The 230,686-nt window shown below is 68.2% G+C and carries 172 protein-coding genes (1 of these 172 cut by a window edge); 85 read left to right on the forward strand and 87 right to left on the reverse strand.

All coding sequences use genetic code 11. From position 1 onward, the window contains the following. Nucleotides 1-991 precede the first annotated feature (991 nt). The gene (locus tag AC5WS7_RS08150) at nucleotides 992-39,562 is read left to right on the forward strand and encodes a C2 family cysteine protease (RefSeq protein WP_495954503.1); all 38,571 of its coding nucleotides are present in this window, start codon (nucleotides 992-994) and stop codon (nucleotides 39,560-39,562) included. 430 nt (nucleotides 39,563-39,992) lie between these two features. Here AC5WS7_RS08150 and AC5WS7_RS08155 read toward each other — a convergent pair whose 3' ends face one another. Then, the gene (locus tag AC5WS7_RS08155; RefSeq protein WP_495953792.1) at nucleotides 39,993-40,475 is read right to left on the reverse strand and encodes an SRPBCC family protein; all 483 of its coding nucleotides are present in this window, start codon (nucleotides 40,473-40,475) and stop codon (nucleotides 39,993-39,995) included. 237 nt (nucleotides 40,476-40,712) lie between these two features. On the opposite strand from AC5WS7_RS08155, the gene AC5WS7_RS08160 reads away from it, so the two are divergent. Next, complete coding sequence (locus AC5WS7_RS08160) at nucleotides 40,713-41,921, forward strand: hydroxymethylglutaryl-CoA reductase (protein ID WP_495953793.1); 1,209 nt, start codon at nucleotides 40,713-40,715, stop codon at nucleotides 41,919-41,921. 328 nt (nucleotides 41,922-42,249) lie between these two features. Here AC5WS7_RS08160 and AC5WS7_RS08165 read toward each other — a convergent pair whose 3' ends face one another. After that, nucleotides 42,250-43,218: an NADP-dependent oxidoreductase gene (locus AC5WS7_RS08165; protein WP_495953794.1), complete on the reverse strand. Its 969-nt coding sequence runs from the start codon at nucleotides 43,216-43,218 to the stop codon at nucleotides 42,250-42,252. A gap of 108 nt (nucleotides 43,219-43,326) precedes the next feature. Between AC5WS7_RS08165 and AC5WS7_RS08170 the strand changes: the two genes are divergently transcribed. Next, nucleotides 43,327-43,887 carry a MarR family winged helix-turn-helix transcriptional regulator gene (locus tag AC5WS7_RS08170; RefSeq protein WP_495953795.1) on the forward strand — a complete coding sequence of 187 codons (561 nt, stop codon included), beginning with the start codon at nucleotides 43,327-43,329 and terminating at the stop codon, nucleotides 43,885-43,887. Between the two features lie 910 nt (nucleotides 43,888-44,797). Here AC5WS7_RS08170 and AC5WS7_RS08175 read toward each other — a convergent pair. After that, entirely contained in the window at nucleotides 44,798-45,511 is a 714-nt protein-coding gene (locus tag AC5WS7_RS08175) for a uracil-DNA glycosylase (RefSeq protein WP_495953796.1), read from the reverse strand. A gap of 181 nt (nucleotides 45,512-45,692) precedes the next feature. Here AC5WS7_RS08175 and AC5WS7_RS08180 point away from each other — a divergent pair, with 181 nt between their 5' ends. After that, a complete protein-coding gene (locus tag AC5WS7_RS08180; protein WP_495953797.1) occupies nucleotides 45,693-46,187 on the forward strand; it encodes a hypothetical protein in 495 nt (164 codons plus the stop codon). A 461-nt stretch (nucleotides 46,188-46,648) separates the two neighbouring features. On the opposite strand, the gene AC5WS7_RS08185 is transcribed toward AC5WS7_RS08180, so the two are convergent. The 4 genes from AC5WS7_RS08185 to AC5WS7_RS08200 form a co-directional block, all read right to left on the reverse strand. Then, nucleotides 46,649-46,993, reverse strand: a complete 345-nt coding sequence (locus AC5WS7_RS08185; RefSeq protein WP_495953798.1) for a DUF2568 domain-containing protein — start codon at nucleotides 46,991-46,993, stop codon at nucleotides 46,649-46,651. Between the two features lie 380 nt (nucleotides 46,994-47,373). Beyond that, nucleotides 47,374-48,717 carry a family 1 glycosylhydrolase gene (locus tag AC5WS7_RS08190; protein WP_495953799.1) on the reverse strand — a complete coding sequence of 448 codons (1,344 nt, stop codon included), beginning with the start codon at nucleotides 48,715-48,717 and terminating at the stop codon, nucleotides 47,374-47,376. 181 nt (nucleotides 48,718-48,898) lie between these two features. Further along, nucleotides 48,899-50,125: a GGDEF domain-containing protein gene (locus AC5WS7_RS08195; RefSeq protein WP_495953800.1), complete on the reverse strand. Its 1,227-nt coding sequence runs from the start codon at nucleotides 50,123-50,125 to the stop codon at nucleotides 48,899-48,901. Between the two features lie 792 nt (nucleotides 50,126-50,917). Beyond that, entirely contained in the window at nucleotides 50,918-51,484 is a 567-nt protein-coding gene (locus AC5WS7_RS08200; protein WP_495953801.1) for a dihydrofolate reductase family protein, read from the reverse strand. 136 nt (nucleotides 51,485-51,620) lie between these two features. On the opposite strand from AC5WS7_RS08200, the gene AC5WS7_RS08205 reads away from it, so the two are divergent. Continuing rightward, entirely contained in the window at nucleotides 51,621-52,028 is a 408-nt protein-coding gene (locus tag AC5WS7_RS08205) for a hypothetical protein (RefSeq protein WP_495953802.1), read from the forward strand. 311 nt (nucleotides 52,029-52,339) lie between these two features. Here AC5WS7_RS08205 and AC5WS7_RS08210 read toward each other — a convergent pair whose 3' ends face one another. Together AC5WS7_RS08210 and AC5WS7_RS08215 are read right to left on the reverse strand one after the other, a co-directional pair. Further along, complete coding sequence (locus AC5WS7_RS08210; RefSeq protein ID WP_495953803.1) at nucleotides 52,340-53,959, reverse strand: AMP-binding protein; 1,620 nt, start codon at nucleotides 53,957-53,959, stop codon at nucleotides 52,340-52,342. Between the two features lie 406 nt (nucleotides 53,960-54,365). Further along, nucleotides 54,366-55,319 (reverse strand): aldo/keto reductase, encoded by a 954-nt coding sequence (locus AC5WS7_RS08215; RefSeq protein ID WP_495953804.1) that lies wholly within the window; start codon nucleotides 55,317-55,319, stop codon nucleotides 54,366-54,368. A gap of 144 nt (nucleotides 55,320-55,463) precedes the next feature. Here AC5WS7_RS08215 and AC5WS7_RS08220 point away from each other — a divergent pair, with 144 nt between their 5' ends. The 4 genes from AC5WS7_RS08220 to AC5WS7_RS08235 all read left to right on the forward strand — a co-directional run bounded on the left by AC5WS7_RS08220 (nucleotide 55,464) and on the right by AC5WS7_RS08235 (nucleotide 57,636). After that, complete coding sequence (locus AC5WS7_RS08220) at nucleotides 55,464-56,384, forward strand: helix-turn-helix transcriptional regulator (protein ID WP_495953805.1); 921 nt, start codon at nucleotides 55,464-55,466, stop codon at nucleotides 56,382-56,384. Between the two features lie 301 nt (nucleotides 56,385-56,685). Beyond that, a complete protein-coding gene (locus tag AC5WS7_RS08225) occupies nucleotides 56,686-56,814 on the forward strand; it encodes a hypothetical protein (protein ID WP_495953806.1) in 129 nt (42 codons plus the stop codon). 218 nt (nucleotides 56,815-57,032) lie between these two features. Then, nucleotides 57,033-57,383, forward strand: a complete 351-nt coding sequence (locus tag AC5WS7_RS08230) for an NADPH-dependent FMN reductase (RefSeq protein WP_495953807.1) — start codon at nucleotides 57,033-57,035, stop codon at nucleotides 57,381-57,383. A 7-nt stretch (nucleotides 57,384-57,390) separates the two neighbouring features. Next, nucleotides 57,391-57,636 (forward strand): hypothetical protein, encoded by a 246-nt coding sequence (locus AC5WS7_RS08235; protein ID WP_495953808.1) that lies wholly within the window; start codon nucleotides 57,391-57,393, stop codon nucleotides 57,634-57,636. A 129-nt stretch (nucleotides 57,637-57,765) separates the two neighbouring features. Here the strand turns inward: AC5WS7_RS08235 and AC5WS7_RS08240 are convergent, their stop codons facing one another. Next, the gene (locus AC5WS7_RS08240) at nucleotides 57,766-58,770 is read right to left on the reverse strand and encodes a DMT family transporter (protein ID WP_495953809.1); all 1,005 of its coding nucleotides are present in this window, start codon (nucleotides 58,768-58,770) and stop codon (nucleotides 57,766-57,768) included. A 557-nt stretch (nucleotides 58,771-59,327) separates the two neighbouring features. Continuing rightward, nucleotides 59,328-59,945 carry a hypothetical protein gene (locus tag AC5WS7_RS08245; protein ID WP_495953810.1) on the reverse strand — a complete coding sequence of 206 codons (618 nt, stop codon included), beginning with the start codon at nucleotides 59,943-59,945 and terminating at the stop codon, nucleotides 59,328-59,330. An 857-nt stretch (nucleotides 59,946-60,802) separates the two neighbouring features. Between AC5WS7_RS08245 and AC5WS7_RS08250 the strand changes: the two genes are divergently transcribed. Beyond that, on the forward strand, nucleotides 60,803-61,492 hold the full coding sequence (locus tag AC5WS7_RS08250) for a class I SAM-dependent methyltransferase (protein ID WP_495954504.1): 690 nt from the start codon (nucleotides 60,803-60,805) through the stop codon (nucleotides 61,490-61,492). A 79-nt stretch (nucleotides 61,493-61,571) separates the two neighbouring features. Here AC5WS7_RS08250 and AC5WS7_RS08255 read toward each other — a convergent pair whose 3' ends face one another. Both AC5WS7_RS08255 and AC5WS7_RS08260 read right to left on the reverse strand, forming a co-directional pair. Then, a complete protein-coding gene (locus AC5WS7_RS08255; RefSeq protein ID WP_495953811.1) occupies nucleotides 61,572-62,000 on the reverse strand; it encodes a lipocalin-like domain-containing protein in 429 nt (142 codons plus the stop codon). 87 nt (nucleotides 62,001-62,087) lie between these two features. After that, nucleotides 62,088-62,318, reverse strand: a complete 231-nt coding sequence (locus tag AC5WS7_RS08260) for a hypothetical protein (protein WP_495953812.1) — start codon at nucleotides 62,316-62,318, stop codon at nucleotides 62,088-62,090. Between the two features lie 125 nt (nucleotides 62,319-62,443). Between AC5WS7_RS08260 and AC5WS7_RS08265 the strand changes: the two genes are divergently transcribed. Continuing rightward, nucleotides 62,444-62,617, forward strand: a complete 174-nt coding sequence (locus tag AC5WS7_RS08265) for a CsbD family protein (RefSeq protein ID WP_495953813.1) — start codon at nucleotides 62,444-62,446, stop codon at nucleotides 62,615-62,617. Between the two features lie 35 nt (nucleotides 62,618-62,652). Further along, nucleotides 62,653-62,883, forward strand: a complete 231-nt coding sequence (locus AC5WS7_RS08270; protein WP_495954505.1) for a hypothetical protein — start codon at nucleotides 62,653-62,655, stop codon at nucleotides 62,881-62,883. Between the two features lie 154 nt (nucleotides 62,884-63,037). Here the strand turns inward: AC5WS7_RS08270 and AC5WS7_RS08275 are convergent, their stop codons facing one another. Further along, nucleotides 63,038-64,030: an aldo/keto reductase gene (locus AC5WS7_RS08275; protein WP_495953814.1), complete on the reverse strand. Its 993-nt coding sequence runs from the start codon at nucleotides 64,028-64,030 to the stop codon at nucleotides 63,038-63,040. Between the two features lie 986 nt (nucleotides 64,031-65,016). Between AC5WS7_RS08275 and AC5WS7_RS08280 the strand changes: the two genes are divergently transcribed. From AC5WS7_RS08280 to AC5WS7_RS08305, 6 genes are all read left to right on the forward strand, one after another. Then, nucleotides 65,017-65,388, forward strand: coding sequence for an SDR family oxidoreductase (locus tag AC5WS7_RS08280; protein ID WP_495953815.1), 372 nt, complete (start codon nucleotides 65,017-65,019; stop codon nucleotides 65,386-65,388). Nucleotides 65,389-65,455: 67 nt separating this feature from the next. Continuing rightward, complete coding sequence (locus AC5WS7_RS08285) at nucleotides 65,456-66,163, forward strand: hypothetical protein (protein ID WP_495953816.1); 708 nt, start codon at nucleotides 65,456-65,458, stop codon at nucleotides 66,161-66,163. Between the two features lie 166 nt (nucleotides 66,164-66,329). Next, entirely contained in the window at nucleotides 66,330-67,283 is a 954-nt protein-coding gene (locus AC5WS7_RS08290; RefSeq protein WP_495953817.1) for a sigma-70 family RNA polymerase sigma factor, read from the forward strand. Between the two features lie 12 nt (nucleotides 67,284-67,295). Continuing rightward, the gene (locus AC5WS7_RS08295) at nucleotides 67,296-67,616 is read left to right on the forward strand and encodes a hypothetical protein (RefSeq protein WP_495953818.1); all 321 of its coding nucleotides are present in this window, start codon (nucleotides 67,296-67,298) and stop codon (nucleotides 67,614-67,616) included. A gap of 392 nt (nucleotides 67,617-68,008) precedes the next feature. Then, the gene (locus AC5WS7_RS08300) at nucleotides 68,009-69,187 is read left to right on the forward strand and encodes a cytochrome P450 (protein WP_495953819.1); all 1,179 of its coding nucleotides are present in this window, start codon (nucleotides 68,009-68,011) and stop codon (nucleotides 69,185-69,187) included. Nucleotides 69,188-69,548: 361 nt separating this feature from the next. Beyond that, nucleotides 69,549-70,184 (forward strand): TetR/AcrR family transcriptional regulator, encoded by a 636-nt coding sequence (locus AC5WS7_RS08305; RefSeq protein WP_495953820.1) that lies wholly within the window; start codon nucleotides 69,549-69,551, stop codon nucleotides 70,182-70,184. Nucleotides 70,185-70,280: 96 nt separating this feature from the next. Here the strand turns inward: AC5WS7_RS08305 and mhpA are convergent, their stop codons facing one another. From mhpA to AC5WS7_RS08330, 5 genes are all read right to left on the reverse strand, one after another. Further along, nucleotides 70,281-72,041 carry a bifunctional 3-(3-hydroxy-phenyl)propionate/3-hydroxycinnamic acid hydroxylase MhpA gene (gene mhpA / locus AC5WS7_RS08310; protein WP_495953821.1) on the reverse strand — a complete coding sequence of 587 codons (1,761 nt, stop codon included), beginning with the start codon at nucleotides 72,039-72,041 and terminating at the stop codon, nucleotides 70,281-70,283. Next, on the reverse strand, nucleotides 72,038-73,063 hold the full coding sequence (locus AC5WS7_RS08315) for a VOC family protein (RefSeq protein ID WP_495953822.1): 1,026 nt from the start codon (nucleotides 73,061-73,063) through the stop codon (nucleotides 72,038-72,040). Before AC5WS7_RS08315 ends, mhpA begins: the two co-directional genes overlap by 4 nt. Continuing rightward, a complete protein-coding gene (locus AC5WS7_RS08320; RefSeq protein WP_495953823.1) occupies nucleotides 73,060-73,929 on the reverse strand; it encodes an alpha/beta fold hydrolase in 870 nt (289 codons plus the stop codon). The genes AC5WS7_RS08315 and AC5WS7_RS08320 overlap by 4 nt, the downstream gene beginning before the upstream one ends. A gap of 137 nt (nucleotides 73,930-74,066) precedes the next feature. Beyond that, complete coding sequence (locus AC5WS7_RS08325) at nucleotides 74,067-74,996, reverse strand: amidohydrolase family protein (protein WP_495953824.1); 930 nt, start codon at nucleotides 74,994-74,996, stop codon at nucleotides 74,067-74,069. 177 nt (nucleotides 74,997-75,173) lie between these two features. Continuing rightward, entirely contained in the window at nucleotides 75,174-76,325 is a 1,152-nt protein-coding gene (locus AC5WS7_RS08330; protein WP_495953825.1) for an amidohydrolase family protein, read from the reverse strand. 498 nt (nucleotides 76,326-76,823) lie between these two features. Between AC5WS7_RS08330 and AC5WS7_RS08335 the strand changes: the two genes are divergently transcribed. After that, nucleotides 76,824-77,516 carry a type 1 glutamine amidotransferase domain-containing protein gene (locus tag AC5WS7_RS08335; protein ID WP_495953826.1) on the forward strand — a complete coding sequence of 231 codons (693 nt, stop codon included), beginning with the start codon at nucleotides 76,824-76,826 and terminating at the stop codon, nucleotides 77,514-77,516. Here AC5WS7_RS08335 and AC5WS7_RS08340 read toward each other — a convergent pair. The 3 genes from AC5WS7_RS08340 to AC5WS7_RS08350 form a co-directional block, all read right to left on the reverse strand. Then, nucleotides 77,500-77,949 carry a GlcG/HbpS family heme-binding protein gene (locus AC5WS7_RS08340; RefSeq protein WP_495953827.1) on the reverse strand — a complete coding sequence of 150 codons (450 nt, stop codon included), beginning with the start codon at nucleotides 77,947-77,949 and terminating at the stop codon, nucleotides 77,500-77,502. The genes AC5WS7_RS08335 and AC5WS7_RS08340 overlap by 17 nt on opposite strands. A 120-nt stretch (nucleotides 77,950-78,069) precedes the next feature. Continuing rightward, complete coding sequence (locus AC5WS7_RS08345) at nucleotides 78,070-78,849, reverse strand: AraC family transcriptional regulator (RefSeq protein ID WP_495953828.1); 780 nt, start codon at nucleotides 78,847-78,849, stop codon at nucleotides 78,070-78,072. A 76-nt stretch (nucleotides 78,850-78,925) separates the two neighbouring features. Continuing rightward, nucleotides 78,926-79,813: a helix-turn-helix domain-containing protein gene (locus AC5WS7_RS08350; protein ID WP_495953829.1), complete on the reverse strand. Its 888-nt coding sequence runs from the start codon at nucleotides 79,811-79,813 to the stop codon at nucleotides 78,926-78,928. A 101-nt stretch (nucleotides 79,814-79,914) separates the two neighbouring features. Between AC5WS7_RS08350 and AC5WS7_RS08355 the strand changes: the two genes are divergently transcribed. The 3 genes from AC5WS7_RS08355 to AC5WS7_RS08365 all read left to right on the forward strand — a co-directional run bounded on the left by AC5WS7_RS08355 (nucleotide 79,915) and on the right by AC5WS7_RS08365 (nucleotide 82,947). Continuing rightward, nucleotides 79,915-80,880 (forward strand): SDR family NAD(P)-dependent oxidoreductase, encoded by a 966-nt coding sequence (locus AC5WS7_RS08355; protein WP_495953830.1) that lies wholly within the window; start codon nucleotides 79,915-79,917, stop codon nucleotides 80,878-80,880. Nucleotides 80,881-81,040: 160 nt separating this feature from the next. Further along, entirely contained in the window at nucleotides 81,041-81,325 is a 285-nt protein-coding gene (locus AC5WS7_RS08360; RefSeq protein WP_067904231.1) for a hypothetical protein, read from the forward strand. Nucleotides 81,326-81,624: 299 nt separating this feature from the next. Beyond that, complete coding sequence (locus AC5WS7_RS08365; protein ID WP_495953831.1) at nucleotides 81,625-82,947, forward strand: DUF1003 domain-containing protein; 1,323 nt, start codon at nucleotides 81,625-81,627, stop codon at nucleotides 82,945-82,947. 10 nt (nucleotides 82,948-82,957) lie between these two features. Here the strand turns inward: AC5WS7_RS08365 and AC5WS7_RS08370 are convergent, their stop codons facing one another. Continuing rightward, complete coding sequence (locus AC5WS7_RS08370) at nucleotides 82,958-83,929, reverse strand: helix-turn-helix transcriptional regulator (protein WP_495953832.1); 972 nt, start codon at nucleotides 83,927-83,929, stop codon at nucleotides 82,958-82,960. Between the two features lie 61 nt (nucleotides 83,930-83,990). On the opposite strand from AC5WS7_RS08370, the gene AC5WS7_RS08375 reads away from it, so the two are divergent. Then, nucleotides 83,991-84,566, forward strand: coding sequence for a DinB family protein (locus AC5WS7_RS08375; RefSeq protein WP_495953833.1), 576 nt, complete (start codon nucleotides 83,991-83,993; stop codon nucleotides 84,564-84,566). After that, a complete protein-coding gene (locus AC5WS7_RS08380; protein WP_495953834.1) occupies nucleotides 84,563-85,024 on the forward strand; it encodes a VOC family protein in 462 nt (153 codons plus the stop codon). Before AC5WS7_RS08375 ends, AC5WS7_RS08380 begins: the two co-directional genes overlap by 4 nt. A 50-nt stretch (nucleotides 85,025-85,074) precedes the next feature. On the opposite strand, the gene AC5WS7_RS08385 is transcribed toward AC5WS7_RS08380, so the two are convergent. From AC5WS7_RS08385 to AC5WS7_RS08400, 4 genes are read right to left on the reverse strand one after another with little or no spacing between them, the layout of a single operon-like run. Continuing rightward, nucleotides 85,075-86,040: an ABC transporter substrate-binding protein gene (locus AC5WS7_RS08385; RefSeq protein ID WP_495953835.1), complete on the reverse strand. Its 966-nt coding sequence runs from the start codon at nucleotides 86,038-86,040 to the stop codon at nucleotides 85,075-85,077. A gap of 22 nt (nucleotides 86,041-86,062) precedes the next feature. After that, nucleotides 86,063-86,848, reverse strand: coding sequence for an ABC transporter ATP-binding protein (locus AC5WS7_RS08390; RefSeq protein WP_495953836.1), 786 nt, complete (start codon nucleotides 86,846-86,848; stop codon nucleotides 86,063-86,065). A 1-nt stretch (nucleotide 86,849) separates the two neighbouring features. Further along, nucleotides 86,850-87,713 carry an ABC transporter permease gene (locus AC5WS7_RS08395; protein ID WP_495953837.1) on the reverse strand — a complete coding sequence of 288 codons (864 nt, stop codon included), beginning with the start codon at nucleotides 87,711-87,713 and terminating at the stop codon, nucleotides 86,850-86,852. A 21-nt stretch (nucleotides 87,714-87,734) separates the two neighbouring features. Further along, nucleotides 87,735-89,066 (reverse strand): arylsulfotransferase family protein, encoded by a 1,332-nt coding sequence (locus tag AC5WS7_RS08400; RefSeq protein WP_495953838.1) that lies wholly within the window; start codon nucleotides 89,064-89,066, stop codon nucleotides 87,735-87,737. A 155-nt stretch (nucleotides 89,067-89,221) separates the two neighbouring features. On the opposite strand from AC5WS7_RS08400, the gene AC5WS7_RS08405 reads away from it, so the two are divergent. After that, the gene (locus AC5WS7_RS08405) at nucleotides 89,222-90,298 is read left to right on the forward strand and encodes a LacI family DNA-binding transcriptional regulator (RefSeq protein WP_495953839.1); all 1,077 of its coding nucleotides are present in this window, start codon (nucleotides 89,222-89,224) and stop codon (nucleotides 90,296-90,298) included. Here the strand turns inward: AC5WS7_RS08405 and AC5WS7_RS08410 are convergent. Both AC5WS7_RS08410 and AC5WS7_RS08415 read right to left on the reverse strand, forming a co-directional pair. Beyond that, entirely contained in the window at nucleotides 90,282-90,794 is a 513-nt protein-coding gene (locus tag AC5WS7_RS08410; protein WP_495953840.1) for a DMT family transporter, read from the reverse strand. The two genes, AC5WS7_RS08405 and AC5WS7_RS08410, sit on opposite strands and share 17 nt — an antisense overlap. Continuing rightward, nucleotides 90,791-91,303 (reverse strand): DMT family transporter, encoded by a 513-nt coding sequence (locus AC5WS7_RS08415; RefSeq protein WP_495953841.1) that lies wholly within the window; start codon nucleotides 91,301-91,303, stop codon nucleotides 90,791-90,793. The genes AC5WS7_RS08410 and AC5WS7_RS08415 overlap by 4 nt, the downstream gene beginning before the upstream one ends. A 310-nt stretch (nucleotides 91,304-91,613) precedes the next feature. On the opposite strand from AC5WS7_RS08415, the gene AC5WS7_RS08420 reads away from it, so the two are divergent. Beyond that, complete coding sequence (locus tag AC5WS7_RS08420) at nucleotides 91,614-92,051, forward strand: hypothetical protein (RefSeq protein WP_495953842.1); 438 nt, start codon at nucleotides 91,614-91,616, stop codon at nucleotides 92,049-92,051. Nucleotides 92,052-92,365: 314 nt separating this feature from the next. Here the strand turns inward: AC5WS7_RS08420 and AC5WS7_RS08425 are convergent, their stop codons facing one another. The 6 genes from AC5WS7_RS08425 to AC5WS7_RS08450 form a co-directional block, all read right to left on the reverse strand. Next, nucleotides 92,366-93,583, reverse strand: coding sequence for a cytochrome P450 family protein (locus AC5WS7_RS08425; RefSeq protein WP_495953843.1), 1,218 nt, complete (start codon nucleotides 93,581-93,583; stop codon nucleotides 92,366-92,368). A gap of 138 nt (nucleotides 93,584-93,721) precedes the next feature. After that, a complete protein-coding gene (locus AC5WS7_RS08430; protein ID WP_495953844.1) occupies nucleotides 93,722-94,699 on the reverse strand; it encodes a glycine betaine ABC transporter substrate-binding protein in 978 nt (325 codons plus the stop codon). Beyond that, the gene (locus AC5WS7_RS08435) at nucleotides 94,696-95,433 is read right to left on the reverse strand and encodes an ABC transporter permease (protein WP_495953845.1); all 738 of its coding nucleotides are present in this window, start codon (nucleotides 95,431-95,433) and stop codon (nucleotides 94,696-94,698) included. The genes AC5WS7_RS08430 and AC5WS7_RS08435 overlap by 4 nt, the downstream gene beginning before the upstream one ends. After that, nucleotides 95,430-96,737: an ATP-binding cassette domain-containing protein gene (locus AC5WS7_RS08440; protein WP_495953846.1), complete on the reverse strand. Its 1,308-nt coding sequence runs from the start codon at nucleotides 96,735-96,737 to the stop codon at nucleotides 95,430-95,432. The genes AC5WS7_RS08435 and AC5WS7_RS08440 overlap by 4 nt, the downstream gene beginning before the upstream one ends. Further along, the gene (locus AC5WS7_RS08445) at nucleotides 96,734-97,378 is read right to left on the reverse strand and encodes an ABC transporter permease (protein WP_495953847.1); all 645 of its coding nucleotides are present in this window, start codon (nucleotides 97,376-97,378) and stop codon (nucleotides 96,734-96,736) included. Before AC5WS7_RS08445 ends, AC5WS7_RS08440 begins: the two co-directional genes overlap by 4 nt. A 194-nt stretch (nucleotides 97,379-97,572) precedes the next feature. Next, on the reverse strand, nucleotides 97,573-98,511 hold the full coding sequence (locus AC5WS7_RS08450; protein ID WP_495953848.1) for a TauD/TfdA dioxygenase family protein: 939 nt from the start codon (nucleotides 98,509-98,511) through the stop codon (nucleotides 97,573-97,575). Between the two features lie 110 nt (nucleotides 98,512-98,621). Between AC5WS7_RS08450 and AC5WS7_RS08455 the strand changes: the two genes are divergently transcribed. Then, nucleotides 98,622-99,386, forward strand: a complete 765-nt coding sequence (locus tag AC5WS7_RS08455) for an aspartate racemase/maleate isomerase family protein (protein WP_495953849.1) — start codon at nucleotides 98,622-98,624, stop codon at nucleotides 99,384-99,386. A gap of 34 nt (nucleotides 99,387-99,420) precedes the next feature. Here AC5WS7_RS08455 and AC5WS7_RS08460 read toward each other — a convergent pair whose 3' ends face one another. Continuing rightward, on the reverse strand, nucleotides 99,421-100,092 hold the full coding sequence (locus AC5WS7_RS08460) for a hypothetical protein (protein ID WP_495953850.1): 672 nt from the start codon (nucleotides 100,090-100,092) through the stop codon (nucleotides 99,421-99,423). A gap of 180 nt (nucleotides 100,093-100,272) precedes the next feature. Beyond that, complete coding sequence (locus AC5WS7_RS08465; RefSeq protein ID WP_495953851.1) at nucleotides 100,273-100,902, reverse strand: TetR/AcrR family transcriptional regulator; 630 nt, start codon at nucleotides 100,900-100,902, stop codon at nucleotides 100,273-100,275. 400 nt (nucleotides 100,903-101,302) lie between these two features. Between AC5WS7_RS08465 and msrB the strand changes: the two genes are divergently transcribed. From msrB to AC5WS7_RS08485, 4 genes are all read left to right on the forward strand, one after another. Continuing rightward, nucleotides 101,303-101,758 carry a peptide-methionine (R)-S-oxide reductase MsrB gene (msrB, locus tag AC5WS7_RS08470; protein ID WP_495953852.1) on the forward strand — a complete coding sequence of 152 codons (456 nt, stop codon included), beginning with the start codon at nucleotides 101,303-101,305 and terminating at the stop codon, nucleotides 101,756-101,758. Next, entirely contained in the window at nucleotides 101,755-102,270 is a 516-nt protein-coding gene (gene msrA / locus AC5WS7_RS08475; RefSeq protein WP_495953853.1) for a peptide-methionine (S)-S-oxide reductase MsrA, read from the forward strand. The genes msrB and msrA overlap by 4 nt, the downstream gene beginning before the upstream one ends. Before the next feature lie 132 nt (nucleotides 102,271-102,402). Further along, nucleotides 102,403-103,938, forward strand: coding sequence for an aldehyde dehydrogenase family protein (locus AC5WS7_RS08480; protein WP_495953854.1), 1,536 nt, complete (start codon nucleotides 102,403-102,405; stop codon nucleotides 103,936-103,938). A gap of 222 nt (nucleotides 103,939-104,160) precedes the next feature. Then, nucleotides 104,161-106,125, forward strand: a complete 1,965-nt coding sequence (locus AC5WS7_RS08485) for an ArnT family glycosyltransferase (protein ID WP_495953855.1) — start codon at nucleotides 104,161-104,163, stop codon at nucleotides 106,123-106,125. Nucleotides 106,126-106,154: 29 nt separating this feature from the next. Here the strand turns inward: AC5WS7_RS08485 and AC5WS7_RS08490 are convergent, their stop codons facing one another. Then, a complete protein-coding gene (locus tag AC5WS7_RS08490; protein WP_495953856.1) occupies nucleotides 106,155-106,442 on the reverse strand; it encodes an SAM-dependent methyltransferase in 288 nt (95 codons plus the stop codon). A gap of 5 nt (nucleotides 106,443-106,447) precedes the next feature. After that, nucleotides 106,448-107,203, reverse strand: a complete 756-nt coding sequence (locus tag AC5WS7_RS08495) for an SDR family NAD(P)-dependent oxidoreductase (RefSeq protein WP_495953857.1) — start codon at nucleotides 107,201-107,203, stop codon at nucleotides 106,448-106,450. A 142-nt stretch (nucleotides 107,204-107,345) separates the two neighbouring features. On the opposite strand from AC5WS7_RS08495, the gene AC5WS7_RS08500 reads away from it, so the two are divergent. After that, the gene (locus AC5WS7_RS08500) at nucleotides 107,346-108,410 is read left to right on the forward strand and encodes an enoyl-CoA hydratase/isomerase family protein (RefSeq protein ID WP_495953858.1); all 1,065 of its coding nucleotides are present in this window, start codon (nucleotides 107,346-107,348) and stop codon (nucleotides 108,408-108,410) included. A gap of 219 nt (nucleotides 108,411-108,629) precedes the next feature. Then, entirely contained in the window at nucleotides 108,630-108,785 is a 156-nt protein-coding gene (locus AC5WS7_RS08505) for a hypothetical protein (protein WP_495953859.1), read from the forward strand. 63 nt (nucleotides 108,786-108,848) lie between these two features. On the opposite strand, the gene AC5WS7_RS08510 is transcribed toward AC5WS7_RS08505, so the two are convergent. Then, complete coding sequence (locus AC5WS7_RS08510; RefSeq protein WP_495953860.1) at nucleotides 108,849-109,925, reverse strand: NAD(P)H-dependent amine dehydrogenase family protein; 1,077 nt, start codon at nucleotides 109,923-109,925, stop codon at nucleotides 108,849-108,851. Between the two features lie 115 nt (nucleotides 109,926-110,040). On the opposite strand from AC5WS7_RS08510, the gene AC5WS7_RS08515 reads away from it, so the two are divergent. The 3 genes from AC5WS7_RS08515 to AC5WS7_RS08525 all read left to right on the forward strand — a co-directional run bounded on the left by AC5WS7_RS08515 (nucleotide 110,041) and on the right by AC5WS7_RS08525 (nucleotide 112,568). Continuing rightward, nucleotides 110,041-110,778 carry a glucose 1-dehydrogenase gene (locus tag AC5WS7_RS08515; protein WP_495953861.1) on the forward strand — a complete coding sequence of 246 codons (738 nt, stop codon included), beginning with the start codon at nucleotides 110,041-110,043 and terminating at the stop codon, nucleotides 110,776-110,778. Between the two features lie 75 nt (nucleotides 110,779-110,853). Next, nucleotides 110,854-111,939: an S-(hydroxymethyl)mycothiol dehydrogenase gene (locus AC5WS7_RS08520; RefSeq protein ID WP_495953862.1), complete on the forward strand. Its 1,086-nt coding sequence runs from the start codon at nucleotides 110,854-110,856 to the stop codon at nucleotides 111,937-111,939. Beyond that, a complete protein-coding gene (locus tag AC5WS7_RS08525; protein WP_495953863.1) occupies nucleotides 111,936-112,568 on the forward strand; it encodes an MBL fold metallo-hydrolase in 633 nt (210 codons plus the stop codon). The genes AC5WS7_RS08520 and AC5WS7_RS08525 overlap by 4 nt, the downstream gene beginning before the upstream one ends. Nucleotides 112,569-112,650: 82 nt before the next feature. On the opposite strand, the gene AC5WS7_RS08530 is transcribed toward AC5WS7_RS08525, so the two are convergent. The 4 genes from AC5WS7_RS08530 to AC5WS7_RS08545 all read right to left on the reverse strand — a co-directional run bounded on the left by AC5WS7_RS08530 (nucleotide 112,651) and on the right by AC5WS7_RS08545 (nucleotide 116,730). Then, on the reverse strand, nucleotides 112,651-113,895 hold the full coding sequence (locus AC5WS7_RS08530) for a cytochrome P450 (RefSeq protein WP_495954506.1): 1,245 nt from the start codon (nucleotides 113,893-113,895) through the stop codon (nucleotides 112,651-112,653). Between the two features lie 250 nt (nucleotides 113,896-114,145). Continuing rightward, on the reverse strand, nucleotides 114,146-114,721 hold the full coding sequence (locus AC5WS7_RS08535; protein ID WP_495953864.1) for a TetR/AcrR family transcriptional regulator: 576 nt from the start codon (nucleotides 114,719-114,721) through the stop codon (nucleotides 114,146-114,148). Between the two features lie 19 nt (nucleotides 114,722-114,740). Next, entirely contained in the window at nucleotides 114,741-115,289 is a 549-nt protein-coding gene (locus tag AC5WS7_RS08540; RefSeq protein ID WP_495953865.1) for a Cif family virulence factor, read from the reverse strand. 235 nt (nucleotides 115,290-115,524) lie between these two features. Further along, nucleotides 115,525-116,730, reverse strand: coding sequence for a cytochrome P450 (locus AC5WS7_RS08545; RefSeq protein ID WP_495953866.1), 1,206 nt, complete (start codon nucleotides 116,728-116,730; stop codon nucleotides 115,525-115,527). 265 nt (nucleotides 116,731-116,995) lie between these two features. Here AC5WS7_RS08545 and AC5WS7_RS08550 point away from each other — a divergent pair, with 265 nt between their 5' ends. From AC5WS7_RS08550 to AC5WS7_RS08565, 4 genes are all read left to right on the forward strand, one after another. Further along, the gene (locus tag AC5WS7_RS08550; RefSeq protein WP_495953867.1) at nucleotides 116,996-118,465 is read left to right on the forward strand and encodes an aldehyde dehydrogenase; all 1,470 of its coding nucleotides are present in this window, start codon (nucleotides 116,996-116,998) and stop codon (nucleotides 118,463-118,465) included. A gap of 139 nt (nucleotides 118,466-118,604) precedes the next feature. Beyond that, nucleotides 118,605-119,483, forward strand: a complete 879-nt coding sequence (locus tag AC5WS7_RS08555; protein ID WP_495953868.1) for an SDR family NAD(P)-dependent oxidoreductase — start codon at nucleotides 118,605-118,607, stop codon at nucleotides 119,481-119,483. A 74-nt stretch (nucleotides 119,484-119,557) separates the two neighbouring features. Next, entirely contained in the window at nucleotides 119,558-119,827 is a 270-nt protein-coding gene (locus tag AC5WS7_RS08560) for a hypothetical protein (RefSeq protein ID WP_495953869.1), read from the forward strand. 55 nt (nucleotides 119,828-119,882) lie between these two features. Further along, nucleotides 119,883-120,029, forward strand: a complete 147-nt coding sequence (locus AC5WS7_RS08565; RefSeq protein WP_495953870.1) for a DUF1059 domain-containing protein — start codon at nucleotides 119,883-119,885, stop codon at nucleotides 120,027-120,029. Between the two features lie 448 nt (nucleotides 120,030-120,477). Here AC5WS7_RS08565 and AC5WS7_RS08570 read toward each other — a convergent pair whose 3' ends face one another. Further along, nucleotides 120,478-121,857 carry an NAD(P)/FAD-dependent oxidoreductase gene (locus tag AC5WS7_RS08570; RefSeq protein WP_495953871.1) on the reverse strand — a complete coding sequence of 460 codons (1,380 nt, stop codon included), beginning with the start codon at nucleotides 121,855-121,857 and terminating at the stop codon, nucleotides 120,478-120,480. 159 nt (nucleotides 121,858-122,016) lie between these two features. On the opposite strand from AC5WS7_RS08570, the gene AC5WS7_RS08575 reads away from it, so the two are divergent. From AC5WS7_RS08575 to AC5WS7_RS08610, 8 genes are all read left to right on the forward strand, one after another. Continuing rightward, on the forward strand, nucleotides 122,017-122,664 hold the full coding sequence (locus AC5WS7_RS08575; protein ID WP_495953872.1) for a TetR/AcrR family transcriptional regulator: 648 nt from the start codon (nucleotides 122,017-122,019) through the stop codon (nucleotides 122,662-122,664). Nucleotides 122,665-122,882: 218 nt separating this feature from the next. Next, on the forward strand, nucleotides 122,883-123,125 hold the full coding sequence (locus tag AC5WS7_RS08580) for a hypothetical protein (protein ID WP_495953873.1): 243 nt from the start codon (nucleotides 122,883-122,885) through the stop codon (nucleotides 123,123-123,125). Nucleotides 123,126-123,211: 86 nt separating this feature from the next. Beyond that, nucleotides 123,212-124,552, forward strand: a complete 1,341-nt coding sequence (locus AC5WS7_RS08585) for a cytochrome P450 (RefSeq protein ID WP_495953874.1) — start codon at nucleotides 123,212-123,214, stop codon at nucleotides 124,550-124,552. A 46-nt stretch (nucleotides 124,553-124,598) separates the two neighbouring features. Further along, a complete protein-coding gene (locus AC5WS7_RS08590; RefSeq protein ID WP_495953875.1) occupies nucleotides 124,599-125,207 on the forward strand; it encodes a TetR/AcrR family transcriptional regulator in 609 nt (202 codons plus the stop codon). Between the two features lie 314 nt (nucleotides 125,208-125,521). Continuing rightward, nucleotides 125,522-125,974, forward strand: a complete 453-nt coding sequence (locus AC5WS7_RS08595) for a hypothetical protein (protein WP_495953876.1) — start codon at nucleotides 125,522-125,524, stop codon at nucleotides 125,972-125,974. Nucleotides 125,975-126,072: 98 nt separating this feature from the next. Further along, nucleotides 126,073-126,732, forward strand: coding sequence for a maleylpyruvate isomerase N-terminal domain-containing protein (locus tag AC5WS7_RS08600; RefSeq protein ID WP_495953877.1), 660 nt, complete (start codon nucleotides 126,073-126,075; stop codon nucleotides 126,730-126,732). A 127-nt stretch (nucleotides 126,733-126,859) separates the two neighbouring features. Then, on the forward strand, nucleotides 126,860-127,678 hold the full coding sequence (locus tag AC5WS7_RS08605; protein WP_495953878.1) for an SGNH/GDSL hydrolase family protein: 819 nt from the start codon (nucleotides 126,860-126,862) through the stop codon (nucleotides 127,676-127,678). Nucleotides 127,679-127,688: 10 nt separating this feature from the next. Next, nucleotides 127,689-128,369, forward strand: coding sequence for a CPBP family intramembrane glutamic endopeptidase (locus AC5WS7_RS08610; RefSeq protein ID WP_495953879.1), 681 nt, complete (start codon nucleotides 127,689-127,691; stop codon nucleotides 128,367-128,369). 31 nt (nucleotides 128,370-128,400) lie between these two features. On the opposite strand, the gene AC5WS7_RS08615 is transcribed toward AC5WS7_RS08610, so the two are convergent. The 7 genes from AC5WS7_RS08615 to AC5WS7_RS08645 form a co-directional block, all read right to left on the reverse strand. Next, entirely contained in the window at nucleotides 128,401-128,862 is a 462-nt protein-coding gene (locus tag AC5WS7_RS08615; protein WP_495953880.1) for a hypothetical protein, read from the reverse strand. A gap of 630 nt (nucleotides 128,863-129,492) precedes the next feature. Then, entirely contained in the window at nucleotides 129,493-129,909 is a 417-nt protein-coding gene (locus AC5WS7_RS08620; protein WP_495953881.1) for a cold shock domain-containing protein, read from the reverse strand. A gap of 373 nt (nucleotides 129,910-130,282) precedes the next feature. Further along, nucleotides 130,283-130,561 carry a hypothetical protein gene (locus AC5WS7_RS08625; protein ID WP_495953882.1) on the reverse strand — a complete coding sequence of 93 codons (279 nt, stop codon included), beginning with the start codon at nucleotides 130,559-130,561 and terminating at the stop codon, nucleotides 130,283-130,285. Between the two features lie 29 nt (nucleotides 130,562-130,590). Beyond that, nucleotides 130,591-131,025, reverse strand: coding sequence for an Hsp20/alpha crystallin family protein (locus AC5WS7_RS08630; RefSeq protein WP_495953883.1), 435 nt, complete (start codon nucleotides 131,023-131,025; stop codon nucleotides 130,591-130,593). A gap of 93 nt (nucleotides 131,026-131,118) precedes the next feature. Continuing rightward, on the reverse strand, nucleotides 131,119-131,463 hold the full coding sequence (locus tag AC5WS7_RS08635) for a hypothetical protein (protein WP_495953884.1): 345 nt from the start codon (nucleotides 131,461-131,463) through the stop codon (nucleotides 131,119-131,121). A gap of 131 nt (nucleotides 131,464-131,594) precedes the next feature. After that, a complete protein-coding gene (locus AC5WS7_RS08640; RefSeq protein WP_495953885.1) occupies nucleotides 131,595-131,837 on the reverse strand; it encodes an Rv3202a family protein in 243 nt (80 codons plus the stop codon). Between the two features lie 506 nt (nucleotides 131,838-132,343). After that, entirely contained in the window at nucleotides 132,344-132,763 is a 420-nt protein-coding gene (locus tag AC5WS7_RS08645; RefSeq protein WP_495953886.1) for an Hsp20/alpha crystallin family protein, read from the reverse strand. 553 nt (nucleotides 132,764-133,316) lie between these two features. Here AC5WS7_RS08645 and AC5WS7_RS08650 point away from each other — a divergent pair. Next, nucleotides 133,317-133,868, forward strand: a complete 552-nt coding sequence (locus AC5WS7_RS08650) for a hypothetical protein (RefSeq protein WP_495953887.1) — start codon at nucleotides 133,317-133,319, stop codon at nucleotides 133,866-133,868. 64 nt (nucleotides 133,869-133,932) lie between these two features. On the opposite strand, the gene AC5WS7_RS08655 is transcribed toward AC5WS7_RS08650, so the two are convergent. From AC5WS7_RS08655 to AC5WS7_RS08685, 7 genes are all read right to left on the reverse strand, one after another. Next, nucleotides 133,933-134,616 carry a PAS and ANTAR domain-containing protein gene (locus AC5WS7_RS08655; protein ID WP_495953888.1) on the reverse strand — a complete coding sequence of 228 codons (684 nt, stop codon included), beginning with the start codon at nucleotides 134,614-134,616 and terminating at the stop codon, nucleotides 133,933-133,935. 84 nt (nucleotides 134,617-134,700) lie between these two features. Next, nucleotides 134,701-136,029, reverse strand: coding sequence for a class I SAM-dependent methyltransferase (locus tag AC5WS7_RS08660; RefSeq protein ID WP_495953889.1), 1,329 nt, complete (start codon nucleotides 136,027-136,029; stop codon nucleotides 134,701-134,703). A 68-nt stretch (nucleotides 136,030-136,097) separates the two neighbouring features. Beyond that, nucleotides 136,098-137,366: a PucR family transcriptional regulator gene (locus AC5WS7_RS08665; RefSeq protein ID WP_495953890.1), complete on the reverse strand. Its 1,269-nt coding sequence runs from the start codon at nucleotides 137,364-137,366 to the stop codon at nucleotides 136,098-136,100. Nucleotides 137,367-137,723: 357 nt separating this feature from the next. Then, nucleotides 137,724-138,686 carry a glucosyl-3-phosphoglycerate synthase gene (locus tag AC5WS7_RS08670; protein WP_495953891.1) on the reverse strand — a complete coding sequence of 321 codons (963 nt, stop codon included), beginning with the start codon at nucleotides 138,684-138,686 and terminating at the stop codon, nucleotides 137,724-137,726. Between the two features lie 35 nt (nucleotides 138,687-138,721). Further along, nucleotides 138,722-140,287, reverse strand: coding sequence for a glycosyltransferase family 39 protein (locus AC5WS7_RS08675; protein ID WP_495953892.1), 1,566 nt, complete (start codon nucleotides 140,285-140,287; stop codon nucleotides 138,722-138,724). Beyond that, a complete protein-coding gene (locus AC5WS7_RS08680; protein ID WP_495953893.1) occupies nucleotides 140,284-141,933 on the reverse strand; it encodes an MFS transporter in 1,650 nt (549 codons plus the stop codon). Before AC5WS7_RS08680 ends, AC5WS7_RS08675 begins: the two co-directional genes overlap by 4 nt. Nucleotides 141,934-141,935: 2 nt before the next feature. Further along, entirely contained in the window at nucleotides 141,936-143,354 is a 1,419-nt protein-coding gene (locus AC5WS7_RS08685) for a condensation domain-containing protein (RefSeq protein ID WP_495953894.1), read from the reverse strand. A gap of 296 nt (nucleotides 143,355-143,650) precedes the next feature. Between AC5WS7_RS08685 and AC5WS7_RS08690 the strand changes: the two genes are divergently transcribed. Continuing rightward, on the forward strand, nucleotides 143,651-144,700 hold the full coding sequence (locus tag AC5WS7_RS08690; protein WP_495954507.1) for an alpha/beta hydrolase: 1,050 nt from the start codon (nucleotides 143,651-143,653) through the stop codon (nucleotides 144,698-144,700). Here the strand turns inward: AC5WS7_RS08690 and AC5WS7_RS08695 are convergent. Together AC5WS7_RS08695 and AC5WS7_RS08700 are read right to left on the reverse strand one after the other, a co-directional pair. After that, nucleotides 144,683-145,210 carry a P-loop nucleotide/nucleoside kinase family protein gene (locus AC5WS7_RS08695; protein WP_495953895.1) on the reverse strand — a complete coding sequence of 176 codons (528 nt, stop codon included), beginning with the start codon at nucleotides 145,208-145,210 and terminating at the stop codon, nucleotides 144,683-144,685. The genes AC5WS7_RS08690 and AC5WS7_RS08695 overlap by 18 nt on opposite strands. Before the next feature lie 249 nt (nucleotides 145,211-145,459). Beyond that, nucleotides 145,460-145,831, reverse strand: coding sequence for a MerR family transcriptional regulator (locus AC5WS7_RS08700; RefSeq protein ID WP_495953896.1), 372 nt, complete (start codon nucleotides 145,829-145,831; stop codon nucleotides 145,460-145,462). A gap of 93 nt (nucleotides 145,832-145,924) precedes the next feature. Between AC5WS7_RS08700 and AC5WS7_RS08705 the strand changes: the two genes are divergently transcribed. Together AC5WS7_RS08705 and AC5WS7_RS08710 are read left to right on the forward strand one after the other, a co-directional pair. Further along, entirely contained in the window at nucleotides 145,925-146,710 is a 786-nt protein-coding gene (locus AC5WS7_RS08705) for an amidohydrolase family protein (protein WP_495953897.1), read from the forward strand. 18 nt (nucleotides 146,711-146,728) lie between these two features. After that, nucleotides 146,729-147,505 carry an aldo/keto reductase gene (locus AC5WS7_RS08710; protein ID WP_495954508.1) on the forward strand — a complete coding sequence of 259 codons (777 nt, stop codon included), beginning with the start codon at nucleotides 146,729-146,731 and terminating at the stop codon, nucleotides 147,503-147,505. 181 nt (nucleotides 147,506-147,686) lie between these two features. On the opposite strand, the gene AC5WS7_RS08715 is transcribed toward AC5WS7_RS08710, so the two are convergent. Further along, complete coding sequence (locus AC5WS7_RS08715) at nucleotides 147,687-148,055, reverse strand: hypothetical protein (RefSeq protein WP_495953898.1); 369 nt, start codon at nucleotides 148,053-148,055, stop codon at nucleotides 147,687-147,689. A 92-nt stretch (nucleotides 148,056-148,147) separates the two neighbouring features. Then, nucleotides 148,148-150,274 (reverse strand): AMP-binding protein, encoded by a 2,127-nt coding sequence (locus tag AC5WS7_RS08720; RefSeq protein WP_495953899.1) that lies wholly within the window; start codon nucleotides 150,272-150,274, stop codon nucleotides 148,148-148,150. Nucleotides 150,275-150,563: 289 nt separating this feature from the next. Between AC5WS7_RS08720 and AC5WS7_RS08725 the strand changes: the two genes are divergently transcribed. Then, complete coding sequence (locus AC5WS7_RS08725; protein WP_495953900.1) at nucleotides 150,564-151,643, forward strand: alpha/beta hydrolase; 1,080 nt, start codon at nucleotides 150,564-150,566, stop codon at nucleotides 151,641-151,643. Here AC5WS7_RS08725 and AC5WS7_RS08730 read toward each other — a convergent pair. After that, nucleotides 151,621-153,075, reverse strand: coding sequence for an MFS transporter (locus AC5WS7_RS08730; protein WP_495953901.1), 1,455 nt, complete (start codon nucleotides 153,073-153,075; stop codon nucleotides 151,621-151,623). The two genes, AC5WS7_RS08725 and AC5WS7_RS08730, sit on opposite strands and share 23 nt — an antisense overlap. Nucleotides 153,076-153,289: 214 nt before the next feature. On the opposite strand from AC5WS7_RS08730, the gene AC5WS7_RS08735 reads away from it, so the two are divergent. After that, the gene (locus AC5WS7_RS08735) at nucleotides 153,290-154,708 is read left to right on the forward strand and encodes a lipase family protein (protein WP_495953902.1); all 1,419 of its coding nucleotides are present in this window, start codon (nucleotides 153,290-153,292) and stop codon (nucleotides 154,706-154,708) included. Here the strand turns inward: AC5WS7_RS08735 and AC5WS7_RS08740 are convergent. Genes AC5WS7_RS08740 through AC5WS7_RS08750 form a run of 3 tightly spaced genes read right to left on the reverse strand, consistent with a single transcriptional unit; the run spans nucleotide 154,701 to nucleotide 163,285 of the window. Further along, nucleotides 154,701-155,411, reverse strand: coding sequence for a hypothetical protein (locus AC5WS7_RS08740; protein ID WP_495953903.1), 711 nt, complete (start codon nucleotides 155,409-155,411; stop codon nucleotides 154,701-154,703). The two genes, AC5WS7_RS08735 and AC5WS7_RS08740, sit on opposite strands and share 8 nt — an antisense overlap. Continuing rightward, a complete protein-coding gene (locus AC5WS7_RS08745; RefSeq protein WP_495953904.1) occupies nucleotides 155,408-156,796 on the reverse strand; it encodes a condensation domain-containing protein in 1,389 nt (462 codons plus the stop codon). The genes AC5WS7_RS08740 and AC5WS7_RS08745 overlap by 4 nt, the downstream gene beginning before the upstream one ends. Before the next feature lie 33 nt (nucleotides 156,797-156,829). After that, the gene (locus AC5WS7_RS08750) at nucleotides 156,830-163,285 is read right to left on the reverse strand and encodes a type I polyketide synthase (protein ID WP_495953905.1); all 6,456 of its coding nucleotides are present in this window, start codon (nucleotides 163,283-163,285) and stop codon (nucleotides 156,830-156,832) included. A 418-nt stretch (nucleotides 163,286-163,703) separates the two neighbouring features. On the opposite strand from AC5WS7_RS08750, the gene AC5WS7_RS08755 reads away from it, so the two are divergent. The 9 genes from AC5WS7_RS08755 (at nucleotide 163,704) to AC5WS7_RS08795 (ending at nucleotide 175,314) form a co-directional block, all read left to right on the forward strand. After that, nucleotides 163,704-165,908 carry an MMPL family transporter gene (locus tag AC5WS7_RS08755; RefSeq protein ID WP_495953906.1) on the forward strand — a complete coding sequence of 735 codons (2,205 nt, stop codon included), beginning with the start codon at nucleotides 163,704-163,706 and terminating at the stop codon, nucleotides 165,906-165,908. 249 nt (nucleotides 165,909-166,157) lie between these two features. Next, on the forward strand, nucleotides 166,158-166,754 hold the full coding sequence (locus tag AC5WS7_RS08760) for a TetR/AcrR family transcriptional regulator (protein ID WP_495953907.1): 597 nt from the start codon (nucleotides 166,158-166,160) through the stop codon (nucleotides 166,752-166,754). 107 nt (nucleotides 166,755-166,861) lie between these two features. Further along, nucleotides 166,862-168,070, forward strand: coding sequence for a cytochrome P450 (locus AC5WS7_RS08765; protein ID WP_495953908.1), 1,209 nt, complete (start codon nucleotides 166,862-166,864; stop codon nucleotides 168,068-168,070). Nucleotides 168,071-168,080: 10 nt separating this feature from the next. After that, nucleotides 168,081-168,308, forward strand: coding sequence for a ferredoxin (locus AC5WS7_RS08770; RefSeq protein WP_495953909.1), 228 nt, complete (start codon nucleotides 168,081-168,083; stop codon nucleotides 168,306-168,308). A gap of 790 nt (nucleotides 168,309-169,098) precedes the next feature. Then, nucleotides 169,099-170,235 carry a L,D-transpeptidase gene (locus tag AC5WS7_RS08775; protein ID WP_495954509.1) on the forward strand — a complete coding sequence of 379 codons (1,137 nt, stop codon included), beginning with the start codon at nucleotides 169,099-169,101 and terminating at the stop codon, nucleotides 170,233-170,235. A 194-nt stretch (nucleotides 170,236-170,429) separates the two neighbouring features. Further along, a complete protein-coding gene (locus AC5WS7_RS08780; RefSeq protein WP_495953910.1) occupies nucleotides 170,430-172,583 on the forward strand; it encodes an acyltransferase family protein in 2,154 nt (717 codons plus the stop codon). Nucleotides 172,584-172,694: 111 nt separating this feature from the next. Next, entirely contained in the window at nucleotides 172,695-173,201 is a 507-nt protein-coding gene (locus AC5WS7_RS08785; RefSeq protein WP_495953911.1) for a dihydrofolate reductase, read from the forward strand. Between the two features lie 274 nt (nucleotides 173,202-173,475). Continuing rightward, nucleotides 173,476-174,909, forward strand: a complete 1,434-nt coding sequence (locus AC5WS7_RS08790) for an ATP-binding protein (protein WP_495953912.1) — start codon at nucleotides 173,476-173,478, stop codon at nucleotides 174,907-174,909. 111 nt (nucleotides 174,910-175,020) lie between these two features. Then, on the forward strand, nucleotides 175,021-175,314 hold the full coding sequence (locus AC5WS7_RS08795; RefSeq protein WP_495953913.1) for a BREX system ATP-binding domain-containing protein: 294 nt from the start codon (nucleotides 175,021-175,023) through the stop codon (nucleotides 175,312-175,314). Nucleotides 175,315-175,703: 389 nt separating this feature from the next. On the opposite strand, the gene AC5WS7_RS08800 is transcribed toward AC5WS7_RS08795, so the two are convergent. From AC5WS7_RS08800 to AC5WS7_RS08815, 4 genes are all read right to left on the reverse strand, one after another. After that, nucleotides 175,704-176,756 carry a mechanosensitive ion channel family protein gene (locus tag AC5WS7_RS08800; protein WP_495953914.1) on the reverse strand — a complete coding sequence of 351 codons (1,053 nt, stop codon included), beginning with the start codon at nucleotides 176,754-176,756 and terminating at the stop codon, nucleotides 175,704-175,706. Nucleotides 176,757-177,194: 438 nt separating this feature from the next. Then, the gene (locus AC5WS7_RS08805) at nucleotides 177,195-179,378 is read right to left on the reverse strand and encodes an ATP-binding protein (RefSeq protein WP_495953915.1); all 2,184 of its coding nucleotides are present in this window, start codon (nucleotides 179,376-179,378) and stop codon (nucleotides 177,195-177,197) included. A 620-nt stretch (nucleotides 179,379-179,998) separates the two neighbouring features. After that, nucleotides 179,999-180,460: a cupin domain-containing protein gene (locus tag AC5WS7_RS08810; protein ID WP_495953916.1), complete on the reverse strand. Its 462-nt coding sequence runs from the start codon at nucleotides 180,458-180,460 to the stop codon at nucleotides 179,999-180,001. Nucleotides 180,461-180,469: 9 nt separating this feature from the next. After that, nucleotides 180,470-181,249: an alpha/beta fold hydrolase gene (locus tag AC5WS7_RS08815; protein ID WP_495953917.1), complete on the reverse strand. Its 780-nt coding sequence runs from the start codon at nucleotides 181,247-181,249 to the stop codon at nucleotides 180,470-180,472. A 112-nt stretch (nucleotides 181,250-181,361) separates the two neighbouring features. Here AC5WS7_RS08815 and AC5WS7_RS08820 point away from each other — a divergent pair, with 112 nt between their 5' ends. The 4 genes from AC5WS7_RS08820 (at nucleotide 181,362) to AC5WS7_RS08835 (ending at nucleotide 186,183) form a co-directional block, all read left to right on the forward strand. Next, nucleotides 181,362-181,973, forward strand: coding sequence for a TetR/AcrR family transcriptional regulator (locus tag AC5WS7_RS08820; protein ID WP_495953918.1), 612 nt, complete (start codon nucleotides 181,362-181,364; stop codon nucleotides 181,971-181,973). A gap of 457 nt (nucleotides 181,974-182,430) precedes the next feature. Beyond that, nucleotides 182,431-184,116 carry a hydrogenase maturation protein gene (locus AC5WS7_RS08825; protein ID WP_495953919.1) on the forward strand — a complete coding sequence of 562 codons (1,686 nt, stop codon included), beginning with the start codon at nucleotides 182,431-182,433 and terminating at the stop codon, nucleotides 184,114-184,116. Nucleotides 184,117-184,192: 76 nt separating this feature from the next. After that, complete coding sequence (locus tag AC5WS7_RS08830; protein WP_495953920.1) at nucleotides 184,193-185,050, forward strand: MHYT domain-containing protein; 858 nt, start codon at nucleotides 184,193-184,195, stop codon at nucleotides 185,048-185,050. 158 nt (nucleotides 185,051-185,208) lie between these two features. Next, nucleotides 185,209-186,183, forward strand: a complete 975-nt coding sequence (locus AC5WS7_RS08835) for an LLM class F420-dependent oxidoreductase (RefSeq protein ID WP_495953921.1) — start codon at nucleotides 185,209-185,211, stop codon at nucleotides 186,181-186,183. Between the two features lie 123 nt (nucleotides 186,184-186,306). On the opposite strand, the gene AC5WS7_RS08840 is transcribed toward AC5WS7_RS08835, so the two are convergent. Beyond that, on the reverse strand, nucleotides 186,307-187,047 hold the full coding sequence (locus AC5WS7_RS08840; RefSeq protein WP_495953922.1) for an SCO6745 family protein: 741 nt from the start codon (nucleotides 187,045-187,047) through the stop codon (nucleotides 186,307-186,309). Between the two features lie 188 nt (nucleotides 187,048-187,235). Here AC5WS7_RS08840 and AC5WS7_RS08845 point away from each other — a divergent pair, with 188 nt between their 5' ends. Further along, on the forward strand, nucleotides 187,236-189,521 hold the full coding sequence (locus AC5WS7_RS08845) for a serine/threonine-protein kinase (protein WP_495953923.1): 2,286 nt from the start codon (nucleotides 187,236-187,238) through the stop codon (nucleotides 189,519-189,521). Between the two features lie 102 nt (nucleotides 189,522-189,623). Then, nucleotides 189,624-190,334, forward strand: a complete 711-nt coding sequence (locus tag AC5WS7_RS08850) for a metal-dependent hydrolase (protein ID WP_495953924.1) — start codon at nucleotides 189,624-189,626, stop codon at nucleotides 190,332-190,334. Here the strand turns inward: AC5WS7_RS08850 and AC5WS7_RS08855 are convergent. After that, nucleotides 190,272-191,144 (reverse strand): helix-turn-helix transcriptional regulator, encoded by an 873-nt coding sequence (locus AC5WS7_RS08855; protein ID WP_495953925.1) that lies wholly within the window; start codon nucleotides 191,142-191,144, stop codon nucleotides 190,272-190,274. The genes AC5WS7_RS08850 and AC5WS7_RS08855 overlap by 63 nt on opposite strands. A gap of 234 nt (nucleotides 191,145-191,378) precedes the next feature. Here AC5WS7_RS08855 and AC5WS7_RS08860 point away from each other — a divergent pair, with 234 nt between their 5' ends. Both AC5WS7_RS08860 and AC5WS7_RS08865 read left to right on the forward strand, forming a co-directional pair. Next, nucleotides 191,379-192,110: an SDR family oxidoreductase gene (locus tag AC5WS7_RS08860; protein ID WP_495953926.1), complete on the forward strand. Its 732-nt coding sequence runs from the start codon at nucleotides 191,379-191,381 to the stop codon at nucleotides 192,108-192,110. Between the two features lie 209 nt (nucleotides 192,111-192,319). Then, complete coding sequence (locus AC5WS7_RS08865) at nucleotides 192,320-192,817, forward strand: phosphoribosyltransferase (RefSeq protein ID WP_495954510.1); 498 nt, start codon at nucleotides 192,320-192,322, stop codon at nucleotides 192,815-192,817. 47 nt (nucleotides 192,818-192,864) lie between these two features. On the opposite strand, the gene AC5WS7_RS08870 is transcribed toward AC5WS7_RS08865, so the two are convergent. After that, a complete protein-coding gene (locus AC5WS7_RS08870; RefSeq protein ID WP_495953927.1) occupies nucleotides 192,865-193,356 on the reverse strand; it encodes a peptidylprolyl isomerase in 492 nt (163 codons plus the stop codon). Nucleotides 193,357-193,401: 45 nt separating this feature from the next. Further along, entirely contained in the window at nucleotides 193,402-193,788 is a 387-nt protein-coding gene (gloA2, locus tag AC5WS7_RS08875) for an SMU1112c/YaeR family gloxylase I-like metalloprotein (protein WP_495953928.1), read from the reverse strand. 81 nt (nucleotides 193,789-193,869) lie between these two features. Between gloA2 and AC5WS7_RS08880 the strand changes: the two genes are divergently transcribed. The 8 genes from AC5WS7_RS08880 to AC5WS7_RS08915 all read left to right on the forward strand — a co-directional run bounded on the left by AC5WS7_RS08880 (nucleotide 193,870) and on the right by AC5WS7_RS08915 (nucleotide 201,497). Further along, nucleotides 193,870-194,319: a helix-turn-helix transcriptional regulator gene (locus AC5WS7_RS08880; RefSeq protein WP_495953929.1), complete on the forward strand. Its 450-nt coding sequence runs from the start codon at nucleotides 193,870-193,872 to the stop codon at nucleotides 194,317-194,319. Nucleotides 194,320-194,324: 5 nt separating this feature from the next. Further along, nucleotides 194,325-194,735 (forward strand): VOC family protein, encoded by a 411-nt coding sequence (locus AC5WS7_RS08885; RefSeq protein WP_495953930.1) that lies wholly within the window; start codon nucleotides 194,325-194,327, stop codon nucleotides 194,733-194,735. Nucleotides 194,736-194,802: 67 nt separating this feature from the next. Then, nucleotides 194,803-197,202 carry an ATP-binding cassette domain-containing protein gene (locus tag AC5WS7_RS08890; RefSeq protein WP_495953931.1) on the forward strand — a complete coding sequence of 800 codons (2,400 nt, stop codon included), beginning with the start codon at nucleotides 194,803-194,805 and terminating at the stop codon, nucleotides 197,200-197,202. 92 nt (nucleotides 197,203-197,294) lie between these two features. After that, nucleotides 197,295-197,804, forward strand: a complete 510-nt coding sequence (locus tag AC5WS7_RS08895) for a GtrA family protein (protein ID WP_495953932.1) — start codon at nucleotides 197,295-197,297, stop codon at nucleotides 197,802-197,804. A gap of 160 nt (nucleotides 197,805-197,964) precedes the next feature. Next, nucleotides 197,965-198,738 carry an SGNH/GDSL hydrolase family protein gene (locus AC5WS7_RS08900; RefSeq protein ID WP_495953933.1) on the forward strand — a complete coding sequence of 258 codons (774 nt, stop codon included), beginning with the start codon at nucleotides 197,965-197,967 and terminating at the stop codon, nucleotides 198,736-198,738. Nucleotides 198,739-198,761: 23 nt separating this feature from the next. Continuing rightward, complete coding sequence (locus tag AC5WS7_RS08905) at nucleotides 198,762-199,325, forward strand: hypothetical protein (protein WP_495953934.1); 564 nt, start codon at nucleotides 198,762-198,764, stop codon at nucleotides 199,323-199,325. Between the two features lie 479 nt (nucleotides 199,326-199,804). Continuing rightward, nucleotides 199,805-200,314 (forward strand): copper chaperone PCu(A)C, encoded by a 510-nt coding sequence (locus tag AC5WS7_RS08910; protein WP_495953935.1) that lies wholly within the window; start codon nucleotides 199,805-199,807, stop codon nucleotides 200,312-200,314. Beyond that, nucleotides 200,307-201,497 carry a Dyp-type peroxidase gene (locus tag AC5WS7_RS08915; RefSeq protein WP_495953936.1) on the forward strand — a complete coding sequence of 397 codons (1,191 nt, stop codon included), beginning with the start codon at nucleotides 200,307-200,309 and terminating at the stop codon, nucleotides 201,495-201,497. Before AC5WS7_RS08910 ends, AC5WS7_RS08915 begins: the two co-directional genes overlap by 8 nt. 69 nt (nucleotides 201,498-201,566) lie before the next feature. Here the strand turns inward: AC5WS7_RS08915 and AC5WS7_RS08920 are convergent, their stop codons facing one another. Further along, a complete protein-coding gene (locus tag AC5WS7_RS08920) occupies nucleotides 201,567-201,917 on the reverse strand; it encodes a hypothetical protein (protein WP_040824124.1) in 351 nt (116 codons plus the stop codon). Between the two features lie 365 nt (nucleotides 201,918-202,282). Between AC5WS7_RS08920 and AC5WS7_RS08925 the strand changes: the two genes are divergently transcribed. The 3 genes from AC5WS7_RS08925 to AC5WS7_RS08935 all read left to right on the forward strand — a co-directional run bounded on the left by AC5WS7_RS08925 (nucleotide 202,283) and on the right by AC5WS7_RS08935 (nucleotide 204,945). Beyond that, complete coding sequence (locus AC5WS7_RS08925; protein WP_495953937.1) at nucleotides 202,283-202,606, forward strand: hypothetical protein; 324 nt, start codon at nucleotides 202,283-202,285, stop codon at nucleotides 202,604-202,606. Nucleotides 202,607-202,840: 234 nt separating this feature from the next. Then, a complete protein-coding gene (locus AC5WS7_RS08930; protein ID WP_495953938.1) occupies nucleotides 202,841-203,827 on the forward strand; it encodes a glycosyltransferase family 9 protein in 987 nt (328 codons plus the stop codon). A 92-nt stretch (nucleotides 203,828-203,919) separates the two neighbouring features. Further along, the gene (locus tag AC5WS7_RS08935) at nucleotides 203,920-204,945 is read left to right on the forward strand and encodes a hypothetical protein (RefSeq protein ID WP_495953939.1); all 1,026 of its coding nucleotides are present in this window, start codon (nucleotides 203,920-203,922) and stop codon (nucleotides 204,943-204,945) included. Between the two features lie 5 nt (nucleotides 204,946-204,950). Here AC5WS7_RS08935 and AC5WS7_RS08940 read toward each other — a convergent pair whose 3' ends face one another. Continuing rightward, on the reverse strand, nucleotides 204,951-205,277 hold the full coding sequence (locus AC5WS7_RS08940) for a hypothetical protein (protein WP_495953940.1): 327 nt from the start codon (nucleotides 205,275-205,277) through the stop codon (nucleotides 204,951-204,953). Between the two features lie 195 nt (nucleotides 205,278-205,472). On the opposite strand from AC5WS7_RS08940, the gene AC5WS7_RS08945 reads away from it, so the two are divergent. Next, nucleotides 205,473-205,808, forward strand: a complete 336-nt coding sequence (locus tag AC5WS7_RS08945) for an RNA polymerase-binding protein RbpA (protein ID WP_030517018.1) — start codon at nucleotides 205,473-205,475, stop codon at nucleotides 205,806-205,808. A 90-nt stretch (nucleotides 205,809-205,898) separates the two neighbouring features. Here the strand turns inward: AC5WS7_RS08945 and AC5WS7_RS08950 are convergent, their stop codons facing one another. Continuing rightward, complete coding sequence (locus AC5WS7_RS08950) at nucleotides 205,899-206,348, reverse strand: SPW repeat protein (protein WP_495953941.1); 450 nt, start codon at nucleotides 206,346-206,348, stop codon at nucleotides 205,899-205,901. A gap of 132 nt (nucleotides 206,349-206,480) precedes the next feature. Here AC5WS7_RS08950 and AC5WS7_RS08955 point away from each other — a divergent pair, with 132 nt between their 5' ends. After that, the gene (locus tag AC5WS7_RS08955; RefSeq protein ID WP_495953942.1) at nucleotides 206,481-206,954 is read left to right on the forward strand and encodes a MarR family winged helix-turn-helix transcriptional regulator; all 474 of its coding nucleotides are present in this window, start codon (nucleotides 206,481-206,483) and stop codon (nucleotides 206,952-206,954) included. Between the two features lie 95 nt (nucleotides 206,955-207,049). Here AC5WS7_RS08955 and AC5WS7_RS08960 read toward each other — a convergent pair whose 3' ends face one another. The 9 genes from AC5WS7_RS08960 to AC5WS7_RS09000 all read right to left on the reverse strand — a co-directional run bounded on the left by AC5WS7_RS08960 (nucleotide 207,050) and on the right by AC5WS7_RS09000 (nucleotide 230,402). Beyond that, the gene (locus tag AC5WS7_RS08960; RefSeq protein WP_495954511.1) at nucleotides 207,050-207,847 is read right to left on the reverse strand and encodes an ABC transporter permease; all 798 of its coding nucleotides are present in this window, start codon (nucleotides 207,845-207,847) and stop codon (nucleotides 207,050-207,052) included. Nucleotides 207,848-207,921: 74 nt separating this feature from the next. Further along, on the reverse strand, nucleotides 207,922-208,914 hold the full coding sequence (locus tag AC5WS7_RS08965; RefSeq protein ID WP_495953943.1) for an ATP-binding cassette domain-containing protein: 993 nt from the start codon (nucleotides 208,912-208,914) through the stop codon (nucleotides 207,922-207,924). Next, nucleotides 208,911-222,608 (reverse strand): non-ribosomal peptide synthetase, encoded by a 13,698-nt coding sequence (locus AC5WS7_RS08970; RefSeq protein WP_495953944.1) that lies wholly within the window; start codon nucleotides 222,606-222,608, stop codon nucleotides 208,911-208,913. Before AC5WS7_RS08970 ends, AC5WS7_RS08965 begins: the two co-directional genes overlap by 4 nt. A 277-nt stretch (nucleotides 222,609-222,885) precedes the next feature. After that, on the reverse strand, nucleotides 222,886-224,544 hold the full coding sequence (gene lnt, locus AC5WS7_RS08975; RefSeq protein ID WP_495953945.1) for an apolipoprotein N-acyltransferase: 1,659 nt from the start codon (nucleotides 224,542-224,544) through the stop codon (nucleotides 222,886-222,888). 13 nt (nucleotides 224,545-224,557) lie between these two features. Further along, nucleotides 224,558-226,156, reverse strand: coding sequence for an amidohydrolase (locus AC5WS7_RS08980; protein ID WP_495953946.1), 1,599 nt, complete (start codon nucleotides 226,154-226,156; stop codon nucleotides 224,558-224,560). A 1,042-nt stretch (nucleotides 226,157-227,198) separates the two neighbouring features. Next, nucleotides 227,199-227,681, reverse strand: a complete 483-nt coding sequence (locus AC5WS7_RS08985; protein WP_495953947.1) for an FxsA family protein — start codon at nucleotides 227,679-227,681, stop codon at nucleotides 227,199-227,201. 86 nt (nucleotides 227,682-227,767) lie between these two features. Then, on the reverse strand, nucleotides 227,768-228,427 hold the full coding sequence (locus AC5WS7_RS08990) for a response regulator (RefSeq protein ID WP_495953948.1): 660 nt from the start codon (nucleotides 228,425-228,427) through the stop codon (nucleotides 227,768-227,770). 74 nt (nucleotides 228,428-228,501) lie between these two features. Next, nucleotides 228,502-229,707: a sensor histidine kinase gene (locus AC5WS7_RS08995; RefSeq protein ID WP_495953949.1), complete on the reverse strand. Its 1,206-nt coding sequence runs from the start codon at nucleotides 229,705-229,707 to the stop codon at nucleotides 228,502-228,504. 26 nt (nucleotides 229,708-229,733) lie between these two features. Beyond that, on the reverse strand, nucleotides 229,734-230,402 hold the full coding sequence (locus tag AC5WS7_RS09000) for a TetR/AcrR family transcriptional regulator (protein ID WP_495953950.1): 669 nt from the start codon (nucleotides 230,400-230,402) through the stop codon (nucleotides 229,734-229,736). A gap of 202 nt (nucleotides 230,403-230,604) precedes the next feature. On the opposite strand from AC5WS7_RS09000, the gene AC5WS7_RS09005 reads away from it, so the two are divergent. Beyond that, nucleotides 230,605-230,686, forward strand: the 5' end (the start) of a protein-coding gene (locus tag AC5WS7_RS09005) for a TldD/PmbA family protein (RefSeq protein ID WP_495953951.1). 1,445 nt of this gene lie beyond the right edge of the window; 82 of the gene's 1,527 nt are visible here — the first part of the coding sequence; it begins with the start codon at nucleotides 230,605-230,607; the stop codon falls past the right edge of the window.

Consider the following 230,686-nt stretch of genomic DNA (forward strand, 5'->3'; position numbering starts at 1 on the left):
GTCCTCACCGTACGACAAGAAATCCGGCGGTCCCGACACCAAGAGCGCCGCGAACGACAGCTCGAATTCCACGACCAGCGCGGCACGAGAGCAGACTCCGGACAACTCGCCGCAGCCGACGCCGGCGCGGGAGGGCAGCTCACCGAACGACCGGTCCCGAAGCACCGCTGCCGACACCAATCCGGCGGCCGCGGCACAGCCCCCGCGTGGTGCGAGTACCAATCCGTTCCGGCAGGGTGACGAGTCGCGTGTCGAGAACTCGAATGTGCGGGGCGGCAACACGAACCCGTTCCGGCGGGGCAATGCGGCACAGCCGGCCGTGGAGAACTCGACTGCGCGTGGCGGGAACACGAACCCGTTCCGCAACGGCAGTGGACCGCAGTCACGCATCGGGGACTCGAACGCGCGTGTCGGGAACACGAATCCGTTCCGTCGAGGCAACGGGCCGCAGTCGGACTCCGAGTCGACCCCGATGCGGGACGCGCCCGCGGCGGATCTGGACCGCAAGCGGTACCAGGCCACGGTGGAAGACGTTTCCGATGAATCGGGCACCCTGCCCATGGAGAACCGAACCGTAACGCCCACAGACGATCCGGGCGGCCGGCGATTCCAGACCACCGTCGGGGAACAGTCCGGCACCCCGTTCGACTCGACCCGGACCAACACGCCCACCCAACCCGGCGAGAGTCGGTCCACTCTTCTCGCGCCGCATGGTTCGACCGGAGGCTCCTCCGGCGTTCCCAAGGCCGATATCCCGGTTCGGAATCGGCCGCAGGATCTGTCCCGATCGATGTCCTCCGATTCGACGACGACGCGGACGGCCGCCCCCTCGCGTCCGAGCGTGTCCTCGCTCGACGACGGATCGCGTCCGGTGACCCGGATCGCCGCGGGATCCAAGACCGAACCGGCACCGAAAGCCGCTGCGACACCCTCTGTCTCGGAGCAATCGCGCATTCGATCGATACCTGCCGAATCGGATCGCTCCGTGCCGATGAATCGTCGCGCCGAACTGCCGCCGTCGACCTCGCGCCAGGACGACGCCCTCCGTTCGAGCGAATCGCCGCTCGCCTCGCCGACGGACCAGATGCGCACCCCGCTGCGCGATCCACAGCGGAGCGAGGCGCATCCGGATGAGGTGCGCAGCTTCGAATCCCTCGCTCGCGCCGACGATTTCGCTGCCAGCAGGCTGAACACCCGGGACGATCTGCCGCTCGATGAGCGGGCGGCATTGGACGGCAACCGAGACATCCCCACCGTCAACGACCTGCTGCACAACCTCCCGCCCGGCCAAATCGCGGAGCGCCACGCCGAATTCGGTGCCGACCACGAGACCGCGAACCTGCTCACCGGCAAGGATTCTCTCGCCCCGGATATCCCGGCGCTGCGCGAGGTACCCGCCGACGCATTGCGTGACCGGCGGGACGCCTTGCGAGACACCAGGAACCGCACGCCCGAGCAGGAGCGGGAAATCCGGGCGCTGGACGGCATCCTGTCCCACGAGAACCCTGAGGAACGCTGGAATCAGCTCCGCAATCGCGCCGCGCTGTATCGCGCATGGTCCGATTACTTCCGGCAGAACCTGAACCGGTCGTTCGAGCCCGGCGAGGTTCAGCGCAACATCGACCTGCTCGACCAGGCGACCGGGCACGAATTGCCACTGCCGCAAGCGATTCGCATCGACCGCCCCCTCACCGACCCGCGCGTTCTGATCGACAGGAACGGCAAGCCGTTCACGGGCCGCGACATCCAGGATCTGGTCGACACCGTTCAGCGCGAACCCGGTTACATGCAGTTGCCGCTACGCGATGTAACCGCCTCGGCCACAAGCGGTTCCTACCGCATGCAACTGGAGATCCCGCGGGGCACCCGAGGCGTGTACGTCGGTGCGGACCACCTGGACACGCACCATCTACTGCTGGCTCGCGACACCACCTACCGGATCACCGGCGTCGGCCACGACGACGGCGCGACCGTGATCCAGGCCCGGATCGAGCCCCGGCCCGAGGATCTCGAGGCCGTGATCCCCCACAAGGACGAGACCCCCCGAGAACTCGCTGACACCACCCGCACCGGTTCGAATGTGCGCCCCACGGCCGCCGAGCCGGATCGCCGGGAGGTGGAGCGCCGGGATCAACTGGCGCAGGAGATTCGCAACGGCGGGAGCCGGGATCAGCATGTGATCGACACCCGGCAACGACTGGAAGCCGCCCTCGCGGAGTACGACAGCAGGCGCCGGGCGCTGGAATCCGCTGAGGCCGAACATCTTCGGACCGCAGCGGCCGAGCGCTCGGACAACGCCGCTCCGGCCGACGCACACAAGCACCTCGACGAGGCCCGGGCGAACGTGGAGCAGGCGCGGGCCGAGCACGACGCCGCGGTCGAGCACGCGGTCGAGCAGCAGTACGCGGTCCTGAAGGCCGAGGCCGAGCAGCGCATCCGGGAGGCGGACGCACATGCCGCCGCCGTGCACAACGAAACCGACAGGCAACTCCGCGCCGCGCGACAGAAGCTGACCGATGCCCGCGCGGCCTGGCAAGGCAGCCGTGATGCCTACAACCAGCGGGCCGCCGACCTCGAGGCGCGCCGCAACGGCGATCTGACCAAGAGCATCGAGGATGCCGACGCACGCGTGCGTAAGACCCGCGACGACCTGGCGGCGGCCAGGAAGGAGTACGAGGAGGCGACCAAGGAATCCGAGCCCGACAGGAAGCACCTGAAGGCGCTGCGCGGCAATATCAACTCGCGCGCGAGCGAGGTGCGCCGCGAACTGGTCGAACGCGAGGCACTGCTGCGGGCCGCACCCGGGGACCACAGCGCGGCACTGGACAAGGCCATGAACGAGCGCCGGGCCGAGGAATCCCGCGCGAGCGCGGAACACGACGATGCGCACGACAAGAGCAGCAGGATCGCCAGGTTCTTCGAGCGGATCAGCTCCGGCGGCGGCCGTGACACTCGCGGGATCACCGACCGCGACCGGTTCGACAGCGACGTCCGCACCCGCGAGCAGCAGCTGCGCAAACAACTGACCGAGCGGGAGGAACTGGACCTCGAGCCGCTCAGATCCGAGCGGGACGAGAACGAGGCCGCCTTCCGCAAGGCACACGAGGAGCTCGACGAGACCGGCCTGGAGGTGATCCGCAAACGGACCGAGTCGCTGGACAGGGCGGGCAAGGCCGATCAGGAGGCGTTCGACACCGGATTGGCCGGGCGCGCCAAGACGTTCGAGGCCATGAACAACAAGCGCATGGCCGCCGCGAAGGACATCCTCGCGGCGCTGTCCGTGCACAACGAGGAACTGCTGTCCGGCGAACACGACAGCCCGGTGCCGCGCCTGACCGACGAACAGCTGCGCGAGCTGATGCGAACCGGGACCAAGGAGCAACGCCTGACCTACCTGTCGGAGTTCGTGCGCCGCAATCATCCCGAACATTTCGCCCCCCGCGAGAACCAGATGCTGGGCTTCCTGCTCCGTACCGCCAACATGGGCACCGGTCAGGGCAAGGAAATGCTGATGGCGATGCGGCTGTTCACCGACGCCCTCGAGCACGGCACCTCGTACGGCAGCACCAGCAGCGACAATCTGGTCGCATCGATGGTCGACCTGGTCAAGGCGTTCACCCATCCGGAGACCGGCGCTCCGCTGGTGAACGTCGGCCGCATGACCGACGACGGGCCGATGCCCGAGAACGGCGTGATCGTCGGGACGAAAAACGACTTCCAGTTCCGGGCGTTGCGGGAAGCGCAGTCGATGCTGGACAGCATCGCGACCAAGGCGCCGAAGGAGGAAGTCGAGGCGCTGCACAACTGGCTCAACAACGACCGCCCGAAGCTCGACGAGATGAAGGCCACGCTGGACGAGGCCGCCGCGAAGTACAACGTGGACCGCACGTTCGAGCCGTTCCCGAAGGGTATCTATACCGGCGACGAGTTCGACGCGGCCATGTTCGACGGCCAGGAGGCGGTGCTGACGCCCGGCGGTTCCCAGGCGGAATCGCCCGAGCGGGCGCAACACATCACAGAGGTGACGCATCGCGTCCTGGCCGCGCAGAAGCTGCACGGGCTCACCGACGCGGATTTCGCCCGGCCCGAGCGCACCAAGGGCATGTGGCGGGCCGAGCTGACCGACGCCGCGATCGAGAAGCTGAACAAGGTGCCCGGGCCGCAGCTGACCCGCGACCACCCCGACGTCCAGATGTACAAGAACGCGGCACTGGCGAACTGGGGCATGATCCGCAACGAGCACTACATCGTCTCGCACGATCCGGAGGGTAAGACGCCCCCGCGGGTCGGACTGCTCGATCACAAGAACACCGACAAGCTGATGCTGGACCGGACCAAGGGCACCACCGACATCCGGGAGAACCGGCTGCAGGACATCGGGCAATACCTCGACGTGCTGGCCGGTGTGGAGGTCCAGGCCAATCACTCCTCGGAGGCGTTGTACCTGGGGTTCGGTCAGATCGTCGGCAGCAGCTTCCTGCATTCGCCGTCGGGGGTCTCCGGGACGCTGACGCACGTGGAGGACGCGCTCTACGACCAGCACCACATCGGGCCGGTGCCGCGCATCGAGAACTACTACGCGGACCGGATCGAGGATCTGCCGGACGTCGTGCTGAAAACCCGGGAAGGGAAACTCGAGGCCTCGGCCGAGGCGATCGTGCAGGAAGCGATCGCGCGAGACGGCGAGATCAAGCTCATCACCGACGAGAACGGCGTCGTGACCGGGGTGGAGCAGGGCGGTCAGCCACACTGGCAGGTACACAGCAACCGGGACATCTCCGGCGACAGTGTGCGCATCGAGCGCGGCGACGACGGCAGCATCGTCAAGACGACCGAACTGCACTCGTGGCGGGACAAGAAGCTGGAGGAATACGGCGTCGTCGACTGGGTCGACAAGATCACCAACGACCGGCTGCGCGCGGAGGTCGCGCGGATCAACGAGGAGCGGGCCCGAACCGGCGAGCCCGAATTGAAGGTCGCGGACGACATCGGACTCGACTACACCGTGCGGGACGCACAGTGGTACGACCGCCACGGAAACAGTGACGACGCCGAAAACCTCGCCAACGACCAGACCAAGGCCTGGGGTAAGCCGGGCAGTCTGCATTTCGGCCACAAGACCGATGGGCGCGGTGCCAGCCCCAAGCCGGACAAGGATTCGCTGCAGCTGGGTGGCACCCGCGCCCGTACGACCGTCGGACCCGATGCGGGCGATCGAGCGCACGTCCAGATTCGCGGTCGCGCCCAGCGCGGCGGTTCGGGTGAGGACCGGAAGAATGGCGGCTACCCCGGATCGTTCCGGCGCTTCCTGTCACCGGAGGACATGTACACCGAGGTGGCCGATCACGGTGTCGTCACGCAGGTGGTGCGGTACTACAAAGCGGCCACGGCGCACGAGCAGGCGGTCGCCGCGGATCACGCACACCGCACCGATGTCACCCGCACCGAGCTCGGCAACGCCGAAGCCGAACTGCACGCGGCCGAACAGCAGCTGCGCGAGCAGACCGTGCCGCACGTGCAGCGTGAGGTGGAGAAGCAGTTGCTCGCGCCCCGGGGCGCCGGGGCGCAGCGCGCCGGCGCGCCACCGCTGTCCGAGTCGCCGCACAACCTCGATGCGCGCTCGTCGCAGCGCAATGCGCAGCAGTCCGTCACGCCGAACGACCGGCGGACACCGAACTCCTCGGACGCATCGAATTCGGCGCAGGACACGGACCATTCGGCACCCGCCCAGGATCCGGCCGACACGAACGACTCGGCCGGCGCCGACCGTCCGGAGTCGAACGGCTCGCGCCCCGACGATCTGCCCTACACCGAGGAGGACAACGGCGTAATACGCCACTACACCGGAGAGGACGCGGCCGAATGGCTGCGGCGCGGTGGCGCTCTCGCCGGAACCCTGATGTCGTTCAGCACGCCCGGCGGCGACTACCTGCGGGCGGAATTCACCGCGCACGGGATCGAACTGCGGCACCTGGACGATCGCGTCGAAACGACGACCCTGGACGGTCTGCGCGCGGTGATCCAGGACGGGCGGGCCGAAACCGTCAGGGTCATGCCCGCCGAGCCCTGGGAATCCGCCGATTCGGAATCGTCCGCGCCCAGCGCACGGACCGGAGAAGCCGAACCGCCCGCGGTCGACTTCTTCCGGGGGTTCACCAGCAACCTCACCACACCCGCCGTGCAGCAGATGCCGCTGTGGAACGTACAGACACCGCAGATCACACCTCCCGGCAACGCGTCGACGATGCAGAACCTCATCACCGACCCCGAGTCGGCGGACGACCCGTTCACGGTGGAGGCCGACTACGGCTCCGACCTCGACTCCGTCTACGACGGCGACTCGAATTCCCTCTTCGGCGACGACGACGTGCTGCCCGGCCCGGCCCCGCACATCACCGAGGACGACCGGCCCTTCGAACTCCCTTCGGACAGCGAGCTTTTCGTGATCGGGTCCGACGGCGACTCCGTGTCCAGCGACGACAGCTATTTCCTGTCCGACAGCGTCCCGCACAGCACCACTGCGAGCAGCACCCGGAAATCGACCGCGCACAGCCCGGCCCTCCAGGTCCCGGCGAGCAACGACATGTTCGTGATCGGCTCGGACACCGACTCGCCCTCCGAATACAGCCAGGACGAGGCCACGACCGGATCGTCGCGGTCGGCCCGCGAAACCACTTCGGGCAACGAAGTATTCACGATCGGCTCCGACACCGACTCCCCTTCCGAATACAGCCAAGACGACACCATCCACAGCCCCGGTCTCGAAAATCCCTCGGGCGATGGGCAATTCACGGCCCGGAACGACACCGACTCCCCTTCCGAATACAGCCGAGACGGCACTGGCCACACTCCGGGCCTCGAAATCCCCTCGAGCAAAGAACAATTCACGAACCGCGACGACTCCGACTCACCATCGGTCTACAGCGACGACTCGCCCGCGACCTACAGCCCGGTCTTCCCTTACGCCTACCGCGACGGCTCCGCGCACTGGCGAGACAACTCCATCGGCAACCCCGCGCTCGCGAATCCGGTCGGCAACGGACAGTTCCCGGCCGGGTACGACAGCGACTCTCCCTCCGCATACAGCCAGGACAGCGACGGCGGACCGAACCCGATCGGCGGAACGCGCAGGCTCGGTCCCGTCCGTTCCGCGCTCACCACGGTCACCGACGGCAAGCAGGTTTCCGCCTCCGCGGCGACCGTGCGGGACCCGGCTGCGACCGCGAAAACGGCCACCGAGAAATCGGCGGACTCCGGCAAGAAATCGGCCCGGCCCGTCGAGGAGCCGGCGGATTACGGTCTGCGGCGGCTGTTCCAGCTGCCCAAGCAGCAGGACGATCCGGAGGACGACGAGACCTATTTCGGCCGCGACCTCGGACGGCAGATCGGTGTCGAGCCGCTCGATCTGAATCCGACGATGCGGAAATACGGCACCGGGCACCAGGGCGCGAAGAACCTCATCGACTACCAGCCGATTCCGCAGGAGACCGTGGAATGGTTGCGGCAGCATGTCATTGCGCAGGTCGAGGCGACGCGTGGCCGGGACGACAAGTTCCGCGCGGACGTCGCACGCATGCTGACCGCCGATCTGCTGAACAACGAGTGGTCTCGCCTGCTCAGCGAGTCCGGACTGCCCCTGCCGGTGGAATACAAGGACACGAAATATCCTGTCTTCCTGCGCCTTTCGCTGAACGTCATCGGCCGGACGCCGAAAACCGGACTGCCGACCGACGATATGGAAGTCTCCCGGGTCCAGCATTTCCAGCGCTCCGTCTTCGAAATCAGGCGACTGCTGGGCAATACCAATCTGCGGTCCGCCTCCTATGCGCATTCCGGCCAGTTGCACAAGGGGCCCGTCGACAAGGTGAGCCTGACCGGACAGGTGGACGGCAAGCTCAACGAGATGGCTACCGACCTGCGCATCTCCTCGGAGATCGAGTCGATCGCCAAGCTGCGGAGCCTGGGCATGCACCATCTCTACGACCTCCTGCCGACCTGGGAGGTGCGCGTCGGCCACGGTCTGGCCGATCTGCGAAACCCGGACCGGATGACGCAGGGCTGGAACGGAATCGACGAACGCGCGCCGGACATCCTGCAGGCGTACTTCCCGGACTACCTGACCGACAACAGCGAACTGCCGACGCTGCCGAAGGACGACCCGGCCGGCCCGCCGCCGATCGAACGGCTGCGGTACGAATTCCCGCTGTACGGGCCGCACGACATTCCGAATATCGACAAGATATACGGGGACGTGCTCAAATCGTTCCCGGCCCTGAACAACATGTCCGACAAGTCGGTCGAATGGTTGTGGGAATTCTTCCGCGAGGAGAATTTCCTCGGCGCCCTGCCGATCATGTGGAGCGACGGCGCGGTGGATACGCCGACGCTGTATTCGGATATCGGTGGCGAGATCGGATACCTGCGGTTCAGCGTCGATCTGCACGGCGGCACGGAGCTCACCGGTCCACCCATCAAGAATTCCCGAGCAGAGCTCTACACCGTGCGGCAACTCGCGGTGCACGGCGCGACGCGGGTCGCCAACTCGTTCGGCTTCCTGCTCGCACTCACCTCGGCCTTCAAGTTCGGCAAGACCAACCCGGACACCGGCTACCCCGAATCCCCGGGTTTCCGGTTCACGCTGCCCAGGGCCGGGGCGAACTACCAGGCGAGCTACCAGCTGGGGCTCAACCACGGCGGCACGACGGCACGCACACTGCGACACAAGGGCGACTTCCTGCATGTCACGCCCGAGATGACCATCAACGTCGAACTGGTCCGCAACTTCGGGCCCCCGATCAGGCCCGCGCCCAGGTCGCCGCTGGCCAGCGGGAAGACCTATCCGGTCAACATGATGGTGCCGAACCTGAAGACCCTCGGCGCCGCGCCGAAGAAGACGCTGTATCCGCCGTCGGAAATCGTGTACCTGCGCCAGCTCGGACTGACCACGACACCGCTGAGCGTCGAAGGTATCGAGCCGCTGCTGGAGGACCTGGAGAAGTATCTGTCCGAAGAGGGTTTCCTGCGCGACAGTCTGGAGAACAACCGCACGCTCGACCAGGCGAAGGCCGGCCCGCGGGCGATGCTGGACGAGAGCATCCAGGGTGGCGCCAAACCTCCGTCCTTCCAGATGGCCACCGCGACCGGTATGCGCCGGGTGACCGCCATGATCGTGACCAAACGCCGGATGGAGAATCCCGCCGACCCGTACCAGGGCATCACGCACGAGACGTCGCTGCCCAAGGTTCCGACGATGAATTACAACGGTGTGAATTCATCCGGTAGCGACCAGTACTCGAACGCGTTCCCGTGGAGTATCGGCGGAAACTTCTCGATCGACAATCTCATCGGCGGGGGGAGCAATATCCAACCGGCAGCACGTATCACCGGTGCGTACGTGCACAGCCAGTCGGCCCCGAAGGTCCGCGATTACGGCTGGAAGATCAACGAGAGGAACATCTTCACCCCGAGCGACGACGGTAGCGAGGTCTTCGGCGTACCGACCGAGTACGAGCTGCACATCTTCGACACCCACGAACCCGCTCCCGGCACCGTCACCAAGGTCACCGCAGACGCCGGCGAATCCACAACGGACACAGGCGAATTCACGACCGACAACGGGACCGTCTACTCCGCGTCGGTCTACAGCACGGACAGCACCGGCGCCGAGGTCACCCAGCCCGCCGCCGGCGCCGAACCGGGCACCACCGGCCGCATACTGCGTACCGGTACCGGCCGGATCCGGGTGGCTCTGCCCACCTATCGCACCCTGGCCGAAAAGCCGGACACCGCACCGGCCGCGCTGGAGCCCACGTCCCGCGCGATCGACCCGCAGAAGGACCAGGCGCTGGTCCAGGCCTTCGACCAGCGGGCCGATCTGCCGCGCAACCCCAAGATGCAGGATCCCGGCGGCAGCAAGATTCTCCGGGAAACCGCGGACAAGGCGATCACCGAGCTGATCGAAGGCATCAAAAAGGATGCGGCCGAGGCGAAGCAGGCCGCCGAGGGGGACGAGCAGCCGCAGTTGACCGCACCGGCCGAAGAGACGAAACCGGCGGGCCCGAAGGACACCGAGACCACCCAGGACACCGACGACGATCCGGTGGTCCCCGGCGCGTTCCCGACCGACGAAGCGCTGGCAGCCAGGCAGGCGAACCAGGCGGACGGCGACCAGGTGACGGTGAACTGGGGCGCGGTCGGCAGTACGCTGCTGGGCGCGGCGCGCTGGCTGGCGGACAAGACCATCGGCGTCGGGCAGTGGACCCGCAAGACCACGCTCGGCGAACCGCCCACGAATCCGGATTCGACGGTTCGCGAGGTCTTCCACAGCGCGCTTGCGCCGAGCAACCTCACCGCCTCGATATTCCAGACCTCCTACCCGATCGAGAGCACCACCGCTCCCGGCACGCTCGCGGGTATCGATTTCACCGGCGACCTGCGCGGCCTGATCGACAACGTCCGAGTGCAGTACAAGCCGAAGTTCGAGGCCGAACAGCTGCTGACGACCACCTCGCACACCGCTTATGCCCAGCCCTCCCATCTCGGCGATCACGTCGGCGGCTCCGGCACCGGCTACTACGGCAGGAACTCCGAAGGCCACGGCATCCTGGCCGGCGGTGGCCAGGTCGGCAAGACCCGCGACAAGCGCGTCACCTCCCGTGCCATGGCCACCAACGACGTCTCCGTCACCAGTTACATCGGCGCGTACGTGTTCGTCGCGGACGCCAAATACCTGATGAACATCACCGCCGCTCCGCGCAACACCATCCGGAACATGTTCCCCGGCGGGGCCCGCTCGAAGTCCTATTACATCGAGGTGCCCGATGCCGTGGAGTTCTATCTCGTGGAAAGCGAACTGCGGCATCACCCCGAACTGCTGGCACTCGTCCAGGCTCGTACCGACCTGACCATTCCGGAACCGTTGGAGCCGGGTAACGGCCTGCCCGCCGGTTTCAAGACCAACGGCAGACTCGATCTGGCCGTCGCCTACGACGTCGACGTGCACGGCGCCCGAAACACCTTGCGGGACAAGGTGACCGCGGAGGTGGAGAAGAAGGCCGGCGGCATCACCAAGATCGGCTCGACCACCTATCAGCCCGCCGTCCTGCCGCGGATCGCCAAGGCGACCGACGACGATTCGCTGCGCGCCCTGGTCAACGGCGGCCCGGAAGCCAAGGACACCATTCGTTTCCTGTACCGCTCCTGGTTCCCGATTCCGCGCCTGGTCACCGTCAAGCTCACGGCGGCACCCGATCTGTCCCGGATCGGCAAGGACGACAGCCGCAAGCCGGTGTCGAAGGAACTGAAACAGCTCCAGGAACAGGGCGAGCAGCTCCCGGACACCACCCTGCTGGACATCATTCGCGGCTACCAGGGCACCACCGGCAACTCCCTGAGCATCCCCGGCGCGACCGGCATCGGCGGCTACAGCACCAAGGACCGCCGGGAGAACTTCAATCCCGGCGGCCTGGCCAACGGCTACCAGCCGAACTTCAGCGTCGCGGAAGGCCGGAACAGCGGTGACGGCAACAACCGGGCTTCCTACCGCCAGGGTCGCACGTGGGTCCGGTCGGTGGGCCTGACCCGGTTCTCGGTGCCCTACAAGATCAACGTCGATGTCAGCTCGCATCTGATCACCCAGCCGGTGACCTCGTTCCTGATGTCCAAGGGCATCGATGCGCTGAGCTACCTCGGACAGGGCGTGGCCCACGTGGGACGGGCAACCACCGATTGGCTGGGGTGGTCCAAGGCGCCCGCGGCCGAGTCCGTGGCGATGGTCGATCTCACACCGGCCGCAGCGGTCACGACGCTCACCCCGGACCTGTCGTTCGTCCCGGTCACGGTGCTCACCCCGGACCTGGAAGCCCAGCTCGAAGCGATCGACGAGTCCGAACTCCCGCCCACGACCGATATCAGCCACACGGAAGTGCGTGCCGACGTACTCATCCTCTTCGAGAATTCGGAGACCAAGGGCAGCAACGCCGTGACGGGCATTGCGCCCGGCCTGTATTCCGACGACCCCAGCAAGCCGATCGCGCCGGCGCCCCCGGGCAGCATCTCCATCCCGATCAACCCGCCCGCCGCCCTGCGGACACTGTTCGCCGGGCCGACCTGGAAACCCACGCTGCCGCTGCTGATCCACGACTTCGACGGCCGGGCCGAGCTGGCCCGCGCGTTGCGCGCGGTCGACCCATCGCTCGTGCCCAGCGAACAGCCGGGCTTCTCCCCCGCCGTCCCGAGCCTGCTGCAATCGCTGGCCGGGTACGGCGTCGAAACGCATATCGGGCCGGAGGCCACCAGTGCGGCGCTGGACGACGCCGCACCGAGTAAGGAGATCATCCACACGAAGAACCCGACGGGCGACAGATACCTCAAGGTGACGCTCTTCTCGCCGCAACTGGTCCGGGTCAATCGCAGGACGTCGATCGAGAGTATTTCCGTCGCCGAGGACGTGACCCACCACGAGGACCGCGAGTCCTACGAGTACAGGGTGACCTTCGGTATGACGAACGACCTCAACGCGGACGCCACCAACCAGAACACTCCGACGAACATCCCGCTGGACGGAGATCTCGTCAGATACGTCAACTCGAGCGGTCTGCTCCGGCAGTCCACCAATTACGCTCGCTTCGGCGTACAGGGCGATACGAAGAGTTACCGCATCAGCGCCGCCGCGCTGATCGAGGTCGGTGGTCCGCAGGGCGTGCTGTGGGTTTCCGGGAACGTCGAGTTCAACACGATGGAGAACCCCACGGGGCATGTCGACCCACCGGGCATCGACCCGAAGGACGGCAGCGTACTGAAGCCCGCAGACAAGAAGGACGACGCTACAGACGACAAGAAGGACGATCCGAAATCGACATCGGATCCGGCGAGGAAAACGGCGGATACGAAAGACGACTCCGACAAGTCGGCAACGGACCGCGCGAAAGGCCCGAAAGGTAAGGCCAAGGCCGAGGTCGAGACCCCGGAGCCGACCGGGGAGGCACACGGAGGCGTGGCGCCTCCGCCGGGATACCGGTGGCAGAGCATGCCGATGGACGGCGATTGCTACATCCACGTGCTGACTCGCGCCCTGCACCCGAACCAGGTGCTGACCAGACGCGAACGCAATCAGCGAATCCGCGAAATACGCGCGGACATAGTCCGGGAGATCCACCGGAACCCCGACGATTACTTCGCGGATTTCGAATCCGTCCTGGCCGCGGCCACCGGCTTCTATCGGGAGCGCCTCTCCCGCATTCTCGTGCCCGGTTCCGCGCTGCACACCGCGGTCCGGCGCCGCCGCTTCGACCGGATTTTCGCGGCGGCCGACGCTTCCCGTGAATTCCGCTTGGCGCTGGAAACAATCGGCGAGGATCCGGAGAGTTATCTGCAGTACAACGAGTTCCGGGACCTGTTCACCGCGCGGCGCGACAATCAGCTCTGGGCCCGGTTCTACCAGCAGGTCGGCGCACTGGCCCGGCAAGGTGTGTGGCGAAACGCGGCCAGCTATCTGGTCCCGCAGGCCAGCATCGCCGTCCTCGACCGCAACCGGATTCGGCTCAACGTCTATATCCCCAGGCAATACGGCACCGGAACGCCGCTCGGCGATGCGAATTCCACGCACCCCCAGGTCAACGCCCTGATCCACGGCGCGCACTACTACCTCGCCGTCCCGGCGATGGGCTCATCGGCCACCAGCATCTTCCTCGCCCCCGACGAAACCGCAACGGCCCGAACGCGTTCCGAGACCACCAGCCCGGCGGCCACCGGCACCTCGGCCACTGATTCCACGACCGCACAGCCGACCGCGGCCGAGATCCGGGCCGCGGTATTCGGTCCCGATCGGATTCCGGACATACCCGCGCATTCGCTCGGCTGGATCGATACCGTGCGTTGGCGCGCCCTCGGCCAGCACTACATGGCGCAACTCGATCAGGACCTGATCGCGCGCAATGTATCCGCCCAGCGGCGCGCGGAGGTGCTGCTCGATCTCCGGAACCAGCTGATCACGCTGACCGACGGCCTGATGATATCCCGGATGCCCGCCGATCCGTTCTGGGCCAATCGAAGATTGACGCTGGAACGGGCATTCGCCGACTTCCGGGCCCTCGACCCGGCAGCGTCCGATGAAGAGCTGTACAACGCCATCGCCACCGGTTCGTACGCCTGGAACCGCAGGCTGCACCGGACCACCGGAGTAGATCCGCACAATCCGTTCCCCAACGGCCGTCCGACGGCCGCGCCGTGGCGCGCGGAAAGCAGAACAGATCATCGAGCCACCACTTCCGCGCCCGCCGCCGGCGGAGAAGCGCCGACATCGATCGGCCTTCCGCACGTGAACGCACCGCTGCCCAAACCCGGCATATTGCGCCGGCCGGGTGGCGCGCGCGACCCGGACGCGCCGCGCAAGAGCGTGCGGTTCACCGAACCCGTCGACGAATCCACCACCAACCCGCCCCTCGACCGCCACCCCTCGCAAAGGCCGTCGCCCCAGCTCCCTGCCGCCGAGACCGGAAACACCTCCCTCGACGTCACCGCCCTCCGGAACGCCCTGCGCACGGACTCCGACGAGGAAACCGAACACACACCCGTCGCCCACACCCCCTCGCAAACACCGCCGACCCAAAGCCTTTCCGCCGCAACCGAACACACACCAGTCGACGTCACCGCCGTCCGGAACGCCCTGCGCACCGACTCCGACGAGGAAACCGAACACACACCCGTCGCCCACACCCCCTCGCAAACACCGCCGACCCAAAGCCTTTCCGCCGCAACCGAACACACACCACTCGACGTCACCGCCCTCCGAAACGCCCTGCACACGGACTCCGACGACGAAGCCACACCCGGAACCGGGAAGCCGCCTATTCCCGCGCGCTCTCCGCTGCGGCCAGGGACTACCCGGCGGAGGCCTGGGCCGATCGATCGGCCGCGATCCCCGGTGCCGGACCGGCGCGCGGCGTTCGGCTCGGAAACGTTCTCGAATCCCGCGGGTCTCACCCGGACGCCGCGCGTCATCACCAGACGCGGCGCCCCTCGAACACGGCGAGGTCCCCCGACATCGCACACCGAACTGTCCGACGCCGGGTCGTCCGGCGCAGAACGCACGGATACCTCGCTCCCCGGTCACGCCGCCGATACGCTCCGCACCGAAAACTCTTTCCTGCCCGCGTCTTTCGGGCGCACATCGCCACGCCGCCTGGGCACCACCAGCAGCCTGCTGTCGGCGATTCCCGAATTCGGCGACACGCCGTTCGAACAGACGACGACCCGGACCCCGCACGGCAATACCGGGCGCGACGGCAGATCCGTTCGGGCACGGACCGATCAGCAGCCGTCGCATTCCGATCCGTCCGGCAGCGCTCTGTTCGGCATCGGACGCCGGGACACGACGGTCCCCGGATCGAGCACACTCGACGGTTCGTTCCCACCCGCGCCCTTCCGGCCCGCACGGCCCCCGCGCCTGCGCCCCATCACCACCCAGCTGCCGACGATTCACGCATCCGGCAGCACACCGACCGGCACGACACGGCGGGGCACATACGTGCCACCCCTGCGCCGCAAGGACAACCTGCGGGTACGCCCGGTATTCGAGAACACGCCGATCATCCCGGCACCGCAAGCACACCAGGACACCCGAACCACGCAGGACGACCCGTTCACCTACCTCCCGCCACAGCCCCTGCGCCGCACGAACAACCTGCGGGAACACCCAGTCTCCGAGAACACGCCGATCACCCCGGCGCCGCATCGAACGACACGAACCACGCGGGACGACCCGCCCACGTACATCCCGCCACGACCCCTGCGCCGCAGAGGCGACGAACGGATACAACGCATATCCGCGAACGCGACGTTCGACACCACACCCCAGACCGCGCAGCACACGCCCAACACACATGTCGCGGCACGGCCGCTGCGGCACCTGCCCGATCGGCTCCCGGGACGTCCGGTAGTCGAGAACACCCCGATCGGTCCGACGCGGCAGAGCGCGCCGATCCGGACGGACGGCAGCGCGCCAGGTCGCCGCCTCCGCGCCGTCTTCCAGCGGCCGCTGAACCTACTGCGCAGCGGCACAACGGCTTTCGGCCGCCGGATCACGACGAGCAGCGCCCGCGACGACGGTTCCCCGATCGACGGTTCCTCCGTCTACTCGGACAGCACCCACTCCTCGGTGGACACGAACACCGCGAACGCACCGTTCCAATGCGTCGTCGACACCCTCGGCAGCATCAAACGGGAGACCGGCAGCCGCAAGATCCGCGTCCCGACCAAGCCGTCGTCGCTGCCCGGCCGCTCCAGACGCGCCCTGCGGTGGTACAGCCGCGGCCGGTTGCGCGGATACCCCGACGAGAACGAGATCGCCGGGGAACTGTTCCTGCTCGGTCCCGGCGCCCAAGCCCTGGTCGTGGGCGAACACCGCACCGTCGGCGCGAACGGCATCGGCGCACACGCCTACCGGATGATCCATCACGACGACGGCGTCGTCCGCGTGCACGACGTCGCCCGAGTCAGGCCGCCCGGCAACGCCGGCTGGGCCGGCGTGCACGCCGTCCTCTACACCCCCGACGGCAGGCCGAGCCGCCCCGTCCGCCGCCGCGACGACGGCAGCATCCCCGAACTGCCGGGGCGCACCCGCATCGGCGCACCCGAGGCGAACAGCACGCCCGCCGGAACACCTGCCGAGACTTCGACGGCACCCGACTCGCACGACGAAGCGCGGTCGGCGATCGCTTCGGCGACCGGCACCCCGACCATCCGGGTGGATCTGCCGGCGGACGAGCAGGCGGCGCTGGACGCACAGCGGGATCAGCCGGTCGCGAACGACGCGCCGGGTGCCGTCTCCAGCCGACCGGGCGGTACCTCGGCAGAGCAGGTTGCGGCCCCGGCCGACCGGACCGGATCCCCCGCGGCCGGTATCGACGGCCGATCCGAGCGCGTGCCCAGCAGCGGCCTGACCAGCGGGCGTATGCCGATCGGCACGCCGCGGGGGCTGCGATCGTGGCGGGGCAGAACGACTCCCGCGACATCGGATGGCAGCCACCCCGCGACCGGCGATGCGCCCGGTTCGCAACAGGTGGTGCGCACCACCGGGTTCCGTGCTCGGTTGCGGCGGTTGTTCGGGCGCGTGCGGCTCGCGGCCGAGCCCGCGCCGACCGAACCTGCGCCGACCACACATCCGATCGATACGACCGAAGCGGTCATCCCGGCAACCGACGCTCCGGAAACCGTTGCCCCGCGGATACATTCGACTGCGGAGCCGGAGGACTTCCCCGAGGACGCGGGCCCGGGGCCGGGATACCTCGTGGACGACGCCGAGAATCAGTTGCGCCGGCTGTTCGAGGACGAACCCGAACCGGCCGGAACCACCGGCCCCCACACCGGACGCGATCCGCAATCCTCGCCACCGCCTGCGAATCTACTTGTGCAGCAAGCGGATACGATGGCCGAAACCGGGAACACGGTGCTGATCACCCGGGGCGGGCGAGCTGTGGTGGTCGGCCCCGCGGACCACATCGTGTGGGACGGCCGGGACATCAACGGCAACGCGCAGATCCGCGTGAGTTCGGATCCGGCCGCGAGGCCGCAGTGGGTGCGCACCGAACTGCTCGACCGCCGCTTCGACTGGGCCGCGGGACCCGATGGCACCCAGACGGGTACGCCGCGACGTGACAGTTCCGGCAACCCGTACACCCAGCTGGTGTTCTACGACAAGGGCGTGGTGGAGCTGGGCGTCGGCGAGTTGCTGGCGACCCACCCGGCGCGCACACCCGGCAGCCTGCGGATCGAGAATCTCGGTTCCAGCGTCGTGATCCCGGAGAATGCCGTGCACGCGCTGGGCCTGGGCGGACCAGCGGCCGCCGCCGCGCTGGTCACGCACACCGGTCCGCTGTTCGCGACGGTCGATTCGAAACCGGCGCCCAGGGCGTCCGACGCGCGGGCGGGAACCTGGGCGGACCAGCGGGTCCTGATGAACAACCTCGGCCGCATCGCCGAGCACGATCCGCAGGCCCTGGTAGAAATGTTCCACGAATACCCGGACGGGACGGTCGGGGTGCGGTACTTCCTCGACGGCCGGCCGCATTGGGTGCGGGTGGACCGGCGGCTGCTGCACGACTCGTCCGCAGCGCCCGCGCACGCCGGGCACACCGATGGCGAGCCGCTGTGGGCGGCGTTGGCGCAGAAGGCCTATGCGCTGCTGCGGCCCGATATCCACGCGGATATGACGGTGTCGGTGCGGCCGTTCGGCGAGCCGGTGCATCCACCGCCGATCCAGCCCATGCCCGGTTCGACGATCACCGCGCCGAACGACCGGTTGACCATCGTGGACCACGATGGCGGCCTGCTGACCATCTCTCCGGGCCAGGAGTTGCAGGGCATCGACAACGCCGAGAACCCGGACCTGCTGACGGTGTGGCTCGGTGACGACCCGGATTCGCAGGTCCACTCGGTACACCGAAACCTGTTGGGTGAGTTGACCGTTTTCGGCCGCGGCGCCGACGGGCTGTACCGCTGGACCACACCGACCACCTGGACCTCCCGAGCCGCCGCCGACAAGTTCCTGGGGTTGCGCCGGATGACGCCGGACGCCGCGAAGCACATCCCGGCCGGTACGTCGATCTCCTTGGACATCGGGATCGGCGGCGAACCGGTGCTGGACGGGAACGTCCGGATCTCGGAACACGAACTGTGGAGTCTGGGTCGCACGATCGCACGGGCGGCCGGCCAGGTATTCGGCGACGAAGGCCCCGTGCCGGGTGATGCGGCCCAGGGCCGGGCCGGGGACTGCTACCTGATCGCGCCGCTGAAGAACATCTCCGCGAGCGACCCCCAGGCCATCCGGGACATGATCGTCGAATATCCGGACGGCAGCGTCGCGGTGCGGTTCTTCACCCCGCGGGGTGCGCCGCGGTGGGTGCGGGTCAACCGGGATCTGTTCACCGACGCGTACGGCCGGATGATCTACGCCGCGCACGACCCGAGTCGCGCGCTGTGGCCCGCGCTCGTGGAGAAGGCGTACGCGGTCCGGCGCGGCGGCTTCCAGGCGATCCGGGGCGGATTCCCCGCGCGGGCGATGCTCGAGTTGCTGCCGCCGTACGAGGTGAACGCCTCGGGCGTGCGCCGGCCGGTACGCAGCATCGACCTGATGACGTTCCTGCATCCGATGCGGTTCGGCGTCGATGCGCTGCACCAGCTGCTCGTCGAGCAGCTCGGCCCGAACGCCGACCCGGCCTCGGCCTTCGCCTTCGCACAGCGACTCGGGCAGCTGGAGCCGACCTGGAACCGGAACCGGGAACACTCGGTCGAACGCTTCCGGAGTTTCCTGAACTACCACCTGGATCCGGTGGACCGGGCGAAGTGGCAGGCCGAGATCGACGCCCTGCTCGGCTATCTCGGCCACGTCGGCGATCCCGCCAAGACCGTAACCAGTTCCGTTGCGCGCCAACACATCGCGGATCTGATCCGGTTCCTGCGCAGCCGCGGCGACAAGGTTCTGCTGTCCACCGAACAGTTCGGCGCGGATTCGGAGAACACCACCAGATATCCGGGTCTGGTCGGGAACCACGTCTATTCGGTGTCGAACGTGCATTCCGGTGACGGCGGCGCCGTCTCGCTCGAGCTGGAGAATCCGTGGGAGTCGAACCCGGAGGTGCCGCGGACCATCGACGACCTCACCTACGGCCCGGGCGGCACCCTCACCGTCGACGCCGGCCATCTGACCAAATTCGCGATCCTGTCGATCCGCGGCACGGGCACGCACTTCGCCTTCGGCGAGTCGACGCGGACCGCACCGAACGACTGGCCCAAACCAGAGATGGACCCGCGCGCGGGCCACGAGTACGGCCGGCCGAGACACCCGGCCGGGCGGGCGGGCGACGGATCACACGGCTACCCGCGCAGGCGCGTCCAGATCGTCGAGCCCGCAACGGATTCCGAGTCCGAGGATGAATCGGAGCCGGTGTCCGAAGCGGAATCGGAGTCGGATTCCGAGTCCGAGTCCGACACGGAATCCGAATCGCAGGACGGCGCGCACTATTCCGCGTCGGCGGCCGGGTCGGCCACCGACTACATCGCGTACGGCGCGGACCTGTTCAACAGGCTCCGGATCGAACCCGACGACTGGGCCACCGCGCCCGCCCGCACCACCGAACCGGCACCGGACATCACGCCCCCGGCGCTGCGCGAGAGCCGGCTGCTGCACAACCTCTCGCCCCGCCGAAGGCGGGAACTGCTGCCCGAACCCGGCGTCGAGTTCGCCTTCCCCCGCCCCACCGGCGAGCTGACCCTGGTCGTGTTCGACCACACCGGCAAGCGGACCCGGCTGAACCCCACCGGCAGCGCGCCGGCGAAGATCGTCGACCGGCACGGGCTTCAGTCCTACGAGATCCAGATCCGGGAGTCCGACGGCCGCCGGCACCGCCGCTACATCCCGATCGTGGCGAACGACAGCACCATGCGCTTCCAGCGCAATTCGCGCTGGAGCAGCCAGGGAACGCTGACCTGGAACGTCGGCGACGGGCAGGTCCGGTTCGCCGCGACCGACGACCGCGGCCGACCGCGGGCGATCGTGGTCACGCCCGAGGCGTCACTGGTGATGAAACCGCGTCGCGGGCACGAGAACTCGTGGTGGCTGAAGTTTCCGGACCGGTCCGGGCAGTACCGGATCAAGGCCGACGACCCGCAGCTGACGAACCGGGTGCCGGCCCTGGTCGATCGCCGCGACGACCCGCTCTTCGGGCAATACGGCCCGAGGCCGGAAGACGCGGCACAGGGTTACGCCGACAACTGCACGCTGATATCGCATCTGCGGGCGATGGCCATCTCCCACCCCGGGGATCTGCAGAAGATCGTGCACGACCACGGGGACGGCACCGTCAGCGTCCGGTTCGTCGAGGACGGCAGGCCGGAGTGGGTTCGCGTCACCAAGCAGATCTACCTGACGCCGGGCACCGATACCGGGCATTTCGTGCAGCACCGGCCCGGCAGGCCGTTGTGGGCGGCCATGATCGAGAAGGCGTACGCGGTCAGGTTCAACGGCGGCAACGGTTTCCACGATTTCCACATCGAATACCTCACGGTCATGGCGGAACGCCTGAGCACCGGCTTCTATCAGGCCGCGAACGGCATGACCCGCCAGCCGGTGCATTTCGTGGACGACGGCGACTACCTGCACCCGCTGCGGTTCGACGTGGACACCCTGCACGAACTGGTGCGCGCCAACTTCGCCGGATACGGTGACGCCGACTTCGAGTTCTCCCGGCAGGTGGCGGACAGCTACAGCCACTGGCGGCAGGACCGCGCCATCCAGCGCCGCAAGCGGAACCGCGAACTCGACCGGATCGATCGCCGCTTCCGCAGCCGCAGGTCCGCCGACGCGGCGCAGGACGCGGTCTACGACCGTTACCCCAGCGCCCGCACGCCCGAAGGATTCCGCGACTACCTGGACCGCAGCCTGGCCGGCTACCTGCGGCAGCACCATCCGGGAGACAGGCACCGGTGGGACGCCGAAAAGCAGGCCCTGACAGACTATTTCGCCGCCATATCCACCGGCCTGCCGCGGAACCGGCAGTTCACGAACCCGGCGGATCCGCTCGCCAGGGCGGTCGCCGAACGGATCGATTACGCGCTCCATCGCGGTACCGCGGTGACGCTGGGTATCGCCAAATACTCGGACCTGGCCGAGGACGACCACTCCGATCCCGTGCCGGGCCTCACCGGCCACCACAACTACACCGTCGCCGCGGTCGAGCGCGACGTGTACGGCAACCCGAGCCGGATCCTGGTGGACAACCCGCTGGACGACAACGGCCGCTACATCCCTCCGGCGCCGGGACTCGAGTACCGCCTCGACCCGGAACCGGAAACCCCGATCGCACCGGGCGGCACCCGGCATCGCGTCGCAGCGGACGGGACGCATTACGGCACGTACGCCAACGGCACCCGATATCGCCGCGACCCGTATCCGGATCCCGACGATCCGGACGAGATCGCCTACACCGAATACCGCATCACCCCACAAGGCGTCCGGTACTTCCACGACCTGCACGGCACGGTCTACCGGGAGGAACCGAACGGCACCCTGTCCTGGCGCACCAGCGACGGCACCCAGTACTGGACCGACACCCGGCGCGTCAAACGAGTGAAACGCCCCGGGGACACCGAGTGGTCGCTCGATCCGCACCGCCGCGACCCGTCGCATCCGACGACCCCGACCCGGGGCGGCATCGTCGCCGTCGACCTGGTGAACCTGCCGAAATTCTCCTTCCTCGGCATGTCCGGCCCCGCCGCGTACGCGCTGTACCGGAACGAACGGACCAACGCACCGGCGCAGACCCGGCACGCACCGCGCGCGGGGCGGGATGGTTCACGCCCGGTGCCCGCCGCCGCTTCCAGCAGCACTACGCGACCGGCCGGCGCGGGCGAACAGCGCGAGATCACCGGGGTCGCGAATTTCCTGTCCCACCTCGATTCGGACGAATTCCCCAGTGGCACAAGAATTGTGCTGCACACGCCGAACGGCGGGATCGAGGCCGTCGTGGACGGTCACACCGTGCGCATGCCGAGTGCGCACCGGCTGCCGCCGTCGGAGTCGGGGCCGCGCAAGGCGCGCCGGACCGGCAGCGGCGACGTGTCGGGGGCGACCCAGCTGCGCAGTTTGCGCAGTTTCCGTAACTACCTGCGAGCCGAGCAGGCGGCGTTGGGCGTGGACCGCGTCGAGGTCGTGCGGCCCGCACCGCAGGCCCCGGCGGACCCCGCTCAGGACCTGCGGGCCGAGCGCGCACTGCGGCGCGCGAGCACCGCCGAACCGATCGCGGACCCCACCTATTTCGGCGGTCACCTGCACGCGCAGCTGGCAGCCGAGCCCGGTAACGCGAATCACCCTCAGCCGCAACGCAAGACCTTCGAGGCGACCTTCGACCCGACCCTGCTCACGCCACCGCAGGTGCCCGCCACCGAACTCCGGCAGAACCTCGATCCGGCCCGGTACGTGCGGACCCTCCCGGTGCCCGGCGTGCAGGTCCGGGTGCCCGAACAGAAGGGGGCGAACGGCGAGGACGTGCTGCGCCTGGCCGACCTCGCGGGCAATACGTACCGGTTCGGCGCGGCGGGCGCGATGCGGGCCACCCTGGTCACACCGCCGGGCCGGGCCGCATACTTCGAATTCCGGATGCCCGGCGGCCAGGTGCGGCACGTCCCGTATCCGCTGCTGAGCGACTTCACCTTCACCCGGGATCAGCCGGGCGCCGCGACGGGCACCCTGCGGTGGGACGGCAAGGGCGGCCAGACGCGCATCCTCGGCTTCGACACCATGGGCCGTCAGGTCGCGATCCCGGTCCTTTCCGCATATCCGGTCCTGGTGACCAGGCCCGCGAACCACGGGGGGCAGTGGATCAAGCGGCCGGGCGTTCCGGGCTGGTTCCTGGTCCGCGCCCACGAGAGTGTGCTGCCCCGGATCGCGGAACCGGCCGACCGGCACGGGGATCCGCTGTTCGGCACCTCGCCCTCAGGTGTGGTGCGGCCGATGCCCCAGGACGCCCGGCAGGGCGCGGCCGGCGACTGCGGTCTGATCGCACCGCTCAAGGCGCTGGCCGCGGACCATCCGCAGGCGATCATGGACATGCTGCACGACGTCGGCGACGGCACGGTCCAGGTCAGGTTCTTCAACGGCGGGCGACCCACCTGGGTGCGGGTGGAGAAGCAGATCTACGTCAGACCCGGCACCGCGCAGGCCTATTTCGTTCAGCACCAACCGGGTGAGCCGCTGTGGGCGGCGATGATCGAGAAGGCGTACATCCAGGAGTTCGGCGACGGCGACGGGTACCGCGACGTGCTCGAACCGCCGGCGCTCGTCATGGAACGGCTCGGCCGCCCGTACTGGGAGCTGCGGACCGGCCAGTGGCGGCCGATGCGCTCGATCATGCACATGCCGCTGCATCCGCTGCACCTCGACGCGGACACCCTGCTCGGCGTGCTGGGCCCGGGCAGCGATCCCGAATTCGCCCGCGGCATCGCCGACACCTACGAGTCGTGGCGGACTTCGCCCGATGCCGCACAGGGACTTCGGCATTACCTGGACACGAAGTTCCCCGGCCGCTGGGAGCAGGAGAAGTCGGCTCTGCAGGCCTACTACGCGAGCACGACCGCCGCTCCGATCGCGACGCTGCGACTGGAGGACCGCTACCGGATCGCGGCGCAGGAGATCGCCCGGCGCATCGATTACATGCGCAAGCGCGATACGACCGTGGTGCTCGGCACCGGACGTTACGGTCCGGGCCGGGAGAACCGCACGGGAGCGCCGGGGCTGTACGGGACGCACGCGTATTCGGTCGTCGGCGTCGAGTTCGACGCGCCGAGGGGTGAACCGCTGCGGATCCTGATCGAGAATCCGCACGACAACAATGGTTTCTACATCGCACCGCAGGCGGGCATGGAGTACCGGCTCGATCCGGAGGGAATCGGTTACGGCCCCGCCGTCGACGGTGTCCGGCAGCGGCGGGACGAGCACGAGCGGGTCGACTACTTCCGGGTCGAGCACGGTTCGGCCGGACGTGACGGCGTGCTGCGCGATGTGGTGAGCGACTTCTTCACGCCCACCGGTCCCACCGAGTACCGCCGCGATCCGGACGGGACGGTGTACGGCTTCGCCGGGAACGGCGAGCGGTGGGCGCGGCTGCCGGACGGCACGGAATACAAGGTGCTGCCGGATGGCGGCTATTGGCGTTCCCGCGACGGCGTCGAACACTGGAGCAAGGTCTCGGGCGAGACCGTGATGCGGCCACCCGGTGCGCAAACCTGGTCTCCCGAACCGAACCCCGTTGCCCCTCAACGCGATATGACGATTCCGCGTCGCGGCGGCCTGGTCGCCGTCGGCATAGAACATCTGCCGAAGTTCACCAGTCTGCAAGCCAGCGGTGTGGGCGCGTACGCCGCGTACGGCCCACTGCCCGCCGCCGCCGTGCCCACTGCCGCGCCTATCTCGTCCGGCGGTGTCGCGCAACACGCTCCCCTCACCCTGCCCGCCGATGATGCGAATCACACTGCGTCCGTGGACGATACGACGCTACCCAGCACGTCCGAGAGTGACACGAACCGCACCGGGAACCCGATGCATCCGCTGTGGTTCGACGCGAACACACTGCACGACCTGCTGGGCCCCGACGCCGACCGCGCCTTCGCCGACCAACTCGCCGGAACATACGACCAGTGGAAACAGGCCACGACCGACACCGGCTCGGGCGAGGCGTTCCGGCAGTATCTCGACGAGCGGTTCCCCGGGCGGTGGGCAGCGGAGAAGGCGACCCTGGCCGAGTACTTCGACGTGCTGAACGACGAATCGCACGAGAACCGCACGCTCGGCGACGACGAGCTGGTCGCCGGCCGCGCGGTCGCCGAGCAGATCGAAGAGCTGATGCGGAACGGCAACTCGGTGCAGCTGCGGACGCATCCGTTCCGCAATGGTGACGGGCAGGACGACGATCCCGACGTCCCGGGCCTGCTGGGCGATCAGCCGTATTCGGTGCGTGCTGTGGAGCACGACCGGCACGGCGGTGATCCGGCCGGGATCCTGCTCGAACACACCCAGGATGCCGTCGGCAACCACCCGACCCCGGCCGACGGCATCGAGTATCGGCTCGATCCGCGACCAATCGGTTACACCCCGGTCGGCGACGGCATCTCAGCACGCATCGATCCGGTCGACGGCACCGAATACCTGAAGGTCACCGACGACCGGGCCGGGCGCGGACCCGGCGGCCGATTGGCCGTGGTCAGCGACATCTTCACGCATCGTGACACCGGTAGTGCGGAATTCCGGCGCGACCCGGACGGCACCCTGTACGGATTGCGGGCGAACGGACAGCGTTACGCCCGTACACCGGACGGTACGGAGCACATGGTCACCCGCGGTGAGGTGATCCGGCGCGACCCCGACGGCACCAGGTACCGGGCGAGCCGGGACGGCACTTTCATGATCAAGACGCCGGGGGGTTCGTGGCGGACAGACCCGAATCCTCGTGTCCTGGAACGGGATATGACCATCGCGGGCCCGGGCGGACTGGTGTGGATCGGGCTCGAACACCTGCCCAAGTTCGGGTCGATGTCGGTACGCGCCGCCACCTCCGCCGCGACGAACGTCGATGAGCCGCAGGAGAACACGCCGCCTTCGCAGCGGGGCGTCATCGAGGCGGACACCGGAGCCGACACCCGATTCGGTTCACTGATCGAATGCGTCAACAACGTCCTCGGGCTGAATCACGCTGCGCCCGTGGGCAATACGGTGATTTCCGCCGCACTCGAAGACGACGCGATATCGGTCAACAGTGACGAGGCGGTATCGGATTTCGACTGGCAGGACAGCGAGCCCGACCAGGACCGGGACGGTGAGACCGATTCCGTGCACTCCGAGCCCGCACCGGCGCCGCCTCGTACGACGCCCGCCTTCGAGCCCCGGACCGGCACATATTTCGGACGAAATCTGTTCCGCCAGTTGAAGTCCGAGCACGAGCCGGTGCGGCAGGCCGGTCCGTCGCCCGGATTCGAGCCCGGCGACGGCTCCTACCTCGGCGACCACCTCACCGATCAACTGTCCGCACAGCACGGCACCATGCGCGCCCTGCCGGAACGACAGGGCGTCGAGCCAAAATTCAGCCGGGAACTGCTCGGGCCCAAGCGATTCGCCGACGCAGAACGCCTGGACCGGCTCTCTCCCGAGGACCGGGAAAAGAAATTCCCGGCGCTCGGGATCCCGGTCAACCTGCCCGATCAGCAGGCCCCGAGCGGGCGTCCGCTGCTGACGGTCGTGGACCACACCGGCCGATCGTTCCGGCTCCGCACGCAGGGACGCGAATCGGTCGTCCTGACCCAGGGCGACGACGGACAAGCGCGTTACACGATCAAGACACACGACGGCACGACCGCCGAGATTCCGGTCACGCTGTTGCAGGAGAACTTCACGTTCCGGCCGGACGGGCCCGACGGCACCTCCGGAACATTGAAGTGGTCGGTGCCACTTTCCGGAGTTCGCTTCCAGGGCCGCACATCTCATGGCGATTCGGCCGTTGTCGCTGTTCCGGCGAATATGACGGCGGTCGCGATACCGCACGGCTCGTCGTGGTCGATCAAACGCCCCAGCGACTCCGAATGGCTCGACTTCCAGGCGCCACGCGAGCTGCTGCCCGAACGCATGCCCGAACTCGCCGACCGCAGCGGCGATCCCCTTTTCGGCACCACCGTGGACGGCAGGTTCCGGGCAGCGCCCGGGGACGTGCGACAGGGCATGGCCGGGGACTGCGCGATGCTGGCCCCCTTGAAGGCGCTGGCGATCGATCATCCGCAAGCGATCCTGGACATGATCCACGAACACGACGACGGCACCGTGAGCGTCCGGTTCTTCGAAAACGGTGCGCCCGAATGGGTTCGGGTGGACAAGCGGATCTATGCCGACACCGACGACGATATCGGGTACTTCGTCCGGCACCGCCCCGGTGAACCGCTGTGGGCGGCGCTGATCGAAAAGGCGTATGCCATGCGATTCGGTCACGGCAACGGCTACCACACGCTGACCGACGACGAATCGGTCACCGCCGATCGCCTCGGGCGCGCATATCTGGAATCGGAATCGGAAACCTGGCACCCGTTCCACTCACGCACGGAAGACTTCCTGCATCCGTACTCGTTCGATATCGACACCCTGCAAGAACTGCTGGGACCGGCCGCCGATATCGAATTCGCCAGGGCGATAACCGAAGTCAAGGGAAAATGGCCCTCGCTGTGGATGCTCGATTACGAGATGGGCCATATTTTCCCGGACACCCCGCAACGGAACTGGCGAGCCCAGCGCGCCGCGATACTGGAATACCGCCGGCATCTGGATGTGAAGTCCGGCAACCCGCTGGAACTGCCGGACCGATACGACAGCGTGCGGCAGTGGGCCGCTGAACGCATCGACTACCTGGTCCGCCGTGGCACCACGGTGATTCTCGGAACGCAGTGGTTCACCTCGACCGCCGAGGACGCCGATGCGGTGCCGGGCCTGGTCGGTGGGCACGCCTATTCGGTCCTCGCCGTCGAACGCGGCCCGCGGGGCCGGCCGGAACGGATCGTGCTGGACAACCCGCACGACTACAGCCGTGACTACCCCAGGCCGGTGGCCGGTGTCGAATACCGTCTCGATCCCGGGCGCGCCGAAACCGAAGACCTCGGCGACGGAGTTCGCCACCGCGAGGACGAGGCCGAGGGCGTCCACTATTACCACGCCGAGAACGCCGCATCCGGCCGCGACGGTGTCCTGCGCGATGTGGTCAGCGACTTCTTCACCCCCGACGGCCCCACCGCATACCGGCGCGACCGGGATGGGACCGTATACGGGCTCACCCGCGACGGCGACCGCTACGTCAAATTCACCGACGGCACCGAATACAAGACCGTCACCGACGGTCAGGGGAATCGGACCCTCGTCCAGCGCACCCGCGACGGGATCGAAGCACCGGATCCGAACCTGCCCGGCGGCCACTTGGACAAGACCATTCCGGATCGAGGCGGCATCGTCACGGTCGAACTGAAACATCTGCCGAAGTTCGTGCGGATCTCGGTGAGCGGCGTCGCCGCGCACTCCGTCTACGGGCCCGAAACCACCACCGCACCGGCGAACGTCACGGGCCGGAAGTGGGCCACCGCACCGAATGTTCCCGCGCCGCACGACCATCCGCGGCCGACGCGACACAGCGGCAGCGCGCCCACCGTGATACGTGACGGGCAGGCGGTCTCCTCCGGTGACCGCAGGCCGCCGCGGCCGACCGCGCGCCCAGCGGCACTCGAACGAGCCGGCACAATTCGCGGGCCCCGGAGCGGCGCCCACCGCGACGGCGGCCCCGAGGCCGTTCCCGGCGGATCGCCCGGCTTGCAGGACTTCCTGGAGCCGAGGCCGGCCGTGGTCGCGCCACGCACGCATCTCACCGCGGGTGGTTTCACGCCGTTGCCGACTCGGCCCGGCACGTTCGCGTCGCGGACGGCCGCTCGGGCATTCGAACCCCGGGACGGTTCGTATTTCGGCGATCACCTCCGGGATCAGCTCGCCTCCGATTTCGATCCCGCGACGCATCAGCAGCGGGATCGGGAGGGTTTCCCGGCGACATTCGACGAGAAGTTGCTCGCGCCTCCGGTTTTGGATCCGGGCGAACGCCTGGAGAATCTCGACGACGCCGAGAAGGAACGCAGATTCCCGGCGCTCGCGGTGCCGATTCCGGTACACGGCGAAAACCGGTCGGTGACATTCGTCGACGCCTCCGGCAACACGGCCACCATGGCCCACAGCGGCCGAGCGAAAGCCAAGAAGCGCACACCGCCCGGTGGTACCCCGCACTACGAATTCACCACCGACGACGGCAGAGTCCAGCGGATACCGGTCGAACTGTTGCCGGACGCCCGGTTCCGGACGAGTTTCCTGCGCACCTCCACCGGCGAGCTGCGCTGGAATGTCCCCTCTCGCACGACCCGCGTGCTCGCGCGCAACGAGACCACCGGCGGGCAGGAGATGGTCGAAATCCCCGACGACACCCGGATGGTGGTCAAGCCGGGGCCGGGTTCGTCGCGGTGGATCAAATTCCGCCGCGAACAGACGTGGTATCAGGCCGAGATCCCGCACACCGTGCTGTCGCAATTGCCGGTGTCGGCGGATCGGAGCAACGATCCGATCTTCGGTACCGCACCGTCCGGTACGTTGCCCTGGCCGTCGCCGCGCGACGTCGCTCAGGGCACGCTCGGGGACTGCGGTCTGCTCGCCAGGCTGAAGGCCATGTCGATCGATGACCCGCAGTCGCTCGTGGACATGGTGACCGACCACGGCGACGGCACCGCGAGCGTGCGATTCTTCGTCGACGGCAAACCCGAGTGGGAGCGGGTCACCAAGCAGGTCCACGTGGACGCGGTATCCGGCGATACGCTCTTCGCGCGGCATCGCCCGGGGCAGCCGCTGTGGGCCGCGATCATCGAGAAGGCATACGCCCAGAAGTTCGGCGGCATCGACGGCTACGAGGGTATCCGCGGCACCTTCGCGGACATACCGCTCCGCTTCGGGCGCGCACATCACGAGCCGCGCGGCCGGGTGCGGCAGCCGACCCGCGCGGTGCACGAGTTCCCGCTGCATCCAGCCCGATTCGACGCGGACACGCTGCACGAGCTGCTGGGCCCCGGGACCGATCGCGCGTTCGCCGAGGAGGTCGGCCGGTCCTACGAGCGCTGGCAGGAGGCGGCCGACCGGCTGGCAAAGGCGAAGTGGCAGGAACTCCGGCAGACCTACCCGGGCAACTCCACCGCCGCGGTCGACGCCCGGAAGGCCGGGCGGGCGCAGTGGCGCGCGACCCAGGATCCGGACACCCCGCAGGGCGTGCGCAAATTCCTGGACAGCTTCGTGCCCGAGAAGACACCGGGACAATGGACGAGCGAGAAGGACGCCCTCGCGGCTTACCTCGGCCGCGTGTACGCGGGGGCGGACAAGGACCGCGTGCTCGATGCCGCCGACATCGTCGCGGGACAGAACCTCGCCGAGCGGATCGACTACCTGCGCAAACGCGGTACCGCGGTGACGATGTCCACCCTGGCGTTCGGTCCCGGCGCCGAGAATCGCACCGTCGTGCCGGGGCTGATCGGCAACCACGTCTACGGGGCCATCGGCGTCGAGCGCGACCGCGGCGGAAAGCCGGCGCACGTTCTGCTGGAAAATCCGCACGACAAGAACGGCGAGTTCCCGGTCCCGATCGACGGTGTCGAATACCGCCTCGATCCCGCCACGTCCGGGCACAGCACCGACAAGGACGGCGTGCGGCGCCGCAAGGACTGGGTCGAGGGCATCGAGTACTGGGCCGTCCCGGATTCCTCGACGGGCCGGGCGCCCGGTGGCGCGCTGCACGGTCTGGTCTCGGACTACTTCGCACCCACCGGCCGCACGGAGTTCCGGCGCAGCGCGGACGGGACGGTGCACGGACTCTCGCACGACGGCCTGCGGTACACCCGCACTCCGGACGGGACGGAATACAAGGTCCTGCACAGCGGTGAGGTGCTCCGACGCTCGCCCGACGGCACCGAACACCGGCGGAAGGACGACGGCACCGTGTGGGTGCGAAGGCCGGGCAAGACCCTGTGGCTCGCCGAGAAGAATCCCGGGGACCTGCGGTGGTCCCGCGCATTCCCGCTGCGGATGGGCGTGCTCGCGGTCGCGGTCCGGCACATGCCGAAGTTCGATTACGTCTCCGCCGGTGGCGCCGGGGTGCATGCCGCGTACGGCCCCGCGGCCGCGCGCGCCGACGCCGACAACGGGACGACGCGTACCGCGCCGGGGACGGACCCCGCGAACGTCCTGCGGCCGGACCCGCCGGTGCTGCTGTCCGGCTTCGAACAGCCCGTGCCGCCCCGGACCGGGAGCCCGATCCGGGAGGGCGACGGCAGCACCGCGTACGCACCCGCGCGCGGGCCCACCACACCGGACGTGCGACTCCCCTCGGGCCCGCGGTTCTCCACACCCGTCGACCGAAACCCGCCGGCGCGCCGGGTCGCGACCGATCCCGGTGACGGCTCCCGGGTACGGCAGCCGAGTCCGCCACTCGACGCCGATTCGGTTGCGACACAAGACGATGGCTCGACCAACAGCCGCCACGCGAACGTCTCGGTCGATCTCGGGCAGCTCCCGGCGATGGAGGCGACGGCGAACGGCACCGGCGGTCGCGCGGCGTTCGCGCCGAACCTGCTTGCGCGAGAAGATGTTTCCGGAACTCACGACGAGCCGTCGACGGCTGCGCTCGCCGAGATGTTCACCGCGCGAACCGATCCGGCCGATCCCGGTGACGGTTCGTACTTCGGTGAACATCTGCTGGACCAGATGTCCGCCGACCACGATCAGGCGCCCCAGCCGACCCGGCAGGCCACCCCGGCGGGGTTCGACCCGAAGTCGCTCGAACCGCCGGTCCTGGCCGGCCACGAGCGGCTGGAACGGCTCACTCCCGCCGAACGGGCGCGGAAATTCCCCGCGATCGCGACTCCGCTGGAACTGCCCGCGCACAAGAAGTCCGCCGCGAACGGCGGCCTGACCCTGGTCGATCACGACGGCACGGTGTTCGAACTGTCCAAGAGCGGCACATTCAGCGCCAAGATGGCCACCTCGGCCGACGGCGAACCACATTATCTGGTCAGTTTCGGTGCGGGGAAGCCGAAACGGATTCCGGTCGCGCTCCTGGACGGGTTCACCTTCGAACCGGGCACGTTCAGCAAAACGTCCGGAAAACTGACCTGGGTCACCCCGGGCGGTGAGATCCGTATTCGCGCAACGGATCCGGCCACCGGCAACTCGTCGGTGACGACCATTGCGCACGGCACGAAGGTCGTATCGAGACCCGCGGATGGCACGTCGCGGTGGATCAAGGTCGCCGAGCAGGACAACGGCTGGGTCCGGGTCGAGGCCCCCGGGAGCGTGCTGCCACTGTTGGCCCTCGCCGATCGCAGCGCGGATCCGCTGTTCGGCACCTCGCCGTCGGGAGTGCCGCGGCCGGCGCCGCAGGACGTCCGCCAGGGCCGCATCGGGGACTGCGGTCTGCTGGCGCCGCTGAAGGCGATGGCGATCGATCATCCGGACGCGATCACGGAGATGCTGAAGGACCACGGCGACGGCACCGTCGATGTGCGGTTCTTCGTGCACGGCAAGCCCGAATGGGTCCGGGTGGACAAGCTGCTGCACGTCGAGAACGGCGGCCCCAAAACACATTTCGCGCGGCACCGGCCCGGCGAGCCGCTGTGGGCGGCGATGATCGAGAAGGCCTACGCCCAGCGGTTCGGCGGGCAGGACGGCTACGAGGGCATCCGGGGTACCTCCCGGGAGGTGCCCGAGCGGCTGGGGCTCGCGCACTATCAGCGCGGCCTGCGCGGGCTGCAGCCCACCGGCACGGTCGCCGAACACATCCTGCATCCGGCACTGTTCGACGAGGACACCCTGCACGAACTGCTGGGCCCGGACAGCGACCCCGAATTCTCGCGGCAGGTCGGTGAGGCGTATCGCGACTGGTTGCAGGGGCGCGGGGGCAGGAAGTCGCCGGAGTGGATCGCCATGGGCACCCCGAAGGGCTTCGGCGAATTCCTCGACAAGACCTTCCCCGGGCAGTGGCAGCGGCAGAAGACCGCGCTCACCGATTTCATGGCCGCGGTCCAGAGCGGACCGGACCGGGACCGCACGCTGCAGGGCCAGGCCGTACTCGCGGGCGAAGCGTTCGCCCGGCGTATCGAGTACCTTCGCAGGCGCGGCACCACGATCATCTTCAGCACGCATCGGTTCGGGCCCGGCGCCGAGAACCGCACGGCGGTTCCGGGACTGTTCGGCAGGCACGCCTACGCCGTGGTCGGCATCGAATACAACACGCGCACCGGCAAACCCGCCCGAATCCTGTTGGAGAATCCGCACGACAGCACCAAGATCTATCCGGTCCCGCGTGGTGGTATCGACTACCGCCTGGATCCGCGGCCCGGGGAACGCTCCGAGATCGAGCCCGGAGTCTGGCATCGCATCGACCAGGCCGAGGACATCGAGTACTTCCGGGTGCGGGACGCGCGGTCCGGCCGTGGTGAGGGCGGCGCGCTGCACGGCGTCGTGACCGATTTCTTCGCGCCCGGCAAGGGTGCGGAGTTCCGCCGGGATCCGGACGGGACGGTGTACGGGTTCACCTCGAACGGCGAACGGTACGCCCGCACGACCGACGGCGTGGAGCACAAGGTCGTGCGCGAGGGACGATTCCGGCGGTACCGCGACGGCACCGAGTACTGGCTGCGCACCGACGGCCGCAGCTTCACCAGATCGCCGGGCGGGAAGTGGGCCGGGAGCAAGAATCCGTTCTCCGCGCAGTCGGACCCGACCGTTCCCCGGCGCGGTGGCCTGGTGTCCGTCCGGGTCGAGCATCTGCCGAAGTTCCGGCACATGATCGCCAGTGGCGCGGGCGTGGCCGCCGTCTACGGACCGAAGCCCGCCGCGGCGCAGGACGACGCCGCATCGGAACCGGACACCGACTCGGATACCACCCCGGCGGAATCCGCTCCCGATACCGACCCGGCGGAATCCGCGGCCGACGGTTCCGGAACGGGTGCGTCGCACACGGCCGATCGCACCGCGAACCAGGCGATCGCCCCCGAGGACGGCGACAGCCGCACCGCCTCGCCTCCCGCCGACCAACCGGCGCACCTCGACGATTCCGCCACAGGACGTTGGGATACGTTGCCGGACAACGGAAATCAGTTGTTCGAAGCACTGGCACGGTGGGAGGGGCACACCGGGCCGCAGCGGGTGCGCGGCATGCTCGCCGACCGGATGCGGGAGCATTTCGACGATCTGCTTGCGCTGTTCGACGACACCCCCCGGAATCGGCAGCGCCGGGAGACCGAACAGAACCGCCGCCTGCACGCCGAGACGGAATACCGGGACGGACGCCTGCCCCCCGAGCAATGGTCCGCGGAAATGAACCGCCGCAGGCAGTTCGACCAGGAGCTCGAGCACTGGCGGCGCACCGAACTCCGGAGCCTGATCGGCGTGCTGCGCAACCCGCACGCGCCGACCGATCGCCTGATGGATCTCCTGATCCCCATCGCCGCCCGCGAATTCGGACTCGATCTGGTCGTACTGCATCCGGACCGGGACCGCGAGGTGCACCGGTACAGCGAGTTCGACGCGCCGTTCATGCTGTTGCACGTATCGGACGGCGACGCACCGCGACTGAGCGTTGCCATGGCCGCCGACGGCATCGGATTCACCCTCGATCCCGCGGACCTGGACGATCCCGCGGCCTACCCCGCGCTCCCGCCGGCCGAGGCCACCCCCGACCCGATGGACGTCGACATCCCAACGGCCACAACGGAATTCGACGGCGCCCGGACGGACTTCGGCCGCGACCTGCTGGACAAACTCGGATTCGCGCTCCCCGGCACCACCACCGAGCCGCGGACCCGGTTCGACCGGTCCGGACTCGAACCGCCGGCGCAGCGACCGACGCAGTTCGCGGTGCTCGGCGTGCCGGTCACGGTACCCAGGGCGAACCTCCCCGGAGCCGGGGACATCCTGACCCTCGTCGATCACAAGGGCACCGTGCGGAACCTGGCGGCCAGCGGCGTCGCGGACGCGGAATACCTCCCGAGCGGACGCATATACCTGATCAAGCTGGCGAACGGCGGGCACCTGCCCGTCCACGAGGATCTGGTGGACCTGAACAGCGGTTTCGCCTTCCAGCCCGGCACCAACGGCCGGTACGGCACGCTGAGCTGGAACGTCCCGGGCGGCCAGACCCGGATCATCGCCCTGAACGAGGCCGGCGCGAAGACGCCGATCTACGTTCCGCCCGGGCACACCCTGGTGGCCATCCCCGGGCCTGGAACCTCGCGCTGGGTCAAGGATCCCGGCGTCGCGTTCTGGGTCCGCGTCCAGGCGCCCGAGAATGTGCTGCCGAAACTGCCGCAACTCGTCGACCGGCGCGGTGAACCGCTCTTCGGCCCGAGCGGTCCGCGGCCGCAGGACGCGCGCCAAGGCGCCGCCGGGGACTGCCCGTTGTTCGCCAACCTCAAGGCCATGGCCGCCACCGATCCGCAGGCGATCCGCGAGATGGTGCGCGACCACGGCGACGGCACCGTCAGCGTCCGATTCCGCGTCGGGGGCAAGCACGAGTGGATCACCGTCGAGAAGACGATCTATGTCACGCCGGACACCGATCGCGGGCACTTCGCCTACCACCGGCCCGGAGAACCGTTGTGGCCCAGCATGATCGAGAAGGCCTACGCGCAACGGTTCGGCGGCGGCAACGGCTACCACGGCCTCGCCGCCGGAGGCCGGGCCGGCAAGACGGCCGAAGTCCTGAGCAAGGGTTTCCACCAGACCCCGACCGGACCGGCCTACCAGGCATGGAATTCCGAGCAGGGTGCGATGGTGACGATCGATCAGCCGGGGCGGGCGCAACCCGTGCGCACCGTCGACGACGGCATCTTCCTGCACCCGCTGCGCTTCGACATGTATACGCTGCACGACCTGATCAGCGGGTTCCTGACCGGCGAGCCGGCGCGCTCGGACCACCCGCGGGCGGACCCGCCCGTGGCCGACTTCGAATTCTCCCGCCGGATCGCGGACAGCTTCGAGCACTGGCAACGGGAGGACACGGCCCGGCGCGACGCGGCGAAACAGCACATCCGCACCGTCCACCAGGGCGACGAGGCCGCCATGCTCGCGGCCTGGGCGGAGTTCGACCGCACCGACGACTTCCTGACCCCCGAGGGGTTCGGCAGATATCTCGACCGGCGCTTCCCGAACCGCTGGGATGCCGAAAAGCGTGCTCTGACAGAGTATTTCAGAACCGTCCGGGACGGGGACCCCGAGCATCGGATCCTGCCCGCGCACCTGGCCGCCGCCGGCCGGGCGGTCGCGGACCGGATCGACCACGCCCTGCGGCGCGGCACCACGGTGATGTTCGGCACGCATCCGTACGGCCGGGCCCAGGAGGACACGACCGCGGTACCGGGCCTGGTCGGCGGCCACGCCTACGCGGTGCTGAACATCGATCGGGACGCCACGGGCACACCGGTCGGGATCCTGATGGAGAACCCCTGGGACGAGAACCGCCCCTACCCCACCCCCATCCCCGGTATCCAGTACCGCCTCGACCCCGGAGGAACCGGCTACACCTCCGACGGCCACGGCGGCCGGTACCGCGACGGCTCCGACGGCACCCGGTACATCACCAGGGCGGACGGCACCCAGGAACGCCACGATCCGGACGGGAACATCTATCGCTTCTCCCCCGACGGCACCCGATACCATCGCGGCCCGGACGGTACCGAACAGCAGCGGAATCCGGACGGCAGCCGGTACCGCAGGACACCCGACCAGACCGAGTTCTGGACGAACGCGGACGGGACCAAGCAGATCCGCAGGCCGGGCGATCCGGCTCGTTCCGAAGATCCGTCCCGGCGCGACCCCCGCGACACCACCATCCCGCGCCGCGGCGGCATCGTCGCCGTCGCCCTGGAACACCTGCCGAAACTGGACGCGCTGGCCATGAGCGGGCCGGGTGCGCACGCCCTGTACGGCCAGGACGAGCCCACCCAGGTGAGCACGTCCGGGCCGGCGCCGCACTCCGGCGGCGCCACCACCGCGCCGAACGTCTCGGACGCGGCGCCGCCGACTACGCGGCCGACATCCGATCCCGTGTCCGTGAATGTGAAACAAGTTGCACCACAAGTATTTTCACCGTTCATCGGGGCAATTCGCGAGGAAGATCGACCCGCGCCGGGCGAAGGCACCGACTTCGAGGATCATCCGGGCGATCGTGCACATGGGCCGTTGGCGGCCGAGGACGACAGCCTTGCGCAGTCGCCGCACCGGCGTGCGCAATTCCCGAAGACGTTCGATTGGGCGTCGCTGAAGCCGAAACCGCTGGAGGCGAGCGAGCGGCTGGAGAATCTGTCGCTCGCGCAAAGGCTGCACACGCTCCCGGTGCTTCCCGTGCCGGTGGATCCGGTCGGCACGCATACGCCGAACGGTGCAGCGCTGCTGCGACTCGTCGAGCACAGCGGTGCCGCACACCGGTTCTACAGTGCCGGCCGGATGGCGGTCACCGTCGGTGATATTCCCGGCAAAGGACGGCATTACGCGTACTGGGGACCCGACGGGCAGGCCAGATACATTCCGGTCGATCTGACCGACGGTTTCACCTTCCAGCCGGATCGGCCGGGCGGTAATTCCGGCATGCTGCACTGGAACGTACCGGGCGGACAGACGCGCATCGCCGGAAGGTCGGCATCGGACGCCGCGCCGAAGGTCGTGACCGTTCCGGCGGGCACACCGGTGCTGGCCAGACCCGGAAACGGTACGTCACGGTGGATCAAATTGGCCGGGGACGGCGAGTGGGTCGAGGTAGCGGCCGGGCACGATGTCGTTCCGGCGCTGCCGCAGCTCGTCGACCGGCACGATGATCCGTTGTTCCATACCTCGGAAAGCGGCGATCCCGTGGTCCGCCCCGAGGATGTGCGGCAGGGCCGCGCCAGCACGTGCGCGATACTGGCCCCCCTGAAAGCGTTGGTGAACGACCATCCGCAGGCGATCGTGGACATGCTGACCGACTACGGGGACGGCACGGTCGGCGTCCGTTTCTTCGTCGGCGATCGGCCCGAGTGGGTGCGGGTGGCCAAACAGCTCTGGGTGACTCCGGACGGCATCGGGTATTCCATTCGGCACGAACCGGGCAAGCCGATCTGGGCGGCGATGATCGAGAAGGCATATCTGAGCCGTTTCGCGGCCGGAGACGGCTACGGAACCCCGCTGCACTCACCCGACACCGTTCTGCGACGTCTCGGCCGGGAACACCACGAAGCGGGCACCGGGGTCGCACAGCCGACCCTGACCCATTGGGAGCCGGTGCTGCATCCGTTCCGGCTCGGTGCGAGCGAATTGCGAAAGTTGTTGGGAGCCGACGCCGATCCGCGATTCATCGAGCAGTTCCCCGGCTACTACGACCACTGGCGCAGGCATGTCGAAGCGCTGCGCAGCTCCACCTGGGAGCAGATCGAACAGACCTATCCGCAAGGCCCGGCCAGAAAAGCCGCATGGGACCACTACCTGCGCAGCGAGGAATTCGACGCGGCGGCGGAATTCCGGACCTATCTGGACGGCTTCCTGCCGGCGAAGTGGCAGAAGGAGAAACTGGCCCTGGTCGACTACTACCGTCAGCTGAGCGGTGGCAGCGGATCGCACACCTTGCGGTCCGATCTCCAGAAGGCGGCCGGGACATCATTCCTGAAGCGAGTGGAGTACCTGCTCAGGCGCGGTACCACGATGGTGATCGGGACCCACGGATTCGGGCCCGAGATCGAGAACTCCACAGTGGTTCCGGGCCTGTTCGGCCGGCACGCGTACACGGTCCTGGGCGTCGAATACGACGCGCACACCGGAAAACCCGCGCGGCTGATGCTGGAGAATCCGCACGACGACAACCGCGGATATCCGTCGCCGGTTCCCGGCATCGAGTACCGCCTGGATTCGGGCGGGACGGGGTACGTGGACGACCGCGGTGTCCGCTACCGCAAGGACGAAGCCCGCGGCATCGAGTACTTCAGCGTCGGCGATTCCCGGACCGGTCGCGGTACCGGCGGCCCCCTGCACGATATCGTCACCGATTTCTTCACCCCCGCCCATGGAGCGGAGTTCCGTCGCGATCCCGACGGAATGATCATCGGCCTGTCGAAGACCGGCGAACGCTATATCCGGACCCCGGACGGTGTCGAATACCGGGTCATGGGCGACCATCGAGCCTGGCGTCTGGCAGACGGCACCGAATATCGATTGTCTTCCGCGGGATACACATTGGTGAAGGTCCCGGGCCAGAGTCCGCGCTTCTACGAGCCCGGCACCTTCCACGCCTGGCCGTCGGTGCCCGCTCCCAAGCGCGTCGGCGTCATCGCCGTCGGACTCGAGCATCTGCCGAAGTTCTATGCGGTTACCGCCGCCGGACCTGGCGCGTACTCGGCCTACGGGCCGGAGTCCGGCTCACCTTCCGGGACTTCCCCGGCGAAGTGACCGAACCTGCTGTACGCCAACGGAATCGACACTGAATGCGGCCACGCGCACCGGTGCTCGGACACCACGAACCTCAGCCGCCGATAAGCCGCCGCGACCGGCCCCGGCAGCCGAAGCCACTGCGTCCCAGCCTTTCGGGGAACTCCATCTCGCTCGGTGTGGTGTTCGCCCTGCGAAATGCGCTGCCGCAGAACAGCATCTCGTTCTCCAGTCCGGCTCGCGGTTCTCGGGCACAGCGCGGACAGCTCTGCGCGCTCGACGCTGACCACCCCCGACGGGCACCCCCATCGGCACGGGCACGCACGCCGCGCGGGTCCGCAATGCCATGCGGCCGAACGCGATCCGCGCTTCGGTGACGATCGCGTCCGGAGCTATTGCGCCTGCCCATGTTGTGGTGGCCGGGTCCGCCGGGCGTGGCTGCCCCGGATCGTCATTCAGCGGCGCGCCGGCCGGCTGTTTCGAGATAGGAGGCCAGGTTGGCCAGCGAGGAGGCGATCCCGGCCTCGTGGGCTGCCTGGTCGATACCCGGCGGCACGTTCGTGGCGGTGACGGTGACCTCGGTCCCCTCACCCGAGGCGGTGATCTGCCAGGTCATCGTCATGGTGCCCGCGTACGAGGGATCCTGCGCCTCGAACACCGCCCGTTGCACCACGCGCTCGGGGGGCACCAACTCGGCGAACTCGACGTCGACGACATCGGTCGCATCGGAACTCTTACCGGGGGCCTCGACCGGATCGAGGTAGGTCAGAACCATCCGGAACCCGCCACCGGGCCTGGGATCCCACCGCTGGATCCGCCCCCGCATACCGTCGGGCGGCAGCCACGCCTCAACGGACTCCCGCTCCACGAGAGCCGCGTAGACAATCTCCGGTGCTGCCGCGATGACCCGGCCGGCCCGGTCGATCCTGCTCATGGGCCGAGTCTAGACAAGGCCCGTCGGGTCGGAAGGAAATCGCACTGTTCACGAAATCTCCACCGGCTCGCCGTGCCGCATTCCCCTTCCGCCAGAAGTTTGTGTTGTGTGAATAGTCTTGTGGCCCAGCGCTTTTGCTTGCACTGCGGGACGGGGGTGCGGTGGTTACGCTGCGTGCGTCAGCGTGTCCTGAAGTACCTGCCCTCGCCGGGCTGGAATCCGATGTGGAGAGTTGGGATGACGATCAATCCAGTGGCCGACCAAACGCCGGTGATCGAGAAGATGCCCGGGCTCGGTGAGTACACCGAACAGGCTCGCGCACAACGATTGGCGTGGTATCGGTCCGTCACGGGAGCGCCCTTGGCGGCGTTGCGCACGCCCGGCGTGGCCGCGGAACTGGTACGCGGCAATATCGAGAACTTCGTCGGCACCATCGATGTGCCGGTGGGCCTGGCCGGGCCGCTGCTGTTCGACGGCGAGCACGCCCGGGGGCCGATCATCGCGCCGATGGCGACGGTGGAGGGCGCGGTGCTTGCCTCGACCGCGCGGGGTGCGCGTGCGATGAGCGAATCGGGTGGGGTGGTGACCAGGGTGCTGCGGCAGCGGATGACGCGGGTGCCCGGGTTCGGGTTCGGTTCGATCGAGGAAGCGGCGCGATTCGCTCGCTGGGTGCCCCTGCAGATCGAGCAGCTGAGTCTGCGGGTGCGGGAGGCCTCCCGGCATGCCCGGCTGGTCGATGTCGACGCGGTGCAGATCGGCCGCGACGTGCACGTGCGGTTCTGCTACGAGACCGCCGATGCCACCGGGCAGAACATGACCTCGGCGACCACCTGGCACGCGTGTCGGTGGATCCTGGACCACGTCGGCGAGTTGCCCGGCCTGGCCGTGCAATGGTTCATCATCGAGGCGAACATGGCCTGCGACAAGAAGGCCGCCCACCTCAACACGATCGGCGGACGCGGCTACCGGGTCGTGGCCGAGACGGCACTGACCCGCACCGTCGTCGAACGGGTGCTCAAGACCACACCGGAGATGCTGCACCGCACGCTGCAAGTATTCGACGACGCCGCCTGGCACAGCGGCGCGCTCGGGCCCGACGTCGACGCGGCCAACGTCATGGCCGCGATGTTCATCGCCACCGGCCAGGACGCGGCCAGCGTCTTCGAATCCGGCACCGCGATGATCACCAGCCGGTTCGAAGACGACACGCTGCTGATCACCCTGACCCTGCCGAGCCTGCTCGTCGCCACGGTGGGCGGCGGCACCGGCCTGCCGCAGCAACAAGCGTTCCTCGAGGCCCTCGGCTGCGCCGGCCCCGGCAAGGCCCGACGGCTGGCCGAGATCGTCACCGGATTCTGCCTGGCACTGGACATCTCCACCGTCTCGGCGATAGCCGCCGGTCAATTCGTCAGCGCGCACGAACAACTCGGCCGCAAACGCCCATGAGCGTCCGCTCGTAGGTCTCCCTGGCAGTGGCTCCTGCCGGGGCTGCCGCATCACTCCCCGTGCTGCGGGATATCACCCGACGTAACCCGGTCGACTCCTACCTCTTGACTGCCCGCTGAGTCACGAGCAGCCGACGATCACCGACTTCTCCAGTGCTGCAACATGTTCAGGCCGCTCACGGCCAAGGCGCCGGCGCGCCGTCCGCTCCGGGCCGACCGCCCGCGGCCGGGTACTTCACCTCCGGAGCGCCGTGCCCACGCCCCCGCGAACGGCACGGCCAATCGGTTGGCGAAGCACGCACCACAGCGTGTTGATCGGCCCGGGAAGATCAGGGAACCAGCACGATCTTCCCGTTCGTGCGCTTTTCGGCGAGCTGCTGGTAGGCCTTGCGGACGTCGGCGAGCGGGTAGGTGGCGGCGACGGGGATCTCGAGTTCGCCCGCTGCCACGAGGTCGACCAGGCGCTGCAGTCCGGTGGCGCCACCCGCGTCGTTGGTGCCCGCGATACTCGCCCGGCCGTCCACACCGGCCTCGAAGTTGACGACGGTATTGATGCGCTGCGGGGAAACACCCAGTTCGTGCGCGAGATCGACATAGTCGGCGCCGAAGGTGTCGATGAACGCGTCGACCCGGTCGCCGGCGGCCGCGCGGATCCGGGCCGCCTGGCCGTCACCGTAGGTCACGGGTACGACGCCATGGTCTCGCATCCAGGGGTGATTGGCCTCCCGAGTCAGCCCGATGACGGCGGCACCGAGCCTGCGAGCGAGTTGGACCGCCACGATCCCGACCGCGCCGGCGGCGCCGGACACCACCACCGTCTCACCGGGCTCCGGGGCGACCGCCTCGATGCTGGCGAGCGCGGCCATCGGCGCGACGCACATCGAGCCGGCGACTTCCCAGCTCATGGCGGCGGGCTTGGCGACCAGGTCGGCCGCGGCCACGGCAACGAGTTCGGCCTGGGCCGCTCGCTCGGCAGACCAGCCCAGCACGTGGTCACCCACGCGCCAGCGCTCGACCCCCTCGCCCACGGCGACGACCTCACCTGCCAGGTCCGAACCCTGCCCAGCGGGGAACGTCCACGACCACTGGGGCACGTCGGTGTCACGTCCGGACAACCGTGCCCGCAACGCCCACGCCTCCTCGGCAAGACCTTCCCGCACGTAGACGTCTCCGGGATTGACCGCGGCCGCGCGGATCTCGACCACGACGCGTCCGGGCGTCGCCACCGGGACGTCGACCTCACGCACGTCGAGCACATCGACATCGCCGTAGTGGTCGAAGCGAACTGCTTTCATCATTGCTCTCCTTGGTCCGGGCCGGTCCATAGTCCGGCAAATTAATCATGCCTCATGTTGATACATGACACATGTTAATCATGGCGGACGCCGATCTGCTAGACTTCGATCGTGACCTCGGAGACGGACATCGGCGACACGAACCCCGCGCCGGGCATCCCCGACAGCCTCGGGTTCCAGCGCGCCACATGGTGGCTCCTCGGCGGCGCCGGCAAGTTCACACTGCGGCGGTGGGCCGACCAGCTGGCCGAACTCGAGCTGACACCCAGTCAATACAAACTCCTGTCGGCCCTCGACGAGACCGGCCCACTCGGCCAGCAACGACTGGCCGAGCTGGTCGGCATCGACCCCCGCAACGCCGTCCCGATCATCGAGACCTCGGTCGAACGGGGACTGCTGACCCGCAGCGTCGACCCCACCGACCGGCGCCGCAGAGTACTGGAACTCGCCCCCACGGGCCGCCGGGTCGCCGCGAAACTCCGAACCCTCAACGCACAACTCGAAGAACAGCTCCTGCAGCCGCTCTCCCCGGCCGACCGCACCGCCCTCCGGCGCATACTGCAAACCGTGATCCGCGCAGCCGATCCCCAGCCCAGCACTATCGCTCCGCCCGCCACCCACGATCCCGCCGACGGCAATCGCGCACCGGCACCACGCCACCGACCACAGTGAGGACGGCCGAATCGATTCGCGGCGTTGCGGGTCGTCGGCCCTCGATCGCGCGACCGACCCCGCCGCGACGCCCGTCCGCGGGAACGGGCGATCCTCATTTCCGGCGTCGCAGTACGTTGCCATAATTGTCGATACTTCCTCCGGCCACATCGATGCCTGAATTTCCTTGTCGCGCAGAGCATTCAGGCGCTTCGACTCCGAATCGGCGTTGAACCCGCAGACTCTTGCACATTCCGGCGCGCGGGCAATGTGCCCCTGGAGCGCAGGCGCAGCACCCTCCAATGCATTTCCGGCGGGAGTCTCATTCGGGCCGGCTCACACATCGCGTTACTAACTGCGGCTTCAGCGATTCATCGACAACGAACTCGAGGAAGAACTGCTGTCGCTGTCCCGCCCGATCCGGGCCCTGCCGGAAATATGGTGGCGATCGTGAGCCCCACGCGCCCCGATACCGGCCGCGACCGGATTCCCGAAGCCCTCTACCAAATGCAACTGACCATCGACCGCCTCAGCAACGAACTCTGGCGGGACTCGACACCGACTGGCCGGCCCGATTCGGGACAGCGCGTTGCAATGCGTCCATCCGGGGTATGGCGAGGGTGGGTCGGGGCGATGAAGGAGGCGAACAGCGATGATGATGAACAACCTCATGCAGATGGCCCGCTACTGGTGGGACCGGATGTTCCCGAACATGCCGATGACGATGTGAGCCGTCCCGGCTATACGAGGATGGATCGAGCACAGCACGCGGGTACCGAACCCAGCGGTCCGATCTATCCGAGTGGAGGTCCCGGCGTCGGCAAGATGCCGGGATCGTCCGTCTTCGCGAGTTCACCATCGAGTATCGACCGCGTCCGGGCTCGCGCCGAACCCGACAGGACCTGCGGGACGGGTGATCGGGGTGTCTCCATCACCCCAGGCCGGCGGCCGACTTGGCCTCGACCAGCACGTCCTCGAGCATCGCCGGGGTGAGTCTTCCGGTGAAGGTGTTCTGCTGGCTCACGTGGTAGCAGCCGAAGATCGTGAGTTCCGCGCGACCGGGAAGCGCGGGCGCCAGCGAACAGCGCACGCCGTGCCCGAACTTCGGACGCGAGCGGGGCACCGTCCAGCCGGATTCGGCCAGGGCGGGGAACAGTGCCTGCCAGCCCCAGCCACCGAGAACGACAATCGTTCGCAGGCTGGGCGCGAGCAGGCCGAGCTCGGTGATCAGCCAGTGCCGGCACCGATCGCGCTCGTCGGGGGTGGGCTTGTTGTCCGGGGGTGCGCAGTGCACCGGCGCGGTGATCCGCGTGCCGAGCAGTCGCAGCCCGTCGCCGCGCCTGGTCGAGTCGGGCTGACTGGCCAGCCCCGCCCGGTACATCGCCGCGAACAGCACATCCCCGCTGCGGTCGCCGGTGAACATGCGCCCGGTCCGGTTACCGCCGTGCGCGGCCGGAGCGAGCCCGACCAGCAGCAACCGGGCATCGGCCGGTCCGAGACCGGGAACTGCTCGGCCCCAATAGGTTTCGTCACGATATGCCGCCCGTTTGACGCGGGCGGCCTCCTCCCGCCAGGCAACCAGACGCGCACAGGCCCGACAGTCGGCCACCGCCTCGTCGAGTTCATCGATCGACCGACACACCATCGGCCCATTCTCACCCACGCGTTCAATTCGCGACGGCCCCGGGACTCATCACCCCTCGGTGAGATGCGCGCTGAGTAGTTCGCCGCTGGCCTCCGATGGGCTTGACTGTGGTTGATTCGGGTCCCACTCTTGAACTACATAGCATATAATGCAGCGCTCTATTCGAGGAGACGGTGGAGCTATGTCCAGCAAACATCTATCTGAAGAGCCCCAATCGGAGCGGGGAGCCGAAGGCTCGCGGGACACCGGGGCCGATGCGTCAGGCGGTGGGGCGGCGGATCGTCCGGTCGGCACATTCGACCAAGAAGAGGTCACCTCAACGCGTGACCACAACGCTACTGAAGGCAACGTCGGCACGACCGGGACCCTCCCCCCGGAAGACGCCGAATCGGCCATACCGCCCTACGAAGGCCGCCGGACAAGCGCAACCTCCAGCGAGAACGCGGACGAGGACAGCGACGCCAAGACCGCAGGCGCTGTACATCCGGTGACCGACCCGGAGTTCAAGGCACCCCGCCCCGACGACACTCCCGGAGGGGCAACCACATCACCGGTCGACGAGCAACCCGCAGTGCACGCCCCGGAATCCGAGGCCACCGACGAGGGTGTGCAGGGTGGCCATCAGACCGGCGTGAGCAGAGCCGAGGACCAGCCCCGCGAATCCCGGCCGCAGTGACTTCGACGAGGACGAACGAGTACCCGGCCACCGCACACCGCAGCTTCGGATCGGCCGTGGTCGTCAGCCCAGGCGCTCGCACACCCACCCGAACATCCCGCGAAAAAACGTAACCGAGCCGGGCTCGATCGCGACGACGACGATCTCGCCAGACAGATCCAGGTGCGGGACCTGATGATCTGCCATGGCGTGTGGCCGCGCCAGTGGCTCGAGCACTCGCCGCCGAATTCCCGCCGGGCGTGCTCGCGAACGATCCGGAATCGATAGCCCGGACCGGCGGAGTTGTGTGCCGCGATCAGTGCGTGACCGACCAGTGCGTCCAAGCTGCACGGAACGCTCGGGTGACACCGAGGATTTCCGCGGCACGTCCCGGACTGTAGGCGGGGTAGTCATCGTCGTCGAGTGCGCCGCGGCACCGGGACCGCAATGCTCATACCGGGCACGACGGGTCGGCGCGGCGCTCACGAGGTCAGGTGCCCGAGCCGGATCGCCAGCAGGTTCGCGACCAGGACGGCGACGAACACGACGGCGGTAGCTCGGTAACCCACGACCCACAGCCCGACCGCGGCACCGCCGAAAACCACGACCTTGGTGACACCCGCGAGCAGTGGGTAGTGGAATGTCGCATTCGGCGCCGCGAACAGGCCCCAGGCCAGCGCCGCGAGAAGAGGCGCGATCACGGCCAACACGAGCTTGACCGGAGTCGCAACGGCGGTCCCCCACCCCCACAGCGCCAGCGCCGCGAGCGCGCCCAACTCCATCACGAATGCCAGCGTGAGATTGGCCCATTTCCAGACTTCCTGCATGTCCGTTCTCCCTCAGGCAAATGAGAGCGGCGCTCTCTGATGAGAGCAGTGTGCACGGCCGATCGGTCTTCGTCAAGCTGCCGCCTGGCCGCGACCGCGACATCCATTGCTGCGCAGGCGGTATTCGGCAGCGGCGGCACACCCGCCGCGCGGTCCGGCACCAGCATCGAGGTCCCCCGAGCACCGAAGGCCGCGCCACCCACTTCCGCTCGGCTACGTTCCGGCACATGGACCAGCGAGGCGCGCTGCCCGGCAAGCTCGACTATCCGAACTGCCACGAGCGCCGGATCGGGTTCGTCGGCGACAGCGGTGTCCGAAAAGACTTGCAGAGGGGTTGCGAGCGCGGTGCCGCACCGAATCGGCAGCCGCGGATTCCGGATCTACGGCCCCGCGACCGGGTCGAGACAACCGGCCGGCGGGTCCACGAAAATACACAGCGCCGGGGCACGGGTGGGGCGATAGCCGCCGGGGACGCCACCCGCGGCGATGATCTGCGCATAGCTGCCCACAGCGTCGGTGGGGCGTCGGGTGAGCGACGGATCGGTGCGCACATCGACCGTATAGAGGCCGAATCTCGGTGTGTAGCTGCCCCATTCGTAGTTGTCGGTGAGGCTCCAGTAGTTGTACCCGATCAGGTTCATACCGGCGGCCTTCGCGCGCTGCAACCAGTAGACGGTGTCGCGCAGATGGTCGCTGCGGGTGTAGCCGTCGCTGCGGGGCCGGCCGTTCTCGGTGGGCATGCCGTTCTCCACGACGTACAGCGGCTTACCCGGAAAGCGGCGTGAATAGTGCTGCAGCGCATAGTAGATCCCCTCGGTGCGCAGCGGCATCTCCCAGATGCGCGGACCCGGCATGGTCGGCAGCGCCGAACCGGTAGCCCGCCCGATCGCCCCGTACAGCGACTGCGCCGGGTCGAAGCCGAAGTAGTAGTCCACGCCCACGTAGTCGAGCCGGGCGGCGATTCGGTCGACGAACGCGCCGTTGACCTGGTCCTCCATACCTGCGACATATCCGACGTTGGCGGTGACCAGAGCGCCGGGCTGCTTGCTGTGGATGTAGTCGTAGCCGGCGTTGTGCACATCGACGATCTCGTTCAGCATCCGGTCGGCGTCGGCGGCGCCCTCGCGGACCTCGTTCCCGATGTAGGCGGCGGGCTCGTTCACGGTGACCCACAACGGATTTCGCGAGGAGTATCGATCGACGACGGCACGCATTTCGGCCAGCCAGTCCCCGACCATTCCCGGATTGCGCCAGCCGCCCCGGCTCGCTTCCCAGCCCGGGTACACCCAGTGGTCCAGGGTGATCATCGGCCGCATACCGGCCCGCACGATGCTGTCGACTACCGAATCGTAGAACCGAAAGGCGCCCTGGTCCCACACCCCGGGCGCGGGCTGCAGCCGGGCCCACTCGATCCCGATACGGAAAACCCGCATCCCCATGTCCGCGGCCAGCCGGATGTCGGACTGGTAGCGGTCGGCGAAGTCGACCGAATTCCCCAGTGCCTCCAATCCCCGGTCCCGAGCTATATAACGGGTCCAATTGCTGTCTGGCGCACGACCTTCGGACTGAAATCCCGAACTGGCGACCCCCCAGAGGAATCCGGAACCCAGCGACGAGAGCGCGGCCGCCCGCGGCGGCCCCGCCAGGGCCGGAGTCCCGGTCGGCAACACCGCCGCGGCAGCGACGAACACCGCCGAGACAATCCGAAGAAGCCAGGATCGCATCAATTCAGGGTAACGAACGGACCCCTGCCCGCGCTGGCGATGCGCCAATCCCGAAACCTCGCCGCTGGATCGTCGAGTGTGGACGTCGCAGTGCGAGTGGCGGTCTCGCCGTCGGTGCGCCAAGCTCGCCCAGCACGACAAGCTCCGCCGCCGCGGGCACGCCAAAAATACCGTGCCCATATCATTCGGAAGCCGGATGGCGGTGGCCGCGCGGTGGTGTGAGTTCATCGACCACCACCAGATTCCCGCCGGAATGTTTGGCCTGGTACATAGCGGCGTCCGCGGATTGTAGTAACCGGTCCGGGCTCGGACGAGGACACTGTGGACAGATTGTCGAGTCGAAGGCCACGACGCCGACACTGGCAGTGACCGTCACCGCGTTCTCCGACGGTTCGGCAATCAAATGACGCAGGCGCTCGGCCTCGGTACGCGCAACGCCGATAGTGATCGGCGCGGCCACCACGAACTCCTCCCCGCCCGTACGCGCCACCACCGCACCGCCGCCCGCGGCGTCGGACAAACGCCGCGCGGTCCGCACCAGAACCGCGTCGCCGACCCGGTGCCCCCACGTGTCGTTCACGCTCTTGAACCGATCGAGGTCGAAGGACATCACGCTAACCGCGGGATGCCGCTCAACCAGCACCGGCAGCCGGATCTCCAGGCCCCGCCGGTTCAGCAGATGTGTCAACGGGTCCGAGAGCGATTCGGTTCGCAGCAGCCAGTACAGAACCTGCAACGCGGGCAACACGGTGACCACCGACACGAACAGCACCAGTCCGACCGCGACAGCCAACCGGACATTGCCGCCGCCGGTTGCGATCCGCACCGAGAACACGACCACTGACAGCAATGACCACGCCGTATGCGCCGCCAACGCCCGCGCGCTGTGAAAAAAGCCCAGGTAACTGCCGGTGACTACGAGCAGCACCGCCCCCAGGGCTCCGAACAGTCGATCCGGCACCTGCAGGAACTCTGCGGTGAACAGAACATCGGCGCACCCGATCAGCACCAACGACTCGGTCTTGCCCGGCCAGGACAGCAGCCACCAGCGCAACGCCCACAGCACCCCGCACAGCACACCCACCGTCGAAGCAATGCCGGGCTCACCAGGCGGCCCCACCGGCGTGCCCGCAATCACCGCGCCCATCACCGCGATCGCCGCGCCCGCGACGCCGATCAACGCCTTCAACGGCCCCACCGCCGATCGAGCCGCCAAGGTACGCACCAGCCAGCGGTAGTCGACCGGATCGTTCCACCAGGCCCGTAGCGTCTTCCCGTCGTTCATCGACTCACCTGTGGTCGACCGCATGACCAACCGTTGCTCGTACCGATTGCGAGAGTTCCAGGAATCTCGCCAGCTAATCTGCAGCAGTCTAGACCTGATGGTTCCAGCCGACGCGTGAATCAAAGGGCGGATCCCCGCGCATCCTCCGCCGTGCCGGCCAACCGATACAACCACTGATCCAGCCTGAAGATGACCTACCGCTTCGCCGACACAGCGCCGCCCCGGGTTGCGCCAAATGGATATTCTCGGGCGGTCTCCAAATCGCCACCGCGCGGCATCCGAATTTCACCGACGAAAGTACTGGAAGGTTCGGAGGGCGACGTCATATCCGGAGTGTCAACCGCCTACAGGCCCGGCATCGCTCCTCATGACAATATACGACCATCGTGAACCGGATCTTTCGGCACCCGCAACCGGAGTCCTCGAGATCGGGCTTCAACTCTGTCACCAGTATTGGAGTTGGCCAATCCTCCCCGATAACTCACCATCGACATTCTTTTCGGCAGTCGATCCACCGCAGGGACTTCGAACGGGCACATTTCCAACGCTCGCGCGGTGCCGCATCCTCTGCCAGGATGCTGAGGATTGCCACACGGCGAGTTCGGGCGCCTGGGATGAACGGACAAAACTTTGCGGGCCATCGGCGAGTTCTCGAGGTCGGTGGGGCCGCCGGGGTCCTTCGCCGCTTTTGCCGTACCACACCGGCCGCCGATGTGGAAGATCGGCCCGCGCGCAGGTTCTGCTCGCCGCAGCCGACAGCGCGGGCCGCGACACGGCCTTGGCGGAGGTGCGGGACCACCGCAGCAGCGAAGACCTACCGGCGCGCGGCCACCATCGTGCGGCCCGGTAGCAGACCCGATCGAACTGGCTGCTGACGCGATCGCACTCTGCTGGACCGGCTCGCACCTGGCCGTGTCAGTCGCGTTTCGCCTCGTAACGCAGCAAGACCGTGCCACCCGGGAAGGTGCGGTTCTCCAACAGTCGCAGCGACATCCATGACGGCAGTGCCGGGAAGAACGGGGTGCCGCCGCCCACGGCGGTGGGCGCGACCACGATCCGGTACTCGTCCACCAGTCCGGCCTGCACGATCGGTGCGGCCAGCGTCGCGCCGGCCACCTCCAGCCTGCCGTCGGTTTCGGCTTTCAGTTTCGTCACCACCTCGACCGGGTCGCCGCGTTCCAAGCGGGAGTTCCAGTCCACCGACTCGAGGGTGCGCGAGAACACGACCTTGGGCATGTCGCGCCAGATGCGGGCGAAGTCGACGATCAAAGGCGTTGCGTCCGGAGCCTTGTCGGCGGTCGGCCAGTACGCCGACATCAGGTCGTAGAGTCGCCGTCCGTAGAACGACAGAGCGGTCTCCCGCTCGAAGTCGTTCCAATACCGGTGCAGCTCTTCGCTCGGATCGGACCAGTCGATATTGCCTCGCGCGTCGGCGATGTACCCGTCCACCGACACGTTGAAGCCATAGATGAGTTTGCCCATGCAGCTGAGACGACACCGGAGGGCAAAACTCATCGCGACGCCCATTGTGCCCGACTCGACTACCGCGCGGCCGTTCGATGACAACCTGCCGCTGCCGTGATCGAGGTACAGGACACATCAACTACACTTCGAAAGCATGTTCGAGTCCTGGCCTGAGAACTTCAGCCCCTCGCTGAGGCGAGTGGTCGATCCGCCGGAACCGGTCCTGGTGGAACTCGGCACCGCGATCCCTACCCGCAGCCGCAATTTCGGATGGAACGGCGTACCGCTGGGCGTCAGGGCCGGCGGACTCGACCTCACCCGCACCATGCCGGGCCGACTCCTCGCCTGGGCGCGCTGCTCGGACGGAACCTGGCTGGGCCTGGTCGAATTCATGATCACCACAGCCAACGACCGCGGCCGGATCCAGACCACCCAATGGTGCCCCGCACACGCGCTCACCCACGACCCGAGCCGAACGATTCCCCAACCGGATGGCCCTGCCGGGAATCCCCCGATCGACACGAAGACCGCAGGACCAGGACAACGGCCGTCCCGCCAGTGATCGAGATGACGCTGCACGCACGTAACGAGCGCAGGGAAAGCCACTGAGCGCCAACGGCTTCCGGCTATCGCTCTCGAACTGCCCACCCGCGGGGGACTGCGGCGCCGACGATCATGACGCTCGACAGAAGCAGTGCGCCATGGCCGGATTGCGTTCCGGTGCCGCCACATTGGTGCCGGTCGGTCGTTCACCGACGATGAACGAACCGTCGCGATCCGGGGGCGGGCTCGCAATATCAGGGTGTCGAGCCGAGACCGCATTCGATGAGCACCGGGAACGCCGGTTCGGTGTCGCGAACCACCACACGACCGTTACCCGGTCAACCCGAGGGCGCGGGCAGATCGCTCCCTCATCACGATCTTCCGGATCTTGCCGGTGACCGTCATCGGGAACTCGTCCACGACCATCACGTAGCGAGGGATCTTGTAGTGCGCCAGCTTGCCGGTCGCGAATGCGCGCACCGCCTCGGCGTCCAACGGATGCGCACCGGTGCGCATCTTGATCCAGGCGCACAGCTCCTCGCCGTACTTCTTGTCGGGTACGCCGATCACCTGAACGTCCTCGATGTCGGGGTGGGTGTACAGGAACTCCTCGATCTCCCGTGGATAGACGTTCTCGCCTCCGCGGATCACCATGTCCTTGATCCGGCCCACGATGTTGCAGTAGCCGTCCTCACGCATCACGGCCAGGTCGCCGGTATACATCCAGCCGTCGGCATCGATCGCTTCCGCGGTCTTCTGTGGCTCGTCCCAGTAGCCGAGCATCACCGAGTAACCCCGGGTGCAGAACTCTCCGGCTTGTCCGCGCTCGGCGATCTCCCCGGTCAGCGTATCGATGATCTTGATTTCCAAATGCGGGTGCACCCGCCCGATGGTGGCTGTACGCCGGTCCAGGTCGTCATCGGCCCGGGTCTGCGTCGAGACCGGTGAGGTCTCGGTCATTCCGTAAGCGATCGACACCTCGGTCATGTGCATATCGCTGATGCAGCGCTTCATCACCTCGACCGGGCACGGCGCGCCCGCCATGATCCCGGTACGCAAAGACGTCAGATCGTACGACGCGAAGTCGGGGTGGTTCTGCATCGCGATGAACATCGTCGGCACGCCGTAGACGCCCGTGCAACGCTCGTTCTGGATGGTTTCCAAGGTGAGCGCCGGATCGAAACCCGGTGACGGGATCACCATGGTCGTCCCGTGGCTGGTGCAGCCGAGGTTGCCCATCACCATGCCGAAGCAGTGGTAGAACGACACCGGAATACAGAGCCGGTCTTCCTCGGTGAAGTTGATCAGTTCGGTGGTCATGTACCCGTTGTTGAGAATGTTGCGATGGCTCAACGTCGCGCCCTTGGGATTCCCGGTGGTGCCCGAGGTGTACTGAATGTTGATGGGGTCCAACGGGTCCAGGGCCGCCATCTGCTCGGCAACGGTGTCTCGCGGCAGGGCATCGCCGTGCGCGAGCAGTTCTGCCCAGTCATCGGTATCGAGATAGACGACCCGCTGCAGAGTCGGGCAATTCGCACGCGTCTCCTCGATCATGCCGCGATAGTTGGAAGTCTTGAAGCTGGTGGCCGCAACGAGCAGGGACAATCCGCTGTGGTTGACCGCGAAGCTGAACTCGTTGGCGCGGTACGCGGGATTCACGTTCACCAGAATCGCGCCGATCTTGGCGGTGGCGTATTGGGTGAGAGTCCACTCCGCGCAGTTCGGCGACCAGATCCCGACCCGGTCGCCCTTGGTGATACCGGCGGCCACCAGTCCACGTGCGGTCCGGTTGACATCGGCGTCGAACTCGGCCCAGGTCCATCGCCGGCCACTCGCGACCTCTACCAGAGCCTCACGATCGGGATATGCCGACACGGTACGTTCCAGATTCGCGCCGATCGTCTCGTGAAGAAGACCGGGATACTCCTCGCCGCGTACGTATGACTCCAACGTTCACTATCTCCAGTTCCGGGCCGGGTCGTCCTGCACCCCGACTTCGCTGCCTCGGTACGCCATCGGCCCGATACGGACGCCGACGGCCCTGGAACGCTATCAGCGCAGACCGCTTACGTCTGACGCTTTCCGATCACTGGCTGGTGAGAAACCGATTCGTGTATCCCGGAACTCCTTCCGAATCCTTTGCGCCACAGTCTGTCACTCTGCTCCACCGGATGATGCGCGGTGGTCCGGAACACGCCATGACGTTGTGCCGAGGAAACCGGTGATGGCGGTGATGCGCTCGGCAACGTCGATTCGCGGCGCCGAAAGTGCATGCCCCGCACCGGGACTGCGCGATACGACTCCGGTGGCCGGATCGGACACGCCGGGGTGGCGCACGACCTCGTGAACGTCGGCCCTACATGTCGTGCTCCCAACTGCCGCGCGTGTCGACGTCCGCGGCATCCGCCAGTGCCTCCAGCTCCGCGATCTCCTTGTCGGCGAGGTCGATTCCGTGAGCCCGGACCAACCCGTCGACGTGGCCTGCCTTCGTGACCCCGATGATCGGGGTTGTCCCCTTGGCGATGGCCCAGGCGGTGGCGATGTCTGCGACGGATGCGCCTCGGTCCTCGCCGATCGCCCGCATCCGGTCCGTCAGCGCCTGCAGCTGGGGCAGGATGCCGTTGTACACGGCTGCCCGGCTGCTGCCCGCAGGCAACGGATGGGCCGGGCTGTACCTTCCGGTCAGCGCCCCTTGCTCGAGGACCATGTAGGAAAAGAACCGCACGTCGTGCTCGCGGCAGTGCTCGAGAATGCCCGCGCGCTCGGAACTTCGGTACAGCAGGCTGTAGTGGTTCTGGACCGCCTCCACTCGGAAGCCGGCCTCGCCGAGGATCTGATCGGCAAGAGCGATCTCCTTCATGTTGTGGTTCGAGACGCCGACATGCTTGACCTTGCCGCTCTGCAACAGCGGAATCAGATGCGGCGTCCAACGGGCCACGTCCGCCGGGTTGTGGATCCAATAGAAATCCACATAGTCCGCCCCCATTCGGTCGAGGCTCTGCTCCAGCATGTCCGCGACCGGATCGTCGCGGTCGGCCGCGATCTGCGGGGTGAACTTCGTCGACAGCTGGTACTCGTTGCGGGCACAGCCCTTCAGCGCCTGAGCCAGGACCGTCTCCGAGCGGCCCATGCCGTACACCACCGCGGTATCCCACAGGGTGAATCCGTTCGATTGCGCCTTCTCGACGACCTCCCGCAAACCGGACGCGGTCAGCCGACTGCCGAAATAGCCGTCGCCTGCCTCGCCGCTGTCTCCCCAGGCCCACGTGCCCAGCGCCACCGCGGGGACCGTCAGCAGCTTGCTCGTCATGTCCTGCCTCCATTGCTCGTTCTCGAGATCGTGTCGATGTTCGATCCCCAGAAGACCCCGATCGCCGCCACCGGAGAAGGTCGCGCTCATAGGGGTACAACCTCAACCCCCCTCGCGCCGTTACCCGCGGCTACCGTGAACGACATGGACCAGCAGCCCGGAAACCGAGGCGAAATCCGGGATTTCCTCACCGGTCGGCGCGCCAAGATCACCCCGGCGCAGGTCGGACTGCCGACCAGCGGCCGTCGCCGGGTCGCCGGGTTACGGCGCGAGGAGGTCGCCGTCCTGGCCGGCGTGAGCACGGAGTGGTACACGCGGCTGGAGAAGGGGCACATCGGCGGCGTGTCCGAAGACGTCCTCGACGCGGTGGCTCGCGCCCTGCAACTGGACGACGACGAACGCACCTACCTGTTCGACCTGGCCCGGTCATCACGGCCCGCGAGCCGCACGCCGTCGCCTCGCCGGGACGTCGAGGTCCCGCCCCGGGTCCAGTGGCTACTCGACTCCATGACGATGTCCTCGGCGTTCATACGCAACGGCCGCACGGACGTCGTGGCCGGCAACTCGCTGGCGCGAGCCGTGTACGCGCCGATGTTCGACAGCGCCACCACCGACCAGCACGGCCGCCCCAACATCGCCCGCTTCATCTTCCTCGACCTCGGCGCACACGACTTCTTCGTCGACTGGGACGCCGCCGGCGATGCCACCGCCGCCCTGCTGCGCGCCGAAGCCGGGCGCGAGCCTCGCGACCGGGCGCTGCGCGAACTCATCGGCGAGCTGTGCACCCTCAGCCCCGAGTTCCGGGGCCGATGGGCCGCGCACGACGTCCTGATCCGCCACGACGGCATCAAACGACTGCAGCACCCCGACGTCGGCCATCTGGAACTGACCTTCCAGTCCCTCGATCTCCCCCTGTCCGGCCGGGCCGTGCACAACCTGATCGCCTACACCGCCGAACCCGGCACCGCATCCGAAGACCACCTCAAACTCCTCGCCAGCTGGGCAGCTACGCGATCTCGGGCGGCAGAGCCCACCCGCGACTCTCCTGCGCCCGGACCGCTCTGATCCATCGCGGTTCGCCCGGCCCGACGATTCGGACGCCGGACCCGGGTCACCCAGCGCAATTCCAGCATCAGCCGAATCGCGGCGGTCGGCCGGTCCTGTTGTCGCTCAACGGAGATCGGCCCACGATCGCCTTTCGGCACGAACTATCGAAAACACCATCGCCGCAATCGAATCCGGCCATCCACAGGTCGAGATCCGCGCCTGCCTCGACCTGCAGCCATGGGCCCCGCACCTGGCCGATTCGATCTTTCTCGGCGACTACCTCACCAGCGAAGGCCGGCCCGGAACCGACGAACGACAGATGATCACCGACGCCGGCTTCACCATCGAAGGAACCAGCGAACAAACCCTTCCCGCCGCCCGACACGACCTGGTCACCGTCCGCCGACGAGGAGCCGGAACCCCCTGCAACCCAATGCCCGAACTGTGATCCAACGGGATGGCCCGGGTCCGGAATCCGTTGCCAGCGAGCTGGTTTGGTACTCGGCATCCGGTATCGAGCTGGTAGTGCTCGGCCTGGCGCTGATGTGACCGGTCGGCGTGCTGGAGGCCGGGGCTCGTGGCGGCGCCGGCATTCGCGGACGAGGAGTTGGTGCGGCGCGGGCGTGCCTTCGAAATACTCCCGGCCCCAGCTCTGTTGGCGCAGCTGTGACTATTCCCCGCATCCTGTTGATTTCGGGCAGCACTCGCGAGGGCTCGACGAACACCGCCGCGCTGCGCTCGATCGCGGCCGACGCCGGGTCCGACTTCGAGGCCGTCCGGTACCAGGGCCTGCTCGATCTGCCCGCGTTCGTACCCGGTGACGAGCCCGAGCCGCCCGTGGTCGAGGCCCTGCACCGGCAGCTCGCCGAGGTCGACGCAGTGCTGTTCTGCACTCCCGAGTACGCGGGCATGATCCCCGGCAGCCTGAAGAACCTGCTCGAATGGACGATCGGCAGTGCCGATCTCAGCGACAAGCCGGTCGCCTACGTGAACCTCGCCTACGAGGGGCCGCGGTGAGGCCGCCGTGGCCACCCTGCGCACCGTGCTCGGCTACGCGGGTGCCGAGCTGGTCGAGGCGGCCTGCGGCCGCGTCACCGTGCTCCAGAGCAGTATCGGACCGGACGGCCTGGTCGCCGATGCGGATGCCCGCAGCCGCCTGAACGCCGCAGCCCGAACCCTGGCCGCGCATGCCGCGCACCCTACCGAAGCGCTCCTCGGAAGTGGGCAGGCACCGGAAAACCCTTCCCCGCGAACAACTCTCATTCCCTGAACCGGGTACTCAGCACGCCGGTTCTCGTTCGACCGGACCCCATGCCCAGCGTCACGGCCGCCGGCTCCGGAGGTCTTCGCACCGCCGGGTACATCGAGACCCGCCGGATCCGGCGTGCGCGGTAACAGCTCAGGGGCTCCGGCGGGGTTCCGGCTCGCAGTGGCCGGCCTTCGCGTCGCCGGGGGCGCCGCGGCGGGCTGCGACGGTGGCCAGGTAGAGCGCGGCCAGGACGACCCCGCAGCCGCCGAGCTGCAGCAGCGTCGGGCGCTCGCCCAGGATGACAGCGCCCAAGAGCACCGACCCGACCGGCTGGAGCAGCAGCAGCGCCGCCCCCACCGACGCGGACAGGCGGGGCAGCGCGCTCGCGATCAGCAGATAACTCGCCACCTGCCCGGTCAGAGCGATAGCGGCGAGCCAGCCGAACGCCGCCCAGCCCGGAACCAGGTCCAGGCCATGCCACAGCGGCCCGACGACCAACGCCACGAGGCCGGAGGCGGCCGCGGACTCGGTGACGGGCCCGACGATATGGTCGCTATCGCCGGCCTGCCGCAGCAGGAACAGGAAGCCCGCGTAACACAGGGCCGCCGCCGCGGCGAAGATCACGCCCTGGGTCGGGTTCTTCCCGGTGCCCCCGCCCACCACGCCGCCGGCCAACGCCACGCCGGCGACCATGACTGGGACCACTGCGGCGAACGCGGCAGTTGGGCGCTCCCGCAGGAAGATCCATCCGAGGAGGGGTACCAGGATCACCTGGGCGTTCACGACCACAGTCGCGATCCCGGCGCCGCTGTCGGTGATCGCCTGATTCCACAGCAGGATGTCGCCCGCCAGCAGAACACCTGCGGCCAGGGCCATCGAGCGTGAGCGCGGCGGCCGGGCGGGCGCGGTCCGAGCCTCGCGGAGCGCCAACGGGATCAGCAGCGGCATCGATAGGAGGCTGCGGAACAAGGTCACCGTTCCGGTCGAAACGTGCGTGAGAGGCACGAAGACCGACGACAGGGCGACGCAGACGGCACCCGCCAGCATGGTGGGCACCGGCATCCTCGTGGCGACCTTGTTGAGCAGGTCGGCACCCGATCCGGGCCAAGGTCGCGCGCGCTCCGACGTGGTCGCGGCAGCACGCCGATCGAGCATGTCACGCTCCTTCCATGGTGGGGTTCGTCTGGGCACGCTCTTGCCATACCCACGTCCGGGCCGAGCTATCCGGGCGCAGGCCGGTATCGAATGACCGCCTCGACCGAACGCGGACCAGGTCGCTTTCGATACGGTCCGGCGGATCGGGCGTGAGTACCTGTGCGTGGCAGAGTGTTTCGTTACTTCGCACCTGGTGCCGGAGTGTGCTCCCAAGGAACTCGCCGCCGATGTGGTCGACGTGGGTGGCGGGATAACTTGGCAGGCACCGGGTATCGCCGGCTTGGCCGCCGCACTGCGGATGCATCAGCACGACCGGGATGCCGTCGTTTTCCGGACATGCCGAAGGCACTGGTGCGCTAGGGATTCCGCTACTCCCGGCCCAAGAAGTCCAGCGGTGTGGCCACCGACCTCAGCGACCCGGGCCCGCGGCCAGGCCGCTGATCAGGATCGCGGCGCCGCCGGGATAGCCCAAGCCGCCCTCGGTGGATGTGCTGTCCCCAGGGCCGCGGTTGAGCAGGTCGGACATTCCGTGCGCCGTTGCCCTGCTCGGGTCCGGATCACACGAGTTCGGGTACGCGCAGGTGCGCGAGAGCCAGCTCGAACTCACCGGTGTCGATCACCACTGCGTCGTATCGCCGGCTGGCGGCGGCCCGCAACGACGCGGCTTGGCCACGGGCGCGAATCATCGCCATCGCACTGTCGTATGCGGCACACGAGACCGCACGCCCGGTCGAGCGGTTGATCATCAGGCTCGCACTGCAGAATCCCTCCAGAGTTCTCATGTCCGCCAGGAACTGGGACCGATACGCCTCGACAACCGCATCCAGCCGCGCCGGCGCGGTCTCCGCCCAGGCAACACGCACACAGGCGCCGCGGCGCGAGTGGTGTTCGCGATGCAGCACGGCGATCTCCCATTCCTCGATCCGCACAGCGCCGAACATCTCAGCGGTACGGTCGCGGAACGAACGAACCTGATCCGCGCTGGAGTGCATCGCCTCCGCCGACTCCCACGCGCTGGTGGCGATGCACCGACCATGTTGCCGATTGACCAGCAAAGACAGGCCGACACAGCCTGCGATACCGTCCGAGGCCGGCAACACCTTGTCGCGCACATACGCGACCCCGGTTTCGATAGCGGAGATTTGCGCCAGAATCGTGGTGGAACGCGCGTACACGATCCACCCCCTTCCCGCTCGAGGGCAGCGCCCCGGTGGCACCACCGGCGTCCCCTCACCTTGCTCCTCCACAGACCGACAGGCAATAGCCGGCAACCAGCATCGTCGCGGTGTCGGTCGGATCCCTGTCGCACTACGAATCGGCCGCGAACACGGTACGGCCTGCCCGACGGCTCCGTACCTCGGATTGTCGAGCGCGAGATCCTAGACTGGATCGTGCATCGACAGTTCGAACGACGCGCGAACGGTACAGACGGCTGCGGCCTCGGCGCGTGCTCGGCGTGATGTCCTTGTCGGCATCCTCGCCTCGGCCTGGGCGGTCTCCCCGATTGCGCACGCGACGTGTGAACGGCGACCCGCCGAGGAGTTACCGCCCAGAACAGGAGGCTTCGATGTCCACCATCCACTTCAAGGAGACCACGAGTTCGACACCGGAACAGTTCGTGGCGGCGTTGACCGATTTCGGGCCGGGCCGCTCGCAGGTGTTCGGCAACAGCGCCGACGAATATCTCGACGTCCACAATCGGGGCCCGCGCGATGCCGATGTCACCGAGGGGTCCCACGGCATCTGGGAACGCCTGCACTACGACTGGTCCAATCCGGACCGCGTCATCCTGACGACCACCGACTCGAACCTGTGGGGTGGCCACTCGGGTCATACCTACACCTTCACACGTCGCCCCGACGGGATGACCGACGTGGATGTGGTCGTGGTGCGCGAGGGCAAGAACCTCAAGGGCCGAATCCTGGGAGCCGTGGTCGGGACCGTCGGCAAACGCGTCTTGAAACAAGCCCTCGACAAAACCGTGAAAGCGATCGAAACCCGAGACGTCGACGCGGGAACAGCGGACTCGACCATGCCGGGCGAATTCACGTTCGAGAGCGCCTACAAGGGTGAGGCCGGACCGTTCTGGGATGCCGAGGCCAAGCCGCCCTGGAGCCTGGGCGAGCCACAGCCGGAGCTGAAGGCGATCATCGAGCAGGGCAAGTTCCACGGCGACGTGCTCGATGTGGGGTGCGGCGAAGCAGCGATCTCCCTGTATCTGGCCGAACAGGGTTACACGACGGTGGGATTGGACTCCGCCCCGACCGCCATCGAACTGGCCCGCGCCGAGGCGTCCCGGCGCGGACTGACCACCGCGTCGTACGAGGTCGCCGACATCGCCTCGTTCACCGGGTACGACGGCCGCTTCGGGACCATCGTCGACAGCACCCTGTTCCATTCGATCCCGGTGGACCAGCGCGAGGGATACCAGCAGTCCATCGTCCGCGCCGCCGCCCCCGGAGCGTCCTACTTCGTGCTCGTGTTCGACCGCAAGGCCCTCCCGAATCCGCCGGCCGGGTTCGGTCCCAATCCCGTCACCGAAGCCGAACTGCGCGAAGTGGTCTCGAAGTACTGGGTGATCGACGAGATCCGCCCGGCACGCATCCACGGCAACAACCTTCCGACAGGCGAGCAGTTACCCATCTCGTTCGAAGACGTCCGTGACGAGCCGGGTGGCCGTAGCTCGGTGCCCGCCTGGTTGTTACAGGCACACCTCGGCTGAATCGACACGTCCGCGATCGCCCGGCCGTCCGCGTCCGCTTCGGCCGACCTCGAACAGTGTCCGGCCGCGCCGCTGATCGCTACTCTGCGCGCACCCAGTACAGCCGATTGACCAGGACGTGCTCCCCCACCGGGGTCGGCGGGGTGGCGAGTACCAGACGATCGCCGGACAATTCCGCCGTGCGTCGCTGCTCACCGCCGACCCAGTTCGGGAACAGGCTCATCCGCAACGTGTGCACGACCACGTCCGCTTCCAGCCGGTATTCGCCGCAGTAGGCGATGTAGCTCGAATACGCCTCGGCCCGTTCACTGTCGGCACCGGCGAGCGCCACTGACGTCGACAACTCCCGCCGATCGGCAACGGCGAGTTGACCACTCATCCATCCGCCGGAAGTATAGATCACACATCCTTGCGGCCGGTCACCGAAAGGCGTTGAGACCGTTCCGTTCTCGTCGACGGCGGTCCACGCGGTCAACTGCCACCGCCCCACCAGTTCCCCGACGTCCATGCCCCGATGCTAGTCCCGCCCCAGAGACGAAGCCCCAGCGATGGTGACCCGCTCGCGTTCACCATGTGGGCCGGTCGCAGGCAATGCTCAGCGCCACAGCATCGCCCACGACGTGCGATCCGCGCGAAATCCCTGTGGCGACAGCAACCCGCGACGCCGCAGGGCCCGCCGCACCGTTGATGTCGAGACGTCGTGCCCATCCGCGCGCCTCGACACCGCGATCTCGCGATACCCCCACACCCGCCGGTCCGCGCCGTACTTGGCGGCGATCGGTTCGAACCGGTCGACCTGACCCATCCGGGCGGCGCCGTGCCGCATCGTGGCCTCGGCCGGCGCCGGCTTCGGCTGATATCTTCCGGTCGCCGTTTGGAAGCCCGAAAACGGTCTATTGCCAGAACTACCGGCAGCATCCGGCGGCCGGGCAACACCGATAGGTGAACGTAATGGGCTTCACGAACAAGGCGAAGAACAGGGCCGACAAACTCACCGGTCAGGCCAAGGAAAAAATCGGCGAGATCACCAACAACCCCAGGCTGCGGAACGAAGGCAAGGCCGACCAGGTCAAGGCCAACCTGAAGACTACGGCCGAAAAGATCAAAGACACCTTCCGGAAGTGACTGAAATGAGAGGCTACACAAGCGATCGCCGCGCGATGTACGACGCCAGATCCCCACTCTCCCGGCTCCTCATGTCCATCGTCCTGATATGGCTGATCATCGGCGTCATAGCAGGCTGGCAGCGCCACTATTACGACAGCGCCCCCACCAATTGCGCAAACGCCGGAACCATAGCGGTAACCATCGTCGCCGGCCCCCTGAACTACCTCGGAGTAAACCCCAAGATCGCCGACTGCCACGTCGACGTCCCTCAACCCAGCCAGTAACTCCGCCCGCGCCGAGGCGACCCCCCGGGGGGCTGCTGCACGACCGTGCGACAACGTGGCCCGAACGTGCAGCAGCCCTCTTGCGGGCCTGCGAGTTTCCGGGGCCACTACCATCCGCAGCCTGGTCGAGCCTGCCGGTCGTCGAGCCCACCGGCTAACCTCGAGCGACCTCAGCGCTGTGTGCCAGGGTGTAGCGCTCGCCAATCACCTGGTCGCTCAGCGGGTCCAGCGCGGCCAGCGCCTCGGCATCCAGGGCGAACTGCAACGCGGCCGCGTTCTGCTCCAGCCGGGCCGGGCTGCGGGTGCCCGGAATGGGCGCGACCGCAACCCCGAGCCGCCCGGCCTGCGCGTACACCCAGGCCAGCGCTACCTGGGCCGGGGTGGCACCCAGCCGGTCGGCCACCTCGCGCACGGTCTGCGCGATCTTCTCGTTGGCCACGCCCGCCTCGCCGGCGAAGCGGGGGTTGGTACGCCGGAAGTCCTTCTCGCCCAACGTGGAGCGGTCCAGAGTGCCGGTCAGGAAACCCCGCCCCAGCGGCGAGTACGGCACCAGCCCGACCCCCAGCTCGGCCATCACCGGGGTGAGGGCCTCGACGTCGCGGGTCCACAGCGAGTACTCGCTCTGCACCGCGGTGATCGGGTGCACCGCGTGCGCCCGGCGCAGCAGCGTGCCGTCGACCTCGGACAGGCCCAGATGGCGGACCTTGCCCGCCTCGACCAGCTCGGCCATCGCGCCGACGGTCTCCTCGATCTCCACGTCCTGAGGGGGGCGGTGTGCGTAGTACAGGTCGATCACGTCGACGCCCAGCCGCAGCAGCGACGCGTCGCAGGAGCGCAGCACATAGTCCCGGGCACCGCGGATGCGGCGTGCCCGGTCCCCGGCGCTGCGGTCGATGCCGAACTTGGTGGCAACCTGCACCTGGTCCCGGCGGCCGTGGATGGCCCGGCCCACCAGCACCTCGTTGTGCCCGGCGCCGTAGGCGTCGGCGGTGTCCAGGAACGTGATACCCAGCTCCAGGGCCCGGTCGATGGTGGCCAGGCCGCCGTCCCAGTCGGCGGCGCCGTAGCTCTCGCTCATCCCCATGCACCCCAGGCCCATCGCGCTGACGGTGAGACCCGGCGAGCCGAGCGTGGTTCGGGTGATCATGCGCGGATACTCCTCCTGCCCGGCGGACCGAGCGGTACCTCGATGGCTGACGAATGCCTCCGACACTAGGACCTGGAGTGCACTCCAAGTCAAGTTGCAGGACCAGCCCAGCCGGCGGGTCGGGGGCGGCCGATCGGGCGTGAACACCTATGCGTGGCAGGGGATTTCGTTCTGGCCCAGCTGTGGCTCCGATTACGATCCCACTGGGTCGTGGGGCTCGGATCGATCAGGTAGGCGTCACCGCCGGCCCGGCAGCCGCGCTCGGCGCCGGCGTGCGATGCCGCGTCAGGCCGACCACAGCCGCAAGATCTCCAGATCCAGACCCACCGGGCAGATTCTGCCGCACCCGACGGCCACCAGCCGGCCCGATCAAAGGACACCCCCAACTGCGTCGGGCGCGAAATGCCGAGAGGGACTGTGGATTCCACGATGGCCCCGGCGACTCACTTGCCAATGGCACCGCTCCCGAGCCGCACATTGTCGCCAATTGCGGTCGGGTCAGCGGACACCCATTCGCCCCTCGTACAACGGGGCCGAGCGGATGCGTGGGCGAGCTATCGGTGTCGTCACCGCGAACAGGGTCGCGCCCTCGTACGACCGGACGCAATACCGATTACTTTCGCGCTGCGATCTCCTCTGTATTGGTAGGAGGTGGTCACCATGGCCGAACCGGTCGTCGTCCGGGACCAGGCACGCCGAAATCGACACGCCACATTCACCGCGGCACTCGAACCGCCGCTCACCCCGGCGACCGACATCGCCCGACCATGCCGGGCCACCGGCAACCAGAACGAGCCGGGCGCCCACGAGCCCCCCGGCGGCCGGCTTCACGCTCCGGCGTGACCAACAAGAAGGAGTAGGACATGTTGCTGGAGAACAAGAACGTGGTCGTCTATGGCGCGGGGGGGCCGTCGGCGGCGCGGTCGCTCGCGGACTCGCCAACGAAGGGGCCAGGGTCTTCCTGACCGCGGGGATCGGGAGTGATCATGATGCACACACCCGAACCGGCCCGGGTGAGCCTGCCGCTGGTCGGCGGCATGAGTGTCGGCTGGGCTGCGATGGAAGCTCTCAATCGCGCGCTGTCCGCCGAATGGGCCCAGCACGGCGTCCGCTCGATCTGCCTGCGCACCACAGGCATGGTCGAGACACCGGTCATCGACGTGGTGTACGGGTTGCACGCCGACGCACTGGGCATCGGCAAAGACCAATTCACCGCCGCTGCCACCGCGACGACCCACCGCAAGCGCCCCACCACATTGGCCGAACTTGCTTCGGTCGCAGTATTTCTCGCCTCCGACCGGGCATCCGCGATGACGGGAACCGTCGCCAACATGACCGGCGGACTCATCGTCGACTGACCACACGCACGCCCCAGCCGCCACACCACACCGGCGACTGGGGCACACCCACTGGAGGAGCACAGCAATGAGCGACCTACTCGCGACCGCGGTCGCCGCACACGGCGGCCTGGACCGATGGAAGAAGATCCGGGCGATCAACGTCGACGCAGCCATCACCGGCGCCTTCTGGCAGATCAAGGGAAAAGCAGACGCGATGCGCAGCGTCCGCTTCGAGGTGAGCACGGCACAGCAACACCTGACCATGGACTACGTCGGTCGAGGCCGACGCTCGCTCTTCGAGCCCGACCGGGTCGTCCTACAGCAATCCGACGGCACGGTCATCGACGCGCGCGACGATCCGGAGCGGTCTTTCGACGGCCACCAGTTCCAAACACCGTGGGACGACCTGCATCTCGCGTACTTCACCGGCGAAGCACTATGGACGTATGTGAATACGCCGTTCCTGTTCACGTGGCCGGGATTCGTCTGCGAAGAGATCGCGCCCATCGAGGCCGACGGTGAAACATGGCGGCGGCTGAAAGTAACCTTCCCCGAACACATCAAGAGCCACACCCGCGAGCAGGTGTTCTGCTTCGGCCCGGACGGGCTGTTGCGCCGCCACGACTTCACCATCGACATCGTCGACCCCGGCACCGAGTCACAGCTCTACGCCGCCGGCTACCGCGACATCGACGGCATCATCATCCCCGCCACCCGCCGGGCCTACACCGCCATGGGCGACGACCGGATCGTCCTGGTCGCCATCGACATGGCCGACATCACCGTCTGCTGATCCGAAACCCCTTCCGCAACAGGAGAATCATGCACATCGGAGGTATCGGCGCCGCCGGGACCATCGGCAGCCGGATCGTCACGGAAGCGCTCGGCCGCGGGCACCAGGTCGCGGCGTTCAGCCGAAACAACCACACCCCCAACAGGATCGGCGAATCATGCCTACAGTGACCGAGATCAGGACCGGCAACGAGGATTTCGGACGGCTGAGCGAACCGTTCCGGCGTGAGCTGCTCGCCTATTGCTACCGCATGCTCGGCTCGGTCGACGAGGCCGAAGAAGTTGTGCAGGACGTCCTTCTCGATGCCTGGCGGGGATACGACGGCTTCGAGGGCCGATCGTCGTTGCGCACCTGGCTCTACCGCATCGCGACCCGGGCATGTTTCAAAGCGCTGGAAAAAGGCAGACGCAGGCCGCTGCCCGCCGATCTCGGCGCCGCTGAGACAAACCTCGACGCCGGGCTGGTCCAACGATCCCCCGAGATCCCTTGGCTGCAGCCGATACCCGACTTCCTGTTCACCGCCGCACCGGCCGACCCGGCAACTGTCGTCGTGCAACGACAGACCATGCGCCTGGCCTTGATGGGTGCCCTGCAACAGCTACCACCACGGCAACGAGCCGTGCTGATCCTGCGCGATGTGCTGCAATGGCGGACCACCGAGGTCGCGGAACTGCTGGAGATGACAACAGCAGCCGTCAACAGCACGCTGCAGCGAGCACGCGCACAGGTACCGCTCAACCAGGACAATCTGACCGAACCCACCGAACCGCGCCAGCGAGCCCTGCTCGACCGATACGTCACCGCATTCGAAACCGCGGATATCGATCAACTCGTCGCGGTGCTGACCGAGGACGCCCGATGGGAAATGCCGCCGATCGCGACCTGGTTCGAAGGCCGCGACACCATCGCGGCCTTCCTGGCCAGGCAGATGCGGGCGATCGGACCGACCGAACTGGTCGCCACCTCCGCCAATGGACAGCCCGCCTACGCGGTATACGCCCGCGACCATGACGGTGCTCGCCGACCGCACGCCATGCACGTCCTGACACTTACCGCCGACGGCGTCAGCGGGGTCGTCGCGTTCCACGGTTCCGGGCTGTTTCCGCGGTTCGGGCTCTGACCGGGCAGCGGCATGCCCGAACCGGAAAACATCGGCCGGCACGACGCCGCGCTGCGCGCACAGCTGCGGCTGTTCTGCCAACTCATGCTCGGGTCCGCCGACGCCGCCGACCGCATGATTCAGGACATTGATCAGCGCGTACTCGATAATCACGACGAGCAAGAGAACTGCCCGTCGCAACGCGTTCGGCTGTTCCGTATCGCAGCCGAGCTCTGCGGGGTCCCCGAAAAGGCAGAAACTGGTCCGGCCCTGGGCGAGGACGGCGTCGACTATCCAGGAATTGCCGCAGAGCAGTGTGCGAACACGCAGGCCGATCACGACCTCGGCCGGTGACCAAGGTATCGGATCAGAACACCCGCGACGACAGTCCGCGCACCACTCACGGGCTTCAGTACCACGCACCGCTGTCGACCGTCCAGATGCCCTGGGCACCCCCTGGGTCTGACACGTCGAGGCGTTCGACTATTTCTCGCACGACGTGGTTGGCCTTGGACTTCAATGACCGACTGCCGACGGTCCCAGGTGATCGGGAACCGATCTCACCGCCGCCGCAGTGTTCGGCAGGCCCCGGTCGGCGCCGGGTATTCGCTTTGGCCGACCTCCATGGCTTCGCTGGTAAAAATTGGTCGAGACTATGCTTGAGCTGCGTTTGCAGGCACAGCCAGTGGATAAATCCGCTCGAAAATCTGATGAATCGCTCACCCTCTCGCTGAGAGGACCGTCCGATGGGTTTTGCAGAGATGCGCCGGTTCCGGCGTGATCCGTTGGGTTTCCTCGAGAATCTGCGCCGGACCAGCCTGGCAGAGGTGTTCGAGCTGCCCTGGGGCGGGTGGTGTGTCGGCGATACGGGTCTGGCGCTGTCGGTGTTGAGCGACCGCGATTTCAACGCGGGGAAGTCCGGGTTCTTCGGTTCAATGCTGCCTTCGCGGTCTGCTCAGGTGGATTTCGGCCGAGCTGCACGCGCGATACTGCGGACGCATACGCCCGAGTACCACGAATCCCTGACTGCGGCGGTGATCGAAATGCCCTCCGTCACCCGCTGGCCCGCGGCGGGGGTCGAGCTGGTGTATCGGTGCACCGCGGACGTGTTGCTGCATCCCGATGGTTCTCCCGAGTTGCGGCAGTTACTGGAGCGAAATGCGCGCGTGGGCGCGCTTCGCCCGGCCGGAATGGCGCAGCGGGCGCGGGCGCAACTGCTGCGCGCCAAGCTGTCCACCGCACTGGACGAACAGATCCGGGACCGGCGCAGTGCCACCGGCCGCACCGCGGAAGCCGAACCACGGGATCTGCTCGATGCCGTGATCGGCGCCTGTCCCGACGGCGTCGCCGATACAACGGTGGCGCAGTTGTACGTGCTCATGTTCCGGTCCGTTGTGGGACCGCTGGGCTACTCGCTCGCGTGGTCGGTGTTGCTGGGCAGTCTCGCCTCTCCCGGCTCACCATGGCCTTGGCCCGTCGACTGGGTGGTACGTGAGGCCCTGCGGCACCGGCCGGTCTCCTGGATGGTCAGCCGTCCCGTTCCCTATGCCGCCGAGTTCGGGGGGATCGCCTTCCAGACGGGCGACCAGCTGTCGGTCAGCCCCTACCTGCTCCACCACGACGACGAACACTGGACCAGACCAGAAGCATTCCGACCCGACCGCTGGATTCGACCGAGCGAACACGGCCCCTTCGTGCCCTTCAGTTCCGGACCCTTCACCTGCGCCGGCGCCGCGGTCGCCCACGATCTGGTCACCGATGCGGCCACCACCCTCACCGAGAACACCTCTCTGCGCGTCATCGGCGACGGTGATACCCGCCCGATCGTGACCAATGCCGCGATCCCCAGACCGTTCACCTTGCGGCGGACCCCCACGAGCCCTGTCCGCGCCCGACCGAGACCCAGGAAGGAGGTGACACCATGATCAAGGCATTGCGGTTCATCATCACCAACAAGCCGACCCGTTCCTGGAACCCCGCCGACTACGGATGATCCTGCTACCAGGGCTGGATGGCTCGATCAACGCCAACCAGCTCTCGGCCATCGGTGGCGCCCCCGGATGACATCGCGTTTCCGCCGGGGTCTTCGGAGTGAATCGAACGTCCCGAGATCCCAACCTGTATGGGCGGAATTCGGGGACACCATCGTGGTGGGACAAGGTCGGTCGTCGATGGCCGATCACATCCGAGCACAACCGCTTCGGTGCGAGTTATTCGAGGCCGAATCGTGTCTGATGATATTCTCAGTTGTGAGACACGTAGGCGATTTCGAAGGGAAGTGCAGCGATGGCCGAGCCCGTTGTCCGCAATCGCATCGATCGGCGTCGTGAGCGAACGCGCAACGCACTGCTCGGCGCGGCGCGCAAGTTCCTGGCCGAAGGGCGTTCCACGGTGAGCATTCAGGAAATCACCGATGCGGCCGACGTCGGTTTCGGCTCCTTCTACAACCACTTCGAAACCAAGGAACAGCTTTTCGACGAGGCCGTCCGGTCGGTTCTGCAGGTCTACAGCGAAATGCGCGACGGCATCGTGTCGCTGTACGAGGATCCGGCCGAGGTGTTCGCGGTCAGCTTCCGGATGACGGGCCGCTTGCAGCGACAGGTGCCGGAAATGGTACGCGTGCTTCTACATTCGGGCATGTCGGTGCTGCTCCGGGACGAAGGCTTGGCGCCGCGTGCGCGCCGCGACATCATCGCCGCTCAGGAAGCGGGGCGGTTCGAGGCGATGGATCCGGACATGGCCGTCATGGCCGCCGGTGGCGCACTGCTGGGCTTACTCCAGATGTTGGACGCCCAGCCGGAGGCCGACGCCGGCGCACTCACCGACGAGATGACTTTTCACATGCTGCGGATGTTCGGGATGAACAAGCGCTCGGCACAGAAACTCGCCTCTACCACCCTGCCGCCCCAGCCTCAGTTGTAGCCGGCGGAATGAAGCGCCCCGGCTGCCCGGACCGGAATTCCGCTGCCCGCCGCGGTCGACGATCGACCGGCGGCGGCAACCGCCGCGGGCCGAGGCTCAGCGCACGTTCCGAGCCTCCTCAAGGTGCTGGTCGCATGCGAGCGCCGGATCGGTTGCCGCCGAACCGGTTTCGCCCGGTTTAAGCTCGAGTCCGCGCCACAGCTCGGTGATCAACGGCCTGGCTCCACCTGATGCGGCCGTGCCGAAGACGAATCGGTCCGGGCGCAACAGCACGATTCCGCCGGAGCCGACACCTGCCCTGGCGAACCATCGGATCAACGCGCCGGTGTGGTCTTCCACATCGGCATGGTCGTCACCCGTTGCGCGCCCGTCGCCAGGCGCGCCCTGGGGCCGCCCGCCGAACGGGTAGACGGTCACGAAGCGTGTGCCCAGCGCCCGCAACGCGGCCACATCGTCCGCGTCGAGCAGCGCCCGGGGGTCCACGCCGTACCCGAGCACGGAGAACCCCAGCCCGAGCACGTCGTCGAGGCGCTGGTGGCGTCCGTCGTAGGTGCGGATCTGCGGTTGCGGGGACAGTGTGCCCTCCACGCCGCGTAATCCGAACCGCCCGCGGGGCAGGCCGAGGTAGGCGCCCCGGCGGAACTGCGGACGCGGCTTCATCTTGGCCGCACGGATCCACCCGCCGAGTCCCGGCGTGCGCAGGGCGGTGGTCAGCGCGATGTCACGGGCCGCCGCGGCCAGTGTGTTGTCGACCGACACCAGAGATTTGTTGAATACCGAGAAGTCGATCATCGCCTTGGCGTGCGGCCGGCGCTCGGTTTCGTAACTGTTCAGAATGTTCTGTCCGGCACGGTGTTTCAGGATCGCGGCGAGCTTCCAGGCCAGGTTGTCCGCATCGCGCACCCCCGAGCCCATCCCCTGACCGACGAACTGCGGTGTCATGTGCGCGGCATCGCCGGCGAGCAGGACGCGCCCGGCGCGCCAGCGGTCGGCGACCACGGCGTTGAACGTGTAGACGAGCTTGCGCAGCATCTGCACCTCGTCCGGGTCCACGAAACGGGCGATATGCCGGCGGACCGTTTCCGGGTCCTCCATCTGCTCTTTGGTCTGCGATTCGGTGAGCATGAACTCGAACCGGTGATGCCCGTCCGGCTGCGGACACGACACGATCGGCAGATCGGGGTCACACACGAAGTCGAAGTACGGCAGATGCCGGAACGCGTCCACCCCGTCTTTCGCCTTCAGATCCACCACCAGCCACCGTTCCGGGAAACTGGTGCCGGTCATGTCGATTCCCAGCTTCGAACGCACGACGCTGCGCCCGCCGTCGCAGCCGACCAGGAACTCGGCCCGCACTCGCTCGGCCGTACTCGGATCGGTTTGCGATTCTCGCTGACCGTAACCGGTACCGCCGCACTGGACGTGCTCGACGCCGACACCCTCGGCGTCCTGGTCGAAATCGGTAACCTCGCGACCCCGGCGCACCGTCACGTGCGGGTATTCGCCGAGCGCGCGTTCGAGGCTGTTCTCCAGATAGGGCTGGTACAGGAAGTTGACCACGGGCCAGCTCAACGGCCGCTCGACCTGTTTGAACTGCACCAGCACGCGTCCGTCGCGGCGCACCCACTGCACGGCCGAGTCGGTGTTCATGTCCGCGGCGAGTTCGTCTGCGGTACCGGCGGTTTGGAAGATCCGCATACATTCGTCGTCGGTGTAGACCGCCCTGGCAAGCCCGTAGTATTCCGGTTCGCGTTCGAGCACCAGCACGCTGATGCCGCGCCGGCCCAGCAGATTGGCCAGGGTCAGCCCGGTCGGGCCCAGGCCGACGACCACGACGTCGTAGTCGGTGCTGCTCATCGTGAAAACCCTTCTGCCAGTTCGGGAACGGTGATCTCCGGCGTTCTGACCGATCGCAGTGCCCGCCGGAATTGGGCGAACTTGTCCAGGACGGTCTCGCCCACCGGGGTGTGACCCCAGATGCTGATTCCCTGATACGTGCTCGGCTCCCAGGTGGATTCGAGTTCCGGGCCGACCACGATCGGATTCCAGCCGACCTCGAGCTCGAAACCCGACGGGGTCACGCAGTAGAACGACAGCTCCCGGTCGTTGGTGTGCTGGCCGACCGACCATTGCATCCGGAACCCGAGCGCGGTGACCCGCTCGAAAGCGGCGAGCATATCGTCCAGCGTCGCGGACTGAATATTGATGTGCTGCACCGAAGTTCGTAGCGGATCGAGCTTCACACCGCGAATATCGGCGATGGCGATCGAGTGGTGGCGCTGGTTGACCCGCAGGAACCGGATCTTCATCTTCAACCCGGAGACGTTCTCATCGATGTAGTCCGACAACCGGGAGTCGAAGACGGTCTCGTAGTAGCCGCGCACCGCCTCCGGCTCGCGGGAGATCATCGCGACATGCCCGAGACCGGCCTCGCCCGTCACCCAGCCGGAGCTGATCATCCGCAACGGCTCCGCAGTCGTGACCGGCATGGTGAAGATTTCCTGCGCTATGCCTTTCGGGCCGGCGAAGCGCCACAACCGCTCCACCCCTCGCAGCGCAGCCTCCTCGGAAGTTCCCTCGATGATCGGGACCCCGCGCTCGGTGATGCGGGCGATGACGCGGTCGAAGGTCTCGTGATCATCCACCTGCCAGCCCAGCGCGATGACATCCTCGGCCGAGCCTCGCCGGATCAGGAACCGGCAGGAGCGATCGTCCAGGCGGAACCGCACGGTATCGCTGTCGAGATCATCGACGTGCAACCCGATCGCATCAGCACCGAAACGCCGCCAATCGGTAAGCCGATTCGACTGCACGACAACGTATCCCAGATGCACCGCACCGAACACCGAATCGGTGTCCGGACGGCGGAACTCGCTCATCGCTCCGTCTCCAGAAATGCGGTGGCGAGCGTGTTGAACAGGTCCGCATGTTCCCACTGCACCCAGTGACCGGCGTTCGCCGCCAGATACAGATCACAGTTCGGCATGGCGTCGACGAGCATGCGCCCTCCGTCGGGCCTGTTGACCTTGTCGTCGGTCCCCCACACAACCAGCGTCGGATGTGTGACCTTTCGCAGTCGCGAGTCACGCGTGAAATCCATCCGCCACAACGTACGCAAGGCCAGCGGACCCGACGGCCGGCGCAACGGCGGATTCGCCACCACCTCGGGGTCCAGGCTGGCCCGGTACCGCGCCTCGATGAGTTCGTCGGGCACCGCGTGGCCGTCGTACACCAGGTACTCGCGGATGAACTCGGTGATCTTCTCCCGGCTCGGACCGGTTCCGGTGTAGTAGCCGAGCAGCCGCTGCAGACCCGGAGTCGGTAGGGCCCGGGTCGTCCCGACACCGCCGGGGCCCATGAGAACCATTCGGTCGACCTTCTCGGGCCGGTCCATGGCCAGGCGCAGAGCCGCCGCACCGCCGTACGAGTTGCCGACCAAGTGCGCCTTCGAGACCCCCAGTTCGTCCAGCAACCCGCCGACCGACCCCGCCAGATCACCGAACGGATCGGACCGGTCCACCCACTTCGATGAACGGCCGTAGCCGGGCATATCCGGCACGATCACCCGGAACCGCCGCGCCAGTACCCCGATATTGCGCGAATAGTTCGACACACCGGATGCCCCGGGGCCGCCCCCGTGCAATAGAACCACCACGGGGCCCGATCCCGCTTCCACGAAGAAGATCTCGCGATCGCCGACCCGGACCGTCCGCTCGGTCCCGACGCCCTTGTCGATGCTCGTCACAGCTACCTCCACACGTTTAATGACTAAATCATCAGTTCCGATGATGCACTCTGTCAAGAGTAAATGATGAAATCATCACAAACTCCTGTGGTGGCGAGAACACCACGGCCCTGCGGGGGCAGCCGGCGGCGACGCCCCTACCCAGCGAGGCGCGGAAAGAGGGCTTCGGCGTTCTTGCGGTCGACCCCGGCACGCAGGGTGTCGTCGATGTCGGCGGCATCGAGCATGTCGGTGATCTGCTTGCTCGTCGGCGCGAACGGGAAATCGCTGCCGAAGGTGATGCGCGCCGGATCGGCGAACGCCAGCAGCGAGGGCATCGCGGCGGGCGTGGACGAGAGCGCGGTATCGAAGTAGAACCGCCGCAGGTCGGTGAATGCCTGTTCCGAGGTGATCCCCTCGTTGAACATCGATACGCCGGTGAAACGGTAGGCCGCGTACGGCAGAAAGCCGCCCGCGTGGGACAGGACGACCTTCATGTCGGTGTAGCGGCTCATGACGCCGTTGGCCACCATGTGCACGGCCGACCGGGTGGTATCGAAGGGAAAGTCCAGCAGCGGGGACGGCATACCCGGCAACATCGCCATGGGCGGTGAGTCGGGATGGACGAATACGACCGCGCAGCGGCGGTTCAGCTCCTGCCAGACCGGCTCGTAGGCGCGGTCACCGAGATAGATACCCTCGACGTTGGAGAGCAACACCACGCCATCGGCATGCAATTCGTCATAGGCATAGGCGATTTCGGTCAGCGCGCCGTCGACATCGGGCAGCGGGAGGCTGGCGAAAAGGCCGAACCGCTCGGGCCGGTCCTTGACGAGTTCGGCGCCGAACTCGTTCACCCGCCGGGCCACCGCGCGGCTGGTCTCGTCGTTGTCGAACCGCACACCCGGCGAGCTCAGCGAGACGACTCCGGTGGCGATCTCGAGATCGTCCATGAGGGCCAGGGCGGCCTCGGGACTCCAGTCGGGCGTGGGCCATCCACCCGCGTCCATCCCGTGACTGTCGAGCAGATCCCGGTAGAAGCGCGGCAGGTAGTGCTGATGGGTGTCGATCCGTGCGTGACCGCTCATGACGTGCCTTTCTGTGTATTCCTCGACTCCGTCACCGCATGTGCGCTCCACGAAAAGCGGCGTCGAGGATCGGTGAGTATCGATTCCACGGTTCCACCGGTCCGGCAACGGTGAGGTGCTGCGCCGCATATCGCCGACGACACCGAGCAGCACCCCACCCGTTCAGCACCGGATCGGTCAGGATTTCACCGCCTGCGCCAGACGGGGAAGCTGCCGCAGGGGATTGTGATGCTCGACCTCCATGCGCTGGTCGGCATCGAAGATGTCGCTGAGTCCGGGCGCCGGGTCGTGGCTGCCGGACTGCGGGAGCGTGAGTGCGCTGAAAGGCCAATCGGAACCGAACACGATGTGGTCGCGGCTGGTGACTGCGAGCGCGCCGGCCATGGCCGCGGCCGAGCCACTGAGCGCGGTATCGACGTAGAAGTTCGAAATCTGCCGCTGAATATCCAGAATCGAGGGTTTGGGCAGATCCTGCGGCCACAACTGCCCGAGCACGGTCTGCGACGCCACACTGATCCGGTGCGACAGGAACGGCACCGTCCCGCCGGCGTGCGCGAGCTGGAAGCGGATATTCGGGTAACGCTGCGTCACTCCGGTCATCATCATCATGGTGGCCGCTCGAGTGGTGTCGAAGGTGAACTCCTCCAGGAAATCCGGCAGCGGCAGCTTCGGTTTCGCGTCGTCCGGGATCGCCGCGGGATGCACGAAAACGTATGCCTTGCGCTGGTTCAGCGCGATCATCAGCGGCTCGAAGCGTGGATCACCGAGGTACACGCCGTTATAGGCGGACAACAGGATCACGCCGTCGAGGTGGAGTTGGTCGAGGGCGTAGGCGACCTCTGTGATGGATGCCTGTATATCCGGCATCGGCAGCACCGCGAACGCACCGAACCGATGGGGGTTGGACTCGAGCAGGCCGGCCGCGTACGTGTTGCAGTAGCGGGCCATATCGCTCGCTTCCTTGCCGGGCAGGAACGAAACACCCGGATCGGAAACGGACAACGCCTGGGCTTGAATGCCGTAGTAGTCCATGAATGCGAGCGCCTGCTCCGGCGACCAGGTCGGCGTCGGGTAGCCACCGATGGTCAGGTGCCCGTGTTCGATCAGCGCGGCCCGGTAATCCGGCGGCAAGAAGTGCGCGTGCAGATCGATCCGGTACGTGCCGGTTGGCGCGGAACGCCGGGTGCGAGCAGGGGCCGCCTGGACGGCCGGCACCGGCACGGCCGTCGCCGCGACGCCCAGCGCACCGGCCACGGCGCCCGCCAACGCGCGGCGGCGGTTCAAGGTGATTCGGGCTGTGGGGAGGTTTGCGGGCACCGAGATACTCACTTTTCTGATTGGGCCGACACTGGGCGAGCGGACGAACCCGCCCGGACAGAGGACAGAGCTGCGTTTCGAAGCCGGTTGACATTCTCGTCGCAGCGCCCACCATAACTGATAGATCAATCAGATACGACTATTTGCTCCAACTACGCCGATGTGACTGATATTCAGTAAGAGAGCGCTGTGATCAGACTTCCGAAGCGGTCGGCGCTGGAACTCCGATGGATCGGATCTGCCACGTTGTAGCGACTCGCCGAGGCGACGACCCCCTCCATCCGTGCCGAGTCGTACCCGTAACTCGCTGCGGCACAGCGGTTGTCGACAATTCGGCTTGCGGTGCCCACCAACTCCGGGCCGCGCCGTCATCGCGGTGGCGAGCGAGCCGGTCGGCGTCCCGCTCGGCCTCCGGGTCCGTACCCGCACTAGCGTGGAATCGTCGGCACATCGACGTTCCGGGCGAAACGTCGGCATATCGCACCGCGCACGCACACGAGAGGAGTCCCGATGGCGAAGATCCTGTTCGTCCTGACCGGCGCACACTACTGGACATTGGCAGACGGCACCGAACATCCCACCGGTTACTGGGCCGAGGAGTTCGTCGCGCCGTATCGGGCCTTTACCGCGGCGGGGCACGAGATCACCGTCGCCACGCCGGGAGCGGTCGAACCAGCCGTCGACCAGGGCAGCCTGACACCGGAGGTCAACGGCGGGCCCGAGGGCGCAGCCGTGGTCCAGGCCACGCTCGAGGCCGCGCACGAGCTGCGGCACCCGATCGATCTGGCGACCGTGCGGCCGTCCGATTACGACGCGGTCTTCTATCCGGGTGGCCACGGGCCGATGGAGGATCTGGCCGTGAACGCCGATTCCGCGCGCGTGCTCACCGAGACGCTCGCCTCGGGCAAACCGCTGGGCATCGTATGCCACGCCCCCGCCGCGCTGCTGGCCACCGAATCGACGGAGGGCTCGCCGTTCGCCGGATATCGCGTCACCGGCTTCACCAACGCCGAGGAGACTCAGGCCGGATTCGCCGACAAGGCCAAGTGGCTGTTGCAGGACCGCCTGGTCGCGCTGGGCGCCGATTTCCGCGAGGGCACGCCGTGGGCCCCGCACATCGAGGTGGACCGGAATCTGCGCACCGGACAGAATCCGGCGTCCGCCCAGCCCCTCGCGGACGAAATACTCACTGCCCTGAGCTGATCCGGCGCCGGCGGTCCTGCCGCCACTGCTCGACCGCCGTCCGCACCACCTCCTCGTCCTCGACGGCGTGGGCACCGGACGCGCCCGCGGCGCCCACCACCGTCTCACCGTCGGTGATCAGGACCCCGCCCGCCCACGGCACGAAATCGCCGCCGTAGAGGTGCTGGATGCTGTCGACGATGCCGCCGGGCAGGGTGATCTCCCCGGATGACCGCAGCGCCAGCAACGCGGTGCGCGCCTTGGCCACGGCGATCCGGCTCGTCATGGGCATACCGCCGTCGGCACGACGCAGGACGATCACCTCGCCGGTGAGGTCCAGTACGGCGACCGCGAGCGGCGGGAACCCGCGCTCGGCACCGGCCGCCAGCGCGGTGTTCACCAATCGATCCGCCTCCGCCAACGTCGGACCGGGCAGGCGTGGAGTATTCGACACAGCGCAAAAGTACACCGGTGGGCCGGATTCGCAGTGGGAGGCAACACTATTCGATGGAGCGGGGATGTGCTCGCCGCGCAGCGCCCGGGCCGAGCGCCGCCCCCCTGCGCCGGGCGCGGATCACTCGGTGTCCCGGCCGGTCCGATGGCGGCCGGGGGTGGTGCCGACGACGCCGGTGAAGGCCGCGATGAAACCGCTCGGGTTGGCCCAGCCGCACGCGTGGGCCACATGGGTGACGTCGTGGCCGTCCGCGAGCAGCACCAGCGCGTGATGGATGCGCACCTGGGTGCGCCACTCGTAGAAAGTCATGCCGAGTTCGTCGCGGAACAGCCGGCTCAGTGTGCGGGCGCCGGCTCCGACCGCGCGCCCGAGCTCGGCCAATGACGCATTGTCCGAAGGTGTTTCGTACAACAGCCGGGCGAGCGCGCGCAATCTGTCGTCGACCGGTTCGGGCAACTGCAGCGGTTGTTCGGGCGCCTCGCGCAATTCGTCCACCAGCACCCGATGCAGACGCGCACGTGCCGCGCGCTCGTACTCGCGCGAACCGGTCAGCCCCAGCACTACTTCGCGGGCCAGGCCGGAGGCGGTGAAGACGGCGGGGCGGCCCGGCATGAGCCGCGCCAGCGCCGGCGACAGGAAGATGATCCGCATGTCGGTATCCCCGTGCGCCCGGTGACGATGCGCGAATCCAGCCGGGGTCCAAGCGATTCGGTTCGCCGGAACGATCGACGCGCCGCGTTCGGTGCGCACCGAGAGCACGCCCCGGGCCGCGTACACCAGATGCCCGCGCCGATGGGCGTGTTCCGAACTCGTCGCCCCGGCCGGCCACAGATGCACCCCGCCGGACGGCCACACTCGCGACGTGACACCCGGCCCGGAAGCTTGGCGGGCTGTGGGCACAACCCGGCATTCTATCGGTAACCGGCCGCGAGCCGCCGCGCGAACGTGGCCGTATGCGCAAGATGGTGCCGCTGTCCTAGTGAGACGCGGGTGAATCGGCGCCGGGCGCGCGCACGTCGCCCTCGCGCCGGGGCGCGGCGGCCAGCGACGCCAGCAGGGCCAGGCGTTCGGCGCTGGGACTGCCGGGTTCGGCGTGGTACACCACCAGGATCTGCCGGTCGGTGTCGGGCACGGGCAGCTTCTCGTGACGCAGTTCCAGCGGACCCACCTGCGGGTGCGCGATGACGCCGGTGCCGCTGCGCTTGGGGCGCACGTCGTGCCGGGCCCACAGCTTGCGGAAATACTCGCTGCGCACGGACAATTCGCCGACCAGTTCGACCAGCGCCGGATCCTCGACGTCGGGACCGACCAGTGCGCGCAATGCCGCGACGGCGCTCTCGGCACTCACCTCCCAACGGCCGTGGACGGCCGCGGAATCCGGGTCCAGGAACACCTCGCGAAGCATGTTGCCGCCCGGCCGGTACAGCGGGGACAGCGCCTGCGCCAGGGGATTCGCGGCGAGCACGTCGAACAGGCGGCCTTGCACGAATGCCGGTGTGTGCGTCCAGGTTCCGATGAGCCGCGCGATCCCCTCGGGCACCCGCTCGGGCGCGCGAGCCCGCGCGCGCCGCGGCCGGTCCGGTGCGGCGAGCCGATGCAGGTGGGCGGTGGCGTCCGCGTCGAGCCGCAGTGCGGCGGCGAGCGCGTCGAGAACCTGGGCCGATGGATGCCGATCGCGCCCCTGTTCAAGCCGCAGATAGTATTCGGCGCTGATCCCGGCCAGCAGAGCCAGTTCCTCCCGCCGCAGCCCCGGCACGCGCCGCCGTCCGGCCGAGGGCAGCCCGACCTCCTCGGGGCGGATCAACTCGCGCCGGGCTCGCAGGTACGCGCCGAGCGGAGTTCCGGTCCGGTTCTCACTGGCCATGACGCCACGGTACGTGGGCCCGCGCACGCGAGCCTGTCCCTGCCACTACCAGTATCGACCCGGGTCTGGGTAGGCCCGGCGCGGCGCGGCAACCTGGCGGCATGACACTCATCACGACACCTTTCGGACCACGCTCGACCGCCGCCGAGGTCGCCGACGGAATCGACCTGGCCGGGAAACGCGCGATCGTCACCGGAGCCTCGTCCGGGCTCGGCACCGAGACCGCCCGGGTGCTCGCGGCGCGGGGGGCCGAAGTCACCCTGGCGGTGCGCGACCGGGACGCCGGTGCGGCCACCGCCGCCGCCATCACCGCCGCCTCCGGGAACCAGGGCGTTCGCGTCGCATGGCTGGATCTCGCGGACCCCTCGTCGGTGTCCGCCTTCGCCGCGGACTGGGACGGACCGCTGCATCTGCTGGTCAACAATGCCGGGGTGATGGCGCTGCCCGAACTGCGGCGCACGCCGCAGGGCTGGGAGACCCAGTTCGCGGTGAATCACCTGGGCCACTTCGCGCTGACGGTCGCACTGCACGGGGCGCTGGCCCGCGCCGGTGGCGCGCGAGTGGTCTCGGTCAGTTCGTCGGGACATCTGTTCTCGCCCATCGTCTTCGGCGATATCCACTTCGACTTCCGGCCGTACGACCCGTATCTCGCGTACGGACAGTCCAAGACCGCCGACATCCTGTTCGCCGTCGCCGCGGCCACCCGGTGGGCGCGGGACGGCATCGCGGTCAACGCCGTCGCACCCGGCTCGGTCCCGACCAACCTGACCCGGCACCTGGGCAGGCCCGCCGGTGTGACGCTGGCGGACGATCTGCGCAAAACCGTCGAGCAGGGCGCGGCGACCTCGATCCTGCTGGCGGTGTCGCCGCTGCTGGACGGAGTCAGCGGCCGGTACTTCGCCGATTGCGCCGAGGCACTGCCGCTGACGCGCCGGCCCGCCATGAATCCGGTCACCTCCGAGTTCATGAACGGCGTCGCCCCCTACGCACTCGATCCGGCGGCCGCGGAGCGGCTGTGGGAGGAATCCGCGCGAATGATAGATCTCGGTGTGGCGGTACGGCACTGAACACTCCCTGCCGAACCGCACCCCGAGTCGGCACTTGCGCTGCCACTACCAGTGTTGCAGGGCAACAGCGTTCGATCGGCTGGCATTCAATCAGCTTCTGCCACTAAGATTCTCACGACAGAAGACGCGCACGCTCCACGATTGCGAAAAGAGCCTCGTCATGATTCTCGTGGCCCTTCACCTGCACGACACCATCCTCGCGCAGGTCGGCAACCCCACTCCCGAGACACCGCCCGCGGCGGACAAATTGATGAAGCTCGTGCGGTACTTCACCTGGTTCGTCATCATGTCCGGGATCCTCGCAATCGTCTACGCCGGCGGCCATTTCGCCTGGGAGAAATGGACCGGCGGCGGCTCGCAGTCACCGAAGATGGTGGCGGGGGCGATGATCGGCGGGCTGGTCGCGACCAGCGCGGGCACCATCATGAACGCCGTCATCGGGTAGGCGGCACCGACCGCGAGCCGCCGGCGCGGTCGTCGGCCACACTTCACGAGGCCCACCCGCCACGGGTCACACCGCGACGTCCCGATCCGCTCGAGGCACGACCCGGCCGGCGGGGGCGGCCGAGGTGCGCGGTCGCGCTCAGCTGGTTCCCCGGTCCGTCGCCGTGGCACCCGGCGGCCCGATCGGCGAGCGCGCGGATCGGAAGACGCCTGGTCTCGAGCGGTTCGGATCGTTGCCGTGGCGGCGATATACCGTTGTGGCATAGCCGATCCGGTATCGCATCCGAGGAGACTGAGCGATTGAACAGCGGTAACCCAGCGTCCGATCAACAGCGGTCCCCGGTGCTGATGGCCGACGAGCGGATCGGCGTGAACGACGCGGTGGCCGCCGCGGTGACCCGGTCGGTGGGCTCGATGCCCGCCCTGTATCTGGTGCTGGCCGCGTTCACCGTCTATATGGGGCTGGCGACGTGGTGGCCGCCGCTGCACCGGGCCGATCCATATCCGTTCCAGTTCCTGCTGTTCCTGAACAATGTCGTGCAATTGGTGCTGTGCCTGGTCATCCTGGTCGGCCAGCGGGTGCTCAGCGCCGCGGCCGACCGCCGTTCGGTACAGACCTATGAGAACACCGAAATGGTGTTCCGGCAGGTCGCGGATCTGCAAGCGCATCTGGACCGGCAGGATCGGGAGCTCAGCCGCGGGTTGAGTCTGCTCGAGTCCAGTCCGCACCCGTGGATCGAACAGCATCGGGTGCAGGATCCACCGCAGGCAGCCGACCAGGCCGTCACCCTCAACGACCGGATCGCGGCCTGGCTGACCACGCGGCTGGGCAGCGTCTGGGCGTTCTATCTGGCGGCCGGGACGCAGGTCGTGTGGATCGTGCTGGCACAGACCGGAGTTCAGCGCTTCGATCGATATCCATTCCTGTTCATGACATTTCTGTCCTCGCTGGCTCAGCTGGTGTTCATGATCGTGATCATGGTGGGCCAGGATGTGCTGGGCCGCACCGGAGATCGCCGTTCGGAGCAGACCTTCCTCGATGCCCAAGCGGTGCTGCACGAATGCCGCCGGATGAAGCAGCGGTTCATCGCGCAGGATCGGGTGATCCACAGCCTCACCGGATATGTCACCGGCCAGGTCACCGAGCAGCTGGCGCGGGCGATGCACGAGACGAGCGAGCGCGTGGCACATCAGGCGCGGGTGCACGAGGCCATGACCACCGGCCGGGTCCCGGCCGAGGCCGATGTGCTGCGGCCGTGGTCGGAGCTGCCCGATCGCAAGCGCGCGGCGAGCCGGTTGCAGGCCCGGCGGATCGGGGAGAATCTCGCCGCGATCGGCTGCTTCATGGTGCCCAGCTTCGATCACGAGTTGGCGGCGCACTTCGACGACGCCGAGGTGCGCAGGCTGGCCGAACTCGAATACGGCCACTGGATGCAGGACCGGATCGCCGCGCGCTTCACGAATCTGTCCGAGCGGCACGATCGGGACGATGCGCTGCCGCTGCCCTGGGACGAATTGCCCGAGGCCGCCCAGCTTCAGCATCTGCGGGCCGCCCGGCGTATTCCGATCGTGGTGGAACAGGCCGGTTTTCAGGTGCTGCGCGGTGGGCCCGGCCCGAGTTGAGCTGCGCGGCTCAGTCTTCCGGCCGCGCACCGGCGGCCACCAGCCGGGCCGCGAGCGCGTGACAGCGCTGCACGAGTTCGGGCGGGTCGAGCACGGTGAACTCGTGTCCGAGCAGCAGCACGTGAACCAGGACTAGATCCAGATCGTCCGCGCCACTGGAGATTTCGCAGCTCCCGTCCGCGCGCGGGTGCACGACGGCGGCCTGGGCGGGAACCTGCGCGCGTACTGTTTCGGCCGGTGCCCGCACGTGCACACGGGCCCGATGCGGATACGCCCGCACCGCGACGCCCTCCTGCACGTACGACGCGGCCGCGGGCATCTCGCGCGGCCGGAACCGCCACGTCCGCGCGGCGACCTCGGTCATCCGGTCCACCCGGAAGCTGCGCCAATCGTCCCGATCGAGGTCGTAGGCGAGCAGATACCAGCGCCGGTCGGAGGCGACCAGGCGATAGGGCTCGACCCGGCGCCGTCGCGGCGGGGTCGAGGACGGGTACCCGAATCCGGCCTCCACCTGGTCCCGGCACGCGCGGGCCAGGGTCATCAGCACTCCCGGATCCACCGGTGTGCGGCCCCCGCCGAAGGATTCCACCGCACCGGCCAGCGCGGCCACCTCGTGCCGCAGCCGGGTGGGCAGTACCCGGTCGAGTTTGGTCAGGGCCCGCAGCCCGGCGTCTCCGTCACCGGCGATCGCGCCGCCCGCGCCGACGAGCAGTGCGACGGCGGTGGCGATCGCCTCCTCGTCGTCCAGCAGCAGCGGCGGCAGGTCGGGGCCGGGGCCGAGTCGATAGCCGCCGCCGATGCCGTGCTCGGAATGCACGGTATAGCCCAGTGTGCGCAGCCGTTCGACATCGCGCCGCACCGTACGGGCGGTGACCCCGAGCCGGTCGGCCAGTTCCGGGCCGGTCCAGATCTGGCGCTGCTGCAACAGCCCGAGCAGGGTCAGCACCCGTTCGGTGGTACCTCGCCCGTCCTCCTCGTCCATATCTCCAGACTGCCAGAACCTGCGGACCGTACCTGTCCGCAGGCCGTGCCATGGTGTGCGCATGACCACAGACCAACTGGACTGGAACACGGTGCTGCGCGAGCAGTTCGAGTATCACTGGCAGCATCAGGCGCGGCCGCGCCTGGCCGGGCTGACCGATGCGGAGTACTTCTGGTCGCCGGTGCCCGATGCCTGGAATGTGCATCCGCGCGGCGCGTCGTCCGCGGCCATCCAGGGCGGCTCGGGAGATTTCACCATCGACTTCGCCTATCCGGAACCGGACCCGGTGCCGTTCACCACGATCGCCTGGCGGCTCGGCCACGTCATCGTCGGCGTGCTCGCCATGCGCAATGCGGCGCATTTCGGCTCGCCCGCAACCGATTACAACAGCTGGGAGTACGCCGGTGACGCGGCCACCGCGCTCGAACAACTCGATACCCAACTCGATATCTGGCTGACCGGACTGCGCGGCCTCGGCGAGGACGGCCTACGGGTCCCGGTCGGCGAGCACGAGCCGTTCCCGGGCGTGCCGATGGCCGGACTGGTGCTGCACATCCACCGCGAACTGATCCACCACATGGCCGAGGTCAGCCTGCTGCGCGACCTCTACCTGCACACGAACGGCACGAGCCGATGAGCCGCGAGATCCAGATCACCGTCGACGCGCACGACCCGCGCGCACTGTCCACGTTCTGGCGCGAGGCGCTGGGTTATGTCCATCCGGGCCCGCCCGGGGTCGTCCTGCCCGCCGGAGCCGACCCCTTGGCCGCCTGGGACGAATTCCTCGCGGGTCTGGGTGTCCCGGAAGATCAACGCAACACCAGATCCGCCATCGAGGATCCCGGCGGGCGCGGCCCGCGCGTGTTCTTCCAGCAGGTACCCGAGGACAAGATCGCCAAGAACCGCCTGCACCTGGACCTGCGCGCCGCGCCCGGTCTACCGGGCCCGGACCGCATGGCGGCCCTGGAAGCCGAATGCGACCGTCTCGTCGCACTCGGCGCCACCCGGCTGCAACGCCACGAGCCCGCGCCGCCGATGGCCGCGGGGCACATCGTCATGGCCGACCCGGAGGGCAACGAGTTCTGCCTCGACTGACCCCTCGGCCGGCCGAAAACTGCGATACGTCAGGCTGTTGCCGCCCTTTGCTATCCGGCGTGCGGCAGGAAGGCGCGGTCGACGAGGGCAGCATAGTCGGGAAGGTTCACCGAACGATCGACCGAACCCTGCTCCTTGGCCCAATTCGCTTGGGCGGCAAGTACTCCGGGCAGGTCGGCGGGCAGCTGGATGGTGTAGTCGAATTCCGGCAGGATGCGGCCGAGCAGATCGGCGGGCAGTTGGGTGGCCGCGGCGACGGCCGAGACCGCAGGGGCGGCGCGGGTGCCGAGTTGGGCGCTCGCGTCGTTCAGGGCGGCGAAGAAGGCGGACAGCGCGGCGGACTTGCCGGAGACGGCCGTATCGGTGGCCAGGTAGAGGCTGTGCTGGTCGTAGGTGCCACCGGCGAGTTCGACCGCGTCGCCACCGAGCGCCTGTTCGACCTGAGCCTGATACGGCTGGAAGATGGCGACCGCGTCGACGTTGCGCTGCGTCGCGGCCGTCACCGCCGCCGGTGGCGCGACCTGGACGAGTTTCGCCCCGATATTCCCGTGCGACAACGCATTCGAGGCGAAGTAGGCCGCGCTGGTACCCAGCGGCGTGCCGATCGATTTCCCGGACAGGTCGTTCAGCGAGGCGACTCCGGCGCTGCGGCGGGCCACGATCCGCGAGCCCTGCCAGCGCGATCCGTCCGCGACGATGCGCAGCGACGGTGTGCGGGTCAGGGCCGCGGCCGCGGGAACGTCGGCGGCGGTGGCGATGTCGACCTGGTGTGCGGCCAGCGCCTGCAGCGCCTCGACGCCGGTGGCGAAGTCGACCACCTTCACCTTCACCCCGCGCCCGGTGAAGTATCCGCTCTGCTGCGCGACGGGAATCTGCGCCCACGACGGATCCACGACGAAGCCGACCGTGAGCGTCTTCGGGTCGGAGTCACCGGAGCCGGTGCACGCGACCAGCGATCCGAGCAGGGCCAGGAGGGCGGCGACCACGGTGATCGGCCGGAGTGTACGCGATGTCATATTCTTGCCTTCGTCATTCAGGTTAGGTCGAAGTCGTTGTGCGAGACGCGCTCTCGACGTCACGCTGGATGCCGAGTTCGTGGTGCAGGGTGCGGCGCAGTTCGCTGTATCCGGGCTGATCGGCCAGGGTGTCCGCGGGCCGGGGGCGGTCGAGCGGATTGGTGATCCGGTTGGTGATCCGCCCGCCGTGCAGCACACTGATCGTGTCGGACAACCGGATCGCCTCGTCCACGTCGTGGGTGACGAACACGATCGTGCGCCGCAGCCGGGTCCACAGGTCGATGAGCAGATCCTGCATATTGAGCCGGGTCAGGGCGTCCAGCGCGGCGAACGGCTCGTCCATCAGCATGACCTCGGGTTCACCGGCCAGCATCCGCGCCAGCCCCACTCGCTGACGCATGCCGCCGGAGAGCTGATTCGGCCGCTTCCCGGCGACCTCGGCCGGCAACCCGACCAGGTCGAGCAGTTCCCCGATCCGGCCACGCCGCTGCGCGGCGGCGACTCTCCGTGCGCGCAAGGCGAATTCGATGTTGCCCGCGACACTCATCCACGGGAACAACACATCGTGCTGAAACGCGACGCCCCGGCGCGGATCGGGGGCGCGCACCGGCTCACCGTCCTCGGTGATCGTGCCCGCGGTGGGCGCGATGAGCCCGGCGAGGCAGTGCAGCAGGGTCGATTTCCCGCTCCCCGACGCACCGACCAGGACGCTGAACGCCCCGTCGGGCACCGCCAGATCGATGCCGCGCAGGGTCGGGTGCGGATTTCCGGGGAAGTGCACCACCAGATCTCGCGTCGCGATCGCCATCTCAGCGCACCTCCTCGGCCCAGCGCAGCAGGGGCGCGGTGATCGTGACGACCGCCAGATCACATGCCGCGCCGAGGATTCCGAGCACGACCAGGCAGAAGATCAGCCGGTCCGCCTGTGAATAGAGTTGCGCCTGATAGATCCGGTATCCGATGCCGGCCGTCGTTCCGGTCATCTCGGCGACCACGATCAGCACGAAAGCCATTGCCGCGCCGACCCTTATCCCCGCCACCACATCGGGCACCGCCTCCGGGACGACGACGCGGGTGAGCGTCTGCCGACGGCCTGCGCCCAGGCAGCGCGCGGCCTGCAGGTAGTCCGGCGGCGTACCGGCGAATCCGGAGTGGCTGTTCATCCAGACCGGTACGAACACACCGAGCGCGATGACCAGCACCTTGCTGTTCTCACCGAGTCCGAACCACAGGATCGCCAGTGGTACCAGCCCGATGGTCGGCACCGGCGACAGCAGCCGCAACACCGGCTGCAGCAGCCGGCGCCCCGCGCCGGTGTTCGCGGTCAGGATCGCCGCTCCGATCCCGGCGACGCCGCCGGCCAGCAACCCGAGCAGCGCCCGGCGCAGGCTCGCCCCCAGATCCGGGACGAGCAGCCCGTCACGCCACAGCGCATGACCCGCCCGGGCGATCTGCGCAACGCTCGGAAACAATTGGCGCGGAAAGACTCCCGTAGCGGCCACCACCGACCACAGCACCGCCGCCAGCGCGATCCCGGCGACCGTACCCCCGGCAACCCGCCAACGCCCGCCCGCCACTCCCGTCAATCTGCGCCACGCGGCCGGCCGGCCGGGCGCGGTACTCGCCGTCGCCGGGTCCGCACGCCCGGATGTCGTCTGCACACTCGATGTCATCGGTCCGAACTCTTTTCGCTGCTAGGCGCCCGCACGCGCGGTGATGCGCAGATCGACTGCGGCGGGGGCGGTTTCGGGCGCGTCGAGCGGCACCCACTCGAACGGCACGGCCTGGGCGCGGTAGACCATGGGCGTGGTGGTCAGGCGGTCGATACCCGGCACCCGCGGTTCCGCGACCTCGGGTTCGCCGCCCACGCCCAGCCCTTCGTAGGGCGAGACGTACTCCCACACCACGCGTCCCTCGGCGGTGACCTGGAAGATCCGGCCGTGCATCCCCTCGGTGACCAGGGTGTTGCCGTTGGGCAGGCGCTGGGCGTTGCCGACGAAGGAGCTGAAGAACGTCCACGAGGGCAGCCCGGAATCCTCGGCGGTGTACTGCCAGACGATCTGCTCGGTCACCGGATCGATCTCGAGCACCCGCGATCCGGCGTAGATACCCAGTGGCGCAGGCGGATACCCGGCGCCACCCTGATTGTCGAAGACGAGGATATTGCCCGCGCCGGGCAGCCCGTCGGCGATGAGATGCGGGTTGTGCTGTCCGGAGATCTGGTCGAGCGCCCGCGGCACCTTGTGTGCGTTGATGCGCTGATGCTGTGCGCCCGGGGCCGCGTCGAAGTACGGACCCGCCCGCCACACGATCGCTCCGGTCGTCTTGTCGATCAGCGCGATGATATTCGCCTTGCGGGAGCTGATCAGGATGTTGTCCGGACGGAACACGCCATCGGGATCCGCGCGGTGCCGGTGATTGGGCCCGAGCGTCTTGGCGCTGTTGAGTTCGAGATACCCCCAGGGGTCGTCCGGGTCACGAGCCACGGTCTCGCGCAACGCATCCCACCCCTGCTCCGATAGCCCCAATTCGGCCAGGTGGTCGCCCGCGCGCCACTCCCAGACGATCACACCGTCCGGATCGACCTCGTAGAGCCCCTGATCGCCGACCGGACGCGGGCCGAGCTCGGGCACCACCCGCGGAATCGTCACCAGCAGCAGCCGGTTCCCGTTGGGCAGCAGCTCCCAGTCGTGGTTCTGCCGCGCCGCGCCGCCGGGCGCCTGGGGCCCCCATTCCCAGATCCGCTCGCCGGACCAGGTCAGTTGTCCCACAGTGCCATTGGCGTAGATGCCGCCGCGCGGATCGCCGCTGAACGACAGCCGCAGCCCGACATCACCGAGCCGCCCGCCCGCCAGCGCCGGATCGATGATGCGCGGCGGCACACCCGCGAAAGGCCACTCGTGCCGGACCACGCCGGTGGTGTCGATCAGGCGGGTGACCCCGTCCGCACCGGTGAACAGGATGTAACCGTCATGGGCCGAGTCCGGGTCGTGATACGTGACGCCGGTGAGTCGTACGAAGGCCATGCAGTTCACTCCATCAGTCGGTTGTTAAGCATCCGGATCGCGGATGTTACGAATCTAATCGATTTGCGCAGCAGGTTATATGCACCGAGACTGTAAGAATCAGAACGATTTCAAGCATGGCCCGATGTGACGCGGGCGAGGACATTGGAGCGGATGTGACTGTCAAACGCGCGACCCTCGCCGATGTGGCCCAGCGGGCGGGCACCTCCACGGCGGTGGTCAGCTATGTACTCAACGACGGACCGCGCCCGGTGTCGGACCGATTGCGCGCCAAGGTCCTTCGCGCGCTGGACGAACTGAACTACCGCCCCGACCACGCCGCCCGGGCCCTGCGCCGGGTCCGGCGCTGGCGGCACCTGGGACTGCTGGTGCCCGACGTACGCCTGCCGTTGTTCGGCACGATGGTCGGCCAGATCGAGGTCCAGGCCCGCGAGCGCGACCACCTCACGCTCATCGGCAACACCGGATACGACCCGGAACGGGAGATCGAATTCGCCGGCGCCTTCGCCGATTCCGGTATCGACGGCCTCATCGTGGTCGGCGGCGCGAACGGCGCCGCCACCGCCGAGCTGTGCCGTCAGGCGCGCATACCGATCGTCTGGGTGCACAACAACCGCGACCATGTGGAGTCACGGGTCGTCGGCGCCGATCACATCGACGCGGGCAGACTCGCGACCGCACATCTGGTGCAGGCGCATCATCGCGAGAACATCGCGTTCGTAGGCGGTTTCACCGCCGCGGACGTCGCGCACGGCGATCGGGAGACCGTCGCGCAGCGGTACACCGGATACGTCTCGGTCGTCGGCGAGAGCGCGGCACGGCACCTCCCGACCGACCTCACCCCGTCGGGCGCCTACCGCGCGGTGAGCCGCCACCTCGCCGCCGGACCGGCGCCCGATGCTCTGGTCGTCGGCACCTACGGCCAGGCCGCGGCGACCGTCCGCGCGGTGACCGACGCGGGTCTGCGTATCCCACAGGACGTTTCGCTGGTCGGCTACGACGCGGACCCCGCGAACACCTATACCCAGCTCACCCTCACCACCGTCCAGCAACCCATCGCCACCATCGCCCACGCCGCCCTGTCCCGGGTCCTGGACTCCGACGCGCGGACCGCGGACCGCCCGCTTCCGCCGATCGAGATCCACCTGGCCATCGGCGAGAGCTGCGGATGTCCGGAGGCGGCCGCCGGTCGGTCGCCCGCGGACACAACGGAGTTCAGTACTTGGCCATGAGATACGACCCGGCGATGATCATCGCGCACGCGGCCACCCGCTGCGAATTGATCCGCCGCCGCGGAAACCCCATCACCCCGAAGTGATCCATCGCCGTGGCCAGGAACATCTGCCCCGCGATGATCACCGCGTTGAACGTGCTGACCCCGACGCTGGAGGCGACGGTGATCATCGCGAAAATCGCCGCGCCGCCGGTCAACCCGCCGAACGGCGCCCATTTGGGCATGGCCGCAAGATCCGCCCGGGTCGGCCAGCGCCGCGTCGCGCGCGCGGAGAACAGCAGTGACACAGCGAGTATCAGGGCGACACCGGTGAGCGCGACCGCGTAGGAGATCACCCCGCACAGCCAGACGTTCTTCAGCGCCAGCTTCATCGAGTTCTGGCAGCCCGCCTCGACCGAGCGCAATGCGCCGCCGATCAGCATGAACACGAAGACCAGCGCCATCATCGAGCGCGGCAGCGTGCGGCGGGCGGCGACCGGGACGGTGGCGGTCATCGGGAAACCCTTTCGATCACGGGGGCCGAATCCGCCGGGGCGGAGTCCTTGGCCATGAGATAGACAGCGGCACAGATCAATCCGGCTGCCACCAGACGCGGCGGCGTCGCGTGCCGGACCGCGAACCCCATCAGCCCCATATCGTCCATGACCAAGGCGACGAGCATCTCGCTCACGATCACCACCGCGTTGAAGGTGGCCACGCCGACGTATCGCGCCACAGTGATCATGCCGATCACCGCCACCCCACCCACGAGCCCCCCGAACGGCGCCCACCAGGGCAGCTGCCGTAGGTCGGCCATGGTGGGCCACGGCGTTTTCGACACCAGCGCCGAGATCAGCAGGAAGATCGAGAATCCGGTCAGCGCAACGGCATACGAGATCACCGCGCACAGCCAGATGTCGCGCACATACAGCTTCTGGGTGTTCTGACAGCCGACCTCGACGGACCGCAGCCCGCCGGCGACCAGGATGAACAGGAAGACGAATCCAAGGGTGAGAACGGCCACGAGCAGACGACCTTCGGACGAGAGCAGTCAAGGAGGAGCCACGACCCGCCGGGCCGTCCAGCGACGCCTCCGGGCGACGCTCGGCGAGATGTGACCCACATAATGTACCGTCAACTAATGGCACTATCAACAGCGATACATGTAAAACCTTGCCGTATACGCGAATTCACGCCGACCGTACGGTCCGGTTTGCCCGAATCTCTTGCCGCGTACAACCTCGGTTGGCTACAGTTGACCTGCCAACGGAGGTGAGGGCGGTCACCATCCACCGGGACCGCGCCGGTAACGGCGCCGTCGCGCAAGGAGAGCTATGAGTGACTGCGAACTTCCCGGTCTCACGCCCCGATCCGCACAAGCTCTGATCGATGCGGGCCATGCGCTCGCCCACGATGTGCGCACGAGAATTCTGCACAGCCCGCGACCGGTGTTCCTGTACTACATCGAGCAGACGTTCACCGGCCTGCTGCGCGAACTCGCCGAGAGCGGCCATCCCGGTCCGGAGACACCCGCACAGCATCTGTGCCTGGACCTGATGATCGCCCATGCCCGAACAAGCGGGCAGGCAACCGATCCCGATCTCACCCGGCTGCACCGCGCCCTGATCGCCGACCGCGGCCACGAGGATCTGCTGCGGGCCGGACGCGGCGCCGGCGGCGCCTTCGATTTCGTCGTGCTCGGTGATGCACTGACCGCCGACGGAATCAGCGCGTTCTTCGCCCCGTTCGAACCCGACGGCATGGTCGCCTGACGTCCTGCATCGAACGCGTCCGGCACGCCCCCGGGGCGCACACAGATCCGCGACCGCTGGGGCAGCTTCTGGGCCTCGCACGACAACAGCACCGCCGCAACCATATTCGGTCGAGACTTCACCTCCCTGACCTCACCCGCCGGCGAAGCCGCGACGACCCGCAACCGGCATGTCATCGACAGCCGACACGTACGAAACGTGAGCGGCATGCGAGTCGAATGGCCCACGGTATGGACTACCGTGAATACGGCCTCGACTGCGTCCTGGACTACGCCGCGTGCCCGATCGGATCGGGATCCGCGGCCGTGATCGCGCTACCGCAACCGGACCGGCAACTCCGACAACCCGCGGATGATGGTGCTGATCTGCCACTCGGGCGTAAATCCTTGCGCGAGTGACAGGTTCGGGAATCGATCGATCAGCGCGGCGAACGCGATGCCGGCCTCGAGCCGTGCGAGCGGAGCCCCGACGCAGTAATGGATGCCGTAGCCGAACGCGAGATGTCCGGCGGAATCCGCGGCGATGTTCAGATCGTCCGCACCGTCGAATCGGGCCGGATCATGGCCCGCGGCAGCCAGCGCGACGTACACGATCTCGCCCGCCGGGATGTCGGTGGCGCCGATGCGGACCGGTTCGGCGGTGTAGCGGAGCGTCGCCCACCCCACCGGCCCGTCGAAGCGCAGCAGTTCCTCGATCGCCGCCGGAATCGCGGAGCCGTCCGCACGCAGGGCATCGAACTGAGACCTGTTGCGCAGCAACGCGAACACTCCATTGCCGATCAGGTTGACCGTCGTCTCGTGCCCGGCGACCAGCAGCAGGAAGGCCATCGCCACCAATTCGCCCCGATCGAGCCGATCGGCGTCGCTGCGCGCCTGTAACAGCCCGGACAACAGGTCCTCGCCCGGCTCTCGCTCCTTCACCGCGACGAGTTCGGTCAGATACCGCGTCATCTCCGCACTCGCCCGGACGCGTTCGTCCGGCCCGGCCCAATTGCCGATCAGGACCTTCGTCCACTCCTGGAACGCCTCCCGGTCACCGAACGGCACCCCGAGCAACTCGCAGATCACCGCGACCGGCAGCGGCTGTGCGAACTCCCGGATCAGATCGACCTGTGCGTGCCCGGCCATCGCATCGACCAGCTCATCGGTGATCTGTTCGATCCGCGGCCGCAACGCCGCCACCCGACGCGGGGTGAACGCCTTGTTCACCAGCATGCGCAACCTGGTGTGATCGGGCGGATCGGAATTGAGCATATGCGACATCAGCGCCGCCGAATTCGGTCCGGGCGACGCCTGCGGATCCTTGGCCCGCAATACCCGCCCGATCTCCGCGTAGTCCTTACGCAGCCGCGAATCCGCTAGCGCCGCACGAGCTTCCGCATACCCGATGATCACCCACATCGGGAACGACCCGAGCAGCCGGAAACGGTGCACCGGCCCGTCTTCGCGCCATCGCCGGTAATACGCGTACGGATCGGCGAAGAATTCCTCCCCCACATTCTCCACTCGCTCCGACGTTTCGATATCCGCCATGCCGACCCACCTGTCGCGACCGTTCACCGGCCTGCTCGCCGAACGCTTTCGCCTACCGCCGCAACGGTATTGCGCTCACTCGCACACGACATCCGGGTACGCCCCGTAGACGACCCTGATTTCTTCCCGCAGACCGTTCTACTCGACCAGTTTCTGGCTCTTCAACCAGTCGTAGGCGACATCAGACGGGTCCTGGCCCTCGATGTCGACCCGGCCGTTGAGATCCTGCATCAGATCGTTGGTGAGACGCTCGGAGATCATGCCCAGCAGAGTGCGCAGCCGCGGATAGCGGTCCAGGACCTCACCGCGCACGACCGCCGTGCCGCTGTAGGGCAGGAAGAACTTCTTGTCGTCGTCCAGCACAACGAGTTTCAGGTTCTTCACCCGGCCGTCGGTGGTGTAGATCATGCCGAAATTACAGGGGGCGCTCTTGGCCGTGGCGGTGTAGACGACCCCGGCGTCCATGCGGGTCACATTGCGGGCCGGAACGCCGTCTGGAGTGTTGTAGGGGATCCCGTACTTCTGCAGCATCGGGATGAAACCGTCCGAGCGGCTGAAGAATTCGTCGTCCACGCAGAACGTGCGATCGGCGACCGGGAGTGCGGCCACGTCGGACAGCGACCGCACATCGAGCCGCTGCGCGGTGGGTGCGGAGACGCCGAAGGCATAGGTGTCGTTGAAGTTCGCGGGCCGCAACCACTCCAGGTCGTGATCGTGCTTCTCGATGTCGTGCACCCGCTGCCACAGCTCCCGCGGATCGGAGATCGTCTGGGTCTCGTTGTGGTAGTTGACCCATCCGGTCCCGGTGTACTCCCACAGTACGTCCGCGTCACCGTTGAGCTGAGCCTGCCGCGAGGAGGCCGAGCCGGGCGCTCCGGTCAGATCCGTCACGTGCGCACCCGCCGCGGCCAGATACGTCGCGGTGATCTTGCCCAGCAGCACTCCCTCGGTGAAACTCTTCGACGTCACCGTGATCTTCGCCCCCGCGAGCGGCTGATCCCCGCCGGGCAGCGTCGTGTGGTGGAACGTCCCCGAGGAGCTGACCAGACCGCATCCGGCCACCATCGACAACGTCACCACCAGAGCGCAGACCAGCGTCGTCAACCGCGCCCTCATGACACACCCCGCGGCGTCGCGGCGAGTTCGACCAGCCTGCCCAGCCAGTCGATGATCAGAGCCAGCAGACCAACCAGAATCGCCCCGGACACCAGCAGTTTCGGCAGGAACAGGGTCACCCCCGTGGTGATCAGCGTGCCCAGGCTCGTCGCGCCGATGAACGTGCTCAACGTCGCGGTCCCGACCAGGATCACCAGCGCGGTGCGCACGCCGTTGAGGATCACCGGCACCGCGAGCGGCAGCTCGACCTGGAAAAGCGTTCGCGCGGAAGAGAATCCGATCCCGCGCGAGGCTTCGATCGTGCGCTGATCCACCTGCCGCAGCCCGACGATCGTATTCTGCAGAATCGGCAGGACCGCGTACACCACCAGACCGACGATCGCCGTGCGGAATCCGGTGCCCAGCCAGAACGTGAACAGCACCAGCAGCCCGACCGCGGGCGCGGCCTGTCCGATATTGGCGATATTCACCACGAACGGCTCGAACCGCTTCGCCGCGGGCCGGGTCAGCGCGATACCCAGCGGGATCGCCACGACCACCACGATCAGTGTGGCCACCACGGTCAACTCGATGTGGCTCAGGATCGTCGACCGCAGATTGCCCCAGCCCAGCGATGCCCGTTCGGTCGCGGTCAGGGTCGTGGACCGGTACCAGAGCAACCATCCGATACCGATGACGAGAATCACCGCCGGCTCGAACCACACGTCGAGCGGGACGCGGCGCAGCCGGTTCATGACAGCTCCGCCGCCGTCCCGGGTTCGTCCTCCGCGGTTCCGGGTTCGTCCTGCGCGGCCACCACCGGCGTCGGCGCCGGATCGGTGCCGTCGACGTACGTCTCGTACGACGGTTCCTCCTCCTCGGCACGCACGTCGGCGAGTTTGGCCTGAATCGTCTCGGTCACCGACCCGATACCCAGCGAGCCGATCACCGCACCCCGCCCGTCGGTGACCAACGCCGCCCCCTGACTCGCCGCGAGCATGGCATCGAGCGCGTCGTTGAGGGTCGAGGACCGCGCGATCACCGGCAGCCGCCGATCCAGATAGTCCGAAACCTCCGGCTTGCTGGCCAATTCCCCGAGCGTCGGCCACGAACGCGGCCGCCCGGCCTCGTCCACCACGACCACCCAGCTGTGCCCGGCCGCCTTCGCGCGATCGATCACAGGCTGCGAGGGCTCGCCGACCAGTGCGGTGACCACTTCATCGCATTCGACGTCGCGCACCCGCTGCACGGTCAGGTAGGCCAGTTTCGCGCCGGACCCGACGAACTCCTCCACGAACGGCGTCGCGGGACTGGTCAGGATCTCCTCCGGGCGCGCGTACTGCTCGACATGCCCGCCCTCGGACAGGATGAGCACCTTGTCGCCGAGTTTGGTGGCCTCCTCGAAATCGTGCGTAACGATCACGATCGTCTTGCCGAGCTCGTGCTGAATCGCGATCAGGCTGTCCTGCAACCGAACTCGCGTGATCGGGTCGACCGCGCCGAATGGCTCGTCCATCAGCAGCACCGGCGGATCCGCCGCCAGCGCCCGCGCGACGCCCACCCGCTGCTGCTGTCCGCCGGACATGTCCTTGGGCAGCCGGTCGGCGAACGTCGCGGCATCGAGACCGACCAGATCGAGCAGATATTCGGTGCGCTCGGCGATCCGCTTGCGATCCCAGCCGAGCACCCGCGGAATCGCGCCGATATTCTTCGCGACCGTCCAGTGCGGGAACAGACCGCCGGACTGGATGACATACCCGATGGACTGACGCAGCTTGTCCGGATGTTCCCGGGTCACATCGCGACCGTCGATGAAGATCCGCCCCTCGGTCGGCTCGATCAGCCGGTTGATCATCTTCAGCGTCGTGGTCTTGCCGCATCCGGACGGACCGACGAAAGCGACGATATCGCCGGCCTCGATCTGCAGATCCAGCCGCCGCACGGCCGGCACGTCCTGCCCCTTGTAGCGCTTGACCACCCCGTCCAGCGTGATGGACGCACCGGTCACGGTGCGCTCCCGCACGCCCGCTGCCGGCGGACTGGTCACCTCGTCGGTCATGACAAACCCTTCGCGATCGTGAGCCGTCCGAGCAGGACGAGTAGCGCGTCGAACACCAAGGCGATGACGACGATGAGAATGGTTCCGGTCAACGCCATTTCGAGCGCGTTCGCACCGCCGAGCCGCGAAAGCCCGTTGAAGATCAGCGATCCCAGCCCCGGGCCAAGCACATAGGCCACGATCGCGGCGACACCCACGATCATCTGCGTGGAGACCCGGATTCCGGTCAGGATCACCGGCCAGGCGATCGGCAACTCGACCGTCAGCAGAATCCGCCATCGCGAAAATCCGATTCCCCGTGCGGATTCCACCACCGAGGCGGGTACCGATCGCAGGCCCACGATGGCATTGCCGATCACCGGCAGCGCCGCGAAGAACGCCAGCATGATGAACGACGGCACCACGCCGAGCCCGAACGGCACCAGCAGCAATGCCAACAGTGCCAGGGACGGGATCGTCAGCGCGACCCGGCTCGAGGTCAGCGACAGCGACGCCGCCAGCGGCAGCCGATACACTGCCACGGCGATCAGCACCGCGACCACGGTCCCGACCAGAACGGCTTGAAAGGCAAGGGAGGCATGCTGATACGTGAGAAACGCCAGAAACTCCCCCCGACCTCGCACATAGCTCCACAAGTTCACGGGATTCCCCTCGTCGGCCGGGCATCGGCCGGTAGCTGCTTGCGCATGTCATCGGACCCGCAAGTCGTCGCAGACTACTAGATCATGTCCGCGTAGCGGTGGAATGGGCACTTCGGGCGATCCGCCGCGTTCCCGGGCGACGGACACGTCTCCACAGACGATTTCATGAATCCGGCCCATGCGCACGTGATCGCTCAGGCCGCGCGCGTCAGCGGGGCGGCGGACGAGTAGTGCCGCGCATCGCCCGCGATCACCGTACTCGGCACTCCGTCCACCCCGACCGGAATCGCACCGGCGAGCGTGATCCGGGTCAGCGTGCGTCGCTCGCTGCCGTCGTAGTCGTCCACGGCATAGTGCTGAGTGGCACGGTTGTCCCAGATTGCCACATCTCCCAGCGCCCAGTCCCACCGCACCGTGTGCTCGAGCCGGGTCACCCGGTCCTGGAATATCCGCAGCAGCGCATCGGATTCCGCGCGCGACACCCCGACGATCCGCTGCACGAAACCGCCCAGCAGCAGAGCGCGTTCACCGGTCTCCGGATGCACCTCGACCACCGGATGTTCGGCCTCGAAGTAGGTCGCCTCGAACTCCCGCCGGTATGCCCGCACGGTTTCGTCCGGACGATCCTCGGCCGTCGCGGCGTAGTCGTACAGATTCGTGTGCCGGGCACGCAGCCCCTCGGCCAGCCTGCGCAGCGGTTCGGGCAGCGACTCGTAGGCCGCGACCGTCGAGGCCCAGGTCGTTGATCCCCCGTAGCTGGGCAGCGAAACCGCCCGCAGCACAGACGCTTTCGGCACCCGATCGACGAACGTGACATCGGTGTGCCAGCTGTTGGACCGCCCGAACCGGGAATCGATGGCCAGACTCTTCGCCCCCGCCGAGGTCACGGTCGGATGCGGCGTGGTCGGCTCGCCCAGCAGTTCGGTGAATTCGTACTGGCCGTCCTCGGTGAGGTGGTCCTGACCACGGAAGAAGATCACCCGATGGGTGTGCAGCGCCTCCCGGATCCGCGCGACCGTCCCGGGATCGAGGTCACCGCCCAGCCGCACACCTTCGATTCGAGCGCCGATACGCGCACCGAGCTTCACCACCTGCACACCGGTCCGGGAACCGGTCGCGTCGTCGACGGGCATCGCATGGCCTTTCGCTCGCACCTCAGGATCGGATCATGAGGAAACCATTCGCACGCCGCCGCGACCAGGATTACGGTCACCAGGATCCGAACGTCCGTAGCATGCGGGCGATGAGCGGAAAACCTGCCGTGGGCCTGCTGTATCCCACCCGCGACGCGGGCGAGGACGATTTCCTCGACCTCGCCGCGCGGATCGACCCCGATCTCGGCCTCGAGGTGGTCTACCTTCCGTGGCCGGACGATATCGACGATCTGGCCGCGCTCACCGTCGAGCAGGTGATCGATGCGGTGCGCCGGCTCGGATCGGCGGCCCATCTGGCACACGCCCTGCCCGGCGCGCTCGACGGACGAGCCTTCGACGCGGTGGCCTTCGCGGTCACCAGTTCGAGTTTCCTGGACGGAGCCGAGGGTGTCGGACGGCAGCTACGCGTGCTCGAGCGCGGCGCCGGATGCCCGGCGACCAGCACCACCGCCGCCTATCAGCGGGCGGTCCGCCATCTGTCCCTCGATACGGTCGCATTGGCCTCGGTGTACCACTCGGAGCTGTCCGACCACTTCGTCGAGCGGATCCGGGAAGCCGGTGCCCGGGTCGTGCGCCGGGTCGACGCCGGTGCGGGCTCGGATCGCGAGCTCGCCGACTGGCCTGCAGACCGCATCCTGGATCTCGTCGCCCGCGCCGCGGACCCGCGTGCCCAGGCGGTGCTCCTGCCCGAGACGGCCCTGCACGCCGGCAAGCTGACCCGGGACCTGGAACGGGTCGCCGGATGTCCGGTCCTCACCGCGACCCAGGTGACGCTCTGGGCGGCCGCCCGTCTGATCGGACTCGCCCCCACGGCGAACGACGCGGGACCGCTGTTCGCGACCACACATCCGTGACCACTTCTCCGAACGCCTTGTGGCCGAACATGTCTCACCTGCCGACCGCCGCGGACCAGGCGCCGTGCACGAGGTATTTCCGCGGGGCTGACGACCGGCCGCGCACGACCGCGCGCAGCTCACCGCTCGAGCACACCTCACGCCGGTACAACGTCAGCAGATTCGACTCCGCTGGGAGCGCCGCCACAGCGCCGGTGTGCACTCGATCAACGGCCAGGTACATGGTGAAGGACTGCTCGTGTTCGATGACGCCGAAACCGAAACAGTCCCAATGCAATGCGTCCGGAACCCCGGTCCGCACGATCTCCCCGATCGATGCGCTGTCGATGACGTCCTCGCGCACCCTGGCGACCAACTCCACCGCGTCGGGCGAGAGCATGTGACGCACCACCCGGCCGTCCGGCTCGACGGCGAACCAGCTGCGGAATACGTCGTGACACCGCACCAATCGGGTGATCGCCCGGGTCATCGCGGCGATCTCCGGGCGACCGGCCACATCGAACTCCAGGACATCCAGCCGTGCCGGGCGGCACTCGGTGCCGGCCAGGCGGTAGGCCGCGCGCATGTAACGCTGCTGCCAGCCCGGCACGGGCATCGCGCAGGCGGGCGTCCGCAGCATCGCTTCCCGCGCCGACGGCAGTACCGTCCAGGTGATCAGCCGCCCGGAACGCGGCCGCCACATGTCGAACCATCCGAGATCAACCACCGGTACCCCATCTCACGGACAACCACAGGCGCCGTTGCCCGTGCCTACCACGCCAAAGTACGGCAGCAATCAATTCGCTATCCACCCGTCACCGGGAACTCTGTGACCGGCACCAAGGATCGACCGCATCCGCTCGAGGCAGATGCCAATTACCGGCGTAGCACCAGCGGGCGAAGGGGGTCAGGACGTCTTGCCGTTGCGTTCGGCCTCGGCCCACGCGGCGATCATCTCCGCCGTCATCGCGATCGCCTCGCGGCGCTGTTCGCCGCTCACCTCGAGCGCCGAGGCCCGCAGTACCGCCGCGAATCCGGTATTGATCAATACGAAGGCCATCACGTCGTAGCGGTGATCATCACCCGGTCCGAGCATCTGGATCACGATCACCTTGGCCAGCATCCGCAGCCGCGGCTCGAACTCCGGAATACCGCTGCTGTAGAACTGCACCCCGGCCGCCAGCGCACGCACCAGCGGCGCCTTGGCCGCGAGCTCATCGCTCACCGCCTCGAGAACCGAGGTGATCTGTTCCAGGATCGGCCGGTCCCCCAGCCCGAAAACTCGCTCGGTGAGCCGCTGTTCGATACTTTCCAGCAGTCGCGCGAGCAACTCCTCGACCATGACCGAACGATCCGCGAAATACCGGTACACCGTGCCGATGCTGACTCCGGCCTCGGCCGCGATCCGATTCGTCGAGGTGTTCGCGATACCCCGCTCCCCGAACAATCGCGCGGCGGTATCGAGAAGATGCCCCCGCGTCGCCACCGCCCGCTCCTGCGAAGGGCGCCGACGCTGCACCGTCGCCTTCGGCGGCATCGCCCACTCCTACCCGCAACCTGCCCGCATCGGCCAACCCGAGCGTGATCGAGTTTAACCCGGCCGTCACCGAACCCCGGAGCATCCCGGAATCCCGTTGCGGCACAACGTTTCGCGCTGGTACGCCGTCCGCAGCGCGCCTGCCCGCCCGCTCTGTGCATCGGTGACGGGATGGAACCGTTCCGGAGTCACATATTCCAATGCGCATATGCCAATTTCACTGTTTTCAAATTTGATGCGGCTCGTTTGGAACCGCTTCCTGACAGAACACCGGCGAGAGCCGAACCGCCAGGTCGCGACCACCGCCCGCGATTCGTGACCGAAGTATGACGCCGCCCTGCCCCGGGATTTTCCGACGCGGCGCACACGTTGTAGGAGTAGTCGACAACGAGGAGGTCATGTGGCACAGGAATACAACCGGAACCCTGCGGCCGTCGCGGCGCTCACACCCGAGCAGTACCACGTCACCCAGGAGAACGGGACCGAACGAGCCTTCACCGGCGAGTACTGGGACAACCACGAGCCGGGCATCTACGTCGACGTCGTCTCCGGTGAGCCGTTGTTCACCTCGCTGGACAAATTCGACAGTGGCTGCGGCTGGCCGAGTTTCACCAAGCCGGTCAGTGCGGACGCCGTGGTCGACGCGCGCGATACCAGTCACGGGATGATCCGCACCGAGATCCGGTCGGTTTTCGGCAACAGCCATCTCGGGCATGTGTTCACCGACGGCCCCCGCGAGGCGGGCGGCCTGCGGTACTGCATCAATTCCGCGGCACTGCGATTCATCCACCTCGACGACCTCGAGGCGGAGGGTTACGGTCCGTACAAGACCCTGTTCACGAAGGAGCAAGTGTGACCGACACGAAGACCGCGATCCTGGCCGGTGGATGCTTCTGGGGCATGCAGGATCTGATCCGCAAGCAGCCCGGAGTGCTCTCGACGCGGGTCGGCTACACCGGCGGGCGCAACGACAATCCCACCTACCGCAACCACCCCGGCCACGCCGAGGCGGTGGAGATCGTCTACGACCCGGCGCTGACCGATTACCGGGCGCTGCTGGAGTTCTTCTTCCAGATTCACGATCCGAGCACCAAGGACCGTCAGGGCAACGACGTCGGCTCGAGCTATCGATCGGCGATCTTCTACCTCGACGAGGACCAGAAGCGGGTCGCCCGGGACACCATCGCCGACGTCGACGCCTCGGGCCTGTGGCCGGGCAAGGTCGTCACCGAGGTGACCCCGGCCGTGCCGTTCTGGGAGGCCGAGCCCGAGCATCAGGACTATCTGCTGCGCTACCCGGACGGCTACACCTGCCACTTCCCGCGGCCGGGCTGGAAGCTGCCCAAGCGCCAGGCCGCCACACAGTAGGACCTCGCTTCACCAGGTGCCGTGGGGCCGCTCCCCCACGGCATTTCCCGCACAGTGGTCCGAGTCTTGTTGCGCACGGATGGGCGTAGTACCTTCCAGACAGGTGTCCATCAGCTCATCGAGGAGAAGACCATGGCCATCGTTCGCACCTTGCCGTCGGCCGACGGCGAACGCCGCCGGTTGGCCCTGGACAGCCCGGTGGATCGCCGGTCCATCGGTGAACTCGAGGTCGAGGACAGTACCGAGGTCGGCGCGGCGGTCGCCCGTGCCCGGGCCGCACAGCCGGCCTGGGCCGCGCGGAGTATCGGCGAGCGCGCCGACATCCTGCGCGCCGCGGTGGGCGTCATCGTGCGGCGGCGCGCGGAGATCGCCGCGACGGTCCGCGAGGAAACCGGTAAGCCCGAGGCCGAGGCGCTCGGCGTGGAGATCGTCCCGGCCTGCGATTTCCTCAACTACTGGAGCGGGCGTGCCCGCAAGGACCTGCGCTCGCACGCCCAGAAGTTGCACGGCTATCTGAAGCCGTTCAAGAAGCTGTACATCCAATATCAGCCGCTCGGCGTGGTCGGTGTCATCACCCCCTGGAACGCGCCGTTCGTGCTGTCGCTCAACCCGGTCGTGCAGGCGCTGCTGGCCGGGAACACCGTGGTGTTCAAACCCTCCGAGGTGACCCCGCGCTCGGGCGAATGGGTGGCGCGCGTGCTGCACGAGGCGGGCGTTCCCGAGGACGTCGTGCAGGTCCTGCGCGGTGACGGCGAAACGGGCGCCGCGCTGGTCGCTTCGGAGATCGATAAGGTGTGCTTCACCGGCAGCGTCGCCACCGGCCGCAAGATCGCCGCGGCCTGCGCCGAACGCCTGCTGCCCTGCACCCTCGAACTCGGCGGCAAGGACGCCATGATCGTATGTGCCGACGCCGATCTCGAGCGAGCGGCGGCGGGTGCGGTTTATCTGTCGATGTTCAACACCGGCCAGGTCTGTATGAGCGTCGAGCGGATCTACGTGGTCGATAGCGTCGCGGACGAATTCATCCGGCTGGTCACCGACAAGGCCGCCGAGATCACCTACGGGCCGGGCGACACCGATATGGGCCCGCTGTTCTGGGATCGGCAGATGGACATCGTCACCCGGCACATCGAGGACGCCAAGGAAAAGGGCGCGCAGGTCGTCGTCGGCGGTGCGCGCGGGGACGGCGACGGCCTCTACTTCCAGCCCACCCTGGTCCTCGGTGCGCATCACGATATGCAGCTGATGACCGAGGAGACGTTCGGGCCGATCGCGGCCGTGATGCGGGTGCGCGACGAGGACGAGGCGATCCGCCTGGCCAACGAGTGCAAATACGGCTTGAGCGGATCGGTCTTCACCAAGGACGCCGCCAAGGCGCGTCGCATCGCCGCCCAGCTGACAACGGGGTCCGTGGTGCACAACGACGCCGCGGTCATCTACGGGGTCCCGGAGGCTCCGTTCGGCGGACGCAAGGACAGCGGCCTGGGCCATGTCAACGGCACCGACGCGCTGCGAAGTTTCACCCATGCCCAGCCGGTGCTCGTCGACCGGTGGCAGCCGAAGCGGGAAAGTATCTGGTATCCCTACTCGGAGAAGACGATTCAGAATCTCGACGGGCTGATCCGGTACGGCTTCGGCAACCGGGTACTGCGCCGGCTGCTGTCCTGACCGCCGGCCGCCGTCTGCCGTCCCGAGCGCGGTCGGCCTTCCCGGCGGACGCGGCGGATCAGCCGTCCACGGCAAGCTCACGGCTGGCTCACAGGTACCTGTGGGCTCCGCCGTGCTCAATGGTCGACGTGACGACATCGGTCCTGGACACCTCTTCGGAAGTCCCGCCGCGTTCCGCGGCTCCCGCATCGGCCCGCGGATTCGGCGGCAGAGCAGTCGAACGTGCCGGCCTGGCCGCGCCTCCTGATCGCGACGGCGGTGCTCTACCTGTGGAATATCACCGTCAACGGGATGGGCAACCAGTTCTACGCCGGGGCCGCCTGGGCCGGCTCCAAGAGCTGGGAGGCGCTGCTGTTCGGGTCACTGGACCCGGCCAACTTCATCACCGTCGACAAACCGCCCGTCTCGCAATGGGTGATGGGCCTGTCCGGGCGCATCTTCGGGTTCTCCAGCGCCGGCATGCTGATCCCGCAGGCGCTGATGGCCGTGGCGGCGGTGGCCCTGCTCTACGGCGCGGTCCGGCGGGTGAGCGAGAGCCACTACTCCGGACTGCTCGCGGGTGCGGCGCTGGCGCTGACACCGGTGGCGGCGTTGATGTTCCGCTTCAACAACCCCGACGCGGCGATGGTCCTGCTCATGACGGCGGCAGCCTACGCGACCGTGCGGGCCTTGCCGCGCGCCTCCACGCTGTGGCTCGTACTCGCCGGTGTGGCACTGGGTTTCGCGTTCCTGGCGAAGATGCTCGAGGGCCTGATGGTGCTGCCCGCGCTGGGGCTGGCCTACCTGATCGCCGCACCCAATCCGGTCCGTACCCGCATCCTGCAGTTGTTCGGGGCGCTGGTCGCACTGCTGGTCGCCAGCGGCTGGTATGTGCTGGTGACGTTGTGGTGGCCCGCGTCGAGCCGGCCGTATCTGGCCGGCTCGACCGACAACAACTTCATGAATCTGGTGCTGGGCTACAACGGATTCGCCCGGATCCTGGGCCGCAACCACGGCGGCGGTGGCCGCACGCCGACACCCGCGGCGCACGATGCCGCCCAGTCGGCCGCCGCGCACATGCCCGCCGCCGGCCATCCCGGATTCGGCGGCTTCGGCGGGCAGGTCCGTGGTGTGGAACGCCTCTTCAGCGGTGAGTTCGGCTTCGAGATCGGCTGGCTGCTGCCCGCCGCGCTGCTGGCCTTCGTCCTGGTGCTCATCTCGCGCGGCCGGGCGCCGCGCACCGATCCGATGCGTGCTGCCGCGATCGTCTTCGGCGGATGGCTGATCATCGACGGCGGCGTGCTCAGCTATATGAACGGGATGGTCCACCCGTACTACTGCCTGTCGATCGCGCCCGCCGTGGCCGGAATGTTCGCCATCGGCGTCCGGGAGATGTGGACTCGGCGCGAAACGCTCTTCGGGCGGCTCGGCACGGCTGCGCTGCTCGCGGTCACCGGAGTGTGGAGTTTCGTTCTGCTGCAACGCAACAGCGCGTGGTATCCGGAGCTGCGCTGGGCGATCCTGATCGTGACGATCCTGGCCGCGGTGCTGGTGGCGATCCCGTGGACGCAGCACGCCCACCGCCGACTCGCCGCCGCGGTGCTGACGATCGGCCTTGCGGCCGGGCTGTCGGGAGCGGCGGCCTACACGGTGGCCACCGTTGCGACCGCACACTCCGGCGGCGGGCCGACGGTGGGCCCGGCCCAGGCCGACGACCGTGGCGGCCGGGGGCAGGAGGGCCAGACGAACCCGCAGCTCACCGCGCTGTTGCAGCAGACGAATGCGACGTGGGCAGCGGCGGTCAACGGGTCGTCCAGCACGGCCGGACTGGAATTGGAGAGTGGTAGGGCCGTGATGGCGATCGGCGGATTCTCCGGTAGCGATCCGACGCCGACGCTCGCCGAATTCCAGGCCGATGTGAAGGCGGGCAAGATCGGCTACTACGTCCTGCAGTCCAACGGCCGGGGTCAGGACGGCGCTCGCGGCATCGACGCACAATCCGACGCGAGCGACACTTCCGGCAGGTTCGCGGCGGGCGGTATCCGGACGCAACGGCCGCAGACCGACGACCCTGCCCAAATCTCCGGTGGCGGAGGCGGTTTCGGGCGCAACCAGCACACCGACATCAGCAACTGGGTGACCGCCACCTTCACCCCGAAACAGGTCGGCAACGCTACGGTCTACGACCTGAGCGGATACCGGGGCTGATAGTTCGCCCGGAAAGGCCTGGCACGCAATCATTCTCGGCGACGCCGGGCCTGTCCCCTGCCGCACAGAGGAACCTGTTCCCAGTCCCCGCACATCAGCACGGACCATGAACTGCCGGTTGCCCGGACGAACGCGCGCACCGCGGGGATCGCCTGCTCGATCTTCTCGGGCGCGGCGTGATCGGCGGCGTAGATGTCCTGGCCGCCCAGAAATTGGTCGTAGATCCGAGCACTGTGGGGTTGATCCCGCTGGAGATCCACCCGCCCGTCGGCGTGCGCCGCGGTCCTCTCGAACGATTCGCCGGGGGCCGCGCACATCTCGGCTACTGCGCGGTGTAGCCGCCGTCAACCAGGTGATAGCTGCCGGTGATGAAGGTGGCCGCGTCACTGGCCAGGAAGGTGACCAGCCCGGCGACCTCCTCGGGCGTGCCCAGGCGGCCGAGCGCGTGTCTGGTCGCCAGGAAGTTGTGCGCCTCCTCGTCCATGGTCGCGGCCAGCAGCGGCGTCTCGATGAAACCGGGTCCCACGACGGTGACCCGCACCTTCTGCGGCGCGTACTCGAGTGCGGCGTTCTGGGTCAGCCCCACCAGGCCGTGCTTGGCGGTGACATATGCCGAGGAATCCGGAAAACCCACACTGCCCAGGACCGAGCCCATGTTGACGATCGCCCCGCCGCCGGCCGCCGCGATCACCGGAAGTTGTTCGCGCATACCGTAGAACACGCCGTCGAGATCGACCGACATCACCTTTCGCCAGCTCTCGGTCGAGTACTCCCCGACCGGAACGCTCTCACCGCCGATTCCGGCATTGTTCACCGCGATCCGCAAGGGTCCGAGTTCCCCTGCCGCCTCGACGCTGCGGCGCACGGTATCGGGATCGGAGGCGTCGCCGTCGAACGCGGCCGCCACGCCACCCGCGGCCCGGACCTCCTCGGTCACGTCGTCGGCGTTCTTCTTGTTCAGATCGAAGACCAGTACCGATGCGCCGCTGCGGGCCAATTCCACCGCCACGGCCCGGCCGATGCCGGAACCACCGCCGCTCACGATCGCCGAGCGATCAGCCACATCGTAGACAGCCATTCCGACTCCTCTCCGAGCCGAACGCCCGATGCGTTCGGCTGATGGGTTTTCCGAAACGCTCTGAACTCGCCCGCGAGTGTAGCTACGTATTTGCCAGAGGGCAGTCCGGTGCATCGACCCGTGCTGTGGAAAAGTCGACGCCATGATGGCTGGGGTCGATGCGCATGGAACCGATCGGGGCAACAGCGTGCCGACCGTGGGACTCGCCGATATCGCGGCGGGCGCGGCCGCCCTCGCCGTGGACGAGAGCAGCCTTCCCGCGACACCGGTGATCGTCGTCGATCTGAACCTGGACCAGTGGGAATACGCCGAGGCCGCGGTGGCCGCACTCGGGCGGCGCAGCGTCATCGCGGTCGGCTTCAGCCGAACACCGCTCCCCCCTGCCGCCGGACCGGTGCTGGAGATGTTGACCTGCACGCTCGCCCCGGACGGCCCCGGACGCACCTGGACGCCCGGAACCATCGAGGATCTGGCGCACATCACCGCCACCGCCACCACCGCACCCCGCGCGGCACTGACGCTCGCGGGGTTGCTCGGACTCACCTCCCGCGCGAACGTCGCGGACGGGCTCATGGCCGAATCACTGGCCTACTCGATGCTGCTGGCCGGTCCGGAATTCGCGGCCTGGCGGGCGGGCCGCGCGAGACGGACCGTTCCCGAGGCGACGGATCCGGTGCTGCTCGACCGCGCGGGCGATGCGCTGACCGTGACGTTGAACCGCCCGGATCGGCACAACGCGTTCGGCCGGGAGGTGCGAGACGGCGTACTCGCCGGCCTCGCGATCGCCGAATACGACGATTCGGTGCGCGAGATCGTGCTGCGCGGAAACGGCCGATCCTTCTGCAGCGGTGGGGATCTCGACGAATTCGGCACCGCGACGGACGTTTCCGCGGCGCATCTGGTCCGGCTGCAGCAGAGCGCCGCGCTCGCGGTGCACCGCCTCGAGCCACGGGTGCGAGCGGTGCTGCACGGTGCGTGCATCGGCGCGGGTATCGAGGTCCCCTCGTTCGCGGGCCGCGTACAGGCGGCCGGGGACACTCGGATCCGGCTACCCGAATTGTCCATGGGCCTGGTGCCCGGAGCCGGTGGCACGGTTGGCATCACGCATCGAATCGGCCGCTGGCGCACCGCATTCCTGGCGCTCACCGGCCGGGACATCGGCGTCGAGACCGCACTCTCCTGGGGCCTGGTCGACGAGCGGATCTGAGTCCGCGGAATCGGCAGCGGCCGTCCGCGACGAACAGCACGAGACACACGGCACCGACGCCGCGCGGTAGGCGAACAGCTCGCCGTCGCCGCCCGGAAGTTCCCCGGGATTCGAGGGCTCCCGCGCGCCACGGTCTGACATCCGCGCTGTTCGAAAGCATTTCGCGCCTTTTGTCCGGTATCGCCGATTCGTCGGCATACTCGCATCCGAAAACAGAGCATGTATCCGAACGCCTATCTCAACGTCAATTCCACCAGTGCGCAGACCCCGCACGGCGCACAGACCACGGTGACCTACTCGCTCACGATCGATCGCGATTCGGGCTGGAAGATCACCGATGTGGGCGGCCTGGAGAACGCGCTGCCAGCCAAGTGACGGCCGTACCGCGGTGGTGCGCCCAGGGCTGGCGGGCGCGTCACCGCCGTACGGCCGTACGGCTCAGCGGGGTGCGATGACCCCGGGCCGGCCGATCAACGGCAGATCGAGCGTCGTGCGGATGCCCGGTTCGGCCGCCACGACCGCGGGAATCGCGTTCACGATCCGGCCCGCCGCCGCGACGATCGCGGCGTGGTTGTGGTCGCCCTTGCGGCTGGTCGGGCAGATGTCCACGAGATAGTTGGGCTCACCGGCGATTTCGACCCGGTACGATCCGCCGGGCTGGGCGGGTTGCGGCCAGTCCGGGCACAGGTCCGCACGCAACCGGGTGATGTGCTCGATGACGATGACCGGCGCGTCCCCGACCATCCCGCGCACCTGGAAACGCAGCGCGGCGAGGCCACCCTCGGGAATCCGCCCGGCCGCCACATCGAACGCCTCGGGCGCGGGAATCCGCTCGTATTCCTCTGTGATGGAATCGATCTCGATGCCCAGGCCAGCGGCCAGCTGCCGGATCGCCGGACCCCACGCGATACTCAGCACGCCGGGCTGCAACAGCATCGGCACCTCGTCCAGCGGCTTGCCGAAGCCCATCACCTCGAACATGACGATCGCCCCGTCGTAAGTGGCGTAGTCGGCGATCTCCGAACAGCGCACTTGTTCGACGGTCTGGCAGGTGCCCGCCAGCGCCAGGGGCAGCAGGTCGTTCGCGAAACCCGGGTCGACGCCGGTCACGAACAGGCTCGCGTTGCCCTCCTTCGCCGCCTGCTGCACCGGGTCGATGTACTTGTCCGGCAACACCTGCCAGGGATACATCAGCAGGCCGGGCGCGGAGCCGACGAGATTCACGCCCGCGGACAGGATCTTGCGGCAGTCCGCGATCGCCTCCTGGATGCGGGTGTCGCCCATCGCGCAGTACACGACGCACTCGGGTTCGGTGGCCAGCAACTCGTCGATCGAGTCGACCGCATTGATTCCGGTCGAAACATCCAGCCCGGCAAGGGTTCCGGCGTCCCTACCCACCTTCTCCGGCGTGGCCACCCACACCCCGGTCAGCTCGTAACGCGGACTCTCGATCAATCCGGCCAGGGCCAGCCGGCCGACATTGCCGGTGCCGATATGGGCGACGCGAATGGGCATATATCTCTCCTCGAGGGCAGGTCACCGCGGGTCCCGCAGGCCGCGGGCGAAGTCCGGTCAGTTTTCCGGACAGTAGTCTGGAACAGGTTCTAGTTTGTATGTTAGCGTGGCCGCCATGGGACGTGTAGACGGCAAAGTTGCGCTCATCAGTGGCGGCGCTCGTGGGATGGGCGCGGCGCACGCGCAGTTGTTGGTGGCCGAGGGAGCGCGCGTCGTCATCGGCGACGTCCTCGACGACGAAGGTAAGGCGCTGGCCGAATCACTCGGCGCCGCAGCGCGTTTCATTCACCTCGACGTATCCGACCCGGAGGCGTGGGAGGCCGCGGTCGCACTCGCCCAGCAGGAGTTCGGCCTGCTGAACGTCCTGGTGAACAATGCCGGCATCGTCAACGGCGGACCGCTGCAGAAGTTCGACATCGACAAGTGGCGGCGCATCCTGGATGTGAACCTCACCGGCACGTTCCTGGGCATGCGCGCGGTGGTCGAGCCGATGATCGCCGCGGGCGGCGGCTCCATCGTCAACGTCTCCTCCATCGAGGGCCTGCGCGGCGCGCCCTGGGCACACGGCTACGTCGCCTCGAAATGGGGCGTGCGCGGGCTGGCCAAATCCGCGGCACTCGAGCTGGCCCCGCACAAGATCCGGGTCAACTCGCTGCATCCGGGCCTGATCCGGACGCCGATGACCGAGAACATCCCGGACGATCTGGTGACCATCCCGCTGGGCCGTCCCGCGCAGCCCGAGGAGGTCGCCACCTTCGTGCTGTTCCTGGCCAGCGACGAATCCTCCTATGCCACCGGCTCGGAATTCATCGTGGACGGCGGCCTGGTCACCGCGGTTCCGCACAAGGCCTGAGCGCGTCGTTCCGGAGGCTACGATGACTTTCGCAATATCCGAATCCGTGCCAACGCCGTGGGAAAGGTGGTGACGATGACCGAAACCGTCCGCGGTGTCATCGCTCGTGCAACCGGAGCGCCGGTCGAACTGGCCGACATCGTCATACCCGATCCCGGGCCGCACGAGGTCGTCGTGCGCGTGCAGGCCTGCGGCGTCTGCCACACCGATCTGACCTATCGGGAGGGCGGGATCAACGACGACTTCCCGTTCCTGCTCGGCCACGAGGCCGCGGGCGTCGTGGAACGCGTCGGCGATTCGGTGACGCACGTCGAGACCGGCGATTTCGTGATCCTGAACTGGCGCGCGGTGTGCGGCCGCTGCCGTGCGTGCCGGCGTGGCCGTCCCTGGTACTGCTTCGACACCTTCAACGCCGAGCAGAAGATGACCCTCACCGACGGCACCGAACTCACTCCGGCACTGGGCATCGGCGCGTTCGCCGACAAGACCCTGGTGCACGAGGGCCAGTGCACCGTGGTGGATTCCGCGACCGACCCCGCCGTCGCGGGTCTGCTCGGCTGCGGTGTGATGGCCGGGCTGGGCGCGGCGATGAACACCGGAAACGTCGGGCGCGGTGACAGTGTGGCCGTCATCGGCTGCGGCGGCGTCGGCGCGGCGGCCATCGCGGGCGCGCGCCTGGCGGGTGCGACCACGATCATCGCCGTCGATCGCGACGAGGCCAAGCTGACCACCGCGACCGAACTCGGCGCGACGCACACCGTCGCCGCGGCCACCGAGAACGCGGTCGAGCGAATCCAGCAGCTCACCAACGGTTTCGGCGCGGATGTCGTGATCGACGCGGTCGGCCGGCCGGAGACCTGGAAGCAGGCGTTCTACGCCCGCGACCTGGCCGGAACCGTGGTGCTGGTGGGTGTGCCCACCCCCGATATGCGGCTCGAGATGCCCCTGCTGGACTTCTTCTCGCACGGCGGCGCGCTGAAATCCTCCTGGTACGGCGACTGTCTGCCCGAACGCGATTTCCCGACGCTGATCGAACTGTACCGGCAGGGCCGCCTGCCGCTGGAGGCGTTCGTCTCCGAGCGGATCGGCCTGGACGCGGTCGAGGCGGCCTTCGCCACGATGAAGTCCGGTAAGGTGCTGCGTTCGGTGGTCACGCTGTGACTTCCGGCGCGCGCATCGAAAAGGTCGTCACCGCAGGCACTTTCGATCTCGACGGCGGCAGCTGGGAGGTCGAGAACAACATCTGGATCGCCGGGGACGACAGCGAGGTCGTCATCGTCGACGCCGCGCACGACGCGGCCCCGATCCTGGCGGCGGTCGGCGATCGCACGGTGCGCGCCATCGTGTGCACGCACGGCCACAACGATCACATCGGTGCGGCCCGGCAGCTCTCGGCGGAGACCGGAGCGCGGATTCTGCTGCATCCCGGCGACGAGATGCTCTGGCGGGTGGTGTATCCCGAACTGGATTTCGGCCCCCTGTCCGACGGCGAGCGGATTCCGGTGGCGGGCACCGAATTACAGGTCCTGCACACTCCCGGGCACTCCCCCGGATCGATCTGCCTGTGGGCGCCGGAGCTTGGTTCGCTGTTCAGCGGTGACACCCTGTTCCGGGGCGGGCCCGGCGCCACCGGACGCTCGTTCTCGGACTTCCCGACCATCATCGGCTCGATCCGCGACAAGCTGTTCGCGCTGCCTCCGGAGACCACCGTGCGGACCGGTCATGGCGATACCACCGAATTGGGCGCCGAGAGCCCGCATCTGGAGGAGTGGATCGCCCGCGGGCATTGATTCGCCCAGCGGCACGGCTCATCCCGAGTACGAGAGCGGGGCCCGAGCGAGAATCTCGCTCGGGCCCCGGCCGTTTCGCGGCTCAGGCGTACTTGACCTGCCAGTGCTTGATGCCGTTGATCCAGCCCGAACGCAGCCGCTCGGGTTCGGCGAGCTGGCTCAGATCCGGCATGGCATCGGCCAGGGCGTTGAACATGAGGTCGATCTCGAGCCGGGCGAGGTTCGCCCCGACGCAGTAGTGCGCCCCGGTGCCGCCGAAGGCCAGATGCGGATTGGGGTCGCGCAGGATGTCGAAGCGGAACGGCTCGTCGAACGCGTCCTCGTCGAAATTCGCTGAGCTGTAGAACAATCCGACCCGCTGCCCCTTGCGGATCTGCCGGCCGCCGAGTTCGGTGTCCTCGGTGGCGGTGCGCTGGAACACCGACACCGGCGTCGCCCACCGGACGATCTCGTCCGGCGCGGTGCGCGGGCGCTCACGCCGGTACAGCTCCCACTGGTCGGGATTGTCCACGAATGCCTTCATTCCGTGGGTGATGGCGTTGCGCGTGGTCTCGTTACCGGCCACCGCCAGCAGGATGACGAAGAATCCGAACTCGTCCGACCCCAGTCCCTCACCGTCGACGTCGGCGTGCACGAGCTGGCTCACGATATCGTCCAGGGCGTTCGCGCGGCGCTGCTCGGCCATGTTCCAGGCGTAGCCGAGGATTTCCATCGAGGCGTTCGACGCGGAATCGGTAGTGCTGGTGTCGCCGTATTCCGGATCGTCGTAGTTGAGCATCTGATTGGACCATTCGAACACCTTGCGGCGGTCCTCCTGCGGCACGCCGAGCAGTTCGGCGATCGCCTGCAGCGGCAGCTCACACGCCACCTGCTCGACGAAGTCGCCGCGGCCCTCCTGCTTGGCGGCGTGCACGATCGCCGCGGCGCGCTCGGTCAGCGCGGCACGCAGGCTCTCCACCGCGCGCGGGGTGAAGCCCTTGGAGATGATGCGGCGGATCTTGGTGTGCTTGGGCGGATCCATGTTCACCAGCAGCGCGCCGGTCAACTCGATCTGGTCGACGGTGACCTCACCGGGCAGCCGGATGATCGCGCCCTTCTGCTGCGAGGAGAACAGATCGGACCTGCGGGAGACCTCCTTGATGTCCTCGTGCTTGCTCACCACCCAGTAGCCGCCGTCGCGGAAGCCGCCGGACTGCTCGTCGCTCTGGGCGTTCCACCAGACCGGTGCGGTGCGGCGGAGCTCGGCGAACTCCCGGACCGGATTTCTGGTCTCCCACAGTGCGGGATCGGTGAAATCGAATCCTGCGGGTAGCGAGGGCGCGGACACTGCTGCCTCCTGGAAGGTCGACGTCGTCGTGGACCGGATATCGGCCGCGTCGGGGCTGGCCACCGCGGCACTGATCTACACCGCCCGAAGCGGTAGGAATTCATGTCCGAACACGTGGTGGACATGTGTCTGGACGCTACTACGGAAACCACTCCACGACAAGGTCGGATCCGGACTGATTTCGGTGCGCACAGACGAATGCGGCGCCCGCCGACCGGGCGGGCGCCGCGTCGGCGACTTCGCCGCCGGATCAGCCGAGCAGCCGGCGCGCACACGCCTCGAGCAGGTCGGCCACCTGCTCATAGGACAGATGCCCCATACCGCCGTGCAGCAGCGCACCCGAGTAGAGCACCTCGAGAATCGCGATGGTCTCGCGCTCGCCGGACCCCAGCGCCTCCCCCAGGCGCCTGCGGATCTCGCCCCCGATGCACACCCGCAGATGCTTCACGTCCGGATCCGCGCCCAGCAGCGCGCTGCTGACCGCACCGGCCAGCGCGGGCTCGTCGGCCACCAGCATCGACACCTGCCGCAACACCGCGACCGCGTGCGCCACCCGGTCCCCGCCGTCCACCCGCACCGGCGGCGCGGCGGCCAGGCGCCGCCAGAACACCTCGGCGATCAGATGCTCCTTGGAGGCGAAATAGGTGTAAGCGGTGGCCGTGCCGACCCCGGCCGCCGCGGCGACCAGCCGGATGGTCATCCCGGGATAGCCCTCCCGGGACAACACCTCGACCGCCGCCGCGGTCAGCCGCTCGACGGTGTCGGCTTGTTTCTCGGTCAGCCGCCGACGAGTGGCTTCCCGGCTGGTGGACACTTGTTCGGACATGCGTCTTTACTATACCCGCTCACCACAGCGGAACGGGCGCTTCGCCGATCTTGTACCAGCCCGGCAGCGGGCCCGAGGCGGTGCGCTCGATGCGCTTGCGCATGCCGTCCGAAAGCGCGTCGGCGGTGATCATCTCCATGAAAAGCGCGCTGACATTGCCGAAGTCGAAGAAGTCCCGCTGCCAGGACCACTGGAAATTGCCGCCGTAGCGGAACCAGCTGCCGCCGATGCCCTCCGGTGAGTAGTTCCGGCCGTCGGGGCGGGTCGCATCGCTGACCTGCTTCCACAGGCCGATGACGGTGCCGCTGCGGTCGTCGACGACGAATTCCTGATACGGGTAGGTCCATCCCTCCAGACCGTCCATCTCGAGGCCGATGGCGATATCGCGGATCTCCTGCCGGCCGACCGCCATGAATTCCTGTTTGGGACCGTAGTTCCAGCCGTAGGTGGCGTCCTCGGTGTAGTACTCGGCCAGCGGACGCCAATCGCCCGCGGCTTCGCAGTCCTTGTTGGCCTGTTCCCAGCGGGTGACCATCTCGTCGAGTTCTGCGCGATCGAATTTCGGCACGGCAGTGGACCTTTCATCGGGGGAGATCATGAATGTGTATACGAAGGTGTCGGTGTAGCGCCCGGAATTGCGCGAATCATTGTGGGCTGCTTGCCGATTCGGCGGTACGCTGCGGCGCTTCGGGTTGCACCTCGACCAGGGTCAGCGCACTGCCCCGGGGCGTGCCGATCGCCGCGGCCACATCCGAGGGGCGCAACAGGTACCGATGCCGGGCGAATCCCCGAAACGCGGCATCTCAGGCGACCTCCACCTGGACGGGCAGATGCGCGAAGCCGCGCACGTTGGTGGAGTGCACCCGCTCGATTCCGGTCTCGGCGAGGCCGTACCGGCGCACCCGCGCGCTGAACTCGCGCAGCGCGATGGTCGCCTCCAGCCGGGCCAGATGTGCGCCGAGGCAGAAGTGCACGCCCGCACCGAAACTCGCGAGATTGCCCTTGTCCGCGCGATCGATGCGGTACGTGTCGCCGTCGTCGAACACCTCGGAGTCGCGGTTGGCCGAGCCGATCAGCAGCAGTACCTTCGCACCCTCGGGAATCCTCTGCCCGTACATCTCGATATCGATTGCGGCGCTGCGGGCCACGAGCTGGCTCGAGGTGTCGTAACGCAGCGTCTCCTCGACCCAGTCCGGGACCAGTTCGGGCTCGGCCTGGACCTTGGCGTATTCGGCCGGATCGCGCCCGGCCCAGTACAGCGCGTTGCCGAGCAGTTTGGTGGTGGTCTCGTTCCCGGCGACGACCATCAGGAACATGAACCCGATGATCTCCTCGGCCGACAGTCGGTCACCATCGATCTCGGCGTCCAGCAACGCGGAGGTCAGATCCTCGGTCGGATTCGACCGCCGGGCCTCGACCATCTCGCTGTAATAGGTGATCAGCGACAGCGCCGCCTCGATCGCGGGCACGGGAACGTCGAGCACGCCCTCGTCCCGGTGCACCACCAGATCCGCGAGCCGGCGGACCTCGGCGCGATCGGATTCGGGGACGCCCATGAGTTCGGAGATCACGTCCATGGGCAGTTTCCCGGCGAAATCCTCGATCCAGTCGAAACTCCCGCGATCGAGCGCGGGTTCCAGATGTTCCAGGGTCAGCTCTCGGATCCGGGCGTCCATCTCGGTGACGCGCCGCGGCGTGAACCCCTTGTAGACCAGCCGGCGCATGCGCACGTGCCGCGGATCGTCCATGGCCAGGAACGACATGGTCTTGTGCGCGTGCGGCCCCCACGCGGCCGGATCCAGCGACACCCCCATCGCGCTCGACAACCGCACATTGTCCCGGAATCCGGTGATCACGTCCGCGTGCCGGGACAACGCCCAGAACCCCAGGTCCGGGTTGTGATACAGCGGCGCATCGGCACGCAGGCGCGCATAGGTCGGGTACGGGTCGTCGTGGAACCGATAGTCGTACGGATCGAACGTGAACGGCTCCAACGAGGCCGATGTCATTACGCATACCTCCAATCGTGAACGCGCGCCTTCGGAAGCCGGACTTCGATCCGAATCCCGAGAGACACATAGCTGGACATGTGTCTGGACGGTATCATCGACACCAGCTCGCCACAACGGGCAGCCTGGAGTTCAGCTGCCGCTCGATCGTGGAGGCTCCGGCGAAATGCCCGCGCAGGTGGGGGTTTCCGGGCGCTCCTTGCATCCGGTCGGTAAACCGAATTATATTCCGAACACCTGTCCAGACATGCATCGGAGATGACAGATGAACGGTCTCGTCCCAGCGGACGGCACTCCCCTGCTGATCGGCGGCAAACTGGTCCCCGGCGGGTCGGGCGTCTTCGCGACGATCAATCCCGCCACCGAAGAGGTACTCGGCCACGCCGCCGACGCCTCGCCCGAGGATATGGATGCGGCCATCGCCGCGGCCCGGGCAGCGTTCGACGATACCGACTGGTCCCGCGATCACGCCTTCCGCGCCCACTGCGTCCGCCAGCTGCGCGACGCGATGCGGGCCCATATCGACGAACTGCGCGAGATCACCGTCGCCGAGGTCGGCGCGCCGGTCATGCTCACCAGCGGCCCCCAGCTCGAAGGTCCGGTCGGCGATCTGTCCTTCGCCGCAGATCTGGCCGAAAACTACAGCTGGACAACGGATCTCGGCATCGGCGAGACGATGGGCATCTCCAGCCGCCGGACCATCCGGCGTGAGGCGGTGGGCGTCGTCGGGGCGATCACGCCGTGGAACTTCCCGCACCAGATCAACCTCGCCAAGATCGGCCCGGCCCTGGCCGCGGGCAATACCGTCGTCCTCAAGCCCGCGCCCGATACGCCGTGGTGCGCCGCGGTGCTCGGCAAGCTGGTCGTCGAGCACACCGACATTCCGGCCGGTGTGCTCAATATCGTCACCTCGCAGGATCATTCGCTCGGCGCGAGGCTCGTGGAAGACCCGCGGGTGGACATGATCACGTTCACCGGATCCACCGCTACCGGGCGCGCGGTGATGGCCGGGGCGGCGGCGACGCTCAAGCGCACCTTCCTCGAACTGGGCGGCAAATCCGCCTCGATCGTCCTCGACGATGCCGATATCGCGGGCGCGGCGAGCTTCACCGCCTTCTCGGTCGCCGTGCACGCGGGCCAGGGCTGCGCCCTGACCACCAGACTGGTGGTGCCGCGAGCGTCCTACGACGATGCGGTCGCCGCCGCGGCCAAGGCCATGGCCGGGCTGGGCGCGGGTGATCCGGCCAACCCCGGAACCATCTGTGGCCCATTGATTTCCGCGCGTCAGCGCGAGCGGGTACAGGGCTATCTGGACAGTGCGCTGCGCGAGGGAGGGCGCTTCGCGACCGGCGGCGGGCGGCCGGCGGATCGCGACCGCGGTTTCTTCATCGAGCCGACCGTCATCGCCGGACTGGACAACTCCGCCACCGTCGCGCAGGAGGAGATCTTCGGTCCGGTACTGGTGGTGATCGCACACGACGGCGACCAGGACGCGGTGCGCATCGCGAACGAATCCCCGTACGGCCTCTCGGGGGCGATCTGGGGCACCGACCAGGAGCGCGTCGAGCGAGCGGTGGCGGGGGTGCGGACCGGCACGCTCGGCGTCAACGGCGGCCAGTGGTACAACGCCGACGCCCCGTTCGGCGGTTACAAGCAGTCCGGTATCGGCCGGGAGATGGGCGTGGCCGGTTTCGAGGAGTACCTCGAGACCAAGCTCGTCGCCACGCCCGCCTGAGACGTTCGCCGGTTCGATGCCGGAACCGGTTCGCCGGTTCCGGCATTCGGTGCTCGCGGGCCGCGCGAGAGGCCCCTTACATCCTTGTCTCGCAACGCTATTCGCCCGGGACAGCAGCCGGGACGGTGAGGAGCCGGATATGACCGATACATCTCTGCTCGCGGGCCGCGGCGCGGTCGTCGCAGGCGGTGGCAGCGGCGTGGGGCGGGCGGTCGCCGAACTGCTCGCCGCGCACGGCGCGGGCGTCGTGGTGAACTCGCGCACCGAGGAGTCGGTGCGCGAGGTCGCCGAGACCATCATCGGCGCGGGCGGGCGCGCGGTGGGCATCGCCGGTTCGGCCGCCGACGAGCAGATCGCCGGAACTCTGATCGCCACTTGCGCCGAGACCTACGGCGGCATCGACATCCTGATCAACTGCGCCGGAATCGCAGAACCGCGCCGATCCTCGATTCTCGATGTGAGCGGCGAGGATTGGCGCACGCTGCTGGATTCGCACCTGTCCACGGTGTTCCACACCTGCCGCGCCGCCGCACCGCAGATGGCCGCGCGCGGCGGCGGTTCGATCGTCAACACCGGATCGTTCGCCTACCTCGGCGATTACGGCGGCACCGGCTATCCGGCCGGTAAGGGTGCGGTGACCAGCCTGAGCCTGGCGATGGCCGCGGAACTGAAGCAGTCCGGGGTGCGGGTCAACGTCGTGTGCCCCGGGGCGAAGACGCGGCTGTCGACCGGCCCGGACTACGAGCAGCACATTCGCGACCTGCACCGGCGCGGTCTGCTCGACGAGGTCACCATGCAGGGCTCGCTCGACGCGCCGCCGCCGGAGTACGCCGCGGCCCTGTACCTGTTCCTCGCCTCCGACGCCGCCCGCGCGGTCACCGGCGAGATCTTCATCGCCGCAGGGGGTTTCGTCGGCACCTTCGCCCGGCCGGCGATGACCGCGATCGGCTACCGCGATCACGCCCGGCAACCGCCCTGGTCAATCGCGGAACTGGGCTCGCTGTTCGAGCAGCGGTGACGGGCCGCGCGAGTGACGAGGCCGACAGTCACCCGTGTTGTCTGCACCCGCCGCCCGGACTAGTATTCAGACACATGTACAGCCACCTGTACGAGGCGGAGCATTCCACTTCACGATCCGAGGCCGAGCCAACCGACGTCGCGGGACTCACCGCGCGCTCCGAAGCTCAGGTCCGCCTGCGCCTGCGGGCGGCACTCGGGCCGGAGGCGGATCCGGCCGCCATCGAACGCCTCGAGGCCCTCTACACGACCGCAGTGCTCAGTGCCGCACAGGGATACGCGGCCCTGACCGACGGGGCCCGGTCGATCGACGATGTGGCGCGTCGCATACTGAATCGGCACTGAGATCGACGGCGCCGTCCCGCACGGTCGGCTCCGCATCGCGAAAGGAAGCGATTCCATGAAGACACGACTCAACTGCCCGTGCGGGGAGTACATCCGCGGCACGGACGAGGACGATCTGGTCCAGAAGACGCAAGCGCACCTCGCCGAGAAGCACCCCGATCACAACTACAGCCGCGACGAGATCCTCTTCATCGCCTACTGATTCGACAGCATCGGTGTCCGGCCGCCGCCGGGCCGCCCCCAGGGGACGACCCGGCAGGCAGTGCCGCAGCCACCTACCACCCTCGGTCACCGGACGCACCCCCGGCCGCCATCCCAGCACAGTCGCATCCGAGCGCAGGTCGTGCGAGGCGCGGTTTGTGCCCCACAGCGGACCTGATCAGCGAGCTGCGCATCGAATTCGGACTGCCGAAGGAGCGCGCCGCCGAAAAGGTGCCGGGTGCACCGTGGAATCGCTCACCCACCTCTCGGCCGCGTCGTCGTCCCGGCCGGATCGACCCGTCCAGTTCACCAACGCCGATGACACACCCGAGCGCTGGTATCCGACCGGCCGAGCCGCGGTGGATGACGGTGCCGGTGCAGTTCTCCCGGCGTCCAGGGTCGCTAGTCTCCGGCGGCAGCATGCCCGAGACGGACTCGGTCGACTCGGCCTACGAATATGTCCGAGCAAGAACAGGTTTCGCTGGCGTACCAGTCAGCGGGGGTAGGCCCGCGTAATGTGCGCGGCTGCGCTCGCACCGCTCGATGAGCGTATCGCGGGCCTCCAGGGCGATGGCGCCGAGCGCGGCCTGCCGATCGCCGGTGTGCCGCAGGGCTCCGGCGGCGAGCAGGAGTTTGCGGCCCGGATCGATCATGTGACGCGGGGCGCGCACCCGCGAGATCGTCTCCATGACCGCGACGGCCAGCGCCGGGTCGCCCGCGGCCGCCCGATACAGCTCGATCTCCAGCGGGTTCATCGCGGTGCCGCGGGCCAGACGATTGGTGTACTGGTAGATCTCCAGGCAGTCCGTCTCGCGGCGCAGCTCCCACTCGGCCAGCCGCCGGTCCAGCGCGACCGGATCGTCGAGTACGGCGGCGGTGGATTCGCCGAGCAGTCTGCCGTACCGCAGGGCGTCGCGAATACCCTGCGCGGTCACCGGATCCTTGAAGTGACCGGCGTCGCCGGGCAGCGCCCAGCCGGGCCCGGAGGATCGCCGGAAATACGAGGCGATGTCCACCGCCGAGCGCACTCGCCCGCGCAGCGTGCATCCAGCCAATCGTGTTGCCAGACCGGGTATTTCGGCGATCATTTCGCGATAGGACCGTTCGGCGCGGCCGACGCCGCGCGGCGCGGTCGGTGCCGGTGGCTGGATCAGACACAGCACCAGGCCGTCGTCGCACGGGAACGCGGTGCCCAGCAACTGCCCGGCTCGCCACTGCGCGGCGATCGAGCGATCCTGCTCCCGCGCGTCTTCCCAGTAGCCGTAGCAGCAGGCCCGTCCGCTGGCCGAGCGCCGATAGGGCGAGGCGGCGCCGACCAGTCCGGCGACGGTGCTGCGCCGTCCGTCCGCACCGACGACGAGGCGAGCGCGGATCTCGTGCGCGGTTCCGTCGCGATCGTGATACCGCACGCCGCGGGCGCGCCCGTTCTCCCACAGCAGTTCATCGACCCGGGCCCGCTCGCGCAGTTCGGCGCCCGCCGCGCGGGCCGTATCCACCAGTGCCGCATCCAATCCCACGCGTCGCACGCACATCGAGTAATCGATGCCGCCGTACGCGGTGAACGGCGCGGCCACGGTGTGACCGGCGCCCACCGCCATCCCGGTGGTCAGCGGCGGCGCGCCCAGTGCGCGGACCCGTTCGAGCGCGCCGAGCCGGCGCAGTTCGAACACCCCGGAGGACCACAGCAGATGGGTGGACAGCGTATCGGACGGAAACGAGGAACTGTCCAGGCCGATCACCCGGCGGCCGGCGCGTGCGAACGCGATGGCGGCTGCCGTTCCGGCACAACGGGTTCCGACGATCACGACGTCGGTCTGTTCTGCGCCCACGACGCCTCCCAGCAATACGGGACACTATGTTCGGACACTATGTCCTATCAAGCAGGATGAGAGGTCGGCGCAATGATGTCAAGCAGCCCGGAATCGACATCGCCGCCGATCTCTGCGGCACAATGGCCGCATGTTCGCACCACTCGGAATCGACCGCCGATGCCCTCGCTGACCCGGACATCCCGGGCGCGCGGGCAGCGGGACGGACATCGGGAGGCCATCGAACACCGCGTGCTGGCCGCGGTCGACCGGCTGCTGTCCGACGGGACCGCCTTCACCGAGATCGCCGTCCAGCGCATCGCCGGTGAGGCGGATATGGCGCGGTCCACCTTCTACCGGTATTTCCCGGACAAGAGCAGGCTGCTGATCCGCATGGCCGAACTCGCCACCGCCGATTTGTTCGGCACCGCCGAGCGCTGGTGGTCCCAGGACCACTCCGAGGGCGAACCGGGCGTGTGCGCGGCGATGCGCGCGATGATCGGCGGCGCTCGCGCGCACGGACACCTGCTGCAGGCCCTGATCGAGGTCGCCGCCTACGACCGGGAGGTCGGGGCGTACTGGCAGGGACGGATCGCCCGCTTCATCGCCGTGGTGTCCGACCGGCTGCTCCGGGAGAAGGAACGCGGCCGCATCGACGCCTCGATCGACCCTGCCTCGACCGCGATCGTCCTGACCGCCATGGTCGAACGCTCCATCCAGTACGCGTTTTTCGCCACCCCCGCGCCCGATGACGATGTCCTGGCCCGCACCCTCGGCCGCACCATCTGGCTGACCGTCTACGGCGAGCGCGCCACGCCCGCGAGCTGAGTCATCCGCGCACCGCGCATACCCCGCGGATCACGCCGGTTACCCCGGTCGTGATGTCAGCGTGCACCAAGTCGGAGCACGGGATGCTGTGACCTGCCAGAACAGAGTGCTGAAACCTGTTCACCGCGGGCCGTCGAATTTACCGTGGAATGCGTCGCCGTCGCTTCGAGGATCCGTCGTCCGGGTCGTTCGGGAGCGCGATGCAAAGGAGCATGCACATGACGGGCACGACATATCCCGCCGACGGCAACTGCGCGTGCAGTGACCGACCGACCCGCAGGGTCATCGTGTATTTCGAGAATTCCGGCGCCACAGGCGATCTCGTCCTCGAATACGCGGCAACATATGCCGAGGCGTGCGAATTCGCCTCCGCGGCGGTGCGCAGCGGTTTGGCCGTCACGGTGGATCGCAAGATCCGGCCCGATCTGCGCCCGCTGCCCTGCCGCCGCCTCTGGCGCTAGCCGGCACCGTAATCCTTGCCATATTGCGGTACGGGCGCGTACCGTGCTTCTGGTACACAGACGTACCACGGTGGGAGGGGTCACGGATGACCACAGTGAGACTGCCCGGCGGACCGACATCTCCGGGCATCGTGCAGATCCTGGAGATCCTGGCCGGACGTACGCGCGCCTGGCGACGCCTGCGCGATCGCTACGGCTCGGCGTTCACCGTCACCACCCCGCGGCTGGGGCGGATGGTCGTACTGTCCGATCCGGCCGAGGTGAAGGCGCTGTTCACCGCGGGTCCGGAAGTGGCCGACAATATCGACGTGAATCTGGGCCAGTTCCTCGGACCCGGCTCGCTGTTCTCACTCAGCGGTGAAGAGCACCGCAAACAGCGCAAATTGCTCACCCCGCCGTTCCACGGCCGCCGGCTGGCGGTGTACGAGGAGATGATCGAGCAGGAGACGGTCCGGGAGATGGCCACCTGGCCCTCGGGCCGCGAATTCGCCACCATGGACTCGATGATGCGGATCACCCTCAACGTGATCCTGCGCGCGGTCTTCGGTGCCGACGGCGCGGAATTCGACCAGCTGCGCCGGGTACTGCCCAAGATCGTGCTACTCGGGTCGGCCTTGGCCGCATTCCCGGTGCCGCGAAACTTCTTGGGGCGCTTCGGTCCCTGGGCACGGTTCGCCGTGCACCGCCGCCGCTACGACCGGATCGTGGACCGGCTGATCGATCGCGCCGAAGCGGCGGGACTCGACGGCCGCGACGACGTTCTGGCGATGATGCTCCAATCCCGCTACGACGACGGCACGGCGATGACCCGCAGCGAGATCGCCGACGAGTTGCTCACCCTGCTCACGGCCGGTCACGAGACCACCGCGACCACCCTCGCCTGGACCGTCGAGCGGCTGCGCCGCCATCCGGACGTGTTGCGCCGCTTGGTTTCCGAGGTGGATGCGGGCGGTTCGGAACTGCGTGAGGCAACCCTGCTCGAGATACAGCGGGTGCGACCGGTGATCGATGCGACGGCCCGGCAGATCCGCGTCGACTCACTGCAATTGGGCCGGTGGACCCTGCCCAAGGGGCAGAACGTGCTGATCAGCATTCGGCTGATGCACGACAACGAGGACCTCTTCCCCCGGGCGCGCACCTTCGATCCGGATCGGTTCCTCGGCGCACGGCCGGGCACCTTCAGCTGGATTCCGTTCGGCGGCGGCACGCGCCGCTGCATCGGGGCGGCCTTCGCGACGTTGGAGATGAACGTCGTATTGCGCACGCTGCTGCGGGATTTCACGCTCGAGACCACCGACGCGCCCGATGAGCGCCCGCACTTCCGCGGCGTGGCACTGGCTCCCGGCCGCAAGGGCCGCGCGGTGGTGCACCGCCGCGCCGTCGGAACGCCGGTCACCACCGTCGCGCAGGCCGAGGCCACTGCCTGAGCACCGGTCGCGCGGGACGGCGCGGGCAAACACTACGCTCGGTACGGTGACCCCCGCCGAGCCCGCCTCCAGCCCCGCCGCCGCGGGAGAGCCCGGATTCCGGCGGCGCCTGCTGGACGGTATGGCCGAAACGGTGCGCAGGCACGGCTACCGGGAGGCCACCGTCGCCGACGTGGTCCGCGAGGCCCGTACCTCACGCCGGACCTTCTACGAGCATTTCAGCAGTAAACAGGACTGTTTCATCGAACTGCTGGCCGAACGCAACAGCGATACGATCCGGCAGATCTACGCCGCCGTCGACCCGTCGGCTCCCTGGCGCACGCAGGTCCGGCAGGCGATCGAGGCGTGGATCGCCGCCTCTCAGCACGACCCGTCCATCACCCTGGCCTGGATTCGCGATATCCCCGCCCTCGGCGACGATGCCCGCGAACTACATCGCGCGACCGGTGAGGCGTTCGTCGCGCTGATCCGAAACCTCACCGCCACACCGCAATTCCAATCCGCCGAACTGCATCCGCCCTCGCGGGCGATGGCGACGATCCTCTACGGCGGCTACCGTGAACTCATCGCCTCCACCGTCGAATCGGGTGGCGACATCTCCGAGATAGTCGACGTAGCGGTGGAAACCGCGATCGCGCTCATCGGACCACGCTGAGATACGGCGGATCGACTCCGGCGCGATCGACACGTCCGGGACCGGCAGCCGATTCGACCGGGCTGACCGCCGCCCTCAGCGAGACGCCGATCCGGTTGATCATCGCCGATCGCCGCTCGATCCCGCCGGGCGCGGTGGCGAAACATCCCGCGCCACAATGGCTATCGCCGATCAGCCGGCTGCTCGTCCAGTAGCGGGAAATACCGTTGGCGACCCGGTGACCGCACCGGGTAGCATTCGCGCCCAGCTTGTTTCGAATCGAATTCTCGGATCGCGCACGGCGAGTCGCCGGGCGCGAGGGTAGGGGTGATCGGATGACGAATCCTGGTGCGCTGCAAGGTGTTCCCGCACAACACCAGTCCTGGGCGCCGCAGCAGCAACCGGCGCTGTACTGCCGGCACTGCGGCGCGACTCCGGCTGCGGCGGTGGATATCCGCGGACATCGCGGCTTCATCGTCTTCATGCAGTTCCTTCGGATGTCCGGACCGTTCTGCCGCGACTGCGGACTGGCCACCTACCGGCGGATGACACTGGAGAACGTCTGGCTGGGCTGCTGGGGTCCGATGTCGATGTTCATCAATCCGCTGACGATGCTGATCAATCTGATCGCCTACAACAGCATCGCCAAGCTCGCGCCGCCGATTCCGGGTATGCCGGGCCGCCCGCTGGATCCGGGCAAACCGCTGTTCCAGCGCCCCGCGGCGCTCGGATTCCTGCTTCCGATCGCCGCATGGTCCCTGATCCTCACCGCCATGGTGATCGGCTAGAGGTAGCACGTGCACTCGGCGCCCCCGGCCCGAAATCTCCGGTTCGCCGGGTCCGCAAACGCCTCACACCGCACGCGCCGCACTGCTAGCTTGCGGCCGTGGATGATCTCTTCTCACGATCGTGGGCGGCCCTGCGCGCCACCGTCGCAGAACTGCACGACGAGGATTTCGCACTGCCGTCCGGATGTACCGGATGGCTGGTGCGAGATCTGGTGTGCCACTTGCTCATCGGCGCTCAGGACATTCTGATCACACTGGTCACGCCCGCCGAGGGCGCACCCACGCGCACGGCTCTGACCTACTGGGACATCGACACCCGCACGCCCACCGGGGACCATCCGCTCGATGCGCTGATCGTCCGGCTGGCCGCGGCGTACCGGGAGCCGCAACTGCTCAAACTCCATTTCGACGATGTCTGCTCGGCCGCCGGCCGGGCGGCCGGACTCGCCGATCCGGACCGGTGCGTCGCCACCCGCGGCGAGGTGCTCACCACCGCCGACTATCTCGACGCCTACGTGCTGGAGTGGACCCTGCACCACCTGGATCTGGTCGCGCAGCTGCCGGGCGAGCCCGAGCCACCGGCCGACCTGCTGGCCCACGCACGCCGGATGCTCGAGCAGATCACCGGGGCGACGTTCCCGCCCGTGCTGTCGGATCGGGACGCGCTGTTGATCGGCACCGGACGTCGCGCACCCAGTGACAGCGAACACACCGCTCTGGGCGAGATGGCCGGAAGGCTACCCTTCGTCCTGGGCTGAGTGAACAGCCGACCAACCAGCGGGACAGGTACCGGCCGTTGGTGTATCTATTGAATGTTCCCGTCCCTGAACACCCGGATCGCTCGACGCCGAGCCCCGCGCGTCGCACCGATCCCGGAGGCCGAGCATGACCAGGTCGAGTCCCTCTCGAACACCGCAGTTCACCCGCTACGTCGCGCTCGGCGATTCGCAGACCGAGGGGGTCGGCGATCCCGACGGCAGCGGCGGACTACTGGGCTGGGCGGACCGCCTCGCACAGGTGCTCGCCCGGCTGTACCCGAGCCTCGACTACGCCAACCTGGCCGTTCGCGGCCGGTGCGCGGGCCAGATCAGGGCGGAGCAGCTCACTCCGGCACTGGCGATGAAGCCCGATCTGGTGTCCGTGGTCGCCGGGATGAACGATCTGCTGCGGCCGCGGTTCGACCGCGACGCCGTGCTCGCCGAGATCGAGAGCATGTTCGCGGCGTTCGCCGCCATCGGCGCCCAGGTGGTCACCTTCACCTTCCCCGATATCGGCGCGGTCGCCCCGCTGGTGCGGCCACTGTCCGGGCGCGTGCGGGAGATGAACGTCGCGCTGCGCGCCGTCGCGGCGCGGCATCGAGTCACCGTGATCGATTTCGAACCCGTGCCCGCCACCACCGACCGGCGGGTGTGGACCGATGACCGCTTGCATCTGAACCCGCTCGGCCACGAACTGGTCAGCCGCGCGGTCGCCGACGGGCTCGGGCTCCCCGGCGCGGACGGCACCTGGCGCACCGCGCTGCCACTGGATCCGAATCCGCGTCGGCCGGCTGTACTCGGTGAGGAACTACGCTGGGCCACAAGGCATCTCATCCCCTGGGTGGGCCGCCGCATCCGTGGCGTCTCCTCGGGCAACCGGCTCGGCGCCAAACGCCCCGAGTTGCTTCCGGTGAGCTGGCCGCGAGCGACGAACTTCGCGAAATGACGGTGTGCGCATGAGAATTCGACGATGGCGGCGGGTGTATCTGGCCGCCGAGTACGCGGCGTTGTTCTTCGGCGGCACCACCGCCTACAACGCACTGCTGCGCGGCAAGCCGCCGATTCCGGCACTGCTCGCGCTGGCCGCCGGCGCGACGATCTACCTGCGACGCTCCCCTGGTTTCGATCGAACGTCGTTGTGGCGCAGCGACGCATTCGGCGAACAGGCGCGTTCGATGGCGGTTTCGGCGGGCGCGAACGCCCTGGCCCTCACCGCGGCGACCACCGTGCTGCGGCGGGAGGATCTGTTCGATCTGCCGCGGCGCAATCCCTGGTTGTGGCTCGCGGTGATGGTGCTGTATCCGGCACTGAGCGTCTATCCGCAGGAACTGGTGTTCCGGTCGTTCCTGTTCCACCGGTACGCACCGGTCTTCGGCGAGGGGCCGGGCCTGGTCGCCGCGAGTGCGGCGGCATTCGGGTACGTGCATATCATTTTCGGCAACTGGTTCTCCGTCGCCGCCAGCGGCGTGGGCGGCTGGCTGTTCGCGACGCGCTATCTGCGCAGCCGGTCGCTGTTCACCGCGTCGGTGGAGCATTCGCTGTACGGAATCCTGATCTTCACCATCGGCCTGGGCCGGTACTTCTACCACGGCGCGGTGCCGCAAACCGCTGCCCGGCGTGCTCTCGGGACCGCCTGAAGAAGCGGAAGTCCTTGCGGCACCGGTGAATTCAGGACACGAACCGAGCGTCGGCGACCATCACGTCCGCGGCGCTGAGATACCACCCGTTCCAGGTGTCGGCGACGTCGAGTTGGATGGCGTGCCCGCTCGCCGGGCCCGCGGTGATGAGCCACACCCCGTTGCCGTAACCGGTTGCGGCGCTGACGCGCCCGTCGGACCAGGTGAACCGGGCCGCGGTGGATGCGGTGGTGACGTTCCACGGGATGTTCACCGCGAATACTCCGCCGCGGATTCCGGGTAGCAGCGGGCTGGCGCAGTCGCTCAGCGTGACCTCGCGCTGAATACTCTGGCCGGCGCTGCCGGTGCCGGGAATCATCCGGCCCGTCATCACGCCGCCGTGCGCGCAACCTCCGTTCGAACCGGACGCGGGGGCGCTGTGGCCCTGTGCCGCACCGAGTATCGGCACGGCGCATGTAAGCGCCGCTACCAGCACGGTTCCTCGAACGGACACGACATCACCTCGCTGTGACAGGGATCGAAAGTGCCGCCGATCATACCCGCCGGCACCGTCTCGTCCAGGTCAGCCGAGTGAGGTTGTCCCACTTTCTCGCAAGGGCTCCGAGTGCGGTCCGACAGGGCCGCAAGGAGTCATTCGCGGCCGCACCGAAGAAGCACCCGGGCCGAGTTGAAGGCGCGGGCGGCGCGGCTGCCTCGAGAGTCCGATTCCGAGCCGACGCCGACCGAGCAGCTCGGGGCCCCTCACGAGCCGGAGGGTAACGGAGGCGACACCGGATCCGGGGCGCTTGCCGATGTGCGCGGCCCGGTCAGCAGCGGGTGGCGCTCCGGGCCGGTCGGGCGCGCCGTGGGTAGGGATTGCGGGCCCGGGGGTGACGGGGGTCGGGGGACCTCGGCGCGGCCGGGTCGGTGGGCATGGCGGGTGGCATGATCGTGTCCCACCATGGGCGCGGGCGGTGCGAGGCGTGCCGGTGTACGAATATGTCACCGGGATCGGTTGCAGCCGTGGTTATCCGGCGTGCGGCCGCATTGGCGGCGGAGTGGTTGGAGGCGTTCCGGGGCGGGTGTGTGGATGTCATGGTGGCTCTACGGGGGAGGGTGGTGGGGATCGTCCGGTGGTGCCCGCTCAGGCAGCGTGCGGGCGGCTGCGAGACCGATGCGGCCGCTTCTGCCCGGCCCGTACGCGAGCGCGGCGGTCGCAGGGCTGCGGTGGAGTCGAGGTGCTGGCGCGGATGTACGGCACGACGCAGGTGGCTTCGGGGCCGCGGCCGGTGTCGGTTGCGGTGAATACCACCGGTTGCCCGGCGGCGAGGGTCTTGAATCCTGGAACGTCGATCACCTGGTAGTCGACGAATACTACGGGACCGGTATCGGGAGTCAGGAACCCGAAACCCTTCTCGGTGTCGAACCAGGCGACGTGGCCGTGCTGCCAGCGCGGTAGTTCTTGCCCGCCGCTGGTGTGCGGGTCACAGCACGCGGTGGCGGTGCGGGCGGGCTCGGCGGGGATGTGATGGTCGGTCGGCGAGGCTGCGGTCGTAGTCATCATCGAGGTCCAATGGGGGTGATCCGGGCTTGATCCATACGGTCGGTGAGGTCGGCGGAATCGACCGCGGCGCACACCGTTTCGGCCGGTGGCTGCAGCGCAGTGGCATCCAGGCTGGTGGTCCGCGACGTTCCCGCGCGGGCGGCGAACCGTGCCCTGCGGCGCTGATGCCACCACAGTGGCCGCGCACGCGCCGGACCGAGGGGCGTCGGGCGCTGGTGCGGCGTGCAGGCGCTGGGCTCGGGCCGCCGACCGCTGGTCGCGAGAACTGTTGTGCAGGAAAACGTTCGTGTGATCTGCGTTGTCGTCGATGTCTTCTGACCAGGCATCACCTCGCTCTCGCTCGTCGTCGAGTTCCGCATCGAGCCGGACTTCACCCTTCGGGCGGGCCGCGCTCCCGAGCCTGCACAGGGCCGGGCCGGCACCCGGGACGCGAGGCAGGGCGCCATCGCCACTGCCGGCGCGGACGCGACCGATATTCGCGTCGAGTCGGAGACCGCCACCGGTCCCAGGCCTGGCACAGGACCTCGTCGATCTCGGCGAACAACTCCTCGAGGTCCGGATCCAAAGCAAGCAGCCGGGCATCGGGCCACGACGGCTCGTCCGCGGCCTCGGGCATCGCGTAACCAGTGGTGCATACCGTCTCAGCCATCATCACAGGATCACCTGTGCTGCCGCGGGTCAGGCGTTGACGGCCTGACGGTCGTCGTGGCGGCTGATCTCGATCTTGCGGGGCTTGGCCTTCTCCGCGACCGGAATCACCAAGCGCAGCACCCCATCACGGTACTCCGCGCGAATCGCATCGGTATCCAGATTCTCCCCCAGGAACAACTGACGGCTGAACACCCCACGGGTGCGCTCCGCGGCGATCATCGACCGATCCGGATCCAACTGCGCACGCGAAGCCCGCACCGTCACCACATTGCGCTCGATATCCAGATCCAGCGAATCCGGGTCGATCCCCGGCAAGTCGAGTTCGGCGACGAATTCGTCCCCCTCACGCCAGGCGTCCATCGGCATGACCGCCGGCCGCGCCGACGTACCGAACACCTGCTGCGTCAAACGATCCAGATCCCGGAACGGGTCGGTGCGCATCAGCATGGTCGCCACCTCCAACACTCCATTCTCTGTCGACGGTGATCAGATAACCTCTGTCATCTGACTCAGATCTTTTTTAGCACTCACATGAGGTGAGTGCAAGAACTATGGTCAGCTGCCGGTCTCGTCAGGCCACGCCAGCCCTGCCGCGGTGAGCGAGTCCAGCACTCTGCGCAGCCTGGCGAGGTCCGCGCCCGTGATGGCCGCCAAGTCCTGCCCCGGCCACTGCCCGGAATCGTTTCGCACGACCGTGTCATGGATCGTTCCGATCAGCTCCAGATCGTGTGTCTGCTGAGCCAGGGGGCGCAACTCGGCGAGGAGGTCCTCGAGCCATTCGGCATCCGCGCCGCTGCGGCGGGCGCGTTCACGCTCGGCCTGCGACACCAGGGCATCGACCCTCGCGGCGACCTGCCGGATCAGCTCACCCTGCAGCGCGTCGTCCCCGACAGCACCCATATCCCCAGTGTGCTCCTCACCAGCGTTCGGTGGTTCCAGCTGCCCGGATACAGTCCGGCGCAAACTGTCACGGGTTCGACCGAACACTCACCATCAGCCGGTCGAGGCGGGGTTCCGGCCGGCCAGGCGCGTCACGGGGTCAGCGGGTGAGGCCCGTCGTCGTAGTCGTCGTCGCAGTCCAAAGGCGTGATCCAGGCCTGGTCGATACGGTCGGTAATCTCGGCGCGCTCGAACGCGGCGCGGATCTGTTCGGCGAGCGGATGCACGCGGTCGGCATCCAGGCCGGCCTCGCGGTCGCTGTCGTAGATCAGAGCGTTCTGCTCAGCGCGGTCCACGTCGCTGCCAGTGGGGAAGATGTCCTTGATGCCGGTCACGGCGGTTCCTCCTTCCAGGCCTCCTTCAACGGTCCATCGTGTGGTCGGTTCGGGTAAAAGGGGCCGGGTGAGCCCGCAAGTCCTGCGTCGACCGGGCCCACCCGTCGATGGAAGTGACCACGCGCCTCGCCGAAACTCAGCGACAGGGCGGCGAGCCGTCACCGGCCTGGTACTACCACGCACAGTGGCCATGCCCTGCGCCGGACACCCGGTCCGGCCTGACGAGCGCTGAATTCGAATCCGCCGGCATCGGTCCCGCCGTCTCGATCGTCGCCAGAACATTTCTGCGCGAGGATATTTCGCGTGGTCTTCGATTATCGTCGACAGGCATCACCTCGCTCTCACTGAACCATTGGGTGCCATTACCGCAGGATCGGCCGATCGGCCGTCCTCGCGTCCAGCCGGTGCCCCGCGACCGGGTGCCGAACCCCTCGATCTCGATGGGACAACTCCGCAACAGGTCAGGGAGGCCACGCGTACAAGCACTTCGCGTGCTGTCACTCGGCTCAGGCGTTGATGGCTTGACGCTCGTCGCGATGGGCGATCTCGATCCTGCGCGGTTTGGCCTGCTCGGAGACCGGGATCACCAGCCGCAGCACACCATCGCGGTAATCGGCGCGGATCGCGTCGATGTCCAGCTCCTCACCCAGGAACAACTGTCGGCTGAACACCCCGCGGGTGCGCTCCGCGGCGATCATCGAGCGCTGCGTATCCAACTCCGGACGCTGCGCGCGCACCGTCACCACGTTGCGTTCGATATCCACATCGAGCGAGTCCGGGTCGATACCGGGCAGATCCAGTTCCACGAAGAACTCATCGCCCTCGCGCCAGGCGTCCATCGGCACCACCACCGGCCGCGCCGGTGTACCGAACAGCTGCTGCGTCAAACGATCCAAATCACGGAACGGATCGGTACGCAAAAGCATGGTCGCCACCTCCTGCTTCCCTCCATTCTCGATCAGACAACCTCAAGTAATCTCAGCCATTTGCCTCAACTTTGTTCTAGCACTCTCCATAGGAGGCGGCAAGACTCGTCCAGAGATAATTCGAAGAAATCAGCTGGCCGGATATGCGGCCGGAGTGCCACGACGCGACCCGACGGACCGCGCGGCGCGGTGACCCGGACACAGGGCTACACGTCGATCTGTCTGCCGTTGCGGACGACTGCCGCAACGAGGCGCTCCGAGGATGTTCTGCCGGAACCGGTCGAGACCACGGCTGTGATCGAGCAGGCCGAAGGCGCGCTGGTTCGCCCGCAACGTCAGCGCCGACCGCGCACAACAGACCCGTCCCTGAACCGGTCGGGTGACTCGTGGCCTGGTCCGGCCGCTGTTGCCCCGGCCCCGGGAACTGTCGTCCGGATTGCGTTGGCGGGGTGGGTCCGAGGAGCAGATTCGAGTTGGTGGTTTGAAATCCGGCCGGGCGGGTTAACCAGGGGTGCGGCGTGGTGTCGCGTCGGGGGAGTTCGTGGAGGTGCATGTGAGCGTCGGCGGTGGCCCAGTGATCGCCTCCCGGCTGGTCGCCGAGGACGGTCAGGTCGTGGCCATCGAGGTGGGCAAGGCGGCGGTCGTCCGTGGTGGCGCCGAGTGCGCATTCCGGATCGGTGACCGCACAGGGGTATGCCGCGGCAGCGACGGACTCGCGGCGTTGTATCACGCGCTCATCGAGATCGGTGAACGGCTCGCGCTCGCCAACCACGACGTCGGCCGGGCCCGGTTCGCTGCGGACGCTCAGCTCGGCTTCCCGAAACCGGTCGCCGATGCCGGTGGCCCGCCGATCCGGCCCGAGGACGTCCAGGAGCCGGTAGCCGAGCGGACGATTACCTATGCGGGACAACGGTATTCGATTGTCATCGGTCGGCCGTTCCGGCCGCCGGACGGTGAGTTGGCGTTGTGCCCGTTCCGGGTCGACGACCGGCCGGTGGCCGTGGCCGGCGGCTGGGACGGTATGCAGGCGTTGCTGACCGCGTTGAGCATGATCGGCGGCTGGCTGGGGCTGCGTAACGATTGGCCGGTCAGCACGGCCCCCTGATTCCGCCGTTCACCGCCGGGACTCGGTGTCGTTCACCGACGTTGGTCAAATCGAGCGCGGTTGCTCAGTCGGGAGGTATGCGTTCGTGGACGGTGAGCAGGGTGTGGTCGAATTCGGTCACGATGGCGGGATCGGGCGGGGTCAGGGTGGGCAGTTCAGCGAGGAGCTGTTCGGCCAGCGCCCGCAGTTTGACGTTGGTTTCCTGGGAACGCCATCTCAGGACCTGGAACGCTTGGCCCTCGTTGATCTGATACATGCGCATGAGCAGGCCCTTGGCGCGTTCGATCACCGCGCGGGATTCGACGATCTCGGGTAGCCGCTGACTCAGGACGTCGTGTTCCGCTTCGGCCAGCGTGTCGGACAGGTCGATATAGAACCCGCTCGTTCCGATGGGGTGGCCCTGGGTGTCGGTGATGCGGTCGGCGACGACCATGACCGAGTGTTCGGTGCCGTGGGTGTCGATGAACCGGTGCCGGCTCGAGAACGGTACGCCTTGCTCGACAGAGCGGGCGATGGCCTCGGCGACGTGCTCGCGGTCCTCCGGGTGCTTGTGCGCCAGCAGCAACTCGGTGGTCGGCTCGACCTCGCCGGGCGCATACCCGTGCATCTGATAGATCTCCGGAGACCATTCCCAGCGCTGGTCGCCGAACCAGAACCGGAAACTCCCGGTCGGCAACTGTTGGCGCGGCAACGGATCGGGCAGCGAATCCGATGCCGGGCTACCGGAGATCTTGGAGGGCTTCACCACTAGAGTATGGGCACACCGGCGCACCGGCGCCACGGGTACCGACGGACCGCAGCGTCGGCGCGGTTCGCCACCCGAACACCCCGTTCAGCCCCAGGCGCGGCGGGTGGCGGGCATGCCCGAATCGCCCCCGCTGCCGGGCACCACGCCCAGCACCTGGTGCAGCCCCAGCGTGCCGTCCTCGAAGCCGAGGGCCGAGGCCGCCATGTACAGCCGCCAGATCCGGGCGCGGCCCTCCCCGGCGAGTTCGACCGCACGGCCCCAATCATGTTCCAGCGCGGCGACCCAGCGTCGCAGGGTCAGCGCGTAGTGCTCGCGCAGACCCTCCACGTCGCGGACTTCGAATCCGGCGCGTTCCATGGCGAGCACGACTTGGCCGACATCGATCAGCTCACCGTCCGGGAACACGTACCGCCCGACGAAGGACCGGCCCGTCATCACCGAACCGCCGACCGCGGAGATGGCGTGATTGAGCAGGCGGCCCTGCGGCCGCAACAGCGCGTGCATCGTGGTGAAGTACTCCGCGGCGCGCTCGGAGCCGACGTGCTCGAACATGCCGATCGAGGAGATCGCGTCGAAGCGCTCGCCGCGCAGATCCCGGTAGTCCGCGAGCCGGATCTCGACCAGTTCGCAAAGCCCTTCGGCGGCAACGCGTTTGCGCGCGAGTTCGGCTTGTTCGTGGCTCAGCGTCACCCCGACCACGCGCGCGTCGTAGGTCGCGGCCGCGTGGATGGCCATCGAACCCCAGCCGCATCCCACGTCCAGCAGGCGCGTTCCGGGTGTCGCGTCCAGGCCGAGCTTGCGGCAGACCAGATCGTGCTTGGCGCGCTGGGCGTCGGCCAGGGACATGGCCTCGTCGGGCTGTTCTCCCGCACCGGCGAATCGCGCGCACGAGTACGTCATACTCGGCCCCAGCACCAGGCGGTAGAAGTCGTTGCCCACGTCGTAGTGATGGCTGATCGCGGCGGCGTCCCGGCGGCGGGAGTGCCGCCCGCCGAACCGGGTGCGCATCTCCTCCGGAGGCGGTTCCGGTGGGCGGCCCAGCGCGCCGAGCCGACGGGCCGCGCCGATCGCCTGGTAGACCGCCCCGGCCCCGAGACCGATGCCCGCGCCCGGCGTACGCGGCGCGGAGGACCGCAGCGCGCGCATAATCGCGAAGATATCGCCGTCGAGATCCGCTGCGCCGGAGACGAAGGCACGACCCAGCCCCAATTGGCCGGGCGCCCAGACCAAATGGCTGATCGCCTCCTTGGACCGCACCCGCACAGTGCCGTGGGACGTGCCGACCGGCCGGATCGAACTGCCGTCCCAGAACTCGAACGCGACACCGGGTTCCGGCCCGAACGCGGCACGAAGCAACGGGCGAAGTGTGTCGGCGACGGATCGCTGATCGGCCATCTGATCACTGCTGCCCATGACATCACTATGGCCCGCTATGCCGGAGGTGAACGACAACGACTCGGTGTCAATCCACCGGGCTCCGTTCAGCCGGCTCTGTTCAGCGATGTTCCGGGCTGCTCACCGTTCACGACGCGCGCGACCAGACTCGAACGCAGATACCACGAACCCTTCGCCGTCTCCGGATCCAGCCCGGTCAGCGTCGCGATACGCACGAGCCGCCGGCGCAGCGTCCCGACCGAGACGCCGAGCCGCCGGGCCACCGCGTGCTGCGTTCCGGGCGAGCCCAGGAATGCGCGCAGGGTGTCCAGCAGAGCCGGATCGCCGCGCAGCGGGTCCAGCACCGACCGGATCCGCCGGTTGGCCCGGCCCGGACGCGACAACTGGTATTCGCAGGCCAGATCCCGGAATCGGTGCAGGCCCGGTCCGCGGCCCAGATGTACTGCCAGATCCAGTAATTCGTGGGCCAGATCCGCGGTCTGCGGGATCGCGGACTGATCGGCCGCGACGAACGTCGCGGTCACCGGTGCGCCCGCGACCTGGGCGAGCCGATCGATCCGTTCCCCCACCCACTGTTCGACCGCGGCGTGATCCGCACCGGTAGCCGGGTCCTGCGCGGGAATCAGGATCGTGCCGCCGTCGACGCTCAGCAACGACAGCGCACGAGGGCGGCAGCCGGTCGCGAGTTCGGCCTGGATGCGGCGCAGCTTGCGGCGGGCGACCACGCGAGCGTCGAGTCGCGGATCGCTCTCCTGCGGATGCGCGCCGATCGCCACGGCCACGACCAGATACGAATTCGCCAGTCCCGCTGTGGATCCGGCGGCGAGTGTGCCGACAGCGCGGCCGGCCAGCAGGCCCGAGGCCAGGGTCGCCGCGGCGACCCGGCCCTCGGTGGTCATCGCGCGAACCTCGGCGGCGTATCCGCGGGCGACCGCGGCCGAGAGGGTGCGCAGCACATCGATCAGGCCGGCGCCCTCCGCGCGCACGACCCGCCCGTCCGACCAGGCGACACCGCGGGCCCAATACTGCAGGGACGCGGAAACCGCCGCGTGGACGGCTCGGTGCAGGATCTCGACCGGCAGGTCCCGCTGCGCCCAGCGGCGGGCGATCGATTCGATTCGATCGCTCACCTGCCGCGGATCGGTGCCGGCCGGGGCTTCGGTCAGTTCGTGCATGCTGCACCGCACGAGTTCGAGCAGATCCGCCCGGAGCCGGTTATCGAGCCGGTCCGCGACAGCGGTCAGGTTCAGCCCGTCCACGACGGACCGCGCCAAGACGGTCGGGTGCGCCGGCTGCCGAGCGGTCCGCACGGGCGCTCGATCCGAATACATCGCGCTCGTCCTCATGCGGGTCATGAAATTCCTCATCGGCTCGGAAGCGAAAGGGAGCGCAGGAGTTGTTTTCCATCGCCCGATTGCAGACTTTACCGAGGCCGCCGGATATCGCGGATGTTCGAAGTACACAACGCTGATCGCGCCGATTGTGCACTTCCACCGAAGTCGGTCCGCACGCTTTCTGTCGACGAAATCCACTGGTAGAGGGCAGGTATCGCGTTTTCGCGCGGCTGTTCGGCACAGGCGGCCGGGTGCGCTGCCGATCGCGCGGGCGTCGACTGTGAACAGCACTTCGATTCGGCGGGCGAATCAAGTGACATTTCCCAATGGAATGGTGGCGAATTCGTCGTATTCGGATATTTCAGCGCGCGGGACGAGTCACGCGATGCCCAGCCGGGATGCCAGATCGGACCATTCGGGGTCCGCATCGGCCGCAGGATCCAGGGCCAGGCTCATCGGCGGCCGGTCGGCGAAACTGGGCTCGGTGACCGTGCGACGCCAGCCGGTGCCGTGCGGGATGAATTGCGGCAGACCGCTGCCGGAGTCCTCGAGGCCCAGGCGGTCCAGCAATGTCGCGATGATCTGGCGGCTCATCGCGGCCAATTCGTCGTTCGGGCGGTTGCGGTGCAGCCGGGTGCCCAGGTCGACCTGGCCGATGGTTTCGATGCCGTACCGCGCGAAACAGTCCAGCAGAATACCGATTTCGACGCCGTAGCCGGGGGCGAACGGGATTGCGGTGAGCAACTCCCGGGTGGCGGCGTACTCGCCGCCGAGCGGCTGCACGATCTCGGCGAGTTCGGGCGCGAGGGCGGCCAGCAGCGGCCGGGCGACCAACTGCGTGACCCGGCCGCCGCCATCGGCGTCGGTGCGCCCCTCGGTGCGCAGCGGCCGCCGGTAGAAGCCCTTCACCAGGTGCAGGCCGCGATCGAACAGCAGCGGCGCGAGCAGGGACGGCACGAACATCGGGCTGGGGGAGATGAGATCGGAGTCGACGAACACGATCAGATCCCCCCGCGCCACCGCCAGCGAACGCCACAGCACCTCCCCCTTGCCGGGTCGCGGCGGCAGCTGCGGAAAGGCTTGTTCGCGGGTGTACACGGTGGCGCCGGCGTCGCGGGCGGCCGCGATGGTGCCGTCGGTCGAACCCGAGTCCAGCACGAGCAATTCGTCGACCAGCCCGCCCACGAGCGGGCGGATCGTGGCGATCACCCCGGCGACGGTGGCCTCCTCGTCGAGTGCGGGCAGGACCACCGAGACGCGGCGGCCGTGTTTGCGCTCGATGAGGTCCGGGACGGACCAGCGGCGGTCGAACCAGGTGGGGCCGGTGTGCGAGACGGGCATGAGGCAGCTTCTTTCTGGTGGCGCGCGGACGGCGGTCAGAGTCCGGGATCCAGGACGAGGGTGGTCAGATTCGGCCACAGCACGGACCAGGGCCGCCGTGGATGCCGGCAACGCCAGATCCTCACCCCGCGATCGATGCCCGGAAAGCCGAATGGGTCGTCGATCCGCACGACCGGATCGGCGACCTCGAAGACGTTGTGCGGCAGCGTATCCGATGCACCGGTGCCCACGTACAGCACGATGCGCGCGGCCTCGGCCGGGCTGCCGAAGTACGCGTATCCGCGATCCGCGCTGTACACCGGCGGATGGCCGGGCGGGCCGAGCTCATCGAGAGCCGCTGCCTGCCAATAGGTCTGGGTGAGGACGACGACACCGGCACGGTCGCCGGGCGCTACGGCGCGGTAGGCCGCGTCCACGCCGCCGACCAGCCGGGACCAGCCACTTGTGCCGAAGGTTCGCATGCGCGTGGACAATTCGGCTTGGGAGCGGACCGGTCGATCGGCCCGGGTGAGCGGCAGCGCCGACACCACCGTCAGGGATATCGCGACCGATACCGCGACCACCGCGGCCCCGGCGGTCCGCGCCGCGCGATGCCGCAGGTCCGGGATCGCCGCCGCCCCGGCGGCGAACAACGCCGGGAACATTCCCGCGACGTAGTAGGGCCGCCCGCCGCTGACGATCACGAACACCGCCGTCACGACCGCGGCGATACCGATCCAGCGATGGGATCGAAAGCCGCTGTGCCGCAGTAACGCCCACCATCCGCACAGCGCCAGCAGCCCGCCCAGCAGTCCGGTCAGCAGGGCCCACTGCACCGGCAGTCCCCGCACACCGCCGGTAGCCGCGCGCTGTTCGGCGCGGATCACCGCGCCCATCGCCAGCTGCGGCCAGCCGTGCCGCTGTTGCCAGAACATGCCCGGCAACACCGTGATCATCAGCACCGGCGCGGACCACCACAGCGCCGGACGCGACAGCAATTCGCGCGGCCCGCACACCGCGACCCCAACGATGATCCCGGCAACCAGCACCACGGCCAGCAGTTTCACCTCGAGGTCCACGGCGATCACGGTGGCGGCCCCGACCAGCAGCCGGTCCCGGCGCAGCCGGGTCCAGCGGGCCAGCAGCCACAGCGCGGCCGCACTCAGCGCACTGTCCAGCGCGAAGGTGGACAGGCTCGCGGCCTGCGTGATCAGGTACGGACACGTCGCGCCGGCCAGCGCCGCCAGCACCTGCGCGCGGCGGCGCCCGCCCATTTCCCGGGCGCACGCTCCGGCCGCCAGAACCCCGGCGACGGCGGCCAGGATCGACGGGACGCGCAGTGTCACAACCGATCCGGGTGCCAGAGTCCAAGCTACCCGGGCCAGCAGCGGAACCAGCGGCCCCTGATCGGCATAGCCGGGGGCGAGATGACTCCCGGCGGCCACGAAGTACAGTTCGTCGCCGAAGTACTCGTACCGTCCGGCGCGGACCAGCAGGATCAGCCCGGTGACGACCGCGATGGCGATGACCGCCGGCGCCGCGAACCGGACCTCACCGGCGGACGAATCCTGTTCCGCGGCAAGCCTCTCGTTCCGGTCGGCGCGGTCGAAGATCGCGGTCACGGCTGAGTCCCCGGTCGCCGCGGCAGCGCGAACGTGAGTACCGTGAGCACGCCCGCGACCGCCGCGACGATCCACAGCACCGTCACGCAGGCCTGCAGGAACGTCGGCGCGGTGGCCGCCGCCGCCACGGCCGCGTCGATCTCGCCGCCCGCGCAGCCGCGCACCGGCAGCACGTGCGACGGCGAGGCGAAGGCGGCACGGGCACAATCGCCGAAACGCCGGACCGCCTCGATTCGATCGCCCGGCGCCGCGCCGCGCTCGGACAAATGCTGCGCCAGAAGCACTTTCGCGTCGTCCACGCCGGAACCGGCGGCGATTCGAGTGAAGAACACACTCCCGAGCACGGCCGCGCCGATCGCGCTGCCGAGCTGCTGGACGGTCGGCGCGAGCCCGGAGGCGCTACCTGTCGGCCCCTGCCCCAGCCCGGCCACCATCACCGCCGGCAGCGGCGCGGCGAGCCAGCCCATCCCGGCCCCGGCCAGCAGCACCGGTTCGCTCAGCGCGCGCGTATCCACGCCGCCGGATGCGGGATGTACCGTCAGCGCCATCTGCGCGACACCGAGCGCGAACAGCCCGACGCCCACGGTCAACGACCGAGATCCCAAGCGCGCCATCAGTATCGGTGAGGTGAGCGCCGCGACCAGGGCGCCGAGCGCGAACGGCAGCAGCAGCCGCGCGGTCTGCCACGCCGACCAGCCCAGGCCGGTCTGCGCGGTCATCGACACGGTGAACAGCAACGCCGCGAACAATCCGTAGAACACCAGCAGCAGAACCGATCCCACGCCGAAGCCGCGATCGCGGAACACCTCCGCGCAGATCAGCGGCGTGCCGCCGCGCACGGTAACCCACCGCTGCCGCCAACCGAATCCGGCCAGCACCGCCACGCCCGCTGCCAACAGGACCAGCGCACCGGGCGGCCAGCCCGAGTCACGGCCCGTGGACACCGGATACAGCACCGCGGCGAGCCCGGCCGTCGAGAGCACCGCGCCCGGCACGTCCACCCGCACCGGCCGTTCGGCTCGCCCGATGTCCAGATAGCGCGCGGCCAGGGCCAGGGCGAGCAGGCCCAGCGGCAGATTCAGCAGGAAGATCGACCGCCAGCCCAGTCCGCCCGGGTTCAACCCGACGATCAGTCCGCCCAGCACCGGCCCGGACAGCCCGGCCAGGCCCGCGACCGCACCGTAGACGCCGAAGACCAGCGGCCGCCGCCGCAGCGGGAACACCTCGGCCACGATCGCGATCGTCTGCGCCGAGACCGCCGCCGCACCCAGTCCCTGCGCCAGCCGGCCGGCCACCAGTTCGATCGGGAGCCGGGCCAGACCACAGCCCAGCGAGGCCGCGGTGAAGATCGCCATGCCGATCAGGAACAGTCGCCGTCGCCCGAACCGATCCCCCAGCCGGGACGCGGTCAGCAGGGTGCACGCGAACGCCAGCCCGTAGCCGGTGACCACCAGCAGCTGCACCGAGCCGGTGGCCGACAGATCGCGGGCCAGCACCGGAAGTGCGGTGTTGACGATGGTCAGGTCCAACATCTGCATGAACACCGCGAGCAGGCAGGCCGCCAGTGCCGCCCACGCGCGCCGACCCGGGACGGCCGGATCCGCGCTATCGCGGTCCGCCCGAACCGGTATGCCCCGAATCGCCATGGTCAGGCGTCGACCCGCAGGGCGTAGTCACCGGCGTCGGCCACCGCGGCGGTGATCTCGGTGAGCGTCTTGACGTACCGCCCGACCGATTCGTTGGCATCCTCGGTATCGGGGAAGACCAGGCTCAACGTGGTGGCGTCCGGGAAGCGGTTGATCCAGACGTAGACCTCGCCTGCCGCGGCGCGGTTGCCGAACAGACCGCCGTTGATCCGGTCGAACATCTCCACCCCGGCGATCTTGCGCACGTCGACGTAGGACAGCATCATCGCGGCCCAGCCCGGCCGCACGCGGATGCCCAGCTCCGGCGGGGCCAGTTCCAGCACCCGGTGCGGGGAGACGTCGGTGAGCTCTTTGGCTCGATCGGCGGTCTCCTGCGCGACCGCGACCAGATCGCTGAACCGCGACTCCGGCGGCACGTCGAAGGCGATCGGCAGCAGATTCGTGTAGTAACCCACCGCGCCGGCCTCGCCCGGCGTGCTTCGGGTGTTGGCCGGGCTGAGGATGAAATGCCAATCGTTACCGGTCAATTCGACTTCGGTGAGCGCGAGCGTGGCGAACAGCCCGCCGAGAAACCGGCCGCCGCCGTTCTCACATGCCTGTTCGAAACGCAGCGCGTCGGCCTCGGTGAACAGCGGCAGCGTCAGCACCGCGCCGCGCACATAGCCCGAGGCGTTCGCGGTGCCCAGATACAGCGGGAAGGTCGGCATCTGTCCGCCGTTGCGCTGCAACAACTCCAGCCAGGTGGTGACCAGCGGGGATTGCTCGGTGAGTTCGGCGTTGTAGGCGCGTTCGCGGGCGCAGTAGGCCAGATGCCCGTCCACCGGCGCGAGCGCGGGCTCGGTGCCGGACAGTTCCGCACCGTAGAGCATCAGCAGATCCACACAGGTCAGCGCCTGCGCGACGCCGTCGGTGTGCAGGTGGTCGACCGCGGCGTACACGGTGAACGCCTGCTCCTGCTCGATGATCCCGAAGCTGAAGCAATTCCAGTGCAGCGCATCGGGTGTGGTGTCCTGCACGTGCCGGCGGATCGCGTCGCTGTCGGTGAATTCGCCGTATTCGGTCGGCACGAGTTCGAGTGTGTCCGCGTCGACCACGTGCCGCACCACGCGTTCGTCCGGCTCGACGGTGAACCAGCTGGCGAACGATTCGTGTCGCCGCACGAACGCGGTGACCGCGCGAGTCATCGCCTCGATGTTCGGCACGCCCGGGATGTCGTAGGCGATCATGCACAACCGCGAGGAGCGGTGGCCCGCGGCGGCGGTGCGCCAGGTGGTGCGCAGATACTCCTGTTGCTGGTACGAGGGCGGGATCGGATGCTCCGGCGCGTCCCGCATCACGGCCAGCGCCGCCAGCGGAACGCTCCAGCTGGTGACCCGGCCCGGCTGTGGGTGCCAGTCGTCGAAGAAACCGAAATTGACCACGAGTGCCCTCGATTCACAGCGTTGGGAGGTGTCACCGCCCGATCTCCAGGGCGGCACCACAGCCAGTCAACGACAGCCGTATGAACCCGGACCACACGTCGGGGACGATGTTGTGACGATTGACAGCACTCGGCGCCGGACGCGGCATACGTTTCCAATCATCGCCGATAAGGATTGCCGCCCTTCATGATTCATCCCTACCGTTGCCGTGCACAGGCCAACGGAACCTCCGGGAGGAGCAGGTGGGCAGACATTCCGCACCGCGCAGATCACGCTCGCGCGGCCGACAGGCGACGATGCTCGCGCCCGTGGTGGCGCTGGCCGCGGGATGGGCCGGCACTGCCGGTGCGGATCCGGTTGCGCCGACCGCGATTCCAGCGCTCAGCAGCGCCGCGCGGCCCGCCGTGGACGGCTCGCATCTGGTGAACCTCACCCCGGACGCGGGCCGGATGGTGAACATGCGGGTGTACTCGGCGGCGATGAATTCGGTGATCACCGTGAAAGTGCTTCGCGCCCTGGATCATTCGAAACCCGCGCCGGTGCTCTATCTGCTCAACGGCGCGAACGGAGGCGTCGACGAATCGAGCTGGACCGAGCAGACCGATATCGCCGATTTCTTCGCCGACAAGCAGATCACCGTCGCCATCCCGCTGGGCGGGCGCGGAAGTTACTTCACCGATTGGCGCAGCGACGATCCGGTGCTGGGACGGCAGCGGTGGAGCACCTTCCTCACCAAAGAGCTGCCGCCGATCATGAATTCCACGTTCCGCGGCAGCGGCAGGAACGCGCTGGCCGGAATTTCGATGGCCGGGACGTCGGTGTTCCAGCTCGCCCTGGACGCACCCGGGCTGTATCAGGCGATCGGCGCGTACAGCGGATGCGCGCAGACCAGCAATCCGCTCGGCGAGGCGTACGTCACCGCGGTGGTCGGCCGTTGGGCGGGCAACGCCGCGAATATGTGGGGCCCGCCGGGCGACCCCGCCTGGGCCGCCAACGACCCGTACCTGCACGCGGATCGCCTGCGCGGCACCGCGATCTACGTCTCCTCCGGCACCGGCATCCCAGGCCCCCTGGACACCTTGAACGGCCCCGGAATCCACGACAACCCGGAAAAACTCGCGTCCCAGCTCACCAGTGGAGCGATCCTCGAGGCCGCCACCAACCAGTGCACCCACCGCATGCACGACCGCCTGGCCCAACTCCACATCCCCGCAACGTTCGACTTCCGCCCCGCGGGCACCCACTCCTGGGGCTACTGGCAGGAAGACCTGCACAACTCCTGGCCGCTCTTCAGCCGAGCCCTCGACTCCGCACCGGCACAGCGGGAATCAGCGTCCCACCGCTGACCGAACCCGTTCGGCGAGCAGCGAACAGTCGACCGGACCGGAGGTGTCGACCGAAATCGTGGCCGCGGCCAACCCGAGCGGTTCGGCCCGCGCTGCCCACAGATCCCAATCGCCTGCCAGGTGTTCCCGGTCCCGATACAAGGCGGGGCGGCGACGGCTCGCGTACCGCGCCCGGGCTGTCCCGGCAGGCACCCGACACCAGATTTCGACGGTACGTACGGTCCCGGCCGTGGCCAGACCGGCGCGGGCCAGGGAACGGTCACGGGGCGCGAACCACCACGAATCGATGACGACGTCGGCCGGAATCGCTTGCGCCAGCGCCCATACCGTATCCATGGCGATAGCGCCGAGTGCCGGGAGGTCGTCGACTCCCTCGACGCTTGCCGCGAGCGCCTCCTTCACGGCGTCCTTCGACAGGAACCGCGCGTCGAGTTCGCGCGCCAGCGCCCTCGCCAGGGTCGACTTGCCCGCGCCGGGCAGGCCGTTCACCATCACCAGCAGTTCGGTCATTCGGTCATCCTCACCGTCGGCTCCTCGTTCGTTGCGCTTTCACATCAGCACTCGCGGTGGCGAGAATCTTCGGTAATCGTGCCTCGTGCCGCTCACTGTCGCCGGAATTGGTTCCGTCATAAGGAAAGTCGTCTTCCTCGCCGACAACCAGCGGGCCCGGCGCGCCGGGTGCCAGCCCGGCAGGGCAGGTTTCGGCGGTGCGACCGCCGTCGGTCGCGCCTGCCCCGAGGGCACTCGCCGAGTCGTCGGTCAGTGCGTATTCTGTTGGGTCGCACGGTGTTCGGCGACGGCTATCGCTTGCTGCAACGCGTACTGGGCTCGGGTCAACTCGGTTACCTGCTGATCGATTCGATTCAGCCTGCCGCGCAGTGCATTCAGCACCCCGGGACAAGGTTGCAGCGAACCGTCTTCCAGTGCGCACGGCAGAACACGGTGAATCAGGCGGGTCGGCAGGCCCGCGGCCAGCAGGGCGCGGATCTGCACCACGGTGCGCTCGGCCGCGGCGTCGTAGTCGCGGTACCCGTTGGCCTGACGCCGCGGGACGAGCAGACCGACGCGTTCGTAATAACGCAGTCGCCGTTCACTGACCCCGGTGCGGTCCGCCAACTCCCCGATCAACATTCCGCCTCCCGGCTCGCTTGACCTTGCCACAGCGTCAATGTTCAACACTGCACTCGCGGTCGCATTCCCGCGACCGGACAGGAGGCAATTCCCTTGATCATCGATGCGCACAGCCATGTCCACGATCCGCTGCACACGCATATCTCCCTGCTGGACGAGGCGGGCGCCGACCGCGCGGTGCTGTTCGCCACCCGGCCACATCCGGAACGAGCTACCGACCTCGCCACCCTTCGAACCGAGATGAACGCGCTGACCGATGCCCTCGGCGGACGCGTCAGGAGCGAAGACGTGTTTCGCCGGGCGTGGCAGGAGCTGGACTCGGCATTGGCCGCGTATCCGGACCGGTTCATCGGCTTCGGGACGGTAGACCTCGACCTGGCGCCGGCGCGGATCGAAGACCATGTCGACCGAGAGGTGATCGGTCGCGGTCTGCTCGGCATCGGAGAACTGACGCCGCCGCCCGGCAGAGCCGCACGGATCGAGCCGGTATTGCGGGCGTCGTCGGATCACGGTGGCCTACCTGTGGTCGTGCACGGATTCGCACCCACTACCGCCGAGGATCTGCGAACTTTCGGCGCCCTCGCTCGCCGCTACAGAGATGTTCCGCTCGTGGTCAGCCAACTCGGTGGACTCAATTGGCTCGCGGCCGTCGAACTGGCCCGCGACAACCACAACATCTACCTCGAACTGTCCACGGCTCCAGTTGTTTTCGCGGTCAGGCTGGCAATCGCGGAGGCTCCCGACCGCACCATGTTCGGTTCGGACGCTCCCTACGGCGACCCCGTACTTGCTCGGGCCGCGGTGGAACGAGCCACGGCACCGGGCGAACTGCGCGACCGCGTCCTGGGCGGCACCCTCGCGGAACTGCTGGGCCTCTGACGCGGGCGGGATTCCTACATCCTGGCCACCAAGGTATGGGGCCAGATGTCCGACGATCCCGCCGACAGCGGCCTGTCCCCCGCGCAGATCGCCAAGCAGATCGACGCCTCGCTAACCCGGTTGCGCACCGACCACGTCGACCTGTACCAGGCGCACCGCTTCGATCCCGTCGTGCCGATCGAGGACACCGTCGAGGCGCTACAGCGGGTCGTCGAACAGGGCAAGGCGCGGTATCTCGGCTTCAGCGAGTGGACCAATGAGCAGATCGAAGCCGCGATCGAGATCGGCGGACCCGATCTGTTCGTCTCCTCCCAGCCGCAGTACTCCATGCTCTGGCAGGCTCCCGAGGCCGAGCTGTTCGATCTGACCTCGAAGAACGGCATCTCCAACATCGTCTGGTCGCCACTGGCGCAAGGACTGCTCACCGGCAAGTACCTGCCCGGGCAGCCCGCCCCCGCCGGAACCCGATTCGCCAGTGAGACAATGGGATTCGCACAGGGACTGGTCAACAGCGAGGCCGCGGCCGAAGCCGTGCAGCGACTGGTCCCGCTGGCCGAGGGCGCGGGCATCAGCATGCCGACACTGGCACTGGCCTGGGTCCTGCGCCGCGGCGAGGTCGCCTCGGCGATCATCGGCGCGTCCCGCCCCGAACAGGTCCACGCCAACAGCATCGCCTCCGGCGTGGAACTCTCGGACGAACTGCTCGCCGCCGCCGACGCCGCGCTCGGCGACGTCCCGGTCACCGAGGTCACTCCCGGCCCCAACGCGCAGACCGGAATCACGCACCGATCCTGAATTCCGTTCCGGGGCCACCGCGAAACCCAGGGCCGCAAGCGAACTCAGCATCAGCCGCACCGCCCCGGTACGCGCGCTTGCGCGCGCCGCGCATCGAACGCTGGATCCTGCGGGTCGCGGCCGCCGACAGCGCGTCCAGCGGCCGCGGGATGCGGTGCCGGGCGGTGACCGCAGCGGGTTCTCAGTTGAACAGCTCGGTGATCGTCTCTATGGTGATCGCTCGCGTGAGCGAGGTCGTGAGTTGGTCGTGGTCCGTGCAGGCGGTGATCCGGTCGCGGGCTTCAGTGGGCACAGCGATACGGCGCTGGGCCAGAACGTCGAGAATTGCTTCTGCCTTGCCCTCCGCCTTGCCCTCCGCTTTCCCCTGGGCTGCGCCCTCGGCACGCAGTCGCTGCGAGGTCTCCGAGCGGAAGAACGACAAATCCACGGCCATCAGCTGCCTCCAGATGTGTGCGGCCGGGCTATCGCCCAAACCGAGTTCGGTGAGTTCGGCGAAGATACGGCGGTCTTCTTCGTCGAGTGTCCGCAATGCGGCGGCCAGCGGCTCCATTATTGCACCGATGACGGGGTCGTTGACGTGGGTGATAGCCGAGAGGGTCGCCAGCGGGAATTCAGGTATCGCACGGTGAATCGTTGCGGCGGTCAGGAGCCACCGTCCGGCAGCCCATCGGCGAAAGCCGGTGGGCCGGGCAGGTATTCACCCGAGAGCAGGCGCTTGATGATCTTGCCGGTTTCACCGCGCGGCAGGGACTCCAGGAAGGTGACGTCGCGGGGGACCGAGAATCTGCTGAGGCGGTTGCGGATGTAGGTGCGGATCATGTCCGAATCCAGGCCGGAGTCCTCGCGTTTGACCACGTATGCGGCCAGGCGCTGGCCGAATTCGCGATCGGGCACCCCGACCACCGCCACATCGGTGATCTGGGGCAGATAGGACAGCGCCTCCTCCACCGGGCGCGGGAAGACGTTCTCGCCGCCGGAGATGATCATCTCGTCACCGCGCCCGGCGATGAACAGGCGGCCCGCGGCGTCCAGGTAGCCCAGATCGCCCGTGTCCAGGAGTCCGTCGGCCTCCTCGGGCGGCGCGTAGTTGACGTAGCCGTCGAACAGCATGCGGTTGCCGACGAAGATGCGGCCGGTCGCACCGATCGGCACCGGGCGCCGATCAGCGTCCAGCACAGCGATTCTCGTGCCCAGCGGCGGGCGGCCCGCGCTGGTCGGCGAGATGCGCAGATCCTCCGGAGTGGCGATCGTCGCCCAGGACACCTCGGTGGATCCGTAGACGTTGTACAGGATCTCGCCGAACACCTCGGCGAACCGCAGCACGGTCGCCGCGGCCAGCGGCGCACCGCAGCTGGCGACCACTCGCAGGCTCGAGGTGTCGTACCGGGCCCGCTCGGTGGCCGGCAGATCCAGAATGCGCTGCACCATGGTCGGCACGAGAATCAGTGTGCCGGCGCGGTTCTCGGCGACCAGCCGCAGGCATTCCCGGGCGTCGAACTCGTCCTGCAGCACCACGGTCGCGCGCAGCGCGGTGCTCAGCTGCAGCGCGGCCAGGCCCCAGGTGTGGAACAGCGGCGCGGGAATCACCATGGTCTCGTTCATCTGCCACGGAATCCGGGACAGCAGCGCGGCAACGGTGCCGAACCCCTTCGGATGCGGCCGCCGCGCCCCCTTGGGCGCACCGCTGGTTCCCGAGGTCAGCACGATCAACCGCCCGGGGCTCTGCGGACGGCGAAATTCGTTGTGCCCGAGCGCGATCAGCTCGCCGATCGTCGTGCGGCCCGGATCGGCGGGAGCGCAAACACTCTCGGCCACATCGTAATCGGTGCGGTAGCGGTGCACATCGGAGTTGAGGTATCGGATCAGCGGGTCCAGGCAGTCGTCCACGAACAGCGTGGTCAACCGATGCCGCTGCACGGTCTCCTCCAGCTGCCGGGGCGACAGGCCCGCGTTGAGCAGCACCACGTCGACGCCGAGTTTGCCTGCGGCGACGATGGTTTCGACCGCGCCGGCATGATTGCGGGCCAGCAGGCCGATCGCGTCGCGTGCGGTGAGCCCGAGCTTCACGGACATCGCGCCCGCCAGCGCCTGGGTCCGTTCGTGGATCTCGGCGAAGCTGCGCACGCCGTTCCGGTCCAGGATCGCCGCGCCGCCGGGTTCCCGGGCCGCCGCCGCGGCGTACCCACCGCCCAGGGTGAAGCCCCAGGTAGCCAGCGAATTGATCTGCCGCGCACCGTGGTCGGGCCGGTACGTGCGCACCACGCCGGAGGCGACCATCTGCCGGATCACCGCGGCCCGGAACGACAGGGCCGAATCCTGGCCGTTCACCACCACCGAGGTCGCCGACCCGTTAGCCAACTGTACCAGCCGGCCGAGCCCCTCGTGCGTCCAGGCTTCGAGCTGTCCGTTGTCCAGGGCGGCGACCGCGGGATGGATGCGGCCGGGCGCGAAATAGGTCACGGTCACCCGCACGTCGTCCTCGCGCTGGCGCAGCCGGACCGCGGCGAAGCTGCCCACTGTCGCGCAACGCAATTCGAACCGGCGCCCGTGCCCGCCGTCGAGCAGGGCGACCGTCAGGGTGCGCACCTCGGTGTGCGGAGCGCCGATCCGCACCAGCCACTGCGGCAGACCCGCGATCGCCTCCACGGGATCGCAGGCGCCGATTCCGGCGAACAGTCGGGCATAGGTGGCGGGTTCGGTGAGCAACTGCCACACTGTGTCCCGGGCGACCGGGATATCCGCGGTCACCTCCACGATATCGGTGACCAAGGTCGTACTCCTCGTTCAGGCGTGCAGAACCATGTTGCCGAAAATTCACCTCCGCATCGAGCGATCACCACCGCCTTCGGACAATTCACAGCACCCGCCGGACACGGTCCGAGTCCTTCACAGTGGCGGCGGCACGAACATGCCCACCGCGGGCGGCCGATTGTGCTCCGGTCCAACACCTTCGGCGTCGGATTGGCGGAAAACCCAAGGGATGCGCGGAAACCTTGTTCCGCGGCGGGGTTGGCTCCTAGCGTCGCTTCCATCGTGTCCGGCAGTGGGGAGGCGTCAGGTGCATCATCCGACCGGACTCCGCCGCGCACACCGATTCCGCCTCGTCACGGTGTGCGCGGCAGCGGCGCTGGTATGCGGCCACGCAGCCGCACCCGCCGGCGCCGCCCCCGCCGACGCGGTCACCGCCGCATCGGCGCACGCCCGGCCCGGCCCGGACGGCTCACATCTGGTGACCGCCGTCGCCGGGCGGGAACGGGTGGCCGAGCTGACCGTCTACTCCGCCGCCATGCGCCGCTCGATCTCGGTGGAAGTGCTTCCCCCGCCGGATATTTCGCGACGCGCACCGGCGCTGTACCTGCTCAACGGCATCGACGGCGGCGGCAGTCCGAGCGGCTGGCGCGCAGGCGGCAACTGGCTGACCCGCACCGACGCGGCGCGGTACTTCGCGGACAAGCAGGTGACCGTCGTGATGCCGGTCGGCGGGGCGGGAAGTTTCTTCGCCGACTGGCGCGCGGACGATCCGGTGCACGGCCGCCAGCGCTGGAGCACCTTCCTGACCCGTGAACTGCCGCCGATCATCGATTCGGCCTTCGGCGGAACGGGCGCGAACGCCATCGCGGGCCTGTCCATGGCGGGCGTATCGGTGTTCCAGCTGGCGCTGGCCGCGCCGGAGCTGTATCGCGGCGTGGGGTCGTTCAGCGGATGTGTGCGTACCAGCGATCCGCTCGGCCAGCTCATGGTCGACACCATCGTCACCGCGACCGGTGGTGACAGCCGCAACATGTGGGGCCCGCCGACCGATCCGGCCTGGCGAGCGAACGACCCGTATCTGCACGCGGACCGGTTGCGCGGGCTGGCGCTGTACGTCTCGTCCGGCAACGGCCTGCCCGGACCGCTCGACACCCTCGACGGGCCGGGTATCGGGCACAATGCGATGAAGCTGGCCGATCAGATCCTGGTCGGCGGCATCCTGGACACACTGGCCGGGCGGTGCACCCAGGAGTTGCGAGAACGGTTGCGGCAGTTGCGGATTCCAGCGACGGTCGCGCTCCGGCCGGTCGGCACGCACTCGTGGGGCTACTGGCAGCAGGACCTGCACAACGCCTGGCCGACGCTCAGCGCGGCGCTGGATCGCTGACGTCGGCCGCGGCCGCATCGTGCCGCGGCGGTTCGGGCAGCAGCAGCGTCACCCCGGCCAGTCCCGCGGCCACCACCGCGATCGCGGCGAACATGGCGACACTTCCGCCCAGGGTGTGCGCGCGGAAGAACACCGTGCTCAACACCGCCAGGCCGACCGCGTTGCCGATCTGTTCGAGGGTGGGCAGCAGCCCCGAGGTCTCCCCCATCTGCCCCTGATCCAGGCCCGCGAGCATCACCGGCTGCACCTGCAGCCCGAACACCCCGACGCCCAGCCCCGAGACGAATACCGGAACCACCGTCAGCGCAACGCTGATCGCCCCGCCGGTCAGGACCAGATACACCGCCGCGACCGCCATACATCCCGCGTACAGGGCGATCCCGCCGGCGAGCGATCGAACGCCCCAGCGCCGCACCAGCAGTGGTGCGGCCAGCGCACCCGCGCCGGCGCCCAGCGCGAACACCGTCATCGCGATGCCCGTGCGCAACGCCGAGAAATGCAGTTCATCCTGCAAGGTGATGGAGGCGGCGAAGACGAACGCGGTGAACATGCCGAAAAATCCGGTCACCAGGATCGAGCCGACGGCGAAGCCGCGGTTCGCGAACAGATCCGGGCGCATCAGCGGTGCGCGTCCGCGCCGGATCAGAACGCGTTGATACACAAGGAATCCCGCGCCCAGTGCGATCGCCGCGAGCAGGATACCCACCGGCAACGCCCGCCACCCGTGCTGCTGGACGTCGGCCAGCGCGTACAGCAGCGCCAGCAGGCTCGCCGCCGACAGCGCCACACCGCCCAGATCCAAACGCTCACTGCCGGTTTCGGAGCCGACGTGCAGGAAACGCGCCGCGAGCGCGAAGGCGGCGATGCCCAGCGGCAGATTGATCAGAAATACCCAGTGCCAGCCCAGATTCCACAGATTCAGCGTCAGCAGGATCCCGCCCAGTATGGGACCGGCCATCCCCGCCCCGCCCGCGGCCAGCCCGTACAGCGCGAACACCTGCGGATGGCGGCTGCGCGGGAAACTCGCCGCCAGGATCGCCAGGGTTTGCGCGGCCATCGCACCCCCGGCGATCCCCTGCACGATCCGCGCCACCACCAATTCGGTTGCCCCGGTGGATGTTCCGCACCAGATCGAAGCCGCGGTGAACATCACCACGGCCACCAGGAAGACCCTGCGGCGTCCGCACAGCGCACCGAGCCGGGCCGCGGTGAGCAGGGTGCACGCAAAGGCGAGGGAGTATCCCGAGATCACCAGCAGTTGCGCCGATGACGAGGCGGCCAGATCCCGGGTGAGGTCCGGCAGTGCGGTGTTCACGATGGTCACATCGATCATCTGCATGAACACCGAGAGCAGGCAGGCGGCGAAGGTCAGCCATGCGGTCAGCTCACCCCGCATCGCGGCAGTGGGATTGCGAATACCGATACCGGCCACTGTGCACACCTCGCTCACCGATTGCCCCGACGAATCCGCTGGAGCGTATCGGCGCGCCCACCGCGGCCGAGCGGACAAACGCGCCGAACCTTGGCACCCCACAAAACCGCGGACCCGCTACTGTGAACACGCATCGAATTCACGCGCCCACCGGCCGCTTCGCGCGGCCGTTCCTACCGTGTTCGTGGTCGGGTGGTTCCCTGTAACAGGACGAATGACGAGAATTGTGAAACCTCTGCGCACGATTGTGATCACCGCGTTGGCCGGATGTCTGCTGACCACGCCGCTTCCCGGCGTCGGCACGGCCGAGCCCACCGACGCGGCGCCCAGCGGTCCACAGCAGTGGATCGACAACACCGTTCCCGCACCGAATCTCCCGGCGGCAGCGTCGCCGCCGAGCGCCCGGCTGTCACCGCAACTGGCGGCACTGTGGCGGGCCGTGCAATCTCCGCCGGCCGGTGATCCGTTCTTCGATTCCTGGCCTGCCGACCTCAACGGTCTGCATCCGGGCGACATCATCTCGGTGCGGGATGTGACCGCGACCTCGGCTCTGCTCGCGGCGGTGCCCATCCGGCGGGCGCTGCTGCTGAAGTTCCGCACGACCGACGGCAACGGCCAACCCTCCTTCGGCACAGCCACATTGGCGATCCCGGCCGCGGCCTGGACCGGTCCCGGGGGCCGCCCGGTGGTGGTGAACGCGCTGCCGATCAACTCGCTCGGGCTGCGCTGCACGCCGAGTTACGCGATGGCGCACGGCCCGCACGCGAAGTTCAGTATCGGCGACCTGATTCCACCGACGACGTGGTGGGGTCTGTCTCGCGGCTACGCGGTGCTGATCCCCGATCACGAGGGCCCCAGAATGGCCTACGCGGACCCGAATGTGGCCGGGCACATCGTGCTGGACGCCATTCGCGCGGTGCGCGCGCAGGATCCGAAGGTGTTCTCCCACAGCAGATTCGCGATCGCCGGCTACTCCGGCGGAGCGATCGCCTCGTATTCCGCGGCGATGCTGCAGCGCGAGTACGCACCGGATCTGAACGATGTACTGGCGGGAGTCACCACCGGTGGTCTGGTCACCGACTACCGGAACATCGCGCACAAGTTCAACGGCAATATGGCCTCGGGAATCCTGATGGTGGTGGCGCTGGCCGCCGCACGCGAACACCCCGAACTGCTGGGTTATCTCAATCATCTGGGCCAATGGGCCGCGACCTCGCCGGTGAAGGACACCTGCGGGGACAGCAACGGACCGCTCGGGGTGACCGGCGTCCCGATCCAGATCGCCACCACCATCGCCGATCCGCTGAACAGCCCGGTGGCGCAACAGATCTTCGCCGCGTGGGATCTGCGTGGACGAACCTCCGGCGCACCGCTGTACATCTATCACGCGGTGTGGGACATCTGGATTCCCACCGAGGATTCCCGGAATCTGTTCGCGGCCCAATGTTCTCGCGGAGTGCGGGCGGTGCTCCGCACGGTGCCGGGTGAGCACGCGATCGGCATGTTCGCCGGATTCATCGGCGCGATCGGGTGGCTGGACGAACGTCTGCAGGGCCGTGCGGCGCCGAGCGAATGCCCAGCCGGAGCCGCAACGCCGACGGCGCACCCCGCGCCGGCGACAGCCGCTAGGTAGACAACTCCAGCACGGCCCGCGGATCCCAGGGCATCGGCCCGACCGGGAAGCCCAGCCGCACCAGCCGGTGCGGCTCGGCCGCCTCGAAATGCGCCACCGCGGGCGGCAGGAATCCGCCGATCACCTTGTCCACCATGGTGTTCAGCTGCGGCAGCCGCGGACGTAACCGCACCTGCCGGCAGCGGATCCGGCCGGCCGGGACCTCGATGGTCACGCACTGTTCGATGCGGGCGGACAGCGGCAAATGCACCGAGTAGGCCAGCCACAGATCCATCGACTCCTCGACCCCTTCGGTGAAGTCCAAGCCGCGCAACAGGATCAGCCCGCCCAGCAGCGGCATCACGTTCGCCGGGAACGGCATGATCATCCCGCCGAACTGCAGGTGCTCCACGCCCAGGAACCGGCCCTCCTCACGGGACACGACGACTCCGCCGGATCGCGATTCCGCACAATAGCTTTCGGCGTGCAGACTCTCCTCGATCCGGCGGAATCGCTGACGGACCGTCATTTCGAAAGCCCCGCCACTCGTGCGGGCCTCGATGAGCGAGGAGTAGCCGTCCGGCTCGCGAGTGGTCACCGAGTCCAGGTCGAGCCGTCCGGGACGGTTCTCGACGAGGACGGTGTAGGCGGTCCGTTCGCCGTCCGGTATGCCCGGGTCACGAAAGACCGTCCGCACCTTGTACTCCTGATCGATGACGCTCACGCCGCGACCCCGGCGAACACCGCGGCCATCGCGGTGATGTAGCGGTCCACCGACTCGTGTGCCACGGGCGTGTCCGGATAGATGACGCTCAGCGTGGTGTGCTCGCGAAAACGGTTGATCCACATCAGAACCTCCTCCGAGGCTGCCCGGTTCGCGTAAACACCGCAGTCGGCCATGTCGAAGTATTCGCTGCCGGACAGCTCGCGGGTGTCCACATAGGAGATCATCGGATGTCCCGAACCGGGCCCGGCCTTGATCTCCGGATCGGACTGCAGCAGGTGCAATACCCGGTGCAGGGCCGTGGGCGCGAGCAGCAGCCCGTCGTCGTAGGCGCGCTGCGCCATCGGAACCATGCGGCTGAACGAGGTTTTCGCGCCGACCGGGAAGGCCACCGGCACCAGGTTCACGTACCAGCCCACCGATGCGCGCTCGGCGGCCGAGACGCGGGTGCTGATCGGGGTCATGCCGAAGTAGTAGTCGCCGCCGGTCAATTCGCGTTCGGCCAGTGCCGCCGCGGCGAAGATGCCACCGGCGAACTCGGCGCCCTGCTCGCCGCACACCCGCTCGAACCGTTCTGCCGCGGCCTCGTCCATCAGGGTGACGGTGCGGTGCGCGCTGCGGTTGTAGCCGTCCTGGCGTTTGCCCAGATCCAGTGGGAAGGAGGGCAATCGGCCGTCGTTGCCGCGCAACAGCTGTCCCCAGCGACGCACGCCCGGCGAATTCAGCGTCAGCTGTTCGGTGTACGCGCGTTCGCGGGCGCAGTAGTCCAGATAGCTGGCCGGTTCGGTGAGCGTGCCGGTGTCCTGCCACACCTGTCCGATGTACAGCATGGCCAGTTCGAATCCCGCTATGTACTGACCGAATCCGTCGGTGTGCAGATGGTCCGCGGCCAGGTACACGGTGGTGGATTCGGCGCGCTCGATGGCGCCGAAGGTGAAGCAGTCCCAACTGAACGGTCCCGGGGTGGTCTTCTGCACGTGATCGCGGATACTTTCCGCGTCGTAGATCTCGCCGTGATCGACCGGGACGAATTCGACGGCCTCGGCGGGTACCAGGTGCCGCCGGACCGTCCCGCCCGGCCCGAGGGCGAACCAGGTGCGAAACGTGTCGTGCCGCAACAGGAATGCGTTCACCACGCGGGTCATCGCCTCGCGATCGAGGTCCCCGGCCGGAATCTCGGCGGTCACCACGCACAGGCCCGAATACCGGAAATCCGCCTCGCGGTGCCGATCCGCGAGGCGCAGATATTCCTCCTGCTGATGTGCCGGCGGGACAGGATGTTCCGGCGCCCGCGCGGCCCGCTCGAGCGCCTGCGGCGAGGCCACCCAGCTGGTGAGGCGGCCGGGGGCCGGTTCCCACTCATCGATCAGACCGAAGCCGACCACGACATATCCTCACTTCCCGGTGTGCGCCGGCGGCTACGCCCCGGCCTCGGAATTCGCCAGCACCAGCGGCGAGTCGGCGGGTGCGCCGCCGTTCGCCGAACCGTTCGCCACCGGCGCCCGATCCGCTCCCGCGCCGACCGGAACAGGTTGCGGCGCTGCGGTTTCCGAGGACGATGTCGCCGAGGCCAGGATCAGCTCGGCCACCTTCGGACCAGCCTGCTCCAGGCTGAACGAGCGGCCCATCTGCAAGGACATCAGATCGATGCCGAGCGTCTTGGTCACCCGCGCGCCCAGCTCGACGGCCATCAGCGAATCCAGTCCCAGTTCCGGAACCGGAACGGTCATATCGATCGATTCCACCGCGACACCCATCACCACCGCGAGTTCCTCGGCCATCTTGCGGGCGATGAACGGTCCGCGCTTGACCTCCTCCATCTCGGCCAGTTCGTCGCGCAACCGGGCCAGCTCCGAGGTGTCCTTGGCCGAGGCCTGGGCCAGCGCGGTGGTGCGACCGGTGCGCGCCAGCTGCGGGAAGGTGCCGGTGAGTTTGGCCCAGTCGGTCGGGATGATCGCCGCCCGGGTCGCGCCCAGGCGCAGGCTCTGCTCCAGGTACGCGGTGGCGTCGGCCATGTCGATGACCCCGAAGCCGACCAGATCCAGATATTTCACCGCGGTCTCGTCGGCGGCCATGCCGCCGGTCGCACCGGACAGGTGCCCCCAGCCGACGCACAAAGCCCGCTCGCCCGCACGGGACCACTTCTCGGCCAGCGACTCCACCGCGACATTGGCCGCGCAGTAGTTGTACTGGCCGTAGATCCCGTACATCGAACCGCCGGAGGAACACAGCACGAACATGTCCAGCGTGATCCCGGCGTCCGCGATCGCCCGATGCACCACTTGCGCGCCGTGCACCTTCGGCCGGTAGACCCGGTCGAGCTGATCGTGCTCCATCAGCGCGATGCGACTGTCGGCCACCGCGCCGGCCGCGTGGAAGACGCCGCGCAGCCGATGCTCGCCGGTGTGCGCGCGGGCCACCATCGCCGCGACGGCCTCGGCGTCGGTGACATCGAGCTTGCACTCGAGCACCTCGACCCCGACGGTGCGCCACGCCTCGAGCTGCCGCCGCGCGTCCTCGGTGGCCGCGCCGCTGCGCCCGGCCAGCACCAGCCGCCGCGCCCCGCGCATGACCAGCCAGCGACCGATGGCCATTCCGAACCCGCCGAAGCCACCGGTGACCAAATATGTTGCGGCACCGTCGATTTCGAGTTCCGGCAGATGCGGCCGGACCGGCGGCTCCGGATCGTCCATGCGCAGGGCGATCCGGGTGGTGCGGGTCGAGCGGATGGTCTCCTCGAACGCCTTGGCCACATCGCGGGTATCGAACATGGTGTACTCGAGCGGCTGGTACACCCCCTCCAGCACTCGCTGGTAGACCCGTTGCAGCAGGGCGGTGAGACGTTCCGGGCGCACCGCGACCAGGCGGTCCAGATCCATCGAGTAGTAGGCGACGTTCTTGTCGAAGTTGCTCATCTCGAGCAGCCCGCCGGTGTAGATATCGGCCTTGCCGACCTCCACGATCCGCCCGAATTCGGCCACGGCGTTGAAGTTCTGCCGCAGGGTCTCGCCCGGCGCACTGCTGAGCACCACGTCCGCGCCGACGCCGCCGGTGATCTCGAGCACGTCGTCGACGAAGTTCAGCGATCGCGAGTTCACCGCGTAATCCGCGCCCAGGGTCAGGATGTGCGCGCGGCGCTCGTCGGTGCTCGCGGTACCGATGATCCGGGCTCCGCGCGCCTTGGCGACCTGGATCGCGGCGGTGCCGACACCACCGGCCGCGCCGTGGATCAGCACCGTCTCCCCCGGCTCGAGCCGGGCCAGATCGTGCAACGCGTATTCGGCGGTGCCGAAAGCGATTGTGCTGGTGCAGTATCCGGGATCGGTGTCCGATGGCAGCGGAATGGTCAGGGACCGGTCCGCGATCGCGAAGCGCCGCATCATGCCCTTCGCCGCGATCGCCACCAGATCGCCGACGGCCAGATCGGTGACGCCCGCACCCAACCGGGTGATCGTCCCGACGCCTTCCATACCCGGTACGGTGCCGAAGTAGGTCGGCGCGAGTTCGCGTTCGCCCAGCAGGCCGATGACCTTCAGCGGGTCCTTGTAGTTCAGGCCGATGACCTGCACCCGGACCTCCACCTGGCCGGGACCCGGTGCGGGGCGCGGACATTCGCGCCACGCCAGGGCGGACAGTACCCGCGTGCGCGGCAGCTCCAGGGCGAAGTTGGCCTCCGGGTCGGTGAGCGGGCGATCGGTGTCCAGCTCCTCGATCCGTCCGGGCAGTGGTTTGGTCACCACCGGGACCCAGCGCGCGCCCCCGCGCAACAGCACCTCGTCGGAGTTGTCGAGCGAGAATGCCCCGGGCACAGCCAGTTCCGCGACCAGATCGGCGACCGGGGTGCCGGGTTCGGTGTCGATCAGCCGCCAGCGCAGCGCGGTCTGCTCGTTGAGCAGCACCCTGCGCGCACCGGCGAGCGCGGCATGCGCGGGTTCCGGCGGGGTGGCGCTGTCCGGCAGGGTGAAGGCGCATTCGGTCACCAGGGTGACGTGGCAGGCTCCATCGCCGAAGACCGACTGCGGGGTACCGTCGGCGGACTCCGGATTCGCGAAATCGTGTACGGCGACGGCGATTCGCTTGAGGGTCCACAGCTGGGCGACATCGTCCGGCCGCTCCGGTGCGGCGACCAGGACGACGTGCAGCCGCTGGGCGCCCTCGTCCCGACCGGCCTGCAGCAGTTCGAACAGCTCCGGCTCCAGCTCGGCACCCGGCGAATCCACTGGATACAGCCGCGCTCCCGCGATCGCCTCGGTCAGTTCGGTTGCGCGCGTGCTCTTTCCGAGCGCGACGATCAGCGTGGTCGCCGAGCCGGCGTCGGCCAGGGCGGCCGGGTCGATCGGATCACGCTGCTCCATGGTGTCGGCGTAGTAGAAGTCGACCATCCGGTGCAGCGGGTCGTCCCCGGGGCGCAACGCGCCGATCTGCAAGCCGGTCAGGCGCATCACCAGGTTCTGATCGGCATCGAGCAGATCCACGTCGGCGCGCAGCCGCGCCTTCGGGTCGCGCCGGGCTACCACGGTGATCCGCTCGGGCAGCGGGGCGAGCAGGCGCACCGCGTTCACCCCGACCGGAACCATGGTGCCCTCGTTGATCCGCTCGTCGGCGAACAGCATCGCCGCGCTCTGCATGGCCGCGTCCACCACCGCGGGGTGGGCCAGATGCCCCGAGCCCTCGGCGATGCTGCCGTCCACCGTCGCCACCGCGACGTCCTGGCCGACGCGCACGCTCAGCACGCGCCGGAAGGCCGGACCGTATCGCAGCCCGGCGGCATCGAGCCCGGAATAGAACAGCTCCGGATCGACGTCGACCCCGACCTCGATGCTCGGCACCCGGGCGAAGGTCTGCTCGTGGCTGCCGGTCAGCAGGCGACCGTGGGCGTGCACGGTCCACGCCTGTCCGGTCGCACCGCGCGAACGGATCAGGAAACGTCCGCTGGCCTCCTCGACGCTCAACGCCACCAGCGGCACGTCGGGGGCGCCCATGATCAGCGGCGCGACGAACCGGACCTGTTCCAGGCCAACGCGTTTGACGCCCAGGCGACTGGCCGCGGCACTGAGCGCGGCGTCCAGGTAGGCCGCACCGGGCATGATCTTCACGCCGTTGACGACGTGGTCTGCCAGCCACGGCAGCAACTCGCCGCTCACCTGCAACAGCCAGTCCGGGCGGCCCTCCAGATCCGGATCGCCCAGCATGGCGTACCCGTCGGGGGTGCCCAAGCGCGCCTGTTCGAAAAGCGGTAGCGCCGAATGCAATCGAGTGCGCTGCCAGGGATAGCGCGGCAGCGACAGGTGCGGTGTGGCCGGGCGGTCCGCCGGGAACAGCGAGTCCACCGTGAGCACCCCGGCCGCGTACAGGCCGATCAGGGTGCGCCGGACGCTCTCCGAATCGGCCTGGGTGCGATCGAGTGTCGGCACGGTGGTGCCGTTGACGTCCGCGCCGAGCAGCGTCTCGCGAATGTTGCCCGAGAGCACCGGATGCGGCCCGACCTCGAGGAACACCCGGCTGTCCGCGGCGATCAGGGCGGCGATCGCGTCGCGGAACAGCACCGGGCGGCGCACATTGGCGCACCAGTACTCCGCATCCCAGTCGCCGTCGGTGACGCGTGCGCCGGTGACCGTGGAGTACAGCGGCACGATCGGCGGCCGCGGCTTCAGCTCGGCCAGCTCGGTGCGCAGCTCGTCCAGGATCGGATCCATCAGCACGCTGTGATACGGCACCTCCACCCGCAGGCGACGCGCGAAAACGCCCTCCTCGGTGAGCTTTTCGGCGATCTCGTCCAACCGTTCCACATCGCCGGACAGGGTCAGCGAGGAGGCACTGTTGATCGCCGCGATATCCACCCGCGCGTCGTCGCCGACCAGTTCGCGGGCCTGATCGGGGCTCAGGCCCACCGCGAGCATGCCACCGGTTCCGGCGGTGGTCGCCTGCAACCGGGCGCGGTGGTACGCGACCCGCACGGCCTCGGGCAGGGTCAGCATCCCGGTGACGTACGCCGCGGACACCTCGCCGACGCTGTGGCCGACCACCGCGGCCGGCGTGATGCCGTACTCGGCGAGTTCACGGACGAGCGCGACCTGGACCAGGAAGTTCGCCGGCTGGGCCACCTCGGTGCGGGTGACCCGCGACTCCTCCTCGGGCCGCCGCAACTCCTCGATGACCGACCAGCCCGACAGCGCCCGGAACTCCTCGTCGACGCGCTGCGCGGTCTCGGCGAAAACCCCTCCGGCGGCGAGCAATTCGCGTCCCATCCGCCAATGCTGCGGACCCATGCCGGAGAAGACGAAGACCGGTTCGGCCACGCGCGACAGGATCGTGCGCGCCGCGTCGCGGCCCTCGCCCCCGGCGAACTGGCGCAGCTGGGAGATCAGCTCGGTGGTGTCGCCGTCGACCAGGACGCCGGTGCGATAGGGGTGGTGCGCGAGCCGAGTCCAGGCCGCCTCGGCCAGATGGTCCGGATCCGCGCCCGCGGCAAGCAGATCCGCGAATCGGCCCGCCTGTGCGCGGGCCGCGGCGGTGCCGCGCGCGGAGATGGGCAGGATGCCGAAGTGGCGGTGCTCGCCGGTCGTCGCGGGCGCGCTCGGTTCGCGGTACTCCTGCAGGATCGCGTGCGCGTTGGTGCCGCCGTAGCCGAATCCGTTGACCGCGATCGTCATCGGCGCACCGCCGGGTGCGAGCTGCTCGGCCTCGAGCTGGACGCTCAGGCCCAATTCCTCGAACGGGATGTCCGGATTGGGCCTTTCCAGCCAGCCCTGCGGCGGAATCGTGCGATGTGCGATCGCCAGTGCCGCCTTGATCACACTCGCCACACCCGCCGCGGCCTCGGTATGTCCGATGGTGGATTTGACCGATCCGACCCCCAGGGTGCCGGTGCGACCGGCGGGTGCCCCGAAAACGCTTCCCAGCGCACGCAATTCGACCGGGTCACCGACCAGGGTGCCGGTGCCGTGCGCTTCGACGTAGGTGATCTCGTCCGGCCGCAGCCCCGCGCGTGTGCACACCTGACGCGCCAGGGATTCCTGGGATTCGGCGCTGGGCACGGTGATCGCGGTGGTGCGCCCGTCCTGGTTCGCACCGGTGGCCTTCACCACCGAATAGATCCGGTCGCCGTCGCGGACCGCGTCCTCGAGCCGCTTGAGCACCACCATGCCCGCACCCTCGCCACGGCCGTATCCGTCGGCGGAGGCGTCGAAGGATTTACAGCGGCCGTCGGTGGCCAGGAATCCGCCCTTGCACATCAGCACGAAGGTCTCGGGCTGCAACATCACGTTGACACCGCCGGCCAGCGCGACCTCGCAGTCGCCGTTGTCCAGCGCCTGGCAGGCCAGATGGAAGGCCACCAGCGAGGAGGAGCACGCGGTATCGACCGTCAACGCGGGCCCGGTCAGGTTGAGCGCGTAGGCGATTCGGTTGGACAGCATGGTGTAGGAGGCGCTGGCCGGGGTGTGCATGTCGGTGTGGAACAGCGCGGGACCGACCACGCCGATGACCGACTGGTCCACCACGAATCCGCCGACGTACACCCCTACCGGCGCACCGCTCGCGCGACCGGCCACGCCCGCGTCGTCCAGGGCTTCCCAGGTCACCTCGAGCAGCAGCCGCTGCTGTGGGTCCAGGACCGTCGCCTCGCGCGGGGAGATGCCGAAGAAGTCGGGATCGAATTCCCAGGGGTCGATCGTCATGAACGCGCCGCGTTTGGTGTAGGCGCGACCCGGCGTGCGCGGTTCGGGATCGTAGTATCGTCGATAGTCCCAGCGGTCGGCCGGAATCTCCACGACTCCGTCTCGTTTGTCTACCACGAAATCCCAGAACGTGTCGGGCGAGTCGATCCCGCCCGCGAATCGACAACCGATACCGACAATTGCAATATCAGACACGCAGTTTCCTCCCGAGCTCGGGATATGTCATCGCCGTCCAATTCGGCGATCCGTGTAATCGAGCACCCCGCACAGTTGACAGGCCCGGCTCAGTGTATCGGCGGATTACGAGACGAACAGGCCCGTGCGCACATTTTGTGCCGTTCGCGGAGACACCCTGCCCGCGACTGTGACATCGCCCAGGAATCACTGGTGAGCGCGTGGCGATACAACCAAAGGCGTATCGCGCGACTGGAGCCGGCCACAATACGGCACTCGGTATCGTTCACAATATCGACCGCGAGTCGTTGTGTCGTATCGGAATGAGCAATCCATCGCCGGTGAATTCACGCATGCGCGGATAGGATCCCATCGGCGTTCGGCGTGCGCGCCGGCCGCAAGGCATATACCGATATTCGACGCGGCAGGGAGGCGGCCATTGTTCGCCGATTTCACACGCTGGGCGGACATGGTCGTCCGGCGGCGTTTCACGGTGATCGTGGTATTGCTGGCCGGGCTGTCGGCACTGGGCGTCTACGGGATGGATCTGCACGACCGGCTCAGCTCCGACGGCTGGGACGATCCCGGTTCGCAGTCCATCCGCGAGGCCCGCATCAAGGATGAGGCGTTCGGGCGCAACCACATTGCCGACGTGCTGGTGCTCTACCACGCGCCGCCCGGACACACGATCGACGATCCGGCGTTCGCGCGAACCGTGGTGAACAGCCTGAACTCTCTGCCGCAACGCTTTCCGGAGCAGATCGCCAAGGTCAACGGAACCTACTGGCACACTTCTACCGGGCTGTCGCTGCCGGATGTCTTCGGCTCGGCGGATCACCGATATGCCTTCGCCTCCATCGCGATTCGCGGCAGCGACAACACCGAGGTGATGCGCAACTACCGGCACGTCGCGGGGGCGTTCACCATCCCGGGCATCGATCTGCAGGTCGCGGGCGGGCAGCCGGTCGCCGGAGCGCTCAACGACACCATGGCGCACGATCAGATGCGGATGGAACTGTTCGCCATCCCCGCGGTCGCGGTGCTGCTGTTCTTCGTCTTCGGCGGGGTGGTCGCCGCGGCGCTGCCGCTGATCGCGGGCGGGCTGACGGTGGTCGGCGCATGGGGGATCATCCGGGCGATCACCACCGTGACGGACGTGAATTCCTTCGTCTCCCCGGTGGTTTCGATGATCGGGCTGGGCCTGGCGATCGACTACGGACTGTTCATCGTGAGCCGATTCCGCGAGGAACTCGCCGACGGGCACGAGATACCGGCGGCGGTGCGGCGCACGGTGGCCAGTGCCGGACGTACCGTGGTGTCCTCGGCGACCATCGTGGTGGCCGCGTCGGCGGCCATTCTGCTGTTCCCGCAAGGGTTTCTGCGCTCGTTCGCCTACGGCGCGATGATCACCGTCGCACTGGCCGCGCTCACCGCGGTCACCCTGCTGCCCGCCATGCTCGCCGTACTGGGCCCGCGCATCGACCTGTTCGGGTTCCGCCGGTTCCAGCGCACCCGCGGCACCGCCGAGGACCCGGACAACCGCTGGGGCCGGTTGGCCGGATGGGTGATGAAACGGCCGCTGGCCGTGGGGATTCCGATCGTAGCCATTCTGGTGCTGCTGATCGCCCCGGTGCGCGACATCGCGTTCGGCGGGATCAGCGAGCGATTCCTGCCGCCGGACAACCGGACCCGGCTCGCGCAGGAACATTTCGACCGGGTCTTCCCGCTGCGCCAGACCGGCCCGATCTCCCTGGTTCTGATCACCAACGACACCGCGGACGTGCCCGGCGTGGTCGAAACCGCCAATCGCGCACCTGGTCTGGCCGCTCCCTTCCCGAAACCGGTGCAGGGCCCGGCGCATCCGAGTGTCTTCACCACCGACACCGTGCTGCTGGATCCGCATCGTCCCGATCCGGCCATCGACTACCTGCGGTCGATGCCGTTGCCCAGGGGCACAACGGTTCTGGTGGGCGGCACGCCGGCCGAACAACGCGACAGCGTCGATGCGCTGCTGCATCGGCTGCCCTGGATGATCGCCCTGGTCTTCGTCCTGACCACCGCACTGATGTTCGCCGCCTTCGGTTCGATCGTGCTGCCACTGCAGGCCGCCGCGCTCAATCTGCTCGGCCTCGGATCCACCCTCGGCATCCTGACCTGGATATTCGTCGACGGGCACGGTTCGCGCGCAATGAATTTCACCCCGCAGCCGATCATGGCGCTGGTGCTGGTGCTGATCGTCTCGGTGATCTACGGCCTGTCCACCGATTACGAGATATTCCTGCTCGCCCGCGTCGTCGAGGCACGCCGCGCGGGCGCGTCCACCGTCGAGGCGGTCCGCTCCGGCGTAGCGCACACCGGCCGGATCATCACCGCCGCGGCGCTGATCCTGCTCGTCGTCACCGGCGCGTTCGCACTCTCGGATCTGGTGATGATGCAGTACATCGCGTACGGCATGGTCGCGGCGCTGTTCATCGACGCGAGCATTCTGCGTATGCTGCTGGTCCCCGCGACGATGCGATTGTTCGGCGATATCTCCTGGTGGTCCCCGCGCCTGCGCGAACACCGCCGCCCTCCCGCCGATCCGGACCCGGCCGCCCCGGACGCCGAGACCACCCCGGAGATCGTCCACTCCGCGGCCCGCTGATCGAATGGGCCGCCGATCACAGACCGGCGATGTGCCCGCTACCGGCCATCTCCTCGGGTTGTTCTGCGGCACAACGAACAACAGCGCTCCCGGACGAGCGGTTCCCGGACCGCCACACCCGCCGACCGACGCGGCGGTATCCGGTGACTCGTCCGACGGGCTCTACTCGGCCGGCGGGACTCCCCACCGGCAGTACCGTCCCGCCGAGGCGTTGCCCGTACTCTGCTGGGACGATCACCGGGAGGGTGGATGTCCGAGGAGAACGCACCGGCCGGACGCCGACGCGATTCGGCCGCGACGCGCGCGGCGCTGTTGAGCGCCGCGCAGGAATTGTTCGCCGAGCGCGGATTCGAGCGCGCCACGGTGCGCGATATCGCCGCGCGCGCCGGAGTGAACCAGGCGTTGCTGTTCCGCTACTTCGGCACCAAGGAAGAGTTGTTCCGTGCCTCGATCACCGATCGCGGACGCCGCGTCCTGGCCGAGGGTCCCGACGACGCGCTGCTGGGCCGCATGCTCGAGCGCATGCTGCAACCGGAGGAGACTGCCGCCCAAGGATATTGGCTACAGGCCGCACTGCGTTCGAGCGGGCACGACGAGGGCACCGCGGCGATCCGGGCGCAGCTGGGCCAGGAATACGTGCGCGCGCTGTCCACTCTGACCGATCAGCCCGATGCGGAGCTGCGCGCGGATCTGTTGCTGGCGTGGTTGCTGGGCATCGGGCTGATGCGTTCGGTGCATCAGCGCGATCCGCTGGCCGGAGCCGATCCCGACGCGGTTGCCGGTCATGTGCTGCGCGCCGCGCGAGTGCTGCTCGAACGCATGGATGTGAATTTCCCACCGCGGTAACAGGATTCATCCGTTGACGAGCCCTCGAGACCACCCTACGATGCTTTTGTAAGCAACTGCTTACATCGCTTGCACGCCGCGAGCGGCGTGGGGGAAAGGGAGTTCATATGAGCGTCGACTCGCCGGTACGCGACTACCCCTTCGGCGATCCGGTCCGGCTCGAGATCCATCCGCTCTTCGAGCAGTTGCGCCGCGACGAACCGATCAGCCGTGTGCACCTGCCGTACGGCGGCGACGGCTGGCTGGTGACCCGGTACGAGGACGTCAAATTCGTCCTGGCCGACCCGCGATTCAGCCGCGCGGTCACCGTGGACCGGGAGGACATCCCGCGCGCGGTTCCCCAACCCTCCCGGGCCAATTCGCTACTGAGCATGGATCCGCCCGAGCACAGCCGGCTGCGCAAACTCGTCGCCAAGGCGTTCACCAGCCGCCGGGTGGATCTGCTGCGCCCGCGTGCCCAGCAGATCGTCGACGAGCGCCTGGACGAGATCGAACGCACCGGCGCCCCCGCGGATCTGGTGGCGAATCTGGCTCTGCCACTTCCGGTTACGGTGATCTGCGAAATGCTCGGCGTGCCACCGGCAGATCAGCACCGGTTCCGCGACTTCTCCGACGCCATCCTGTCCACCACCGCCTACACCGCCGAGCAGATCGCCGCGGCCCGCAGCGAACTCGAGACGTACCTGGCCGAGGTCGTCGCTGAACGCCGCGCCGCGCCGGACACCGGCGACGATCTGCTGGGCGCGCTGGTCGCCGCTCGCGACAACGACGACCGGCTCACCGAGCAGGAGCTGGTCCAGCTCGGCATCACCCTGCTCATCGCCGGTCACGAGACGACCGCCAACCAGATCGCCAACTTCACCTATCTGCTGTTGTCCACGCCCGGCCAGTGGGAGGCGTTGCGGGCGGATCCGGATCTGGTGCCCGGCGCGGTGGAGGAACTGCTGCGCTATGTGCAGCTCGGCTCCGGCGGCGCCTTCGCCCGGGTTGCCACGCAGGACGTCGAGGTCGGTGGCACCGTCGTGCGCGCCGGTGACGCGGTGTTCGTCAACACCCAGTCCGCCAATCGCGACGAATCGGTCTTCCACGACCCGGCCGAACTCGATCTGACCCGGCGGCACAATCCGCACATCGCCTTCGGCCACGGCGTGCATCACTGCCTCGGCGCGCAACTGGCGCGGGTCGAGTTGCAGGTCGCGCTCGGCTCGCTATTGCACCGGTTCCCCCGGCTGCGCCTGGCCGTCCCGGCCGAAGAGGTTCCGTGGAAGACCGGTCTGCTGGTGCGCGGGCCCGTCGCACTGCCGGTGACCTGGTAGGAGTGCGCGAATGAGCGAGCAGTGGCGTATCTCGGTGGACCGCGAGACCTGTATCGGCTCGGGCATGTGCACGGGCACGGCCGCGGCGCACTTCACCCTCGTGGACGGCTACTCGAGCCCGGTCGCCGAATGGGCCGATCCGGACGAGAGCATCCTCGATGCCGCGGAATCCTGTCCGGTCGAGGCGATCCTGGTGCGCGCGGCCGGTTCCGGGCAGGTGCTGGCCCCCGAACAGTGAGCGGCGCCGAACGTTCGCCGCGAGATGGCTCGCTGCCCGAGTCCATCGAGGGATACCGGCACGATCGGGCGCGCCCCGGCACATGACCAAGGTCTCGCTGCGCTGTGCGAATCCTGTGAGCGAGAGCCCTTTTCGCCATCGTGCGGCAAGATCGAGTCATGCGAAATTGTGGTAACGATCGCGCCCTGTCCTCGTCGGCCGGGAGCGGACGGGCGCAGAGGCGCGGAGGTGGACGTGGAATACTGACCCGGGCGGGGGCGCGATGAGCCAGACCGGTGATTCCGACCACACCAGTGGTTCGCACCCCGCCCAGGAACCGACCACTACCGACATACCGGCCGCCGCTAACACGGGGATCGGTGAGGACGAACAGAACACCGTGACCGAATCGACCCCCGGCGAACCGACCGAAGCCAATCGATCATCCAGCAAGGACAGCCACCCCGGAACACCACCGGCCGCATCCGAAAACGCTGCCGCACAAGACGATACGAACTCCGCCTCCGATTCCGGCGAGAACACCGCCGATGCCGGGGCCACCACCTCCATTCCGAGCGCCGACGAAGCCGCGACAACCGCGCTCGGTGCCGCGGCGGCACCGAGCGCACCCGGCACGTCCGGCCCCGCCGACGCGCCGACCACGGTCCTGCCGTCGTCGACGCCCGTCGCACCGCCTGCCAAGGTCGGCCCGGCCTCGCCCGGCAGCTCGGTGCCCGGCCCCGGACGCGCGACCTGGCTCCTGATCGCCGCGGCCGTGGTGATCGTCGTGATCGCCGTCGGCGCGGTCTTCCTGGGCCGGTCCGGCAGCGATCACGCCGGGAGCGGCAGCGCCGGCGAGAGCACCACGCCCGCGGTCCCGGCCGCGGCGATCAACGTTCCGGCCGCCGCGAACCCGATCAATCCGAGCGTCCCGATCACCGTTTCGGCGACCGGCGGACACCTCACCTCGGTGACCGCCACCACACCGGACGGCAAACCGCTCGCGGGCACTCTGTCCCCTGACGGGCTGAGCTGGACCAACACCGATTCGCTGGCCTTCTCCAGCGCGTACACCATCACCGCCGACGCGGTGAACTCCGCCGGTGCGCACACCAAGCAGAACTTCACCGTCAAAACGATGTCCACGGACAACATCAGCACCGCCTACGCGAACGTCGTGCCCGCGCCGGATGTGGTCGCCAACACCGGTATCGGTGTCGGACAGCCGATGGTGTTCCAGTTCACCAAGCCGGTGTCCAACAAGGCCGAGGTGCAGAAGCATCTGCACGTCACCGTCACCCCGGCGCAACCCGGCGCCTGGTACTGGGTCGACGACAAGGATGTGCACTACCGCGGCCCGAACTACTGGCTGCCGGGCACCAAGATCCACATCGAGGCCGATGTGGTCGGCCTGGACCTCGGCAACGGCGTACTGGGCGCGGAGAACAACAGCGCCGACTACACCGTGCACGACTCCTGGGTCGCCAAGGCCGACGGCAGCACCGACCAGCTCACCATCTTCCAGAACGGAAAGCAGGTCAACCAGATGCCGATGAGCCTGGGCTCGCCCGGCTTCCCCTCGCACGAAGGGCCGCACGTCATCTCCGACAAGCAGCCCTCGATCGTGATGGACTCGTGCACCTACGGCACCTGCGCGGGACAGCCAGGTTATTACCGCGAGACCGTGGCGCTGGACGAACGCATATCCAACGACGGCGAATTCGTGCACTCCGCGCCGTGGTCGGTCGGGCAGCAGGGCAGCAGCAACGTCTCGCACGGATGCGTGAACCTCTCACCCGACAACGCCCAGTGGTTCTACGACCACTTCGGCATCGGCGACGTCGTGGAGATCACCCATTCCGGCGGTGCCACCCTGCCGGTGTGGGACACCTACGGCGACTGGGAGGTCCCGTGGCAGACCTGGCAGGCCGGTAACGCCAACAGTTAGCGGGTCGTACCCGCCGCCACGGCCGTATCCGGCGGTCGCGGCGGCGGGACGCGTTCGGAATGTCCGGATTGGACCCCCGTTACCGGACGTGATAGGAGAATTCATGTGCCGGATTCCTCGTTGACGCGTTCCGTTTCGCTGCCCCGACCGACATCCGATGCGAATTGCGCACTGGCGCAACGACTTTGCGTCCGATGATGGGAAGGACCGAACAGCCGGTCGAATCCGGCCCGCAGCAGCGCCCGGGCGCCGCCCGGCCAGTGGCCGCGAGCGCGTACCGCCTGGATCTGGACGGTCTGCGTGGTGTGGCCATCGCCCTGGTGGTGCTGTTCCACATCTGGTTCGGGCGGGTGTCCGGTGGGGTGGATATCTTCCTGGTCCTGTCGGGGTACTTCTCCACCGGTCTGCTGGTGCGTCAGATCGAATCCGGCGGCGCTGTACGGGTGTGGTTCACCGTGCGGCGCACGCTGCGCCGGCTGCTCCCGGCACTGGTGGTGGTGCTCGCGGCCGTGGTGCTCGCCGTGGTGACGCTGCGCCCGATCACCCAGTGGGCCGATCTGGCCGATCAGACGCTGGCCTCGGCGTTCTACTACCAGAACTGGCATCTGGCGCTGGCGTCCTCGGACTATCTGGCCGCCGATCCGTCGGTGAGCCCGCTCCAGCATCTGTGGTCGATGTCGGTGCAGGGGCAGTTCTATCTGGCCATCACGCTGTTGCTGGCGGTGGTGGCCTGGTCGCTGCGCAAGCTGGGGCGTCCCGGGTACGTGCGCCCGGCGCTGCTGGTGTTGCTGGGCGCGCTCGCGGTGGCGTCGTTCGGCTATGCGATGGTCGGCGAGAACGCCCACCAGAGCTGGAACTACTACGATTCGTTCGCGCGAGCCTGGGAGCTGCTGGCCGGTGCGTTGCTGGCGATCGCCGCACCGTGGCTGACCCTGCCCCGGATCGTGCGCACCCCGCTCGCGATCGCCGGACTGGTCATCGTGGCGATCTGCGGCGAGCTGGTATTCGGCGCGGGCGTCTTCCCCGGTCCCGCGGCACTGATCCCGGTCGGCGCGGCGGTGGCGCTCATCCTCGCGGGCAACAATCTCGAACCCGCGGCCCGTCCGATACTGCTGCGCTGGCTGGCCACGCGCCCGGCCGTGGAACTGGGCGCGATGGCCTATTCGCTGTACCTGTGGCACTGGCCGCTCCTGATCTTCTACCTCTCCGAACGCGGCAGGCCGACAGCCGGCCCCCTCGGCGGCCTCGGCGTGATCGGGGTGTCGCTGGCGCTCGCGTACACGACCCGGCATCTGGTCGAGGAGCCGCTGCGGATGCGCTCGGCGCGCGCGATCGCCGCCGAACGGACGCAGCGATTCGAGCGATCCCGGACGATGTCCATCCCCGCGATCCTTTCGCGTTTCCGGCGGCCCATCGGCGCGCTGGTCGCGATCATCGGCGTTCTGGGAATCGGCGCTAGCGCCTCCTGGCATCTGGCGATGGGCGCGAACGGACCCAAGCCGCCGGCCTGGCTGGATCCGGCGCGATACCCCGGAGCGGAGGCACTGGCCGCGGGCGCGCCGGTCCCGCAGGCGCGGATGCGGCCCACGGTCCTGGAAGCGCCCGCGGATCTGCCCTATCCGACCACCGACGGCTGCATCGCGGACTGGTCGACCACCGATCTGATCACCTGCGACTACGGCGACCGAAACGCCCAGCGCACCCTCGCGGTAGTCGGCAGCTCGCACGCCGAACACTGGATTCCGGCCCTGCAGATCCTCGGCCAACAGCACGGCTTCCGAGTTCGGGTGATGCTGAAAATGGGCTGCCCGCTGACCGTCTCGGACGACATTTCCTACAAGGGCGAGACGATTCCGGACTGCCGCGACTGGTCCCGTCAGGTGATCGACCGCCTCGGACAGGAACGCCCCGACTGGGTCTTCACCACCGGCACCCGCCCCCTCGACGGCCCCGGCGACGAAACCCCGCAGGACTACCTGGACGTCTGGTCCCAGCTCGCCGACCGCGGCCTCAACGTGGTAGCCATCCGCGACACCCCGTGGCTACGGCACGACGGCATCCGCTACCGCGCCTCGGACTGCCTCGCCGAAGGCGGCGACAGCACCAGCTGCGGCCTCCCCCGCGACTACGCCCTGAACCCGGTGAACCCCGAAGCCGAACCCGCCTCGCGATTCCCCAACGTCTTCCCCCTCGACATGACCGACGCCGTCTGCGCGGCGGACACCTGCCCCGTCTCCGCAGGCAATATCCTCATCTATCACGACGAACATCACCTGACCGCGAATTACTCGCGATCCCTGGCGCCCGCGCTGGGCCGGGCGATGCGACCGATCCTGCAATGGTGGTGAGCGCGCGACCACCAGGACCGGCGCGATTCGCGCTTCACCGGGGTGACCGGCCGGACGATCGACGAGGTAGTGAGCAGAGGTAATCCAGTCGAGCGAAGGTGGTGAGCGCACATGACCGAGAACAGCAAGCGCACGATCGGGCTCATCTGGTCTCAGACCCCCGACCGCGTCATCGGCGCGGACGGCAGCATCCCGTGGCAGATCCCCGAGGACGTGCAGCACTTCCAGGACATCACGAGCGGCCGCACCATCATCATGGGCCGCCGAACCTGGGATGCGCTGCCCGAACAAGCACACGCCCAATCCGGTCGCCGCACGATAGTCATCACCCGCGACCCCGACTGGTTCGCCACCGGCGCCGAACGCGCGGGCTCGGTGGACGAAGCCCTGTCACTGACCGACCCGGACGAGGTCTGGATCCTCGGCGGCGCCGAAATCTTCGCCGCGACAATCGAATTCGCGACCGTCATCGTGGTCACCGAAGTCGATGCCAAGGTCTCCGGCGACGCCTACGCACCGGAGATTCCACCACAGTTCGTCCTGGCCTTCACCACCGGACGCACCCGATCGTCCAACGGCAAGAACAGTTTCCAGTTCCGCAGTTACGCACGGAAATAGGGCTGCGCGACCCGACCGCTCAGCCCGCGGCGACCGGCATCGCAATGGTGACACCGGTCACGCCGCCCCACAATCCGATTCACTGCCAGCGCCGGAACAGCCCTGTAATAACGGCTCGAGGTCAGAATGACGGACCGCTGCACGGATAGGTGACGCCGGACAACGGCGGCTCGTAGATACAGCGGGCTGCACTTGGGGAGTTGGTGCGACCACTAAGATTGGATCTTAGTTAGATCTGATCTAACTAAGATCCAATCTTAGTTCGGAGGTTCCGGTGAATTTCGCAGGCAGACAGGCCGATCTCGACCTGCTCGGGCAGCAATTCGACATCGTTGCCCGAGCAAGGGGCGCAACCCGCGGCCGGGCGGTGATCGTGACCGGCCGCCGACGGGTGGGGAAGTCGCGGCTGGTTCAAGAGTTCTGCGACCGCTCCGGTGCGGCGAACATGGTGTTCCAGGCGACGCGCGGGCGCAATCCGAGTGCGGAGCGTGCTGACTTCATCGCCACCACCGCCTGCTCGTCTCTCGCCGGGGCGGACCTTATCGCCGGAATCCAGGCCGATGACTGGAACCGAACTCTGCGAACATTGGCGATCGCCTTGCCGGATGAAACTCCCAGCGTGGTGGTGATCGATGAGGTGCCGTGGCTGACCGAACAGGACGCGGAGTTCGAGGGCGCACTCCAGACCGTGTGGGACCGGCAACTGTCCGCCAAACCGGTCCTACTCATCCTGGTCGGCAGCGACATCTCCGTCATGGAGGCGCTGCAATCCCGAGACCGGCCGTTCTTCGGACGAGCGACGAAGATGTCGGTCGACCCGCTCCATGTTGCCGATGTGCAAGCCATGACCGGGTTGCCGGACGCCGATGCCATCGACGCCCTGCTCATCACGGGCGGTTTCCCGGAGATCGTGCAGTCGTGGCAGACAGGAATGAGCCGCACCGATTTTCTCCGCGCCTCGACCACCGATCCGTTGTCGCCGCTACTTGTGGCCGGCGAATTGACGCTGCTCGGCGAATTTCCCGAATCCTCCCGCGCGCGTGCGATTCTCGAGGCGATCGGCAGCGGCGAACGTACCTTCAGCACGGTCGCCGCGCAGGCCGGTAGTTCCGGAACCCTTCCCGCGGGAACACTGGCTCCGTTGTTGGAAACCCTTCAGGCCAAACGGATCATCACCGCCGATCTGCCGCTGTCCACCCGTCCCGACCACAAAAACAAGCGCTATCGCATCGCTGACCCGTACCTGCGGTTCTGGCTGGGCCTGTTGCAGCGGACAATTCCGCTCGCGGAACGCGGCCGTCACGACCTGGCCGCGGCTCGCATAGAACGCTCGTGGACCACGTGGCGCGGCCGGGCGGTCGAGCCGCTCATCCGCGATTCACTGCTCCGGCTACTGCCGAACGACAGGTGGCCGGACACAGACGCGGTCGGCGGCTGGTGGAACCGTCAGAACAATCCCGAAGTCGACCTCATCGGCGCGGACACCGCCCCGACGGCGAAGTCCGTGCATTTCGTCGGCTCCGTCAAATGGCTCGAGGACCGTCCGTTCGATCGACACGACTACGAGGCTCTCAGCCGGGCCCTGCTGTCGGTACCCGGCGCCGAGATCGATACCCCGCTCGTCGCGGTATCTCGATCCGGAGTCGGTAACGACCTTCCACTGACAGCACATTGGGGCCCAGAAGATCTCGTCGACGCATGGCGCTGACCGGTACCGAAGTCGATGCCGGTAACGGACGTCCGGTTATCCGGCTACCGGCACCATGGATACAGAGCCCTGAGGTCACCTGCGGAAACCCCGCTGCACAAGCTGGAGCCCGTGTGTCGGCGGCTCACGGAGCGACTCACCACCGCCAGCTCACCGCCGAGCGCCTTCCGGCAAGTAGTCGACGCGTGGTTCTACGCACTGGCGAAGGACGCTCTCGCCGGAGGAGCCACCGAGGACAAGCTGGCCGAGGCCGTCGACCGCCTCATGACCGCCCGGCTGGCCGAAGTCACGGATATCAACCCCGGCAACAAGATCTCGGTCGCCATCGCGTTCGACGTGTCGCCCGGGACCTGCCGGCCACCATCGAGTTCCACGACTCGATGTTCTCCGGGGGTGTGCGAGTAGCGGTCAAGTAGAACCGGTAACCCGCGACCATTCGGCGCAAATTTCGATAGCGATGCCGACCCCTCCGTCGGCCTTCACTCCCCTCCCGCCAAGCGGAACCTATTGATGCACTGCGCTTTCAGCGGTATCCAATGTCCAACGCCTGCTCCGCCTCCGGTTCAGCCATCATGAACATCCTCGATGTGGACAACGTTCTCGTTACGGAGGCAGCAAAGCTTTCGATCCGGCTTCGCCCACCATCCCGGGCGGTTCCGATGACGGCGGCAGCTGACACGATCGAACGTGGAATCAAGTCTGCTCACCGCCGCCGGATCGGATTGCGCGGGCGGGCTCTGGCATCCCGAATGTGTTTCTAGTCTTGGGTTTCCGAACCTGATCGGCGCGGCAGATCACTCGGCCATTGCGTGCGCTCGCTCCACGACGCTCGTCGGCACCTTCGGCAGTGCCTCGGGGTGTTCGCGGCGGAGCCAGGCGAGCAGTTCCTCGCGCACCGCGCAGCGCAGGGTCCACACATCGTCGGCATTGCGGGCGGACATGGAGGCGCGGACCTGGATGCCGAACGGGGTGGTGTCGGTGACCAGGAGGTTCCAGCTGCGGCGGTCCCAATCTTCGCGGGTGTGCAGGTATTTGTGCAGATGTTCGCGCAGCTCGTCCACCGGTGTGCTGGTGTCGAGGTAGAGGAAGACGGTGCCGGTGATCTGCGGGCCGCCCTTGGACCAGTTCTCGTACGGCTTGGAGTTGAAATACGACACCGGCATGGTGAGGCGGCGATCGTCCCAGATCCGGACGGTCAGGAACGACAGGGTGATCTCCTCGACCGTGCCCCACTCCCCCTCGACCACCACGGTGTCGCCGATCTTCACCGAATCGCCGAACGCGATCTGCAGACCTGCCATCAGGTTTCCGAGCGTCGACTGCGCCGCGATACCGGCAACCACACCGATGACACCCGCCGAGGCGAGCAGCGAGGTACCCAATGTCCGCAGGTTCGGGAACAGCAGCAGGATCGCGACGGCGGCGGTGGTGATCGCCAGCATCGTGGTGATGATGCGCCGAACCAATGTCAACTGCGTGTGCAGGCGTCTGACCTTGGCAATGTCCGCCGTGCGTCTGGCGTACTTGTCCAGCGTGTTCTCCGCTACGGCGTCGACAGCGCGCATCACCGACCACGCCGCGGACAGGATGGCCATCGCCGCCAGAATGTTCAGTACGACACCGTCATGGCGCAGGTGGATCTCCGCCAGCGGATAGGTGAAGTGCAGCGTGAAGGTCGCCAGAAATATCTGCAGCGGGAGATGGATACGCCGCAGCATACCGGGCAGTCGGTTCTGTGGATGTCTGTCGGCCGCTCGGGACATCAGGCGGTCGGCCAGAATGCCGATCGAGATGGTAACTGCGAGCGTCACGGCGAAGACCACCAGCGGTCTCAGTACCTCCTCCAAGGTTTTACTCCTTGCGACGACACTTTCAAGGTCCCCCAGCCACGCTACATATCGGGACGAGGCCTCGCATTTACGTTCGAGCCGTGCGGTATTGGGATTCCTCATGACCTGCGCGGGGCGTAGGGCGTGATAGTCCACACACGTTGCGCACCGGTCCCGACTTCGTCGGTAGCGCACGTCTCCCTGCCGCTGTGGGGAGGCACATCGCGATGGACTGGCGAAGTCGCTCACCCGGCGCACGGCTGCAGGGTTCGTCCGGGTGCGCTCGCGGCCGGGCGGCAAGCGCGGACCGGATCTTTCTGCGCCCGATCGTGACGAGCCGGCGAAACCCGTTGCACTGCAGGCGACCCGCGACACCACGCTACGGCCATCGGCGCGGCCGAAGTGTCATCGAGGTGCTCAACAGATATCCGGGTCGAGCGCGCGCCACCGGGACGGTCAACCCGCGGCGACCGGTTCCGTGGTGGCCGAGGGCACTCCACCGGCGTCGATCTCCACCCGGCGGTAGACGTGCGGCTCGACGATGACGATGGTGGCGGCGCAGCCGCGGCCGGGCGGAAGCACCCGGACCGTGACACGTCCCTGTGTCACCGAATCAAGGTACGACACAGCGGTTTCCACGATCACGGCGCGCAACTCGCGGTCTTCGGGGCCCGGTCCGGCGTCGTCGAGCAGGGTCAGTCGCACGCCCCGGGTTCGGGCCGCGCGCGCCGCGCGGACCAGTGCCGGATCGACCAGGCCGGGGGCGCGTAGCCGATCGCGGAGTTCGGCCTCGAGTAAGCGGCATTCGCACACCTGTTGCGGACTGAGTGTGTTACCCGCGGCGAGGAATTCGAGCATCGGGCGCGCTGTTCGGGATAGGTACGCCATCTGACTGCGGCGTTCGCGGCTCTGTGCCGCGGCGCGGGCCTCCGCTCCGGCGTGCCGGGCGAGATCCGCGCGGGCCCCGTGATAGGAGCGCAGCATCGGGCGCATGTAGAGGGTGAACGCGACCGCGGCCAGGACGGTCGCACCGGCCACGGCCGTGCCGTTCAGAGCGGCTCCCGGCGAACCGCCCGCGACTTCATAGGCGGCGCCGGCCGCGAGCAGTGCGGCGCAGGTCGCCACGACCCGGCCCCGGATCGCAAGCAGCGCAAGCACATACGAGTAGGCGACGAGCACCCAGACCGCATGGTGCGCCGCGCGCGGGCCCAGGTTGACGATGAACGCGGCCAGCGGACCCACCGCGACCACCGACCAGGTCGCTGGCGCGGGTAGTGGATCGTCGCGCGGAATCAGCACCACCGCACCGGCCGCGGCGACTAGGCCGAACCCGCTGTAGGCCAGCACCGGATCGCCACTGCGCACATACCCGAGCAACAGCATGCCCACCGCCCAGCACAACAGCGCCATCATCACGAATCCGGACAGGCCCCGCACGCCGATCAGCGCGGGCGGGCGGGGCTCGTGCGGATCGGTGTGGGTCCATCGCAGCGTCACCGTCGTCCCGCCGCCGGGCGACGAATCGATCTCGGCGTTTCCGCCGCGCAGGCAGCGCATCCGCCACAGAATGCTCTGGCGCACCCCCAGCCGTTCCACGCTGACCCGCTCGACGTCGAATCCGGCTCCGTTGTCGACGATGCGCACGACGATTCCGCCTTCGTCCACCACGATCCGCACCACCCTGGCGACCGCGCGCCCGTCGGGGGCGGCATGGCGCAGGCTGTTGCGCGCCGCCTCGCCCAGCGCGCCGGCCAGCGAGGTGGTCACCTCACGCGGAATACGCAGTGCGCGAGCCCGGTTCGCGAGGTCGGTCGTGACGGACAGGCCGTGCTCGGCCGCCTCCGCGCGCAGCACCTCGATCGTCTCGCGCACCTCGTGGGTGTCCTCGACGCGGTGTTCGTGCGGACTGGTGTCGAGTTGGCGCAGGGTGCGCCGGGCCGAGCGCCGCAGCCGCTCGGCGGTGCCGCCGCGAGCGGCATCGAGCAGGGTGGCCAGGACGTTGTCGTGGATCAGCCCGGCGAACCGGGTCCGTTCCCGGTCGGTGGCCTCGGCGCCCGCGGCCACGGTCGCCTGCCGCACCACGATCGCGGTCACGGTGTCCAGTTCGATCGCCGCGGCCAGCAGCCGCGCCGCGGTCCAGGTCAAGAACCCCTGCACGCCCCAGGTGCGCACGAGATCCTCGGCGACGGCGTGGATTCCGGTGCCGCCGGAGACGTATGCGTCGATGACGGCGGCGATCACGCCGGAGACCGCCAGATACACCGGCCACCACCGCCGCCAGGCCAGTACGCCGGCCACCGCGGTCGCCGCCACCAGTGGCGGAATCCAGGTCCCGGACGGGCCGAAACAGTTGTAGTGCCCGGCGATCGGCAAGGTCAGCAGCGCGGCGAGCATCACCACGGCAAGCCATGCCGAAAGCAGGCCGACCGCACGCCCGCCGATCGTCAGCGACGCCACGACCAGCCCGGCGCCGGTGATGAGCAATCCCGCCACCACGGCCGGGGTCCACCACGCCTGCACCATCCGGTCCTGGGAGAAGATCACCTGAAGATGGGTCACCACCCACAGCACCGTGCCCACGCCCGCGGCGAATCCGAGCGCCCGCCGAGCCCGCGCCTCGGCCCGCCCCGCATGAACCATCTCACCCCGAATCAGGAGTCCCCGAACGACAGCGCCCCACTGCCTCGGAATCCATCCCACGCCTCTATCATCGCCCATCAGCCCTCGTCGCCGCACCGGTCACCCGTCCGGACCAGCACGGGACCGCGCGCTCCGCGATGAGAATTCCCCACCAGACGCCCTGCCCCTGTGACCCGACATGAGCCCCGCCTCGGCGAAGTTCGCACGCGCACAACGAATCCCGTACTGCCTGGACCGCTCGTCGGCGACAGCGGCACCCTGGGCGTCCCACATGGGTGAATTCACCGGCACTCGGCAGAATTCCAGCCGATCGAGCAGCTCTCATCGCAATGTCACATACCGATGAGATTTGTTCGCTCCCTTTATATCCCGACGGGACCGCACGCGGTGAACCTGTGCTGGAACCGGCGTCCGCGCTCAACGACAGCTCTATATTGTTGCGGCCCAGCGTCGCTCAGGTCGATGTGCAGGCGGCCGATACCGCCGTGGCGAAGCGACCGCAGGTCGCGGCCACAATCCGTACCGAGGTGAGTCACCGTTTCCAGCCGGCACCGGAGCGAGACATGTTGCGCCGCAGCGGTTCCGGTAACCCGCCGCGGAGCCACCGGCTGCGCCCGGACTCAGTGCTGATTACCCTCCGCCGGTGTGGTCGCATAACGGGCCATCACCTCGACGACGTTCTCCGGCGTCATCGGTTCGCCCGCTTCGATCATGGCGCGCAGATCGCGGAAGTACTGCACATACAGGTCGGGTGTGAAGGTGTTCAGCATGACCGCGGGTTCGTCGAAGGGGTTGGCGAAGGTGTGCGGCGCGCCGGGCGGGACCATGACCAGGGTGCGCGCGGGCACATCGTGGTCGGTCGCGCGGACGGTGAACCGCACCGTGCCCGAGACGACGTAGAACCCCTCGTCGTGGCGGGCGTGGCGATGCTGCGGCGGCCCCTGGGTGTGCGGGGCGACCTCGATCTCGGCGACGCCGAGCCGGTGGTCGGTGGCGCTGCCGTCCTCCAGGATTCGCAGCACGACCGGACCGGTCAGTGCGACCTCGGCGTTGTCCTGTCCGGTGATCAGTACCTCTGTCACGACCTCTACCTACTTTCCGTCGGCGAAGGCCGCGAGGACCGTCACCAGCTGATCGGGGGTTTCCAGCTGCGGCAGATGCCCGGTCTCGGTCAGCAGTTCGTATCGGGCGCCGGGAATGGCGGCGGCGAAGGCCCGACCAACCTCCGGCGGTGCGATCCGATCGCTCACGCCGCTGAGCACCAGAACCGGGACCTTCACCCCGGACAGCCGCTCGGCCAGGGACGGGTCGGTCATCCGCTCGCCGCCGTAGACCTGCAAGGCGACGCGATTCGCGGCCATCGCCTCGAGTTGCCCCGGGCTGAAGGTGGACGGATCGATCCGGAAGGCGTCGGGCCGGTAGTAGCTGTAGTCGGCGATCTCGTCGAGCCCCAGACCGAAGAAGTCCACCGGCGTCACCCCGGGCACCTCGAGCCCGACCGCGCAGACCAGGACCGCGCCGGCGATCCGGTCGCTGCCCTGGGCGGCGATCTCCGCGGTGATCCAGCCGCCGATCGAATTGCCGATCACGGTCACCTCGTTCAGCTCGAGTTCGTCGAGCAGAGCCCGGTAGACCCTGGCCAGGTCGGCGACCGTGGCCACCGCCTCGGGCCGCGGCGTACCACCGAAGCCGGGATGCACCGGGGTAAGCACCCGCACCGACCGCGCCCGGGCATAGCGCTCGGCGAACTCCTGCACCGATTGCGGACCGGCTCCGCCGTGCAACAGCAGATGAACCGGGCCCGAACCGGTTTCGGTCACAGTGACAGGTACCGGTCCGATGCCGGGAACCTGAATGTCGTACTCCGCCATGGCGACTCCTCGTTCGTGAGAGTGAACTCTCATCAAGGTAGACGCACCCGGGTCGTTATGCAAGTCAACTCTCATGAAGAGAGTATGCTCTCGATATCGAACGATTACGGAGGTGAGCGAGGTGGCCCGACAGGCCGAATCCACATCCACCGCGACACGCGGCGGCCGCACGAATCAGAAGGAACGCACCCGCCGCGCGATCCTCGACTCGGCGCGCACCCTCATCGACGCCGGCGGCGAGGTGACCATGCCCGAGGTCGCGCGGACCGCACGGGTCTCCGAGGCCACCGCCTATCGCTACTTCCCCGACCTGGCCACCCTGCTGCGCGAGGCGATGCACGAATCCTGGCCGGGCGCGGAGCAGATCATGACACCGGTCGCCCACATCGCCGATCCGGTCGAACGGGTCGCCCACGCGACGGAATATTTGTTGCGACACATACACACCCACGCCCCGGCGGTGCGCGCGACCATGGCCGCGGCCATCGTCCGCCCGGCCGAAATCCTGCGTCCCGCCTACCGTCTCGGCCTCATCGAAGCCGTTCTCGCCCCGCTCACGGACCTCACTCCTGAGACGCTGACGCAAATGCGTCAGGACCTCGCCGTGGTGATGAGTGCCGAGGCATTCTTCACACTCACCGATCTGTGCGGAATGTCTTCCGAAGCGGCGATCGCAAGCGTAGTATCTACCGCTCGCAGCATCACAGCGGCCCGATTGCGTTGACGCACAGCCGATTCCAGAAGCAAAGTCCCTGTTCACGAAGCCGCGGCGGTGCGCGGCATCCCGCTCGCGGCCGGCCGTTCGGGCGCGAATGTCCACGCCTCTGAACACCGGATCCGGACTCGGCCGCCATTCCGGCGAAATGCGCTTGCTGACAGGATGCCGATCCCTCGGCCGGCGCAGAAGACCGTTTCCCGGATCGGCCCTCCACTATGCGGTTCGAACCGCACCGCGCCATCGACACCTCTGATAGCCTGCCGGTAGCCGATGTCCGGAATGCGGCCTTGGCCGTACTCGGATAGCTTGTCGGCCAACACAACTCAACGCGGCGGCCTACAGTCGGATCGGATGCTCAATGGCATTCGCAAAGATGCGTCCGGGCCCTCACTTGGCTAGTTTCGGACTGAACCACCACCCGCTCGTGGTGCGGTTCCCGAAACATCCCTGATGGAGGAGCACCGTGCGCATCCTGCTGGTCGCCAGCGCATTCAACAGTCTTACCCAGCGCGTTCACACCGAACTGCGGGAAAGACACCACATCGGGGTCGAACTGGCCCTGGGCGACGATCTGCTGCGAGCGCGGGTTGAGTCCTTCCGGCCCGATCTGATCCTGGCCCCGATGCTCACCACCGCGATCCCGGAGGACATCTGGACCCGGTACCCGGTGCTGATCGTGCATCCCGGGCCGATGGGCGATCGCGGCCCCTCCTCGCTGGACTGGGCCATCGCCGAGGGCGCCACCGAATGGGGCGTGACCGTCCTGCAGGCCGTAGCCGAAATGGACGCGGGCCCGATCTGGGCGAGCGTCCCGTTCCCGGTCGCCGACTGCGGCAAGAGCGAGCTGTACCGCAACGAGGCCGCCGATGCCGCCGTGCGCGCGGTACTGCTGGCCGTGGAACGTTTCGCCGGCGGCCACGAGCCCGAACCACTGGACTATTCGCGCCCCGACGTGCGCGGACAGCTGCGCCCGTACCACTCGCAACAGTTCCGCCGGATCGACTGGTCCACCGAGAGCACCACGGCGATCCTGCGCAAGCTGCGCGCCGCCGACTCCCAGCCCGGCGTCGTGGACGTGCTGTTCGGCAGCGAGTACTTCCTGCACGGCGGTCACAACGAGGACCGGTTGCGCGGTGTGCCCGGCACCGTCATCGCGACCCGCGACGGCGCGATCTGCCGCGCGACCGTCGATGGCGCGGTGTGGATTCCGCAGCTGCGCCCGCGCCGGGTCCCCGGCGGCCCGGCCACCTTCAAACGCCCCGCCGCAGACGTGCTGGCCGCCGAACTGACCGACGTCCCCGAGGCGCCGATCACCCCGGCCGAGGCCGCCGAGCGCGACACCTGGTCAGAACTGCGCTATCGCGAGGAGGCCGGGGTCGGCTACCTCGAATTCGCTTTCGCCGGAGGCGCGATGGACACCCGGCAGTGCCGCCGGCTGCTCGACGCCTACCGCCACGCCGCCCGCCGCCCGGTGGACGTCCTGGTCCTGGGCCCGGCCCGGGACTTCTTCTCCAACGGCATCCACCTCAACGTCATCGAGGCCGCGGCCGACCCGGCACAGGAGTCCTGGCGCAACATCACGGCCATGGACGACCTGGTCGAAGCCATCCTCACCACGACCGACAAGCTGGTCATCTCCGCGCTGACCGGCAACGCCGCGGCAGGCGGGGTGATGCTGGCCCTGGCCGCCGACGAGGTCTGGTGCCGCGAATCGGTGGTGCTCAACCCGCACTACCGGCTGATGGGGCTGTACGGCTCGGAGTACTGGACCTATTCGCTGCCGCGTCGCGTCGGTGCCGCCGAGGCCGCCCGCCTCACCAGCACTCCCCTGCCGGTCGGCGCGCGCGAGGCGGTGACCCTGGGCCTGGCCGACCACGCCGTCGCGGGCACCGCCGAGGACTTCTGGACCTGGGCGCGGCAGGAGGCCGCCGCCCTGGCCGCCGCACCGGAACTGGCCGAGCGTTTGCTGGCCAAGAAACAACGCCGCGCGGCCGACGAGGCCGCCAAACCCCTTGCCGCATACCGGGAAGAGGAGTTGACACAGATGCACCGCAATTTCTTCGCCCCGAACGAGTCCTACCACGAGTTGCGGCAGAACTTCGTCTACAACGTCCGCCCGATGGTCACACCGGCGTACCTACTCGGGTAAACGATCAGCTTCACATACCCGTCGAGTTGAACTATGGTCCCCGAGATCGCTTGTTCAGGAAGTTTGGAAGTGTCACGTGCTAGAACTCGACTACTTCAGCTACGGCTGGGTGACCCCGGCCTTGGCGTACGTCATGTCCGTCATCGGTTCGGTGCTCGGACTGCGGTGCGCCTTCCACGCCCGTGACTCGAAACGTCCCGGCGGCTGGCTGGTCGCCGCGGCGATCTCGCTCGGCGGCGCCGGCATCTGGGTCATGCATTTCACCGCCATGCTGGGCTTTTCCATTCACGGAGCGAGCATTCGATACAACTTGCCGCTGACGCTGGTCAGCGCGGTCGTCGCGATCGTGGTGGTGTGGGTCGGACTGTCGCTGGTCGTACGCTGGCGGCGCGAGGTCCTGGCGTTGCCGATCGGCGGCGCGGTCACCGGGCTCGGTGTCGCGGGCATGCACTACATGGGCATGTTCGCGATGCAGGCGGACGTCGCGATGCACTACAGCCTCTCGGTGGTGCTGTTGTCGGTGGTCATCGCGGTCGTCGCGGCGACCGCGGCACTGTGGTTCATGCTGCACGTGCAGGGCCTGGCGGCCACGTTCGGCGCGGCCATGATCATGGGCCTGGCGGTGTGCGGTATGCACTACACCGGGATGGCCTCGATGTCCGCGGAGCGTTCCACCGGTCACGATATGGCGATGAGCGGCAGCGGCGTCGATCCGGTGCAGCTGCTCACGCCACTGATCATGACCGTCACGCTGGTGACCATGATGTTGATCGTGCTGGTCGGCGTCGCCGAACTGGACGAGCGCGGCACCGCCGAGGCCGAGGCCGCCCTCGCCGTGCCGTCCGCGGCGAAATCCCGTGTGCTGACGACTGATCCGGCCGCTCTGCCCAGCAGCGGCCGGTCCTGGCCGAGAGCCGCGCCGAGCGACGACTGATCGACCGATCGCCGGTTCGGCCACGGTTCCGCCGAGCCGGCAATCAGCCCAGAAGTTGCCGACCCGGCACCGACCCACCACAGTGGATTCGGTGCCGCGGCGCGACCCGTCGCGGCCGGGGCCCATTCCGGACCCCACGGACGCGAAGGAGTTAGACCGTGCGCTTCGGCATCTTCATCCCTCAGGGCTGGCGGCTCGACCTGGTCGGCATCGACCCCGCGGCACAGTGGACGGTGATGCGAGATCTGGCCCGCCGGGCCGACGCCAACCCGGACTGGGAGTCGCTGTGGGTATTCGACCACTTCCACACCGTGCCGGTCCCGACCACCGAGGCGACCCACGAGGCGTGGACGCTGATGTCCGCGTTCGCGGCGAGCACCGAACGGATCCGGCTCGGCCAGATGTGTACCGCGATGAGCTACCGCAACCCGGCCTACCTGGCCAAGGTCGCGGCCACGGTGGACATCATCTCCGGCGGCCGGGTCGAGATGGGCATCGGCGCGGGATGGTACGAACACGAATGGCGCGCATACGGATACGGCTTCCCCACCGCCGGTGAGCGCCTGGCCCGGCTGGACGAGGGCGTGCAGATCTTCCGGCAGGCGTGGACCACCGGCGAGGCCACGCTGGACGGTAAGCACTATCAGGTCGACGGTGCGATCGTGCGGCCGCTTCCGTTGCAGGAGGGCGGAATTCCGCTCTGGATCGCCGGCGGCGGGGAGAAGGTGACGCTGCGGATCGCCGCGAAGTACGCGCAGTACACCAATTTCAGCGGCGAGGATTTCGCGCGCAAATCCGAACTGCTGCGCGGGCATTGCGCCGAGGTCGGCACCGATTTCGACGCGATCGTGCGCAGCGCCAACACCACCGTGGTCACCGGCGCGAACGAGGCCGAGATCCAGGACAGACTCAGCGCACTGCACACGCGCCTGGCTCCGGTTCTCGGGCAGGAGGCGGCCACCACCTGGATCGACAAGGCCATCACCCACGGCACGCCGGATCAGATCACCGAAAAGCTCAGCGCCCTGCGGGATCTGGGCCTGGGCTACGCGATCCTCAACTTCCCCGAGGCCGCCTACGACACCTCCGGCATCGAACTGTTCGAACGCGAAGTCATCCCGGCCCTGCGCTGATCGGCGCGAAAATACCTGCGCGGGAAGGTGATTGGCGGCATTCGCCACAGACGATCACCTTCCCGCCGCTCGCCGCCGATCCGCGGCAACAGCGATCTCAACCGGCCCCGGCCGCGGCGCGGTTCAGCGGTTGTAGACCAAACCCTGTGCCGTCGTGAGCAATTCTGCCAGCTCCGCACCCTGGCCGTCGTCCAAGACCGCGAACGCCGGGGCGATCAACTCGTCGGTCAGCGCCTCGGCCCTGTCCCACCGCTGCCGCAACTCGGGGGTGATCTCCTGGTACGGCTCGGGCCAGCCGAACTCGCGCGCCTGATCGACGCCGCTGTTGCGCGGCGAGCCGCCGATGAGTACCGCCTGCTGCGGGGTCAGCCCGACGGCCCGCACGGCCAGTAGATGCAGCCCGCCGCGCAGCTCGCGCAGCACCTGGATCAACTGCATCGCCCGGGCCGGGCCATCGCCCGCGAGCGGCAGCGCGCGCCAGCCCGCGAACAGGGCCGCCCCTGCCGGATCCGCCGCCGCGGCCACGGGGGCCAGCAGTTCGGCCAGTCGCCCGGCGCGCTCGAATCCGCCCAGTTTGCGCCGCCCGAAATCCTGGCACACCCCCAGATAGCCGGCCGCCGCCTTCTCCGCGGGGATGTCCAGCGACTCCCATGCCGTGCGAATGGTCTCGGCCGGGAAGAAGCCGAATGCGGAAGTCACCACATCGGCGTCGACGTCGCCGAGGACGCCGCCGCGCCCGCGGGTATACGGTCCGAGGAACCCGGTGGCTCCGGCCGCGGCGCCGAACGCCTTGGCCTCGCGGGAGAACATGAATCCCGCTCCGATCGTCTGAATCTGCACCTTGACCGCCGAGGCTGTGGACACAGCGGGGCCCCTTCCGTTGTCGAACGTCTTGTCCCGGAGCGTATCTCACTATCGTCAGCTAATGCCAGATACGCGGGACGGAAATCCCGGCGCGAGTAACGGTGTCTTCCAACCACCGATAAGTGGCGCGAGGGATCGAATATCCTCGGGGCCGGGCCCGGGACCAACACCATTCGAAGCGAGCGACGTTGGAACATCACCTCGGCGCGACCGCACCCGACCCCGGTGCCGATCGCGCAACGGCGACGCAGACAGCGTTGACCACCCTCGTCGCGCGGTTCTCGGCCCAGTGGCGCGGCGCGGATTCCCCGCCCGACCTGTCCGCCCACCTGCCCGCGGACCCCGGCCTGCGCCGCTCGGCACTGATCGAACTGATCAAGGTCGACCTGCACGAGCGCTGGCGGCGCACCGACGACGCCCTGCGCCTGGCCGACTATCGCGACCGCTTCCCCGAACTGGCCGGCGCGCCGCTGCCCCCGGACCTGATCTACGAGGAGATCACCGCGCGCAGCCGCCGGCACGAGGTCGACCTGGCCGAGTACCGACACCAGTACCCCACCCAGATGGCCCGCATCACAGCCGATTCCGGGGCGAGCACGCTGACACCGGCCACGGCGCAGGGCCGCAATCCGCGCAGCACGGTACTGGCCGACCCCACCGCCCTGGACGCACTGGACACCATCGATCCGGGGGCCACCGTCGATGATTTCGACCTGCTGCTGCCCCTGGGCAAGGGTGCGTTCGCCCGTGTCTTCCTCGCGCGCCAGCGCTCTCTGGGCCGCATGGTCGCGGTGAAGATCTCGCACGACCGCGGCGCCGAACCGCAGACCCTCGCCCAGCTCGACCACGATCACATCGTGCGGGTCTTCGATCAGCGCCAGATCACCGACCAGCGTCTCAAGCTGATGTATATGCAGTACGTGCCCGGCGGCACGCTGCTGGGTGTGCTGCGCATACTGCGCCGCACACCGGCCGATCGACGGGACGGCACTGTGCTGCTGGAGGCGGTCGACGCCGCGACCACCACCAGCGGCATACTCGAACCGCAACGCTCCCCCGCCCGTGCCGAACTCGAACAGCTCAGCTGGCCCGAGACCGTCGCCTGGATCGGCTCGCGCCTGGCCACTGCCCTCGAGTACGCCAACCGGCGCGGGGTCCTGCACCGCGACCTCAAACCCGCCAATGTCCTGCTCGCCGCGGACGGCCAGCCCAAACTCGCGGATTTCAACATCAGTTTCAGCCGCCACCTACCGGGCGCGAGTCCGGTCGCCTACTTCGGCGGCTCGCTGCCCTACATGTCCCCCGAACAGCTCGCCGCGATCCACCCGGGCCTGGCCGCCTCGGCCGCGGATCTGGACACCCGCAGCGATCTCTACGCCCTCGGCGTGGTCCTATGGGAATTGCTCACCGGCGCAATCCCTTTCGACGACGAGCCCGATTGCGGCGAATCCGCGGAGTCGCTGCGGGCGATGATCGACCGGCGCACGGCCGGAATCCATCCGCGATACCAGGATCAGCTGCCGCCGGACACCCCCGCGGTACTGCGGCACGCGCTGTTGGCCTGCCTCGCACCGGATCCCGGCGACCGCCACGCCACCGGCGCGGAGCTGGCCCATCAGCTCGAACTCAGCCAGGACCGCACCGCGCGCGACCTGATCGACCCGCCCACGAACAGCCTGCGCGCCCGGCTGCGTATGCGACCGATGCCCGTGGTCACCGTCTCCAGCATCTTCGGCCAGTTGCTGGCCGGGATGTACATGGGCGCGCACAACATCCGGCTGGTCGACGGGCAACTCGGTGCCGCGGCGGCGGACACCATGACCCGCTTGGGGGTGATCGTCGCCGTCATCGCCTATCCGCTGGGTATCGCCGGACTGCTCTACTGGTGTCGTCAGGTGTTCCTGGTACCCGACGCGCTGCGCCGCGGCCGCCGGTTCGACGAGGCCACCCTCGCCAAGGCCCGCGCGGGTACGCTCGCCTGCGGTGATCGGATCGCGGTGGTGGCCGTCGTCGGGTGGCTCGCGGCCGGAGTGGTGCTGCTGATCCGGCTGCACGGCCTGGGGCCGATACCGCCGGGCCTGCTCACCGACCTGATCGCCTCGCACGTCGTCGCGGCCGCGGTCGCGGTGGTGTACACGTATTTTCCGGTCACCTTCTTCGTATTGCGCTGGTACTACCCGGGACTCGTGTCCGCCGGACGACCCTCCGCCGCGGAGGCCGCCCGCCTGCACCGCCTGGTGCGGCGCAGTCGCGTCCATCTCGGCGTGGCGGCCTCGGTGCCGCTGGCCGGCGTACCCGCCGGACTGGTTTTCCTGACTCCCGAGCAGCAGCAGTCCGTCATCGGGCCGATCGTAGAGCTTTGTGTCGGTGGGCTTTTCGCGTTCGCCATCACCCTGCGCACGTTCTACGCGCTCGACGCCGACCTCAACGCGCTGAACCGGATCGTAGATCCGCACCCCCATCAGCGCGCCTGACCATCCCTGCGCCGCTGCCGATTCCGTGGAGCACATCCGTTGAAACCCGCTCGCCCACGGTCGTTCGTCACCCGCCGATCAAGATCGGCTAACCTCGAGACGGTGCTAGGACATTCACATGCGACCAGCGGCGCCCTCGCGTGGGCCGGAGCCGCTGCCGCGCTGCCGCTTTCGATTCTGACCTTTCCGGCGATCCAGGCCGGACACATCGGCACCGTCGACCTGGTGATGGGCACCTTCCTCACCGCGGGGGCGGCACTGCTGCCCGACGCCGATCATCCCAGCGGCACCATTTCCCATGTGCTCGGCCCGGTTTCGCATGTGGCCTGCAAGGTGATCTCCGAGGTCTCCGGCGGACACCGGCACGCCACCCACTCGTTCGCCTTCGTCATCGCCGTCACCGCCGGCACCTGGGCCGGCGAGCACTGGCTGCACCGCTGGTTCACCCTCGGCCTGGTGTTCTTCCTGCTGGCCCTCGCGGTCCGGGCGCTGAATCTGTGCCCGTCCGGCCACGGGTTCCGGTCCTACGGCACGATCATCATCCTGGCCGCGGCCGGCACCTTCGCGATGGACCAGTGGATCGCCGACAAACCGTCCTGGCTTCCGTTCGCCGTCGGCCTGGGGTCGCTGGCCCACCTCGCCGGGGACTGCCTGACCGACCGGGGCTGCCGTCTGTTCTGGCCCTTCACCCTGCGCACCTGCGTGCCGATCATCGAACGCACCGGCAACAAGGTCGAAACGTGGATCGTGTCACCACTTTTCGTCGCCGGCACCTGCGCGCTGCTGTGGTACACCATCGTCCACCATCCCTAGCAGCGTCATCGCATCGTGGTCCGGGCTGCCCGGCGCGGCCTGGAACACCACGAAGCGCTGCCCGTCGGGTGCGGTAAGGATCTCGGAGGTCAGAGCGAACCGCCCCACCCCGCGATGCCGGAACACCCGCGTCGCACCGCGTTTGGTGCGCACGTCGTAGTGCGCCCACAGATCCGCGAATTCGGCGCTCTCGGCACACAATCCGCTCACCACGGCGTGCAGCGCCGGTGAATCCGGTTCGCGCCCTTGGACCGTGCGCAGATGCGCCACACAATCGCGGGTCATCGCATCCCGGTCCTCGAAAACCCACCGCGCGGCCGGATGGGTGAACACGTACCGCACCAGATTGCGTTCCGCCGCAGCGAAATCCGACAAACCCTCCAGCAATCGCAACGCCTCCGGATTCGCCGCGAGCACGTTACTCGGCTGATCCAGGATCAGCCCCGGCGTCGGCCGCACCGATTCCAGCAGCAACATCATCCCCGGCCGCGGCGCCTGCCGCGGCACCTCCGGAGCCACCCGCCGCACCGCCACCGCCCGAGCCAGGTCGTACAGGTGCGTCCGCTCGTCCTCGTCGAGCCGCAACCCCCTCGCGAGCGCATCCAGCACCGCCGGACTCGGATTCGTATCCCGCCCCTGCTCCAACCTGGTGTAGTAATCCACGCTCAACCCGGCAAGCGTCGCAACTTCCTCCCGCCGCAACCCCGGCGTCTGCCGCCGCCCCACCCCTGCCGACAACCCCACCTGCTCAGGCCGCAACCGCCCCCGCCGCACCCGCAGAAAATCCCCCAATACCCGCCGTTCACTCACCCGACCAGTCTGCCCCTCATACGCGCCTGCGGGGTGGCCCCAGCAGGGCCAGGCCCCGCGCGATCTCCCATGCCGCCGCGATTTCAGTTTCAACACGCCATTCGGCCCGGCAAGCAACGAGTCCCCGACTTGAAAAGTTCCAGGCGCCGCGGCACCACCCTCCGGGTGGCCCCAGCAGGGCTGGGCCTCGCACGGTCTCCCCGCGGCGACGGCGCGAATCGCAGAGTCGTTGTCATGACCGATATTTCGCACACGCTCGTCATCGGCGGCAGCTCCGGAATGGGGCTGGCGTTGACTCGCAGGCTGCTCGCCGAGGGGCAGGCTGTCACCATCGCCGGCCGGTCCGGGCAGCGCCTGGACGCTGTGTCCGCCGAACTCGCGACCGACCGGCTGCGCACCGTCCAGGCGGACGTCACTCGTGCAGATTCGGTCCGAAAGCTGTTCGGCCCGTTACTGATCGAGCACGTCGGGCGGCTGGACCATGTCGTCGTGACTGCCGCCGATATGTCCGCCGGGTACGGACCGCTGGCTCGACTGCCGCTCTCCGATGCGCGGGCCGTCGTCGAGGCCAAGGTGCTCGGACCGTGGCTCGTCGCCAAGTACGCCGCACCGCTGCTCACCGAATCTCTCACTGTCACTTCGGGCATCGCCGCCTACCGCCCGGCCGTCGGCGGTACCGTCGTGGCGACCGTGAACGCCGCGCTGGAGGGACTCGTCCGCGCTCTGGCCCTGGAACTCGCGCCGATCCGCGTCAACGCCGTCTCCCCCGGCTGGGTCGACACCCCGATCTGGAACCTTTTCGCCGCCGACACCAAGGACGAACGCCTCTCCGCCATGGCCGCCCGGCTACCCGTCGGCCGGATCGGCCTCCCCGACGACATCGCCGACGCGTTCCGAGCCGTCATGACCAACCGATTCATGACCGGAACCGTCCTGCACGTCGAGGGCGGCCACCGCTTGATCTGACGAGCTGCCAGCTGCCGTCGAAATCGATTGGCGCACAATGGGGGAAGCGTTCACCCGAGCAGAAGCGAACAGCGAACTCGACAGCTGAACCGCGTTCCGACCGAGAAACCGGCGAGCCCGCTGACGTCCATGCGACGTCTGCGGGGCTCGTCCTGTCCACATTCAGCGCACATACCGGCCGGGCGACCGCCCGGCTGGGCTAGTCTCGGCTGGTGAGCGATCGCGAGGAACTCGATTGGCAACTGTTCGGCACCGCGAGCCGAGAGCTGGCCGAGATGGTTGCCCGGGACGGTTTCGAGCCCGATCTGATTCTGTCCATCGCGCGCGGTGGGCTGTTCGTGGCGGGGGCGCTGGGGTATGCGCTGGACGTGAAGAATCTGCATGTCATGAACGTGGAGTTCTATACGGGCGTGGATCAGCGGCTGGATATGCCGGTGATGTTGCCGCCGGTGCCCTCGGCGGTGGATCTGGCGGGGGCGCGGGTGCTGGTGGCCGATGACGTCGCCGATACCGGGGCAACCCTGCGGCTGGTGCGCGATTTCTGCGCCGACAAGGTGGCCGAGGTGCGCTGTGCGGTCATCTACCAGAAGCCGCGCTCGGAGGTGTCGTGTGAGTACGTGTGGCGGCACACCGACCGCTGGATCAACTTCCCGTGGTCGGTCCTGCCGCCGGTGGTGGCCCGCGAACCGCGTGTCGTCGACGCGTGAGAAATCCTGGGACCGCCCGGAGCGGCCCCAGGATTCGTTCCGCGAAGCTAGACCACCTGAGCGGAGACGATGGTGATCGGCTCGACCGGGACGTCCCGATGCCCGGCCTTGGACGTGGTCGTCACGCCCTCGATCGCGTCGACCACCTCCGACCCCTTGCTCACCTTGCCGAATACCGCGTAGCCGAAGCCGTCCTGGCCCGGGTAGTTCAGGAAGTCGTTGCCCGCAGTGTTGATGAAGAACTGCGCGCTGGCCGAATGCGGGTCGGAGGTGCGCGCCATCGCGACGGTGTACTTGTCGTTGCGCAGTCCGTTGTTCGCTTCGTTCTCCACCTTGTTCGGCGCGGGCTTCTGACTCATATCGGCGGTCAGTCCGCCGCCTTGAACCATGAACCCGGGGATCACCCGGTGGAAGATCGTGCCGTTGTAGTGGCCCGATTCGACATAGTCCACAAAGTTCGCGACCGTCTTGGGAGCTTTGGTCTCATCGAGCTCCAGGGCGATGTCTCCGGCTGAGGTTTTCAACAACACTGTGGTCATCGGAACATCGTGCAACGCCTGTCGCCGAAACGCGCTCCGCCACGCTCACTCCTGGTACAGCTCGAGCGGCAGACCGTCGGGATCGGCGAAGAATGCGAAGGGCTTGCCGGTGTACTCGTCCACCCGGACCTCCTCGGTGCGCACTCCCCTGTCCCGCAGCTCGCGCACCGCGGCCGCCACATCGGGAACCGCGAAGGCCAGGTGCCGCAACCCGCGCGCCTCCGGATGCGAGAGCCGGGCGGGCGGGTCGGGGAAGGTGAACAGCTCGATCTGCGATCCGTCCGGCAGTGCCAGGTCCAGCTTGTGCGAATGCCGTTCGGCCCGATAGTTCTCCGCCACTATCCGCAAACCCAGCACCTGCGTGTAGAACGCCTTGGACACGCCGTAGTCCGAGGCGATGATCGCGGCGTGGTGGATTCGTCGCAGTTCCATGCCGCCGACGCTAACCGAGTCCTCCCACCGATGACGTCGCACCGCCCCCGCGTTCGGAGATCGGCACGTACGATCTGGCTCATGACCAGTGCCCCGACCGAGGAACAGCGGCTGCAGGACCTGGCCCGGCTCCGGCGGGTGCGCGACCGGATCGATCGGGAGTACGCACAACCGCTCGACGTCGAGGCGCTCGCCCGCGACGCGCACATGTCGGCCGGGCATCTGAGCCGCCAATTCCGGCTCGCCTACGGGGAGTCGCCGTACTCCTACCTGATGACCAGGCGCATCGAGCGCGCGATGGCGCTGCTGCGCCGGGGCGATCTGAGCGTCACCGAGGTCTGCTTCGCGGTCGGCTGCTCGTCACTGGGCACGTTCAGCACCCGGTTCAGCGAGCTGGTCGGCGTGTCCCCCAGCGTCTACCGCCGCGAACAGGCCGACGCCACCGCGGGCATGCCCTCATGTGTGGCGAAGCAGGTGACCAGACCGATCAGGAATCGAGAAGCCTCGGTAACCGACCCGCAATTAGCCTGATCGTCATGGACATCACCATTCACTCGAGTTTCCTGCCGCAGAACGATCCCGATGCCGCCCTGGCCTTCTACCGTGACGCGCTCGGCTTCGAACTTCGCAACGACGTGGGTTACAACGGGATGCGCTGGCTGACCGTCGGTCCCGCCGACCAGCCGGCCGTCAACGTCGTGCTCTACCCGCCGCAGGCCAGTCCGGGGATCACCGACGACGAACGGCGCACCATCACCGAGATGATGTCGAAGGGCACCTACGGCAGCATTCTGATGGCAACCAAGGATCTGGACGGCAGTTTCGAACGTGTCCGGGCCACCGGCGCGGAGGTCGTCCAGGAGCCGACCGAACAGCCGTACGGCGTGCGCGACTGCGCCTTCCGCGATCCCGCGGGCAATATGGTCCGAATCCAGGAACTGCGCTGACCCGCCGCGCACCAGCCCATATCGATTCCGGACCGCGAGTACGGCCGTGCAGACAGATGGAGACATGATGACCGAGGCCGCGAGAACGCCTGCGCGACCGGAGCAACCGCCCGCACCACACGCCGCCGACAGCCACGAGGTGATCCGCGTGCTCGGCGCCCGCGTCAACAATCTGCGAGACGTCAGCGTCGAGCTGCCCAAGCGCAGGCTGACGGTCTTCACCGGCGTCTCCGGCTCGGGAAAGAGTTCGCTGGTCTTCGGCACGATCGCGGCGGAATCGCAGCGCCTGATCAACGAGACCTACAGCGCGTTCGTGCAGGGCTTCATGCCGACGCTGGCACGGCCCGAGGTCGACGTCCTGGAGGGGCTGACGACCGCGATCAGCGTCGACCAGCAGCGCATGGGTGCGAATCCGCGCTCGACGGTCGGCACGGCGACCGACGTCGACGCCATGTTGCGAATCCTGTTCAGCCGCTTGGGCACACCGCATATCGGTTCGCCCCAGGCCTTTTCGTTCAATGTCGCCTCGATCAGCGGTGCGGGCGCGGTCACCGTCGAACGCTCCGGCCGCACGACCAGGGAGCGGCGCAGTTTCAGCATCACCGGCGGCATGTGCCCGCGATGCGAGGGCCGCGGCTCGGTCAACGACATCGATCTCACCCAGCTCTACGACGCGAACAAATCCCTGCGCGAGGGCCCGTTCACCATCCCGGGCTACAGCATGGACGGCTGGTTCGGGCGAATCTTCATCGGCTCGGGCTTCTTCGATCCGGACAAGCCGATCCGGAAATACACCAAACGCGAGCTGAACGATCTGCTCTACAAGGAGCCGACCAAGATCAAGGTCGAGGGCATCAACCTCACCTACGAGGGCCTGATCCCGAAAATACAGAAGTCGATGTTGTCCAAGGATGTCGACGCGCTGCAACCGCATGTGCGCGCCTTCGTCGAGCGGGCGGTAACCTTCACCGTCTGCCCCGAATGCGACGGCACCCGGCTCAGCGAGGCGGCCCGCTCATCGAAGATCAAGGGACTGAGCATCGCCGACGTGTGCGCGATGCAGATCAGCGACCTCGCCGAGTGGGTGCGCGAGCTGGACGAGCCCTCGGTAGCCCCGCTGCTGCAATCGCTGCGCGAGACCCTGGACTCCTTCGTGGAGATCGGCCTGGGATATCTGAGCCCGAACCGGCCCTCGGGCACGCTGTCCGGCGGAGAAGCCCAGCGCACCAAGATGATTCGTCATCTGGGCTCCTCGCTCACCGATATCACCTACGTCTTCGACGAGCCCACCATCGGCCTGCACCCGCACGATATCGAGCGGATGAATTCGCTGCTGCTGCGCCTGCGGGACAAGGGCAACACCGTGCTCGTGGTCGAGCACAAACCCGAGGCCATCGCGATCGCCGATCACATCGTGGACCTCGGACCGGGGGCGGGCTCCGAGGGCGGAACGATCTGCTTCCAGGGCACCCTCGACGAACTGCGGGCCAGCGACACCATCACCGGCCGCCACCTGGACGACCGCGCCGCGGTCAAACCGTCCGTGCGCACCCCCACCGGGGCATTGGAGATTCGCGGTGCCACGGCGAACAACCTGCGCAAAGTGGATGTGGACATTCCGCTCGGCGTGCTCGTCGTGGTGACCGGTGTCGCCGGATCGGGTAAGAGTTCGCTGGTGCACGGGTCGATCCCGGCGGACGCGGGCGTGGTCTCGGTCGACCAGGGCGCGATCCGCGGTTCGCGGCGCAGCAACCCGGCCACCTACACCGGACTGCTCGAACCGATCCGCAAGGCGTTCGCGAAGGCCAACGGCGTGAAACCCGCACTGTTCAGCGCGAATTCGGAGGGCGCGTGCCCCGCCTGCAACGGCGCGGGCGTCATCTACACCGACCTGGCGATGATGGCCGGAGTCGCGACCACCTGCGAGGAATGCGAGGGCAAGCGGTATCAGGCCGCGGTGCTGGACTATCACCTCGGCGGTCGCGATATCAGCGAGGTGCTCGCGATGTCGGTGGCGCAGGCCGAGGAATTCTTCGGCGAGGGCGAGGCGCGCCTTCCCGCGGCCCAGAAGATCCTGCGGCACCTGGCCGACGTCGGGCTCGGCTACCTGCGCCTGGGACAGCCGTTGACCACGCTGTCCGGCGGTGAACGTCAGCGGCTCAAACTGGCCACCCACATGGGCGACAAGGGCGGCATCTACGTCCTGGACGAACCGACCACCGGGTTGCACCTGGCCGATGTGGAACAGTTGCTCGCCCTGCTGGACCGGCTGGTCGACGCCGGGAAATCGGTCATCGTGGTCGAACACCACCAGGCGGTCATGGCGCATGCGGACTGGATCGTGGACCTGGGGCCGGGCGCGGGCCACGACGGCGGCACCATCGTCTTCGAGGGCACGCCCGCCGACCTCGTGGCCGCCCGATCCACCCTCACCGGCGAACATCTGGCCGCCTACGTCGGGAACTGAGCGCACGGCCGCCGCCGGCCCGGCGGTGGCCGTCGCCACACCGAGATGCGGCAGCACGTGCCGGACGGCTGCGGTCCGGCTATTGTGGCGACGTGTCGTTGCTGCAGACCGCACTGGATCGAGTGCCGGACCGCTACCTCGCCCGTCTTCACCAGCATCAAGAGCTGATGAAGTTCGCCGTGGTGGGAGCGATCACCTGGTTCATCGATACCGGGATCGTCTACGCGCTGAAACTGACCGTCCTGCAGGACAAGCCACTCACCGCCCGCGCGATCGGCGTGCTCATCGCGACCATCGCCTCCTATATCCTCAATCGCGAATGGTCGTTCAACACCCGCGGCGGGCGGCAGCGCGCGCACGAGGCGGCGCTGTTCTTCGGCGTCAGCGCGATGGCGGTGGTCGTGACCCTGATCCCGCAGGCGATCGCGCTGTACATCTTCGACATCCACGTGCCGCACGTGGGCCCGACGACGCAGGCGCTGTCGAATTTCATCACCGGGCAGATCCTGGGCGTGCTGTTGGCCATGGCGTTCCGGTACTGGGCTCTGCGGCGGTTCGTATTTCCCGATGATTTGACTCAGGCCGCGCTGGAAACACTGTGACGTAGCGGCCGAGCCCACGGTGTCCCGTTGGCTCGACACGTGCCGCGAACTGCGTCAAGATGCCTCCCGAGGGGGCACGTCCAGGGAGGTGAGCGGCATTCTCCACCACGGCCGACCCGGCACGAATTCGGAGTCGACTCGATGGCACGGTAAAAAGTATGTGGCACTGGGCAGTTCGTTCGCCTCGGGTCCGGCGATCGCACCACGCGAGCCCGGAGCGCCGCGTCTGGCGGGCCGCTCGCGCAACAACTACGCGCACCTCGTCGCCGATGCCGCCCGGTTGCAACTCACCGACGTCACCAGCAGCGGCGCCACCTGCGAACACATCTTGCACGAGCAACAGTACGGTCAGCCGCCGCAGATCCGCGCGGTCGACGCCGGCACCGACCTGGTCACGCTGACCATCGGCGGCAACGATATCGGGCTCACCCAGTACCGCGTCGCGCACCGATTACCCCTGCCGTTGCGGCTGATACCGCCGATCGCGCGCCTGGGCGACGAGACGGCTGTGAACCATCGGCTGCACACCATCGAACAGAGCCTGACCGAGGTGCTGAACACGATCTCCCAACGCGCACCGCGGGCGCGGATTCTGGTCGTGAACTATCTGTCCCTGCTCGGCCCGGTCTCCGACGAGGATCGCCCGGTCGATCGCAATTACCACCAATTCGCCGAATCCCTTGCCGCGCATACCGCCTCGGCCGCCGCCCGCGCCGGAGCGGAATTGATCGACGCCCGCACGCCCAGTCTGGACCACCCGCCCGGCAGCACCGGCGCGTGGACGTCCGACGGCTATATCCCGCTACCGGGGCGGCAGTATCCGGGTGCGCCCTTCCATCCCACGGCCGCGGGCATGGCGGGCGTGGCGGACCTCATCCTCGATCGTCTGGCGACGCTGCCACCGATCGAACCGCAGACCTCCGCGGAGGCCTGAGGTCCGGTCGTTACGATATCCCGGTGCGATCACCCACCGACCCCGCCGCGCGGCTGCGCGGCGCGTGCGTCGGTGCGGCATCGGGCGCGGTGAGTATCGGCGCGCATGCGCTCGGCGGCGGGCCGGTATCGCTCACCTCCGCGTCGGTGGTCCTGCTCGTCGCGGTCTGCGCACTCACCGGGACCGTCGCGGCCGCGATGCGCCCGGGGCCGGCGCGACTGCTGCCGATGCTCGCCCTCGGGCAGGCGATCGGGCATGTGGCGCTGGCGATTTCGCCGGAACACTGTCACGGCCGACAGCTCACCCCGGCAATGCCGGCCGCGCACGCACTCGCGGTTCCCATCGGCGCACTGCTGATCCGGGGCGCGGAAGCGGCACTACGCCGGATCTACGCGTGCGTGCTGCGCGTACTGGTCGCGTTGATCGCGACTGTTCCTGCACCACAACCCCGTTCGGCCTGCACACCGGCCGCGCCGCCGACGTCGCCGCGGCGCTTGCTGATCAGCTCGGGCATCGGCCGGCGCGGGCCGCCGAGGTGGGCGTTCATCGAAACTTTCCACCGTCCGGCGGATTTCGCCGTCTGCTGACCCATATCGACGCGCACGACGATCGCGGTTCCGCGATCGTCCGGTACTGCCGTTGCGGCACCGATGCCGCACGGCGGCAAGCGGATTCGTCGTTCCGGTCCGGCGGCATCGCCAGGTCCGGTTCACGACGCCTCCCGGTGGGCACCCGCTGTCCGTGCCGGCGTGGACGCGGCCGCATCTCGGTAGCCACGACCGGCGGTCCGGTGCCGCGCGGATGCACGCGGGCACACCCGAGTTCGGCGGCACACGCTCGGGCACGTCTCGCCGCGCGTCGGGTCCGCGTCCCGGATGCCGGACCCGCGGCTGTTCCGGGTGCACGCGAGCGGCTGTAACTGCCGGCGGTATCGCGCACACGCATGCTGTGCACGAGCCGGGCGCACGTCGGCGTACGGCCGACCCGGGTACCGACGCCCGGTCCCGCGCGGCCGAGGAGTCCGGACGGTGGCTCTGAAACCATCACCATGAAACGGAGCCTTGCCATGTTCACCTTCACCCGTGCCCACGCGGCCGCGGCGCTCGCGGCGCCGATCCTGCTGTCCGGATGTTCCTCCGGGACAACCGAATCCACCAGCGACGCGGCATCGGTCAGGATCAGCAATCAGTGGATCAAGGCCGCGGATTCCGGAATGTCCTCGGCCTTCGCCGATTTCAGCAACTCCTCGGACCGGGAGATTCGGGTGGTCGACGCGACCAGTCCCGCGTCGACCCGGATGGAGATCCACGAGACCGTGGACAACGGCGGGACCCCGATGATGCGGCCGATGGCCGGTGGGCTGGTCGTACCCGCGCACGGCACCGCATCGCTCACCCCGGGCGGCAACCACCTGATGTTCATGGATTTGAAGTCGCCCCTGCGCACGGGATCGCGGACGCCGATCACGGTGAAATTCGCCGATGGATCGAGTACCACGTTCACCGCGCAGGCCCGCGACTTCTCCGGCAATCGGGAGAACTACGCGCCCGCCACCACCCCCGCGCACGGTGGCTGAGCCGGGCCTGACCCGGCGGCGACTGCTCAGTGGTGGCGCGGTCGCGGCCGGGGCCGCCGGAATAGCTTGGGGGACGGAGCATTTCGCTCGCTCCGTGCGGCAGGACGATCCCGCCGCGGCGACCGAACCGTTCTACGGGCCGCATCAGGGCGGCGTCGCGACGCGGCCGCAGCGGCATGTGACCTACCTGGGATTCGACCTGAAACCCGGCACCGCCCGCGCGGACATCATCGGCCTGCTGCAGATCTGGAGCGGGGACGCGGCCCAGCTCACCCAGGGCGAACCTGGTCTGGCCGATTCCGAACCCGAACTCACCACCCGGCCCGCGCGACTGACGGTGACGATCGGTTTCGGGCCGCGACTGTTCAGCGTCGCCGGGGTCGAGCCGGCGCGGCCCTCGTGGCTGCGTCCGCTGCCCGCCTTCACCATCGATCGTCTCGACCCCGCGTACTGCGACGGCGATCTGCTGTTGCAGATCTGCGCGGACGAGGCGACGACGGTCGCGCATGCGGTGCGGGCATTGAGCCGGACGGTCACCTCACTGGTGTCGGTGCGGTGGGTGCAGCGCGGATTCCGCGATGCGGCGCCGGGGCAGACCATGCGCAACCTGTTCGGCCAGGTCGACGGGACCGTGAACCCGGTCGCGGGCACCGACGACTTCGATCGCCTGATCTGGCACGACGGCCGCGGGCTGCCGTGGCTCGCGGGCGGAACGTCGCTGGTGCTGCGTCGCATCGCGATGAACCTCGACACCTGGGACGACCTGGATACCGGTGGACGCGAATTGTCCGTCGGCAGAAGGGTCGCCACCGGCGCTCCGCTGACCGGAACCCACGAGTCCGACGATCCGGATTTCCGGGCCGTGGACAACTTCGGCATACCGGTGATCCCGCCGTCGTCGCATATCGCGCGGGCGCACCACACGAGTGGTACCGATCGGTTCCTGCGCCGCGGCTACAACTACGACGAATCCCCCGCACCCGGCGCGGTGTCGAATTCGGGGTTGTTGTTCGCCGCGTATCAGGCCGACGTCGAAGCGCAGTATCTCCCGGTGCAGCGGCGCCTGGCCGCATTCGACGCCCTCAACACCTGGACCACACCCGTCGGGTCCGCGGTGTTCGTCCTCCCGCCCGGAATCGCCGGCCCGGGCGGATATATCGGGCAGTCGCTGTTGGAGAGCTGAGCGAAGCCCCGTTCGGCACGCCGTGCACAGATGCAGACCGGGCGGCATCGCACGGCGTGCCGGAGCGCACTAGGTCCAGAGCACCGCGACGCAGACGTTCACGATCGCCAGCCAGCCCGCGGCGTGCGGCATCCAGCCGATCATCTTGTCGCGCTTGGCATCGGCCCGCGCGATCTCGGCGAACGCCGCCACCGCGACCGCGATCACGAGCTTGACGATCATCTTCGCCATGATCACGTGCTTGTCCAGCGAATGGATCGAATCCGCCATGCCGAACAGCACAAGTCCGGTGATGATCTGCGCCCGCGCGCCCCACACCAGAACCTCGGATACCCGCCTCGGCGAGGCCGCGTAGCCGCCGATGATGGCTGCCAGACCCAGCAGGTGGGTCACCAGCACCAGATTGAAGACGAACGTCATGGAACGAGAGCGTAGTTCATCCGCGGCACGGTCAACGACGCACAGTAGTAGAAATTCGCGGGGCGGCCTTCGGGCGAATCCACAGCAGATCCACATCCGATTTGCAGATCGATCCAACGCTGGGCCCGTAGCCTGCTGGGCAGTCGGAAGCTGTCCAGACAACCGAATGTCCTGATCATCGAGGCACAGACCACCGAGGCACACAGATGACCCACGAGGAGAGCAACGGGGAGCACACATCTGCCCGTGCGGCGAGCTCCGAACCGTCCGACCCGATGCCGGACGCCCCACCGGCGGATCCGAGCGCGACCACGCCCATCGAGCACACAGCACCGACACCGCCACCGACCCACCCCGATCCAGTCATGGCCGGGGCGCCACCGCGATCCAACCGCATGGCCCGATTCGGCGCCCGGTGGCGCACCTCACTTCCGCTGCGGATCGCGACCGCGGTGGTGGTGGCTCTGTTGATCAGCGGCGTCGGCTTCGCCGCCGGAGCCGCGTTCGGCGGCGACGACGATCCGCACCACCCGCACCGGATCACCGCCGATCATCCGTTCTGGCAGGACCGCTTGGGCTGGTTCCACCGCTACACCGACAGCGATACGGATATGGCGCCGCACCACCGGCACCTGCCCGCGACCGTCCCGTCGACGACGCCGACACCCGCTGCCGCACATACCCGCTGACTGCGGACGGATCCGGCCACGACGTCCTGGAAATCAGCCCCCCCGGGGCAGATCGCGGTCGCACCCGCGGACAGACCCACCCGGATCCGGTAGGGCGGATATCGCAGTGAATACGCGTTTCGCGGTCTTGCACCCCGGGTAACCATCGCCAAGTGGCTCTCTTCGCCCATGCGCTGCCGAGATTCGCGCGCGGGGGAGGCAGGGCGGATGACGGTGAATGGCTAGGAGAAGAGGGTGGCGGTTGTACTCGTGCTGCGCGCACGTGGACTAGGTGATCTACTCACCGCGGTCCCAGCTCTCCGCGCGCTGCGGCGAGCACGGCCGCACGACCACATCGTGTTGGCAGCACCGCACCGGCTCAAGCCGATCGTGGATCTGATCACATCGGTCGACGAGATGGTGCCCACGGCGGATGCCGAGAGCATGCGCTGGGACGGCGATCCGCCGGTGCTGGCGGTCAATCTGCACGGCGCGGGCGCCGAGGGCATCGTGGAGCTGGCCAAGACCAATCCGACTCGGATCCTGACCTACCGCAACGCCGCGTTCCCGGATCTGGACGGCCCGGAGTGGCAGTCCGACATGCACGATGTGGATCGCTGGTGCTACCTGCTGGAGTCGGCCGGCATCAGCGCCGACCGCCGCAATCTCGGCCTCGTCCCGCCGGTCGCCACCACGAACCATCGTGACTGCGTGGTGATCCACATCGGCGCGGGCGCCGAGGCCCGGCGCTGGCCGGCCGAGCGTTTCGCCGCGGTGATCCGGCATCTGCTGGTCCAGGACCGTGATGTGGTGCTCACCGGCGACGAGTTCGAACGCGGGATCGCCCTGGGCATCGCGGCCCGCGCCGGACTGCCGCAGCACAACGTCCTGGCCGGCCAGCAGAATCTGATCGAACTGTCCGCCACCGTCGCCGAGGCCGAACTCGTGGTGTGCGGTGATACCGGCGTCGCCCATCTGGCGACCGCGTTCGGTACTCGCACCGTCCTGCTGTTCGGTCCCACCTCTCCCGATCAGAGCGGTCCACCGCCGCATCTGCTGGGCCGGCACGTGGTGCTGTGGGCCGGGCACACCGGCGATCCCGACGGCACCACCCCCGATCCCGGACTGCTGGAAATCACGGTGCCCGAGGTGATCGACGCGATCGACAAGCAGTTGCGCAGCCGCTCCTGGTCGGGCTCGGGCGTCGACGGGCGGCCCACCCCCTATCGCCGCGTCGGCTGACAACCCCGAAACCCCCCTAGCACCACGGTATTACGTCCGGACAGCACCATCGAGGGAGGTGCTGCAGGGCGATGCGGCCATAGCGTCGCCATATGACCACTACCGCTGTTGCCGCCTCCCCCGCCCGGCGCCCGCACCGGCCGCTGCTCGTGACCTCGTGCGCGATGGCCGGGCTCGTCGTATTCGCCCTGTGCGCCATGGCATTCGACCACCGCACGATCCTGGGCGAATCGGTCTGGCTCAAACCGATGAAGTTCGGGCTTGCCTTCGCTCTCTACACGCTCACCCTCGCCTGGCTGCTGTCGTTCCCGCACAAGGGATCTCGTATCACCCGATGGTTCGGAAGCCTGTTCGCCGTGACGGCCTTCGTGGACGTCGGGTTCATCGTGCTGCAGGCCGCACGCGGTACGTTCAGTCACTTCAACACCGAATCCGATCCGGTCAACTCGATCGGGCAGATCGTGTTCGCCTCCGGGGTTCCCGGCCTGTTCGCCGCGAATCTCGTTATCGCGCTGATTCTTTCGTGGCAGCGGATCGCGGACCGGCCGATCGCTCGCGCGGTGCACGCCGGTCTGGCGATCGCGGTGTTCGGCATGGCGCTGGGCTATCTGATGGGGTTCACCGGCGAGCAGATCGTCTCCGACGCCGCGGGACATCCGGTGCGGCTCGGGGCCGGGCACACCGTACTGCACTCCCCCGCGCAGGTCCGGGACGGAGTGGGCGATATGCCGCTCGTCCACTGGAGCACAATCGGCGGCGATCTGCGCATACCCCACTTCGCCGGTCTGCACGGCATCCAGGTGCTGATCCTCACCGCACTGGTCCTCGCCCGGCTCGGCCACCGCCGGCCCTGGCTGACCGACCGGGTGCGAGCCCGGCTGATCGGCATACTGGCGCTCGGATACACCGGCCTGGTCGCCCTGCTGCTGTGGCAGGCGCTGCGGGCCCAGCCGCTGATCCACCCCGACCAGGCGACCCTGCTGACGTTCGCCGGACTGCTCCTGGCCACCGGCGCTGCGGTGACGGTTGTCACGCTGGCCGCGCGGCGAACCGGAATTCCGTCTGCTCCGGCACCCGATCCCGGCTCGGCGCTACCGGTCGCCGGCCGAGCCGGGTGAGGCGGCTATCGCAACCGCTCCGCGTCCTTGGCCAGGGTGACCAGAGTGCTGGTCAACTCCAGCAGTTCACCGCGGTCCGCGCCCTCGGCGACCGCGGTCGCGACATCCTCTGCCGCGCAGCGCGCGGCGAACCAGCGATCGGCCAGATCACCCGCCTCCTGCGCGCTGAGCACCACTGAATCCTCGGGAATTCCGGTGCCCTCCAAGCCTTTCCGGTGTTCATAGGCCCGTTGGCGACACGATTGCCGACAGTACCGGCGGCGACGCCCGACTTCGGATTCAGCGATCTGCCGTCCACACCAGGAACAGGACGACAGGACACGGCGCGACATGACCCGACACCCTAACGGGCCAGGGCACACTCCCCACGCGTGGCACACCGATACCCGCCGGGTGCGGCGGTTATTTTCACCTGCCGCCGGCAACCCGTAAAATGCAGGGGTTGACCGTCGCCGGGAACTGAACCTGGGTATGGCGCGTTATATCCCTGTAGAACGTTGCCGACAGGCTGAGAGAGGACCGCACACATGGCAGATCGCGTACTCCGAGGTAGCCGGCTCGGAGCGGTGAGCTACGAGACCGACCGGGACCACGACCTGGCACCGCGTCGCGTGGCGCGGTACCGGACCGACAACGGCGAGGAGTTCGATGTGCCCTTCGCCGACGACGCCGAGATCCCGCCCACCTGGCTGTGCCGCAACGGTCAGGAAGGCATCCTGATCGAGGGCACCACCCAGGAGCCCAAGAAGGTCAAGCCCCCGCGCACCCACTGGGACATGCTGCTCGAGCGGCGCTCCAAGGAGGAGCTCGAGGAGCTGCTGCAAGAGCGTCTGGAACTGCTCAAAACCCGCCGCGGCCGCTGAGCCGGCCCGCCTGCTCCCCTCCCCCGCGACTTCAGCGAGTCGTTGGGGCAGGGGAGTTTTGCTGTGTCGGACCGGCGGTGAGGCAGTCGCTCACCGTTCGGGGGCCCGACGGGTCCGGCGCATACCCAACGCGATGGACCCCACCCCGAGGAGGAAGGCGACCGCCCCGGCGGCCACGTTGCTCCAGATCGTCGCGGTGTGCGCGACATCGCCACTGACGACCCACGGGGAAATGATCATCCACAGCCCGATCAGCGGAGCGGCCCACCCCATCCCGTGCACCCGCCCATACATCGAGGCAAACCCCAGGGCCAATACCGACAGAGCGATCCCGACGACCAGATTGTTCACGGTCAGCGTCGAATAGCCGTGAAATCCCACGACCCACGGGGAGATCGCCATGTAGATCCCGGTCACGAACATGAGGCCGGTGATCACCTGCGCGGCCGGTTCCATCGCGGCCAGTTCGTACTTCTCGTGCTTGGCCCGCAACTCCACGATATCGGGATGCAAGCTCATATTCATGGCCTCGGTAGCCATGCCGTCCACCACCCTTCGGATCGGATTGCGTACTCGACGCACTCGAACCGGGCAGCTCGAATCGGTCACCACACGATGCGGAACCGGTCCGGACCTACCGGTTCATGTATCATCTCGTGATATTATCACTTCATGACATATGAGTCGATGTCATCTCCCGTTCTCGCCGAACCCGAACTCACCGACCAGCAGTATTCGAGGCTGCTCGGTTTCCGCGCCGGCCTGCGGCGGTTCCTGCGCTGGAGCGAGCACCGGGCCGCCGACGTGGGGCTCACCGCGGCACAGCATCAACTGCTGCTGGCCGTGCGCGGCCATCTCGACCCGGACGGGCCCAGCATCGGCGATATCGCGGACTATCTGAGCGCACGACACCACAGCGTGGTCCAACTGATCGACCGCACCGAGCAACTCGGGCTCGTCACCCGCAGCCGGGAAGATGGTAAGGACCGTCGCGTCGTGCGCCTCGCCCTGACCGAGGCCGGCAAACAGACCCTCGCCCAGCTCAGCGCCACTCATCTGGAAGAACTCCGCCAGCTGGCCCCCCTCGTCGACGCGCTGACGAACCGCGAGCCGGCACACGTACACCCGAATGACCGTTCGGAGTAGTCGCTTCGGATGAAAGAGGAAAAGCCGCGTCCTGGTGGACGCGGCTTCTTCTCATCCAGGGACCGGTGTCGGCGTGGCCGACGAACGCTCGAAAATCAGCGCGAGACCTTGCGGTATTGGATCAGGGCCAGGGGCATCGCGATCGCCAGGATCACCAGCGAGCAGATGATCGAGTATTCGACGCAGTGGTCGGCGGGCCAGCCGTGAGGGGTTTTGAAGGACGGGGGCGAGCCGTTGACGAACAGTTTGCGGCCCGCCGCCGACACCGCGGTGATCGGATTCCACTGGGCGACCGTGCGCAGCGGGCCCGGCAGAGTTTCCGCGGAGATGAAGGCCGAGGAGATGAACGTCAACGGGAACATCCAGATCAGCCCCGCGCTCTGGGCCACCTCGACGTTCGGTGACAGCAGTCCGGTCAGCGCGCCCACCCACGACATCGCGAAGGCGAACAGCAGGATGACCGCGAAAGCCGCTACCGCGCTGAGGAATCCGCCATTGATACGCCAGCCCACCAGATAGCCGCAGCCGACCATCACCGCCAGCGACAGGATGTTCACCACCAGGTCCGACAGCGTCCGGCCCATCAGCACCGCCAGCCGCGACATCGGCAGCGTGCGCATCCGGTCGATGATGCCCTTCTGCAGATCGTTGGCCAGGCCGACCGTGGTGAACGCGGCGTTGAAGGCGACGGTCTGGGTGAAGATTCCGGCCAGCAGGAATTCCCGGTACTGACCGCCGCCCAGCGACGCGCCGAATATGTAGGCGAACAGGAACACGAACATCAGCGGCTGCACCGTCGCGGTCACCAGCAGGGTCGGCACCCGCAGGATCGTGAGCAGATTCCGGTACGCGATGATGGCGCTGTCCCGGAAGACCCGCACCGGAGCGGGGATCGGACGGACTTCCGTCGCCGGACCCTCTTGCGCCGCAACCGTTTCCGACGGCGCCTGCGCGAGTTCGACGGTACTCACGACATGATCTCCTCTGCTACGTCCTCATCGGTTTCGGATGTCTCCTCGGGCGCGGCGGGCGCACCGGTCAGAGACAGGAACACATCGTCGAGACTGGGCCGGTTCACGACGGCGTCGACCACGCAGACGCCCGCGTCGTCCAGACGACGCAGCGCCTCGACCATGGTGCGCGAGCCCTCGCCCACCACGATCGCCACCTCGTCCGTACCTGGCTCATGCGTCGGCTCGCCGATTCCCACCTCGGCCAGAACGGATTTCGCCTGCTGCGGGTCCTGCCCGGCGGCCAGGGTCACGGTGAGCCGGTCTCCGCCGATGGAGGTCTTCAATTCGTCGGCCGAGCCGCGGGCGATCACCCGGCCGCGGTCGATCACCGTGATGCGATCGGCCAGCAGATCGGCTTCCTCCAGGTACTGCGTGGTCAGCAGCACGGTGGTGCCGTCGTCGACCAGTTCGCCGATGACGCGCCACATGTCCAGGCGGCCGCGCGGATCCAGGCCGGTGGTCGGCTCGTCCAGGACGACGACGGTGGGCCTGGCCAGCAGCGCCCCCGCCAAGTCCAGGCGCCGCGCCATACCGCCGGAGTACGTGCCCGCCCGCCGGCCCGCGGCATGATCCAGGCCCAGCGCCGAGAGCAGTTCGGTGGCGCGGGCGGCGGCCCGTTTGTGCGACATCCCGTACAGCCGCGCCACCATGCGCAGATTCTCGAATCCGGACAGGTTCTCGTCCACCGCCGCGTACTGCCCGGACAGGCCGATGCGGGTGCGGGCCCGCGCGGGCTCGCCCAGCACATCGATGCCGGCCACTCGCACCGTGCCCTCGGTGGGCTTGAGCAGCGTGGTGACGATACGCACCGTCGTGGTCTTCCCGGCCCCGTTCGGGCCCAGCAGCCCCATCACGGTGCCGCTGGGTATCTCCAGGTCGATGCCGTCGAGAACGCGCGCCCGGCCGTACTTCTTCACCAATCCGGCGACCTCCACCGCCAGGGTCACAGCATCTCCTTCGCATCTTCGGCTGGTACGTCGTTCGCACGCAAAGCCTTGTCGGCCAACTGTTCTCGCAATACCGGCCCGATCACGGCCAGGGCCTCCGGATTGGTCATCCCGGAATGCCGGCAGCGCACCTTCTGGTCGTGGATCGCGCCGGTGACGTACGGCTCCCACGCCTGCGCGCAGCGGGCCGGGTCGGCCCGGTTGATCTCGTCCTCGGCGGCGGTGAAGAAGACCAGATCGCCCTCGAAGACCCGGGGCCGGAAGCCGTGCGCCAGCTCGGCGCCCGCGGCGTAGCCGGTGTAGAGCCGCTGCAGGTGGTCCACCGTGAGCGCGGCGAACGGACCGGGACGGTTGCGCAGCAGTTCCGCGGCGTCCTCGAGCGTCAGGCGAGGATCGATGGCGTGGTCACCGCCGAGCAGGTCGCTGCCGAATTCGCCGATGATGTCGGCGACCCCGGGCACGGCCTGATCGAGCCATTCGTCGGTGAGCCGGTAGCTGTCCATCATCGCCAGCAGTTCGACCCGCTGTCCCGCCTCCTGCAGCTGCACCGCCATCTCGTGCGCGATGAGCCCGCCCAGCGACCAGCCCAGCAGATGGTACGGCCCTTCCGGCTGCACCGATCTGATCTGTGCCACATAGTCTTTCGCGGTCTGCGTCAGGGTGGTGCGGGATTCCGCGCCGGTGACGTGCGGCGCCTGCAGCCCGTATACCGGCCGGTCGGCGGGCAGATGCGCGAGCAGCCCGGAGTAGCACCACGCCAGCCCGATCGCCGGATGCACGCAGAACAGCGGCTCCGCACCGGACCCGGCCGGGACCGCGACATCCGAGAGCGTCTGCTCCCGCGCACCGCTGCGCGCGGCCGCCTCCGCCGATCGGATCGGCAGCAGCGGTCGCAGGGCTTCGGCCAGCACCTCACCGGCGTCGGCGTCCAGCCGCCGCGCGATGGCCGCCGGCGTGGAATCACCGAACATCAGCTGCACCGGCATCTCGATTCCCGCGGACCGCAGCTGCGCGACGACCTTCGTGGCCAGCAGCGAGTTTCCGCCCAGATCGAAGAATCCGTCGTCCACACCCACCGACTCCACGCCGAGCACCTCGGCGAAGGCCGTGCACAACGCGCGCTCGGCCGGAGTGGCCGGCGGCCGGTAGCTCGATCCCGACCCGAAGACCGGTTCGGGCAGCAGCCGCCGGTCCAGCTTGCCGACCGGGGTCAGCGGCACCCGGTCCAGCAGCGTGATCGACTGCGGCACCATGTAATTCGGCACCAGATCGCGCAGGTGCGCGGTCAGCTCGGCCACCGTCGGCGCGGTTCCGTTGAGCGGCTTCACATACGACACCAGCGCGGTGGCCCCGGCCGGGGTCCGGTGACCGACGGTCAGCGAGAACTCCACGGCGGCGTGCCGGGACATCGCCGCGTCGATCTCACCGAGTTCGATGCGGAAGCCGCGGATCTTGACCTGGTGGTCGGTGCGGCCGACGTACTCCAGCTCCCGCCGGCGACCGTGCACGCACCAGCGCGTCAGATCGCCCGTGCGGTACATCCGCTCACCCGGTTTGCCGTACGGATTCGCCACGAAACGCTGTGCGGTCAGCCCCGGCCGGTCGAGATAGCCCCGCGCGAGCGCGGGACCGCTCAGGTACAGCTCGCCGGTGACGCGGCACGGGGCGGGATGCAGGCGGCGATCCAGGACCACCGCGTTCACGCCGCGGATCGGGCCGCCGATGGTGATCGGCATGTCCGGGGCCGTGGGCGGGGAGATGAGCGTGACGATGGTGGTCTCGGTCGGGCCGTACACGTTGTACAGGTTCCGGCCGCGGCTCCAGCGCGTCACCAGCTCCGGTGGCAGCGCCTCACCGCCGACCAGGACGTGACGCATCTCGGTGATCCCGGACGGGTCCACCGTGCCCAGGGCGGCGGTGGTGATGAAGGCGTGCGTGATGCGCTCCTCGATCAGCACCCGCCCGAGCTCGGCCCCGCCGTATACGCCCGCGGGCGTGATCACCAGCGTTGCCGCACCGCCGAGCGCCAGCAGCAGATCCAACATGGCCGCGTCGAAACTCGGTGTGGCGAAGTGCAATACGCGGTCGCCGGGCCGGACCTCGAAACGTTGCGCGGTCTCGGCCGCGAAGTTCGACAGTCCGCCGTGGGTGACGACCACCCCCTTCGGGGTACCGGTGGAGCCGGAGGTGTAGATCACGTACGCGGGATGGTCCATCCGCAGCTCGCCCCGGCGTTCGGCCGCGGTGATGGGCGCGTCCGAGGTGTCCAGCACCCGGCGCCGGAACGAAGGCGCGTCCAGGACGGTCCAACTCACCCCGTCGGGCAGGTTGTCCCGGTGCGCCGCGAGCGTAATGCCCAGTGCCGCACCGGAATCGGTGAGCATATGGGCGATCCGGTATTCCGGGTAGCCCGGATCGACCGGCACGAACGCCGCACCGGCCTTGGCCACCGCGAGCGTGACCGCCACCGATTCGGCCGATCGCGCGACGCCCAGGGCCACCAGCGTCTCCGGACCCACGCCCTGCTCGATGAGCACTCGCGCGAGCCGGTTGGTCCAGCGATCCAGGGCATCGTAGGTGATCTGCGTACCGCCGTCGCGCAGCGCCACTCCCCGCGGATCGGCCCGCACCGCGGCGCCGAACACTTCCGGCAGGGTCAGCGGGCGTCCCGGGATCGCGCCGCGCACCGGCACCAGACTCGACCATTCGCTGGATTCGAGCCAGTCCAGATCACCCACGGGCGTGGCCGGATTCGCCGCCGCCGCGCTCACCAGCCGGGCCAGGCGGCTGCCGAGCCGGGCCGCGGTCGCCTCGTCGAACAGGTCGCGGGCGTAGTTCACCGCGACGGTGATGCCGTCGGGCTCCCGGTCCGGGGTCCACGATTCGGTGAGGGTGAATTGCAGATCGAACTTCGCGATGCCCGGATCGGCGTTACACGCCTCGATCTGCAGGCCGGGCAGTTCCAGCACCCGCACCGGTTCGTTCCGAACCGACAACATGACCTGGAACAGCGGGTGATGCGATTGCGACCGGGCCGGATTGAGCACCTCGACCAGGCGCTCGAACGGCACGTCGGCCTGGGCGAACGCCTCCAGGTCGGTTTCACGCACCGCGCGCAGCAGTTCGGCGAACGAGGCGTCACCGTCGATTCCGGTACGCAGCACCAGAGTTCCCACGAACATACCGATCAGCGCATCCAGGGCCGGATCGCCGCGACCGGCGATCGGCGTGCCGATCGCGATGTCGTCGCCGTCGGTGATCCGGTGCAGCAGTGTCGCCAGCGCGGCGTGCAACACCATGAAGATGGTGACGCCGTGCTCACTGGCCATCGCCTGCAGTTCCCGGTGTGTGTGCGCGTCGATGGAGCATTCGACGGTACCGCCGCGGTAACTCGGCACCGGCGGGCGCGGGCGATCGGTGGGCAGCGGCAACAGTTCGGGCAACCCGTCCAGTGCGGTGCGCCAGTAGTCCAGCTGACGGCTCACCGCGGAATCCGGATCGTCCTCGCTGCCGAGCGTTTCCTGCTGCCGCAGTGTGTAATCCGCGTACTGGACCGCCAGTTCGGGCCAGTCCGGGGACTCGCCGGCATGGTGCGCGCGGTAGGCGGTCGCCAGGTCCATGGCCAGCGGTCCGAGCGACCAGCCGTCCATCGCGATGTGGTGGACGACCAGTACCAGCACGTGGTCGTCGGCGGCGACGCGCAACAAATGCGCGCGCAGCGGAACCGTATGCGCCAGATCGAATCCCGGCCCGGCCAGCCGCCGCACCGCCTCGTCGATCTCGCCCTCGGCCACCTCGCTCATCCCGATCGCGACCTGCGCCGCTGCCGGGTCGAGCACTCGCTGGAACGGCTCGCCCTCGAGTTCGCCGAACACCGTCCGCAACGTCTCGTGCCGGGCCTGCACCGCGTTGAGCGCGGACTGCATGGCGACGACGTCCAGGGCGCCGCGCAGGCGCAGCGCGGCCGGGACGTTGTACACCCCGGAACGATCGCCCGATCCCCCGGACTCGTTGAACCGGTTGAGGAACCACAACCGCCGCTGCGCCGCCGACAGCGGCACCCGCTGTGGACGCTTGCGCCGGCTCAGTACGGGTGCGTTGTCTCCCGGCCGGCCACGACCGTCCAGGCGGGCGGCCAGCTCGGCCACCGTCGGGGTCGCGAACACCGACCGCACCTCGAGCCGGGTACCGGTCGCCGCGGCCAGGCGCGCCACCAATTGCGTTGCCAGCAGCGAGTTTCCGCCGACGTCGAAGAAATTGTCGCCCGCGCCGATCGTCTCCGCGCCGACCAGTTCCGAAATCACCTGTGCGACCAGGCGTTCGGCATCGGTGCTCGGCTCGCGCCGCTCGGTCGCCACCGGCTCGGGCTCGGGCAGCGCGGCCCGGTCCAGTTTGCCCACCGGCGTGAGCGGAATGCGGTCCAGCACGGTCATGCTCGCCGGAACCATGTGCGCCGGAAGCCGTTCGGCCACGTGCGCGCGCACCGCCGGGACGTCCACGGTGACCGAATCGTCCGCGGGCAGCACGTACGACACGATGCGCTTGGCTCCGGCGATCTCCCGAACCTCGGTGTGCGCGAAGCGGATCGAGGGATGACTGGTCAGCGCGGCGTTGATCTCGCCGAGTTCGATCCGGAATCCGCGCAGCTTGACCTGATCGTCGCCGCGGCCCAGGTAGACGATCTCGCCCTCGGAATTCCAGCGCACCAGGTCACCGGTGCGATACAGCCGCGCACCCGCGGGGCCGAACGGATCGGCCACGAACCGTGCCGCGCTGAGCGCGGGCCGGCCGAAGTATCCGCGCGATACGCCGTGGCCACCCAGGTACAGCTCACCGGGCACCCCGACCGGCACCGGCCGCAGCCGCTCGTCCAGGATCACCGCACGAGCCCCCCGCACCAGCGTGCCGATCGGCGCCGGTAGGCCGGGCCGCAGCGGTTCGGAGATGGTGGCGACGATGGTCGTCTCGGTGGGGCCGTAACCATTGAACATCATGCGGTCCGCACCCCAGCGGTGCACCAGTTCCGGTCCCAGCGCCTCGCCGCCCACCATGATCGCCGCGAGATGCGGCAGTGGCCAGCGCTCACGATCGATGGTGGCCAGCGCCGCCGGGGTCATGAAGGTGTGGGTGACGCGCTCGCGGTCCATCAGCGCGGCCAGTTCGTCCCCGCCGTACACGTCGGGCGGGGTGATCACCATCGTCGCGCCCGAGCCGATGGCCAGCAGCAGATCGAGCACCGCCGCGTCGAAGCTGGGCGACGCGAAATGCATTGTGCGCGAATCGCGGTCGACCTTCATCCGGTCGCGCAGCTCGTCGGCGAAATTGGACAGGCCGGTGTGGGTGACGGCCACGCCCTTGGGCGTACCGGTGGATCCCGAAGTGTAGATCAGATAGGCCAGATCCGAGGTCCACGCGGTGCGCAGCCGGTCGGCGTCGGTGATCACGGCCGGACTCCGATCCTCGATCTCGGCCCGCTGATCCGGATCGTCCAGCAGCAGCCATTCGGTGTCGCAGCCGCCCACACCCGCCTCGCGCAGCCGCCCGACGTGCGCGCCGACCGTCACACCCGACCGGCAACCGGAATCGGTGAGCATATGGCGCACGCGGTCGGTGGGATAGTTCGGATCCACCGGCACGAAGGCGGCGCCGGTCTTGGTGACCGCGAGCACCGTCGCCACCGACTCCACGGACCGGGTCAGGCCGAGGGCCACCCGGTCACCCGGGCCGATGCCGCGCCGGATGAGTTCGCGCGCAAGGCGATTCGAGTAGGCATCCAGTTCCGCGTAGGTCAGCTCGGTCTCCCCCGAACGAATCGCGACGCGTTCGGGATGCAGATGCGCGGTGACCGCGAAATAGTTCGCCAGACTGCACTGCGGGGTGGCGACCGGGCCGTATGCCGGGGCCAGGCGGGTGCGTTCGTAGTCGGTCCGAGCGTCGATGTCGCGCACGCGGATTCGGTGATCGGCGGAGATCGCGGCCAGCACCAACCCCAGGCGCTCGGCCAGCAGGCGCACCGTCTCCTCGTCGAAAAGCTCTGCGGCGTAGACGAATTCGAAGCGCCGCTCGGGCGTGTCCGGGGAGCCGCCCGGCATCACCCGCAACTCCAGGTCGAACTTCGCCAGCGCGATGTCCAGCTCCTGCGCGCGCAGCGCCAGCCCCGGTAGCCGCAGTTCGGGAATCGGGCCGTCCTGAACGGTCAGCGCCACTTGCAACACCGGACGCAGTTGCGCGTCGCGACCGCCGAGCGACTGCAACTCGGCCACGATCCGCTCGAACGGCAGATCCGCGTGCGCCATGGCCGCGAGTTCACCGTCGCGATCGATGGCCAGCTGCTCGACGAACCGGCGATCCGGGTCGATCTGCGACCGCAGCACCAGGGTGTTGACGAACATGCCGACCAGATCGTCGAGCCGGGTATCCGCCCGCCCGGCCACCGGCGTCCCGATGACGATGTCGCGACCGCCGGTGACCGAGCGCAGCAACACCGCCAGCGCCGTGCGCAGTACCATGAACAGGCTGACGCCGCGTTCGCGGGCGAGCTCGTCGATGCCCTCGTGGATGTGCGCTGGGAGGCCGAACCGCACCGTGCCCGCGCGCTGGGTGGGATGCTCGGGCCGCGGCCGGTCGTAGGGCAGCGGCATGGCCTCGGGCAGCCCGTCCAGTGTCTCGCGCCAGAATCGCAGCTGCGTGGCGGCCAGGCTGACCGGGTTGTCCTCGTCGCCGAGGCAATCGCGTTGCCACAGGCTGAAATCCGCGTACTGCACCGGCAGCGGCTGCCACGCCGGGGCCGATCCGCCGCAGCGCGCGGCGTAGGCCGTGGCCAGATCGCGCGTGAGCGGGATCAGCGACCAGCCGTCCGCGGCGATGTGATGCAGCACGATACCGAGCCGGAACTGCTGAGGACCCGTGCGCAGCAACGTCATTCGCACCGGGATCTCCCGGGTCAGGTCGAAGCCGCGCAGTGCCAGGGTCCGCAGCGCCAGAGCCGCGTCCGCCTCGTCGGTCTCGACCGGCTCCAGCACCGGCATGCAGCGGTGCGTGTCGAGGATCAGCTGATACGCGCCGGAACGGTCCTCCGGGAACACCGTGCGCAGCACCTCGTGCCGGTCCACCAGGTCCGTGAGCGCCGCCCGCAATGCGGCGATGTCCGGATCGCCGTCGATTCGTATCACGAAAGCGATGTTGTAGGCGCTGGATTCGGGAGAATAGCGGTTGAGGAACCAGACCCGCTGCTGCGGCAGCGACAAGGGGAGACGTCCCGGACGCGGGTCACGCACAGCCAGCGCCGTCCGCTGCGTCCGGGGCGTTTCGATCAGGCGCGCGGCCATGTCGGCGACCGTCGGCGCCTCGAAGACCGCCCGCACGGGCAGATCGACGCCGAATTCGTCGTACAGCGCCGAGGACAGTCGCGTCGCGAGCAGCGAGTTGCCGCCGACCTCGAAGAAGCTGTCCTCCGCGCCGGGCATCGGATGCCCGAGCACCGCGCCGAAGACCTCCGCGACCCGCTCCTCGAGTCCGGGCTCGGGCGCGCGGGAGCCGCTCGACGACGCGAAAACCGGATCCGGCAACGCCTTTCGGTCCAGCTTGCCCGCCGGCGTCACCGGCACCTCGTCGATGACGACGATCGCGGCCGGAACCATGTAGGCCGGCAACCGCCGGCGCGCCGAATCCAGCACGGCCGCGGCGTCGATCGGTCCGTCGGCGGTGATGTAGGCGGCCAGCCGCATCGTGCCGTGCTCACCGGTGTGCACGATGGTGTGCGCGAACCGGACTCCGGGGTGGGCGCGCAGGGCGTGATCGACCTCGCGCAGTTCGATGCGGAAGCCGCGGATCTTCACCTGATCGTCCGCGCGGCCCAGGAACCGCAGCTGCCCGCTCGTGTCGGCGACCACGAGATCGCCGGTGCGGTACATGCGTTCGCCACGACGGCCGTGCGGATTGGCCGGGAACCGCTGCGCGGTCATCGCGTGCCGGCCCAGATAGCCGCGGGCCAGGCCGGGCCCGGACAGGTACAGCTCACCGGGGACGCCCGGCGGCACCGGATGCAGCCGGTTGTCCAGGACGAACAACCGCATCCCGCGCACGGGCATGCCGATCGGCACGGGGCGGCCCGCGACCATCGGGCCGGTGGCGGTCGCGGCGACGGTCGCCTCCGACGGTCCGTACATGTTGTGCATGCGATGCCGAGCGGTCCAGGTGCTCACCAGTTCCTCGGGGCAGGCGTCGCCGCCGACGATCACCGCCTCGAGATCGTCGAGCCCCTCGCTGGGCACGGTCGCCAGCGCGGCCGGGGTGATGAAGGCGTGGGTCACCCGCTCGTCGCGCAGCAGCGCGGCGAGTTCGGCTCCGCCGTAGAGCCCGGCGGGTGCCACCACGATGGTCGCGCCGGCGGCGAATCCGAGCAGCAGTTCCAGCACCGACGCGTCGAACGACGGCGACGAGAAGTGCAGTGTGCGTGCCGAATCCGTGACGCCGAACAGATGCCGCTGCTCGTGGGCGAGACAGGCCAGCCCGGCGTGCGTGACCACGACGGCCTTGGGCGTTCCGGTGGATCCGGAGGTGTAGATCAGGTACGCCGGATGTGCCACCCGCAGTGGCTGATGCCGATCCGAGTCGGTGACCGGAGCGGCGGACTGGCGCATCGTCTCCGCGGCCAGCTCCGGGGATCCGGCCAGCAGCCAGTCCACATCCCGTTTGCGGTGCCTCCCCCGGCGCATCGGCCACTCCGGCATGGCGGCATGCGACTCGGCGTCGGTCAGGCCCAGCATCGCGCCGGAATCGGTGAGCATGTGCGCGATCCGGTCGGCCGGATATCCCGGATCGATCGGCACGTACGCCGCGCCGGTCTTGGCCACCGCCCAGATCGCGGTGATCGCGTCGAGCCCGCGCGGCAGAGCGACGGCGACGACCACTTCCGGCCCGGCGCCGCAGCCGATCAGCACGCGCGCCAATCGGTTCGAGGCCTCGTCCAGTTCCCGATAGGTGGTGTCGTGCTCGAGGTAGCGCACCGCGACGGCATCGGGCACACGTTCGGCGGTCTCGGTGAGCAGGCGGGCCAGGGTGATCGGCGGTTCGGCCGGCGCACCCGTGATGGGCACCAGTTTGGCCGCCTCGCGCACGTCGAGGATGTTCAGGTCGCCGACGGGCACGCGGGGCGCGGTCACCGTCGCGGTGACCAGACGGACGAACCGCTGCGCGATGGCGCGCACCGTCGATTCGTCGAATACGTCCGTGGCATAGCCGAATTCGGCGTGCAGCGGACCGTCGGACGGATCGCCGCTCTGCTGCACGGTCAGCTGCAGATCGAACTTGGCGACACCGGATTCCATCGGCAGGACGCGAGCGTCCATGTCCGGCAGGCTGATTCGCAGTTCCGGATCGTTCTCGTAGGAGAGCATCACCTGGAACAGCGGGTGCCGACCGGCATCACGCGCCGGATTGACGACCTCCACCAGCCGTTCGAAGGGCACATCCGCGTTGGCGAACGCGTCCAGGTCGGTTTCCCGGACGCGATCGAGCATCCGATCGAAGCCCGCGGCCGGATCGACCTCGGTGCGCAGCACCAGCGTATTGACGAACATGCCGACCAGGTCGTCCAGCGCCGGGTCCGAACGTCCGGCGATAGGTGTGCCGATCGCGATGTCGGTGGTGTTGCACAGCCGCGAGAGCAGCACGGCCAGGCAGGCGTGCAACACCATGAACGTGCTGACCCCGCGGTCCGTGGCCAGGGCGGCCACCGCGCGCCGGACCTCCGCGGGGATCGTCACGGCCACCCGGGCGCCCTCGGTGGTGCGCTGCTGCGGCCGCGGACGGTCCAGCGGCAGATCCAGCTGATCGGGCAGATCGGCCAGGGCGGTGCGCCAATAGCTCAGCTGCCGACCCAGCGCACTGGCCGGATCGTCCTCGTCGCCGAGCAGTTCGCGCTGCCACAGCGCGAAATCGGGGTACTGCACCGGCAGCGGAGTCCAGCGCGGCGCGTGCCCGGCCGTGCGAGCGGCGATGGCCGTCATCAGATCCCGGGCCAGCGGCGCGACCGACCAGCCGTCACCACAGATGTGGTGCAGGATCACCAGGAACACGTACCGGTCGGGCCCGGTGCGGTACAGCGCGATGCGGAACGGGGCCTGGGTGCGCAGATCGAAGCCGTATCCGGCGTATTCGGCGGCCAGGGCCATCACATCCGCGCCGACGGCGTCGATCGCGTCCAGGGCCAGCGGAATCTGCGCGGCCGGATGGACGAGCTGACGCGGGCCCTGCGGCGAATCGGGGAATGTGGTGCGCAGGCTCTCGTGCCGTTCCAGCACGTCCAGTACGCCCGCGCGCAAGGCGTCGGGATCCACCGTCCCGGTCAGCTCCACGGCCAGCGGCATGTTGTACGCCGAAGCGTGTTCGGCGAACCGGTTCAGAATCCACAGCCGCTGCTGAGCCAGCGAGAGCGGAATGCGTTCCGGCCGTTCGGCGGCGACGAGTTTGGGTTGCGCGGACAGCGGGTAACGATCATCCAGAGCAGTGGCCAGTGCGGCCACCGTGGCGGATTCGAAAAGGTCCCGGATGGTCAGTTCCGCGCCCAGCGTGGTGTTGATCCGGGCGACCGCGCGGGCGGCGGACAGCGAATTGCCGCCCAGCTCGAAGAAGCTGTCCTCTACGCCGACGTCCTCGGCGCTCAGGATCTCCTCGAAGATCGCGGCGATCCGTCGTTCGGCTTCGGTGCGCGGTAGGGCGGCCGTCCCGCCCGCGCGCTGCGCACCGGAGGCGGGTACCGGCAGGGCTTTGCGATCCACCTTGCCGTTGGCGCTCAACGGCATTTCGTCCAGCACGATCAGATGTGCGGGCACCATGTATGCGGGCAGGGTGCGGTGCAATTCGCGGGTCAGCTCGGCCACGTCCGGATCGGAATCCGGTGCGCCGACGACATATCCGACGAGTTCGTCCCCACCGTGGGTGCGGTGCGCCACGCAGACCGCCCGGGCCACACCCGGTGCGGCCAGCAGCGCCGCCTCGATCTCGCCCAGTTCGATGCGCAGGCCGCGGATCTTCACCTGGAAGTCGGTGCGGCCCAGGTATTCCAGCACGCCGTCGGCAGGCCGCCAGCGCACCAGGTCGCCCGTGCGGTACATCCGCACGCCGGGGGTGAACGGGTTGGCGACGAACCGGCCCGCGCTCAGCCCGGCACGCCCCAGGTAGCCGCGCGCCAGCTGGACCCCGGCCAGGTACAGCTCGCCGACCACGCCCGGCGGGACCGGCCGCAACCGCTCGTCCAGCACGTAGACCCGGGTGTTCCAGATCGGCGCGCCGATCGGCACGGATTCCTGTTCCGCGGCGCACGGCCAGGACGTCACGTCGACCGCGGCCTCGGTGGGACCGTACAGATTGTGCAGCCACGGGGAGCCGTCCGCGGCCGAGCCTCCTGGAGCCGAATGTCCCAGTGCCGCATGGAAATCGCGTACGGTCGCCGCGGGCAGCGCCTCGCCGCTGCAGAATACCCGCCGCAACGCGGTGCATCCGCCGACCTCGGTGTCGGTGACGAAGACCGACAGCATCGACGGCACGAAATGCGCTGTGGTGACCGACTTCTCGGCGATGATCCGGGCCAGGTACACCGGATCGCGATGCCCGTCCGGGGCCGCGATCACCAGCCGCGCGCCGATCTGCAAGGGCCAGAAGAACTCCCACACCGAAACATCGAAGGTGGCGGGGGTCTTCTGCAAGACCACATCGCTGTCGTCGAGCCGGTATTCGTGCTGCATCCAGCGCAACCGGTTCACGATCGCGGCGTGCGAGACACCCACGCCCTTCGGGCGGCCGGTGGACCCGGAGGTGAAGATCACGTAGGCCAGGTGATCCGGACGCACCCGCGCGCGGCGGTCGGTATCGGTGATCGGCGCGCCGGAGAACCCGGACAGATCCGTCGCGCGCAGATCGATCCGGTCCGCACTCGCGGGCAGTTCGATACTGTCGGCACCGGCGGTCAGCACGCACAGCGGGCGCGCCTGTGCCAGGATGTCCGCGTTGCGCTCGGCCGGATGATCCGGATCGATCGGCAGATAGGCCGCACCGGCGCGCACGATCGCGTACATGCCGATCACCAGATCCAGGCTGCGCCGCACGGCCAGGCCGACGACCGTATCGGGGCCCGCACCGCGGGCGATCAGCAGCCGCGCCAGCCGGTCGGCCCGCTCGCGCAACTGCGCGTAGGTCATCGTCTCGTCGCCGAATTCCAGTGCCACCGCGTCCGGGCAGGCTGCGGCCCGCTCGCCGAACAACTCGCACAGCGTGCCCGGGCACTGCGGCACATCGGTGGAATTCCATTGCCGCAGAACCAGATCGCGCTCCGCATCGGTGATGACCGGCACCTCGGCGACCGCGTCGTCCGGGTCGGCGGTCACCAGCCGGGCCAGGAAGTCCACGAAACGGTCGTGGTGGACCGCCAGCTCATCGACGTCGTACAGCTGCGGATTCGCCTCGAAGTCCACATGGATGCGGTCGCCGGTGCCGTTGTACACGTTGAGCGACAGATCCTCCACCGGACCGGTGGACAGCACGTTGAGCGAGCCGGCCAGGCTGCCGAAGCGAAGCTCGCTGTGGAACAGCATGATGTTGACCATCGGCCCGAAGAATCCGCGCGCATCGCGGGAATACCCGCAGTCGCGACGGATGTCGTCGGCGCGGTAGCGCTGATGCCGCAGTGCGCCGGTGATCTGCAGTTCGGCCGCCTTCACCACATCGCGCAGGGTGGTGCCGGCGTCGAAACGCAGCCGGATCGGCACCACGTTGGACACCACTCCCGCCGAGCGGCGCAGCGCCACGGTGGTGCGCGCGGACACCGGCAGACTCAGCACCACATCCTGGTTGCCGGTCACCGCGCGCACGTAGCAGGCCAGCGCGGCGACGAACATCGTGGAGTTCTGGGTGTCGAAAACCCCTGTGGCAGCGGATAATTCCGACTGTACCTCGGGGCCGAGCTTATGTGTCGCGCGATGCCGGCCCGAATCCGAGCGCGGTTCGGCGGTCGTGGACGCGGACAGGGTCATGGGCGCGCCGACACCGGCCAGCTGTTCGAGCCAGTACTCGCGATCCGAGCGGAACCGGCTGGTGTCACGATAACTCGACTCGCCCGCGTAGATCTCGGCCAGCGGTGTGGCGCGGGAGGCGACCGGTTCGGTGTGATTCTCCAGGGCCGTGTAGATCTCGGCGGTCCGGGTGACCGCGTTCATCGCGCCGTAGCCGTCCAGAACGATGTGGTGTCCGCGGGAATACCAGATGTAGTCGAACTCGCCGGTGCGCAGCACGACATTCGTCATCAGCGGATCGCGTACCGGGTCGATCCTGCTGCTGGCATGGTCGTTCATCCAGCGCAGCGCCGCCGCGTGCGGATCGGCCTCGTGCCGCAGATCCATCCGGGCCCAGCCGGGCCGTTGCGCGGGATCGATCAGCTGATGCGGGGCGCCGTCGATCTCGACCAGCCGCACCTGTCCGATCTGGGTCTCGACACCGCAACGCTCGATCGCGTACAGCAGCCGGCCCACGTCGAGCTCACCGTGGATCTCGACGTACTGGGCGATGGTGAGCGGAATGTCAGGGCGGATCCGCTGGGCGTACCACAGTGCGGTTTGCGCGGGGGAGAGAGCGAAGGGTTGTGCTGATAGTTCGCCAGAAGAGCATTGGTCTACACGATCGGTGGCCAATGACCTCATCAATCACTCCGTTCTGCCGCTGTTGACGCAACTCCCCGAGCATCGCCACGGCGGGTATCCATGCGCCGACCGTGGGATCTGATCCACGCCCTACTATTCGGAGCATCGGGACGCGCGGATCGGTAGCGATCTCGTAATGTTCTATTTCGAACAACGTTGGCGGATAGGGCCTTTAGTCAGCTAACTTCTCGCAAACTTCGCAAATGCCACAGTGGAACCGAATCGCGCAGCGAAAGGGTGACGCGTAGGACCTGATCCGGAACGCTTACATCGGCGGCTAGCGGCTCACCCGGTCGTCGACGGCCTCATCATCCGCCGGTTGCGGCGACGGCGTGGTTCGCCGCCGAACAGCCGAAGCCAGAACAGCAATCCCGGACACGATACACAACAACCATTCCGGCCACGGACCCACCTCGGTCGCGGGTGTCGTGGTGTGCCGCAACGGCAGGGCCGCCTCGAGCCAGGCGGGCACGAACTTCGACGTCTCCTGCCGCACCGTGCCGTCGGCGGTGATGATCGCGCTGACTCCGGACGTTGCGGCCACGACCAGGGCTCGGCCGTGTTCGACCGCGCGCACCCGGGACATGGCCAGCTGTTGGTACGTCATTTCGCTGTCGCCGAAGGTGGCGTTGTTCGTCGGCACGGTCAGCAGTTGCGCGCCCGCGTGCATCGAATCCCGGAACGCCCGGTCGAAGGCGACCTCGTAGCAGGTGGCCACGCCGATCGCGACCGGCGCACCGCCGCGGACAGGCTGAGCGTGCACCACGCCGTTACCGTGTCCGGGCACGAAATAGCCCGCCTTGTCGGCATATTTCGAGAAGTGCCGGAAGAAGTCGCGGTAGGGCAGGTATTCGCCGAACGGCTGGATGATCTTCTTGTCGTGGCGCTCCCCCGGGCCGTCGGCCCCGTTCCAGACGATCACCGAATTCGTGGTCGTGTCATCGTCGTTCACCAGCACCGCGCCGACCAGGATCGGCGCGTGGATCCGCTCCGAGACGGCGGTGATCTCCGCGTACGCGTCACTGTTGCGTAACGGATCGATATCGGATGAGTTCTCCGGCCAGATCACCACATCCGGCTGTGCCGCCCGGCCGGCGGCGACGGCCTCGGCCAGTGCGCCGGTCTCGCGGACGTGATTGTCCAGGACGGCACGGCGCTGGGCGTTGAAGTCCAGGCCCAGGCGCGGCACGCTGCCCTGGATGGCGGCGACGACGATCGTCCGGTCGCCGTCGGTCGGCCCGGGCAGGGCAGCCCGGAGAGTCAACCCGGCGACGGGGACGAGGACCACAACCGCTGCGGCACCGGCGATTCCGATTCGCCACCGCGCGCCGCGCCGATCCCGCAGGCCGATCACCAAGGCCGCCAACGCCGTTCCGGTCAGCGCCACCGCGAAACTCACCCCGGGTGCGCCGGCGAGCTGGGCCAATGGCAGATACCAACCGTCGCCCTGGCCGAAAGCCAGTCGGCCCCAGGGGAATCCGCCGAACGGAAAACTCGCGCGCCCCCATTCGGTGAGGGTCCACGTCGTCGCCACCCACAGCGGCCAGCCGGGCAGCACGCTCACCAGCCGCGCCAGCAGACCGAACAGTCCGACGTACATCGCGCACGCCAGCGAAAGGCCCAACCAGGGCACCGGGCCGACGTAGATGCCCGTCCAGGGCAGCAGCGGCACGAAGAAGGCCAGACCCGCGACCAGCCCGTAACCGAACCCGCCGCGCAGCGTTCGGCTCGACCGGACCACCGCGGTCAGCAGCGCGATGCCGAGCGGGGCGACGTACCAGCAGGTGCGGGGCGGGAAACTCGCGTAGATCAGCAGGCCCGCGACGATCGCGCAGAGCAGTCGCGGCACGGCCGGGTACCGGCTCGCCGCGGCGGTCAGCCGCGAACGCGGACCCGTTGCGGCGGCGGGGTTCTCGTGGTCCTGTCGCACGTCCACGAGCTCGTCCCTCTCATGCCGCATAAATGGTGTTTCCCCGGTGCACGGTACGCAGGCAGCGCGGCAGCGGCGCGCCCGGGTCGAGCGGGGGCAGCCCCGGAACCCGGGACCGCGGATCGGTGGACCACCGCTGCACGGTGTCCGATGCGGCGGCCACCACCAGATCGGCCGCGTCCCAGATCGCGTACGAGGCCGGGGCGCCGGGCACGAGGGTTCCGGCAACGCCGTCGCGCACGCCGCCTGCCCGCCAGGCGCCGCGAGTGGCCGCGGCGAAGGCGGCGCGCGGGGAGATCTGGTGCCCGGGGGTGCGGTGGTGTGCGGCCGCCCGCACGGCGGCCCACGGATTCAACTCGGTGACCGGGGCGTCCGAACCGATGGCCAGGCCGATACCCGCGGCTGCCATGGCCGCGAAGGGATTCAGCGCGGCGGCGCGCTCGGCGCCCAGCCGTGTGGCGTACATACCCTCCGGCCCGCCCCACGCGGCGTCGAAACCCGGTTGCACACTGGCGAGTACGCCGAATTCGGCGAACGTCGCGATCTGCTCGGGACCGATCGCCTCGGCATGTTCCACGCGATGGCCCCGGGCGGCGATCGCGGGTCCGCCGACCTCGGCGGCGACCCGGGCCACCGCGTCGGCCACGGCCGCGACGGCCGCATCGCCGATGGCGTGGAATCCGGCCTGGATTCCGGCCTCGGTGCAGGCGCTCAGATGCGCGGCGATGGCATCGACATCGAGATATCCGCGACCGAGAGAGTCCCGATCGGCGTAGGGAGCGTGCAGCCAGGCGGTGTGCGAACCGAGCGAGCCGTCGACGAACAGGTCTCCGGCCAGTCCGTGCACGCCGAGTTCCTTGACCAGGGTGCGAGCCTCGTCCGCGGTGCGAACGGCCGCGCCCCAGTAGACGCGCACCTCGACACCGTGCGGGAACTGCAGCAATTCGGTCACATCGGCCGCACCGGAGATCTGCGGGCCGGCGCATTCGTGCACGGCCACGATGCCGTTGGCGGCGGCGTGGTCCAGGGCGGCGCGGCGGGCCTGATCACGCTGGGCCCGATCGAGCCGGTCGAGTGCGGCGCTGCGAGCGAGATGATGCGCTTGTGCGCACAGCGGCTCGCCGCGGCTATAGCCCTCGGCCGCGGCGATCTGTGGCACCGAATCCAGCAGCGCCGTCGATACGACCGCCGAATGTGCGTCCACGCGAACGAGATACACGAGTCGGCCGGGTCCGGCCGCGGCATCGATCTCGGCCGCGGCCGGCGGGCGGGCCTGCGGCCATCCGGTCTCGTCCCAGCCCTCGCCGATGATCACGGCGTCCGGATGCGCCCGCGCGTACTCCCCCACCAGGGTCAGGCACTGTTCCAGCGATGCGGCCCCGGACAGATCCAACCCGGTCAACTGCAATCCCAGCGCGGTCACGTGCACATGCGGATCGACGAATCCGGGCGCGACGAACGCACCGTCCAGATCGATGACCTCGGCATCGGGATACAGTGCCCGCCCCGGCCGTTCGGCGCCCAGCCACACCACGGTGCCGTCCTCGACCGCCATCGATGTGGCATCGGGAGAACTAGGGCTGTGGATGCGACCGCCAACCAGCAACTGGGTACTCACGGCACATCAGTCTGCCGCACCGGGTTTTCGCCGCACTCTCCGGCGTCGCTGCACGTGGTGCACATCGCCGTCGGCGTCCGCAGCGGACGACGCGGACTCATCGGCCGAGCAGCGCCCACTGCGACCGCCTCCGACGAGCACCTCGGCCCCGAGTACACGCTGGACGGCCCGAACCGGCCAGTTCCGTAATTCGATATGGGAATACCACCACGGCAGTCGGCCCGACTGCGGGGCTCGTGCCGGGACGGGGTGAGCACGCCTCCGCGAAGACACGGCCGACCATCCAGCGGGCGCCCCTCATGCCGGCGCGGGAAGCGCACCGCCAGCGGTACGACCGCGAGGATGGTGCCGGGGACAGGACGAATGCGCGCGCATGAAGACACGCCGACCCCACCACTCTGGTCTCGTGCCAGCAGCAGCGCACCGACAATAGACGCGCCCAGCTCGGGGGTCGGCCGTGTATTCGTGCAGGCGCATTCGTCCTGCCTCGGCGCGAACACCCGCGGTGCGCTGTCCCACCAGAACGAGACCCGGCAGGTGGGTGGTCGGCTGTGTATTCGTGCGGGCGTATTCGTCCTGTCCGGGCACGCTCCCCGGAGTTGGCGCGGGAAGCGCACCGGGGCGGCACGACCGCACGTCGCATGGCTGGGCGAGTGAATTCGCCTGCGCGACAATCCCGCTCACCGCGGAAAGCGACGGGGCCCGCGCTGGCGTGTGCTGCGTGAGCGCGAACGTGTGGTCGGGCGGGTGCTGATCGGGGACGAGCCGCATCCGGGCGCTGCCGGATTCCTGGCCACCGCCCGGCGGGCGGGGCTGCGGGTGGTGCTGATCGACGTTGATGGCCGCGCGGGGTGTGTTGACTCTGGACCCGCTCATGTGGCGTCGCCTGGGCCGGATCTCGGCGGTGGTCGTCGATCGGGACGCGGGACGCGGTGCGCGGGCGGTGGTTCTGGACGCGGACTCACTCGACGAGGGCTGGCCGGTAGAGCACGGGTGGAGCGCCGCGCAGCGGCTGCTGTGGCGCGATGACGGGTCCGGCGGATTATCGGCCGTCGAGCATCGGGCGGGCGGGGCCGCGGCCGTCGTCGTAGTACTCCTGCACGACCACGCCGTCGACGACGTCGCCGGACGGGTCCACGACAACGCCGCGGTAACCGGCGGCCATGCTCAGGCGGTCGATGCGGCGGGTGGCGAAGGCAGACACGATCGGGCGCAGCAGGCGGCGGGTGGGCAGCAGCAGGATCAGGCCGAGCACCGAGGTGATCAGGCCGGGCACGAACATGGCGACCGCGCCGAGCGTGACCAGCGCACCGTCGGCGACCGCGGTGCCGGGGGCGATCTCCCCGCGACTCGCGCGCCGGAACTGGTCGAACACCCGGCGGCCCTGCGAGCGCACCAGGATCAGGCCCAGGCCCGAACCCGCGATGAGCAACAGAATGGTGGCGACGACACCGATGAAGTGGCCGACCACGACGAGGGCGGCGATCTCGACGACGAGGTAGACAGCGAACAGCAGCGCGGGCATGGCGATCCTTTCGAAGACCATCTACCCGTACAACGACCGGATCGCCCGATTTTCTCCCGATCGGCCTGAGCGGTCGCTGAGAATCTCTACGCGCCCGGCCGGACCAGTCCGGTCTCGTAGGCCAGAACCACCGCCTGTACCCGGTCGCGCAGACCGAGTTTGGTCAGCACCCGGCCGACGTGGGTTTTCACCGTCGCCTCGGACAGGAACAGCTCCGCGGCGATCTCGGCATTGGAGCGTCCTGCGGCGATCTGCTCGAGCACCTCACGCTCGCGCGCGGTGAGCACATCCAGGACGGCGGCATCGCGAGTACCGGCCGGATCGTCCGCGATGAGCCGGTCCAGCAGGCGTTTGGTCACCTTCGGCGACACCACCGCGTCACCGGCGGCGACGCTGCGGATCGCCGAGATGAGATCCTCGGGCGGGGTGTCCTTGAGCAGGAAGCCGCTCGCGCCCGCGCGCAACGCGCCGAGGGCGTGCTCGTCGAGGTCGAACGTCGTCATGACGAGAACTTTGCTGCCACAACCGGATTCGAGGATCTGCCCGGTGGCGGTGACACCGTCCACCACCGGCATCCGCACATCCATCAGCACCACGTCGGGGGTCAGTTCGCGGGCGCGCCGGACCGCCGCGGCGCCGTTGTCGGCCTCTCCGACGACCGTCAGATCGGGATGCGCCCCCAACACCATTCGCAGTCCGGCTCGCATAAGTTCCTGGTCGTCGACGACTAGCACGGTGATCGGCACGTCACCAATCTACTGTGGCGGCTGCGCCGTCCGGGTCGCGATCGATTCGAGGCGTCGCCGTCCGCCCGCCGCCATCACTCGGCGGTCTCGGGCACGAGCGGAATCGTCGCTCGTACCCGCCAGCCGCCCTCGGGACGCCGCCCGGCCTCGAGCGCACCACCCAGCACCGCGACACGCTCGCGCATACCGACCAGACCGAGACCGCTGCCCGCGATTCCGTTGCGGGCGGCCAGGTCCGGGCCGTCCGCCGCGTTCGCCGCACCCGCCGGCGAGCCGTGACCGAAGTCGGTGACCTCGACCAGGATGTCCGCCTCCCGTCGCAGCACCCGGACCCACGCCTTCGGGGCCGGTCCGGCGTGCCGGAAGGTATTGGTCAGCGATTCCTGCACAACGCGGTGAACGCCCAGGCTGACCTCGGGCGCCACATCGTCGAGTTCGCCTGCCATCTCCAATTCGACCGCGAGCCCGGCCTTGCGCATCATCTGCACCACCTTCGCGAGGCCGGCGGTGCCGTGCTGAGGCAGTTGTTCGGGGGCGTGTTCGGTGCGCAACAGCGCTACCGTGCGGCGCAACTCGCGCAGGGCATCGCGCCCGGTGGCCGCGATCGTTCCCAGGGCCTGTTCGGCGAGCTCGGGATCGCTGCGCAGGGCGAATTTCGCGCCGTCGGCCTGCACGACGATGACGCTCACCGCATGCGCAACGATATCGTGCAGCTCCCGCGCGATGCGGGTCCGTTCGGCCGAAACCGCCTCGTGCGCACCGCGTTCGCGGTCGTAGTCGGCCACCGCCAGGCGAGCTGCCACCTCCGTGTCGTAGGCATGCCTGGCGCCGAGGAATTCGGCGAGCGTCCAGCACAGCGCGTAGAACAGTGTGAGGAACGCGACCGTCATCGGTACCGACTCGTGCAGCAGCAGGTCCGCGAGCACGGCATCCACGACCAGGCCGCCCAGATAGATCAGCCCCTCCCGGCGGCCGACGTACGCGACCAGGGTGTACAGCGCGATGCCGACCGCCACCAGCGCGGCGACCTGCAGATCCTCCCCGGTCAACCGGCTCACCAGGGACGTGAGGATAGCCAGCGCGAGCAGTATCGCGGCACTCGTGCGCGGATATCTGCGCCGGAAGATCACCGGGATCGGCACGAGCACCGCGAACACGAGATGCACGGCCAAATATCGCTTGTGCCCGATGGTCACCAGGTCGACCAGCAGCAGCGCGATCGCCAGCATCGTATCGGCGACGAGCGGTTTCCCCCGAAGCCACAGGCTGAATCGACGCACCGGTCCAGCCTAGGCCGACCGGCAGGTCAGCAGCGCGCTTCGGCGGGGAGTGGGCGCGGGGAGTGGGTCGTGTGCCCGGCCAGCCAGGGAGCCAGGACCCGCGAGGTGGTCTCACGGATCTTGCGTTGCAGGCGTTCGCCGTCCTCGATGGCGTGCCGTCCGGAGAACAGCACCGTCAACGCGCCCGAGACCGCGCCGACCACCGCGCCGACCAGTGCCGCCGCGCCGACCTCGTCGAGTTCCTCGGGAAATGCGGCACGCAGATGCCGGGCGATCTCCTGCTGGGCGACCAATTGCGCGTGCGCGGCGCGGCCGCTCACCGCGGGCACGGTGCGCGAGACCTGCGCGCGCAGCACCGCGATGCGGGCGGCCAGGGTGTCACCGAGATGGTCGCCCGGATTGTCACCGGCGGCGCGCAGCGCGCGCAGCAGCACCTCGACCGGACGTTCGCCGGTACGCCGGGTGGCGATCGCGTGCACGGCGGCCTGCACCCGGTCGTCCGGTTGCGGGAACAGCAACTCCTCTTTGCTCTCGAAATAGTTGAAGAAAGTACGGGTGCCCACCTCGGCTGCCGCGGCGATGTCGGCGACTGTCGTCGCCTCGTAGCCACGGGCCTCGAACATCTCGACGGCAGCCTCGAGGAGGGCGCGGCGGGTGCGTTCCCGCTTGCGGTCACGGAGGGCTGATGGCGGCACGCGGGCAGACAGTACGGCATGCGACAGCGAATTCCGGGCAGGCAGCGTGTCCGCGCGTTGCACCACGCGCCGCGCCGCATCGCGTGCAAACTTGCGGCCGATGCCGCGACGCACGGCGTGTCGCTTTGTGCCGCACCGTATTCCGGAACGCCTCCGAGCATACGGTTGAACGACCGGTTCGCGAGCAATTAGCGTGTGCGAGGTGAGTATCACACCCCGCAGCGTGGACGAACAGTTCCGCACGCTGCCACTGGCCGATCTGGCGGACGCGGCGCTCGCGGCCG

Source organism: Nocardia sp. PLKS1-43, from assembly GCF_059510335.1.

What these genes read in the sequence shown, in the direction of transcription:
- AC5WS7_RS08255 (WP_495953811.1), bottom strand. Translation starts at nt 62,000, where the DNA reads ATGGACGTCGGGGAACTGGTGGGGCGGTGGCAGTTGACCGCGTGGACC.
- AC5WS7_RS08495 (WP_495953857.1), bottom strand. Translation starts at nt 107,203, where the DNA reads ATGGCTGTCTACGATGTGGCTGATCGCTCGGCGATCGTGAGCGGCGGT.
- AC5WS7_RS08400 (WP_495953838.1), bottom strand. Translation starts at nt 89,066, where the DNA reads ATGGCCTTCGTACGACTCACCGGCGTCACGTATCACGACCCGGACTCG.
- AC5WS7_RS08920 (WP_040824124.1), bottom strand. Translation starts at nt 201,917, where the DNA reads ATGACGTTCGTCTTCAATCTGGTGCTGGTGACCCACCTGCTGGGTCTG.
- AC5WS7_RS08335 (WP_495953826.1), top strand. Translation starts at nt 76,824, where the DNA reads ATGGCGAAGATCCTGTTCGTCCTGACCGGCGCACACTACTGGACATTG.
- AC5WS7_RS08285 (WP_495953816.1), top strand. Translation starts at nt 65,456, where the DNA reads ATGAGCGACCTACTCGCGACCGCGGTCGCCGCACACGGCGGCCTGGAC.
- AC5WS7_RS08910 (WP_495953935.1), top strand. Translation starts at nt 199,805, where the DNA reads ATGTTCACCTTCACCCGTGCCCACGCGGCCGCGGCGCTCGCGGCGCCG.
- AC5WS7_RS08280 (WP_495953815.1), top strand. Translation starts at nt 65,017, where the DNA reads ATGATGCACACACCCGAACCGGCCCGGGTGAGCCTGCCGCTGGTCGGC.
- AC5WS7_RS08265 (WP_495953813.1), top strand. Translation starts at nt 62,444, where the DNA reads ATGGGCTTCACGAACAAGGCGAAGAACAGGGCCGACAAACTCACCGGT.
- AC5WS7_RS08805 (WP_495953915.1), bottom strand. Translation starts at nt 179,378, where the DNA reads ATGGTTCATGCGGGGCGGGCCGAGGCGCGGGCTCGGCGGGCGCTCGGA.
- AC5WS7_RS08500 (WP_495953858.1), top strand. Translation starts at nt 107,346, where the DNA reads ATGATGGCTGGGGTCGATGCGCATGGAACCGATCGGGGCAACAGCGTG.
- AC5WS7_RS08300 (WP_495953819.1), top strand. Translation starts at nt 68,009, where the DNA reads ATGGGTTTTGCAGAGATGCGCCGGTTCCGGCGTGATCCGTTGGGTTTC.
- AC5WS7_RS08315 (WP_495953822.1), bottom strand. Translation starts at nt 73,063, where the DNA reads ATGAGCGAGTTCCGCCGTCCGGACACCGATTCGGTGTTCGGTGCGGTG.
- AC5WS7_RS08940 (WP_495953940.1), bottom strand. Translation starts at nt 205,277, where the DNA reads ATGTCGCGCCGTGTCCTGTCGTCCTGTTCCTGGTGTGGACGGCAGATC.
- AC5WS7_RS08535 (WP_495953864.1), bottom strand. Translation starts at nt 114,721, where the DNA reads ATGTCCGAACAAGTGTCCACCAGCCGGGAAGCCACTCGTCGGCGGCTG.
- AC5WS7_RS08160 (WP_495953793.1), top strand. Translation starts at nt 40,713, where the DNA reads ATGACGATCAATCCAGTGGCCGACCAAACGCCGGTGATCGAGAAGATG.
- AC5WS7_RS08250 (WP_495954504.1), top strand. Translation starts at nt 60,803, where the DNA reads ATGCCGGGCGAATTCACGTTCGAGAGCGCCTACAAGGGTGAGGCCGGA.
- AC5WS7_RS08295 (WP_495953818.1), top strand. Translation starts at nt 67,296, where the DNA reads ATGCCCGAACCGGAAAACATCGGCCGGCACGACGCCGCGCTGCGCGCA.
- AC5WS7_RS08645 (WP_495953886.1), bottom strand. Translation starts at nt 132,763, where the DNA reads ATGCTTTTGCGTACCGATCCGTTCCGTGATTTGGATCGTTTGACGCAG.
- AC5WS7_RS08390 (WP_495953836.1), bottom strand. Translation starts at nt 86,848, where the DNA reads ATGGCGATCGCGACGCGAGATCTGGTGGTGCACTTCCCCGGAAATCCG.
- AC5WS7_RS08860 (WP_495953926.1), top strand. Translation starts at nt 191,379, where the DNA reads ATGACCGATATTTCGCACACGCTCGTCATCGGCGGCAGCTCCGGAATG.
- AC5WS7_RS08595 (WP_495953876.1), top strand. Translation starts at nt 125,522, where the DNA reads ATGACGAATCCTGGTGCGCTGCAAGGTGTTCCCGCACAACACCAGTCC.
- AC5WS7_RS08490 (WP_495953856.1), bottom strand. Translation starts at nt 106,442, where the DNA reads ATGTGCGCGGCCCCCGGCGAATCGTTCGAGAGGACCGCGGCGCACGCC.
- AC5WS7_RS08305 (WP_495953820.1), top strand. Translation starts at nt 69,549, where the DNA reads ATGGCCGAGCCCGTTGTCCGCAATCGCATCGATCGGCGTCGTGAGCGA.
- AC5WS7_RS08955 (WP_495953942.1), top strand. Translation starts at nt 206,481, where the DNA reads ATGACATATGAGTCGATGTCATCTCCCGTTCTCGCCGAACCCGAACTC.
- AC5WS7_RS08350 (WP_495953829.1), bottom strand. Translation starts at nt 79,813, where the DNA reads ATGGCCAGTGAGAACCGGACCGGAACTCCGCTCGGCGCGTACCTGCGA.
- AC5WS7_RS08410 (WP_495953840.1), bottom strand. Translation starts at nt 90,794, where the DNA reads ATGACCGCCACCGTCCCGGTCGCCGCCCGCCGCACGCTGCCGCGCTCG.
- AC5WS7_RS08185 (WP_495953798.1), bottom strand. Translation starts at nt 46,993, where the DNA reads ATGCAGGAAGTCTGGAAATGGGCCAATCTCACGCTGGCATTCGTGATG.
- AC5WS7_RS08360 (WP_067904231.1), top strand. Translation starts at nt 81,041, where the DNA reads ATGATTCTCGTGGCCCTTCACCTGCACGACACCATCCTCGCGCAGGTC.
- AC5WS7_RS08165 (WP_495953794.1), bottom strand. Translation starts at nt 43,218, where the DNA reads ATGATGAAAGCAGTTCGCTTCGACCACTACGGCGATGTCGATGTGCTC.
- AC5WS7_RS08690 (WP_495954507.1), top strand. Translation starts at nt 143,651, where the DNA reads ATGCTCGCGCCCGTGGTGGCGCTGGCCGCGGGATGGGCCGGCACTGCC.
- AC5WS7_RS08510 (WP_495953860.1), bottom strand. Translation starts at nt 109,925, where the DNA reads ATGCCCATTCGCGTCGCCCATATCGGCACCGGCAATGTCGGCCGGCTG.
- AC5WS7_RS08680 (WP_495953893.1), bottom strand. Translation starts at nt 141,933, where the DNA reads ATGGCGATTCGGGGCATACCGGTTCGGGCGGACCGCGATAGCGCGGAT.
- AC5WS7_RS08580 (WP_495953873.1), top strand. Translation starts at nt 122,883, where the DNA reads ATGACGGGCACGACATATCCCGCCGACGGCAACTGCGCGTGCAGTGAC.
- AC5WS7_RS08150 (WP_495954503.1), top strand. Translation starts at nt 992, where the DNA reads ATGAATCGTCGCGCCGAACTGCCGCCGTCGACCTCGCGCCAGGACGAC.
- AC5WS7_RS08610 (WP_495953879.1), top strand. Translation starts at nt 127,689, where the DNA reads ATGAGAATTCGACGATGGCGGCGGGTGTATCTGGCCGCCGAGTACGCG.
- AC5WS7_RS08670 (WP_495953891.1), bottom strand. Translation starts at nt 138,686, where the DNA reads ATGCCCGTCTCGCACACCGGCCCCACCTGGTTCGACCGCCGCTGGTCC.
- AC5WS7_RS08765 (WP_495953908.1), top strand. Translation starts at nt 166,862, where the DNA reads ATGAGCGTCGACTCGCCGGTACGCGACTACCCCTTCGGCGATCCGGTC.
- AC5WS7_RS08220 (WP_495953805.1), top strand. Translation starts at nt 55,464, where the DNA reads ATGGACCAGCAGCCCGGAAACCGAGGCGAAATCCGGGATTTCCTCACC.
- AC5WS7_RS08260 (WP_495953812.1), bottom strand. Translation starts at nt 62,318, where the DNA reads ATGCGGCACGGCGCCGCCCGGATGGGTCAGGTCGACCGGTTCGAACCG.
- AC5WS7_RS08880 (WP_495953929.1), top strand. Translation starts at nt 193,870, where the DNA reads ATGACCAGTGCCCCGACCGAGGAACAGCGGCTGCAGGACCTGGCCCGG.
- AC5WS7_RS08970 (WP_495953944.1), bottom strand. Translation starts at nt 222,608, where the DNA reads ATGAGGTCATTGGCCACCGATCGTGTAGACCAATGCTCTTCTGGCGAA.
- AC5WS7_RS08785 (WP_495953911.1), top strand. Translation starts at nt 172,695, where the DNA reads ATGACCGAGAACAGCAAGCGCACGATCGGGCTCATCTGGTCTCAGACC.
- AC5WS7_RS08430 (WP_495953844.1), bottom strand. Translation starts at nt 94,699, where the DNA reads ATGAGGGCGCGGTTGACGACGCTGGTCTGCGCTCTGGTGGTGACGTTG.
- AC5WS7_RS08515 (WP_495953861.1), top strand. Translation starts at nt 110,041, where the DNA reads ATGGGACGTGTAGACGGCAAAGTTGCGCTCATCAGTGGCGGCGCTCGT.
- AC5WS7_RS08225 (WP_495953806.1), top strand. Translation starts at nt 56,686, where the DNA reads ATGATCACCGACGCCGGCTTCACCATCGAAGGAACCAGCGAACAAACC.
- AC5WS7_RS08665 (WP_495953890.1), bottom strand. Translation starts at nt 137,366, where the DNA reads ATGACCCGCATGAGGACGAGCGCGATGTATTCGGATCGAGCGCCCGTG.
- AC5WS7_RS08240 (WP_495953809.1), bottom strand. Translation starts at nt 58,770, where the DNA reads ATGCTCGATCGGCGTGCTGCCGCGACCACGTCGGAGCGCGCGCGACCT.
- AC5WS7_RS08505 (WP_495953859.1), top strand. Translation starts at nt 108,630, where the DNA reads ATGTATCCGAACGCCTATCTCAACGTCAATTCCACCAGTGCGCAGACC.
- AC5WS7_RS08435 (WP_495953845.1), bottom strand. Translation starts at nt 95,433, where the DNA reads ATGAACCGGCTGCGCCGCGTCCCGCTCGACGTGTGGTTCGAGCCGGCG.
- AC5WS7_RS08550 (WP_495953867.1), top strand. Translation starts at nt 116,996, where the DNA reads ATGAACGGTCTCGTCCCAGCGGACGGCACTCCCCTGCTGATCGGCGGC.
- gloA2 (WP_495953928.1), bottom strand. Translation starts at nt 193,788, where the DNA reads ATGGAACTGCGACGAATCCACCACGCCGCGATCATCGCCTCGGACTAC.
- AC5WS7_RS08935 (WP_495953939.1), top strand. Translation starts at nt 203,920, where the DNA reads ATGACCACTACCGCTGTTGCCGCCTCCCCCGCCCGGCGCCCGCACCGG.
- AC5WS7_RS08565 (WP_495953870.1), top strand. Translation starts at nt 119,883, where the DNA reads ATGAAGACACGACTCAACTGCCCGTGCGGGGAGTACATCCGCGGCACG.
- AC5WS7_RS08275 (WP_495953814.1), bottom strand. Translation starts at nt 64,030, where the DNA reads ATGATCACCCGAACCACGCTCGGCTCGCCGGGTCTCACCGTCAGCGCG.
- AC5WS7_RS08625 (WP_495953882.1), bottom strand. Translation starts at nt 130,561, where the DNA reads ATGGCTGAGACGGTATGCACCACTGGTTACGCGATGCCCGAGGCCGCG.
- AC5WS7_RS08215 (WP_495953804.1), bottom strand. Translation starts at nt 55,319, where the DNA reads ATGACGAGCAAGCTGCTGACGGTCCCCGCGGTGGCGCTGGGCACGTGG.
- AC5WS7_RS08555 (WP_495953868.1), top strand. Translation starts at nt 118,605, where the DNA reads ATGACCGATACATCTCTGCTCGCGGGCCGCGGCGCGGTCGTCGCAGGC.
- AC5WS7_RS08780 (WP_495953910.1), top strand. Translation starts at nt 170,430, where the DNA reads ATGATGGGAAGGACCGAACAGCCGGTCGAATCCGGCCCGCAGCAGCGC.
- mhpA (WP_495953821.1), bottom strand. Translation starts at nt 72,041, where the DNA reads ATGAGCAGCACCGACTACGACGTCGTGGTCGTCGGCCTGGGCCCGACC.
- AC5WS7_RS08700 (WP_495953896.1), bottom strand. Translation starts at nt 145,831, where the DNA reads ATGTTGATCGGGGAGTTGGCGGACCGCACCGGGGTCAGTGAACGGCGA.
- AC5WS7_RS08520 (WP_495953862.1), top strand. Translation starts at nt 110,854, where the DNA reads ATGACCGAAACCGTCCGCGGTGTCATCGCTCGTGCAACCGGAGCGCCG.
- AC5WS7_RS08200 (WP_495953801.1), bottom strand. Translation starts at nt 51,484, where the DNA reads ATGGGCAAACTCATCTATGGCTTCAACGTGTCGGTGGACGGGTACATC.
- AC5WS7_RS08385 (WP_495953835.1), bottom strand. Translation starts at nt 86,040, where the DNA reads ATGACATCGCGTACACTCCGGCCGATCACCGTGGTCGCCGCCCTCCTG.
- AC5WS7_RS08985 (WP_495953947.1), bottom strand. Translation starts at nt 227,681, where the DNA reads ATGCCCGCGCTGCTGTTCGCTGTCTACCTCGTCGTCGAGATCGCCGCC.
- AC5WS7_RS08270 (WP_495954505.1), top strand. Translation starts at nt 62,653, where the DNA reads ATGTACGACGCCAGATCCCCACTCTCCCGGCTCCTCATGTCCATCGTC.
- AC5WS7_RS08180 (WP_495953797.1), top strand. Translation starts at nt 45,693, where the DNA reads ATGTCCAGCAAACATCTATCTGAAGAGCCCCAATCGGAGCGGGGAGCC.
- AC5WS7_RS08395 (WP_495953837.1), bottom strand. Translation starts at nt 87,713, where the DNA reads ATGACATCGAGTGTGCAGACGACATCCGGGCGTGCGGACCCGGCGACG.
- AC5WS7_RS08455 (WP_495953849.1), top strand. Translation starts at nt 98,622, where the DNA reads ATGAGCGGAAAACCTGCCGTGGGCCTGCTGTATCCCACCCGCGACGCG.
- AC5WS7_RS08175 (WP_495953796.1), bottom strand. Translation starts at nt 45,511, where the DNA reads ATGGTGTGTCGGTCGATCGATGAACTCGACGAGGCGGTGGCCGACTGT.
- AC5WS7_RS08770 (WP_495953909.1), top strand. Translation starts at nt 168,081, where the DNA reads ATGAGCGAGCAGTGGCGTATCTCGGTGGACCGCGAGACCTGTATCGGC.
- AC5WS7_RS08440 (WP_495953846.1), bottom strand. Translation starts at nt 96,737, where the DNA reads ATGACCGACGAGGTGACCAGTCCGCCGGCAGCGGGCGTGCGGGAGCGC.
- AC5WS7_RS08885 (WP_495953930.1), top strand. Translation starts at nt 194,325, where the DNA reads ATGGACATCACCATTCACTCGAGTTTCCTGCCGCAGAACGATCCCGAT.
- AC5WS7_RS08325 (WP_495953824.1), bottom strand. Translation starts at nt 74,996, where the DNA reads ATGAGCGGTCACGCACGGATCGACACCCATCAGCACTACCTGCCGCGC.
- AC5WS7_RS08575 (WP_495953872.1), top strand. Translation starts at nt 122,017, where the DNA reads ATGCCCTCGCTGACCCGGACATCCCGGGCGCGCGGGCAGCGGGACGGA.
- AC5WS7_RS08420 (WP_495953842.1), top strand. Translation starts at nt 91,614, where the DNA reads ATGAGTGACTGCGAACTTCCCGGTCTCACGCCCCGATCCGCACAAGCT.
- AC5WS7_RS08660 (WP_495953889.1), bottom strand. Translation starts at nt 136,029, where the DNA reads ATGGGCAGCAGTGATCAGATGGCCGATCAGCGATCCGTCGCCGACACA.
- AC5WS7_RS08560 (WP_495953869.1), top strand. Translation starts at nt 119,558, where the DNA reads ATGTACAGCCACCTGTACGAGGCGGAGCATTCCACTTCACGATCCGAG.
- AC5WS7_RS08715 (WP_495953898.1), bottom strand. Translation starts at nt 148,055, where the DNA reads ATGGAGCCGCTGGCCGCCGCATTGCGGACACTCGACGAAGAAGACCGC.
- AC5WS7_RS08870 (WP_495953927.1), bottom strand. Translation starts at nt 193,356, where the DNA reads ATGACCACAGTGTTGTTGAAAACCTCAGCCGGAGACATCGCCCTGGAG.
- AC5WS7_RS08585 (WP_495953874.1), top strand. Translation starts at nt 123,212, where the DNA reads ATGACCACAGTGAGACTGCCCGGCGGACCGACATCTCCGGGCATCGTG.
- AC5WS7_RS08155 (WP_495953792.1), bottom strand. Translation starts at nt 40,475, where the DNA reads ATGAGCAGGATCGACCGGGCCGGCCGGGTCATCGCGGCAGCACCGGAG.
- AC5WS7_RS08190 (WP_495953799.1), bottom strand. Translation starts at nt 48,717, where the DNA reads ATGCGATCCTGGCTTCTTCGGATTGTCTCGGCGGTGTTCGTCGCTGCC.
- AC5WS7_RS08425 (WP_495953843.1), bottom strand. Translation starts at nt 93,583, where the DNA reads ATGGCGGATATCGAAACGTCGGAGCGAGTGGAGAATGTGGGGGAGGAA.
- AC5WS7_RS08635 (WP_495953884.1), bottom strand. Translation starts at nt 131,463, where the DNA reads ATGGGTGCTGTCGGGGACGACGCGCTGCAGGGTGAGCTGATCCGGCAG.
- AC5WS7_RS08545 (WP_495953866.1), bottom strand. Translation starts at nt 116,730, where the DNA reads ATGACATCGGCCTCGTTGGAGCCGTTCACGTTCGATCCGTACGACTAT.
- AC5WS7_RS08370 (WP_495953832.1), bottom strand. Translation starts at nt 83,929, where the DNA reads ATGGACGAGGAGGACGGGCGAGGTACCACCGAACGGGTGCTGACCCTG.
- AC5WS7_RS08945 (WP_030517018.1), top strand. Translation starts at nt 205,473, where the DNA reads ATGGCAGATCGCGTACTCCGAGGTAGCCGGCTCGGAGCGGTGAGCTAC.
- AC5WS7_RS08695 (WP_495953895.1), bottom strand. Translation starts at nt 145,210, where the DNA reads ATGACCGAACTGCTGGTGATGGTGAACGGCCTGCCCGGCGCGGGCAAG.
- AC5WS7_RS08375 (WP_495953833.1), top strand. Translation starts at nt 83,991, where the DNA reads ATGACCACAGACCAACTGGACTGGAACACGGTGCTGCGCGAGCAGTTC.
- AC5WS7_RS08605 (WP_495953878.1), top strand. Translation starts at nt 126,860, where the DNA reads ATGACCAGGTCGAGTCCCTCTCGAACACCGCAGTTCACCCGCTACGTC.
- AC5WS7_RS08760 (WP_495953907.1), top strand. Translation starts at nt 166,158, where the DNA reads ATGTCCGAGGAGAACGCACCGGCCGGACGCCGACGCGATTCGGCCGCG.
- AC5WS7_RS08620 (WP_495953881.1), bottom strand. Translation starts at nt 129,909, where the DNA reads ATGACTACGACCGCAGCCTCGCCGACCGACCATCACATCCCCGCCGAG.
- AC5WS7_RS08815 (WP_495953917.1), bottom strand. Translation starts at nt 181,249, where the DNA reads ATGGCGGAGTACGACATTCAGGTTCCCGGCATCGGACCGGTACCTGTC.
- AC5WS7_RS08950 (WP_495953941.1), bottom strand. Translation starts at nt 206,348, where the DNA reads ATGGCTACCGAGGCCATGAATATGAGCTTGCATCCCGATATCGTGGAG.
- AC5WS7_RS08465 (WP_495953851.1), bottom strand. Translation starts at nt 100,902, where the DNA reads ATGCCGCCGAAGGCGACGGTGCAGCGTCGGCGCCCTTCGCAGGAGCGG.
- AC5WS7_RS08205 (WP_495953802.1), top strand. Translation starts at nt 51,621, where the DNA reads ATGTTCGAGTCCTGGCCTGAGAACTTCAGCCCCTCGCTGAGGCGAGTG.
- AC5WS7_RS08925 (WP_495953937.1), top strand. Translation starts at nt 202,283, where the DNA reads ATGGCCGGGGCGCCACCGCGATCCAACCGCATGGCCCGATTCGGCGCC.
- AC5WS7_RS08355 (WP_495953830.1), top strand. Translation starts at nt 79,915, where the DNA reads ATGACACTCATCACGACACCTTTCGGACCACGCTCGACCGCCGCCGAG.
- AC5WS7_RS08735 (WP_495953902.1), top strand. Translation starts at nt 153,290, where the DNA reads ATGACGAGAATTGTGAAACCTCTGCGCACGATTGTGATCACCGCGTTG.
- AC5WS7_RS08890 (WP_495953931.1), top strand. Translation starts at nt 194,803, where the DNA reads ATGACCGAGGCCGCGAGAACGCCTGCGCGACCGGAGCAACCGCCCGCA.
- AC5WS7_RS08480 (WP_495953854.1), top strand. Translation starts at nt 102,403, where the DNA reads ATGGCCATCGTTCGCACCTTGCCGTCGGCCGACGGCGAACGCCGCCGG.
- AC5WS7_RS08450 (WP_495953848.1), bottom strand. Translation starts at nt 98,511, where the DNA reads ATGCCCGTCGACGACGCGACCGGTTCCCGGACCGGTGTGCAGGTGGTG.
- AC5WS7_RS08380 (WP_495953834.1), top strand. Translation starts at nt 84,563, where the DNA reads ATGAGCCGCGAGATCCAGATCACCGTCGACGCGCACGACCCGCGCGCA.